This is a genomic window from Streptomyces sp. NBC_00078 (assembly GCF_026343335.1).
In the GTDB taxonomy this organism is placed as follows: Bacteria; Actinomycetota; Actinomycetes; order Streptomycetales; family Streptomycetaceae; genus Streptomyces.
Genome location: NZ_JAPELX010000001.1, coordinates 3,430,942 through 3,661,627 on the forward strand (window position 1 = coordinate 3,430,942; position 230,686 = coordinate 3,661,627).

The 230,686-nt window shown below is 70.0% G+C and carries 188 protein-coding genes, 2 tRNA genes, 3 rRNA genes, 1 other RNA gene and 6 pseudogenes (2 of these 200 running past the window's edge); 79 read left to right on the top strand and 121 right to left on the bottom strand.

What is annotated here, in order from left to right:
- Nucleotides 1–1,577 carry the 5' portion of an RNase A-like domain-containing protein gene (locus OOK07_RS16020; protein ID WP_266797094.1) on the bottom strand. The gene continues 538 nt to the left of window position 1, outside the view, so the window shows 1,577 of its 2,115 coding nt (coding positions 1–1,577); its start codon is at nt 1,575–1,577; its stop codon lies beyond the left edge, outside the window.
- A 189-nt stretch (nt 1,578–1,766) separates the two neighbouring features.
- Between OOK07_RS16020 and OOK07_RS16025 the strand changes: the two are divergent.
- Nucleotides 1,767–3,047, top strand: a pseudogene (locus OOK07_RS16025) (alginate lyase family protein); the annotation flags it as partial.
- Nucleotides 3,048–3,112: 65 nt separating this feature from the next.
- Here OOK07_RS16025 and OOK07_RS16030 read toward each other — a convergent pair.
- Both OOK07_RS16030 and OOK07_RS16035 read right to left on the bottom strand, forming a co-directional pair.
- Nucleotides 3,113–4,651 (bottom strand): MFS transporter, encoded by a 1,539-nt coding sequence (locus OOK07_RS16030; protein ID WP_266797096.1) that lies wholly within the window; start codon nt 4,649–4,651, stop codon nt 3,113–3,115.
- Nucleotides 4,652–4,902: 251 nt separating this feature from the next.
- The gene (locus OOK07_RS16035) at nt 4,903–6,270 is read right to left on the bottom strand and encodes a DUF445 domain-containing protein (protein ID WP_405671977.1); all 1,368 of its coding nucleotides are present in this window, start codon (nt 6,268–6,270) and stop codon (nt 4,903–4,905) included.
- Between the two features lie 219 nt (nt 6,271–6,489).
- Between OOK07_RS16035 and OOK07_RS16040 the strand changes: the two genes are divergently transcribed.
- Nucleotides 6,490–7,824, top strand: a complete 1,335-nt coding sequence (locus tag OOK07_RS16040; protein WP_266797098.1) for an SGNH/GDSL hydrolase family protein — start codon at nt 6,490–6,492, stop codon at nt 7,822–7,824.
- A 34-nt stretch (nt 7,825–7,858) separates the two neighbouring features.
- Here OOK07_RS16040 and OOK07_RS16045 read toward each other — a convergent pair whose 3' ends face one another.
- The 4 genes from OOK07_RS16045 to OOK07_RS16060 are packed head-to-tail and all read right to left on the bottom strand — an operon-like array spanning nt 7,859 to nt 11,376.
- Nucleotides 7,859–8,710, bottom strand: a complete 852-nt coding sequence (locus tag OOK07_RS16045) for a DUF1707 SHOCT-like domain-containing protein (protein WP_266797100.1) — start codon at nt 8,708–8,710, stop codon at nt 7,859–7,861.
- A 44-nt stretch (nt 8,711–8,754) separates the two neighbouring features.
- A complete protein-coding gene (locus tag OOK07_RS16050) occupies nt 8,755–9,756 on the bottom strand; it encodes an ABC transporter ATP-binding protein (RefSeq protein WP_266680805.1) in 1,002 nt (333 codons plus the stop codon).
- 5 nt (nt 9,757–9,761) lie between these two features.
- Nucleotides 9,762–10,526 carry an ABC transporter permease gene (locus OOK07_RS16055; RefSeq protein WP_266801957.1) on the bottom strand — a complete coding sequence of 255 codons (765 nt, stop codon included), beginning with the start codon at nt 10,524–10,526 and terminating at the stop codon, nt 9,762–9,764.
- A gap of 49 nt (nt 10,527–10,575) precedes the next feature.
- Nucleotides 10,576–11,376 carry an ABC transporter permease gene (locus tag OOK07_RS16060; protein ID WP_266680807.1) on the bottom strand — a complete coding sequence of 267 codons (801 nt, stop codon included), beginning with the start codon at nt 11,374–11,376 and terminating at the stop codon, nt 10,576–10,578.
- A 203-nt stretch (nt 11,377–11,579) separates the two neighbouring features.
- Between OOK07_RS16060 and OOK07_RS16065 the strand changes: the two genes are divergently transcribed.
- Entirely contained in the window at nt 11,580–14,054 is a 2,475-nt protein-coding gene (locus OOK07_RS16065; protein WP_266797101.1) for a transglycosylase domain-containing protein, read from the top strand.
- A gap of 179 nt (nt 14,055–14,233) precedes the next feature.
- Here OOK07_RS16065 and OOK07_RS16070 read toward each other — a convergent pair whose 3' ends face one another.
- Both OOK07_RS16070 and OOK07_RS16075 read right to left on the bottom strand, forming a co-directional pair.
- Nucleotides 14,234–14,590, bottom strand: coding sequence for a GroES family chaperonin (locus OOK07_RS16070; RefSeq protein ID WP_266680811.1), 357 nt, complete (start codon nt 14,588–14,590; stop codon nt 14,234–14,236).
- 23 nt (nt 14,591–14,613) lie between these two features.
- Nucleotides 14,614–14,943 carry a DUF3618 domain-containing protein gene (locus tag OOK07_RS16075; RefSeq protein WP_266797102.1) on the bottom strand — a complete coding sequence of 110 codons (330 nt, stop codon included), beginning with the start codon at nt 14,941–14,943 and terminating at the stop codon, nt 14,614–14,616.
- A gap of 93 nt (nt 14,944–15,036) precedes the next feature.
- Here OOK07_RS16075 and bcp point away from each other — a divergent pair, with 93 nt between their 5' ends.
- On the top strand, nt 15,037–15,504 hold the full coding sequence (gene bcp, locus OOK07_RS16080; RefSeq protein ID WP_266680815.1) for a thioredoxin-dependent thiol peroxidase: 468 nt from the start codon (nt 15,037–15,039) through the stop codon (nt 15,502–15,504).
- 1,211 nt (nt 15,505–16,715) lie between these two features.
- Nucleotides 16,716–16,799: transfer RNA gene (locus OOK07_RS16085), tRNA-Leu, on the top strand.
- 49 nt (nt 16,800–16,848) lie between these two features.
- Here OOK07_RS16085 and rdgB read toward each other — a convergent pair.
- From rdgB to OOK07_RS16105, 4 genes are all read right to left on the bottom strand, one after another.
- Complete coding sequence (rdgB, locus tag OOK07_RS16090) at nt 16,849–17,451, bottom strand: RdgB/HAM1 family non-canonical purine NTP pyrophosphatase (protein WP_266680819.1); 603 nt, start codon at nt 17,449–17,451, stop codon at nt 16,849–16,851.
- Nucleotides 17,452–17,485: 34 nt separating this feature from the next.
- Nucleotides 17,486–17,893: a hypothetical protein gene (locus OOK07_RS16095; RefSeq protein ID WP_266584204.1), complete on the bottom strand. Its 408-nt coding sequence runs from the start codon at nt 17,891–17,893 to the stop codon at nt 17,486–17,488.
- Between the two features lie 142 nt (nt 17,894–18,035).
- A complete protein-coding gene (gene rph, locus OOK07_RS16100) occupies nt 18,036–18,773 on the bottom strand; it encodes a ribonuclease PH (protein ID WP_266515167.1) in 738 nt (245 codons plus the stop codon).
- 120 nt (nt 18,774–18,893) lie between these two features.
- A complete protein-coding gene (locus tag OOK07_RS16105) occupies nt 18,894–19,127 on the bottom strand; it encodes a PTS sugar transporter subunit IIB (protein WP_030666975.1) in 234 nt (77 codons plus the stop codon).
- A 139-nt stretch (nt 19,128–19,266) separates the two neighbouring features.
- Here OOK07_RS16105 and OOK07_RS16110 point away from each other — a divergent pair, with 139 nt between their 5' ends.
- Nucleotides 19,267–20,559 (top strand): PTS transporter subunit EIIC, encoded by a 1,293-nt coding sequence (locus OOK07_RS16110; RefSeq protein ID WP_266801958.1) that lies wholly within the window; start codon nt 19,267–19,269, stop codon nt 20,557–20,559.
- Between the two features lie 213 nt (nt 20,560–20,772).
- Complete coding sequence (locus tag OOK07_RS16115; protein WP_266797106.1) at nt 20,773–22,077, top strand: PTS transporter subunit EIIC; 1,305 nt, start codon at nt 20,773–20,775, stop codon at nt 22,075–22,077.
- Between the two features lie 85 nt (nt 22,078–22,162).
- Here the strand turns inward: OOK07_RS16115 and OOK07_RS16120 are convergent, their stop codons facing one another.
- A complete protein-coding gene (locus tag OOK07_RS16120) occupies nt 22,163–22,915 on the bottom strand; it encodes an MBL fold metallo-hydrolase (protein WP_266680825.1) in 753 nt (250 codons plus the stop codon).
- 233 nt (nt 22,916–23,148) lie between these two features.
- Here OOK07_RS16120 and OOK07_RS16125 point away from each other — a divergent pair, with 233 nt between their 5' ends.
- Complete coding sequence (locus tag OOK07_RS16125) at nt 23,149–23,601, top strand: type II toxin-antitoxin system PemK/MazF family toxin (RefSeq protein ID WP_266680827.1); 453 nt, start codon at nt 23,149–23,151, stop codon at nt 23,599–23,601.
- Between the two features lie 108 nt (nt 23,602–23,709).
- Here the strand turns inward: OOK07_RS16125 and OOK07_RS16130 are convergent, their stop codons facing one another.
- From OOK07_RS16130 to clpS, 7 genes are all read right to left on the bottom strand, one after another.
- A complete protein-coding gene (locus OOK07_RS16130; RefSeq protein ID WP_266680829.1) occupies nt 23,710–24,660 on the bottom strand; it encodes a PLP-dependent cysteine synthase family protein in 951 nt (316 codons plus the stop codon).
- A gap of 5 nt (nt 24,661–24,665) precedes the next feature.
- Entirely contained in the window at nt 24,666–24,944 is a 279-nt protein-coding gene (locus tag OOK07_RS16135) for a MoaD/ThiS family protein (protein ID WP_266680831.1), read from the bottom strand.
- Nucleotides 24,945–25,032: 88 nt separating this feature from the next.
- Nucleotides 25,033–25,128, bottom strand: a complete 96-nt coding sequence (locus tag OOK07_RS43285; RefSeq protein ID WP_323178087.1) for a putative leader peptide — start codon at nt 25,126–25,128, stop codon at nt 25,033–25,035.
- A 79-nt stretch (nt 25,129–25,207) separates the two neighbouring features.
- Nucleotides 25,208–25,630 (bottom strand): M67 family metallopeptidase, encoded by a 423-nt coding sequence (locus OOK07_RS16140; protein WP_037710631.1) that lies wholly within the window; start codon nt 25,628–25,630, stop codon nt 25,208–25,210.
- A gap of 129 nt (nt 25,631–25,759) precedes the next feature.
- On the bottom strand, nt 25,760–27,187 hold the full coding sequence (locus OOK07_RS16145; RefSeq protein WP_266797109.1) for an amino acid permease: 1,428 nt from the start codon (nt 27,185–27,187) through the stop codon (nt 25,760–25,762).
- A 344-nt stretch (nt 27,188–27,531) separates the two neighbouring features.
- A complete protein-coding gene (locus OOK07_RS16150) occupies nt 27,532–28,134 on the bottom strand; it encodes a DUF2017 domain-containing protein (protein ID WP_266797111.1) in 603 nt (200 codons plus the stop codon).
- Between the two features lie 12 nt (nt 28,135–28,146).
- Nucleotides 28,147–28,455, bottom strand: a complete 309-nt coding sequence (clpS, locus tag OOK07_RS16155) for an ATP-dependent Clp protease adapter ClpS (protein WP_266515201.1) — start codon at nt 28,453–28,455, stop codon at nt 28,147–28,149.
- Nucleotides 28,456–28,521: 66 nt separating this feature from the next.
- Between clpS and OOK07_RS16160 the strand changes: the two genes are divergently transcribed.
- Both OOK07_RS16160 and OOK07_RS16165 read left to right on the top strand, forming a co-directional pair.
- On the top strand, nt 28,522–29,868 hold the full coding sequence (locus OOK07_RS16160) for a nicotinate phosphoribosyltransferase (protein ID WP_266680838.1): 1,347 nt from the start codon (nt 28,522–28,524) through the stop codon (nt 29,866–29,868).
- Nucleotides 29,869–29,966: 98 nt separating this feature from the next.
- On the top strand, nt 29,967–30,557 hold the full coding sequence (locus OOK07_RS16165; RefSeq protein WP_266797114.1) for a nicotinamidase: 591 nt from the start codon (nt 29,967–29,969) through the stop codon (nt 30,555–30,557).
- Here the strand turns inward: OOK07_RS16165 and OOK07_RS16170 are convergent.
- Both OOK07_RS16170 and OOK07_RS16175 read right to left on the bottom strand, forming a co-directional pair.
- Nucleotides 30,554–30,946 (bottom strand): hypothetical protein, encoded by a 393-nt coding sequence (locus OOK07_RS16170; RefSeq protein WP_266680842.1) that lies wholly within the window; start codon nt 30,944–30,946, stop codon nt 30,554–30,556. The genes OOK07_RS16165 and OOK07_RS16170 overlap by 4 nt on opposite strands.
- Nucleotides 30,947–31,067: 121 nt before the next feature.
- Entirely contained in the window at nt 31,068–33,425 is a 2,358-nt protein-coding gene (locus tag OOK07_RS16175; RefSeq protein ID WP_266680844.1) for an immune inhibitor A domain-containing protein, read from the bottom strand.
- Between the two features lie 335 nt (nt 33,426–33,760).
- On the opposite strand from OOK07_RS16175, the gene OOK07_RS16180 reads away from it, so the two are divergent.
- Complete coding sequence (locus OOK07_RS16180; protein ID WP_266680846.1) at nt 33,761–34,036, top strand: hypothetical protein; 276 nt, start codon at nt 33,761–33,763, stop codon at nt 34,034–34,036.
- A 35-nt stretch (nt 34,037–34,071) separates the two neighbouring features.
- Here OOK07_RS16180 and OOK07_RS16185 read toward each other — a convergent pair whose 3' ends face one another.
- The gene (locus OOK07_RS16185) at nt 34,072–34,719 is read right to left on the bottom strand and encodes an RDD family protein (protein ID WP_266797117.1); all 648 of its coding nucleotides are present in this window, start codon (nt 34,717–34,719) and stop codon (nt 34,072–34,074) included.
- An 89-nt stretch (nt 34,720–34,808) separates the two neighbouring features.
- Nucleotides 34,809–36,362 carry an RDD family protein gene (locus OOK07_RS16190; protein WP_266680850.1) on the bottom strand — a complete coding sequence of 518 codons (1,554 nt, stop codon included), beginning with the start codon at nt 36,360–36,362 and terminating at the stop codon, nt 34,809–34,811.
- Between the two features lie 243 nt (nt 36,363–36,605).
- Here OOK07_RS16190 and OOK07_RS16195 point away from each other — a divergent pair, with 243 nt between their 5' ends.
- Complete coding sequence (locus OOK07_RS16195) at nt 36,606–37,019, top strand: SsgA family sporulation/cell division regulator (protein WP_266680852.1); 414 nt, start codon at nt 36,606–36,608, stop codon at nt 37,017–37,019.
- A 16-nt stretch (nt 37,020–37,035) separates the two neighbouring features.
- Here the strand turns inward: OOK07_RS16195 and OOK07_RS16200 are convergent, their stop codons facing one another.
- Entirely contained in the window at nt 37,036–38,451 is a 1,416-nt protein-coding gene (locus tag OOK07_RS16200) for an FAD-binding oxidoreductase (protein WP_266797120.1), read from the bottom strand.
- Between the two features lie 92 nt (nt 38,452–38,543).
- On the opposite strand from OOK07_RS16200, the gene OOK07_RS16205 reads away from it, so the two are divergent.
- Nucleotides 38,544–40,061: a tetratricopeptide repeat protein gene (locus tag OOK07_RS16205; RefSeq protein WP_266797121.1), complete on the top strand. Its 1,518-nt coding sequence runs from the start codon at nt 38,544–38,546 to the stop codon at nt 40,059–40,061.
- Here OOK07_RS16205 and OOK07_RS16210 read toward each other — a convergent pair.
- Nucleotides 40,044–40,226, bottom strand: a complete 183-nt coding sequence (locus OOK07_RS16210) for a nitrile hydratase subunit alpha (RefSeq protein WP_266680858.1) — start codon at nt 40,224–40,226, stop codon at nt 40,044–40,046. The genes OOK07_RS16205 and OOK07_RS16210 overlap by 18 nt on opposite strands.
- A gap of 66 nt (nt 40,227–40,292) precedes the next feature.
- Nucleotides 40,293–41,438, bottom strand: coding sequence for a 4-hydroxyphenylpyruvate dioxygenase (gene hppD, locus OOK07_RS16215; protein ID WP_266797123.1), 1,146 nt, complete (start codon nt 41,436–41,438; stop codon nt 40,293–40,295).
- Between the two features lie 129 nt (nt 41,439–41,567).
- Here hppD and OOK07_RS16220 point away from each other — a divergent pair, with 129 nt between their 5' ends.
- The 5 genes from OOK07_RS16220 to OOK07_RS16240 all read left to right on the top strand — a co-directional run bounded on the left by OOK07_RS16220 (nt 41,568) and on the right by OOK07_RS16240 (nt 45,903).
- Nucleotides 41,568–42,062, top strand: coding sequence for an Lrp/AsnC family transcriptional regulator (locus OOK07_RS16220; RefSeq protein ID WP_266801959.1), 495 nt, complete (start codon nt 41,568–41,570; stop codon nt 42,060–42,062).
- Nucleotides 42,063–42,148: 86 nt separating this feature from the next.
- Entirely contained in the window at nt 42,149–42,796 is a 648-nt protein-coding gene (locus OOK07_RS16225; protein ID WP_266680864.1) for an ABC transporter permease, read from the top strand.
- Nucleotides 42,789–44,111, top strand: coding sequence for a betaine/proline/choline family ABC transporter ATP-binding protein (locus OOK07_RS16230; RefSeq protein WP_406311799.1), 1,323 nt, complete (start codon nt 42,789–42,791; stop codon nt 44,109–44,111). Before OOK07_RS16225 ends, OOK07_RS16230 begins: the two co-directional genes overlap by 8 nt.
- Nucleotides 44,108–44,947 carry an ABC transporter permease gene (locus OOK07_RS16235; RefSeq protein WP_406311801.1) on the top strand — a complete coding sequence of 280 codons (840 nt, stop codon included), beginning with the start codon at nt 44,108–44,110 and terminating at the stop codon, nt 44,945–44,947. Before OOK07_RS16230 ends, OOK07_RS16235 begins: the two co-directional genes overlap by 4 nt.
- Nucleotides 44,944–45,903 carry a glycine betaine ABC transporter substrate-binding protein gene (locus tag OOK07_RS16240; RefSeq protein ID WP_266797125.1) on the top strand — a complete coding sequence of 320 codons (960 nt, stop codon included), beginning with the start codon at nt 44,944–44,946 and terminating at the stop codon, nt 45,901–45,903. Before OOK07_RS16235 ends, OOK07_RS16240 begins: the two co-directional genes overlap by 4 nt.
- Nucleotides 45,904–46,076: 173 nt before the next feature.
- Here OOK07_RS16240 and OOK07_RS16245 read toward each other — a convergent pair whose 3' ends face one another.
- The 3 genes from OOK07_RS16245 to OOK07_RS16255 all read right to left on the bottom strand — a co-directional run bounded on the left by OOK07_RS16245 (nt 46,077) and on the right by OOK07_RS16255 (nt 50,081).
- Entirely contained in the window at nt 46,077–46,868 is a 792-nt protein-coding gene (locus OOK07_RS16245; RefSeq protein WP_266797126.1) for a YlbL family protein, read from the bottom strand.
- A 420-nt stretch (nt 46,869–47,288) separates the two neighbouring features.
- Entirely contained in the window at nt 47,289–47,930 is a 642-nt protein-coding gene (locus OOK07_RS16250; RefSeq protein ID WP_266515280.1) for an IclR family transcriptional regulator, read from the bottom strand.
- A 363-nt stretch (nt 47,931–48,293) separates the two neighbouring features.
- Nucleotides 48,294–50,081, bottom strand: a complete 1,788-nt coding sequence (locus tag OOK07_RS16255; RefSeq protein WP_266797127.1) for a DEAD/DEAH box helicase — start codon at nt 50,079–50,081, stop codon at nt 48,294–48,296.
- A gap of 314 nt (nt 50,082–50,395) precedes the next feature.
- Between OOK07_RS16255 and OOK07_RS16260 the strand changes: the two genes are divergently transcribed.
- Nucleotides 50,396–50,467 (top strand) — tRNA-Cys (locus OOK07_RS16260).
- A gap of 290 nt (nt 50,468–50,757) precedes the next feature.
- Nucleotides 50,758–50,976: a hypothetical protein gene (locus OOK07_RS16265; protein WP_266680872.1), complete on the top strand. Its 219-nt coding sequence runs from the start codon at nt 50,758–50,760 to the stop codon at nt 50,974–50,976.
- A gap of 122 nt (nt 50,977–51,098) precedes the next feature.
- Here OOK07_RS16265 and OOK07_RS16270 read toward each other — a convergent pair whose 3' ends face one another.
- The 10 genes and pseudogenes from OOK07_RS16270 to OOK07_RS16315 form a co-directional block, all read right to left on the bottom strand.
- A complete protein-coding gene (locus OOK07_RS16270; RefSeq protein ID WP_266797129.1) occupies nt 51,099–52,259 on the bottom strand; it encodes an SUKH-4 family immunity protein in 1,161 nt (386 codons plus the stop codon).
- Nucleotides 52,260–52,470: 211 nt separating this feature from the next.
- On the bottom strand, nt 52,471–52,998 hold the full coding sequence (locus OOK07_RS16275) for an AAA family ATPase (RefSeq protein WP_266683539.1): 528 nt from the start codon (nt 52,996–52,998) through the stop codon (nt 52,471–52,473).
- Between the two features lie 13 nt (nt 52,999–53,011).
- On the bottom strand, nt 53,012–53,152 hold the full coding sequence (locus tag OOK07_RS16280) for a hypothetical protein (RefSeq protein ID WP_266680876.1): 141 nt from the start codon (nt 53,150–53,152) through the stop codon (nt 53,012–53,014).
- Complete coding sequence (locus OOK07_RS16285) at nt 53,149–55,458, bottom strand: xanthine dehydrogenase family protein molybdopterin-binding subunit (protein ID WP_266680878.1); 2,310 nt, start codon at nt 55,456–55,458, stop codon at nt 53,149–53,151. Before OOK07_RS16285 ends, OOK07_RS16280 begins: the two co-directional genes overlap by 4 nt.
- Nucleotides 55,455–57,251 (bottom strand): 2Fe-2S iron-sulfur cluster-binding protein, encoded by a 1,797-nt coding sequence (locus OOK07_RS16290; RefSeq protein WP_266797131.1) that lies wholly within the window; start codon nt 57,249–57,251, stop codon nt 55,455–55,457. Before OOK07_RS16290 ends, OOK07_RS16285 begins: the two co-directional genes overlap by 4 nt.
- Nucleotides 57,248–58,141 (bottom strand): FAD binding domain-containing protein, encoded by an 894-nt coding sequence (locus OOK07_RS16295; protein ID WP_266797133.1) that lies wholly within the window; start codon nt 58,139–58,141, stop codon nt 57,248–57,250. Before OOK07_RS16295 ends, OOK07_RS16290 begins: the two co-directional genes overlap by 4 nt.
- Before the next feature lie 250 nt (nt 58,142–58,391).
- Entirely contained in the window at nt 58,392–60,032 is a 1,641-nt protein-coding gene (locus OOK07_RS16300) for a beta-N-acetylhexosaminidase (RefSeq protein ID WP_266797135.1), read from the bottom strand.
- A 37-nt stretch (nt 60,033–60,069) separates the two neighbouring features.
- Nucleotides 60,070–60,198 (bottom strand): annotated as a pseudogene (locus OOK07_RS43685) (carbohydrate ABC transporter permease); the annotation flags it as partial.
- Between the two features lie 487 nt (nt 60,199–60,685).
- Nucleotides 60,686–60,970 carry a DUF3039 domain-containing protein gene (locus OOK07_RS16310; RefSeq protein WP_266515309.1) on the bottom strand — a complete coding sequence of 95 codons (285 nt, stop codon included), beginning with the start codon at nt 60,968–60,970 and terminating at the stop codon, nt 60,686–60,688.
- Nucleotides 60,971–61,000: 30 nt separating this feature from the next.
- A complete protein-coding gene (locus OOK07_RS16315) occupies nt 61,001–61,573 on the bottom strand; it encodes a YqgE/AlgH family protein (protein WP_266680884.1) in 573 nt (190 codons plus the stop codon).
- Nucleotides 61,574–61,925: 352 nt separating this feature from the next.
- Between OOK07_RS16315 and murA the strand changes: the two genes are divergently transcribed.
- Nucleotides 61,926–63,272, top strand: coding sequence for a UDP-N-acetylglucosamine 1-carboxyvinyltransferase (gene murA / locus OOK07_RS16320; protein WP_266680886.1), 1,347 nt, complete (start codon nt 61,926–61,928; stop codon nt 63,270–63,272).
- 140 nt (nt 63,273–63,412) lie between these two features.
- Here the strand turns inward: murA and OOK07_RS16325 are convergent, their stop codons facing one another.
- The 6 genes from OOK07_RS16325 to OOK07_RS16350 all read right to left on the bottom strand — a co-directional run bounded on the left by OOK07_RS16325 (nt 63,413) and on the right by OOK07_RS16350 (nt 70,461).
- Nucleotides 63,413–63,694, bottom strand: a complete 282-nt coding sequence (locus OOK07_RS16325) for an HU family DNA-binding protein (protein WP_007382399.1) — start codon at nt 63,692–63,694, stop codon at nt 63,413–63,415.
- A 345-nt stretch (nt 63,695–64,039) separates the two neighbouring features.
- The gene (locus OOK07_RS16330) at nt 64,040–65,452 is read right to left on the bottom strand and encodes an NAD-dependent malic enzyme (RefSeq protein ID WP_266797137.1); all 1,413 of its coding nucleotides are present in this window, start codon (nt 65,450–65,452) and stop codon (nt 64,040–64,042) included.
- Nucleotides 65,453–65,753: 301 nt separating this feature from the next.
- Nucleotides 65,754–68,132 (bottom strand): HelD family protein, encoded by a 2,379-nt coding sequence (locus OOK07_RS16335; RefSeq protein WP_266797139.1) that lies wholly within the window; start codon nt 68,130–68,132, stop codon nt 65,754–65,756.
- Between the two features lie 69 nt (nt 68,133–68,201).
- Nucleotides 68,202–68,975, bottom strand: coding sequence for an anti-sigma factor family protein (locus OOK07_RS16340; RefSeq protein WP_323182960.1), 774 nt, complete (start codon nt 68,973–68,975; stop codon nt 68,202–68,204).
- Nucleotides 68,976–69,022: 47 nt separating this feature from the next.
- Nucleotides 69,023–69,544 (bottom strand): sigma-70 family RNA polymerase sigma factor, encoded by a 522-nt coding sequence (locus OOK07_RS16345; protein WP_010039908.1) that lies wholly within the window; start codon nt 69,542–69,544, stop codon nt 69,023–69,025.
- 317 nt (nt 69,545–69,861) lie between these two features.
- A complete protein-coding gene (locus OOK07_RS16350; RefSeq protein ID WP_266797141.1) occupies nt 69,862–70,461 on the bottom strand; it encodes a CGNR zinc finger domain-containing protein in 600 nt (199 codons plus the stop codon).
- Between the two features lie 117 nt (nt 70,462–70,578).
- On the opposite strand from OOK07_RS16350, the pseudogene OOK07_RS43690 reads away from it, so the two are divergent.
- A pseudogene (locus OOK07_RS43690) lies at nt 70,579–70,860 on the top strand (hypothetical protein); the annotation flags it as partial.
- 211 nt (nt 70,861–71,071) lie between these two features.
- Here the strand turns inward: OOK07_RS43690 and OOK07_RS16360 are convergent.
- The 4 genes from OOK07_RS16360 to OOK07_RS16375 all read right to left on the bottom strand — a co-directional run bounded on the left by OOK07_RS16360 (nt 71,072) and on the right by OOK07_RS16375 (nt 75,552).
- Nucleotides 71,072–72,232, bottom strand: a complete 1,161-nt coding sequence (locus OOK07_RS16360; protein ID WP_266680896.1) for a uroporphyrinogen-III synthase — start codon at nt 72,230–72,232, stop codon at nt 71,072–71,074.
- A gap of 116 nt (nt 72,233–72,348) precedes the next feature.
- Complete coding sequence (locus OOK07_RS16365) at nt 72,349–73,728, bottom strand: nitrate/nitrite transporter (protein ID WP_266680898.1); 1,380 nt, start codon at nt 73,726–73,728, stop codon at nt 72,349–72,351.
- A 264-nt stretch (nt 73,729–73,992) separates the two neighbouring features.
- Nucleotides 73,993–74,982, bottom strand: coding sequence for a hypothetical protein (locus tag OOK07_RS16370; protein ID WP_266797143.1), 990 nt, complete (start codon nt 74,980–74,982; stop codon nt 73,993–73,995).
- 120 nt (nt 74,983–75,102) lie between these two features.
- Nucleotides 75,103–75,552, bottom strand: coding sequence for a hypothetical protein (locus tag OOK07_RS16375; RefSeq protein WP_266797144.1), 450 nt, complete (start codon nt 75,550–75,552; stop codon nt 75,103–75,105).
- Here OOK07_RS16375 and OOK07_RS16380 point away from each other — a divergent pair.
- Nucleotides 75,533–75,979, top strand: a complete 447-nt coding sequence (locus tag OOK07_RS16380) for a peptidase inhibitor family I36 protein (RefSeq protein ID WP_266797146.1) — start codon at nt 75,533–75,535, stop codon at nt 75,977–75,979. The two genes, OOK07_RS16375 and OOK07_RS16380, sit on opposite strands and share 20 nt — an antisense overlap.
- Before the next feature lie 125 nt (nt 75,980–76,104).
- Entirely contained in the window at nt 76,105–76,983 is an 879-nt protein-coding gene (locus OOK07_RS16385) for a hypothetical protein (RefSeq protein ID WP_266797147.1), read from the top strand.
- Between the two features lie 62 nt (nt 76,984–77,045).
- Here the strand turns inward: OOK07_RS16385 and OOK07_RS16390 are convergent, their stop codons facing one another.
- From OOK07_RS16390 to OOK07_RS16405, 4 genes are all read right to left on the bottom strand, one after another.
- The gene (locus OOK07_RS16390) at nt 77,046–78,305 is read right to left on the bottom strand and encodes an acyltransferase family protein (RefSeq protein ID WP_266797149.1); all 1,260 of its coding nucleotides are present in this window, start codon (nt 78,303–78,305) and stop codon (nt 77,046–77,048) included.
- Nucleotides 78,302–80,503 carry a bifunctional polysaccharide deacetylase/glycosyltransferase family 2 protein gene (locus tag OOK07_RS16395; RefSeq protein ID WP_266680910.1) on the bottom strand — a complete coding sequence of 734 codons (2,202 nt, stop codon included), beginning with the start codon at nt 80,501–80,503 and terminating at the stop codon, nt 78,302–78,304. Before OOK07_RS16395 ends, OOK07_RS16390 begins: the two co-directional genes overlap by 4 nt.
- Complete coding sequence (locus OOK07_RS16400) at nt 80,503–81,525, bottom strand: hypothetical protein (RefSeq protein WP_406311812.1); 1,023 nt, start codon at nt 81,523–81,525, stop codon at nt 80,503–80,505. Before OOK07_RS16400 ends, OOK07_RS16395 begins: the two co-directional genes overlap by 1 nt.
- Nucleotides 81,526–81,668: 143 nt before the next feature.
- Nucleotides 81,669–82,640 (bottom strand): LysR family transcriptional regulator, encoded by a 972-nt coding sequence (locus OOK07_RS16405; protein WP_266797152.1) that lies wholly within the window; start codon nt 82,638–82,640, stop codon nt 81,669–81,671.
- A gap of 84 nt (nt 82,641–82,724) precedes the next feature.
- Between OOK07_RS16405 and OOK07_RS16410 the strand changes: the two genes are divergently transcribed.
- The 7 genes from OOK07_RS16410 (at nt 82,725) to OOK07_RS16440 (ending at nt 93,488) form a co-directional block, all read left to right on the top strand.
- Entirely contained in the window at nt 82,725–84,026 is a 1,302-nt protein-coding gene (locus tag OOK07_RS16410) for an MFS transporter (RefSeq protein ID WP_266797153.1), read from the top strand.
- Between the two features lie 130 nt (nt 84,027–84,156).
- Nucleotides 84,157–85,455 (top strand): ABC transporter substrate-binding protein, encoded by a 1,299-nt coding sequence (locus tag OOK07_RS16415; protein WP_266680914.1) that lies wholly within the window; start codon nt 84,157–84,159, stop codon nt 85,453–85,455.
- A complete protein-coding gene (locus tag OOK07_RS16420) occupies nt 85,452–86,420 on the top strand; it encodes a carbohydrate ABC transporter permease (protein WP_266680916.1) in 969 nt (322 codons plus the stop codon). Before OOK07_RS16415 ends, OOK07_RS16420 begins: the two co-directional genes overlap by 4 nt.
- Nucleotides 86,417–87,241: a carbohydrate ABC transporter permease gene (locus OOK07_RS16425; protein ID WP_266680918.1), complete on the top strand. Its 825-nt coding sequence runs from the start codon at nt 86,417–86,419 to the stop codon at nt 87,239–87,241. Before OOK07_RS16420 ends, OOK07_RS16425 begins: the two co-directional genes overlap by 4 nt.
- A gap of 9 nt (nt 87,242–87,250) precedes the next feature.
- The gene (gene yicI, locus OOK07_RS16430) at nt 87,251–89,500 is read left to right on the top strand and encodes an alpha-xylosidase (RefSeq protein WP_266797154.1); all 2,250 of its coding nucleotides are present in this window, start codon (nt 87,251–87,253) and stop codon (nt 89,498–89,500) included.
- Nucleotides 89,500–90,507 (top strand): LacI family DNA-binding transcriptional regulator, encoded by a 1,008-nt coding sequence (locus OOK07_RS16435; protein ID WP_266797155.1) that lies wholly within the window; start codon nt 89,500–89,502, stop codon nt 90,505–90,507. The genes yicI and OOK07_RS16435 overlap by 1 nt, the downstream gene beginning before the upstream one ends.
- A gap of 62 nt (nt 90,508–90,569) precedes the next feature.
- The gene (locus tag OOK07_RS16440) at nt 90,570–93,488 is read left to right on the top strand and encodes a glycoside hydrolase family 3 protein (RefSeq protein WP_266797157.1); all 2,919 of its coding nucleotides are present in this window, start codon (nt 90,570–90,572) and stop codon (nt 93,486–93,488) included.
- Here OOK07_RS16440 and OOK07_RS43440 read toward each other — a convergent pair.
- The 6 genes and pseudogenes from OOK07_RS43440 to ftsE form a co-directional block, all read right to left on the bottom strand.
- A pseudogene (locus OOK07_RS43440) lies at nt 93,475–94,459 on the bottom strand (extracellular catalytic domain type 1 short-chain-length polyhydroxyalkanoate depolymerase). The gene OOK07_RS16440 and the pseudogene OOK07_RS43440 overlap by 14 nt on opposite strands.
- Before the next feature lie 194 nt (nt 94,460–94,653).
- Nucleotides 94,654–95,040: a transfer-messenger RNA gene (ssrA, locus tag OOK07_RS16455) on the bottom strand.
- A gap of 141 nt (nt 95,041–95,181) precedes the next feature.
- Complete coding sequence (smpB, locus tag OOK07_RS16460) at nt 95,182–95,724, bottom strand: SsrA-binding protein SmpB (protein WP_266683543.1); 543 nt, start codon at nt 95,722–95,724, stop codon at nt 95,182–95,184.
- 126 nt (nt 95,725–95,850) lie between these two features.
- Nucleotides 95,851–97,032 (bottom strand): S41 family peptidase, encoded by a 1,182-nt coding sequence (locus tag OOK07_RS16465; RefSeq protein WP_266797160.1) that lies wholly within the window; start codon nt 97,030–97,032, stop codon nt 95,851–95,853.
- A gap of 67 nt (nt 97,033–97,099) precedes the next feature.
- Nucleotides 97,100–98,020: a permease-like cell division protein FtsX gene (gene ftsX, locus OOK07_RS16470; protein ID WP_266680930.1), complete on the bottom strand. Its 921-nt coding sequence runs from the start codon at nt 98,018–98,020 to the stop codon at nt 97,100–97,102.
- A 36-nt stretch (nt 98,021–98,056) separates the two neighbouring features.
- Nucleotides 98,057–98,746 carry a cell division ATP-binding protein FtsE gene (gene ftsE / locus OOK07_RS16475; protein WP_004000799.1) on the bottom strand — a complete coding sequence of 230 codons (690 nt, stop codon included), beginning with the start codon at nt 98,744–98,746 and terminating at the stop codon, nt 98,057–98,059.
- A 264-nt stretch (nt 98,747–99,010) separates the two neighbouring features.
- On the opposite strand from ftsE, the gene OOK07_RS16480 reads away from it, so the two are divergent.
- Nucleotides 99,011–99,202 (top strand): hypothetical protein, encoded by a 192-nt coding sequence (locus OOK07_RS16480; protein ID WP_266515389.1) that lies wholly within the window; start codon nt 99,011–99,013, stop codon nt 99,200–99,202.
- Between the two features lie 106 nt (nt 99,203–99,308).
- On the opposite strand, the gene OOK07_RS16485 is transcribed toward OOK07_RS16480, so the two are convergent.
- The 4 genes from OOK07_RS16485 to OOK07_RS16500 form a co-directional block, all read right to left on the bottom strand.
- Nucleotides 99,309–99,962, bottom strand: coding sequence for a hypothetical protein (locus tag OOK07_RS16485; protein ID WP_266797162.1), 654 nt, complete (start codon nt 99,960–99,962; stop codon nt 99,309–99,311).
- Between the two features lie 299 nt (nt 99,963–100,261).
- Nucleotides 100,262–101,368: a peptide chain release factor 2 gene (gene prfB, locus OOK07_RS16490; RefSeq protein WP_266797164.1), complete on the bottom strand. Its 1,107-nt coding sequence runs from the start codon at nt 101,366–101,368 to the stop codon at nt 100,262–100,264.
- A 267-nt stretch (nt 101,369–101,635) separates the two neighbouring features.
- Nucleotides 101,636–102,877 carry a serine/threonine-protein kinase gene (locus OOK07_RS16495; RefSeq protein ID WP_266680937.1) on the bottom strand — a complete coding sequence of 414 codons (1,242 nt, stop codon included), beginning with the start codon at nt 102,875–102,877 and terminating at the stop codon, nt 101,636–101,638.
- Nucleotides 102,878–102,995: 118 nt separating this feature from the next.
- Complete coding sequence (locus OOK07_RS16500) at nt 102,996–104,627, bottom strand: serine/threonine-protein kinase (protein ID WP_266797166.1); 1,632 nt, start codon at nt 104,625–104,627, stop codon at nt 102,996–102,998.
- Between the two features lie 355 nt (nt 104,628–104,982).
- Between OOK07_RS16500 and OOK07_RS16505 the strand changes: the two genes are divergently transcribed.
- The 7 genes from OOK07_RS16505 to OOK07_RS16535 all read left to right on the top strand — a co-directional run bounded on the left by OOK07_RS16505 (nt 104,983) and on the right by OOK07_RS16535 (nt 119,457).
- Nucleotides 104,983–108,651 (top strand): FHA domain-containing protein, encoded by a 3,669-nt coding sequence (locus OOK07_RS16505; protein WP_266801961.1) that lies wholly within the window; start codon nt 104,983–104,985, stop codon nt 108,649–108,651.
- A gap of 270 nt (nt 108,652–108,921) precedes the next feature.
- Nucleotides 108,922–110,289 (top strand): ABC transporter substrate-binding protein, encoded by a 1,368-nt coding sequence (locus tag OOK07_RS16510; RefSeq protein ID WP_266797167.1) that lies wholly within the window; start codon nt 108,922–108,924, stop codon nt 110,287–110,289.
- 8 nt (nt 110,290–110,297) lie between these two features.
- Entirely contained in the window at nt 110,298–111,647 is a 1,350-nt protein-coding gene (locus OOK07_RS16515) for a carbohydrate ABC transporter permease (protein WP_266680943.1), read from the top strand.
- Nucleotides 111,644–112,525 (top strand): carbohydrate ABC transporter permease, encoded by an 882-nt coding sequence (locus tag OOK07_RS16520; protein WP_266680950.1) that lies wholly within the window; start codon nt 111,644–111,646, stop codon nt 112,523–112,525. Before OOK07_RS16515 ends, OOK07_RS16520 begins: the two co-directional genes overlap by 4 nt.
- A 133-nt stretch (nt 112,526–112,658) precedes the next feature.
- Nucleotides 112,659–114,866 (top strand): bifunctional glycosyltransferase/CDP-glycerol:glycerophosphate glycerophosphotransferase, encoded by a 2,208-nt coding sequence (locus OOK07_RS16525; RefSeq protein WP_266797169.1) that lies wholly within the window; start codon nt 112,659–112,661, stop codon nt 114,864–114,866.
- Nucleotides 114,867–115,022: 156 nt separating this feature from the next.
- Nucleotides 115,023–117,221, top strand: coding sequence for a CDP-glycerol glycerophosphotransferase family protein (locus OOK07_RS16530; protein ID WP_266797171.1), 2,199 nt, complete (start codon nt 115,023–115,025; stop codon nt 117,219–117,221).
- Between the two features lie 4 nt (nt 117,222–117,225).
- On the top strand, nt 117,226–119,457 hold the full coding sequence (locus tag OOK07_RS16535; protein ID WP_266797173.1) for a bifunctional glycosyltransferase/CDP-glycerol:glycerophosphate glycerophosphotransferase: 2,232 nt from the start codon (nt 117,226–117,228) through the stop codon (nt 119,455–119,457).
- A gap of 150 nt (nt 119,458–119,607) precedes the next feature.
- On the opposite strand, the gene OOK07_RS16540 is transcribed toward OOK07_RS16535, so the two are convergent.
- The gene (locus OOK07_RS16540; RefSeq protein ID WP_266680958.1) at nt 119,608–120,021 is read right to left on the bottom strand and encodes an organic hydroperoxide resistance protein; all 414 of its coding nucleotides are present in this window, start codon (nt 120,019–120,021) and stop codon (nt 119,608–119,610) included.
- Between the two features lie 122 nt (nt 120,022–120,143).
- Between OOK07_RS16540 and OOK07_RS16545 the strand changes: the two genes are divergently transcribed.
- Nucleotides 120,144–120,635 (top strand): MarR family winged helix-turn-helix transcriptional regulator, encoded by a 492-nt coding sequence (locus OOK07_RS16545; RefSeq protein WP_266680960.1) that lies wholly within the window; start codon nt 120,144–120,146, stop codon nt 120,633–120,635.
- Between the two features lie 16 nt (nt 120,636–120,651).
- On the opposite strand, the gene OOK07_RS16550 is transcribed toward OOK07_RS16545, so the two are convergent.
- Complete coding sequence (locus OOK07_RS16550) at nt 120,652–122,265, bottom strand: glycosyltransferase family 39 protein (RefSeq protein WP_323182961.1); 1,614 nt, start codon at nt 122,263–122,265, stop codon at nt 120,652–120,654.
- A gap of 92 nt (nt 122,266–122,357) precedes the next feature.
- Here OOK07_RS16550 and OOK07_RS16555 point away from each other — a divergent pair, with 92 nt between their 5' ends.
- Both OOK07_RS16555 and galE read left to right on the top strand, forming a co-directional pair.
- Nucleotides 122,358–123,629 carry a glycosyltransferase 87 family protein gene (locus tag OOK07_RS16555; RefSeq protein ID WP_266797175.1) on the top strand — a complete coding sequence of 424 codons (1,272 nt, stop codon included), beginning with the start codon at nt 122,358–122,360 and terminating at the stop codon, nt 123,627–123,629.
- A 72-nt stretch (nt 123,630–123,701) separates the two neighbouring features.
- Nucleotides 123,702–124,682, top strand: coding sequence for a UDP-glucose 4-epimerase GalE (gene galE, locus OOK07_RS16560; protein ID WP_266680964.1), 981 nt, complete (start codon nt 123,702–123,704; stop codon nt 124,680–124,682).
- A 50-nt stretch (nt 124,683–124,732) separates the two neighbouring features.
- Here the strand turns inward: galE and OOK07_RS16565 are convergent, their stop codons facing one another.
- Complete coding sequence (locus OOK07_RS16565) at nt 124,733–124,867, bottom strand: hypothetical protein (RefSeq protein WP_266680966.1); 135 nt, start codon at nt 124,865–124,867, stop codon at nt 124,733–124,735.
- Between the two features lie 96 nt (nt 124,868–124,963).
- Nucleotides 124,964–125,602, bottom strand: a complete 639-nt coding sequence (locus OOK07_RS16570) for a TetR/AcrR family transcriptional regulator (RefSeq protein ID WP_266797176.1) — start codon at nt 125,600–125,602, stop codon at nt 124,964–124,966.
- A gap of 171 nt (nt 125,603–125,773) precedes the next feature.
- On the opposite strand from OOK07_RS16570, the gene OOK07_RS16575 reads away from it, so the two are divergent.
- Complete coding sequence (locus tag OOK07_RS16575) at nt 125,774–126,691, top strand: ABC transporter permease (RefSeq protein ID WP_266680970.1); 918 nt, start codon at nt 125,774–125,776, stop codon at nt 126,689–126,691.
- A 64-nt stretch (nt 126,692–126,755) separates the two neighbouring features.
- Nucleotides 126,756–127,562, top strand: a complete 807-nt coding sequence (locus OOK07_RS16580) for an ABC transporter ATP-binding protein (RefSeq protein WP_266683549.1) — start codon at nt 126,756–126,758, stop codon at nt 127,560–127,562.
- A gap of 106 nt (nt 127,563–127,668) precedes the next feature.
- Here OOK07_RS16580 and OOK07_RS16585 read toward each other — a convergent pair whose 3' ends face one another.
- Nucleotides 127,669–132,615: an NAD-glutamate dehydrogenase gene (locus OOK07_RS16585; protein ID WP_266797178.1), complete on the bottom strand. Its 4,947-nt coding sequence runs from the start codon at nt 132,613–132,615 to the stop codon at nt 127,669–127,671.
- 518 nt (nt 132,616–133,133) lie between these two features.
- Between OOK07_RS16585 and OOK07_RS16590 the strand changes: the two are divergent.
- Nucleotides 133,134–133,277, top strand: a pseudogene (locus OOK07_RS16590) (peptidase); the annotation flags it as partial.
- A gap of 31 nt (nt 133,278–133,308) precedes the next feature.
- Here OOK07_RS16590 and OOK07_RS16595 read toward each other — a convergent pair.
- Together OOK07_RS16595 and OOK07_RS16600 are read right to left on the bottom strand one after the other, a co-directional pair.
- Nucleotides 133,309–133,974, bottom strand: coding sequence for an HAD family hydrolase (locus OOK07_RS16595; protein ID WP_266680976.1), 666 nt, complete (start codon nt 133,972–133,974; stop codon nt 133,309–133,311).
- Between the two features lie 115 nt (nt 133,975–134,089).
- Nucleotides 134,090–134,605: a DUF6912 family protein gene (locus OOK07_RS16600; RefSeq protein WP_266797181.1), complete on the bottom strand. Its 516-nt coding sequence runs from the start codon at nt 134,603–134,605 to the stop codon at nt 134,090–134,092.
- 316 nt (nt 134,606–134,921) lie between these two features.
- Here OOK07_RS16600 and OOK07_RS16605 point away from each other — a divergent pair, with 316 nt between their 5' ends.
- Nucleotides 134,922–135,692, top strand: a complete 771-nt coding sequence (locus tag OOK07_RS16605) for an Rv3235 family protein (RefSeq protein ID WP_266797183.1) — start codon at nt 134,922–134,924, stop codon at nt 135,690–135,692.
- Between the two features lie 272 nt (nt 135,693–135,964).
- Here the strand turns inward: OOK07_RS16605 and secA are convergent, their stop codons facing one another.
- Nucleotides 135,965–138,778 (bottom strand): preprotein translocase subunit SecA, encoded by a 2,814-nt coding sequence (secA, locus tag OOK07_RS16610; RefSeq protein ID WP_266680982.1) that lies wholly within the window; start codon nt 138,776–138,778, stop codon nt 135,965–135,967.
- A 280-nt stretch (nt 138,779–139,058) separates the two neighbouring features.
- Here secA and OOK07_RS16615 point away from each other — a divergent pair, with 280 nt between their 5' ends.
- Together OOK07_RS16615 and OOK07_RS16620 are read left to right on the top strand one after the other, a co-directional pair.
- A complete protein-coding gene (locus tag OOK07_RS16615; protein ID WP_266797185.1) occupies nt 139,059–139,649 on the top strand; it encodes a GNAT family N-acetyltransferase in 591 nt (196 codons plus the stop codon).
- Nucleotides 139,650–139,701: 52 nt separating this feature from the next.
- Nucleotides 139,702–140,886, top strand: coding sequence for a winged helix-turn-helix domain-containing protein (locus OOK07_RS16620; RefSeq protein ID WP_266797186.1), 1,185 nt, complete (start codon nt 139,702–139,704; stop codon nt 140,884–140,886).
- Nucleotides 140,887–140,889: 3 nt separating this feature from the next.
- Here OOK07_RS16620 and OOK07_RS16625 read toward each other — a convergent pair whose 3' ends face one another.
- From OOK07_RS16625 to mtnA, 7 genes are all read right to left on the bottom strand, one after another.
- Complete coding sequence (locus OOK07_RS16625) at nt 140,890–141,636, bottom strand: response regulator (RefSeq protein ID WP_266680988.1); 747 nt, start codon at nt 141,634–141,636, stop codon at nt 140,890–140,892.
- Between the two features lie 205 nt (nt 141,637–141,841).
- A complete protein-coding gene (gene hpf, locus OOK07_RS16630; protein ID WP_405624478.1) occupies nt 141,842–142,534 on the bottom strand; it encodes a ribosome hibernation-promoting factor, HPF/YfiA family in 693 nt (230 codons plus the stop codon).
- Between the two features lie 311 nt (nt 142,535–142,845).
- Nucleotides 142,846–143,730, bottom strand: coding sequence for a ComF family protein (locus OOK07_RS16635; protein ID WP_266797188.1), 885 nt, complete (start codon nt 143,728–143,730; stop codon nt 142,846–142,848).
- Between the two features lie 129 nt (nt 143,731–143,859).
- A complete protein-coding gene (locus tag OOK07_RS16640; protein ID WP_266680992.1) occupies nt 143,860–145,692 on the bottom strand; it encodes an LpqB family beta-propeller domain-containing protein in 1,833 nt (610 codons plus the stop codon).
- On the bottom strand, nt 145,682–147,745 hold the full coding sequence (gene mtrB, locus OOK07_RS16645; protein WP_266797190.1) for an MtrAB system histidine kinase MtrB: 2,064 nt from the start codon (nt 147,743–147,745) through the stop codon (nt 145,682–145,684). The genes OOK07_RS16640 and mtrB overlap by 11 nt, the downstream gene beginning before the upstream one ends.
- 1 nt (nt 147,746) lies before the next feature.
- Nucleotides 147,747–148,436, bottom strand: a complete 690-nt coding sequence (gene mtrA / locus OOK07_RS16650; RefSeq protein WP_187279108.1) for a two-component system response regulator MtrA — start codon at nt 148,434–148,436, stop codon at nt 147,747–147,749.
- 426 nt (nt 148,437–148,862) lie between these two features.
- Entirely contained in the window at nt 148,863–150,011 is a 1,149-nt protein-coding gene (mtnA, locus tag OOK07_RS16655) for an S-methyl-5-thioribose-1-phosphate isomerase (RefSeq protein ID WP_266680999.1), read from the bottom strand.
- A gap of 140 nt (nt 150,012–150,151) precedes the next feature.
- Here mtnA and OOK07_RS16660 point away from each other — a divergent pair, with 140 nt between their 5' ends.
- From OOK07_RS16660 to OOK07_RS16680, 5 genes are read left to right on the top strand one after another with little or no spacing between them, the layout of a single operon-like run.
- Nucleotides 150,152–151,516, top strand: coding sequence for a DUF7847 domain-containing protein (locus tag OOK07_RS16660; protein ID WP_266797192.1), 1,365 nt, complete (start codon nt 150,152–150,154; stop codon nt 151,514–151,516).
- Nucleotides 151,517–151,520: 4 nt separating this feature from the next.
- Complete coding sequence (locus OOK07_RS16665) at nt 151,521–152,309, top strand: DUF4129 domain-containing protein (protein ID WP_406311828.1); 789 nt, start codon at nt 151,521–151,523, stop codon at nt 152,307–152,309.
- The gene (locus tag OOK07_RS16670) at nt 152,306–153,502 is read left to right on the top strand and encodes a DUF4350 domain-containing protein (RefSeq protein WP_266797196.1); all 1,197 of its coding nucleotides are present in this window, start codon (nt 152,306–152,308) and stop codon (nt 153,500–153,502) included. The genes OOK07_RS16665 and OOK07_RS16670 overlap by 4 nt, the downstream gene beginning before the upstream one ends.
- Nucleotides 153,502–154,491 (top strand): AAA family ATPase, encoded by a 990-nt coding sequence (locus OOK07_RS16675; RefSeq protein ID WP_266683551.1) that lies wholly within the window; start codon nt 153,502–153,504, stop codon nt 154,489–154,491. The genes OOK07_RS16670 and OOK07_RS16675 overlap by 1 nt, the downstream gene beginning before the upstream one ends.
- Nucleotides 154,491–155,801, top strand: coding sequence for a DUF58 domain-containing protein (locus OOK07_RS16680; RefSeq protein ID WP_266681007.1), 1,311 nt, complete (start codon nt 154,491–154,493; stop codon nt 155,799–155,801). The genes OOK07_RS16675 and OOK07_RS16680 overlap by 1 nt, the downstream gene beginning before the upstream one ends.
- Nucleotides 155,802–155,908: 107 nt before the next feature.
- Here OOK07_RS16680 and rrf read toward each other — a convergent pair.
- From rrf to OOK07_RS16700, 4 genes are all read right to left on the bottom strand, one after another.
- Nucleotides 155,909–156,025, bottom strand: a 5S ribosomal RNA gene (gene rrf, locus OOK07_RS16685).
- Between the two features lie 94 nt (nt 156,026–156,119).
- Nucleotides 156,120–159,237, bottom strand: a 23S ribosomal RNA gene (locus OOK07_RS16690).
- Nucleotides 159,238–159,554: 317 nt separating this feature from the next.
- Nucleotides 159,555–161,080, bottom strand: a 16S ribosomal RNA gene (locus tag OOK07_RS16695).
- The 16S, 23S and 5S rRNA genes sit together here, the layout of an rRNA operon.
- A 561-nt stretch (nt 161,081–161,641) precedes the next feature.
- Nucleotides 161,642–162,649: a stage II sporulation protein M gene (locus tag OOK07_RS16700; protein WP_266797198.1), complete on the bottom strand. Its 1,008-nt coding sequence runs from the start codon at nt 162,647–162,649 to the stop codon at nt 161,642–161,644.
- A 126-nt stretch (nt 162,650–162,775) separates the two neighbouring features.
- Here OOK07_RS16700 and OOK07_RS16705 point away from each other — a divergent pair, with 126 nt between their 5' ends.
- A complete protein-coding gene (locus OOK07_RS16705) occupies nt 162,776–163,780 on the top strand; it encodes an RDD family protein (protein ID WP_266797200.1) in 1,005 nt (334 codons plus the stop codon).
- A 68-nt stretch (nt 163,781–163,848) separates the two neighbouring features.
- Here the strand turns inward: OOK07_RS16705 and OOK07_RS16710 are convergent, their stop codons facing one another.
- Together OOK07_RS16710 and ahcY are read right to left on the bottom strand one after the other, a co-directional pair.
- Complete coding sequence (locus tag OOK07_RS16710) at nt 163,849–164,463, bottom strand: hypothetical protein (RefSeq protein WP_266681012.1); 615 nt, start codon at nt 164,461–164,463, stop codon at nt 163,849–163,851.
- A 174-nt stretch (nt 164,464–164,637) separates the two neighbouring features.
- Nucleotides 164,638–166,095, bottom strand: coding sequence for an adenosylhomocysteinase (gene ahcY, locus OOK07_RS16715; RefSeq protein WP_266681013.1), 1,458 nt, complete (start codon nt 166,093–166,095; stop codon nt 164,638–164,640).
- Between the two features lie 469 nt (nt 166,096–166,564).
- Here ahcY and OOK07_RS16720 point away from each other — a divergent pair, with 469 nt between their 5' ends.
- Nucleotides 166,565–168,706: a fructose-specific PTS transporter subunit EIIC gene (locus OOK07_RS16720; RefSeq protein WP_266797202.1), complete on the top strand. Its 2,142-nt coding sequence runs from the start codon at nt 166,565–166,567 to the stop codon at nt 168,704–168,706.
- A 166-nt stretch (nt 168,707–168,872) separates the two neighbouring features.
- Nucleotides 168,873–169,499: a signal peptidase I gene (lepB, locus tag OOK07_RS16725; protein WP_266797204.1), complete on the top strand. Its 627-nt coding sequence runs from the start codon at nt 168,873–168,875 to the stop codon at nt 169,497–169,499.
- A 4-nt stretch (nt 169,500–169,503) separates the two neighbouring features.
- On the opposite strand, the gene OOK07_RS16730 is transcribed toward lepB, so the two are convergent.
- The 7 genes and pseudogenes from OOK07_RS16730 to OOK07_RS16760 form a co-directional block, all read right to left on the bottom strand.
- A complete protein-coding gene (locus OOK07_RS16730) occupies nt 169,504–170,484 on the bottom strand; it encodes a cation diffusion facilitator family transporter (protein ID WP_266797206.1) in 981 nt (326 codons plus the stop codon).
- Nucleotides 170,485–170,620: 136 nt separating this feature from the next.
- Nucleotides 170,621–171,772 (bottom strand): mannose-6-phosphate isomerase, class I, encoded by a 1,152-nt coding sequence (gene manA, locus OOK07_RS16735; protein ID WP_266797207.1) that lies wholly within the window; start codon nt 171,770–171,772, stop codon nt 170,621–170,623.
- A gap of 109 nt (nt 171,773–171,881) precedes the next feature.
- Nucleotides 171,882–173,012: an SIS domain-containing protein gene (locus OOK07_RS16740; protein ID WP_266797209.1), complete on the bottom strand. Its 1,131-nt coding sequence runs from the start codon at nt 173,010–173,012 to the stop codon at nt 171,882–171,884.
- Between the two features lie 74 nt (nt 173,013–173,086).
- On the bottom strand, nt 173,087–173,257 hold the full coding sequence (locus OOK07_RS16745; RefSeq protein ID WP_266681024.1) for a Trm112 family protein: 171 nt from the start codon (nt 173,255–173,257) through the stop codon (nt 173,087–173,089).
- A 234-nt stretch (nt 173,258–173,491) separates the two neighbouring features.
- Nucleotides 173,492–174,856, bottom strand: coding sequence for a phosphomannomutase/phosphoglucomutase (locus OOK07_RS16750; RefSeq protein ID WP_266797211.1), 1,365 nt, complete (start codon nt 174,854–174,856; stop codon nt 173,492–173,494).
- Between the two features lie 128 nt (nt 174,857–174,984).
- Nucleotides 174,985–175,947, bottom strand: a pseudogene (locus OOK07_RS16755) (L-lactate permease); the annotation flags it as partial.
- Nucleotides 175,948–176,201: 254 nt separating this feature from the next.
- Nucleotides 176,202–176,576 (bottom strand): DUF3499 domain-containing protein, encoded by a 375-nt coding sequence (locus OOK07_RS16760; RefSeq protein ID WP_266515510.1) that lies wholly within the window; start codon nt 176,574–176,576, stop codon nt 176,202–176,204.
- Between the two features lie 343 nt (nt 176,577–176,919).
- Here OOK07_RS16760 and OOK07_RS16765 point away from each other — a divergent pair, with 343 nt between their 5' ends.
- Nucleotides 176,920–177,378, top strand: a complete 459-nt coding sequence (locus tag OOK07_RS16765) for a metallopeptidase family protein (RefSeq protein WP_266683552.1) — start codon at nt 176,920–176,922, stop codon at nt 177,376–177,378.
- A gap of 99 nt (nt 177,379–177,477) precedes the next feature.
- Here OOK07_RS16765 and OOK07_RS16770 read toward each other — a convergent pair whose 3' ends face one another.
- The 3 genes from OOK07_RS16770 to OOK07_RS16780 all read right to left on the bottom strand — a co-directional run bounded on the left by OOK07_RS16770 (nt 177,478) and on the right by OOK07_RS16780 (nt 183,118).
- Nucleotides 177,478–179,046 (bottom strand): DUF5719 family protein, encoded by a 1,569-nt coding sequence (locus OOK07_RS16770; RefSeq protein ID WP_266797212.1) that lies wholly within the window; start codon nt 179,044–179,046, stop codon nt 177,478–177,480.
- Nucleotides 179,043–182,678 carry a glycosyltransferase family 2 protein gene (locus tag OOK07_RS16775; RefSeq protein ID WP_266681030.1) on the bottom strand — a complete coding sequence of 1,212 codons (3,636 nt, stop codon included), beginning with the start codon at nt 182,676–182,678 and terminating at the stop codon, nt 179,043–179,045. The genes OOK07_RS16770 and OOK07_RS16775 overlap by 4 nt, the downstream gene beginning before the upstream one ends.
- A 176-nt stretch (nt 182,679–182,854) precedes the next feature.
- Nucleotides 182,855–183,118 carry a WhiB family transcriptional regulator gene (locus OOK07_RS16780; RefSeq protein ID WP_003975777.1) on the bottom strand — a complete coding sequence of 88 codons (264 nt, stop codon included), beginning with the start codon at nt 183,116–183,118 and terminating at the stop codon, nt 182,855–182,857.
- 650 nt (nt 183,119–183,768) lie between these two features.
- Between OOK07_RS16780 and OOK07_RS16785 the strand changes: the two genes are divergently transcribed.
- The 4 genes from OOK07_RS16785 to OOK07_RS16800 all read left to right on the top strand — a co-directional run bounded on the left by OOK07_RS16785 (nt 183,769) and on the right by OOK07_RS16800 (nt 187,855).
- Entirely contained in the window at nt 183,769–184,275 is a 507-nt protein-coding gene (locus tag OOK07_RS16785) for a cysteine dioxygenase (protein WP_266681032.1), read from the top strand.
- A gap of 33 nt (nt 184,276–184,308) precedes the next feature.
- A complete protein-coding gene (cofD, locus tag OOK07_RS16790) occupies nt 184,309–185,268 on the top strand; it encodes a 2-phospho-L-lactate transferase (RefSeq protein ID WP_266681034.1) in 960 nt (319 codons plus the stop codon).
- Entirely contained in the window at nt 185,265–186,617 is a 1,353-nt protein-coding gene (locus OOK07_RS16795; RefSeq protein WP_406311835.1) for a coenzyme F420-0:L-glutamate ligase, read from the top strand. Before cofD ends, OOK07_RS16795 begins: the two co-directional genes overlap by 4 nt.
- A gap of 215 nt (nt 186,618–186,832) precedes the next feature.
- The gene (locus OOK07_RS16800) at nt 186,833–187,855 is read left to right on the top strand and encodes a DNA-3-methyladenine glycosylase family protein (RefSeq protein ID WP_266797213.1); all 1,023 of its coding nucleotides are present in this window, start codon (nt 186,833–186,835) and stop codon (nt 187,853–187,855) included.
- Between the two features lie 51 nt (nt 187,856–187,906).
- On the opposite strand, the gene OOK07_RS16805 is transcribed toward OOK07_RS16800, so the two are convergent.
- Nucleotides 187,907–188,344: an Lrp/AsnC family transcriptional regulator gene (locus OOK07_RS16805; RefSeq protein ID WP_266683556.1), complete on the bottom strand. Its 438-nt coding sequence runs from the start codon at nt 188,342–188,344 to the stop codon at nt 187,907–187,909.
- Between the two features lie 85 nt (nt 188,345–188,429).
- Here OOK07_RS16805 and OOK07_RS16810 point away from each other — a divergent pair, with 85 nt between their 5' ends.
- Nucleotides 188,430–189,341, top strand: a complete 912-nt coding sequence (locus OOK07_RS16810) for an SMP-30/gluconolactonase/LRE family protein (protein WP_266797214.1) — start codon at nt 188,430–188,432, stop codon at nt 189,339–189,341.
- A 70-nt stretch (nt 189,342–189,411) separates the two neighbouring features.
- On the opposite strand, the gene manB is transcribed toward OOK07_RS16810, so the two are convergent.
- Both manB and OOK07_RS16820 read right to left on the bottom strand, forming a co-directional pair.
- Nucleotides 189,412–190,494, bottom strand: a complete 1,083-nt coding sequence (gene manB, locus OOK07_RS16815; protein ID WP_266681040.1) for a mannose-1-phosphate guanylyltransferase — start codon at nt 190,492–190,494, stop codon at nt 189,412–189,414.
- 162 nt (nt 190,495–190,656) lie between these two features.
- Nucleotides 190,657–192,096 carry a peptidoglycan recognition protein family protein gene (locus OOK07_RS16820; protein ID WP_266797215.1) on the bottom strand — a complete coding sequence of 480 codons (1,440 nt, stop codon included), beginning with the start codon at nt 192,094–192,096 and terminating at the stop codon, nt 190,657–190,659.
- A 128-nt stretch (nt 192,097–192,224) separates the two neighbouring features.
- On the opposite strand from OOK07_RS16820, the gene OOK07_RS16825 reads away from it, so the two are divergent.
- The 4 genes from OOK07_RS16825 (at nt 192,225) to OOK07_RS16840 (ending at nt 198,133) form a co-directional block, all read left to right on the top strand.
- Complete coding sequence (locus OOK07_RS16825) at nt 192,225–192,980, top strand: TIGR03089 family protein (protein ID WP_266797216.1); 756 nt, start codon at nt 192,225–192,227, stop codon at nt 192,978–192,980.
- Nucleotides 192,981–193,203: 223 nt separating this feature from the next.
- Nucleotides 193,204–194,412, top strand: coding sequence for an LCP family protein (locus OOK07_RS16830; RefSeq protein ID WP_406311839.1), 1,209 nt, complete (start codon nt 193,204–193,206; stop codon nt 194,410–194,412).
- A gap of 241 nt (nt 194,413–194,653) precedes the next feature.
- Nucleotides 194,654–196,381, top strand: a complete 1,728-nt coding sequence (locus OOK07_RS16835; RefSeq protein WP_266797218.1) for an LCP family protein — start codon at nt 194,654–194,656, stop codon at nt 196,379–196,381.
- A gap of 108 nt (nt 196,382–196,489) precedes the next feature.
- Nucleotides 196,490–198,133, top strand: coding sequence for an LCP family protein (locus OOK07_RS16840; RefSeq protein WP_266797219.1), 1,644 nt, complete (start codon nt 196,490–196,492; stop codon nt 198,131–198,133).
- Nucleotides 198,134–198,254: 121 nt separating this feature from the next.
- Here OOK07_RS16840 and OOK07_RS16845 read toward each other — a convergent pair whose 3' ends face one another.
- From OOK07_RS16845 to OOK07_RS16880, 8 genes are all read right to left on the bottom strand, one after another.
- Nucleotides 198,255–199,187, bottom strand: coding sequence for a hypothetical protein (locus OOK07_RS16845; protein ID WP_266797221.1), 933 nt, complete (start codon nt 199,185–199,187; stop codon nt 198,255–198,257).
- A 61-nt stretch (nt 199,188–199,248) separates the two neighbouring features.
- Entirely contained in the window at nt 199,249–199,686 is a 438-nt protein-coding gene (locus OOK07_RS16850) for a hypothetical protein (RefSeq protein WP_266797222.1), read from the bottom strand.
- A 47-nt stretch (nt 199,687–199,733) separates the two neighbouring features.
- Nucleotides 199,734–200,204 carry a DUF2690 domain-containing protein gene (locus OOK07_RS16855; RefSeq protein WP_266797224.1) on the bottom strand — a complete coding sequence of 157 codons (471 nt, stop codon included), beginning with the start codon at nt 200,202–200,204 and terminating at the stop codon, nt 199,734–199,736.
- A 98-nt stretch (nt 200,205–200,302) separates the two neighbouring features.
- A complete protein-coding gene (locus OOK07_RS16860) occupies nt 200,303–200,719 on the bottom strand; it encodes a hypothetical protein (protein ID WP_266681055.1) in 417 nt (138 codons plus the stop codon).
- Between the two features lie 53 nt (nt 200,720–200,772).
- Entirely contained in the window at nt 200,773–201,651 is an 879-nt protein-coding gene (locus OOK07_RS16865; RefSeq protein WP_266681057.1) for a hypothetical protein, read from the bottom strand.
- Nucleotides 201,652–201,713: 62 nt separating this feature from the next.
- Nucleotides 201,714–203,045, bottom strand: coding sequence for an ABC transporter permease (locus OOK07_RS16870; protein WP_266681059.1), 1,332 nt, complete (start codon nt 203,043–203,045; stop codon nt 201,714–201,716).
- Between the two features lie 56 nt (nt 203,046–203,101).
- Nucleotides 203,102–203,794, bottom strand: a complete 693-nt coding sequence (locus tag OOK07_RS16875; RefSeq protein ID WP_266681061.1) for an ABC transporter ATP-binding protein — start codon at nt 203,792–203,794, stop codon at nt 203,102–203,104.
- Complete coding sequence (locus OOK07_RS16880) at nt 203,791–205,128, bottom strand: RND family efflux transporter (protein ID WP_266681063.1); 1,338 nt, start codon at nt 205,126–205,128, stop codon at nt 203,791–203,793. The genes OOK07_RS16875 and OOK07_RS16880 overlap by 4 nt, the downstream gene beginning before the upstream one ends.
- Before the next feature lie 599 nt (nt 205,129–205,727).
- Here OOK07_RS16880 and OOK07_RS16885 point away from each other — a divergent pair.
- Nucleotides 205,728–207,311: an LCP family protein gene (locus OOK07_RS16885; protein ID WP_266801963.1), complete on the top strand. Its 1,584-nt coding sequence runs from the start codon at nt 205,728–205,730 to the stop codon at nt 207,309–207,311.
- Between the two features lie 27 nt (nt 207,312–207,338).
- Here OOK07_RS16885 and OOK07_RS16890 read toward each other — a convergent pair whose 3' ends face one another.
- Nucleotides 207,339–208,367, bottom strand: a complete 1,029-nt coding sequence (locus OOK07_RS16890) for a glycosyltransferase family 2 protein (protein ID WP_266797226.1) — start codon at nt 208,365–208,367, stop codon at nt 207,339–207,341.
- A 127-nt stretch (nt 208,368–208,494) separates the two neighbouring features.
- On the opposite strand from OOK07_RS16890, the gene OOK07_RS16895 reads away from it, so the two are divergent.
- A complete protein-coding gene (locus OOK07_RS16895) occupies nt 208,495–209,976 on the top strand; it encodes an LCP family protein (RefSeq protein WP_524540318.1) in 1,482 nt (493 codons plus the stop codon).
- A 40-nt stretch (nt 209,977–210,016) separates the two neighbouring features.
- Here the strand turns inward: OOK07_RS16895 and OOK07_RS16900 are convergent, their stop codons facing one another.
- A complete protein-coding gene (locus OOK07_RS16900) occupies nt 210,017–210,574 on the bottom strand; it encodes an acyl-CoA thioesterase (protein WP_266515573.1) in 558 nt (185 codons plus the stop codon).
- A 119-nt stretch (nt 210,575–210,693) separates the two neighbouring features.
- Here OOK07_RS16900 and OOK07_RS16905 point away from each other — a divergent pair, with 119 nt between their 5' ends.
- Together OOK07_RS16905 and OOK07_RS16910 are read left to right on the top strand one after the other, a co-directional pair.
- Nucleotides 210,694–211,986, top strand: coding sequence for an LCP family protein (locus OOK07_RS16905; RefSeq protein WP_266681067.1), 1,293 nt, complete (start codon nt 210,694–210,696; stop codon nt 211,984–211,986).
- Nucleotides 211,979–212,611, top strand: a complete 633-nt coding sequence (locus OOK07_RS16910; RefSeq protein WP_266681069.1) for an HAD family hydrolase — start codon at nt 211,979–211,981, stop codon at nt 212,609–212,611. Before OOK07_RS16905 ends, OOK07_RS16910 begins: the two co-directional genes overlap by 8 nt.
- A 33-nt stretch (nt 212,612–212,644) precedes the next feature.
- Here OOK07_RS16910 and OOK07_RS16915 read toward each other — a convergent pair whose 3' ends face one another.
- Together OOK07_RS16915 and OOK07_RS16920 are read right to left on the bottom strand one after the other, a co-directional pair.
- Nucleotides 212,645–213,004: a four-helix bundle copper-binding protein gene (locus OOK07_RS16915; protein ID WP_266681071.1), complete on the bottom strand. Its 360-nt coding sequence runs from the start codon at nt 213,002–213,004 to the stop codon at nt 212,645–212,647.
- Nucleotides 213,005–213,388: 384 nt separating this feature from the next.
- Complete coding sequence (locus tag OOK07_RS16920; protein ID WP_266681073.1) at nt 213,389–214,546, bottom strand: acyl-CoA dehydrogenase; 1,158 nt, start codon at nt 214,544–214,546, stop codon at nt 213,389–213,391.
- 200 nt (nt 214,547–214,746) lie between these two features.
- Here OOK07_RS16920 and OOK07_RS16925 point away from each other — a divergent pair, with 200 nt between their 5' ends.
- Complete coding sequence (locus tag OOK07_RS16925; RefSeq protein ID WP_266681075.1) at nt 214,747–216,090, top strand: UDP-glucose dehydrogenase family protein; 1,344 nt, start codon at nt 214,747–214,749, stop codon at nt 216,088–216,090.
- Between the two features lie 108 nt (nt 216,091–216,198).
- Here OOK07_RS16925 and OOK07_RS16930 read toward each other — a convergent pair whose 3' ends face one another.
- A complete protein-coding gene (locus OOK07_RS16930) occupies nt 216,199–216,699 on the bottom strand; it encodes a CGNR zinc finger domain-containing protein (protein ID WP_266681077.1) in 501 nt (166 codons plus the stop codon).
- Between the two features lie 90 nt (nt 216,700–216,789).
- Between OOK07_RS16930 and OOK07_RS16935 the strand changes: the two genes are divergently transcribed.
- Nucleotides 216,790–217,149: a VOC family protein gene (locus OOK07_RS16935; RefSeq protein WP_266681079.1), complete on the top strand. Its 360-nt coding sequence runs from the start codon at nt 216,790–216,792 to the stop codon at nt 217,147–217,149.
- Between the two features lie 110 nt (nt 217,150–217,259).
- A complete protein-coding gene (locus OOK07_RS16940; protein ID WP_266681081.1) occupies nt 217,260–217,649 on the top strand; it encodes a VOC family protein in 390 nt (129 codons plus the stop codon).
- A 14-nt stretch (nt 217,650–217,663) separates the two neighbouring features.
- Here OOK07_RS16940 and OOK07_RS16945 read toward each other — a convergent pair whose 3' ends face one another.
- From OOK07_RS16945 to OOK07_RS16960, 4 genes are all read right to left on the bottom strand, one after another.
- Nucleotides 217,664–218,770, bottom strand: a complete 1,107-nt coding sequence (locus OOK07_RS16945) for a dipeptidase (RefSeq protein ID WP_266797230.1) — start codon at nt 218,768–218,770, stop codon at nt 217,664–217,666.
- A 299-nt stretch (nt 218,771–219,069) separates the two neighbouring features.
- Nucleotides 219,070–220,254 carry a dipeptidase gene (locus OOK07_RS16950; RefSeq protein WP_266797232.1) on the bottom strand — a complete coding sequence of 395 codons (1,185 nt, stop codon included), beginning with the start codon at nt 220,252–220,254 and terminating at the stop codon, nt 219,070–219,072.
- A gap of 5 nt (nt 220,255–220,259) precedes the next feature.
- A complete protein-coding gene (gene purE / locus OOK07_RS16955) occupies nt 220,260–220,784 on the bottom strand; it encodes a 5-(carboxyamino)imidazole ribonucleotide mutase (protein WP_266681091.1) in 525 nt (174 codons plus the stop codon).
- 158 nt (nt 220,785–220,942) lie between these two features.
- A complete protein-coding gene (locus OOK07_RS16960; protein ID WP_266797234.1) occupies nt 220,943–222,082 on the bottom strand; it encodes a 5-(carboxyamino)imidazole ribonucleotide synthase in 1,140 nt (379 codons plus the stop codon).
- Between the two features lie 237 nt (nt 222,083–222,319).
- On the opposite strand from OOK07_RS16960, the gene OOK07_RS16965 reads away from it, so the two are divergent.
- Nucleotides 222,320–222,826: a GtrA family protein gene (locus tag OOK07_RS16965; protein WP_266801964.1), complete on the top strand. Its 507-nt coding sequence runs from the start codon at nt 222,320–222,322 to the stop codon at nt 222,824–222,826.
- A gap of 86 nt (nt 222,827–222,912) precedes the next feature.
- On the opposite strand, the gene OOK07_RS16970 is transcribed toward OOK07_RS16965, so the two are convergent.
- Together OOK07_RS16970 and OOK07_RS16975 are read right to left on the bottom strand one after the other, a co-directional pair.
- On the bottom strand, nt 222,913–224,190 hold the full coding sequence (locus OOK07_RS16970) for a sensor histidine kinase (RefSeq protein ID WP_266681095.1): 1,278 nt from the start codon (nt 224,188–224,190) through the stop codon (nt 222,913–222,915).
- Nucleotides 224,191–224,225: 35 nt separating this feature from the next.
- Complete coding sequence (locus OOK07_RS16975) at nt 224,226–224,903, bottom strand: response regulator transcription factor (RefSeq protein ID WP_266681097.1); 678 nt, start codon at nt 224,901–224,903, stop codon at nt 224,226–224,228.
- Between the two features lie 296 nt (nt 224,904–225,199).
- On the opposite strand from OOK07_RS16975, the gene OOK07_RS16980 reads away from it, so the two are divergent.
- The 3 genes from OOK07_RS16980 (at nt 225,200) to OOK07_RS16990 (ending at nt 227,428) form a co-directional block, all read left to right on the top strand.
- Nucleotides 225,200–226,696, top strand: a complete 1,497-nt coding sequence (locus OOK07_RS16980) for an oligopeptide:H+ symporter (RefSeq protein ID WP_266797236.1) — start codon at nt 225,200–225,202, stop codon at nt 226,694–226,696.
- Nucleotides 226,697–226,796: 100 nt separating this feature from the next.
- On the top strand, nt 226,797–227,060 hold the full coding sequence (locus OOK07_RS16985) for a hypothetical protein (RefSeq protein ID WP_266681101.1): 264 nt from the start codon (nt 226,797–226,799) through the stop codon (nt 227,058–227,060).
- On the top strand, nt 227,057–227,428 hold the full coding sequence (locus OOK07_RS16990; RefSeq protein ID WP_266797238.1) for a PIN domain-containing protein: 372 nt from the start codon (nt 227,057–227,059) through the stop codon (nt 227,426–227,428). The genes OOK07_RS16985 and OOK07_RS16990 overlap by 4 nt, the downstream gene beginning before the upstream one ends.
- 7 nt (nt 227,429–227,435) lie before the next feature.
- On the opposite strand, the gene OOK07_RS16995 is transcribed toward OOK07_RS16990, so the two are convergent.
- Both OOK07_RS16995 and OOK07_RS17000 read right to left on the bottom strand, forming a co-directional pair.
- On the bottom strand, nt 227,436–227,735 hold the full coding sequence (locus OOK07_RS16995) for a DUF397 domain-containing protein (protein WP_266797240.1): 300 nt from the start codon (nt 227,733–227,735) through the stop codon (nt 227,436–227,438).
- A complete protein-coding gene (locus OOK07_RS17000; RefSeq protein ID WP_266797241.1) occupies nt 227,717–228,559 on the bottom strand; it encodes a helix-turn-helix domain-containing protein in 843 nt (280 codons plus the stop codon). The genes OOK07_RS16995 and OOK07_RS17000 overlap by 19 nt, the downstream gene beginning before the upstream one ends.
- Before the next feature lie 188 nt (nt 228,560–228,747).
- On the opposite strand from OOK07_RS17000, the gene OOK07_RS17005 reads away from it, so the two are divergent.
- Together OOK07_RS17005 and OOK07_RS17010 are read left to right on the top strand one after the other, a co-directional pair.
- Entirely contained in the window at nt 228,748–228,903 is a 156-nt protein-coding gene (locus OOK07_RS17005) for a hypothetical protein (RefSeq protein ID WP_266797243.1), read from the top strand.
- Entirely contained in the window at nt 228,900–229,232 is a 333-nt protein-coding gene (locus OOK07_RS17010) for a hypothetical protein (protein WP_266797244.1), read from the top strand. The genes OOK07_RS17005 and OOK07_RS17010 overlap by 4 nt, the downstream gene beginning before the upstream one ends.
- A gap of 208 nt (nt 229,233–229,440) precedes the next feature.
- Here the strand turns inward: OOK07_RS17010 and OOK07_RS17015 are convergent, their stop codons facing one another.
- Nucleotides 229,441–230,686: the 3' portion of a hypothetical protein gene (locus OOK07_RS17015; protein WP_406311850.1), read on the bottom strand. The gene runs 71 nt beyond the window's last position; the window shows 1,246 of its 1,317 coding nt (coding positions 72–1,317); the start codon falls outside the window, past its right edge; it ends in the stop codon at nt 229,441–229,443.

Genomic DNA, 230,686 nt, shown 5'->3' on the forward strand with positions numbered 1-230,686 from the left:
AGGGCAGCTTCGGCGGTGAGGGCGCCCACTGCGCCTGCGCCGGCCAGTGCCAGACCGCCGGGCGGGAACAGGGCGAGCAGGGAGAGCAGGAGGAGCGCGAAGCCGAGGTAGGCCAGGAAGGTGTTCAGGGCGTCGAGCAGGTGGAACGTGCGGATCGTCCTGCCGGCGGGGCCTGCGTCCCCGAGCGCGCGCCACAGCAGGAGGGTGCCGGTGGTGGCCGCCCCCAGTGCGGTGCCGAGACGGAATCGATGGACCGCGAGCGGTTCCGCCAGGGGCTGGGCCGAAGCCGTCCGCCAGGTGCGAAGCAGCGTGGTGAGTTGGTAGGCGATCCAGGCCAGCGCGGCGATACCGAAGCCCATGAGGATCTTCGGCCCCGAACCGGTGCTGAAGAACTTCTGGAGGCCGGCCGTGGAGGTGAACGAGCCGACCCCCAGGAACAGTAACGAGGGCAGCATGAGGACACACGGGATCACCAGGAGCCACCGCCGCTGAGAACCGCGGGCCGCTCGGGCCGCCTTCAGCAGGGCGCGGATGTCCAACGCCCGCCAGGCGAGTGGATTGTCGGATGCCTCGATCCGAGCAGTGATCCCGGCGACCACGCGACGCAGTTCCTCGGTGTCGTCGGGCGGCGCCGACGCGACGGCGTACAGCAAGGAGCGCCGCAGTCTGACGTAGCGCAGTGCGATCAGCAGGCTCCATGGCGGACGCCAGGCTGCGTACCGTAGCAGGGCTCCCAGGCTGTCGCCGTCGACACGTTCGGAAGCAAGCAGTACGCCCGGCACGGAACGCTTGCCACGATGGATCCGGCGCAGGTCGACGGCCATGGCGACGGCCAGGCACACGAGGGGCGCCGCCCACGCCTTCCCGTTCAGCGATTCAAGCCAGTGCGCGGCCTGGCTGGTGGGTTTCTGGACCGCGTAGTTGTTCACCGTGTGGTACGTGACTGCGGCGGCGATCGGGAACGCCGAGAGCAGGCGTGACCAACGACGGGTGCGCCACAGCAGCCCGACTCCGAAGCCGGCCATGGCCGTGAACACCAGGTGCGAGAAGGTCTCGGTGCCCGGCGGCCCGCCCAGGTCCAGCTGACTGAACGGCGCCGGGAGCCAGGCCGTCAACACCTGCCCCAGGCCCGGAACATAGGGCGGGGACAGGCTGTCCGGAATGATCCAGCCTCCACCGCGGGCCATCGCCCGGTCCGCGTCCAGGCCGTAGCGCAGTACCGCCTCCAGCAGCCCGAACCCGGCGCCCAGTGCCGCACCCAGCACCACGAAGTCGGTCAGCCCCCACTGGCGGCGAACCTTCGGACTCAGCCCGGCCAGCAACAGCGGGGAGAACTTGATCAGTTCCTCCACCCAGGGCGCCACCGTGTAGCTGGTGGTGTTCACCACCGTGAGGAGTGACTGACCCGACTGGTCCGCGTAGATGCGGGTGTAGGCGAGTTGCACCAACGCCGTCGCCACGCCGCACCCGTACACCCCTACCGCGAGCGCGAGCAGCAGGGTTGGCAGGCGCACCGAACGTGTCGGCCAGGAGACCGCGAACAGTTGCAGCACACCCCAGACGGCCGCAGCCGCCATCACCAATGTCACACCAGGCCCCCGCCACACCGGATCAACATCTGATTCGCGTTAGTGAACGGGATGCTACGCAGGTAATTGCTTGTGCAGCAAGAGACTTATGAGACTCGAAGGCGTGGCACCGCGCAAGGGTGCAAATACCCCCTTCCCTCCACGAGCACCTCGTTCAGGCGTCGCAGCAGCCCGAGCAGGTCGGGTTACGCGAGGCTGACCGCCAACCGGCATGCGCAGAGCAGCTGGACGGCCAATCCGCAGGACATCGTGTACCGGGGCGGGACATCCCCGCAGAACTACCCGACCCTCTACAACGACGTGCACGCCGCCTACCAGAACGCCCTGCGCTACCACGTCGGCGGCGACAGCGCCCACGCCGACACCGCCGTCGCGATCCTCAACGCCTGGTCGGCCAAGCTGACAGCGGTCCAGGGGTCCGCCGACCGGTTCCTCCTGGTCGGACTCCAGGGCTACCAGGCCGCCAACGCCGCCGAACTCGTCCGCGACCACGGCGACTTCGACCTCGGCCGCTTCCAGGAAATGCAGAGCAAGGTCTTCGGCGCGGTCAGCGACGCCTTCCTCGCCCACCACAACGGCGCCTTCGTCACCAACTACTGGCCCAACTGGGACCTCGCCAACATGGCCTGCGTCCTGGCCACCGGCATCCTCTGCGACGACAGGGCCCAAGTCACCCGCGCCGTCGACTACTTCAAGCACGGGGCGGGGCTCGGCGCGGTGAAGAACGCCATCCCCGTCGTGCACGACGACGGGCTCGCGGAGTGGCTGGAGGCCGGCCGCGACCAGGGACACTCGCTGCTCGGGGTCGGGCTGATGGGCTCCTTGTGCGAGATGGCCTGGAACCAGGGGATCGACCTGTACGGCTACGACGACAGCCGCTTCCTCAAGGGCGCCCAGTACGTGGCCAAGTGGAGCCTGGGCGGCAAGGTGTCGTACACCTCCAACACTCGCCAGAAGGGCGCGCCCGGCGTCTGGTCCGGCAGCGAGACCGCCACCGCCGCGGGCGGTGTGGACCCGAACATGCAGCGGCCGATCTGGGCGATGATCGCCAGCCACTACACGAAGCGGCGCGGGGTGTCCGCCACCTACCTCACGCAGATCGCCGCCAGGTCCGCACCCGAGGGCGGCGGCGGGGACTATGGGCCCAGCAGCGGCGGGTTCGACCAACTCGGCTTCGGGACACTGGCGTTCACACGCGACAAGTCGGCGACTCCTACGGCCGCGCCGACGCCCGGCGCTCCCGGTGCGGCCTCGGCTTCCGGTGGCGGCTCCGACCCGCGGCCGCAGACGGCGGCGACCGCCTCGGCCTCCGCGTCGCCGGCCGCCGGCGGCGACCTTGCCGCGACCGGCTCCGAGGACGTCATCGGGTGGACCGCCGCCGCCGGGGTCACCGCCGTCGCCGGTGGGCTGCTCCTTCTGCGGCGCCGTGACCGGGTGCGGCGGGACGGCGCTCAGTAGGAGCCCGGTCGCAGTCTGCGGGCTGTACGACTGCACGGCTGCTTGCAGGCCGGGCCGGGCCACGTCTACGCCGTGGCCGGCCGCGACCGTTCCCGCCCCTCCTTCGCCGACCGCGCCTTCTCGCTCACCGCCGAGGCCGCTGCCGTGAGCGGCTTCGCGATGTCCTCCAGGGAGCGTCGTTCCGCCCGTACCGCCAGGAACGCCGCCACCAGGCCGGCCGCGCACATCAGGCCCGCGCCGATCTGGAAGGCGAGGACCGTGTCGCCGACCTTGCCGGTTCCGGTGAGGTCGGCGAACAGCAGCGGGCCGCTGATGCCGCCGGCCGCGGTGCCGAGGGCGTAGAAGAAGGCGATGGACATGGCGCGCGTCTCCATCGGGAAGACCTCGGAGACCGTCAGATAGGCACTGGACGCGCCCGCCGACGCGAAGAACAGGACCGCGCACCAGCAGGCCGTCATCGTCGTCGCGTTCAGCGAGCCGCGGTCGAACAGCCAGGCCGTACCGAACAGGAGCAGCCCCGACAGCAGGTACGTCGACGAGATCATCACCCGGCGGCCCACCGTGTCGAAGAGCTTGCCCAGCAGCAGCGGGCCGAAGAAGTTGCCCACCGCGACAACCGCGAAGTAGTAGCCCGTGTTGCCCGTCGGGACGTCGAAGAACTTGGTCAGGATCGCGCCGAAGCCGAAGGTGATCGCGTTGTAGAGGAAGGCCTGGCCGATGAAGAGGGAGAAGCCGAGGATCGACCGCTTGCGGTAGGTCGAGAAGACCGTACGGGCGATCTCCAGGAAGCCGATGCTCTTGCGCTGGTGGATGGTGATCTCGGACTCGGGTTCGCCGAGCCGTTGTCCCGTCTCCGACTCGACCTTCTGCTCGATCGAGGAGACGATCCGTTCCGCCTCCTCGTCCCTGCCGTGGATCAGCAGCCAGCGTGGGCTCTCCGGAACGTGCCGTCGTACGAGAAGAATCACCAGGGCGAGCACGGCGCCGAGGGCGAACGTCAGTCGCCAGCCCACGTTCTTGGGCAGGATCGCTTCGTTGAGCGCGACGATCGACAGCAGTGAGCCGAAGACCGCGCCCACCCAGAAGCTGCCGTTGATGGCGAGGTCGACGCGGCCGCGGTAGTTCGCCGGGATCAGTTCGTCGATCGCGGAGTTGATGGCCGCGTACTCGCCGCCGATGCCGAAGCCCGTCAGGAAGCGGAAGGCGAAGAACCACCAGGTGGAGAAGGAGACGGCGGTCAGCGCGGTGGCCGCCAGGTAGACGACCAGCGTGATCATGAAGAGTTTCTTCCGGCCGAAGCGGTCGGTCAGGCGGCCCCAGAAGAGGGCGCCGACACAGGCGCCGGCCACGTAGAGCGCGGCTGCGAGACCGGTGATCTGACCGGAGGTGATCGGCAGTCCGCTGCCGGGCTCGGACAGACGGCCCGCGATGTTGCCGACGACCGTGACCTCCAGACCGTCGAGGATCCAGACCGTGCCGAGTCCGATCACGACGGTCCAGTGCCAGCGCGACCACGGCAGGCGGTCTAGGCGGGCGGGTATGCGGGTGGTGATGGTGCGGCCGGTCGCTGCGGTGGCGCTGCCGCTGGGCTTGGCACTGGGCATGGGCTCCCTCCTCGTCGAGCGAACCTGTGCCGGGTGCCCTGGCGCTGCCGCTTTACGCCCGGGGTTCAGGGCGCGCGGAGTTGGTGCGGGCCTCGCTGGGGGCTGCCGCCCCCAGGCTCCCGCTTCGGCCCTTGAAGGGCCTTGTCCCCAAACGCCGGACGGGCTGGATGTGCCGGCCGGTGCCGAAGGGTGCGGCCCGGTGCCAAAGGGGGAGGCCGGAGCCGAAAGGTGCCCCCGACGCCCTCCCCCTGCTACGCCCCCAGCGCCCGGGACACCACGTAGATCAACAAGCCTGCCAGCGAGCCCACCACCGTGCCGTTGATCCGGATGAACTGCAGGTCGCGGCCGATGTGGGCCTCGATCTTGCGGGTGGTGTGCTCGGCGTCCCAGCCGGCCACCGTGTCCGTGATCAGGGAGGTGATCTCCTTGCGGTAGGTGGTGACCACGTACACCGCCGCGCCCTCCACCCAGCCGTCGACCTTCGCCTGCAGCTTCGGTTCGACCGCCATCCGCGCCCCGAGCGACAGCAGCGAGGCCCGGACACGCAGTCGCAGCTCGCTGCGTTCGTCCTCCGCCGCCGAGACGATCATGGAGCGTACGGCGGTCCAGGCCGAGGCGATCAGGTCCTGGACCTCGCCGCGGCCCAGCACCTCGCCCTTGAGCCGCTCCACCCGCGCGCGGGTGTCCGTGTCGGACTGCAGGTCGGAGGCGAAGTCGGTGAGGAAGCGGTCGAGGGCGCCGCGGGCCGGATGGGAGGGCATGTCGCGCATCTCGGTGACGAAGCGCAGCAGTTCCTTGTAGACGCGCTCGCCGACCTTCTTGTCGACGAACCGCGGGGTCCAGCCGGGCGCTCCGCCCTGCACCGCGCCCATGATCTCCGCGTCGTGCCACACGAGCCAGTCGTGCGCCCTGGTGACGATCAGGTCCACGACCCGCCGGTGGCCGCCGTCCGCGACGATCTTGTCCAGCATCTTGCCGATGCCGGGCGCGATCTCCTGGGCGTCGGCCCGGCGGGTGATGGCCTCGCCGACGACCGCCTGCACGTCGGAGTCGCGCAGGACGGTGAGGGCGCCCCGCAGCGCGGCCGACAGCTCGGCCGTCACCCGGTCCGCGTGCTCGGGATCCGCCAGCCACGCGCCCAGCCGGCTGCCGATGCCCACGGCGCGCAGCCGCTGTCGTACGACGTCCTGGGAGAGGAAGTTCTCGCCGACGAACTCGCCGAGTGACACCCCCAGCTGGTCCTTCTTGGTCGGGATGATCGCGGTGTGCGGGATCGGCAGGCCCATGGGACGACGGAAGAGGGCCGTGACCGCGAACCAGTCGGCGAGCGCGCCCACCATGCCGGCCTCGGCGGCGGCGGCGACATAGGACGCCCAAGCGCCGGCACCGGAGTTGTCCGCCCACTTGGCGAGGACGTACACCAGCGCCACGAACACCAGCAGCCCGGTCGCCGTGAGCTTCATGCGGCGCACCCCGCGCTGCTTCTCCTCGTCGGCGGCGCTGAACGTCGTCATGGTGCGTGCGGCCGCCGCGGGTGCGGCGCGGTCACCCGCTGCGCCCGGCCGGGAATGCTGAACCACGTCGCCGCCACCCGCTTCATCCGGATTCGTGCGTTCCATCCACTCCACCCGTTCGTGATCCCCTGCACACATTGTCCCTTCCTGACCGACTCCTGGAACGGAACAAGAGTTCCCGGCGTCTGTCGGAAGGGGGGAGCTCAACCTGAACTCCGGCGGCCCACAGGGGGTCCTGTTCAACTACCCCTCACCCCATGACGCATCATGGGGTGATCACATCGGAGCCTCGGGCTCCCATTCGTCCGAGGAGACCCGCACCGCATGACCAAGCGTCATGGTTATGCCCTGCTTTCCGCGATCATCGCCGTGGTCGTCGGCCTTTCCGCTGCCATATACGCCGGCGTCGCGGCCGGCGACGGCAACACCGGCACCGACGCCCTCGGCAGGGGCCGCGCCCAGCACAACTCCGCCGCCCCCGCCTCCACCGGCATCTGGGTCGGTTCCTGGTCCGCGTCCCCGGCGGGCGCCGAGCCGGGCACCGAGACCAGCGGCATGGCGGGGCGCTCGGTGCGCAACGTGGTGCACGCGAGCGTGGGCGGTACGAGTGCCCGTATCACGCTGTCCAATCTCTACGGCCAGGCGGCGCTGACCGTCACGCACGCCTCCATCGCCGTCGCCGTCACCTCCGACACCGCGGCGGCGAGCGCCGACACCATGCGGCGGCTGACCTTCGGCGGCAACACCGCGATCGTCATCCCGGCCGGGCAGCAGGTGCTGAGCGACGCCGTCCGCATCGTCATCCCGCAGGGCAGCGACGTACTGGTCACCACGTACTCGCCCAGCCAGTCCGGCCCGGTCACCTACCACCAGCACGCCCGCCAGATCTCCTACGTCGCCGAGGGCGACCTCACCGAGGACGTGACCGGCGCCGGGTACACCGAGCAGACGCCGTACTGGCGCTACCTGACCGCGCTGGACGTGCTGAGCAACGAGTCTGACGGCACCGTCGTCGCCTTCGGCGACTCCCTCACCGATGGCATAACGTCCACACAGAACGCCAACCACCGCTGGACGGACATCCTTTCGGAGCGACTGCGCACCGCGATCGAGTCCGGCCAGGACCTGCCGCGCTACAGCATCGTCAACCAGGGCATCAGCGGCAACCAGATCCTCGCGGGAGGCCTCGGCCGCCCCGCCGACAACCAGAGCGGGCTGCTGCGCTTCTCCCGTGACGCCCTCGCCCGTACGAACGTCAAGGTCGTCGTCATCGACCTCGGCGTCAACGACATCCTGCGCAACCCCCGGCTCGCCGACCCGGACAGGATCCTCGACGGCCTGCGGGCCATGGTCCGCCAGGCCCACTCCCGCGGCATCAAGGTCATCGGCGCGACCCTGATGCCCTTCCAGGGCCACCGCGGCTACACCCCGGCCCGCGAGGCGGTTCGGCAGGAGATCAACGCGGAGATCCGCTCCGGACGGGTCTACGACGCCGTGGTCGACTTCGACCGGGCGCTCAGGGACCCGTACGACCCGCGCAGGCTCCGCTCCGACTACGACTCCGGCGACCATCTCCACCCCAGCGACAAGGGGTACGCGACGATGGCGCAGATCTTCGACCTCAAGGGCCTGAAGGGCTCGGCGCCGGCCGAACTGTAGAGGCCGGACCGCGGGGGTGGCGGGGGCGGCTGGGTCAGTAGTCGTCGTGACGGCGCCTGTCCCGCTCGTCCCGGCGCTCCCGGTGCCGCTCGCGCCGCTCCTCGTGCCGCTGCCGGCGCTCGTCGTGCAGGTCGCGCCGCCACTCGCGGTGCTCGTCGAGCATCCGGTGAGGATCGGCGAACCCCTCCCCCAGCGAGTGCCTGGACCTGCCCTCCAGCCTCTCCTGGCGGCGCTCCTCCTTCAGACGGCGCCGCTCCTGCCGGGTGACCTTCCGCTCGACGCCGACGCCGCCCCAGAAGGCGAAGCCGGTGACGATCACGCGCGGGGCACCGGGCTCGGCCGGCACGCCCTCCTGGCGGTGGTCGAACCCGCCCATGATCCCGATGCCGCGCACGACGACCTCGACGCCGGGCGGCACGATCACGTTCATCCCGCCCATGATCGCCACGCAGTTGATCTCGACCTCGTGGTCCGCGAAGTTCGCCTCGCGCAGGTCGAGTTCCCCGCCGCCCATGAAGGCGAAGCAGTTGAACCGCTTGGGCACGGTCCAGCGCCCCTTGCGCTCGAACCCGGACATCACGGCGACCGCCCACGACGAGGACCCGTCGCCGCCGACGACCCGCCCCGCCCAACTCCCGCTCGGCACCGGCTCCTTGACCAGCGACACGGACGCGACGGACGGCGGGGTGATCCCGGCGACCGGCAGATCGCGGGTGATCGGCGTCAACTCGCCGTACGTCCGTGCCTTGTAGGTGGCCTCAAGGCGCTCCTCGAACTCCTCCATGTCGAGACGGCCCTCCGCGAGGGCGTCCCGCAGGACCTCGGCGACTCGTTCACGATCGGCGTCGGATGCGCGAAGCTCCGGGACTGCGGCGTCGTCCGTCATGGACAGCAGCCTACGAGTTCCCCCGGCGGGAGGCTACGAGACGTCTACGAGACCGCTTTCTCGGCCTCCCCGGCAGCCCCGCCGGCGGCCTCGCCCGCGTACATCTTGGCGATCACCGCCTCGATGTCCGGCTCCCGCACCGAGAGGTCCGCCAGCGGGTACTCCGCCGCGATGCGCGCCACCAGAGCCGCCGCCGACTGCCCCGCCGGGAACGCCAGCCACTGCCGCGGCCCCTCCACCTTCACCACCCGGGCCGGCGCCACCTCGATCGGTGCCGCCTCCCGCTCCAGGTCCACCACCAGGGTGCGTTCGCTCTCACCCACCTCGTGCAGACCGGCCAGCGCACCGTCGTACATGAGCCGCCCGTGGTCGATGACCATCACCCGCGAGCACAACTGCTCGATGTCCTGCAGGTCATGGGTGGTCAGCAGCACGGTCGTGCCGCGCTCGGCGTTCAACTCCCGCAGGAACTGCCGCACCTTGGCCTTCGAGATGACGTCCAGGCCGATCGTCGGCTCGTCGAGGTACAGCACCTCCGGATCGTGCAGCAGCGCCGCCGCGATGTCCCCGCGCATCCGCTGCCCGAGCGACAGCTGCCGCACCGGGACGTCCAACAGGTCGGCCAGTTCCAGGAGTTCGACGCAACGGTCGAGGTTCTCGCGGTAACGGGCGTCCGGGATCCGGTACATGCGGTGCATCAGCTTGTACGAGTCGATCAGCGGCAGGTCCCACCACAGCGTCGTACGCTGCCCGAACACCACCCCGATGCGATGCGCGAGCCGGGCCCGCTCACGCGCCGGGTCGATGCCCGCCACCCGCAGCTTCCCGCCGCTCGGGGTCAGGATGCCGGTGAGCATCTTGATCGTCGTCGACTTCCCGGCGCCGTTCGGACCGATGTAGCCGACCATCTCACCGCGCGCCACGGTGAAGGAGAGGGAGTCCACGGCCCGCACCTGCCGGCGCTCACGCCTGAGGAATCCGGTCTTCCTGCGCACGTCGAAGACCTTCTCGACACGGTCGAGTTCGATGAAGTAGTCGCTGTCCACTGCCGCTAGCTCCCTGTACTCCGATAAGTCCGCAGCCCTGCCCGCCAGGCCAGCCCCGCCAGCGCACAACACCCCACCGCCACCAGCGGCGAGGCGAAGGCCACCCACCGCGGCAGGTCCAGCGGGAGCGGACGGTCCAGCACATAGGCCGCGGGCAGCCAGTTGACGAAGGCGAGCGGCAGCAGGAACGTCACCCCGCGCACCAGCTCCTTGCCGAACACCGTCGGCGGGTACTGCAGCATCGTCGTCCCGCCGTACGTGAACGCGTTCTGCACCTCGGACGCGTCCTGCGCCACGAACTGGAACGCCGCACCGGCCACGAACACCGCACCGAAGATCCCCGCGCCGCTCACCACGATCACCGGCATCAGCAGCACCTTCAGCGGCGTCCACGCGATGTCGACGGTGGTCAGCGCATACCCGAGCACCAGCCCGCCCTGCGTGATCCTTCCGAGCCGGCGCAGCGCGAACCGGTCGGCCGCCACCTGCGCCAGCACCGGCGCCGGACGCACCAGCAGCGTGTCCAGCGTGCCGTCGCGCACCCGCTGCCCCAGCCGCTCCATCGAGCCGATCGCCAGATCCGCGAGGCCGAAGGCCATACACGACAGTCCGTACAGGAAGGCCACTTCGGGCAGCGGCCACCCGCCGAGCACGTCGATCCGCGAGAACATCAGCAGGATCGCGACGAAGTCCAGCGCGGTCACCGCGAAGTTCGCGAACGTCGTCATCGCGAAGGACGCGCGGTACGCCATCGTGGAGCGGATCCACATCCCCCCGATCAGACGGTACGCGCGCAGCCCGTCCGCCAGCCGGCTCACCTCAGCCACCCTGCACGACCACCCTCCGCGTCGCCACCGACTGCACCAGCCGCCCGGCCGCCAGCAGCGCCACCGCCCACGCCCCCTGGAAGGCGAACGTGCTCCACGGATCGGCCTCCCCCAGCAGCACGTCCGCCGGCTTCTGCAACAGCGCCGACCACGGCAGATCCCGTACGACATCGCCGAGCGTGCCCGGGAACACGTTCAACGGCAGCACCATCCCCGAGCAGAAGAACCCCGCCAGCATGGTCATGTGCGTCACACCCGTGCCGTCCATCAGCCAGAACGTGAGCAGCGCGACCAGATACCGGATGCCGAAACTGACCGCCATGCCCAGCAGCACCGCCACCACGAACGCCGCCCATCTCGCCGCGTCCCCCGGCAGCGCCACGTCGAAAACCAGCGCGCCGAACAGGAACGGGATCACGCCCCGCCCCAGCAGCTGGAACAGCGCCCGCCCCAAGTCGGCCGCCAGCCACCACAGTTGCAGATCCGCCGGCCGGTAGAGATCGATCGCGACGTCCCCGGTCCTGATCCGCTCCATCAGCTCCACCTCGACACCGCTGCCACCGATCGCCAGCGTCGACAGCAGCGCCTGCCCCAGCCACACATAGGTGACGGCCTGCGCCTGGTCGTACCCCCCGAGGTGGGGCTTCTCGTCCCACAGCGCCAGATACGTGTAGACGAGGATCAAGCCGAAAACGGTGTTGGTGAACACCCCGGCGGCAGTGGCAGCCCGATACGTCGCGTACCGTCTGAAACCACCCGCCGCGACGGCCGCGTACAACCGTCCCGAGCCCACGTCAGTCAACCTCCAAAACCGCCCGACACCGAAGCGCAGGAGCCTAGTCCGCTGGTAGTGACGTACGCCACGCATTTTCCAGGCGGGACGCGTGCCGTGATCCGGGAACGGAACGCATGGTGCGAGAGTCTTCAAGAGGGGGCGCAATTGGCGTACGAGGGCGTACGGGAACGTACGACGCGAAACAGGAGTCCGTGCACGAGATGAGCGACCAGCCGCAGCCGCAGCCGCCGAACCGGGGCTGGGCACCGAGAGAGCCGCAAGGTGCTGCCGGGCCGGCCGCTCCCCAGCCGGGGAGTCCGGGGCCGGGGGTTTCCGAGCCCGGCGTCCCCGAGCCCGGGGCGAAGAAGCCGAAGCGGCCCAGGCGCACGGGCTGGCGCCGGCTGATCCCGACCTGGCGCATGGTCCTGGGCACCTTCCTGATCGGCGGACTGCTGCTGATCGGCCTGTTCTACCTCGGCTACTCGATGGTCAACATCCCCCCGGCCAACGCCCTCGCCATGAAGCAGGCCAACGTCTACCTGTACTCCGACGGCTCCCAGATCGCCCGCGACGGCGAGATCAACCGGGAGAACGTCTCGCTCGCCCAGGTCTCCAAGGACGCCCAGCACGCCGTCCTGGCCGCCGAGGACCGCGACTTCTACACCGAGTCCGCCATCGACCCCAAGGCGATGGTGCGCGCAGGCTGGAACACCGCCACCGGCAAGGGCAGGCAGTCCGGCTCGACGATCACCCAGCAGTACGTCAAGAACTACTACCTCGCGCAGGAACAGACCGTCACCCGCAAGGTGAAGGAGTTCTTCATCGCGATCAAGCTGGACCGGGAGAAGTCCAAGGACGAAATCCTGTCGGGCTACCTCAACACCAGCTACTTCGGCCGCAACGCCTACGGCATCCAGGCCGCCGCCCAGGCCTACTACGGCCAGAACGCCACCGACCTCGACCCGGCCCACGCCGCCTACCTCGCCGCCCTCGTCAACGCCCCCAGCGAGTACGACGTGGTCGCGCACCCCGAGAACAAGGCCGCGGCGTTGGCCCGCTGGAACTACACCCTGGACGGCATGGTCAAGAAGGGCTGGCTGACCGAGGCCAAGCGGGCCGGCCTGAAGTTCCCCATGCCGAAGCAACAGACCGTCTCCACCGGCATGTCCGGGCAGCGCGGCTACATCGTCACCGCGATCAAGGACTACCTCACCAAGAACAGGATCGTCACCGCGGACGAGCTGGAGGCCGGCGGCTACCGCATCACCACCACCCTGCAGAAGAGCAAGCAGGACGCCTTCGTGAAGGCCGTGAACGACAAGGTGATGGCCAAGCTCGACAAGAAGAACAACAAGGTCGACAAGTACGTCCGCGCGGGCGGCGCCTCCGTCGACCCGAAGACCGGCAAGGTCGTCGCGATGTACGGCGGAATCGACTACGTGAAGCAGTACACGAACGGCGCGACCCGCGGCGACTTCCAGGTCGGCTCCACCTTCAAGCCCTTCGTGTTCGCCTCCGCCGTCCAGAACCACTCCGAGACACAGGGCCACGAGGTCATCACCCCGAACACCTACTACGACGGCACCAACAAGCGCCCCGTACAGGGCTGGCCGGGCGGCGCCTACGCACCGGAGAACGAGGACCAGACCTCGTACGGCAACGTCACCGTGCGCACCGCCACCGACAAGTCGGTCAACGCGGTGTACGCGCAGATGGCCGTGGACGTCGGCCCCGAGAAGGTCAAGCAGACCGCGATCAGCCTCGGCATCCCGTCCGCCACCCCCGACCTGACCGGGACCCCCTCGATCGCCCTCGGCGTGAACACCGCCAGCGTCCTCGACATGGCGGAGGCCTACGCGACGCTCGCCAACCACGGCAGGCACGGCGCGTACACGATGATCGACTCGATCACCAAGGACGGAAAGGAGGCCGTCGAGCTGCCGAAGGACACGAACTCCCAGGCCATCAGCCGCGAGGCCGCCGACACCACCACGTCGATCCTGCAGAGCGTCGTCGACAACGGCACCGCCACCGCCGCCCAGGGCGCCGACCGCCCCGCCGCCGGCAAGACCGGCACCGCGGAGGAGGACACGGCCGCCTGGTTCGCCGGCTACACACCCGACCTCGCGACCGTCGTCTCGGTCATGGGCCAGGACCCGGTGACGGCCCATCACAAGTCGCTGTACGGGGCGATGGGCCTGCAGCGCGTCAACGGCGGCGGCCCGCCCGCCGAGATCTGGGCGCAGTACACCAAGGCCGCCCTGAAGGGGAAGCCGGCGACGGACTTCGACCTCCAGCTGCAGCCCGGCGCCGAGGTCACCCAGCCGCCCCCCGCCACCGGGACCCCGCAGCAGCCGGGCACGGGCGGCCAGGACAACGGCGGCACGACGACCACCGGCGGCCAGAGCGACCAGGGCCGGACCCAGGGCCAGGACAACGGCGGCACCACCGACGGCGGCACGAACACGACCGGCGGCACGACGACCGGCGACACGACGGGCGACCCGACGACGGGCGGAACCACCTCCGACGGCGGGACGACCAGCACGGGCGGCACGACCGGGGACCCGACGGACGGCGGGACGACGGGCGGCACCGACGCCGGAGGCACGGACGGCGGCACGTCAGGCAACGACACCGGAGGAGCGACCACCGGCGGTCCGGCGGGCCCGCAGTCGACCAGCAGGAGACAGTGACCCACCGGAGCCGGTGACGGCCGCGGCGGCGAGAGCGCGTGCCGGGCGTCGCGACGGGCGAACGCTGCCTGCCTGGGCACTGGAGCCCAGGCAGGCGGCAATGCCACGCCAAAAGGGCCGGTGACGATGGTCACCAGCCCTTTTCGACCGCTGCTCCAGCCGCTGCTCCGGCCTCTGCCCTACAGGTACAGGCCCGTCGCGTCCTCCGACCCCTCGAACCGGTCGGCGGCCACGGCATGCAGATCCCGCTCACGCATCAGCACGTACGCCACACCCCGCACCTCGACCTCGGCACGGTCCTCGGGGTCGTACAGAACCCGGTCGCCCGGCTCCACCGTGCGCACGTTCTGGCCGACGGCCACGACCTCGGCCCAGGCCAGCCGCCTCCCGACCGCGGCGGTCGCGGGAATCAGGATGCCCCCGCCGGACCGACGCTCACCGTCCCCGGTCTCCTGCCGCACGAGAACCCGGTCGTGCAGCATCCGGATGGGCAGCTTGTCGTGCCGCGGGCCGTGCTCGTTTCTCTTGGCGCTCACGCCCTTGAACCTACCGCTCCCACTCAGCTCCTGCGCCGCCGGGTACCGAGGGCGAGCAGCCCCACGAGCCCCACGGCGACGAGCGCGACGGGCACCACCCGCTCCAGCCGGGGCGCCCCCTCCTCGTCGACGAACCGCGCCTTCACATCGCTCACGACCTTGTTGACCTCGACATAGGCCCGCCCCAGCGTGTGATCGATGTTCGACACGACCTTGGCCTTTGCATCCCCGACGATCGTCTTGGGATGCACCCGCACCCCGATCTCGTCGAGGGTCTCGGCCAGCACATTGCGGCGGCGCTTGATGTCCGCCTCGATCTGCGCCGGGGTTCTGGTGTCCGACGTGTCCGCCACCGTAACGCCTCCGAAGTCTGGTGAGGGTGTTCCGGACAGTCTGTCAGCTCTTGGGGTGCCCGCACTGTCAGCACCCCCGGTTAGGCTGACCAGATGAGCGAGCGACTCCAGCCCGGGGACGTGGCCCCCGACTTCACCCTCCCCGACGCCGACGGCAATGAGGTGTCCCTGTCGTCCCACAAGGGCCGCAAGGTCATCGTCTACTTCTACCCCGCGGCCCTGACGCCGGGTTGCACCAAGCAGGCCTGCGACTTCACGGACAACCTGGAACTCCTGACGGGCGCCGGCTACGACGTCCTCGGCATCTCCCCGGACAAGCCGGAGAAGCTGGCGAAGTTCCGCGAGAAGGAGTCCCTGAAGGTCACGCTCCTGGCCGACCCGGAGAAGACCGTCACGGAGTCCTACGGCGCCTACGGCGAGAAGAAGAACTACGGCAAGACCTACATGGGCATCATCCGCTCCACGATCGTCGTGGACGAGGAGGGCAAGGTCGAACGGGCCCTGTACAACGTCCGCGCGACGGGCCACGTGGCGAAGATCATCAAGGACCTGGGTATCTGAGGATCCATTGTCCGCTGGGCGAGCGGCTCGTACCGGGTCCCGGTGCGGGCCGTTTTGCGTTTCGGGCGTGACTGTCCGATAAACGGTTCGTTACTCCATGCGAAGTCACGAACTGACAGTCGAGCCGGGGGAACGCATGGGCGTGCGGAGCGCATCGGAACGATCGGGCACATACAGCAGGGAACGGCTTGCGCCAGAGGTGGCCAGGGCGCACAACTGGGCCGACCTGATGCGACGCCTCAGCCTCAGCCCGAGTGGTGGCCAACGGCGGGTGCTACAGCAGCAGGTGACGCGTCACGGACTTGACACCAGCCACTTCGTCAAGCGCAGCCCATGGCGTAAGTACCCCGACGAGGCCATCGCCGATGCCGCGGCCTCGTCGTCATCGCTGAGGGAAGTAGCCTTGAAGCTGGGTGCCACCCCGGCCATGGGAACCCTCTCGCACATCCGACGCCGCATCGACGCAGCGGGCATCGATATCGGCCACTTCCCCGGCATCGACCGCCCCGAACTGGACCTTCCCTTCACACCGGAAGAACTCCGGGCGGCTGCCGTCTCAGCTACGAGCGTGCGCGGTGTGGCCCGCGCTCTGGGTGTGCCGGATGACAGCCGGTCCAGGGCGACGCTGAGCCGCATGCTTGCAACTCAGCACATCGACACCGGCCACTTCTCCCATCGGCGAGTGGCAATCCCCGAGGACAGGCTGCGGAACCTGGTGCGGATCTCGACCAGTTACGCCGACGTCATGCGCGGTCTCGACATGGACGTCAATGACACCAATCACCGGCGCGTACAGCGCGCAGCCTCCCGCCTCGGTCTCGACACCAGCCACTTCAGACGACGGTCCTGGAGTCGGACCGAGCGCCCCGCGCCCCCATCGACTGCGCATCGGGTGCTGGTGATGCTGCCGGATCAAGCCGGGCGGACGAACAGGACCCGACTTCACCAGGCCCTGACCGAAATCGGGGTGCCGTACGCCTGTGAAGAGTGCGGCAATACCGGCGAGTGGCGGGGACACCCCATTACTTTGCAGATCGACCACGTCAACGGGAGCTGGCGGGACAATCGCCGGGAGAACCTGCGCTACCTGTGCCCCAACTGCCATGCACTGACAGAGACGTGGTGCCGCCAGAAGAGCAAAGTCCCCTCGTCGGGTGAGCCGACGGCCCCGTACACTGAGTGCCGCCGGTCGAGCATCATGACCGTTTTGAGCGGCCGTGGCGGAATTGGCCTACGCGCAACACTTAGGATGTTGTGGGAGAAATCCCTTGAGGGTTCGAGTCCCTCCGGCCGCACGCCTTTGCATCGAAGGTCCACCCGGGATCGGGTGGACCTTCGATGCCGTCAGCCCAACAGCTCCCGCACCACCGGCACCAGCGCCCGGAACGCCTGCCCCCGGTGGCTGATCGCGTTCTTCTCCTCAGGGCTCAGCTCGGCGCACGTCCGCGACTCCCCCTCCGGCTGCAGGATCGGGTCGTACCCGAAGCCGTTCGTGCCGGTCGGGGCGTGCCGGAGCAGGCCCCGTAGCCGGCCCTCGACCACCCGCTCCGTGCCGTCGGGCAAGGCAAGTGCCGCCGCGCACGCGAAGTGCGCGCCCCGGTGTTCGTCGGCGATGTCGCCGAGCTGGGCCAGGAGCAGGTCGAGGTTGGCGCGGTCGTCGCCGTGCCTGCCCGCCCAGCGGGCCGAGAAGATGCCCGGTGCGCCGTTCAGGACGTCGACGCAGAGGCCGGAGTCGTCGGCGACGGCGGGCAGGCCGGTGGCCTGGGCCAGGGCGTGGGCCTTGAGCAGGGCGTTCTCGGCGAACGTCACGCCCGTTTCCTTGACGTCGGGGATGTCGGGGTAGGCGTCCGCGCCGACCAGTTCGTGGGGCAGGCCCGCGTCGGCGAGGATGGCCCTGAGTTCGGTGATCTTTCCGGCGTTGCGGGTGGCGAGGATCAAGCGCGTCATGGGGTCCAGTATTCCGGTCCCGGCGGACGGGCTCCTACGAGGTGCAGACCTTCGTGAGTTCGCCTGCCGCGTCGGTGACCGGGCTGATGTCCGGGGTGTTGTCGCCGTTCTTGACGGCCGTGCGGACGTTGCCGACGGCCTTGTTCAGGTCGTCGACCGCCTTGTTGACGTCGGCGTTGTCGGTCTTGTCGCCTATCTTGTCGAGGTTCTTGTCGATGGAGGCGAGGGATTCGTCGAGCTGGCCGGGGTCGTTCGAGGCGTTCTCGACTGCCTGCTGGAGGTCGGTGACGCTGTCGGCGATGGTGTCGGCGGTCTGGACGCAGTCCAGGGCCTTGTCGACGGCGTCGCAGCCGGTGGTGAGGCCCACGGTCAGCCCGATGGCTGCCAGTGCGGCGACGGTGGTGGAGATGCGGCGACTGCGGCGGCCTCGGCTCGCGGCCATGACTGTGGTCCTCCCGTGTCCAGGCCCGTGGGCCCCCCGTGCTGGTCGGGCGCACGGTGGTGTGCCGTGCGCCCGCATCCGTACAGACGCGGGGACGGGCCTCGGGGGTTGCCCCGGCGGCCGCCCTTTCTTGGCGCGTCCTTTACTTTTCGAGGACCGTATCAAGCGCCTTGCGCTGAAGGACAGCGAGTTCTTCACAGCCCGAAACGGCCAGGTCCAGAAGGGAGTTGAGCTCCTCGCGGGCGAAGGGTTCGGCCTCGGCGGTGCCCTGGACCTCGACGAAGCGGCCGTCGCCGGTGCAGACGACGTTCATGTCGGTGTCGGCCTTCACGTCCTCCACGTAGCAGAGGTCCAGGAGGGGGACGCCGCCGACGATGCCGACCGAGACCGCCGAGACCGTGCCGGTGAGCGGCTGGCGGCCGGCCTTGATCAGTTTCCTGCCCTGGGCCCAGGCGACGGCGTCGGCCAGGGCCACGTAGGCGCCGGTGATGGCCGCGGTGCGGGTGCCGCCGTCGGCCTGGAGGACGTCGCAGTCGAGGACGATGGTGTTCTCGCCGAGCGCCTTGTAGTCGATGACGGCGCGCAGGGAGCGGCCGATGAGGCGGCTGATCTCGTGGGTGCGGCCGCCGATCTTGCCGCGTACGGACTCGCGGTCGCCGCGGGTGTTGGTGGCGCGGGGAAGCATGGAGTACTCGGCGGTGACCCAGCCCTCGCCGCTGCCCTTGCGCCAGCGGGGGACGCCTTCGGTGACGGAGGCGGTACAGAAGACCTTGGTGTCGCCGAAGGAGACGAGGACGGAGCCCTCGGCGTGCTTGCTCCAGCCGCGTTCGATGGTGATCGGGCGGAGTTGTTCGGGGGTGCGGCCGTCGATTCGAGACATGCGTCGAGCCTAGTCGCAGTAGCGGACAGGGCCCCTCCCGCGGTGGGAAGGGGCCCTGTCAAGGGAACCGGGGGTTCGCGAACCCGGGGTTCATGAACCGGGGGTTCGCGAAAGGGGGGTTCACATCATGTCTTCGATCTCCGCTGCGATGGGGTCGGCGTCGGTGCCGATGACGACCTGGATCGCGGTGCCCATCTTGACGACGCCGTGTGCACCGGCGGCCTTCAGGGCTGCTTCGTCGACCTTGCCTGCGTCGACGACCTCGGTGCGCAGGCGGGTGATGCAGCCTTCGACCTCTTCGATGTTGTCGATGCCCCCGAGCCCTGCAACGATCTTCTCAGCCTTGGTGGCCATGTCTGTCTCCTCACGCACGGTTGGCTCATCTTCGCGAGCGATTGCGTCGTGCGTACCGAAGGATGACGTCACAGCAGCCGTATCGCCCGTAACTGGTCTACACCACCTGGCAGGCGGTCGCCAACCCATGAGCGAATCCATGAGTGCCGAGGCTGGGATCACGCCTGCACGCCGGCGGTGGGACGCCTTGTTCCAGGGGCTGCAGAAGATGGGCCGCAGCCTCCAGCTCCCCATCGCGGTGCTGCCTGCCGCGGGCATCCTGAACCGGCTCGGCCAGCCGGACGTGTTCGGGGACGACGGGCTGGGGTGGACGAACGTATCGAAGGTGATGGGCGGTGCGGGCGGCGCGCTGCTCGACGGTCAGCTGGGTCTGCCGCTGTTGTTCTGTGTGGGCGTGTCCATCGGCATGGCGAAGAAGGCGGACGGGTCGACGGCGCTGGCGGCGCTGGCGGGGTTTCTCGTCTACTACAACGTGCTGTTGCAGTTCCCGAAGGACTGCCCTTCCGGTTCGAAGGCTCTTACCGGCATCGGCTGCCAGGCGACGGTCGACCAGACGGTGGTGGCGTTCAGCTACGAGAATCCGGGTGTCTTCGGCGGCATCGTGATGGGTCTGCTGACGGCCTTTTTCTGGCAGCGCTACCACCGTACGAAGCTCGTGGACTGGCTGGGGTTCTTCAACGGGCGGCGGCTGGTCCCGATCATCATGGCGTTCGTCGGGATCGTGTTCGCGTCGTTGTGTCTGTGGATCTGGCCGCCGATCGGTGACGGGCTGGAGAGTTTCTCCGACTGGCTGAGTGATCTGGGCGCTTGGGGTGCGGGGGTGTTCGGTGTCGCGAACCGGGCGCTGCTGGTGATCGGCCTGCACCAGTTCCTGAACGTGCCCATCTGGTTCCAGTTCGGCAGTTTCACGAAGCCGGACGGGTCGGTGGTCCACGGTGACATCAACATGTTCCTGGCGGGTGATCCGAACGCGGGGCAGTTCACCTCGGGCTTCTTCCCGATCATGATGTTCGCGTTGCCGGCGGCCGCGTTGGCGATGACGCACTGTGCGAAGCCGAGTCGGCGCAAGGAGGTCGGCGGGCTGATGCCGTCCGTCGCCCTGACGTCGTTCGTCACGGGGATCACCGAGCCGATCGAGTACTCGTTCCTGTTCATCGCGCCGGTGCTGTATGCGATCCACGCGGTGCTGACGGGTGTGTCGATGGCGGTGACGTGGGGGCTCGGGGTGCATGACGGCTTCAGCTTCTCGGCCGGCCTCATCGACTACATCATCAACTGGAACCTGGCGACGAAACCGTGGGCGATCATCCCGATCGGCCTGTGCTTCGCCGCCGCGTACTACGTGATCTTCCGTTTCGCGATCACGAGGTTCGATCTGAAGACTCCTGGGCGGGAGCCGGAGGAGGAGCGGGAGGACGTCACGAAGGCCTGACAGGGGCCGTACGCCAGAAGGAAGTTGGGCCCTCGGACCGCTGGTCCGGGGGCCTTCGCCATGCCGCGCGAGGGGGCGAGGGAAGATCGTTCGAGCTGCACGGTGCGTAGGGCTCCGGTTGCAGGATTCGCGGGTTCCTTTATGCGGACTTCATCTGCTACAACAGGTCTACACCACTGAGTGGTGTAGACCACCACCCGATGGAGGAAGTCTATGAGCACCGCCACCGCGCCAACGGCGGCCCCCACGAAGAAGTGGAGTTCAGGCCTGATCCAGGGCCTGCAGAAGGTAGGCCGCAGCCTGCAGCTTCCGATCGCCGTGCTGCCGGCGGCGGGCCTCCTGATGCGCCTGGGCCAGCCCGACGTCAAGGAAAAGCTGCACCTCCCGACTGACGTCGCGAAGGTCTTCGCCGGAGCGGGCGGCGTCCTGTTCGACAGCTCCTTCGGGCTTCCGCTGCTGTTCTGTATAGGCGTGGCCATCGGCTTCGCCAAGAAGGCCGACGGCTCGACGGCACTCGCGGCCGTGGTCAGCTTCCTCACCTACTACGCGGTGATCCACCAGTTCCCGATCACGGACGGGCACGACGGCGCCACCTACACGCCGGTCGCGCCCTTCGGCGGCTTCTGGCAGAAGGGCCACGAGGCCGCCGCGGCCGCGACCTTCCAGAACCCGGGCGTACTCGGGGGCATCATCATCGGTCTGCTGACCGCCGTCCTGTGGCAGCGTTACCACCGCAAGAAGCTGGTGGACTGGCTCGGCTTCTTCAACGGCCGCAGGCTGGTGCCGATCATCATGGCCGTCGTCGGAGCCGCCCTCGGTGTCCTGGTCGTTCTCGGCTGGCAGCCCATCGGTGACGTCCTCACCAGCTTCGGCGAATGGATGACCGGGCTCGGTTCCGTCGGCGCGGCGCTCTTCGGTCTCATCAACCGTGCGCTGATCCCGATCGGTATGCACCAGTTCGTGAACTCGGTGGCCTGGTTCCAGATCGGCGACTACACCAACTCCGCCGGCACCGTCTTCCACGGCGACCTGCCGCGCTTCTTCGCGGGTGACCCGCACGCGGGAATGTTCATGACCGGGTTCTTCCCGATCATGATGTTCGGCCTGCCGGCCGCAGCGCTGGCCATCGCGCACTCGGCTCGCCCCGAGCGCCGCAAGGCCGTGATGGGCATGATGGTGTCGCTGGCGCTGACGTCGTTCGTCACCGGCGTCACCGAGCCGATCGAGTTCTCGTTCATGTTCATCGCCCCGGTGCTGTACGCGATCCACGCGGTGCTCACCGCACTGTCGATGGCCGTGACGTGGGCGCTGGGCATGCACATGGGCTTCAGCTTCTCGGCCGGCCTGACCGACGTGCTGATCAACTGGGGCATCTCCACCAAGCCCTGGCTGCTGATCCCGGTCGGGCTCGCCTTCGGCGCGATCTACTACGTCGTGTTCCGCTTCGCGATCACCAGGTTCAACCTCCCGACCCCGGGCCGCGAGCCGGACGAGGCCGAGGACCTCACAGCGGCGTGAGACCCGCCGCAACGACATGACGAAGGCCCCGGAACCTGGAGGGTTCCGGGGCCTTCGCGCGCGTACTGCTCGAACCGCGCACGCGTCAGATCTCGTACGACCGCCTCGGCGCCGCCAGGTCCACCGGGCCGTCGAACACCGAGCGGGCGTCGGCCAGGTTGGCCTGGGGGTCGGTCCACGGGGGGATGTGGGTGAGGACCAGGCGTCGGGCGCCTGCCCTGGCTGCCGTTTCTCCCGCCTCGCGGCCGTTGAGGTGGAGGTCGGGGATGTCCTCCTTGCCGTGGGTGAAGGCGGCCTCGCACAGGAACAGGTCCGTGTCACGGGCGAGTTCGTCCAGGGCGGAGCTGATGCCCGTGTCGCCGGAGTACGTCAGGGACGTCCCGCCGTGCTCGACGCGGATGCCGTACGCCTCGACGGGATGGGCCACGCGTTCGGTGTGCACCGTGAACGGGCCGATCTCGAACGTGGACGGCTTGACCGTGTGGAAGTCGAAGACCTCGCTCATCGAGGAGGCGGTGGGGGCGTCGGCGTAGGCCGTGGTGAGACGGTGCTCGGTGCCTTCGGGGCCGTAGACCGGCAGGGGGTCGCAGCGGCCGCCGTCGTGGCGGTAGTAGCGCGCGACGAAGTACGCGCACATGTCGATGCAGTGGTCGGCGTGCAGATGGCTGAGGAAGATCGCGTCGAGGTCGTAGAGACCGCAGTGGCGCTGCAGCTCGCCAAGGGCGCCGTTGCCCATGTCGAGGAGCAGCCGGAAGCCGTCGGCCTCTACGAGGTAGCTCGAACAGGCCGATTCCGCGGACGGGAACGACCCCGAGCAGCCGACGACGGTGAGCTTCATAAAGCAGAAACCTCCGCTGGCGGGAACTTTTCTGGGAAGGAGACGGGGGTCGTGCGGTCCGTCGAGCGTAAGGCGCAAAACCCTCGGTCGCTCCTCCGGCAAGGGCTGTTGTGGGCGAACTCACCTGTGGTGTCACCGGTTCGGCTGGATGCGGGGAGGGTGAGGCGTGAGTTGGGGTGCACGGGTTTGAAAGAGGGCGCGCGTCGCTGATTGCGCGCCGGTACGGTCTCCGTATGCACACGTCATGGTGGCTCGCGCTCGCGGCGGTGGTCCTGCTCGCGCTGGTCGCCACGCTCGTCGACGGCTGGGGGCGGGGGCGGCGGCCCGCGGGGCGGCGGACGCGTCCGCCGGGGAGGCCGGAAGGCCGGAAGGCGACGCGGCCGCGGCCGGGGGAGATCTGGTGGGCGAACGTGCCCTACGAGGACGGGCCCGGCGTCAAGGACCGGCCCTGTCTGGTGCTGGTGGTGCACGGGGAGCGCGCGGTCGTCGCGAAGATCACCAGCAAGTACCACGACGAGCGGCGGGGAGTGATCCCGCTGCCTCCCGGTGCCGTGGGTGACGCGCAGGGGCGCGCGAGCTTCCTGGAGACGGAGGAGCTGCGCGAGGTGCCGGTGCGGGACTTCCGCCGGCGGGTGGGTGTGGTGGACCCGGTCCTGTGGGACCAGGTCCGTCACCTGGCGACGTAGCGCTCCGCCGGGAGGCCGGTTCTCCGTCCGCGGGTCAGTAGTGGCTGGTCGCGCCCACGCGGCGGAGCCGCACATCCAGTACAGCCGCGCGCCCCTTTGGGGCGCACATCATGCCCAGAGCTGCCCGTGCAGCGTCTCGATCGCTTCCTCCGTCGTGGCCGCCGTGTAGACGCCCGTCGACAGGTACTTCCAGCCGCCGTCGGCCACGACGAACACGATGTCCGCGCTCTCGCCGGCCTTGAGGGCCTTGTTGCCGACGCCGATCGCCGCGTGCAGGGCCGCGCCGGTGGAGACACCCGCGAAGATGCCCTCCTGCTGGAGCAGTTCGCGGGTGCGGGTGACCGCGTCCGCCGAGCCGACGGAGAAGCGGGTCGTGAGGACGGAGGCGTCGTACAGCTCGGGTACGAAGCCCTCGTCGAGGTTCCTGAGTCCGTACACCAGGTCGTCGTAGCGCGGTTCCGCGGCGACGATCCGGACGTCCGGCTTGTTCTCGCGCAGGTAGCGGCCGACGCCCATCAGCGTGCCCGTCGTCCCCAGGCCTGCGACGAAGTGGGTGACCGAGGGGAGGTCGGCGAGGATCTCCGGGCCCGTCGTCGCGTAGTGGGCGCCCGCGTTGTCCGGGTTGCCGTACTGGTAGAGCATCACCCAGTCCGGGTGCTCGGCCGAGAGCTCCTTGGCCACCCGGACCGCCGTGTTGGAGCCGCCCGCGGCCGGGGACGGGATGATCTGCGCGCCCCACATGCCCAGCAGGTCACGGCGTTCCTGCGAGGTGTTCTCGGGCATCACGCACACCATCCGGTAGCCCTTGAGCTTCGCCGCCATGGCCAGGGAGATGCCGGTGTTGCCCGAGGTGGGCTCAAGGATCGTGCAGCCCGGGGTCAGGCGGCCGTCCTTCTCCGCCTGTTCGATCATGTGCAGGGCCGGGCGGTCCTTGACCGAGCCCGTCGGGTTGCGGTCCTCGAGCTTGGCCCAGATCCGCACGTCGGCGGAGGGCGAGAGCCGCGGCAGGCGCACCAGAGGGGTGTTGCCCACCGCGGCCAGCGGGGAGTCGTAACGCATCCGGATCAGGCCATGCCGCCGGCCACGGCCGGCAGGATCGTCACGTTGTCGCCGTCGGCGAGCTTGGTGTTGATGCCTTCGAGGAAGCGGACGTCCTCGTCGTTCAGGTAGACGTTGACGAAGCGGCGCAGCTCGCCGGCGTCCACGATGCGGGCCTGGATGCCCGAGTGCCGGGTCTCGAGGTCGGCGAACAGCTCTGCGAGGGTGTCCCCGTTGCCCTCCACCGCCTTCTGGCCGTCGGTGTAGGTGCGGAGGATGGTGGGGATGCGGACCTCGATGGCCATGGTGGCGGGCTCCTGTCGGGAAGTGGTCTGGTCGGTGGGCGCACGACGACGCGCGCCGCGGCTCACGGCCGTACGGCGGCAGGGAACGTCAACAGATGGCGCTGTTCAGCCTGCACAGGTCGACGTGCAGCCGCGCCACGAGCAGCACGCTCGGCGCCTTGTCGCTCACGTCGTCCACAACCATGGGCTCATCGTATCGATTCCCGGCCCCGGTCCCCGAGTGTGATCTCGCATGCTGGATGAATTCTGACCGGATTGCGAGATCAGTACGCCTCTACGACCGTGACCTCCTCCTCCGTGACCTCGCCCTCCACGATGCGGTACGAGCGGAACTGGAAGTCGCCGAGGCCGTCGGTGTCCGCGGTCGACACCAGGACGTAGTGGGCGCCCGGCTCGTTGGCGTACGAGATGTCGGTGCGGGAGGGGTAGGCCTCGGTCGCCGTGTGCGAGTGGTAGATGACCACCGGCTCCTCGTCGCGGTCGTCCATCTCGCGGTAGAGCTTGAGCAGATCACCGGAGTCGAACTCGTAGAACGTGGGCGACATGGCCGCGTTCAGCATCGGGATGAAGCGCTCGGGGCGGTCCGAACCGGCCGGGCCCGCGACGACGCCGCACGCCTCGTCGGGGTGGTCCTTGCGCGCGTGCGCGACGATCTGGTCGACGAGGGCCTGGGTGATGGTCAGCATGCCGGTCAGGATAAGCAGGAATCAAAAGGGGCCGCGCGTGGCGGGTCAGGTGGGGCGGTGGTGGGCGACGGGCGGGCCGTCCCGTACCGAGGGGTGGTACGGGACGGCCCGGATGCCGGACGAGCCCGGTCAGCCGACCTTCTCCAGCGTCGGCTCGCGGCGCTGGGTGACCTCCGGGTTGCGGGCCTTGAGGACCGCCCAGCCGATGCCGAGGGCGACCGCCCAGCCCGCCATCACGTACAGGCAGATGCGGGAGTCGGCGTCGTAGGCGATCAGGCCGGTGACGAAGAGCAGGAACGCGATGGCGATGTAGGAGCACACCGCGCCGCCCGGCGCCGGGAAGGACGAGGCGGGCAGGCGGCCCGCGACGACCGCGCGGCGGTAGAGGACGTGGCTGATCAGGATCATCAGCCAGGTCCAGATGCCGGCCGCGGTGGCCACCGAGGTGACGTAGCCGAAGGCCTTCTCCGGGACGACGTAGTTCAGGATCACGCCGATGCCCATGAAGAGCACGGAGACGGTGATGCCGAGCGCCGGGGTCTTGGTGGAGGACAGCCTGCTGAAGGCCTTGGGGGCCTCGCCGTTGTCGGCCAGGTTGCGCAGCATGCGGCCCGTGGAGTACATGCCCGAGTTGCAGGAGGACAGGGCCGCGGTCAGCACGACGAAGTTGACGATGCCCGCGGCGGCCGGGATGCCGATCAGCGCGAACGCCTTCACGAAGGGGCTGACGCCCTCCGCGAACTGGGTCCACTTGACCACGCACAGGATGACGGTGAGCGCGCCGACGTAGAACAGCGCGATGCGCCAGGGCAGGGTGTTGATCGCCTTCGGGAGGGTCTTCTCGGGGTCCTCGGACTCGCCGGCCGTGACGCCGACCAGCTCGACGGCGAGGTAGGCGAACATGACGCCCTGGAGGGTCATCAGGGACGAGCCGACGCCGTGGGGGAAGAAGCCGTCGAACTGCCAGAGGTTGGCGACGGAGGCGGTGTCACCGGCGGCGCTGAAGCCGAAGGTGAGGACGCCCAGGCCGATCACGATCATGCCGATCAGGGCGGTGACCTTGACCATCGAGAACCAGAACTCCAGCTCTCCGAAGAGCTTCACGGAGATCAGGTTGACCCCGAAGAGGATCACCAGGAAGACCAGGGCGGTGACCCATTGCGGGACCGAAGGGAACCAGTAGTTGACGTAGATCGCGGCGGCCGTCAGTTCGGCCATGCCCGTGACGACCCACATCAGCCAGTACGTCCAGGCGGTGAAGTAGCCGAAGAACGGGCCGAGGAACTCGCGGGAGTACTCCGCGAAGGAGCCCGAGACCGGGCGGTACAGGAGCAGTTCGCCGAGCGCCCGCATGATGAAGAAGATGATCACGCCCGCGAGGGCGTACATGAAGATGAGGCTGGGGCCGGCCTTGGCGATGTTCGCCCCGGCGCCCAGGAAGAGGCCGACGCCGACGGCACCGCCGATCGCGATCATCTGGACCTGGCGGCTGCCGAGCCCGCGCTCGTACCCCTCTTCGGAACCCTGCTCCGACGTGTCGACCTGAGCGGAGGTCATATGTGGTGTGCGCCTTTCTCCATGGCCGAACCGGGCCTTTCGTCGGCCTCGGATCGGTTCTCGATCCCCCCGGATGGATGGAGCTGGGCGGGTTTTGCGGACTCGCCCGTGCCTGACCGGCGATCCGCCGGCTGGTGGCGCACCCGGCCGAACATGGGTGGTGTTCGCCGGGCGGTCGTGAAGATCTATCACGGCCGCGACATCGGCCAACGGCGCGACATGTGGCGCAGACCACAGGAAGAAGCGGACAAAAGGTCGCTCAGAGACGCATAGAAGGCCGCCGCGGTGACGGGATCGTTATCCGGATTTGAGCGTCTTCTGAGCGAACGGCGAACCGCTGCGGATCAGGGCATAAGGGTCGATACGAGCGTCTCCTGGAGACCGCCCAGCCACAGGTACGCCATCACCATCGGCTTGCGCGGGTCCTCGTCGGGGAGCCGGTAGAGGAGATCGGTGTCGTCCTCGTCGGTGATCTCCAGCCGGGAGCCGATCGCCAGGCGCAGGTCGTTGAGGGCGCCGAGCCACTGCCGGGACTCGTCGGACGACAGCTTGAGGACCGCCCCGCCGTCGACGGCCGGTGTCAGCGCGTCCAGGGAACGGACCACCGCGAGCGCGCTCTCGCGCTTGCCGGCGCGCAGGTCGTTCTCGGTGAAGCGGCGGAACTCGGCGGAGTGCGCCAGCTGTTCCTCGGCCTCCGCGGGGCCGGGAGTGCCCTCCGGGTCGCTGTAGGCGTCCGGGAAGAGCCGCCTGAGCACGGGGTCCTTGGGGGGCTCACTGGGGCCCTCGGCGAAGAGTTCGGCCAGCGGGTCGTCCGGGGCGTCCTCGCCGGGGCCTGGTCCCACGAGCTCCAGGAGCTGGACGGCCAGCGACCGGATGATGGAGATCTCGACGTCGTCGAGCGCGACGGCCGCGCCGCCGCCGGGGAGCGGTTCGAAGTGTCCGGGCATCAGGGGGTATCGCTACTTCCGGTCCTGCTGGAGGGTGGCCCACAGACCGTAGCCGTGCATCGCCTGCACGTCGCGCTCCATCTCCTCGCGAGTGCCGCTGGAGACGACCGCCCGGCCCTTGTGGTGGACATCGAGCATGAGCTTGGTGGCCTTGTCCTTGCTGTAGCCGAAGTACGCCTGGAAGACGTAGGTCACGTAGCTCATGAGGTTGACCGGGTCGTTGTGCACGATCGTGACCCAGGGGACGTCCGGCTCGGGTACGGCGAAGACCTCCTCCGCCGACTCGGTTCGTTCGATCTCAAGGGGAGCGGGTGACGTCACACAGCCATGCTGCCACGCCCCCCACAAATCGTCACACTGACGCGAAGGGGTGTAGCATCTCCTGCCATGAACACAGCGGACCTTGGGCTGCCGGTGGATGTTCCGTCGACGGCGCTCTTCACTGACCAGTACGAGTTCACGATGCTGCAGGCCGCCCTCAAGGCCGGTACCGCCGAGCGGCGGAGCGTCTTCGAGGTCTTCACCCGGCGGCTGCCCGACGGGCGGCGTTACGGCGTCGTGGCGGGCACCGGGCGGGTCCTGGACGCCGTCGAGAACTTCCGCTTCGACGCGGGCGTCCTGAGCTTCCTTCGGGAGCGCGGCATCGTGGACGAGGCGACCTTGACGTGGCTCGCCTCCTACCGCTTCAGCGGTGACGTGTGGGGCTACCCCGAGGGCGAGGTGTACTTCCCGGGCTCGCCGATCATGCGGGTCGAGGGGTCGTTCGCCGAGTGCGTGCTGCTGGAGACCGTGATCCTGTCCATCCTCAACCACGACTCCGCGATCGCGGCGGCCGCCTCCCGGATGTCCTCGGCCGCGGGCACCCGACCGCTGATCGAGATGGGCGCCCGGCGCACGCACGAACTCGCCGCCGTCGCCGCGTCCCGGGCCGCCTATCTCGGCGGTTTCGCCTCCACCTCCGACCTCGCGGCCGGCTTCCGCTACAACATCCCCACCGTCGGCACCTCCGCCCACGCGTTCACCCTGCTGCACGACCGGGAGCGGGACGCCTTCCAGGCGCAGGTGAACTCGCTCGGCCGCGACACCACCCTGCTCGTCGACACGTACGACGTCACCGAGGCCGTCCGCGTGGCCGTCGAGGTCGCCGGGCCCGAGCTGGGCGCCGTGCGCATCGACTCCGGCGACCTGCTGCTGGTCGCACACCGGGTACGGCAGCAGCTGGACGAGCTGGGCGCCACCGACACGAAGATCATCGTGACCTCGGACCTCGACGAGTACGCCATCGCCTCGCTGGCCGCGGCGCCCGTGGACGCGTACGGCGTCGGGACGCAGCTGGTGACCGGCTCGGGGCATCCGACCTGCTCGATGGTGTACAAGCTGGTCGCCCGCGCCGAGTCCGCCGACCCCAGGGCGCCGCTGGTGCCGGTGGCGAAGAAGTCCAGCGGAGGCAAGACGTCCGTCGGTGGCCGCAAGTGGGCCGCGCGGCGGCTGGACGCGGACGGGGTCGCGGAGGCCGAGGTCGTCGGCACGGGCGCCGTGGTGGGCGAGCTGGCGGACCGGCAGCTGCTGGTCGAGCTGGTCAAGGGCGGCACCGTGGTCGCGCGCGAACCGCTGGACGTCGTACGCGAGAGGCACGCGGCCGCACGCGCCAACCTGCCGCTGTCGGCGACCCAGCTCTCGCGGGGGGAACCGGTCATTCCGACGGAGTACGTCGTGGGGCGCACGGGCAGCTGAGGCCGGCGCCCGGCCGAGCACCCCCCCTACGCCCTCTCCCGCACGGCCCCCGAAGTCTCTAGGCTCGTAAGTTCACTCTTAGTCGAAGGACACCCACCATGCGCCGCGCCTTGATCGTCGTCGACGTACAGAACGACTTCTGCGAGGGGGGCAGTCTCGCGGTGTCCGGCGGGGCCGACGTGGCCGCCGCCATCACCGAGCTGATCGGGCAGGCGGGCGGCTCCGGCTACCAGCATGTGGTGGCCACCCGCGACCACCACATCGCGCCCGGCGGCCACTTCGCCGACAACCCCGACTTCGCCCGCTCCTGGCCCGCGCACTGTGTCGCGGGCACGGAGGGCGTCGGCTTCCACCCGAACTTCGCGCCCGTCGTCGCCTCCGGGGCGATCGACGCCGTCTTCGACAAGGGGGCGTACGCGGCGGCGTACAGCGGCTTCGAGGGCGCCGACGAGAACGGGGTGAAGCTGGCCGACTGGCTGCGGGCCAGGCAGGTCGGCGAGGTGGACGTCGTAGGGATCGCCACCGACCACTGCGTGCGCGCCACCGCCGTGGACGCCGCCCGGGAGGGCTTCCACACCCAGGTGCTGCTCGACCTGACCGCCGGGGTCGCCGAGGCGACCACCGAGCGGGCACTCGAGGAGATGCGGGAGGCGGGCGTGCGGCTCTCCGGGAAGCCCGTGGTCGCCTAGGCCGTCGCTCTCGTCGTCCCCGTGGCCCCGGCCGGAGCCACGGGGACGACGGGCGCCGCGGGGCGGCGCAGCAGGGCCCTGATGGGGTGCCACAGCTCCTGGGGAAGCTCCGGGCCGGGAACGACACCGATGTCAGGTGCCGTACGCCATATCAGGCCGTCGGGATGATGCAGGACCGCGGTGATCTCGTCCGGGGTCGGCGGGGCGCCGTTGCCGCGCAGATACACCGCCCGCATGCCGACGTTGCGCAGCCTGGTCAGGGCACGCGCCCGGTTGCGGGCGTGGACGAGTACGCGCACGCAGCCCGTGCCGTCGGCGGTCGGGCTCGGCAGGTTCAGCGCCACCACCACGCTGCCGGTCGGCAGCTTGCAGAAACCTCCTGCGGCCATGCGGTCACACCCCCGTGCGAGTCGGTGTCAATAAGAGAAGCACAGGACGCACCTAAACACGATCGGCGGCGACCCGCCAGGGGGTCACCGCCGATACGCTTCTGACCTGCAGAAATGCCGACTACTTCACTGCGCGGCCCACCTCGACCTTGATCGTCGAGCCGTCCTTGGCCTCCCGGACGATCTTGATCTTGGTGTTGGTGTCAGTGACGCGGACGCCTGCCAGCGGGTCCGACTCGTCGTAGTAGGTGCTCGTGTGGTCGTTGAAGACCGGCACACCCTTCGACGACCTGATCCTGGTCGCGACGTCCGCGTTGTGCAGCGTGATGCCGTCCGTGCTGTACATGCTGAACGGCGAGTCGTAGGCCTGGACGCGGCCGCGCATCAGCGTGCCGTCGGACCACTTCAGCGCGGCCGGGTGGGCGTCGATCGGCAGGACCAGGCCGGCACCGGGGTGCTGGCTGGTGTTGTTGTCCTGCTGCGAGGTGTCCCACTTCCAGATCAACAGGCCGTTCTGGTACGGGTAGTGCTCCACCCAGTCCGGACGGGTCGTCGAGAAGCCGAAGTTGTACGGGCCGACCTTGAGGGTCTTGTCGTACGACACGTACTGGCGGTTCTCGGCGATGTAGTACTGCTTGTAGTCCTTGGTGAAGGACGCGCCGATGCGGGAGAAGCCGGTGGCGGTCCACGCGGCGTCGGCGGCCTCGGCGTTGTCGGAGAAGAGCGCCGTGCCGTCCGCGGTCACCGTGATCTCGTCGGCCGCGAAGCCCTTCTGGGCCACACCGCTGTCGGTCTGGTAGCGGAAGCGCAGGCCGATCTTCTTGCCCGCGTAGGCGTCGAGCGAGTACGACAGCTTCTTGTAGCCGTCGGCCGTGCCCGTCAGCGCGGGCTTGTCGCTGCCGTCGCGCGGGATGGCCTGGCCGTCCACCGTGCCGTCGAGCGCGGTCCAGTTGGCGCCGCCGTCGGTCGAGGCCTCGGCGTAGAGGTAGTCGTAGTTCGCCTCGATGTCGTAGTAGCCGTCGAGGGTCAGCGTCGCCGCCGACTTGCCGGTGAGGTCGACCGAGCGGGTCAGGGTGTTCTTGAGGTCGTTGCCGCTGCCGCTCCACCACTGGGCCGTGCCCTGCGCCGGGCTGACGATGTCGGTGGTGACCGCCTTGTCGGGCAGCGAAACCACCAGGGCCTGCTTGTTCTTGGTGTTGTAGGCGGAGACGCCCAGCGTGTGCTTCGACTTCGTCGCGGCCTTCGCCGTGCCGTAGTTCAGCCAGCCCAGCTGGAGCTTGTCCCAGGCGCTGAAGCTGCCGGGCAGATCGCCGATGGCGTCCTTGCCCCGGCCGAGCCACGAGCCGGAGGACATCAGCGTCCAGAAACCGGTGGAGTTGTCGCCGGCGCCGGTGGTGTCGTAGTGGTCCGGCAGGCCCAGGTCGTGGCCGTACTCGTGGGCGAAGACGCCGAGTCCGCCGTTCTCCGGCTGGATGGTGTAGTCGCCGACCCAGATGCCGGAGTCGCCGATCTGCGCGCCGCCCAGCTTGTTGCCCGTCGGGCCGGTGGCACCCGCGTCGCTGCCGAACGCGTACCAGCGGTGCGCCCAGATAGCGTCGGTTCCCTGGACGCCGCCGCCAGCGGACTCGTCCTCACCGGCGTGCACGATCTGGAAGTGGTCGATGTAGCCGTCGGGCTCGTTGAAGTTGCCGTCGCCGTCGTAGTCGTAGCGGTCCCACTGGTCGAACTTCGCCAGGTCCTTCTTGATGTCGGCGTCGGACCTGCCGGCCGCCTTCTGCCCGGCGGCCCAGGCGGTGACGCCGTCGCTGACGACGTTCCACACGCTCGGGCAGTTGGTGGAGCCGCAGGCGTTGTTGCCGTAACGGGCCTCGTTGTAGGGGACCTTGACCCAGTCGGCGACCTCGCCGTCCACCGAGTAGCGGCCCGAGGACTGCTTCTCGTAGAACTTCTTCATCGACTCGGTGTTCTTGCCGGTGCCGAAGTAGAGGTCCTGGAAGTGCTTCTGGTTGTAGTCCGCCTGCCAGGCCGTCGAGTTGTCCTTCTTGCGGTCGGGCTTGGCTATCTGGTTGTGCGCGGGGCCCGCCGTGCCGCCGTAGGCGGGGTCCGTCTTGTCGCCGAACTCGACCAGGATCGTGAAGATCTTGTCGGTCTTCTCCCGGCCCAGCTCCACGTACTTGGTGTCGCCCTTTTTGCTCTTGAGCTGGACGACCTGCGAACCGTGACGGTCCTCGACCTGGGCCTTGCCGGATATGACCTGGTTCAGGGCCTCCTGGCGCTGGGCCTCCTGGGTCCTGGAGAGCGGACCGTCGAGGTCGTGCTTCTGCGTGCTCTCGATCGCCGCCGGGTCATGGCGGTCGATGGTGGCGGACTTGGCCGGGTCTGCGGCCTGAGCCACGGCGAACGTCGAGAACGTGGCGGTGGCCGCCGCGAGCGCGACACCGACCGCGGTTGCTCTGAACGTCCAGGGTCTAAAGGTCACTTGAGATCCTCTTGGTCAAGGTGACAAGTCAAGTGACGTAATTTGACTAGAGGACGGTAAGAAAAAACAGACCTTGACTTGTGCAGAACAAGTGCACTATGCGGATGCGAGATCCGGTTTGCGGACACCCCCCACGGGCGCGTTCACGCGTCCACGTGCTGGACGCCATGACTCCGTGCGCCCCCTGTGCACCGGCACTGTTGGTTAGGTCACGCTTACTGTTCGTTCCAGTCGGGCATGCACGCGATTAGAGTCGATTGGCGGACTGCCCCGGTATCGGCGGAAAGCCAGGCCGACGCCCCCAGTGGACCCCCACTTCCGAGGACACGATTGCCATGCCTCGTCCGACGCCCGCCCAGCTCGTCTACGGTTCCTGCACCGTGATCTTCTCGACGCTCGCCATGCTGCTGCTGTCACAGACGACTTCGGGCGTGGGGATCGCGGTCATCGCCTTCGCTGCACTCGCCCTCGGACTCCTGGTCGCCATGACGGCCCCGCAGCCCAGGCCCAGGATCGTCGCCGTGCGGCAGCCGGCGGAACAGGAAACGCCCGTACCGGCCGCGGTCGCCGCGGTGGCGTCCGAGCCGGTGCATGAGCGGGCGGCTTCCTGAGCCGCCTCGTTCGTGGGTGCTGACGCCCGCTCGCCTCAACGCGTGCTGACGACCACCGTCTTGGCGGCCTTGTCGTGCAGGCCCTGCTTGTAGGGCCGGTCGAAGTAGCTCCAGCCGCCCGAGATCGCGGTCCAGATGCACGCGCAGCAGAACGCGAACGGGATCCACAGCACCGCCGCGCGGGCCAGGTTGGTCTGCACGGAGGGGGTGGAGCCGTTGTCGAGGTTGGCCACCCGCATGTTCAGCCACTTCTTGCCGAGCGTCTGTCCCGACTTGCTGATCATGACGGTGTCGTAGCCGATGTAGAGCACGGCGGCGACGAGGGACTGCGCGAACGACTTCCCGTACTCGATGTGGTTGCCGTTCACGCTGTACTCGTGCACATCGAGCGGCCAGGTGATCAGCCAGACGACGATGCCCACGAGGATCATGTCGATGATCCGGGCCAGCGTGCGCCGGCCGCTCGCCGCGAGCGGAGGCATGCCGGCGAGCGGGTCGGTGGGGTACGAACCGCCGCCGTAGGGGTCACTGCCGCCGTGGGGAGCGCCGCCGTAGGGCGGCGGCTGCTGACCGCCTTCGGGCGCGTCGTACGGGGAGCCCGACCCCTGGCCAGGCGGGGGCTGCTTCCTGAACGGGTCGTCTTCCGGCGGTTGGCCGGAAGCGGGGGGCGGATCGGTGCTCATGGCATGAGTGGACCGCGTTCCCCCCGGCTCCGCATCCGGCGGACGGCCGTCCGGAGTACCGAATCAGCCGGTGCGTACGACGTATGCGGTCAGCCCGCTACGAACGTACCCGCGGCCTTGTCGTGCCAGCACTGGTGCCACGGGCGGTCGAACAGGCACCACGCGACCCCCACGACACCGACGACGAGCAGACCGGGCACGCTGTACACGAGCCAGCGGCGCAGCGCTCCGCCGAAGGACGGGGGCTCGTGTGCGTGAATGTCCCGCACCTCCAGACCCAGCAGTTTCTTGCCCAGGGTGCGGCCCCACCTGGCGGTGGGCAGCACCTCGTAGAGGACGCCGAAGACGAGCAGTACGGCCAGGATGACGCCCAGGTACACCGCCGTCGTGCCGTCCAGCAGCCAGACGGTCACGGTCTCGCCGGAGAGCTTGGCCGCGTCGATCTTCTCGTTGACGTGGTCGAGCGCCTTGGTGCCCAGCGGTACGGCGGCCACCGCGGTCACGCCCGCGAGGACGACCGTGTCCAGCAGCCGGGCGACCAGCCTTCTGCCGAGGCCCGCGGGGCGCGCCTCGGACTGGCGCCGGGCGGCCGCCTGGAAGACGTCCTCGACGGGCGGCTTCCAGGGGACGACGGGCTGGTCCTCGTCGGCGCCCGCGAGCCGGTGCACCTGCTGCGCCCACGAGGGCTGACCACCGCCGGCGCCGCTGGCCATGGGGGCGGAGACGGGCGGCTGCCCGCCGGGAGACTGGGCTACAGGGCCCTGGCCTACGGGGCTCTGGGCTACGGGGCTCTGGGCTACGGGGTTCTGGCCGGCCGCGGCGGGCCGGGCGCCGCCGGTCTGCGGAGGGACCGTCCCAGAGGCCTGCTGAGGGCCCGAGAGCGGGGTCGGCGCCGGAGCGGCGGCGGGGGGCGACGCCTGCGTCGCGGCGGCGCGGTCGGCGGCCGCCTTGCCCGCGCCGAAGCCGGGCCTGTCCGTGTCCCCCGTGTGCGCCCCGCCCTGCCCTCCCGTGCGCGGGGAGAGCGCGCGGAACGTCATCGTCCCCTCGTCGCCCACGGGACCACCGGGACCGGGGATGCCGGGAGTGCCCGTGCCTGCGGAGCCTCCTGCACCCGCCGCGCCCGCTCCCCCGGGGTTCGTCGGCCTGCGGAACACGAAGGTGCCGCCGGAGACCACGTCGTCCGCGCCCGTGTGGGCGGGCGGGATCGTCGCCGTGCCGTCCGCGCGGGACGCCTGGCCGGCCGGCTGGGACGGCGGGTCGGCGGGGAGGCGCGGGTCCGCGGCCGGCGGGGAGCCCCAGGACACGCGGCGGTCCTGGTCGCCGCCGAAGCCGGACTGCCGGGAGCGGTCGGCGCTCCAGGCGGACGCGGGTTCGGGGCGGCTGCCGTGCTGGGCGTCGGACGGAGACGGCCGGGGCTGGGGGTCCTCGTCGAAGAAGTGGGGACCCGTCTCCTCGACCGGAGCCGGGCCGGAACCGGAACCGGACGGCGGGGCGAGCGGCACACCGTCCGCCGGCGCCGGGCGGCTGGTGCCCGGGACCCAGGACGCGCCGTTCCAGTACCGGACATATCCAGGAATGGACGGGTCCGGGTAATACCCTTCGCGTGGCCTGTCGTCACCGGGGGCCGGGGTTGGGGCGCTCATGTCCGTCGTCCCGTATCTGCTCGGGGGTCAATAGAGGGGTCTCCACATCTATCAGACCGGCGCAACCCCCACCGCCAGTCCCTTACTACCCACCCCTTTCCGGGCAACCTCGCGCACCGGCTTCACACCTTCGGAAAAAAAGTTCTCCCAACCCGCGTAATGGTCGGGCACCCCCCGCTCTCTCCACTCGTACGGACCCGCCGCAGGGCCCCGTACACCTGCCCGAGAGAGGAACCGCACGCCATGCACTACACCGTGGTGGAACGAGAACTGGAACTCAGGCTGATCCTGTCGCCGGAACGCAGCGTCCCGGTCCCGGCCCGGCTGAGCTACCGCACCGACGACCCGTACGCCGTCCACGTCACCTTCCACACCAACTCCGAGAACCCCGTGTACTGGACGTTCTCCCGCGATCTGCTGGTGGAGGGGGTGTTCCGGCCGTGCGGGACCGGGGACGTACGGGTGTGGCCGAGCAAGTCGGAGGGGCGCAGCGTCGTCCTGATGGCGCTGAGTTCACCCGACGGTGACGCCCTGCTGGAAGCACCGGCCGCCCAGGTGTCCGCCTGGCTGGAGCGGACGCTGCGGGTGGTGCCCCCGGGGACTGAGGGCGAGCAGCTGGGGATCGACGACGCGCTCGACCAGCTTCTCGCCCAGTGACCTCAGCGGGGCCGGATCAGAACAGCTTGCCCGGATTCAGGATGCCCAGCGGGTCGAAGACCTGTTTGACGGCCCGCTGCATCTCCATCCCCACCGGGCCGATCTCGCGCGCCAGCCACTCCTTCTTGAGGACCCCGACTCCGTGTTCGCCGGTGATCGTGCCGCCGAGCTCCAGGCCGAGGGCCATGATCTCGTCGAAGGACTCGCGGGCGCGCCGGGACTCGTCGGGGTCGGCGGCGTCGAAGCAGACCGTGGGATGGGTGTTTCCGTCGCCGGCGTGTGCGACGACCCCGATGGTGAGCTGGTACTTCTCGGCGATCCGCTCGGTGCCTTCGAGCATCTCGCCGAGCCTGGAGCGGGGTACGCACACGTCGTCGATCATCGTGGTGCCGCTGACGGATTCGAGTGCGGTGAGGGACAACCGCCGCGCCTGGAGCAGGAGTTCGGACTCGGCGAAGTCGTCGGCGGGGACCACCTGGGTGGCGCCCGCCGCCTCGCACAGCGCGCCGACGGCGGCGAGGTCGGAGGCGGGGTCCGGGGTGTCGAAGGCCGCCAGGAGCAGGGCCTGAGTGGTCTCCGGGAGTCCCATGTGCGCCAGGTCGTTGACCGCCCTCACCGTCGTGCGGTCCATCAGCTCAAGGAGCGAGGGCACGTGGCCGCCCGCCATGATCCGGCACACCGCGTCGCAGGCGGCGGCGCCGGACGCGAACTCGGCCGCCAGCACGAGCTGTTGCGGCGGCTGCGGCCTCAGGGCCAGGATCGCCCGTACGACGATGCCGAGCGAGCCCTCGGAGCCGACGAACAGGCGCGTGAGGTCGTACCCGGCGACGCCCTTGGCCGTACGGCGGCCGGTGGACATGAGCCGGCCGTCGGCCAGCACCACCTCCAGTCCGAGCACGTACTCGGCGGTGACCCCGTACTTCACGCAGCACAGGCCGCCAGAGGCCGTCCCGATGTTGCCGCCGATCGTGCACATCTCCCAGCTGGAGGGGTCCGGCGGGTAGTACAGGCCGTGCTCGCCGACCGCGCGGGAGAGGGTCGCGTTGATGACGCCGGGTTCGACCACGGCGATGCGGTCGACGGGGTTGATCTCAAGGATCCGGTCCATCTTCGTCAGGGACAGCGCGACGCAGCCCTCGGACGTGTTGGCGCCGCCGGACAGGCCGGTGCGGGCGCCCTGCGGGACGACCGGGACGCGCAGCTCGGTGGCGATGCGCATGACGTGCTGGACTTCCTCGACCGTACGCGGCAGCACGACCACCGCCGGGGCACCGGCCGGGCAGAAGCTCGCCATGTCGTTGGTGTACGAGGCCGTGACATCCGGGTCGGTCAGGACGGCCTCGGCGGGCAGACCGCCCAGCAGACGGTCGACGAGGTTGCTGGTCACTGCGGTGTCCTCCTCGCGACGCGCTTCGATACGGCTCATGATCACAGCGTCGCACCCGGGGCCATCGGTGTGAACCCCGTCTACGGCGCTGGACGTATGCCGGGATGTGCTCGTCGTATTGACGCACAGTGATCGCCATGGAGAAGCAAGCGGAGGCCGGCGGGCGGGCGCGCGGGGGCACGGGGGCAGGCCTCGGCGGACGGCGGGTACTGGTCGCCGCCGTCGCGGGGTGTGCCGTGCTCGGCGGGGCGGTGGCGCTGTGGCCCTGGGAGCGGACCGCGCCGCGGCCGGCGGCGGTACCGGCGCCGGGAGCGCAGGCGCTGACGGCGGTCACCTCGGGGGTGCCGGCCTCGCTGCCCGACCTCGCGGTGCTGATCGACGAACGCGAGGCCCGGCTGCGGACCCATCCCAAGGACTCGCTGACGTGGGCGGTGCTCGGCGCGGCCTACGTCGAGCAGGGGCGGCGTACGGCCGACGCGACGAACTATCCGCGGGCCGACAAAGCGCTGCGTACGTCCATGACGGTGCGGCCGAAGGGGAACACCGCGGCGCTGGACGGCATGGCGGCGCTGGCGAACGCCCGCCGGGACTTCCGGGCCGCGCGGACCTGGGGCGAGGCGGCGCTGAAGCTCGAACCGAAGCGGTGGACGACGTATCCGCTGCTGATCGACGCCTACACCGGGCTCGGCGACTACAAGGCGACCAAGCGGACCCTGGACCGGCTGCTGACGTTGCGCTCCGGGGCGGCCGTGCGGGCGCGGGCCGCCGGTGTCTACCGCGACCGGGGCTGGCGCGAGGACGCGGCGGCCGCCCTGACCGACGCGGCGGCGGGCGCCGGCGGGCCCGCCGAGCAGGCGGCGTATCTGGAGCGGGCCGGGCAGCTGGCCTGGGAGCGCGGGGACCTGGAGGAGGCTCTGCGGCGCTTCCAGGAGGCGGTGCGGCTCGACCCCGACCAGCGGGCCGCGCAGGCCGGGCAGGGGCGGACGCTGGCGGCCGAGGGCCGCACGACGGAGGCCCTGAACGCCTACCGGGTGGCACTCGACAAGCAGCCGTGCCCCCAATATGCCCTGGAACTGGGCGAGTTGTACGAGTCACTGGGGCTGGGGCAGGCCGCCAGGGTGGAGTACGACCTGCTGCGGACCCGGGTGATGGACGAGACGGCGGCCGGCGTGGACGACGACCTGGTACTCGGTGCCTTCGAGGCGGACCACGGGGATCCGCAGGCGGCCGTACGCCGGCTGCGCGCCGAGTGGCAGCGGCAGCCGGGCATCCCGGTGGCCGACGCGCTGGGCTGGGCGCTGCACCGGGCCGGGGACGACAAGGAGGCGCTGAAGTTCGCGACCGCGGCGACGGACCAGGCGCACGGGGGCGGCGTCCGCAGTGCCCTGTACTCGTATCACCGGGGCATGATCGAGCAGGAGTCGGGGCTGGCCGGGCCCGCGCGCCGGCATCTCCAGGAGGCGATGCGCATCAATCCGTACTTCTCGCCGCTCGCGGTGCCGCTCGCGAAGCAGGCGCTCGCGGCGCTGGGTGAGCCGCCGGACGAGCCGGTGCCCACGGCAGCCCCGGTGCCCTCGGACGACGAGGACAACAAGGCTGCCCAGAAGGCGCGCGGGGTCACACCGCCGCGGTTCCGGTCAGCGCGTTACGGGTGACGAGTGCGGCCGGCTGTTCCTCCCCCGGGCCGTCCGTGCCCTCCGGAAGCGGCGCGGCAGCACCATGTACCGCGTCTCCGCGCTGGAGTCCCACACGGTGATCTCCGTCGTGTCGGGCGGTTCGAGGGCGAACTCGGCCGGCGCGGCCCGGGGTTCGCGGACCATGCGGGAACGGCAGGCCTCGGACTTGTACCAGCCCCGGGCACGGGCCGCACCCGGCTGCTGTCGGCCTCACAGGTTTCCGCGCTTCTCCTGTTCCCGCTCGATCGCCTCGAACAGGGCCTTGAAGTTGCCCTTGCCGAAGCCCATCGAGCCGTGCCGCTCGATGATCTCGAAGAAGACGGTCGGGCGGTCCTGGACCGGCTTGGTGAAGATCTGCAGGAGATAGCCGTCCTCGTCGCGGTCGGCGAGGATCTTCAGCTCGCGCAGGGTCTCCACCGGCACGCGGGTGTCGCCGACCCACTCGCCGAGAGTGTCGTAGTACGAGTCCGGGGTGTTCAGGAACTGCACGCCGGCCGCGCGCATCGTCCGTACCGTCTCGACGATGTCGCCCGTGTTGAGCGCGATGTGCTGGACGCCCGCTCCGCCGTAGAACTCCAGGTACTCGTCGATCTGGGACTTCTTCTTGGCGATGGCGGGCTCGTTGATCGGGAACTTGACCTTGAGCGTGCCGTCGGCCACGACCTTCGACATCAGGGCGCTGTACTCGGTCGCGATGTCGTCGCCCACGAACTCCTTCATGTTCGTGAAGCCCATGACCTTGTTGTAGAAGCCGACCCACTCGTTCATCCGGCCGAGCTCGACGTTGCCGACACAGTGGTCGACGGCCTGGAAGGTGCGGTGGGCGGGCGGCGCGACGATCGGCTCGGCGGCGGCGAAGCCGGGGAGGTAGGGGCCGTCGTAGCCGGAGCGGTCGACGAGGGTGTGGCGCGTCTCGCCGTAGGTGGCGATCGCGGCGAGGACGACCGTGCCGTGCTCGTCCTTCAGCTCGTACGGCTCGGCGACCGACCGGGCGCCGTGCTCGATCGCGTAGGCGTACGCGGCACGGGCGTCCGGGACCTCGATGGCGAGGTCGACGACGCCGTCGCCGTGCTCGGCCACGTGCTGCGCGAGGAAGGTGCCCCAGGTGGTGTGGGGCTTGATGACGGAGGTGAGGACGAAGCGCGCCGAACCGTTCTCGAGGACGTAGCTCGCGGTCTCGCGGCTGCCGTTCTCCGGTCCCGAGTAGGCGACCAGCTGCATGCCGAAGGCGGTGGAGTAGTAGTGCGCCGCCTGCTTGGCGTTGCCCACGGCGAAGACGACCGCGTCCATTCCCTTGACCGGGAAGGGGTCGGCCTGCCGGGCGGTGTCGGGAGTGTGGTGTGTGGTCTGCGTCATAGCCGCCAGCCTGGTCCTGCACCGCAAGGTGCGCAATAGTCTGGGTTTTTGCTGGGCAATCTGTTCAGTCGAAGGCGCGTACTACCGGCCTTTCTGTACAGGATGACCAACCCCACCGAGGAGGCTGACGTGGCGATCGACCAGTTGGACGGCAGGATCATCGTGCTGCTGGCACGGGAGCCGCGGATCGGGGTGCTGGAGATGTCGCGGCGGCTCGGGGTGGCCCGCGGGACGGTGCAGGCGCGGCTGGACCGGCTTCAGTCGAATGGCGTCATCCGCGGATTCGGCCCGCAGGTGGACCCGGCCGCCCTCGGATACCCCGTCACCGCCTTCGCCACCCTCCAGATCCGGCAGGGCCAAGGGCCCGACGTACGGGCGCACTTGGCGACCGTCCCCGAGGTGCTGGAGCTGCACACCACCACCGGCAGCGGGGACATGCTGTGCCGGCTGGTGGCCCGCTCCAACGCCGATCTCCAGCGGGTCATCGACCGGGTTGTCGGTTTTGATGGCATTGTCCGGGCCGCCACCGCGATCGTGATGGAGAACCCCGTTCCGCTGCGGATCATCCCGCTGGTGGAGCAGGCGGCCAGGGCCAGTCCGGAGGATCGGGCCTCAGGAGAGTGACGGTGCCTCATGAGTGTGGGCGAGCGAAGCCTGATGCGTGCGGCCGCACCGCGCAGTGGGGCGGCCGGCCCCGGGGGTGAGCGCGGGTGAACTTCTGGGAGTACCTGAGCAGCCGCCACCAGCAGCTGCTCACGGACGCCTACCAGCACGCGAGCGTCGTGTTCCAGTGCATGGTCGTGGCGACCGCGGTCGGCGTGGTGATCGGGATCGCCGCCTACGGCAGCGAGTGGGCCGGAAGTCTCGCGACCACGACCACCTCGACCATCCTGACCGTTCCCTCGCTCGCCATGATCGGTCTGCTCATCCCGATCGTGGGCCTGGGCGTACCGCCCACGGTGATCGCGCTGACGCTGTACGGGCTGCTCCCGATCGTGCGGAACTCGATCGTCGGGCTGCGCGGGGTCGATCCCTCGCTGGTCGACGCGGCGACGGGCATCGGCATGTCCCGGCTGATGCGGCTGGTACGGATCGAACTGCCGCTGGCCTGGCCGCCGATCCTGACCGGGATCCGCGTCTCGACCCAGATGCTGATGGGCATCGCCGCGATCGCCGCCTACGCCTCCGGGCCGGGCCTCGGCAACGAGATCTTCCGTGGCATCGGCTCGCTGGGCAGCAAGAACGCTCTCAACCAGGTCCTCGCGGGCACACTGGGGATCATCGTGCTGGCGCTGCTGTTCGACGCCGCGTACGTCCTGATCGGACGGCTGACCATTCCGAGGGGGATCCGTGCCTGAGGCTTCCACCACCGGGGCTCCCACCGGAGCGACCGCGGGCCCGGCCACCGGCGCGACCACGGGAGCGACCACCGGAGCCGCCACCGGCGCGACCACCGGCGCGACCATCGAGCTGGACAACCTCTCCAAGCGCTATCCCGGCAGCCCCTCCCCTGCCGTCGACAACGTCAGCATGGAGATCAAGGCCGGCGAGATCGTCATCCTCGTCGGCCCGTCCGGCTGCGGGAAGTCCACGACGCTCAAGATGATCAACCGGCTGATCGAACCGACCGGTGGCCGCATCCGCATCGGCGGTGAGGACGTCACCGACATGGACCCTGTGAAGCTGCGCCGGAAGGTCGGGTACGCGATCCAGTCCGCCGGTCTCTTCCCGCACATGACGGTCGGGCAGAACATCGCCCTCGTACCGAAGATGGTCGGCTGGCCGAAGGCCCGCATCAAGGCACGGGTCGAGGAGCTGCTCGACCTCGTCGGGCTCGACCCGGGTGAGTTCCGCGGCCGCTATCCGCGCCAGTTGTCCGGCGGTCAGCAGCAACGTGTGGGCGTGGCACGGGCGTTGGCCGCCGACCCGCCCGTCCTGCTGATGGACGAGCCGTTCGGCGCGGTCGACCCGATCACCCGCGACCACCTCCAGGACGAGCTGATCAGGCTGCAGCGCGAGCTGCACAAGACGATCGTGTTCGTCACGCACGACTTCGACGAGGCGATCAAGCTCGGCGACCGCATCGCCGTCCTGCGTGAACGCTCGCACATCGCGCAGTTCGACACCCCGGAGGCGATCCTCACCAATCCGGCCGACGACTTCGTGTCCGGGTTCGTGGGCGCGGGGGCCGCCCTGAAGCGGCTGAACCTGACCCGCGTACGGGACGTCGAGATCACCGACTATCCGACCGTCACCCTCGACGACCCGCTCCAGGAGATCTTCAACCGGCTCCGGGGCAGCGGCACGAACGAGATCCTGCTGCTCGACAAACGCGGACGGCCCTACAAGTGGCTCAGGCGCGGCGACCTCATGCGCGCCCGGGGCTCCCTCGCCCGGGCAGGCACGCTGGTGCACGACACGGTGACCAGGGACGCGACGCTGCGGGACGCGCTGGAGGCCGTGCTGACGGACAACGCGGGCCGGGTGGCGGTCACCGGGCGGCGCGGTGAGTACGAGGGCGTCGTCGACATGGAGATCCTCATCAACTCCGTGCACGAGCTGCTGGAGGCCGACCGGCTCGAAGCGATGGAGCACCGGCACGAACTGGAGGAGCTGCGGGCCGCCCAGACGCACGCCGAGCAGGAGGGCCCCGGAGGAGGGCCGAAGGCGTGACCGCCCCCGAGCTGGAGGAACAGGAGGAGCTGGAGGAGGGCCTGCCGGAGGGCACGGCGGAGGGCACCGCGCCGCCGCCCCCGCCGAGTCCGCCGAGGTCGCGCCTGACCTGGCAGAAGCTGACGGTCCTGCCCGCAGTGCTCGTCGCCGTCCTGCTCGCGACCTGGCTGTGGTTCCAGCAGGCCGACCTGGACCCGATCTCCGAGAACGCCCTGTCGAACGGCCAGGTCTCCAAGGCCCTGTGGCAGCAGATCGAACTGACCGCGATCTCCACCTTCTTCGTACTGATCATCGCGATCCCGCTGGGCATCCTGCTCACCCGCAAGGCGTTCAGGAAAGGCACCCCGGTGGCGATGGCCTTCGCCAACATGGGCCAGGCGACCCCGGCGATCGGCCTTCTCGCGCTGCTGGTGATCTGGCTCGGCACCGGCATGAAGGCCGCCCTGATCGGCATCACCATCTACGCCATCCTGCCGGTGCTGTCGAACACCATCGCGGGCCTGAAGGCCAACGACCCGACACTGCTGGAGGCTGCCCGCGGGATCGGGATGTCCCCGCTGGGAGTGCTGTCCAGGGTCGAACTCCCGCTGGCCGTCCCGCTGATCCTGGCGGGCGTCCGCACGGCGCTGGTCCTGAACGTCGGCACGGCGACCCTGGCGACCTTCGGCGGGGGCGGCGGGCTCGGTGTGCTGATCCAGACCGGCATCACCACCCAGCGGATGCCGGTGCTGATGCTGGGCTCGATCCTCACCGTCGCACTGGCCCTGCTCGTCGACTGGCTGGCCTCGCTCGCCGAACTCCTGCTCAGACCACGTGGGTTGGAGGTGGGGACATGAGACGGCGTACGGGTCTGCTGCTGGCCTCGGCCGTGGTGGCCGCGTCCGGTTGCGGTCTGCAGAGCGGCTCCCCCATGGTCGACGACGTTCAGCCCGGCTCGGCCGGGAAGGGCGAGCCCCTCAAGGGCGCCCATCTGACCGTCACCTCGAAGGAGTTCACCGAGCAGCTCGTCCTCGGCGCGATGATGGGCATCGCCTTCCAGGCAGCCGGCGCCGATGTCCTCGACCGCACCGGCATCCAGGGCTCGATCGGCGCCCGCGAGGCGGTCAAGAGCGGCGACGCGGACGGCATGTACGAGTACACGGGCACCGCCTGGATCACCTACCTGGGCAACAGCAAGCCGATCCCCGACCCGGAGAAACAGTGGCGGGCGGTGCGCGACGCCGACCTGAAGAACGGCCTGACCTGGCTGCCGCCCTCGGAGCTCAACAACACCTATGCCCTGGCCATGAACCAGGCCAACTTCAGGAAGTACGGGACGAAGACGCTGTCCGACGTGGTCGCGCTGTCGAAGAAGGACCCCGGCGCCGTGACCCTCTGCGTGGAGAGCGAGTTCGCCAACCGTGCGGACGGACTGCCGGGCATGGAGAAGGCGTACGGGATGAGCGTGCCCGCGAAGAACGTCACCCAGATGGACACCGGGATCATCTACACCCAGGTGAAGAAGGGCAGTTGCACCTACGGCGAGGTGTTCACCACCGACGGCCGCATCAAGTCCATGAACCTGGCCGTGATGAAGGACGACAAGAAGTTCTTCCCCAACTACAACGCGGCCCCCGAGATCAACACCAAGACCCTGAAGAAGTGGCCGGCGATCGCGGAGGTCCTCGCCCCGGTCACGAAGAAGCTGAACAACACGGTGGCCCAGACGCTGAACGCGAAGGTCGACGTGGACGGGGAGGATCCCCACCAGGTGGCGCTGGACTGGATGAAGCAGGAGGGGCTGGTCAAGTAGGTCGAGACCCACCTCGCCCTGCACCACACCCGCGCCGCCGGACTCCGCGCCGAAGCCGCCGAACACCGCCTCGCCACCCTCGCCAAGCGCCCCCGCGACCTGCGCGCCCGCCTCGGCTGGACCCTCGTGGAGGTCGGTCTGCGGCTTGCCGCCGCTCCCGGGCCGGCGATCGCCTAACAGCTCGGTACGGAACTCTTCCCCGACTCCAGCGCCACCAGCGAGTTCACCGCACCCTTCAGCGTGGTCACCGGAATCAGCCGCAGCCCCTTCGGCAGCTCGGACTTGGCGTCGGAGCACTCGGCCTTCGGCACCAGGAAGACGGTGGCGCCGTCCCGGCGCGCGGCCTGCGTCTTCAGCGCCACGCCGCCCACGGCACCCACCGTGCCGTCGTCGTCGATCGTCCCCGTACCGGCGATGGTGCGGCCGCCGGTGAGGTCGCCGCCGCTGCCGTTCCCTTCCAGCTTGTCGATGATGCCGAGGGTGAACAGCAGGCCGGCGCTGGGGCCGCCGACGTCGGCGAGCTTCAGCGTGACCTTGACCTTCTCGTCGCTGAGGTGCAGGTAGTCCAGCGCGGCCTGGGTCGCCGCGTCCTGCGACTCCTTCATCTGCGCGCTGTTGTGCTGCTCGATCTCCTTGGTGGACTCACCACTCGGGTAGACCGAGTCGCGCGGCATCACGGCCCGGTCCGTGGCGAACCAGGCACTGAGCACATCGCTCAGCGCCACACGCGTGTCCGGGTTGGTCGCCTCGATCGTCGTCATCCGCAGCTGCCCGCGGGTATCCCGGGTCTTCGCCCCCGAGATCGTGATCACGGCGGCACCCTGGTTGTCCCCGAGCACGTTCGCCGTCATCCCGGGCTGCGCCAGCGAGAACGGCAGCGGCGCGAAGGCCGCGGTGGCGACCAGCGCCACGACGGGCAGGGCGCATACGGCGAGGGCCTGGGGGCGTGTGAGACGAGAGAGCACGGGATCAATCTAACGTGGCGGTGACTTCCGGCCAGGTGCCGGTCAGCTCACAGTCAAGTCTCGCCGCTCCCTCGTGAACCGCCCGCAGTACGTCCGGGAGCGGTGCGATGCCGATTCCCGGGGCGGTGGTCGGGACAGGCAGGTGGCCGTCCCGCAGGACGAAGGGCTCGGCGCCGCCCTCGGCAAAGCAGCGGGCGGAGGCCGAGGTATCTCCCGGAAGGGCGAAGCCACCCCCTGAGCCACACCTCGCAGTCCCACGGAGACCTGCACCCCGCAGAACCGGCTGTCGGGACCCGCGTCCCATAGGGGCGCGGGGAACTGCGCGACCAGCCACAGAAGACCCGCAGCCGCCCAACCGCCCCATCGGCCCCGTCCGCCCCGTCCGCCCCGTCCACCTTGTCCGCCCAACCCAGCGGAGCGCTACCGAAGGGCCTCGGCCACCTCCCGCGCCGCGTCGACCACGCGCGGACCCACTCGCTCGGGCACCGCATCGGCCAGCATCACGACTCCGACGCTGCCCTCGACGCCCGTGACCCCGAGAAGCGGCGCCGCGGCTCCACTCGCCCCGGCCTCCAGCTCCCCATGGGTCAAGGTGTATCCGGGCTCCGCCACCGGCCTCGCCCGTGCGGCGAGGATCGCCCTGCCCGCGGCGCCCCGGTCCAGCGGATGCCGGAACCCGGCCCGGTACGCCACGTGATAATCCGTCCAGGTCGGCTCGACGACGGCCACGGCCAACGCGTCCGCCCCGTCCACGAGGGTGAGATGTGCGGTCGCGCCTATGTCCTCGGCCAGCGACCGGAGCGCCGGCAACGCGGCCTCCCGCACCAGCGGATGCACCTGGCGGCCCAGTCGTAGCACTCCGAGCCCGACCCGGGCACGGCCGCCCAGGTCCCGGCGCACGAGCGCATGTTGTTCCAGGGTGGCCAGCAACCGGTACACCACGGTCCGGTTCACACCCAGTCGGTTGGAAAGCTCGGTGACGGTCAGCCCGTGGTCCGTATCGGCCAGCAGCTTGAGGACACGCAGTCCCCGGTCGAGCGTCTGAGAGGTCTCCGCGGTCACGACGCCCACTCCTCCAAGTGGTGAGGTCGGCGGCCTCCGCGCGACGGTGCGACACCGAGTCCCGTCGGTGACGCGCAACAGAGGCCACCGATTGGCCGGCGGCCCGGCCTGTACCGAGCCGCGTCGCTTCACGGCTGCGCTCCGCGGCGGCTCTGCCACGGGGCGTATGCGTAGCGGGACAGTAGCGAAGCGGGTTCGCTCAGCGGAAGGCTCCGTCCAGAATCCGGGCACCTGAAGGGAGGGACTACCTCCGTTTGCCCTGATTCGTACGGCGCACAGCGCGGACCGTGCACCACATCCGCACCTGCACTCGCACCCGGCGGACACGCATGGCGGCCGCCTGACGGACAACGGTACCGGGCGTCACCGCATGCGCGTGGCCCACTCCTGCACCTTGGCGATCCGCTGCCGCAGCTGTCCCGCCGTGGCCTCGGCGCTGGGCGGGCCGCCGCACACGCGCCGCAGCTCGGTGTGGATGACCCCGTGCGGCTTGCCGCTCTGGTGGGTGTACGCCCCGACCATCGTGTTGAGCTGCTTGCGGAGCTCCATCATCTCCTTGTGCGAGACGACCGGCCGCCGCTCGGCGGGCAGCTCCAGCAGGTCGGCCTCCGCGTCCGGCTTCTTGCGGCTGTGCGCGATCTGCCGGGCCTGCCGCTTCTGAAGGAGGAGCTGCACCTGATCCGGCTCCAGGAGGCCCGGAATCCCGAGGTAGTCCTGCTCCTCCTCGCTTCCCGGGTGGGCCTGCATACCGAACTCGGCGCCGTCGTAGAGCACCCGGTCGAAGACGGCCTCGGACTCCAGGGCCTCGAAGGAGAACTGTTCCTGCTCGCCGGTGTCCTCGTCCTGCTCCTTGTTCGCCTCCTCCATCTCCTTCTCGGATTCGGCGTACGGGTCCTCCTCGCCCTCCTTCTTCGGCTTGTCGAGGGCGTGGTCGCGCTCGACCTCCATCTCGTTCGCGAAGGTGAGGAGGTCGGGGACGGTGGGGAGGAAGACGGAGGCGGTCTCGCCGCGCCGCCGGGACCGCACGAAGCGGCCGACGGCCTGGGCGAAGAAGAGGGGGGTGGAGATGGTCGTGGCGTACACACCCACGGCCAGCCGCGGGACGTCGACTCCCTCGGACACCATCCGCACCGCGACCATCCACCGGTCGTTGCTGCCGCTGAACTCGTCGATCCGGCTGGAGGCGCCGGCGTCGTCGGAGAGGACGAGGGTCGCCTTGCTGCCGGTGATCTCGCGGATGAGCTTGGCGTACGCGCGGGCGGAGTCCTGGTCGGAGGCGATGACGAGGGCGCCCGCGTCCGGGATGGCCTTCCTGACCTCGGTCAGCCGCTGGTCGGCGGCGCGCAGGACGCTGGGCATCCACTCGCCGCGCGGGTCGAGGGCGGTGCGCCAGGCCTGGCTGATCGCGTCCTTGGTCATCGGCTCGCCGAGCCGCGCGGCGATCTCGTCGCCCGCCTTGGTCCGCCAGCGCATGTTGCCGCTGTAGGAGAGGAAGATGACAGGCCGGACGACGCCGTCCGACAGCGCGCTGCCGTACCCGTAGGTGTAGTCGGCGGAGGACCGCCGGATCCCGTCGTTGCCCTCCTCGTACGTCACGAAGGGGATGGGGTTGGTGTCGGACCGGAAGGGCGTACCGGTGAGCGCGAGCCTGCGCGTGGCCGGCTCGAAGGCTTCGAGGCAGGCCTCGCCCCACGACTTGCTGTCACCGGCGTGATGGATCTCGTCGAGGATCACGAGGGTCTTGCGCTGCTCCACGCGGTTGCGGTGCAGCATGGGCCGCACGCCGACACCCGCGTACGTCACCGCGACGCCCTGGTAGTCACGGCCGAGCGGACCCGCGCTGTACTCGGGGTCCAGCTTGATCCCGATCCGGGCGGCCGCCTCGGCCCACTGCTTCTTCAGGTGCTCGGTCGGGGCGACGACGGTCACCTGCTGCACGACATGGTGGTGCAGCAGCCAGGAGGCGAGGGTGAGCGCGAAGGTCGTCTTGCCGGCGCCCGGGGTGGCCACGGCGAGGAAGTCGCGCGGCTGCTCCTGGACATATCTCTCCATCGCCCCCTGCTGCCAGGCACGCAGCTTGCCGGCGGTGCCCCAGGGGGCCCGGCCGGGGAAGGCGGGAGAGAGGTGGTGGGAGGCGGCGGTGGTAGTCACGATCTCCGTGGGGTGGTCGGGCGGCCTGGGTATGACAACCGGGCCACCCTACCGGCGGCCCGCGGCTGTCAACGCGCGGACAAGGCCGGGTCACCCCGGGGTGCGACTCACCTCACATCACCTCTCGTCACCGCACGTCACCTCGCGGTACCGGAGCAGGGACGCCGGGCGCCGACGCGAAGCCGGCCCTCCCCTTTCATGAACGGCGTATGGCAGTCCCGTTGCAGCCCCTCTGGTTTCCTTGAGCGCCCCTTCGCCCCGCCGTACGGTCGTCTCACCGAGTTCGGAACGGAGCCCAGCGCTCCGACCGACCCGGCCGTGTGCCCGAGTGGCTCAGGGACTCGCCTGCAAAGCGAGTTACGCGGGTTCGATTCCCGCCACGGCCTCAACCTGCCGTACCAGGCAAGGCGATTGAGAGGGCGGCACCCCCTCGGGGGTGCCGCCCTCTCAATCGCCTTGCCTGGTTCCTTTTTCTTCTGGTCCTTCTGGTCCTTCTGGTCCTTCTGGTCCTTCTGGTCCTTCTGGTCCTTCTGAAGTACGGCCATCGGGCCAGCCGTTGGATTCCGCGGATTTCGCGTGCGTCACCCGGTTGGCCGCGCACGAGATGAAACCAGCAGCGGGGGCGGGCAAATTGATCCACGTGAACGCAACTCACAAAACCCGAACGGAGATATCCATGTCACGAATATGTGCGATCAGCGCCGCCCTCGGCCTCGCTCTCGCAGCCGGACTGGCCACGGCCTCAAGCGCAGTGGCCGCGCCATCGGCACTTCACTCCGCCACGAAGACCACGACGGTCCAGTCCAGCCCCGTCACCTCCGACCACGGCGGCTGGGACGACTGGGACGACGACTGGGGCGGCGACTGCAACGGCACCGGCAACATCTGTGCGTGACAGTTGAGCCAGGGCAGGCAGAGGAGGAGGGCCATGTGCCTGCGCAGTTCCTCCTCCGTCTCCCCTTCAGCGCAACACCCGATCGTGTTCGGCGGTGACGTCCCGCGCCCCGGACGCAGCTGTTAAAGCACCCCGCCCGCCTCGTCCCGGAACGCCTGCGTCCAGTAATGCCAGTCCGCGTGCGTCGTGATGGCCGTGGGGTCGACGGAGGAGAGGACCTGGAGCATGGTCGCGGCCAGTTGGTCGTAGGCCCGAGTGGTGAGTTCGTGGGACAGCGCCTCGTCGATCGTCCGCTCCCGGTGGTGCAGCCAGAGGGTGAAGGCGAGCGTGGAGACGTCCGTGTTGAGGGGGTAGAGCTTCGCCTCGGGCTCGCTCCAGTTCAGTACCTCGCCCGTCGCACCGTCCACCACCAGGCTGTTGTCCTCGACCAGGTGGCCCAGGCGTATCAAGTGATCGGCTCTGGCCGGGAGTTCGAAGAAGGAAGCCGCACCTGAGCGGTCACCCCCGGCGTACTCCGCCTGCGTCTGCAGCGGAACCTCCGTGTCGAGCCGGAAGAGGACCGTGTCCTCCGGCAGGCCCGTCTCGCGCAGGAAGCGCCGGGTCGGCTCGTGGGTGAGCGTGGCCGGGAAGTCGACGTCCTCGAAGCGAACCACGCGCCCGAGTCCGAACTCCTCGTCCAGAAGGCGGGCCGGGACATCCAGGGTGAGGCCACCCGCCGTGCCGGGACCGGTGGCGAGGGACAGGGGGCGGATCAGGGCGGCGGCCTTCCAGTACGGCGGGACCTCGCCGCCCGTGCCCTCCTCGAACAGCGCCAGGAGCTGCCTTGACGCCTCGGCCGCCGCCTTGCTGCCGTGGCGGCCCGCGAAGGAGGCGAACTGCCCCCGCAGGTCGGCGAGTTCCTCGGTGACCGCGGCGAAGCGCACCAGCGCCTCCAGGGAGGGTGCCAGGGGACGGTCGCCCAGCAGCTCGAACAGGTACGCGGTGCTGATCTCACCGGTGCCGCCGTCCAGGAGGATCGACTCCACCGGCATGCCCGCGGGGGCCGACAGCTCCCCTATCACCAGCCGGTCCCGCAGCCCCTCCGCCAGGCCGGCGCCGCCGTCCGTGGCCTGCGCCTGCGTGTGCAGCCCGCCCGTGCGCGGTGCGGCGAACCTCAACAGGGCGCTGTCGCCCGGCAGTCCGGGTCCGGTCAGCCGGCGACGCGTCGGCATGTGCGTCACCAGAGGATCGAGTTGGTCCTCGGTGAAGGTGATCGCCAACGTGGCGACATCGGTCGTGCTCATTGCTTCCCCCGGATGTTCCCGCTCACAGTCCCCGCGCGGGGCCTGCCGGCCGCGTGGCGCGACCCCGTGGCACGACCGTCCGCCGCATGGTCCCGCGGGCAGTTCTCCACTGCCCAGAACACTACGCCCGACCACTGACAACGCCCTGGATCGCGCCGCACCACGGCGCCGCACCACGGCGCCGCACCACGGCGCCGCACCACAGGAACGCTCAGCGCACCCTGGCCCGTTCCCGCCCGGCGAGGATCGCCTCCACCGTCTCCCCCACCGTCAGCTCCGAGCTGTCCAGCCACAGCCCGAGCCGGGGAGTGTCCGCCCGCAGCGCCCCGTCCAGGTCCTCGACCGTCCACGCGCCGTAACCCGTCTTCGCCCGCCCGGTCTCCCGTGCCGTGACGGCCTCGGGGCTCGGAGCCAGTACGACGACGTACAGGGGACGCGTGCGCACCAGGCCTACGTACGCCGTCAGGGCGTTACCGAGGACCACGTCCTGGACCACCGCCGTGAACCCGGACTCCGCGTACGCGTCCGCCGTCGCCGCCGACAGCCGGTACCGCAGCCGGAGTTGGGCCTCGCCCTCGCCGTCGGCCCCGGGGACGTAGTCCTCGCGCCCGGAGACGATCATCCGCCGGAAGAGGTCACCGCGGACGTGCGCCGCACGGGGCAGCGTCTCCGCCAGCGCCTGCGCGACCGTCGACTTGCCGGCCGCCATCACGCCGGTGATCAGCACCACTCCGCGCAGCACGGGTCAGGTCCTAGGTGAGGTACACGCCACCGAGGACGACCGCCAGTGCCGCCACCATGAACAGCAGTACCCACATCAGCAACTTGCCGACGCTGGGCGGCGGTTCGTAGCGCGGCTCCTCGGGGCCGGCCCCGGGCTCGGGGGCGGTCATCGGTCCGTCACCACTGCGGCCTGCGGCCTTATCGGCAGCCGGTTCACCGGGCGGCCCGTGGCGGCCCGTACGGCCGAGGCGACGGCCGCCGGGGAGGTGACCACCGGCGCCGCGCTGACCGCCTTCGCGCCGAAGGGTGCGACCACGTCACGCTCCTCGACGAGCTTCACGATCCGGATGTCGGGCGCGTCCAGCGCCGTCGGCAGCGCGTAGCCCGTCAGATCCGGGTGGCGGATCAGCCCGCGCGCGGTGCGCAGGTTCTCCGTCAGCGCGATGCCCACGCCCTGCGTGACGCCCGCCTCGATACGGGCGGCCAGCTGGGCCGGGTTGAGCACCCGGCCGACGTCCTGGGCGAGCGCCAGCTCCACGACCCGTACCGAACCGAGTTCGATGTCGACGTCGACGACCGCGCGGATCGCGCAGAAGGCCATTCCCACGAAGGCGTCGCCCTGGCCGTGCTCGCCGAGCGGCTCGGTCGGGTGCGGGCGGCACTGGGCCGTCGCCCACAGTTCCTTGCCGTCCATCGCCTCGGTGACGGTGGTCGACAGGACCCCGTCGTACGAGGTGATCTTGCCGTCGGTGATCTGGAGCAGTTCGGTCGACATGCCGAACTTGTGGGCGAGGGGCTGCAGGAGCTGTGTGCGGACCATCTTGGCCGCACGCTCCACCGCGCCGCCGGACACCCAGGTGTGGCGCCCTCGGCAGCCCGCACCGGCCGGGGGCTGGTCGGTGTCGACGGGCGCCACGTGCACCTCGTCGATGCCGAGGGTCTCCTGGACGATCTGGCGGGCCAGCGTGGTGAATCCCTGGCCCGTCTCGACGGCCGCACACAGCACCGTCGCCACACCGTCCTGGACCTTCACGGTCGCCGTGGAGACCTCGTCGGCGCCCTCCGCGCCGAGCATGTGCACCATGCCCAGGCCGTAACCCACGCCCCGGCGCACCGCACCCGGTTCGCCCGCGCCCTCGGGGCCGCCGGGCAGCAGCCACTCGTCCTCGGGGGTGTCCTTGGGCAGCGCGGGCAGCGGGAAGTCCCGTACCGCCTGCAGCAGTTCGGCGACCGGCGCCGGGCAGGTCACCGTCTGTCCGGTCGGGAGTACGTCGCCGGTGGCCAAGGCGTTGCGCAGGCGCAGTTCCGCCGGGTCGAGGCCCAGCTTCTTCGCGAGCTTGTCCATCTGGGCCTCGTAGGCGGCGCAGACCTGCATCGCGCCCTCGCCGCGCACATGGCCGGAGGGCGGGTTGTTGGTGCGTACCGCCCAGCCCTCGATGAAGGCGTTCGGGACGACGTAGGGGCCGCAGGCGAACCCCACGGCGGCCGCCAGCGCCTCGGAGGAGGTCTCGGCGTACGCGCCCCCGTCGAGCAGGATCTGCGCCTCGACCTTCACCAGCCTGCCCTCGGCGTCGGCGTGGTGGCGGTAGCGCAGGAGGGTCGGGTGCCGGTGGGTGTGGCCCAGGAAGGACTCTTCGCGCGTCGCGGTGAGTTTGACCGGGCAGCCCGTCTTCAACGCCAGCAGGCCGAGCGGGAGTTGGAAGCCCTGGTCCTCGCGGTCGGCGGTGGCGCCGGGGACCCCCGTGACGACGATCTTGACGCGCTCGGGTTCGAGGCCGTAGCAGGCGGCGGCGGTGTCGCGGTCGTTGTGCGGGTCGGTGGAGGCGAGGTAGAGCTCGACGCCGCCGTCGGGACGGGGCACGGCGAGGCCCGCCTCGGCGCCGATCGGGGCCGGGTCCTGGCGGCCGATGCGGTACTGGCCCTCGACGACGATCTCACCGACCGCGTCCGGGTCGCCGTGTCTCAGCGGGATGTGCCGGATCAGGTTGCCGTCGGGGTGCAGCGGTTCGGCCTCGAAGGCCTGCTCGGGGTCGGTCACCGGGTCGAGTACCTCGTACTCGACGCTGATGGCCGCCGCCGCCATGCGCGCGGTGTCGGGGTGGTCGGCGGCGACGGCGGCGATGGGCTCGCCGTGGTGGCGCACGACCTCGGAGGCGAACACGGGCCGGTCGGCGATGCCGCGGCCGTATCGGGCGGTGCCCGGCACGTCCTCGTGCGTGACGACGGCCCGTACGCCGGGCATGTCGCGCGCGTGGGAGGCGTCGATGGACACGATGCGCGCGTGCGGGTGCGGGGAGCGCAGGACGGCGGCCCACAGCAGGCCCTCGGCCCACAGGTCGGCCGCGTACGGGAACGTGCCCTCGGTCTTGGCGCGGGTGTCGGCGGCCGGCAGGGAGGCGCCGATGCCGTGCGGCAGCTGCTCGGGGGCGGGTGCTGCCTCCGCGGGGGTGGTCGCGGTGGCGGCTTCGTTGCTCACGCCTGGCCTCCGTCCTGTCCGTACGCCTGGTCATGCGGTCCCGGCGTCGCGGGGAACCCGGGTGACGCGAACGCCGACGGGTTGACACCGCCGGCTCCCGGACCCGCCTGGTGAGGGATACGTGCCTCGTCGCCGTCCTGTTCGGAAGCGTCGCCTTCGGAGTGCGCCTCGCGTTCGGCGACGACCTCCTTGACGGCGTCCACGACGCCCCGGTAGCCGGAGCAGCGGCACAGATTGCCGCACAGGGCCTGGCGGGTCTCCAGCTCGCTCGGCGCCGGGTTGCCCTCCAGCAGGTCGTGCACGGTCATCGCCATGCCGGGCACGCAGAAACCGCACTGCACCGCGCCGCAGCGGGCGAGCGCGCGCTGCACGTCGGAGGGCTGCCCGTCGACGGCAAGCCCCTCGACCGTACGGACCTCGCTGCCCGCGGCGGTCACGGCCGGCACCAGGCAGGAGGCGACGAGCCGCCCGTCGACCTGTACGTTGCACGCCCCGCACTCGCCCTGCGAGCAGCCGTCCTTGGCGCCCGCGAGACCGAGCCGCTCGCGCAGCACGTACAGCAGCGACTCGCCGATCCAGGCGTCGGAGACGGGACGCTCCACGCCGTTGACGCGCAGAACGTAGGCGGCTAGGGGGTGTTCCTCGCCGGGGGGCGGCGGGGTCTCGTCGGCGGCGTCGCCGGTGACGTCGGCGTCGGCGTCCGGGCCGTCGGAGGTGTCCGGGGCGGCCGAAGTGTCCGGCGTGTCGGGCGCGTTGGCGGCGAGGGGCCCGGCGACGGTATCGACCGGGGACTCCGCAAGCGGCTCGGCGAGCGGCTCCACGGGCCCTTCAGGCGCCTCGGCGGCCCCCTGGGCACCCTCCGCCGCCCCGATGGCCTCACCGGGCCCGAGAGCGGGCTGCGAGGCGGGTTCGGCGGGCGCCTGCGCGTACGGGTCGGTGGCGGGCCGGCCGTCGTGCGGTGGGGCGGGCTGCTCGGCGGTGTGCGCCGCCGCGCTCTCGGGCTCGTGCCCGGCCGGGTCCTGCCGCACGGGCGCGTGGGCGGTGGACCCGAGGTGCTCCGGCAGCTCGTCGGGCCGGCCACCGGGATGCGCCGGGGACTGCTCGTAAGTGTGAGCGGCCGTATGACCGGCCGTGTGATCTGCGTCCGTCGGCGACCCGGCCGCGTGGTCGTGGTCGTGCTCCTGCCCGGGTTCGTCCCCGGGCGCCGTCGGGTCCTCGGTCTGCGGCTGCCCCCACGGCTGTCCCGCCGCCTCCGTCGCCCAGGGGGCGGGGGCGCCTCCGGGGAGCGTGGCCGGCGGCGTGCCGCCCCACTGCTGCACCAGGGACGACGTGGTGAACTCACCCGATTCGTCCGGAAGATCACCCCCGGCCACGGGGATCGACCACTGCCCGGTCACGTCGTGACCCGGCACGGGGCCTGACTCCCGGGTCGCCGTCTCCTCGAAGTTCCACTGCTGCGTGGCCGCGGGGTTGTACGTGAACCGGTCGTTCCCGGTGTCCTGGGGCACGGCGTTCGGGTCGGGCCACTGGGCGCCGTCGGCGGGCACCGCCCAGCTGCCGGTCGCCGCCGGGTCGGTCCCCGCGGTCGTGCCGGGCGTGACCGTTATCTGCGGTGGCACATAGCCGTGGCCGGGCGCGGCGAGCGGACTGTCCGCGCCGGCCAGGAGGGCGTCGATCCCCCCTTCCGGCAGTTTCACGAAGGCCGTGGCGCCGTCGTCGTAGTCGCCCTGAGGCAGCGGATCCCAGCGGCCGCCGCTGCGGGGCGTTCCCTCTCCCTGCTGGTCGTCGGTCACGACAGCGCCCTCCCCAGTGCTCGTCGGGCCAGCGCGGCGACGGTGCGCCGCAGGTGCAGTACGGCGGGCGGAAGCTGTGGGACGGTGCCGTCCCCCTCGGGCACGGGGTCGGGGATGCAGGCCGCGGCGACGTACTCGCCGAAGGCGGTCAGCGCCTCCGGGACGATCGCCCGGCCGTTGTCCCAGTCGATGAGCCGGGCGACCCACTGCTCGGCGTCCAGGGGCCTGAGGGGCATCGGCGCTATGGCACCGACGGCGCACCGGACTCCGCGCCTGGCGGGGTCGAGGACGAGCGCGACGGACGCGGCCGAGCGCCCGGGGCCGGTCCGGCCGGTCGCCTTCAGGAAGACCTGCGGCGCGTGCAGCAACGGCACGCGCACGAACGCGATGAGTTCGCCGCCGCGCAGCATGTCCACGCCGGCCAGCAGGTGCGACACCGGGATCTCCCGGCGGGCTCCGCCCGGGCCCGCGATGATCAGTGTCGCCTCCAGGGCGGCCAGCACAGGCAGCGCGTCCCCGGTGGGGGCGGCCGTGGCGATGTTGCCGCCCAGCGTGCCCGCGTTGCGGATCTGCGGCGGGCCCGCCGCGCGCGCCGCGGCGGCGAGCGCCGGGATCAGGGCGGCGAAGTCGGGGCGGCCCATGCGGGCGTGCGTGAGTCCGGCGCCGAGCAGGGCGTGCCCGTCCTGGTACTGCCAGCCGCGGATCTCGCTGATCCTGCCGAGACCCACCAGTGCGGCGGGCCTGAGCTGGCCGGAGTTGACGGCGGCCATGAGGTCGGTACCGCCGGCCACCGGCACGGCGGCGGGCGCGGCGGCGAGCGCCGCCACGGCCTCGTCCAGTGTCGTGGGCAGCGTGACGGCCTGCGCCGCCTGCGGTGCGTGCGTGGTCAAACCGGCTGCCCCTTCCCGCTGCCCCACCTGGTCCCAGCTGGTCCCGCCTGTTGCTGCCGTACGGTACGTGCTGACAGGGCGGACGTGGCAACTCTGGCACATCTTCGCAGGGGCCGAAGACGGGGGTCCGCTAGGAGGCATTCGCCCACCTCACCAGGGAGATGGTCCGTTTTCGCACGGCATCACCGGTGCGTACCGATTGCACCTCTTCGTCGATTCTTACGACTTTTTCGCCCGTTCGGGAGTTCAGCTATCTGTTCGGGGGTGCCCCCTCGGCCGGCCGCCCGAGCACCCCGGGGCGCTGCTGCCAGGGCATGGGGCCGGCCGGCGGCCGGTAGCCCACGCCCAGGGCGTCAAGTCGCCGGTAGTGGACGGCCATCCGCCGCTCGAAGCCGGCGAAGTCCCGCTCCGCGGGGGCCGGCAGGGAACTCCAGGCCACCTCCGAGAAGGCCGAGAGCCGCGGATACGTCTGGTAGTCCACGCGCGCCTGATCCTCCATCACCTCGGTCCACACGTTGGCCTGGGTGCCGAGGACATGGCGGGACTCGGCCTCGGTGAGCTGCGGCGGAACGGGCTCGAACCGGTAGACGTCCTCCAGGGTGCGCACGTATCCGATCGGCACCGGCTCGTCCTCGCCCGCCGCCTGACGGTGGTCCAGATACACGTACTGCTCGGGGCACATGACGACGTCGTGGCCGGCCCGGGCGGCCGCGATGCCGGCCGCGTAGCCGCGCCACGAGGAGACGGCCGCGCCCTCGGCGAGGCCACCCTCGACGATCTCGTCCCAGCCGATGAGCCTGCGCCCGCGCGCGGAGAGCCATTTGTCGAAATGGCCGATGAACCACGACTGCAGCGCGTCCTCGTCGGCGAGCCCGAGTTCCCTGATGCGCGCCTGCGCGGCCGGCGACTGCCGCCACTGGTCCTTGAGGCATTCGTCACCGCCGACGTGAACGAACTCGGAGGGGAACAGGCCCAGCAGTTCCTCGAACACCCCCTCGTAGAAGCGCAGGGTGTTGTCAGTGGGGGCGAGTACGTTGGCGGAGATCCCCCAGTTGTCCCAGACGGGGACCGACGTCGTGTCGATGACGTCGGTGTTGCCGAGTTCCGGGTATGCGGCGATGGCCGCCTGCGAGTGGCCGGGCACGTCGATTTCGGGGACGACGGTGATATGCCGCTCGGCGGCGTAGGCGACGATCTCCCGGATGTCGTCCTGCGTGTAGAAGCCTCCGTGCGGCTTCTCCTCCCACAGGGGTGAGGCCCGGTGGCCGAATTTCGTGCGCGCCCGCCAGGATCCGACCTCGGTCAGCCGGGGGTACCTCTTGATCTCGACGCGCCAGCCCTGGTCGTCCGTCAAGTGGAAGTGGAAGACGTTGAGTTTGTGCGCGGCCATCAGGTCGAGGTGGCGCAGGACACCGTCCTTGGGCATGAAATGCCGGGCGACGTCGAGCATGAGGCCGCGCCAGCGGAATCGGGGCGCGTCCTGGATGCTGACCGCGGGCACTTCCCAGCCCCGCTTCGGAGTGACCGGTGCGCGGCGGAAGGCGTCGGGGCCGAGGAGCTGGCGGAGCGTCTGGGCGGCGTAGAACAAGCCCGCTTCACCGGCTCCCCGCAGATACACGAGGTACCCGTCGGCGACGAGGGTGTACGCCTCCGGGTCCTCGCCGTCCCGCGGTTCGATGCGCAGCATGATGCGGTCGCCGCTGTCGGTGTGCGGGCGCAGCGGCAGCCCGGTCGCGGCGCCGACGGTGGCCCGCAGCCACTGCGCGACCCGCTCGGTGCCGGGGCCGGCGTCGATCTCCGTCCCGGCGCCGAGGACGTAGCCCACGCCCCCGCCCGGGAGCGCCGCCCGCACGCTGCCGGGGGCCGGAACCAGTCCTGTCTCGGAAGCCATGCCAGTCGTGTGCATCACGTCGGTCACGTCAGTCACGTCAGTCCTTTACCGCTCCGCCGAGGCCGGAGACCAGCCGTCGCTGTACGAGTACGAAGAACACCAGCACCGGAATCGTCATCACCGTGGAGGCGGCCATGATCCCGTCCCAGTCGGGATCGTCCGGCTTGCAGACAAGATGGTCCGAACCGGAAGCGGAATCGCGTCACAGCGGTCGCGGCGGTCGCGGCGGTCGCGGCGGTCGCGGCGGTCGCGGCGGTCGCGGCGGTCGCGGCGAAAGACGCGATTGGTGCCGAGACGAAGACGACACCGCCCGCCACCACAGAGCTGTTGACGAAATACCGACCGAAATCCTGCTGCCCGAAGACACGCCGAAGGAATCCAGGTGGATGAAAGTGTCCGCGGGGGCCGGGCCAGGCCGGATCGATCTTCCCGGCCGGTCTGACGGCGCGGAGCACCCTGCAGTACCGGGAAAGCAACGACGACCAGCCCGCGGAATACGCGGAGGGGGGTCCCACGGATCGCCCCGTGAGTTTCCTGCTTCGTCGCCGGCTGCCGAACTGCTCGTACAAACGCGCCGAGGCCCCGAGAGCGCGCCGAACACGCGCCCCGGAGGCCCCGCACAGATCAGGCCGGACCGGGCAGGAAGGCCGGTCCTACTTGTCGCCGCCCTTGCCCTTGTCGTCGCCGCCGGCGCCCATGGACTCGTAGATCTCCTTGCACATGGGACACACGGGGTACTTCTTCGGGTCGCGCCCCGGTACCCACACCTTGCCGCACAGCGCCACGACAGGGGTCCCGTCGAGGGCGCTCGCCATGATCTTGTCCTTCTGGACGTAATGGGCGAAGCGCTCGTGGTCGCCGTCGCCGTGGGACACCTGTGGCGTCGGCTCTACGAGGGTCCCCGTACCAGTCCCGCGCTCGGGCTCAAGAGTGCTCATAAAATCCAAGGGTACTGAAGCTCACACGCATCAGTTGAGCGAAGGGTCGTCCGGGTAGGTGGCCACCATCGCCAGTTCGCTGCGCTGACGTCGCAGGACCTCTCGCCAGAGTCTCTCCGGGGACGGCGAGGAGACGTCGCCCGGCTCCGACTCGACGACGTACCAGGCGCCCTCGACCAGCTCGTCCTCCAGCTGGCCCGGGCCCCAGCCGGCGTATCCGGCGAAGATCCTCAGGCTGCCGAGGGCCGAGGCGAGCAGCTCGGGCGGTGCCTCCAGATCGACCAGACCGATCGCGCCGTGCACTCTGCGCCAGCCCAGCGGCGCCCCGTCGACGGCTCCGCCGCCGGGAATGACGGCGACCCCCAGGGCCGAGTCCAGGGACACGGGGCCGCCCTGGAACACGACGCCCGGTTCACCCGCGAGGCCCGCCCAGTCCTCCAGGATGTCGCCGACGTCCACCGGGGTGGGGCGGTTGAGGACGACACCGAGGGAGCCCTCCTCGTCGTGGTCGAGAAGGAGCACCACCGCACGGTCGAAGTTCGGGTCCGCCAGGGCGGGCGTTGCCACGAGCAACCGCCCTGTGAGCGAGGACACCTCGGTCATGGCAGACATGATCCCGCATCCCACCCGCGCGTGGGTAGGCGATACGAAAACGGGCGCCGGTGCGTGATCAGCGCCGACGCCTCCGTGTGCCCGCAAGGGAACGGTTCGTGTTTTGAACCCTCCCCAGCTGGAGCGGGGGATTCCTGGCTCACGCTGCTCGACCGCTCGTCGAACGGCCAAGGCTCACACGATCAGCACCAGCCGGGTTGGAACCAGCCCGGTTGACATCAACGTCATCAAGCTGCGCGGTGCTTGGTTCTCGGACCGCACACCAGGAAGCTTAGTCGATTCTGTGTGCGGCGATTACCCTTTCCCTTCTGGCCCCTGCCCGACTCATCGGAACGCGAGATACATGACCGTCAACGGCAATGACGACGTACTGCTTGTCCACGGCGGAACCCCGCTGGAGGGCGAGATCCGTGTCCGCGGTGCGAAGAACCTCGTACCGAAGGCCATGGTCGCCGCCCTGCTGGGCAGTGGACCGAGTCGACTGCGCAACGTTCCGGACATCCGTGACGTGCGTGTCGTACGCGGACTCCTGCAACTGCACGGGGTGACGGTCCGTCCGGGTGAGGAGCCGGGCGAACTGGTGATGGACCCGTCCCATGTGGAGAGCGCGAACGTCGCGGACATCGACGCGCACGCGGGGTCGAGCCGGATCCCGATCCTCCTCTGCGGTCCGCTGCTGCACCGCCTAGGGCACGCGTTCATCCCGGGCCTCGGCGGCTGCGACATCGGCGGTCGGCCGATCGACTTCCACTTCGAGGTGCTGCGGCAGTTCGGCGCGACGATCGAGAAGCGGGCGGACGGCCAGTACCTGGAGGCACCGCAGCGGCTGCGCGGCACGAAGATCCGGCTGCCGTACCCGTCCGTGGGCGCGACCGAGCAGGTGCTGCTGACGGCCGTCCTCGCGGAGGGCGTCACCGAGCTCTCGAACGCGGCCGTGGAGCCGGAGATCGAGGACCTGATCTGCGTCCTGCAGAAGATGGGCGCCATCATCGCGATGGACACCGACCGCACCATCCTCATCACGGGCGTGGACAGCCTCGGCGGCTACAACCACCGCGCCCTGCCGGACCGTCTGGAGGCCGCCTCGTGGGCGTCCGCGGCGCTGGCGACCGAGGGCAACATCTACGTCCGCGGCGCCCTGCAGCGCTCGATGATGACGTTCCTGAACACCTACCGGAAGGTGGGTGGCGCCTTCGAGATCGACGACCAGGGCATCCGCTTCTGGCACCCCGGCGGCCAGTTGAAGTCCATCGCGCTCGAAACGGACGTGCACCCGGGCTTCCAGACGGACTGGCAGCAGCCTCTGGTGGTCGCCCTCACCCAGGCGACGGGCCTGTCGATCGTCCACGAGACGGTCTACGAGTCCCGCCTCGGCTTCACCTCCGCACTCAACCAGATGGGTGCTCACATCCAGCTGTACCGCGAGTGCCTGGGCGGCTCGGACTGCCGCTTCGGCCAGCGCAACTTCCTCCACTCGGCCGTAGTCTCGGGCCCCACGAAGCTCCAGGGCGCCGACCTGGTCATCCCCGACCTGCGCGGCGGCTTCTCGTACCTCATCGCCGCCCTTGCGGCCCAGGGCACGTCCCGCGTCCACGGCATCGACCTCATCAACCGCGGCTACGAGAACTTCATGGAGAAGCTCGTGGAGCTGGGGGCGAAGGTCGAGCTGCCCGGTAAGCCTCTCGGCTGAGTCCGGCGGAACCCGCCCGGCCGGTCTTCGAGCCGGTCGGCACGCGGCACAACGATGGGGCGGCACCCGGATTTCCGGGTGCCGCCCCATCGCATTCGCCTACGCGCCGTACACCGTCCCGTGAGGTGCAGGCGGCAAGGTCACTTGCCCTTGGCGGCTTCCTTGAGCTTGCTGCCCGCGGAGACCTTGACGCTGTAGCCGGCCGGGATCTGGATCGGGTCGCCGGTCTGCGGGTTGCGCGCGGTGCGAGCGGCACGGTGGGTGCGCTCGAAGGTCAGGAAGCCGGGAATGGTGACCTTCTCGTCGCCCTTCGCGACGATCTCGCCGACGGTCTCGGCGAAGGCAGCCAGAACGGCGTCGGCGTCCTTGCGGGTCACCTCGGCGCGGTCGGCCAGCGCGGCCACCAGCTCACTGCGGTTCATGTCGTTACTCCCGTGTTCTTCTTGCCATTGAGGCGTGCCACGCGGCGGAGCCGCATATCGGGCACGGTGAAGCCGATGCTGCCAGGGTCCTCGGTGAGGCCCCGGACCCGGGTCCGTGGCCAGAGCCCTCGCGCCCCGGGACGCATCCTGCCCCCACCTGCGGCGCGAAAGCCAATCCGGCACCCGCAGGAGTCGTGAGAACACCCTTGGGAGTCACACGAAAAGAGGGTCTGAACCTGGCCGACACGATAAACGCCGACCAGGAGGGCCGGGTTCCACGACGCGCCGGTGCAAGGCCTTGCCGTGGCGATCCTCACAACCTCGGCACGTCGCCCCGCCCCCGCCCTACGACGCTGCCGCCGCCCTGGCCGCTTCCCGCACCGCGCCGGCGACCGCGCCCGCGACCTTGTCGTTGAAGACGCTCGGGATGATGTAGTTCGGGTTCAGCTCGTCCTCGGTCACCACGTCCGCGAGGGCGTTGGCGGCGGCCAGCATCATCTCGGTGTTGACCGTGCGGGACTGGGCGTCCAGCAGGCCGCGGAACACACCCGGGAACACCAGCACGTTGTTGATCTGGTTCGGGAAGTCGGAGCGCCCGGTGGCCACAACCGCCGCCGTCTGCCGGGCGATTGCCGGGTCGACCTCGGGGTCGGGGTTCGCGAGCGCGAACACGATGGCGCCGTCGGCCATGGCGGCCACATCGTCGCCGTCCAGCACGTTCGGGGCGGAGACGCCGATGAAGACATCCGCTTGGCGAACGGCTTCCTTCAGCGTGCCGGTCAGGCCCTCGGGGTTGGTGTTGTCGGCGATCCAGCGCAGCGGCGAGTCCACGGCGGCCTCGCGCAGGTCCTCGCGGCCGGCGTGCACGACGCCGTGGATGTCGGCGACGACGGCGTTCTTGAGGCCCGCGGCGAGCAGCAGCTTGAGGATGGCCGTACCGGCCGCGCCGGCGCCGGACATGACGACCCGGATGTTCTCAATTGCCTTGCCCGTGACGCGCAGTGCGTTCGTCAGGGCGGCGAGGACGACGATCGCGGTGCCGTGCTGGTCGTCGTGGAAGACGGGGATGTCGAGGGCCTCGCGCAGCCGGGCCTCGATCTCGAAGCAGCGGGGCGCGGAGATGTCCTCGAGGTTGATGCCGGCGAAGCCCGGGGCGATCGCCTTGACGATCGCGACGATCTCGTCGGTGTCCTGGGTGTCCAGGCACAGCGGCCAGGCGTCGATGTCGGCGAAGCGCTTGAAGAGGGCTGCCTTGCCCTCCATGACCGGCATGGCGGCCATCGGGCCGATGTTGCCGAGGCCCAGCACGGCCGAGCCGTCCGTCACGACCGCGACGGTGTTGCGCTTGATGGTGAGGCGGCGGGCGTCCTCGGGGTTCTCGGCGATCGCCATGCAGACGCGGGCGACACCCGGCGTGTAGACCATGGAGAGGTCGTCACGGTTGCGGATGGGGTGCTTGGACTGCATCTCGATCTTGCCGCCGAGGTGCATCAGGAACGTACGGTCGGAGACCTTGCCGAGGGTGACGCCCTCGATGCCGCGCAACTGCTGGACGATCTCGTCCGCATGGGCGGTGGAGCTGGCCGCGATGGTGACGTCGATCCGGAGCTTCTCGTGGCCGGAGGCGGTCACGTCGAGGCCGGTCACCGAGCCTCCGTGGGACTCTACGGCCGTGGTGATCTGGGAGACCGCGGTTCCACTCGCGGGCACCTCCAACCGGACCGTAATCGAGTAGGAGACGCTGGGCGCCGTTGCCATGGCCGACTTCCTCCGCTTTCACCGTGACGCTGGGTATGCCGTCCGATGGTCGCACCTACCGTCGGGTAAGCGTTAGTCACCCTGGATTGCGAACGTTTTGTTCACGGCACGAAGAAGGCCCGCGTCACGATGTGACGCGGGCCTTGCAGGTCAAGTGGCACCGACCCGCCATGCTCGCCTCGCGGCAAGTGGTCGCTCGTAGCGACGAAGGTTGGGCCCGGGGGCTTGGATCGAGCCGGTGCCACACCCAGGCTAACAAACAGATCCCGTAAGGCCATTCCCGTGCCGAGAGTTCATCCGGTTACTCGTCCCGGAGCAGGTCTGGAACTCCGTTCAGGTCCGGTTCGTCCCGGTCCGCCGAGACGATCGTCAGCTGCTGGGTGGCCCGGGTGAGGGCCACGTAGAGCACGCGCAGGCCCGCCGGGGACTCGTCGGCGATCTCCGCGGGCGAGACGACGACCGTGGCGTCGTACTCCAGGCCCTTCGCCTCCAGGCTGCCGAGGGCCACCACCCGGTCGCCGAGTCCGGCGAGCCAGCGGGCCGCCTCGTCGCGGCGCTGCATGGCGACGACGACGCCGACGGTGCCGTCGACGCGGTCCAGGAGACGGGCGGCCTCCTCGCGGACGGTCTGTGCGAGGGAATCCCGTACGACGCTGAAGCGGGGTTCGACGCCGGTGGAGCGGACCGCCGACGGGGACTTCGAGCCGGGCATCGCGAGGGCCAGTACCTTGGCCGCCAGCTCGGCGATCTCGGCCGGGTTGCGGTAGTTGACGGTGAGCTGGAAGCGGCGGCGGGGGCGGGTGCCGAGGGCCTCGTCGCGGGCCTCGGCCGCCTCGTCGGGGTCGGACCAGGAGGACTGGGCCGGGTCGCCGACGACCGTCCAGGTGGCGTGCCGGCCCCGGCGGCCGACCATGCGCCACTGCATGGGCGTGAGGTCCTGGGCCTCGTCGACGATGACGTGGGCGTACTCGGTGCGCTCCTGAGCGAGCCGCTCGGCCCGCTCGCGCTGCGACTCCTCGCGCACCGGCATCAGCTCCTCCAGACCGGTCAGCTGGTCGAGCGGGTCCAGTTCGCGCTTCTTCTTCGGGCGGACCGGACTGCCGAGGATCGAGTGGAGCTCGTCGAGCATGGCGATGTCGTGCACGGAGTGGCCGTCGCGGCGCAGCGAGCGGGCGACCCGGCGGACCTCGCCGGGGTTGAGGATGCGGCGGGCCCAGCGGCCCAGGCGCCGCTCGTCGGACATGGCGGCCAGGACGGCCCCGGGGGTCAGCTCCGGCCACCAGGCGTCGAGGAACGTGATGAAGCTGTCCTCGTCGCAGATGTCCTCGTCGAAGGAGGAGCGCAGCTCGGCGGCCAGCTCGGGGTCGGTGTGCCGGCCGGCCGCGCCGGACTGGTCCCACAGGGCGTCGAGGAGGAGCTTGCGGGCGCGGGGGCGCAGCAGGTTGACGGGCGCGGTGCCGCCGAGGGCGGCTGTTCGCACGCGGTCCAGTTCCGGTGCCTCCAGCTCCAGACGCCGGCCGAAGGCGACGACCCGCAGGCGGGTGGGCTGGGCGGCCGGGGTGGCTGCACCGCTGTCGTCGCCGAGGGTGAGCTGACCGGAGGCGGGGGCGGGGGCGGCAGAGCCGAGTTCCAGCGCTCCCCGTGCCGCCTTCCGCAGGACCTTGAGCATGCGGTACGAGCCCTTGGCGCGGGCGATGGACGGGGAGTCGTACAGGGTGGCCTCGGCGCCGACCGCGTCCACGGCGAGTGAGCCGATCGCGCGGATGGCGACCTGGCCCTCCTCGCCGAGGGAGGGCAGGACGCCCTCGGTGTAGGCGACGAGCAGCGGGGTCGGGGAGACGATGAGGATGCCACCCGCGTACCGGCGCCGGTCCTGGTAGAGGAGGTAGGCGGCACGGTGGAGCGCCACGGCCGTCTTGCCCGTGCCCGGGCCGCCCTCGACGTAGGTCACCGAGGCGGCGGGGGCGCGGATGACCATGTCCTGCTCGGCCTGGATGGAGGCGACGATGTCCCGCATGGTGTGGCTGCGGGCCTGGCCGAGGGCGGCCATCAGGGCGCCGTCGCCGATGACGGGCAGCCGGCGGCCGTCGAGGAAGGCCTTGAGCTCGGGGCGCATCAGGTCGTCCTCGACACCGAGGACCCTGCGGCCCTTGGAGCGGATGACGCGCCGGCGCACGACCCGGCCCGGGTCGACGGGGGTGGAGCGGTAGAACGGCGCGGCCGCGGGGGCCCGCCAGTCGATGACGAGGGGGGCGTACTCGGAGTCCAGTACGCCGATGCGGCCGATGTGCAGGGTCTCGGCGATGTCCGCGGTGTTGTCGTCCCGGACGGCACCGTCGGCGGGCTCTATGGCGGTGTATGCACCGTCCGGCCCCTTCTTGCCGTCCTTGCCGGGCAGCAGATCGATCCGTCCGAAGAGGAAGTCCTCGAACTCGTTGTTGAGCCGGTTGAGGTGGACCCCCGCCCGGAAGACCTGTGCGTCCCGCTCGGCGAGCGCGCCGGGCGTGCCGACGTGGCCTCGCTTGGCTGCGTCGTGCATGAGGAACTCCGCCTCGTGGATCTTTTCCTCAAGGCGCCGGTACACCCGGTCCAGGTGTTCCTGTTCGACGCTGATCTCCTGGTCGCGACTTGAGTCGTGATCCGAGTCGAGCGCGGTTTCCTGTTGAGCCTGTGCGGCCACCGGGCCCCCTTCTGACGTGCTGGGCAGCCGTCAACCGTACGCGAAAGGGACCCGGCAAAGCTACGTACGCTACGCGTCGATCTCCACGAGCTTCTTGCCGTCGAACGTCATGACCTCGAAGTGGTCGATGTCATTGGGCTGCAGAGCCGCGCCGCCCTGGGCGTAGAGAGGCTCCTTCGCCTCCTCGGACTTGGCGTTCGCGATGCCGTAGCCCCACTTCGGGACCGACCAGGAGGACATCGTCTCGCGCTCGCCGTTCTTGCCGACGGCGATGAGCGAGCACTTCAGCGGGCCCTTGACGTTGCTGAGCTCGACGACACCCCAGGTGCCCCACTCCTTCTCCTGCATCGCCACGGTCGCCGTGACCTTGGTGGACGGGTCCGTCGCCGTCACCTTGTCGGAGAGGGTGCTGAAGGCCGCCTTGGCGCCGGCCGCGAGCGGGGTGGCGGTCTTTCCGGAGTCGCTGCCGCCGTTGACGGACATGACGGTCAGCGGGCCGCCGATGATCAGTGCGGCCGCGGCCGCGACCAGGTAGAAGCCCTTGCGCCGCTTCCGTGCCCGGCGTTCGGAGACCTCGTCGACCAGGCGCTCCGCGAGCCGCGGGCTGGGCCGTGCCGACAGGGACTCCCCGATCGCGGGTGAACCGGCCCCGGGCAGGTCCGCGAGCGCGGCCATCATCGGTTCCATCCCGGCCAGCTCGTCGAGCTGCTGGGCGCACCATTCGCAGGTGGCGAGATGTGCCTCGAAAGCGGTTGCCTCGGCGTCGTCGAGGATCCCGAGGGCGTAGGCGCCGACCGTTTCGTGCTCGCTCGGGCCCGGAGATCCCATCATGGAGCCAGACATACCCGAACCACCTGTACCGAATCCCTGGTTTCCCCCGTAAACACTCATCACGCCGTCACCCCCCGCTCCTCCAGTGCCAGCTTCATCGACCGCAGGGCGTAGAACACCCGGGACCGCACCGTGCCACTGGGAATGCCCAGCGTCTCGGCCGCCTCGTTGACGGTACGCCCCTTGAAGTACGTCTCGACGAGTACCTCCCGGTGGGCAGGGGTCAGGTCGTCGAGCGCATCGGACAGCGTCATCAGCCACAGCGCCTTGTCGATCTCGTCCTCCGCGGGGATGACCTCCAGCGGCGACGGATCGACCTCCTGCGGCCGGGCCTGCCGGCTGCGGTGGCCGTCGATGACGATGCGGCGCGCAACCGTCACCAGCCAGGGGCGTACCGATCCGGTAGCCCGGTTGAGCTGACCGGCGTTCTTCCAGGCACGGATTAGTGTCTCCTGGACCACGTCCTCGGCACGCTGCCGATCTCCGGCGACCAGCCGGAGTACGTACGCAAGGAGAGGTCCGGCGTGCTCTCGATAGAGGGCACGCATCAGCTCCTCATCAGGTTCCGAGGGCTGGGACATGCGATGTCGGGCCCTCGATCCACGTTCATTGGCCACGACGGAATCCTTGCGCACGCCCACCTCCGATGTCCGGGGGTTCCCCCGTTCGGTCGCTCGTGCACAGGTACGGATGTGGTGCGCGTCATGTTCAAAGTGGGATGACAGTTTTCTTCAGCGTGACGTGACGAGGGGGACATGGGTGCACATTCCCCCCGTGCGATCTTTACATTTCCGACACACTGACAAGATCGCCACGGATGCCCGTGTCACGCGTGGGGTAAACGGTGTGTAATCGAAATCACTTCGACGCTCCGTTCACATAAGGACCATAACGGGCGTCAGGCGCGCGCGAGAGCCGCCCGCCGACGGTGCCGGGCCACCCTTTCGCGGTTCCCACAGACCTCACTGGAGCACCAGCGCCTCCTGCGCCCCCGGGATGAATCGACGTAAACGATCGGGCAGTTATCCCCTTCGCACTGCCGCAGACCGGCCCGCGCGACAGGGTCCGTGAGCAGTTCCACGGCGTCCCGGGCTATCGCCCCGAGCAGCGCCGCGCACTGGGGCGCTCCCTCCAGCTCCCGGACGAGCGAGCCGTCCTCGCCCCGTACGGCCCGTGGGGCGGGCGGCGAGACGCGGGCCAGCTCGTTCACGCGGCCGAGCGCGAGGTCGTACGACGGCCGGGGCACCGTCGGCGTCAGTCCACCGCGCACCAACTGCCCTATCTGTCCGCGCAGTTCACGGAAAGCGACCAGCCAGGACGGGTCGGCGTGGGCCAGCGAGGTCGTCGCCGGGACCAGCCCCGCCCCGGTGACCCAGGCGCACAGCACCCCGACGGAGTCGAACCGCTCCACGGGATGGGTGGTGGCGAGGAGGTCGAGACAGATCCGACCGGCGTCGAACCGCAGCTCGTACGCGACCGTGACCGTACCCAGTGCCATGTGCCTGTCACCGCCTGGCTCGGGAAACCTGAGGGCTGAGGAACCGATCCTTCATACAGTGCCTGCCCGTTCGCGCGGCCGGAACCCCTCGTACCGGCGGCTGATGGACGAGCGCTTATGCGGGCGCGCGTCTCGGCGATGTCCCGCCCTCGGCGCCGCCCGTTGACCGGGGACATGACGCAGAACAAGCAGAACAGGCAGAACAAGCAGAGCAGGCAGAGCAGGCAGAGCAGGCATGACGCCGGGAGCACGGGATAGGTACTGGGTGCGGCCACGGTCGCGATGGGCCTGATCGCCGGGGTCTCCTACATCTTCGCCTGCTGTGTGATGCCGGCCCTGGCCCGCAGAGACGACCGGTTCTACGTCGAGGTCACGCGGAACAACAGCGACGTCATCCAGGCCGGGTGCTGGGCTGTACGGCGCACTTCAGCACAGGTCGCGCGAACTCAGCCCGTCCGGAGTGTGAGCCCGTCAGACATGTGAGCCCGTCCGGAGTGTGAGCCGGGTGAGCCCGTCCGGCGGGTGGGGGCGCGGCCGTTCAGGCCGAAGCAAGCGCCCGTCCCGGAGGAAGCAGCCCCGGCGACGGGGCCGCACAACCCCGAGAACGGCCTCACCCGTCCGCGTACTTCGCGTCCGCCGCCGGATCCAGTGCCAGCCGGTACCCCCGCTTCACCACCGTCTGGATCAGCTTCGGCGCCCCGAGTGCCGTCCGCAGCCGGGCCATCGCGGTCTCCACCGCATGCTCGTCGCGGCCGGCACCCGGCAGGGCCCGCAGCAGCTCCGCGCGGGCCACCACCCATCCCGGCCGCCGGGACAGCGCACGCAGCAGCGACATCCCGGCGGGCGGTACTGGCCTCAGGTCGTCGTCGACGAGGACGGCGTGGCCGCGGATCTCCACCCGGTGCCCGGCGACGGGCAGGGTGCGCGCCCGGCTCGGCAGTTCCTTGCAGAGCAGCTGTACGAGGGGGCCGAGCCGGAAACGTTCGGGCTGGACCGTGTCGACGCCGTGGGCCTGCAGTGGCAGCGCGGTGACCGGTCCGACGCAGGCCGGCAGCACGTCGTGGTGGAGGGCGGCGAGCAGTTCGGGCAGCAGCCCGCGCTTCTCGGCCCGGTCGAGCAGGGACACGGCGGCGGGCGCGCTGGTGAAGGTGACCGCGTCGAGGCCCCGGGAGACGGCCGCGTCCAGCAGCCGGTCGAGCGGCGCGATGTCCTCCGGCGGCATCCACCGGTACACCGGCACCCCGACGACCTCCCCGCCCGCCGCCCGCAGCGACTCCACGAAGCCGGGCAGCGGCTCGCCGTGCAGCTGAATGGCGATACGGCGCCCGTCGACCCCCTCCTCCAGCAGCCGGTCCAGCACCTCGGCCATGGACTCGCTCGACGGCGACCAGTCCTCCGTCAGCCCGGCGGCCCGCACCGCGCCCTTGACCTTGGGCCCGCGCGCGAGCAGCTCCACGGCCCGCAGCCGTTCGAGCAGCGGCTCCCCGAGCCCCCACCCCTCGGCGGCCTCGATCCACCCCCTGAAGCCGATGGCCGTGGTCGCGACCACGACGTCCGGCGCCACGTCGAGCAGGTCCTTCGTCGCCGCCAGCAGTTCGCTGTCGTCGGAGAGCGGCACGATGCGCAGGGCGGGTGCGTGCAGGACGGCGGCTCCCCGTCGCTGCAGCAGTGCGCCCAGTTCGTCGGCCCGGCGCGCGGCGGTGACGCCCACGGTGAATCCGGCGAGGGGCCCGTGCTGACCGGTGTCCGGTCGCTGCTGTTCGTCGTACATGGCTCTCGTCCCGAGCTCGAGTCGTCGTACATGAGGTACGGCGGTACCCACATGCCGATCGAGCCTGTCAACGGTCCGTGACAGGCTCGGTTCGGCTTGATGTCGCCGGTGTTACGTCACACCTCGGCGTAGCTGAGCTGCGGCTTCGTCTCTGCGGCGGTCGAGGCCTGGGAGACGGCGGCCGGGCGGCGAAGGTATACGGCCCAGGTCACCCCGAAGCAGAGGGCGTAGTAGACGAGGAAGGCGACGAACGCGCCGGTGCCGGAGCCGTAGGAGAGGAAGGACTGCCGGAAGGCCAGGTTGATGCCGACGCCGCCGAGCGCTCCGAACGCCCCGATGAGGCCCATGGAAGCGCCGGAGAGCCTGCGCCCGTGCTTGACCGCTTCCTCGCCTTCAAGGCCCTTGGCGAGGGCCTTGGTCTGGAAGATGCCAGGGATCATCTTGAAGGTGGATCCGTTGCCGATACCGGTGAGTGAGAAGAGGACGACGAACGCGACGACGAACAACGGCAGCGACTTCTGCATGCTGGCGACGACCAGGACGGCCGTGGCCGCGCCCATCGCGACGTAGTTCCAGAGGGTGATCTTCGCGCCGCCGTACTTGTCGGCGAGCCAGCCGCCCACGGGACGGATCAGCGAGCCGAGCAGCGGGCCGATGAAGGTGAGATACGTGGCCTGCAGCGGCGTGCGTCCGAACTGGTTGGTGAGCACCTGCCCGAAGGCGAAGCTGTAGCCGATGAACGAGCCGAACGTGCCGATGTAGAGGAAGGACATGATCCAGGTGTGCGCGTCCTTCGCGGCGTCCATGGCGGCACCGGTGTCGTTCTTGACGTTCTCGATGTTGTCCATGAACAGTGCGGCGAGGGTGGCCGCGACGACGATCAACGGGATGTAGATCCCGAGCAGCACGCGCGGACCGCCGCTCGCGCCGATGACGGCGAGGGCCACGAGCTGGATGGCGGCGACGCCGATGTTGCCGCCGCCGGCGTTGAGGCCGAGCGCCCACCCCTTCTTCCTCAGCGGGAAGAAGGCGTTGATGTTGGTCATGGAGGAGGCGAAGTTGCCGCCGCCGATGCCGGCGAGCAGCCCGATCCACAGGAAGGTGTCGAAGGACGTGCCCGGCTTCATCACCGCGAACGCGGCGATCGACGGGATGAGCAGCAGGCCGGCCGAGACGACCGTCCAGTTCCGCCCGCCGAAGACGGCGACGGCGAAGGTGTAGGGGACGCGGGCGACGGCGCCGACCAGCGTGACCATCGAGGTCAGCATGAACTTGTCGGCCGGGGTCAGCCCGTACTCCGGGCCCATGAAGAGCACCAGCACGGACCACAGGGTCCAGATCGAGAAGCCGATGTGCTCGGAGAGAACGGAGAAGAGGAGATTGCGCTTGGCGATCTTCTCCCCGGTCTCGTTCCAGAAGGTCTCGTCCTCTGGGTCCCACTGCTGGATCCAGCGACCTCCCCTGCTCGATGCGGGGGCTGTGCTAGGGGCTGTCATGACGCCTCCACGGTGCTCCGGGGCTCGGTCGTGCTCGGGGGCAGATGAGCGGTGATGAGTCCCGAAGGTAGGGAGGCGGCGTTTCCGGTCTGTGGCGCCGGGTGACCGCGAAGGAACTTTGCTCTCACCCGGCCCGGGGGCGGGATGAGAGGTACAGCGTCGGTACGTTACGAACAGCTCTCCGGCTGCGGGCGGCTCGTGTGAAGGCGCACCCCGGCGCCTGCCGGGCCCGCCGAGCCCGGTGTGCAGCGGACAGTGGGCAGCTCAGTGCTGAGGGGACTGCCAGTTGGGGTTCTGCTGGGGGTAGGGCTGCTGCGGGGGGTACGGCTGCGGCGGTTGCTGCTGGGGGTACGGCTGCTGGGGCGCGGCGTAGGGGCCGGGGGCCGGGGGCTGCTGGGGGGCGTAGGGGCCGGGGGCCTGCTGGGGGTGGCCGTAGGGCTGGGGCGGCGGCTGATGCTGATGCTGCTGCTGCTGCGGGAAGCCGTAGGGCTGGGGTTGGTACGACGGCTGGGCGGCGTACGGCCCCGGGACCGGCTGCCCCTGCTGACCCGGCTGTCCGTAAGGAGCGTGGGCCGGGGTGGCGGGAGTGCCCGGCGCACCCATCTGCGGCTGACCGGCCCCGTACGGACCGCCCGCGAACGGGTTCGCCTGACCCGGCATCTGCAGCCCCGGCGGCAGGTAACGCACCCGCCCCGTCTCATCCGTCATCGGCATGAATCCGGCGGCCTGCAGCCGGCGCGCGAACTTGGCGTTGCGCTTGCGGGTCACGAGCAGACCGATGCCGAAGATCGCCATGAAGATCAGCCAGACGATGCCCGCCACGACGAAGTCGAGGGCCTCACCGCCCGCCCGGTACCCGGCGATCCCGCAGGCGACGGTGACGCCGAGCGCCGCGTACCCCATGCGCTTCTCGGCGTTCTTGCCCGTGAGGTCGAACTGGATGCGGGCTTTGAGGAGTTCGAGGGCGTCGGGGACGAGGGGCGGCAGCGAGACCCCGTCGCTGGCGTTCGGATACTGCGCCCAGTTCTGCGCGGCCCGCGCCCGGGCCTGTGGGTTCGGGTCGGGCGCGATCAGCATCTTCAGCGCGTTGTTGCGCGAGCCGGTGTGCCGCGCGTCCACGTACTCGTACCCGAACTGCTGGGCGACGAAGGCCAGTCGTGACAGCTTCTTCACAGAAGCCATCGGACTGGTGAGCTCGACAGGCTCCCCACCGGCCATCAACCGCAGCATGTTCCGAACCTGCCGCTTACTCATCGCTCCTGCTCCCCCGGGCGCTCTGTTCACTTACGCAACCGGGGCAGTGTGTCACGGGGGTGTGGGGCAGGGGATCTCGGGTGTGGGAGCTTGACCGGCCTTTGACGGTGTCGGGCGCGGTCACCGACGGCGTCGGCCGACCGCCGTCGGACAGATCTCGATTCCGAAGGACACGGAGAGCTTGGGCCTGCCATGGAAGAGGACTGTGAGGCCGTAGGCATGTGGGGCCGGGACAAGTTCGCAGGCATGCACGACGGAGTGTCCCTTGCCGTCGTCCTGCTCGACGCGCCAGAAGTGCGGCACGCGTGCGGCCGCGTGTTTACGGGGCTTGACCTCTACGGTCGCGCTCGCGGGAATCAGCCGGGACGACCTCAACCCGGCCGCGGTCCCGGCGACTTCTCCGGCCAGGTCGGCAGCCGCGGTTCGATCAGTGCCCACAAGCCCGGCCACGATGCACGACCATACCTCCGAGCCATTGACTTCGATCACCGCGGTCGGTACTTTTTGATCTTGTAATTGGATATACGCGTACATGACAACGGAGAATTCAATGAAGGCAAAGAGAGCCATCGTCGCCGGCGCTGCACTTCTGGCAACTTCCCTGGGGGTGGCACAGGGCACCGCGTTCGCCGACGTTCATAACTCGTCGGACACGAAGGGGCATACCGGTCGGTGCGCCTCCAGTCACGTATGCCTCTACTATCACTCGGGCGAGTCCGGGGCCAAGTTCAGCGTCGCCTACGACGACAACAACGCTCAGGTGACGGCCGCGATACCGGATCTCGCCGGCCACTACTTCGACTCTTCCGGTGCCGGTGCGGGGCAGTCGGTGAAGAACAACGCCGCGTCGGCCGAAATCTACGGCTCGCACTGCTCCCTGTGGGTCTATTACAACAGTAACTATGGCGGAAACGTCGACTACTTTGGCGACAGTTCCTATGGGCAGCTCTGGTACACGTACAACGAGGACGCCTCCTTGAAGGCAGGCTGCCCGTAAGCTTCTGGGCCGGCCCTGACTGGCTGACTGCCGCAAGTCAGTCAGCCAGTCAGGGCTGGCCGACTTTTTTTAGTACAGCCTGCAGTTCGCTAAGGACTGTCGAGCGATCGAAGAATCGATGGATCATGCGATACGTCAAGAATGTCTTGGCCACGACATGCGCCGCAGTCTCCCTGCTGGCGCTTTCTTCTTGTGCCGGTTCCGGGGACGACCCTGCCCCTGCTCCCCAGGCATCGGGCCCTACAGGGCACGCACAGCCATCCCCCGGCATCGAGGCCAATCCGCTCCCACTGCCGGTGCAGAAGTATCTCCTGACGCCGAGTAAAATATCGGGAATCCGGTCCGCGACCAACATTCTAGTCAATGCGTGCTTGCGCCAGCGAAACGTTCCGCCGATAAAACAGACGACGAGTGAAGCAAGCCAGCAAAACAATCCCGACCCCTATGAGGTCGGGCGGCGCTATGGGCCGATCGTCAAATCCGATATCTTGACCTACGGCTATCACCTCCCGCCTGCATGGTTCGGCAGCGCAACTGCTTCTCCGAAAGTCTCGGCTCAGCAGGAGGCCGCCATGAACGGCCCGTCGGGTTGCCTTGCCGTTTCCCGGGGGGAGCTCATCGGCGACCGGTCTCTGGACTCCCCGGTCGCGCGGCAAATCAGCAGCAAAAGCTTCATGGAGTCCCTGAAGGATCCCAAGGTGAAGGCGGTCATCGCGGACTGGTCCAGCTGCATGGCCAAGAAGGGCTATTCATACACGGGTCCCCTGCAGGCGCTTTCGAAAGCAGATCTGAGGTCGTCGAAGCCAGGCGTGAAAGAGCTGCGCGACGCGGCTGCCGATTATTCCTGCAAAGTTTCCACCCATTTGATCTCCACATGGCAGGCAGTCGAGACCAGGATTCAGGACAAGGAAATCGCAAAGCATCTGTCGGCCCTGAAGAAGGCGAACGCGCAGAGGGCCCAGATCATGGCGAAAGCAGACAAGATCGTCCGCCAGGGCGGATGACAGCGCCGCGGCACTGAGCCTTCGCCGTCTTCGAGCCTGACCGCGTCCGCCCTCGGATCTGGTCAGCCCTTCCGCCGAGCCCTCCCACGCTTCGCCCCGTCCGGCCAAAGGCGTGGGCTCCGTTTCGCCGCGAGGTCCTCGATCCAGCCGAAGGCGAGGATCGCGAGGCCGATCAGGGGCCAGACGAGGAAGAACATCCAGAGCATGTACGTCGAGTCCAGTGCCGCCGACGCCCGGTCGCTCTCCATGAACGGGAGGCTGTAGGCCTGGTCGATGATCGGGACCGTCGCCATGATCAGCAGGTTGTGCCAGAGGTAGATGGTGACGGCCCTGTTGTTGGCCAGGGTCACCAGCTTGTCCCACCTGGCGAGGCGGCCCGGCAGTTCCCGCCACGACGGCGAGTACTGGAGCAGGATCACCACGAAGCCGAAGGACCAGGCCGCCTGTGCCAACGGGATGTCGTTCAGGTCCCAGCCGTCGGGGCCCAGATGGCCCGACGCCCACCACAGGCCGAACGCCATCATCAACGCCGCGCAGGAGACGGCGACATAGCGCGGGACCCGCTGGAGCATGCCCTCGTGGTGAGCGAGGCCCAGGACCCAGCAGCCGCCGTAGACCGTGAAGTCGGTGATCGCGTTGCCGGTCTCGCCCGGGATGGTCACCAGGCCCGTACCGACGATCGCCGTCAGGCCCAGCGGAGCCAGCAGCGTCGCCCACGGCATGCGCCGGAACGCCCACAGCAGCAGCGGGGACGCGATCACGAACCACAGATACGCCCGCAGGTACCACAGCGGCCCGGCCGCCTGGTCGGCCCAGGTGGAGTCCAGCAGGCCCCCGTCGTGGCCGAGGTGCCAGGGGTAGGGCGGGGCGCCGATCGGGATGACGTAGTTGACCAGTTCGACGATGCCCCAGGTGCCGCCGTTGTCCGGGTCCTTCGCCGGGTTCCAGCCGTCCGCGAACATCATGGCCAGCACCAGCGCGCTGAACGCCCACAGCGGTGGCAGGAGACGGCGGATCCGGCCGCGGATCACGCTCATCGCCGGGCGGCTCAACGAGCGCGCCATCAGTGAGCCCGCCAGCGCGAACATCACGCCCATGGACGGGAAGAGCACCGACAGCCAGGCCCAGCCGAACAGGTGGTAGACCACCACGCGGACCAGCGCGATCGAACGCAGCAGGTCCAGGTAGCGGTCGCGGCCCGGTTTCCCCGGCGCGGGCGCAGGTGCGGGCGCCTGCACCTCAGGTTCGGCCACCGGCGGTTGCTGCGGGATGCCGTACGACGGCGTCGACTCCGGGGTCCCGGTCGGGTATCCGTGGGTCATGCCACAGGCCTCCGATCACTGTCGGCGGCACGGGTCCGCCGGCTGGGTACCGGCCCGCCGGGTGCCTCCACGACACCCGTCCGCCGCAGCTTCTGCCAGCGCAGGCGGCCGCCGGTGAGCGCCGTGATCCAGGACTGGAGCAGCACGACGTACATGAGTTGGCGGTAGAGGATCTGCTGCAGCGGCAGCGAGATGAGGTGGGTCATGCGTTCGCGGTCCAGGCGGAAGGCGTAGGCCGCGCAGACCGCCTGTACCGCCAGGACACCGAGCCACGCCACGATCGTCTTCTGCGTCGGGCCGAAGACGACTCCGTAGAGGAGGAAGATGTCGATCAGGGGGGCCAGCAGCGGGGCCACCACCATGAACAGGGACACCAGGGGCAGGCCGACGCGGCCGAAGCGGCCCGAGGGGCCCTTCTCCACGAGGGCACGGCGGTGCTTCCAGATCGCCTGCATGGTGCCGTACGACCATCGGTAGCGCTGCGACCACAGTTGCTGGACCGTCTCGGGCGCCTCCGTCCAGGCCCGCGCCTTCTCGGCGTAGACGACCCGCCAGCCGTCGCGGTGCAGGGCCATGGTGATGTCGGTGTCCTCGGCGAGCGTGTCGTCGCTCATGCCGCCCACCCGCTCCAGCGCCGGGCGCCGGAAGGCCCCGACGGCCCCCGGGATCGTCGGCATGCAGCGCATGAGGTCGTACATACGGCGGTCGAGGTTGAAGCCCATCACGTACTCGATGTGCTGCCAGGCGCCGATCATCGAGTTCCGGTTGCCGACCTTCGCGTTGCCTGCGACGGCTCCCACGCGCCGGTCGCCGAAGGGCTGCACCAGCTCCCGTACCGTCGCCGGTTCGAAGACGGTGTCGCCGTCCATCATCACGATGATGTCGTAACGGGCGTTCGCCAGGCCGCGGTTGAGGGCGGCGGGTTTGCCCGCGTTCAGCTGGCGGACGACGCGGACGTTGGGCAGGCCCAGCTCCTCCACGATCCGCGCCGTGCCGTCGCTCGAACCGTCGTCGATGACGATCACCTCGATGGGGTGCTCGCTCGCCATCAGTGAACGGACCGTGTTCTCGATGCACTTGGCCTCGTTGTACGCGGGCACCAGCACCGACACCGGTTCGGTGACCGGCGGGCCCCAGGTGAAGCCCGGGCGCCGCACCCTGCGCGCATGGGCCCCAGACAGCAGGAGCATCAGCACGAAACGGCCGATGACCAGGCCACCGATGATCGCGAGGGCGACGACCATCACTGCGGTGATGTCGTCCGAGGCCTGGACCAGGAAGATCCACGCCCTGCCCTTCCACAGCCCGACGCCGGTGACCCCGGTGTGCGCGCTGGGTGCGTCAAGGGCCTCGGTGAGGTTGTCGAACACGTAGCCCTGCTTCTGCAGCATGGGCAGAAACCTGTCCAGCGCCAGCACCGTCTGGTGCCGGTCGCCGCCCGAGTCGTGCATCAGGACGATCGCGCCCTTGCCGCCGTGCGGGGTGGCGTTGCGGATGATCCGGCCGACGCCGGGCTTCTGCCAGTCCTCGCTGTCCGTGTTGTTGACGACGGTGATGTAGCCGCGGCTGCCGATGTACCGGGTGACCGGCCAGGACTCGTCGTCCATGGCGTCGGCGAAGGAGGAGTACGGCGGACGGAACAGGGAGGTGCGGATGCCCGCGGCCCCCGAGATCGCCAGCTGGGTCTGCGACAGCTCCCAGTCGATGCGCTTGTGGGACTGGAAGGAGAGGTCGGGGTGGTTGAAGGTGTGCACGCCGACCTCGTGGCCCTCGGCGACCATGCGCCTGACCAGGTCCGGGTAGCGCGAGGTCATCGTGCCGGTGACGAAGAAGACCGCGTGCGCGTGGTGCTTCTTGAGCACGTCCAGGACCTTGGGGGTCCAGGTCGGGTCCGGGCCGTCGTCGAAGGTGAGGACCAGCCGGTGGTCGGGCACCTTCAGGCTGGTGGTGCGGCCGCTGCGGGTGTCGATGACGGGGCCGCCGTCCAGGATCTTCTCCGGGACCTTGTCGGTGGCGGCCTCGGGCTGGATGCGATGGTCGGCGAGGATCTCGCTGTGCACGTACCCGCGCAGCATCAGCATCGCCACCATGGCGACGAGGACGAGCATGGGCAGCAGCAGGCGCATGGGCAGGCGGCGACGCGGAGAGCCGTCGCGGGCTGAGGTCGCGGGCCCGTGACGGCGGGTGCGGGATGCCATCAGAGGGTGGGCTCCGGGGACGGTGCGGACGAGGCGACGGGCGTGCCCGGCTCCTCGGTGACGGGCGAAGGGCTGCTGGGACCGTCGGCGACCGGTCCACTGCCGGAGCCGGTGCCGGTACCGCCCGTGCCTCCCGGGGACTGCGACGGCGCGACGGAACTCGCGCTGGGGCTCGGGGTCGGTGAGCTGGATGTCGGCGGGTTCACCGAGGCCGACGGGACCGGGTCGACCACACCGGGCCCGGGCTTCGTCGCGGACTTGGACGGTGTCGGGCCGGGGTCGGCGGACGCACCCGGACCGGCCGGGGCGGCGGACTTGCCGTGAGCCGTGCCGCTCGCGCCCGGCGACGGCGTCGTACCGTCACTGGCCGTCGGCGTCGAACCGGGCACGACGATTCCGATGCCCGTGCCGGTGCCTGCGGGCCGGGCCGAGTCCGCGGGCCGTGAGGTCGGCTCGACCTGACCGGCCGGCTTGTCGTCCTTCTGGCCCGGCACGGGCAGCCAGGGAGCGTCGGAACTCCCGGACAGCAGCGTGACGACGATGACGACGGCGTAGACCGCGCAGGCCGTGCCGACGGCTATGCCCAGACGGCGAAAGCGCCGGCTGCGGCGGCCCGACTCGTCGACGAAGACCGGTGCGTCACAGCCGTCGGAGCCACCGCCGGTCTCCCCCTCGGCATTGCGCAGGCGCCGGTCCTGCTGCATGCCGACGGCGTCGAGCTGGACGGTCACCTCGTGCGGGTCGTGGGACTGGGCGCTCTCGCCCGGCGCCTCCCACGGATCGCGCAGGCCGACGGCCCGGCCTTGTTCGGGATGGCGTCCGGAGCCCCCGCTCAGTACGTCGGTCGCGTCGATGTCCGCGAAGCCCCCACGAGGGACTCCGGTTCTCGCCGTGTCCGGAAACGACTGGGTGATGCCATTCCTTCTGGCTTCCCCTGTTATTGGAAGGGCCTGGGCCTCTGATGCCGCTTCGGGCCATTCCGGTTGGGCGTCTTCCCGCCACTTTTTCACGTGCACGCACATCCCCCCACGGGACAGTTCTGGGTGCGCGTACGACACGAGCACACGCCGGCCGAACCCGGCCCCCACCGGATTCGAGCGCCCCCTACCACAACGTGCTCGGGCCCTGAATGTAGCGCATGGGGAGGTTCTGTGTGCGCAACGTGTCAGCCGTGACCCTGAATGATCTCTGCATCGATGGCTGGAACCCATCCATTGGAGGGCACTCGAAGCCACTGCTCCTCGACCGACAGTTCGACCGCAGCCCGTCGAAGCGCACCGAATCCGGGGTGCACCAGACCCTTCCGCCACACAAGTGACACCGGCGACAAAGGGACAGGATCGATCAAGGGACGCAGCACCCTGCCAGGCATGGCGGGAAAATCCACGACGGCGAGAATGGGGCTCCGCATCCTGGCCATGATCCTTTGGAACTCCTCGTCCGCGACGGCCAGCGGCACGGGCTGTGCGATTTCGATGCCACGGCCGTCGAACAAACGGCGTGCGAGATCGGTCCATTCCGGCGTACGCGGATTTCCGGCGCCGGCGTACACCGTCTCCCCTTTCAGAGCGGCGAGCGGCACCGCCTCCAGGGACGCCAGCTGATGATCCTCGGGCAGCACGACCGCCATCGGCTCGTATCGCACGGGCTGGTGCTCCAGCCGGGCCCGCAGCACCGGGTCCAGCCCCGCGAACCGCCCGAACGAGGCGTCCAGCCGCCCCGCGAGCAACTCACCGGCAGCGCCCGTAAGGCCGCTCTCGTAGCGGGCCATCAGCTCCTGCTCGGGGGCGAGTTCACGGGCCCGGTGCAGGACGCGGCGCGCGGTGGCCTGGTCCGGGAAGTTGAGGTCGACCAGCAGCGGCCGGGCCTGCCCGAAGGCGGCGAGCAGCGCGTCCTGCGCCTCCAGCACCCGGCGCGCGTACGGCAGCAGCCGCTCGCCGTCGGCCGTCAGCGTCACCTGCCGGGTCGACCGCACGAACAGGTCGACGTCGAGTTCCCGCTCCAGCCGCCGCACATCCCGGCTGAGCGCCTGCTGGGCGACGTGGAGCCTGGCGGCGGCGCGGGTGAAGTGCAGTTCCTCGGCGACGGTGAGGAAGGCGCGCAACAGGCGCGGATCGAGGTGACCGGTCGCGGGCATCCGGCGAACTTACAACAGGAGTGCGTGAATCGGTACGGAGAAGGTGTTGGACCCCTTGACCGGGTACGGGCGACGGTGGTGCCCATGCCGCAGCCGTCCGACAGGAAAGCCCCGCTGTTCACGGTCACCGCCGACACCCTCGTCGCCGTCGACTTCAACCCCCGTACCGGGACCGGCCCTCCCGGCCCCTACCGCCGCCTCTTCGCCGTCCCCGGCGTCCGCGCCTTCACCGCCGGCAACCTCCTGGCCCGCCTCCCCATGGGCATGTTCAGTGTGAGCGCGGTCGTGATGATCGCCGGTGCGCGCGGCTCGTACGCCCTGGCGGGCGCCGTCACCGCGGCCGGCCTCGCGGCGACGGCCGCGGTGGCCCCGTGGACCGCGCGGCTCGTCGACCGGCACGGCCAGGCCCGGATCGCCGTACCCGCCACGGTGATCGCGGTCCTCGGCTCCCTCGCCCTTCTGCTGTGCGTGCACTTCGACGCGCCCGCCTGGACTCTGTTCGCCTCGTACGCCGCCACCGCGACGACCCCGAACACCGGCGGCATGTCCCGCGCCCGCTGGGCCCACCTGCTGGAGGGCGACGAGGGCGCGCTGCACACCGCGAACTCCTTCGAACAGGCCGCCGACGAGCTGTGCTTCATGCTGGGCCCGGTGCTCGCCGCCTTCCTGTGCGGGACGTTCTTCCCGGAGGCGGGCACGCTGGCCGGGGCGGTGCTGCTGCTGAGCGGCATGCTGCTGTTCGCCGCGCAGCGCTCGACCGAGCCGCCGGCGCGGCGGCAGGCCCGCGCCGGGTCCCCGTTCCGCGCACCCGGAATGCGCCCACTGCTCGCTGTCTGCCTGGCGATGGGCGCCGTGTTCGGGTCCATGGAGGTCGTCACGATCGCGTTCGCGGACGCGCAGGGACACCGTTCGGCGGCGGGCGTCGTGCTCGCGCTGCAGGCGGCGGGTTCGTGCGCGGCCGGGCTGCTGTACGGGGCACTGCCGCAGTCCGGTGCCGCCTCGGCCCGGCTGCCCTGGTGCGTCGCGGCGATGACCGCCCTGCTGACCCTCCCCCTCCTCGCCGCCGCCCTCAGCGGCTCGCTCCCGCTGCTGGCGCTCACGCTGCTGATCGCCGGCATGGCGACCGCCCCGACCATGGTCACGACCATGACGCTGGTGCAGCGGCGCAGCCCCGAGGGCCGGCTGAACGAGGGCATGACCCTCGCGGTGACCGGCCTGCTCGGCGGGATCGCCTGCGGCTCGGCGGCCGGCGGCTCGCTGGTGGACCACCTCTCGCCCACGGCCGGGTTCGGGGTGCCTGCGACGGCGGCTGCCGTGGCGCTGGTGATCTCCCTCGCCCACGGGATTCCGGCAGACCCGAACAGCGATTCCCGTCCGATGCATTGACTGGTCCACAGACCACACATACCTTCACCCGTCGAAGCGCTTCGACGCAGGGCATCGAATCGATTCGACGATGCGGAAAACGTTCGTTGCGTGAGGCTCCGATAACCGCCCAGCTCTCCTGGAGGCAGGGATGTTGACGGCACGAAGGCATGTGATGACGGCCGCGGCCGCGGTCCTGGGCGGCGCGCTGCTCATGACCGCCTGCGGCGGCTCGGACGGCGGATCGTCCTCCGACGCCAAGACGCTGCGGCTCTGGCACTACGAGGGGCCCGACAGCGCGATGGGCGTGGCCTGGAACGAGGCGATCAAGGAGTTCGAGGCGACCCATCCGGGTGTCAAGGTGAAGTTCGAGGAGAAGGGCTTCGAACAGATCCAGAAGACGGCGCCCATGATCCTCAACTCCTCGGACGCGCCCGACCTCATGGAGTACAACAAGGGCAACGCGACCGCGGGTGCCCTCTCCAAGCAGGGCCTGCTGACCGATCTGACCGCGGAGGCCACCAAGCGCGGCTGGGACAAGAGGCTCAGCCCCGGCGTGGCCACGACCAGCCGGTACGGCACCGACGGGGTCATGGGATCCGGCAAGTGGTACGGCGTGCCCAACTACGCCGAGTACACGATGATCTACTACAACAAGGCCCTGTTCGCGAAGTACAAGATCGCCGAACCCAGGACCTTCGACGAACTCACGGCCGCCATGGACGCGTTCGCCAGGAAGGGCGTCACCCCGCTCGCCGACGCGGGCGCCGAGTACATGGCCCAGCAGTACCTCTACCAGCTCGCCCTGTCCAAGGCAGACCGCTCCTGGGTCGACGACTTCCAGCTGTACAAGGGGAAGACCGACTTCCATGACGCGGCCTGGACGTACGGTGCGACCACCTTCGCCGACTGGGTGAAGAAGGGCTACATCAGCAAGAAGTCCACCAGCACCAAGGCCGAGGACGCGGGCGTCTCCTTCATCCAGGGCAAGGCGCCGATCATTTTCTCCGGCAGCTGGTGGTACGGCCGCTTCCAGGCGGAGGCCAAGTTCGACTGGGACTCCTCCCTGTGGCCCGGCTCCGACCTCACCCCGGGCTCCGGCGGCAACCTCTGGGTGGTCCCCAAGAACGCCCGGAACAAGGACCTCGCCTACGACTTCATCGACATCACCCTGTCGAAGAAGATCCAGAACCTGCTCGGCAACAAGGGTGGCGTCCCGGTCGCCGCGGACACGAGCGCCATCAGCGACCCGAAGTCCAAGCAGCTCATCTCCGGCTTCAACACCGTCAGCCGGCGGGACGGCCTGGCCTTCTACCCGGACTGGCCGGTCACCGGCTTCTACGACGTCCTCGTCTCCGAGACCCAGAAGCTGATGACGGGCAGCGAGAAACCGGACGGCTACCTCGACGCCCTCCAGCAGGCCTACGACAAGGGCGCGCCGAAGCGATGACGGTCACCGTCGAACGGGATGCGCGTGCCGTCGGCAAGCACCAGGCCGCCGGCCCGCGCCGCCCCCGTACCCGCGACTCGTACGCCCTGTTCCTGCTCCCCGGCGTCCTCGCCTTCGCGGCGGTCATCGTCGTCCCGTTCCTGATGAACACGGGCGTGAGCTTCACCGACTGGCAGGGCATCGGCAGCCCCAAGTGGTCCGGGCTCGCCAACTACCGCGAGCTGATGGACGATTCGGAGTTCTGGGCGTCCTTCCGGCACAGCCTGTTCATGGTCGTCGCCATGGCCGCCATACCGACGCTGACCGGACTCGTCCTGGCCGCCGCCCTGTTCGACTACGTCGGCAAGCTCTTCGGACCGAGGTGGGCCGCGGTGCTGCGCGCCTGCTTCTACCTCCCGCAGGTGCTGCCGATCGCGGTCGCCGGCATCGTCTGGAGCTGGATCCTCGCCCCCGACAACGGCTCCCTCAACGAGCTGTTGAAAGCGGTGGGGCTGGGCTCCTGGCAACAGGACTGGCTCGGTGACCCCGACCTCGCGCTGTACAGCGTGATGGGCGTGATGGTCTGGGTGCAGATCGGTTTCCCGCTGGTCGTCTTCATGGCCGGACTGCAGCGCGTCGACCCGCAGTTGTACGAGGCGGCCGAGCTGGACGGCGCGGGCTGGTGGCGCCGCTTCTGGCACATCACGCTTCCGCAGATCCGGCCGGAGGTCTATGTCGTCCTGACCTGGTGCACGATCGCCGCGCTCAAGGTGTTCGGCGCGGTCTACGTGCTGACCAAAGGCGGGCCGGGCGGCGCGACCGACGTCCCCTCCTACTTCTCCTTCTCCACCTTCTTCGAGAAGACCCAGGTCGGCTACGGCGCCGCGATCTCCACCGTCCTCACCGTGATCATCCTGCTCCTCTCCCTGGCCGGCCTGAAACTCCAGACCCGCGCGGAGGACGCCGAGGAAGGAGTACGGACATGACCACCGCCCTGCGCCGTTACCCGGTGCTGATCGCCCTGTGCATCGCGGCCCTGTTCATGGTGGTGCCGTTCGCGATCGTCGCGGTCAACGCCGTCAAGTCGCCGGCCGAGTACTCCGCGAACGGGCCGCTCAGCCTGCCCAGGGGCCTCTACCTGGACGGGCTGAAGGACTTCTGGGAGCGGGTGGACTACGGCCAGAAGCTGTTCAACTCGGTGCTGATCAGCGGCTCGGTGGCCGTACTCGCGGCGATCCTGTCGGTCCTGAACGCGTACGCGATCGGCATCGGCAGGATCAAGGGCCGCACCTGGGTCCTGGCCTTCTTCGTGCTGGCCAACATGCTGCCGCAGGAGGCGCTGGTCTACCCGGTCTACTACCTGAGCAAGCAGGCGGGCCTGTACGACACCAGGCTCAGCGTGATCATCGTGTTCACGGTGATCCAGGCGGCCTTCGGCACGTATCTGCTCTCCTCCGTGCTCGGCCGGTTCCCCCGCGAGATCATCGAGGCGGCCAGGATCGACGGCGCGACCAGGTGGCAGGTCCTGTGGCGGATCGTCGTCCCGGTGAGCCGCCCGACGATCGGTGTGCTCCTGGTCTTCTTCTTCATCTGGACCTGGAACGAGTTCCTCCTCCCCCTGGTCATGCTGATCTCCAACGACAACCAGACCGTGTCGGTGGCCCTCGGCGTCCTCCAGGGCCAGCGCCTGATGGACGCCACGATGACCAACGCGGCCGCTCTCCTCGGCGTCCTCCCCGCCATCGTCTTCTTCCTCGTCTTCCAACGGACCCTCACCCGCGGCATCGCCGTCGGCGCGGTGAAGTAAGGACCCCACGTGAAGTTCACCGACGGTTACTGGCTGCTGCGCGAGGGTGTCACCGCGGCCCATCCGGTCGAGGTGCTCGACGTGACCGCCGCCGACGGCGCGCTGGAGATCCACGCGCCGACGCAGCCCATCCGCCACCGCGGCGACCTGCTGAAGGGACCGGTCGTGACGATCCGTGCACATGCGCCGATGCCCGACGTCATCGGCGTGACCTTCACCCACTTCGACGGCGAGCAGCAGCCCCGCCCGGAGTTCGAGCTCACCGGGCAGGACGTCCCGGCGCAGGTGGAGTACGACGACGAACACGCGACCCTGACCTCCGGTGAGCTGTCGGTACGGGTCTCCCGCACCGGCCCCTGGCACGTCGACTTCCTCGCGGGCGGCCGCACCCTGACCTCCAGCGGCCCCAAGAACATGGGCATCATGCGGGATCTGGACGGCGCCCACTACCTGCGCGAACAGCTCAAGCTCGGGGTCGGCACCTCCGTCTACGGCCTCGGTGAGCGCTTCGGCCCGCTGGTCAAGAACGGCCAGGTCGTCGACATCTGGAACGCCGACGGCGGCACCGCGACCGAACAGGCCTACAAGAACGTCCCCTTCTATCTGACGGACGCCGGCTACGGCGTCTTCGTCGACCACCCGGGCAAGGTGTCCTTCGAGGTCGGCTCGGAGGCGGTGTCCAGGGTCCAGTTCAGCGCCGAGGCCCAGGAGTTGACGTACTACGTCATCCACGGCCCGAGCCCGAAGGAGATCCTGCGCAAGTACACCGCCCTCACCGGGCGCCCGGCCCTCCCGCCCGCCTGGTCGTTCGGCCTGTGGCTGTCGACGTCCTTCACCACTTCGTACGACGAGGAGACGGTGACGTCGTTCATCGAGGGCATGCGGGAGCGTGAACTCCCGCTCTCCGTCTTCCACTTCGACTGCTTCTGGATGCGCGAGTTCAACTGGTGCGACTTCCGCTGGGACCCACGCGTGTTCCCCGACCCGGAGGGCATGCTGGCCCGGCTCCACGACCGCGGGCTGCGGGTCTCGGCGTGGATCAACCCTTACATCGCCCAGCGCTCGCCCCTGTTCGCGGAGGGCAAGGCGCTCGGCCACCTGCTGCGCAGGCCCGACGGCCGCGTCTGGCAGTGGGACATGTGGCAGCCGGGCATGGCGCTGGTCGACTTCACCAGCCCGGCCGCCCGCGACTGGTACGCGGCCAAGCTGGAGACGCTGCTCGCACAGGGTGTCGACTGTTTCAAGACGGACTTCGGCGAGCGGGTGCCGGTCGACGTGGCGTGGTTCGACGGCTCCGACCCGGAGCGGATGCACAACTACTACACGTACCTCTACAACCGCACCGTCTTCGACGTACTGCGCAAGCACCGGGGCGAGGGCGAGGCCGTGCTCTTCGCCCGGTCGGCGACGAGCGGGAGCCAGAAGTTCCCCGTGCACTGGGGCGGCGACTGCGAGGCGACCTACGAGTCGATGGCCGAGTCGCTGCGCGGCGGGCTCTCGCTCGGCCTGTCCGGCTTCGGCTACTGGAGCCACGACATCGGCGGCTTCGAGGGGACCCCGACAGCAGCCCTGTTCAAACGATGGCTGGCCTTCGGACTGCTGTCCTCCCACAGCCGGCTGCACGGCAGCTCCTCCTACCGCGTGCCGTGGCTCTTCGACGAGGAGTCCGTGGACGTGCTGCGGCAGTTCACCCGCCTGAAGCTGAGCCTCATGCCCTACCTCTACGAGGCCGCACGCACCGCGCACACCGAGGGTGTGCCGATGATGCGGGCGATGGTGCTGGAGTTCCCGGACGATCCGGGGTGCGCGTATCTGGAGCGGCAGTACATGCTGGGGCCGGATCTGCTGGTGGCGCCGGTGTTCGGCGACGAAGGGGATGTGTCCTACTACGTGCCCGAGGGCACCTGGACGCACTTCCTGAGCGGGCAGACCGTGACCGGGCCGCGCTGGGTGCGCGAGCGGCACGGCTTCCTGAGCGTGCCGCTGCTGGTACGGCCGGGGACGGTGATCCCGGTGGGCGCCGTGGCCGACCGCCCCGACTACGACCATGCCGACGGGGTCACCCTGCGGGTGTACGGCCTGGAGCGGGGCGCGCAGGTGACGGTGCCGGTGGGCGACGTGACCTTCACCGTCGTACGCGAAGGGGACACGCTGCGGGCCTCGTGCAGTGAGCCGGCGGCGGAGTGGAACCTGGCGGCCGGACAGCGGACGGCGCGTGCGCGTGCGGGTACCGGATTCCTCTCCCTGGAGCTGGACTGATGGTGAAGATCACCGATGTGGCGCGGCACGCCGGGGTCTCCCCCAGCACCGTGTCCTACGCGCTCAGCGGCAAGCGCCCGATCTCCGAGGAGACCCGGCAGCGCGTCGAGGCGGCCGCCCGCGAGCTGGGCTACCGGCCGCACGCGGGCGCCCGGGCGCTGGCCAGCAGCAGATCGAACGTACTGGCGCTGGTGATCCCGTTACGGCCGGGCATCCACGTGCCGGTGGTGATGCAGTTCGCGGTGTCGGTGGTGACGACGGCGCGCAGACACGACCACGACGTGCTGCTGGTGACGCAGGAGGAGGGCGAGGACGGCCTGAGGCGGGTCGCGGACACGGCGCTGGTGGACGGGTTGATCGTGATGGACGTCCAACTCCGGGAACCCCGGCTGCCGTTGCTGCGCTCACTGGAACTGCCGTCGGTGATGATCGGGTTCCCGGCCGACTCCGAGGGCCTGACCTGTATCGACCTCGACTTCAGGGCGGCCGGTGAGGCGTGCGTGGAACATCTGGCGCGGCTCGGGCACCGGGTGGTGGCGCTGGTCGGGTCGCCGCCGGAGGTGTACGTGCGGCAGACCGCGTTCGCGCAGCGGGTGGCCCAGGGCTTCACGGCCGCGGCCGGCCGCGGCGGGCTGGCTTCCTCGGTACACCCCTGCGAAGCCTCACCGGCGGCCGCCGGGCTGGTGGCCGCGCAGCTGCTGCACGAACACCCGGCGTTGACGGGGGTCGTGGTCCACAACGAAGCGATCGTCGGACCACTGATCGACGCCTTCGAGCAGCTCGGTCTGCGGGTCCCGGGCGACCTCTCCGTCACCGCCATCTGCCCCGACGAGCTCGCCGAGTCCGTCCGCGTGCCCGTCACCTCGGTCGCCCTGCCGTCGGCCGAGGTGGGTGAGCGGGCGGTGGAGCTCCTGATGAAGAAGCTGGGCGGCAGCCCCGTACCCGAGGCCACGCTGCTGCCGCCGCGGCTGACGGAGCGGGCGAGCACGGCACCGCGGGACGCCTGACCCTTTCAACACCCGTATGCAAGGCCCGATTCGAGCAAGGCACTAGTCGAAGGAGCCGTGGCATGAAAGGCAGCAAGAGACCCCCGCTCACCAGACACAGAACCACCTACGGCCTGGCCCTGGCCCTGATCGCCGGTCTGGGCGCCACCGTCCCCGCCCACGCCGACGACTCCGCCTACCCCTTCCGCGATCCGGGTCTCTCGGTGGACACCCGCGTCGACGACCTCCTCTCCCGTCTCACCCTCGACGAGAAGATCTCCCTCCTCCACCAGTACGAGCCGGCGATCCCCCGCCTCGGCATCCAGTCGTTCCGCACCGGCACCGAGGCCCTGCACGGCGTGGCCTGGCTCGGCAAGGCGACCGTGTTTCCGCAGGCCGTCGGGCTGGCCTCGACCTGGGACCCGTCCCTGCTCCGCCAGGTCGGCTCGGCGGTCGGCGACGAGGCACGCGGCTTCCAGCAGCAGCGCCCGGCCGGCTGGGGCCTGAACCTGTGGGCCCCCGTGGTCAACCTGCTGCGCGACCCGCGCTGGGGCCGCAACGAGGAGGGCTACAGCGAGGACCCGTACCTGACCGGCGCAGTCTCGACGGCGTACGGCACGGGCCTGACGGGAGGCGACCCGGATCACCTCAAGACCGCCCCGACAGTGAAGCACTTCCTCGCCAACAACAACGAGGTGCACCGCGACACCACGACCTCCGAACTGCGCCCGCGCGTACTGAAGGAGTACGACGAGCAGGCCTTCAAGCCCGCGATCGCGGCCGACGCGGCGACCGGCGTGATGTCCTCGTACAACCTGGTCAACGGCCGCCCGAACACGGTGAATCCGGCCCTCGACGACACCGTCCGCGGATGGACATCACAGCGGCTGCTCAACATCACGGACGCGGCCGCGCCCGGCAACCTGGTCGGCAGCCAGGCCTACTACGGCACCCAGAGCGAGGCCGACGCGGCCGCGCTCAAGGCGGGCATCGACAGCTTCACCGACAACGACACGAACTCCGAACCGACGACGAGCGCGATCAAGTCGGCACTGGCGTCGGGTCTGTTGAAGGCGTCGGACGTCGACAAGGCCGCGGGAGACGTGCTGAGCATCCGCGTCCGTCTGGGCGAGTTCGACCCCGGCGGCGGCAAGTACGGCTCCATCGACTCGTCCGTCATCGACAGCCCCGCCCACCGCGCCCTGGCCCGCAAGGCGGCCACCGAGGCGGCGGTCCTGCTGAAGAACGACGGTGCGCTGCCGCTGAAGAAGACGGGCAGTGCCGCCGTCGTCGGCCCGCTCGCCGACACCCTCTACACCGACTGGTATTCGGGCACCCTCCCCTACGCCGTCACCCCGAAGGACGGCATCGAGTCGAAGCTCGGCGCCTCGGTCGCGAGCAGCGAGGGCGTGGACCGGATCGCACTGAAGGACACGGCGACCGGCAAGTACGTGACGGCGGGGACGGGCGAGACCGGCGCACCCCTGAAGGAGGCCGCGGATTCCGGGACGGCCGCCCAGTTCGACATGTTCGACTGGGGCTCCGGCATCGTGACCCTCCGCTCGGCCGCCAACAACAAATACGTCGGCTACAACTGGTCGAACTTCGTCAACGACCAGGCCCAGCCCAACGGCTGGTTCGTACAGCAGCAGTTCAAGCTGGAGCGCCAGGACGACGGCACCTACCTGTTCCGCTACGCCGGCTACGACACCGCCGAGTCCTGGTGGTCGAACCCGGTCTACCTGGGCCCGACCGGCACGGACGGCACCCTCGGCCTGGTCGCCAAGGACCAGGCGGCCCACTACACGAAGGACGTGGTCCGCAGCGGTGTCGACGAGGCGGTCGCCGCCGTCAAGGGCAAGGACCAGGCCGTCGTGGTGGTCGGCTCGGACCCGTCGATCAACGGCCGCGAGGCCCACGACCGCACGGACATGAGCCTGGCGCCCACCCAGGAAGCCCTGGTCAGAGCGGTGAAGGCGGCCAACCCGCACACGGTCGTGATCGTCGAGAACAGCTACCCGACCACCCTCGGCGCCCTCCAGAAGGAAGTCCCCGCCGCCCTCTGGACGACCCACGCCGGCCAGGAGACCGGCAACGCCCTCGCCGACATCCTCTACGGCGACGCCAACCCCTCCGGCCGCCTCACCCAGACCTGGTACCGCTCCGACGCCGACCTCCCGTCGATCCTCGACTACGACATCATCAAGTCCGGCCGCACCTACCAGTACTTCACCGGGCAGGCGCTCTATCCCTTCGGCTACGGCCTCTCCTACACGACCTTCCGCTACGGCCGCCTCAAGCGCGTCGACGACGGCTACGAGGTCGCCGTCACGAACACCGGCACCCGAGTCGGCGACGAGGTCGTACAGCTCTACACCCACCAGCGCACCTCCCGCGACAAGCAGCCCCTCAAGCAGCTGAAGGCGTTCGGGCGGGTGTCCCTGAAGCCCGGCGAGACGAGGACGGTACGGCTGAAGGTGCGGCCGTCGGACCTCGCGCACTGGGACGTCACGCGCTCCAAGTGGGCGGTGGAAAGCGGCACTTACGACGTCCTGGTGGGCTCCTCGTCCTCCGACATCCGCGCCCGGGCGGCCTGGCAGGTGAAGGGCGAGACCATCCCGCCGCGGAACCTGTCGAAGACCACCCGCGCGGAGAACTTCGACGACTACTCGGCCATCCACCTCGTCGACGAGTCCAAGGCGAGCGGTACGGCGGTGTCGGCGGCCTCCGACGGCGCGTGGCTGGAGTTCGCGGACACCCGGCTGGGGTCGGGTGCGGGCGAGTTCGGCGCACGCGTCGCCGGGACGTCGTCCGGCACGGTCGAGGTGCGGCTCGGCTCACCGACCGGCACCCTCGTCGGCACCGCGCACTTCGCGGGCGCGTCGTCGCCGTACGACTACACGACGGTGACCGCGAAGCTGTCGGGTGCGGCGAAGGGCCGTAAGGACGTCTACCTGGTCCTGAGCAAGGACGTACGCCTGTCGACGTTCACCCTGCGCTGAGCCCCCAGGCAAGCCCGAGCCGGTAGGCGGCGCACAGGTTCACATCGAGGAGGTAGGCCCCGGCGGCACCGCACTGTTCGGTCCCGCTGCCGGGGTCCACCGGCTGCCCATGCCCCATGCCGGTGATGCTGTAGGTCTCGACGACGGGGTTGCCGCTCGCGTCCTTGAAGACCTGGCGGGGGTAGCCGGAGACGGTGTCACTCACGTCCGCCGTCTGATCGGCGCCGTGCACATCGGTCCACTGCTTCATCAGGTCGGTCATGTTGACGGGCTTGACGGTGTAGTCGGCGCTGCCCTGGAAGACGGTGAGCGTGGGCCAGGGACCGCCGTACCCGGGCCGGGCGGCCCGCACCCGGTCGCCCCACTGCTTCGCCGTCTGCGTGGCGCCGACGTACATGCACACGTACGGCGACCCGGCGGCCTGCGCGCACCCGTACGGCAGCCCGGCGACGATCCCGCCCGCGGCGAACTTCTCCGGGTAGTCCGCCATCATCACGGCGGTCATGCCACCCCCGGCGGACAGCCCGGTGACATACACGCGAGGTGTCGCCGCCGACATCGGCGAGCTGCCGGTCCACCATCCGCGCGACGCTCGCCGCCTCGCCCTGCCCCCGCTCGATGTCCCCGCTCTGGAACCAGTCGAAGCACGACGAGGCGTTGTTGGCGCTGGTCTGCTGCGGCAGCACGACGGAGAACCCCCACCGGTCGGCGAGCTGGATCCACCCGCTCCCGGCCCCGTACCCGGCGGCATCCTGCGTGCACCCGTGCAGGGCGACGACGACGGGACGCCCGTCGGGCAGCCCGTCGGGGACGTAGCGGAACATGCGCAGGGCGCCGGGGTTCGATCCGAACCCGGTGACCTCCTGCAGCGAGGCGGCCTCCGCCCTGCCCGGGGTGAGTACGGCGGCGATCAGGGCGACCAGCAGGATCGCCAGGACGGTGAGGTGACGTGCGGCTCTGGTCTGTGTCATGGGGAGGGACCGTAGAAGCGTGAACCAGTCGCCGATATGGAGCCGGAGCCCATAAAAACGACGAGGGCCCGGTGGTCTGTGACCACCGGGCCCTCGTCCAAAACATGGGGTGCGCGGATCTGAGGGTCATACCCCCAGAAACACGACGAGATACACCGCACTCGCGCTGTTTGCTCGCGCGGTCCACCTCGAACTCGTGGAGATGGCGGGAATCGAACCCGCGTCCAACGGTGCAGAATCAGGGCTTCTCCGTGTGCAGTTCGCTGTGATTTTCTCGGCCCCGGCGATCACGCGAACAAGTCGCCGACGGGCCCAGTCACTGTTTGATTTCCCATCGAACCCCGTGACCGGGCTCGATGGTTTAGTCCCCTAGATTATGCCAGGGTCCGGGTCGGGAACACCCCCGGGCTGACACCCGTTAGGGCCTTCACTCACTGCTTATTAGGCAGCGAGGGCGAAGGCGCGGGAATCGCTCTTGGAATTGGCGATTATTGGTTGCGACATATGGTTAACGAGATCATTGCCGCTTCCTCGACACGCTTCCCCTGCTTCAACAGCCGCTGTCGAAACCGATCATCCCCATGTTGTTTTTTCAAGTCCCTCCGAAGAGGGGGGTGCACCCGCTGTGAGGTGCAGTGCCATCGTACGTGAACAACGAGCGACGATGCCACCGTATTCCGGGCCGACCGACCGACGGGCCGATGGGCCGACCGACCGGCGGGCTACTCGCCCCGCTGCTTCCGCTTCGCCGCCGCGATCGCCCGGTCCGACTCCCGCCGGTCCTGCTGCTCGCGCAGGGTCTGGCGCTTGTCGTACTCCTTCTTGCCTCGCGCGAGGGCGATCTCGGCCTTCGCACGGCCGTTGCTGAAGTACAGGGCGAGGGGCACGATCGTGTGACCCGTCTCCTGGGACTTGGACTCCAGCTTGTCGATCTCCTCGCGGTGCAGGAGCAGCTTGCGCTTGCGGCGCACGGAGTGGTTGGTCCAGGTGCCCTGGTGGTACTCCGGGATGTGGGCGTTGTGCAGCCACGCCTCACCCTGGTCGATCTGGACGAAGCCGTCGGTCAGCGAGGTCCGTCCCTCGCGCAGCGACTTGACCTCGGTACCGGTGAGGACGATGCCGGCCTCGTAGGTGTCGACGATCGCGTAGTCGTGGCGGGCCTTCTTGTTCTGGGCGACGATCTTGCGCTTGCCGCCCTTCTCGCCGTCCCTGGCCTTGCTGGTCCCACCGCCCTGCTTGGGCTGGGACTCCTTCGGTACGTACATTCCCTTGCTCATAGTGCCGTCCATTTTCGCACTAAGGAGGGGGGTCGGGGCCAGCCCTTAACCGGCGGTCGGACGACCCGCCCCGCAGCGGGTCGACGACTCGTCCCGGCGGCCCTGGCGGAACGCTCAGTCGGCGTCGCCCAGGCCGCTGAGCACGGTCTCGGCCCGCTGGAGGGCGGGCTGCCCGTCCGCCTGCTCCACGTCCAGATCCGGAGTGATGCCCCGGCCGTCGACGCTGCGTCCCGACGGGGTGCGGTAGTGCCCGACGGTCAGTTCGGCCACGGAGCCGCCCGGCAGCCTGCTCGGCATCTGCACCGAGCCCTTGCCGAAGGTGCGGGAGCCCACGACGACCGCACGGCCCCGGTCCTGCAGGGCGCCGGTGAGGAGCTCGGCCGCGCTCATCGTGCCGCCGTCGACGAGCGCGACCAGGGGCCTGGTGGTGTCGGCGCCGGGATCGGCGTGCAGGGCCTGCTGTTCGCCGTTGACGTCGTAGGTGGCGACGAGGCCGCCGTCGAGGAAGGCGGAGGCCGTGGTCACAGCCTCGGTGACCAGGCCGCCGGAGTTGCCGCGCAGGTCGAGGATGATGCCGGCGCCGACCGGGGCCCGCCGCACGGCGGTGCTCACCACGTCGCCGGAGCCCTTGGTGAACGCGCCGATCTTGATGACGGTGACTCCGTCGGCGAGCTTTCGGACGGTGACCGAGTCCGTGGACAGCAGAGCCCGGCGCAGCGTCTCGGTCCACGCGCGCGTGCCGCGCTGCAGGCCGAGCCGCACCGCCGTGCCGGCGGGAGCGTCGGTGGCGTCGCCGCGCAGCAAGGAGACGACCTCGGTGACGGGCCGGCCGTCGACCCGCTCACCGTCGACGCTGTGCAGCCGGTCGCCCGGGTGGAGCCCGGCGGCCGCCGCGGGCGAGCCGGCGGCCACCTTGGTCACCTCGATACGGCCGTCCCGCTCGCGTCGCGCCCACAGGCCGACGCCGGTGTACTGGCCGTCGAGGGCCTCCTCGAACTCCTCGTAGTCACCCCGGGAGTAGACGGCTCCCCAGCGGTCGCCGCTGCGGCTGACCGCGCGTTCGGCGGCCTCCATGGGGGACTTGCCGTCGGCCATGGCCTCCTCGGCCGCCCTGGCCACGTCCTCGTGATGCCCCGCGGGGACGGCCGAACGGGCCGCGCCGGACGTGGATTTCCGGTCGGCCTCGGGAAAGGAGCCGGTCGCCGCGCCGGCCACGAGCACGCTCGCGAAGACCAATGTCAGGGCCGCCCCGCGGCGGATGCGGCGGGGCTGGCACAACAGGTCTCGGCCGGACATGCCGGTGAGTCTAGGACAACGCGAAGGGCCGTACGGCTGGTTGACCGTACGGCCCTCTTGGCATGTGTCACACCTTCAGGTACTTGCGCAACGCGAAGAACGCGGCGAGCGCGGGCATCAGCAGGCTGGTGGCGAGGATGAGCGGCAGCTTGGTCAGAACGGCGTCCCAGCCGATGAAGTTGATCAGATTCAGCTTGTGGGACAGGTCCAGGCCGTGGTCGATGATGAAGTACCGCGCGACCACCAGGAATCCGCAGGCGACCGTCCCGCCGATCAGTCCGGCGACCGCCGCCTCCATGATGAACGGCGCCTGGATGTAGAACCCGGAGGCACCGACCAGCCGCATGATCCCGGTCTCCCGGCGGCGGCTGAACGCGGACACGCGCACGGTGTTGACGATCAGCATCAGCGCGACGACGAGCATCAGCGCCATCACGGCCCTGGCGGCCCAGTTCATCCCGTTCAGCAGCCCGAAGAGGTTGTCGAGGATCCCCTTCTGGTCCTGCACGGACTGCACGCCGTCGCGCCCGTCGAAGGCGGTCGCGACCACCTGGTACTTCTCCGGGTCCTTCAGCTTGATCCGGTACGACTCCTGCATCTGGTCCGGCGTGAGGGAACTGGCCAGCGGGGAGTCGCCGAACTGCTGCTTGTAGTGCTTGTAGGCCGCGTCCTGCGACTCGTAGGTCACCTTCTGGACGACCGACGTCATCTTGTCCAGGTCGCCGAGGATGTCCTTCTTCTGATCCTCGGTGACCGCGCCCTTGGCGCAGTTGGGGTCGGACGTGGCGTCGCTCTTGTTGCAGAGGAAGATCGAGACGTTGACCTTGTCGTACCAGTAGCCCTTCATCGTGGTGACCTGGTCGCTCATCAGGAGCGAACCGCCGAACAGGGCGAGTGACAGGGCGACGGAGACGATGACCGCGAAGGTCATGGTCAGGTTGCGGCGGAGACCGACACCGATCTCGGAGAGTACGAACTGGGCGCGCATGGCGTCTTCTTCAGGCCTTTCCGTGGACGGTCGCGGTCAGTGCTGGTAGCCGTAGACGCCGCGCGCCTGGTCGCGGACGAGGCGGCCCTTCTCCAGCTCGATGACGCGCTTGCGCATCTGGTCCACGATGTTCTGGTCGTGCGTCGCCATCACCACGGTGGTGCCGGTCCGGTTGATCCGGTCGAGCAGCTTCATGATGCCGACGGAGGTCTGCGGGTCGAGGTTGCCGGTGGGTTCGTCGGCGATGAGCAGCTTGGGCCGGTTGACGAACGCGCGCGCGATGGCCACACGCTGCTGTTCACCACCGGACAGCTCACCGGGCATCCGGTCCTCCTTGCCGCCCAGCCCGACGAGGTCGAGCACCTGCGGCACGGACTTGCGGATCTCGCCGCGCGACTTGCCGATGACCTCCTGCGCGAAGGCGACGTTCTCCGCCACCGTCTTGTTCGGCAGCAGCCGGAAGTCCTGGAACACCGTCCCCAACTGGCGCCGCATCTGCGGCACCTTCCAGTTGGAGAGGCGCGCGAGGTCCTTGCCCAGCACGTGCACCTGACCGTGGCTGCACCGCTCCTCGCGGAGGATCAGCCGCAGGAAGGTGGACTTTCCGGAGCCCGAGGACCCCACGAGGAACACGAACTCGCCCTTCTCCACTTCCAGGGACACATCCCTGAGTGCGGGGCGGGTCTGCTTGGGGTAGACCTTGGAGACGTTGTCGAATCGGATCACGGATGCACCACGGGTCGCCGGGGGTAGATGAGCGTGACCATACGCGAGTCGGGTGGGCGGGCGCAGGCGGCGGTTGGGGTTGCGTACCGGATGTGCGTTTTGTGTGTGCCCGGCCCGCGTGTCCGTGGCCACGTGACCACCCCCACGTACCCCTTGAGAGCGACCCCCGCGCACCCTCCGGGGGAACCTGGCACAGTAGAGAGGGGAACGTTCTCGCCCGCGAGGGCGTTCACTACGTGGAACCGGTGCAAGGAGGGCGAGCGCATGACGTACGACCGGCTGGTGTGCGCGAACTGCGCGGCGCCCGTGAGCGAGGGCCGGTGCCCCGTGTGCCGCGCGAACCGCGAGCGGCTGCAGCAGGAGAACTTCTTCGCGGGAGTCAACCCCATGACGCTGATCGCACTGCTGGCGGTGCTGATCGCGGCGGTGGCGCTGCTGGCGCACCAGACCGCATAGCGCGCGGCGGGGCAGGAGCAAGGACGCCCGAGGGGCCCGGAGCAATGCACGCTCCGGGCCCCTCGTCGTACGTCGTCACACACGTTCCGTGTGCGAGCGGCCACCGTCAGGCAGCCGCACCGCCCCGGCCGCCCACGAGGCGCGGCAGAGCACGGAAGCCGATGCCACCGGCGATCATGGTGGCGGCGCCGATGATCAGGAAGGCCGTCTGGCCGGCACCGGTCTCGGCGAGCTGGTCACCCTTGCCCTGGGCCGAGGTGTCGGAGCCGGTGTCGGTGACGACCGAGGAGCCCTCCTCCTGGGCGGAGGTGCCGGAACCGCCGTCGGGGTCGGTGTTGTTGTTGCCGCCGGTGCTCCCGGTGCCGCTGCCGTCGGTCGGGGCCGGGGTGGTGGGCTCCCCGGTCGGCTCCGTCGGGTCCCCGGTGGGCTCGGTGGGCTCACCCGTGGGCTCGGTCGGACCGGTGGGGTCGTCGGTGGTGGGCGGGTCCGTCGGGAGGGTGGGCGGGTCCGTCGGCAGGCCGGTGGGCGGGTCCGTCGGCAGGCCGGTGGGCGGGTCCGTCGGGTCCGTCGGGAGACCGGTGGGCGGGTCCGTCGGGTCGTCACCGAGGCCGGTGTCCACCTTCACACCGACACCGCTGCCGTCGACGCTCACGCCGATGTCCAGCGCGGAAGCGGCACCGGCAGCGGTCAGCGAAGCACCCGCGGCGATCACGGCGCCGGCGGCGATCCGCGCGACACGGATGCGCGTCTTCTTGGTCATGTGGTTGCTACCCCCAGTAGCTCATCGTCAGTTGGGCGGCGCTCGGGGGCAGTGATCGACGGAGTCAGCTATGCGAAAGCCCCCGGTTCACATGCGCCCCAGAGATACGCATGCCACGCTTTACCCTTCCCATTTTTCAAAGCAACGTCAAGGCCGTTGCGCGCGCAATGTCCAACTACGGGCTCTATGCCAGGCATTGAAGCGTGTGAGTGTGATGTAAAACCCAGACATCGCGCACGGAAGGGGCCACGAAAAAAGCAACTGCCGCCCGACGGGCGACAGTTGCCTTGTCGACAAACTTACTTCTCCTGCTGCTTGCGCCAGCGAATTCCGGCCTCAAGGAACCCGTCGATCTCGCCGTTGAACACGGCCTCGGGGTTGCCGACCTCGAGCTCGGTTCGCAGGTCCTTGACCATCTGGTACGGGTGCAGGACGTACGAACGCATCTGGTTGCCCCAGGAGTTGCCGCCGTCGCCCTTGAGGGCGTCCATCTTGGCCTGCTCCTCCTGCCGGCGCCGGTCGAGCAGCTTGGCTTGGAGCACGTTCATCGCGGACGCCTTGTTCTGGATCTGCGACCGCTCGTTCTGACAGGAGACGACGATGCCGGTGGGGAGGTGGGTGAGCCGCACCGCCGAGTCGGTGGTGTTCACGCCCTGGCCGCCGGGGCCCGAGGAGCGGTACACGTCCACGCGCAGCTCGGACTCGTCGATCTCGATGTGGTCGGTCTGCTCGACCACGGGAAGGATCTCGACGCCCGCGAAGGAGGTCTGGCGGCGCCCCTGGTTGTCGAAGGGCGAGATGCGCACGAGCCGGTGGGTGCCCTGCTCGACCGAGAGAGTGCCGTAGGCGTACGGCACCTGCACGGCGAAGGTGGTCGACTTGATGCCGGCCTCTTCGGCGTACGACGTCTCGTAGATCTCGGTCTTGTAGCCCTTCTGCTCCGCCCAGCGCAGGTACATCCGCTGCAGCTTCTCGGCGAAGTCGGCGGCGTCGACGCCACCGGCCTCGGCGCGGATGTTGACGAGGGCCTCCCGGGAGTCGTACTCCCCGCTCAGCAGCGTCCGGACCTCCATCTCGTCCAGCGCCTTCTTGACGGAGGTGAGCTCGGACTCGGCCTCGGCACGGGTGTCCGGGTCGTCCTCCTCCTCGGCCATCTCGAAGAGCACGGCGAGATCGTCGATCCGCCCCCGCAGCGCCTCGGCCTTCCTGACCTCGGCCTGCAGATGGCTCAGCTTGCTGGTGATCTTCTGCGCCTCGTCCGGGTTGTCCCACAGGGACGGCGCGGCTGCCTGCTCCTCGAGCACGGCGATGTCTGCCCTCAGCTTGCCGAGGTCCAGAACGGCCTCGATCGACTCCATGGTCGAGGAGAGGGACTTGAGCTCTTCGGATACGTCGACGACTGCCACGCCTCCAGCGTAACGGCTCCGCCAAGCGGGGAGAGCCGGGCCGCTGCCCGGCCGCTGCGCTGGGCTGCAGCCGGGGTGGTGGGCGCCGTCGACTGGGGGCTGCCGAACCCAGTCCCCATTTCGGCCCTTAAAGGGCCTTGTCCTCAAACGCCGGACGGGCTGAGTGGCACGGACCGGCTGGGATGCACGGACGAGCCGAGATGTCTGGACCGGCTGGGATGTACGGACGAGCTGAGATGTACGGGCCGGTGCTGAGAAGTGAGGTTGCTAGGGGGAAGCCGGTGCTGAGTTCTTTGTGTCCTGGGGTGACGCGCCCGCGCCGTCCCCGGACGTGGCCAGCCACGTCCCCACCCCGGCCACCGTCGCCAGCAGCACCGCCGCCCCGCCCAGCACGAGCCTGCGCCGCCGCGTCACCGCCCGGTGCCGCGCCGAGCCGGGCCGTGGCGCACCCGCCGCCCGCGGTGCCCGCGCCGTTCCGCGCGCGCCGCCGGCCAGCTCGTCGGGTGCCGGCACCCTCATCGACGTGTGGGTGTCCCGGTTGGAGTCGGCCGGCTTCGCGCCCGGCACCAGCGGCACCGCGCCCCGCCGTATCCGCTCACGCGTGGTCGCCGCGGTGTCCGCGGGCTCGGCCTGCGACTCCTCGGCGGGTTCCGTGTCCGGCTCGTCCACGTCCAGCGGCGGCATGCCCGCGACCAGCGGCAGCAGCTCCCGAAGCCGCGCACCCAGCTCCGACGCCCGCAGCCGGGAGGCGGGCGCCTTGGCCAGGCACTGCACGAGCAGCTGCCACAGCTCGTCCGGGATGCCCGGCAGCGGGACCACGGTCTCCGTGACGTGCCGGCGCAGCACGGCGCCGGGGTGTCCGCCGCCGAACGGCGTGAAGCCCGCCAGCAGTTCATACAGGACCGTCGCGAGCGCGTAGATGTCCACCGCCGCGCGTGGGGGCAGGCCCTCCACGATCTCCGGGGCCAGGTAGTCCGGCGTACCGATGATCTTCGTCGCGCGGGTGCGGCGCGGGGAGTCGATGAGCTTGGCCACACCGAAGTCGGTCAGCAGCGCCGGGTGCGAGCCGCCCGGGCCGAGCGGACCCTGCATGTCCAGCAGCACGTTCTCCGGTTTCACGTCCCGGTGCACGACCCCTGCCGCGTGCGCGGCCGCGAGCCCGTCGGCGATGTCGGCCACGATCGCCGCCGCCGCCGCGGGCGCGAGCCGCCGGTCGCGGTCCAGACGGGTGCGCAGGTCGGTGCCGCGGACCAGGTCCATGACCAGCGCGAGGTCGTTGCCGTCCACCACCAGGTCGCGTACGGAGACGACGTTCGGGTGGTCCAGGCCGAGCAGCGCCGTGCGCTCCTGCACGAAGCGCCCGACCAGCTCCTGGTCGGAAGCGAGATCCTCGCGCAGCAGCTTGATGGCGACGGGCCCCTCGGGGCCCTCGCCCAGCCACACCGTGCCGGCGCTGCCCCGTCCCAGGATCTGGTGCGCGGTGTACCGGCTGCCGATCTTCCGTGCCAAGACTGCTCCTACCGACCCGACGCGTGTTAGTCGCTAAAACTACGCGCCCGAAGAGCCAACCTTCACTGCGGAGACGGAAATCACCCGCCAGGTGTCGACAAATCACCAAGCTCACCGCTCAGTTGCCACCGCCCAGCTTCCCGATCCACCCGCTCACGGTGTTGTACATGTGGCTCAGCTGCTGCCAGTAGCCCCTGGTCGTGTGGAGCCAGTCCTGCAGCGGGCTCAGTTCCCAGACCAGCCAGCCCGCGACGAACAGGATGACGATCGTGAACAGGCACCCCTTCAGACAGCCCAGACCGGGGATCTTCATCGGGTTGGCGCTGCGCTGCCTCGGCTGCCGCGGCTCACGCGCGGGTTGCTGCGGCTGCTGCGGAGGCGCGTACCGCTGGGGCTGCTGGTGCTGCGGCGGGGCGTACTGCTGCGGCTGTTGCTGCTGCGGGTAGCCGTACCCCTGCGGCGGTCGCTGCTGGGGCCGCCGCTGCTGAGGCTGCTGCGGGCGGGCGGCCTGTCGCTGGGGGCGGCGGCGCAGCGGGTCCTCGTTCGGGTCGAGGTACTGCTGGACCTGCGTCTGTTCGTTGCGGTCGCGGGCGGCGCGCAGCTGGTTCTGCCAGGGGTGCGGCTGCTCGGGCCCCGGCTGTCCCTGGGGCACCGGCGGCATGACGGCGGTCGGGTCCGCGGCCCCGGTGCTGGGCAGTACGGCGGTGGGGTCGGCGGCGCCCGCCGGGCCCGGTCCGCCCGTGTGGGGCAGGTAGCTGGTCGCCGCGTTCGGGTCGTAGGCACCCGCGCCGTGCTGCATCACCTGCGTGGGGTCGGCCGAGCCGGGGACGGCGGCGGGCGTCGGATCGGGGACCAGCAGGGCCCCCACCGCCTCCGCGGCGGCGATCTGCGCGGAGTTCGAGTGCACGCCGATGCCCTCGGCGACGACCCGCAGGCCGCGCGCGAGGTTCTCGGCGCTGGGCCGCTCGTCCGGGTTCTTGCGCAGGCAGCGCTCGATGACGGTCCACAGCGGGTCGGGGACCGTGGAGGGGCGGCGCGGTTCGGCACTCAGATGCTGGTGCAGGACTTCCAGGGCCGAGCCGCCGCCGAAGGGCGGACGGCCGGTGACCAGCTCGTACATCAGGATGCCGGCGCCGTAGATGTCGACGGCGGAGGTCTGCGGGCGGCCCTCGGCGCTCTCCGGCGCGACGTACGCGGGCGTGCCGACGAACTCGTGCGTCCGTGTCAGGCCCGGGGAGTCGGCGAGGCGCGCGATACCGAAGTCGGTCAGCATCGGGTGCATCTGCCCGCCGTTCTGCCTGAGCAGGACGTTGGCCGGCTTCAGGTCGCGGTGCACGACCCCGTCGGCATGGCTGGCGGCGAGCGCGTCGGCGATCTGGGCGGTGAGCAGGGCGGCGCCGACGGGTGAGAAGGGTCCGTTCTCGCGCAGGTAGCGGTGCAGGTCGGGGCCCTCGACGAGGTCCATGACGAGCGCCAGCAGATCACCCTCGACCACCAGGTCGCGGACGCGGACGATGTTCGGGTGGGTCAGCCGCAGCAGGACGGAGCGCTCGCGCAGGAACCGCATCACGATGTCGGGATCGCTCGCGAGCTCCTCCTTGAGGACCTTGATCGCGACGGTCTCGCCGGGCTGACCGGCCACGGCGGCCTCGGCCCCCGCGGTCTCTCGCTGGCGGGCCCGCCAGACGGTGCCCGTGGCGCCGCGACCGAGCGGCTCCTCGAGCAGGTACTTGCTGCCTACCGGCCGCACGTCATGTGCTCCCTGCTGCTTGCTTACCGTTCCGACCCACTGTAGTGCCGCGGTGCGCGGCACCCACCTGTCGCCGTCCCAGCGTCTTACGTACACGTCCCGGGACATGTTCGAAGGAAAGACGCTCGACTCGGTTCCCCGGTTGCCCGAAAGCGGACGTGACCGATCTCAAGCGGACGCGGGTACGTCACCTGTCAGGCACTTTTGCGGGCAGAGCCGACCAATCAAGATCACTTGTTCCGGAGCGGCGGGCGCGTTGTCAGTGGCAGATGCGAGGATGCCTGCAGTACTGGCCGATGTGCTCGCGTGGGGGTGGGGGTTGTCCGCGTCCGCGCAGAAGGGACCGCTGACGGCGATGCAGATCCGGCTGACCGTCGTAGACCCGCTGGGCCCGCCCGACCGGGCGCGGGGCCGCACCGCGAGCTGCGACGTGCTGGTCACGGCGCCGGCCGGCACGGCCCTGGCCGCGGTGGCGTCGGCTCTGGCCTCGGCGGTCGCGGGTGATGGGGGCGCCGCTCAGACCGAGCGCGGCCGCGAGTCCGGCGGCCCGGTGGTGCTGTACGCGGGCGCGGAGCGCCTGGACGACCGCCGCTGCACCCTTGGCGAGCCCCCGCTGACCGACGGCGCCGTGCTCTCCCTGGGCGCCCCGGCCGAGCCCGAGCCCCACCCGGAGCTGGACGACGCCCCGACCCAGCTGCACGTGGTCGCGGGCCCCGACGCGGGCGGCGTCCACTTGCTGCACGGCGGCGAGATCCGCATCGGCCGCTCCGCCGACGCCGACGTCCCGCTCGACGACCCGGACGTCTCCCGCCTGCACTGTGCGGTCACGGTCGCCGCCGACGGCCAGGTCTCGGTCGCCGACCTCGCCTCGACGAACGGCACGACGCTGGACGGCACCCGCGTCGGCACCCGCCCGGTGCGCTTCGCTCCGGGTGCGCTGCTGCGCATCGGTGAGTCGGCGCTGCGGGTCGCTCCGGCCGGGGGCCCGGGGGCGCGGGTGCCGACGGCTCCGGACGGGGAAGGTCATGTGCGGGTGCCGTCCGCGGGCGAGCAGGCGGCCGAGGGCGCCGGTGGCCCACGGGGCGCGGTCCCGGCGGCCTCCACAGGTGGTGACACAGCGGCGACGCCGCACGCACGCGTGGCCGACGGCGGCCCGGACGCACCCTCGCGCGGAGCCGCCCTCCAGAGCCACGGCTCCGTCGAACCGGCCGTGGTGCCGGTCCAGGGCAGTGCGCCCCGGATCGAGAACAGGCCGGCGGACCGGTTCACAGGGAGCGAAGACACTCCCCCGCCCTCGCCCGAGCGGGGGGACACCCACGCCGGACGCTTCGGCGCGGTCGCGTGGGACACATCTGCTGCCGCGGGGCCGTCCGCCCCTACATCTCCTGCGGGGCCGTCCGACCACGACGCGGCGGGCGGCGGCGAACCCTCCGGCACGCGAGCGCGGGGCGACGACGGCGCGGAGGCCCCCGGAGCGGGCCGGCGCAAAGGAACACCCCTGCGCGGCACGGACATACCGCCGGGCCTGCGCAGGCGCGGCGGGCTCACGGCGTGGGCACGGCGACTGGCCGGCGGACGCGGCGAGCAGCTGCCGCCCGAGGACGAGGCGTACGACGAGGAAGACCGTGCCGACACGACGGCGGGGCCCGCACCGCTCGCCGGCCCCCAGCTCCCGGAGGCCTGGCCCGACCCGGCGTCGCTGCTGCTGACGGCGCTCGGCCCGGGCCCACGGTTGTGGGAGCGCGGCCCGGGACACCCGGAGGCGCTCACGGTGCGGCTCGGCACGGCGGACCGGGCGGCGCCCGACGGCTCGGGGCTGCTGCCCGCGGTGCCGGTGACGGCGGATCTGCGGGAGGCCGGGGCGTTGGGCCTGGCCGGTCCCCGCACCCGGCTGTCCGGGCTGGCCCGCGCGGTGGTGGCCCAGCTCGCCTCGCTGCACTCCCCCGAGTCCCTGGAGATCGTCCTGATCACCGCGGACCGCTCCCGCCCGCTTCAGGAGCGCACCGCCGAATGGTCCTGGCTCGGCTGGCTCCCCCATCTGCGCCCGGGACACGGCCAGGACTGCCGCCTGCTGCTCGCCTACGACCGCGAACAGGCCACGGCCCGCACGGACGAGCTACTCAGACGCCTGGAGGACCAGCAGGCGGAGACACGGCACGGATCACGGCAGCCGGCGCCCACGTCCGGTGCCCGGCCCGCATCAAGCGGCGCCGTCCGCAGGCCCTCCTGGGCCCGTGCGGACGAGGGCGCGGAGGCGACGGACGGCTTCGCGGGCCCGTACACCGTGGTCGTCGTGGACGGTGACCCCGGCGGCGCCGATGTGCGCGAGGCGGTGGCGCGGCTCGCGCTGGAGGGGCCGCGGGCCGGCATACACGTCGTCTGCCTCGCCGAGACGGCCTCCGCCTCGCCCACGTCGCCGGTGACGGAGACCTACGAGGCGGCGTGCGCGGTGGCACCGGCGTTCCGCGAGTGCGGGGCGGTCGCGCTGCTGAGCGGAGACGTGGCCACGGCACTGCGGCTGATGCGGGTGGCGCGGACCGGTTCCGGGACACCCGTCGCCCCCGGGAGCGGGCCCGCGGGCCGGGCGCCGCAAGCGGAGGAGCGCGGCGGCCCCGCGGACCCACCCGCTCCGACCGAGACCCACACGATGCCCAGGCCCACCCCGACAGCCCGGGCGACCACCACTCCCGCACCGCCCACACCCGCCGACACTCCCGCGCCGTCCTCGCTCACCGGCCCCATAGGCCCCGGCACCATGGCCGCCGTGGACGCCGTCTCCCTCCCCTGGGCGGAGCGGTTCGCGCGGGCGCTCGCCCCGCTGCGGACCGACGGTTCCGGGACCGAGCGGCAGGCGCGCGTCTCGGTGCCGTTGCCCCAAGCGGCGCGGCTGCTGGACGAGTTGGGGCTGGCGAGGGCCACCCCGGCGTCGCTGATGGCACGTTGGGCGGACGCGGCGGACGATACCCAGGTGCTCGGCGGCCGGGCCTGGGCCGTGCTCGGTGCCGGTCCCCGCGGCCCGGTCTGCGCGGATCTCGCGGCCGACGGCCCGCATCTGCTGGTCGAGGGCCCTGCGGGCAGCGGACGTACGGAGCTGCTGCGGGCCGTGGTCGCCTCGCTGGCCGCGGCCGAGCGCCCCGACCGGCTGGGCATCGTCCTGATGGACGGCCGGGACAGCGTGAGCGCCGGGGGTGGTGCCCCCTCCGGGGGAGGCGGCCACGGCGACGGACTGCGCGTGTGCACGGACGTCCCGCACGTGACGACCCATCTCACCGCCAACGACCCCGTCCGCATGCGGGAGTTCGCCCAGTCCCTCAGCGCCGAGCTGAAGCGGCGGGCCGAGTTGCTCGGCCGCAGCGAGTTCACCGAGTGGCACACCGGCCGGGAGCTGTCGGGCCGCATCGTGTCCCAGCGGGCGACCGGAGCGGGTGCGGCCGGCGACCTGGACACCGCGTCCAGCTCGACGATGCGGCTGCGCCCGGGGGCGGCCCGCCGGCAGACGGATGCGGCACCGCCGCTGCCCCGACTGGTCGTTGTCGTGGACGATCTGGACGCGCTGGTCTCCCCCGCGCTCGGCTCACCGGGCCGCCCGGCCGCGGGTTCCGTCGTGCGGGCGCTGGAGGCGGTGGCCCGCGAGGGCGAGCGCCTCGGCGTCCACCTGGTGGCCGCGACCGCCCCGGGCGGCCGCACCGCGGACACGGAGCCCGCACGGGGGGCCACCCTCCGGGTGGTCCTGGACGCCCCCGCCACCGGCCCTGACGAACCGGCGCCGGGCCGCGGCCACCTGACCTGGTCCGACGGCCGCTCGACCGCCTTCCAGGGCGGGCGCGTCACAGGCCGCATCCCGCGCACGGCGACCCTGCGCCCGACGGTCGTCCCCCTGGACTGGCAGCGCATGGGTGACCCCCCGACACGCAGACCCGTCCGCGAACTGGGCAACGGCCCGACGGACTTGGCGTTGCTGGCCAGCGCTCTGGAGAGAGCCGCACGAGAGGTCTCGGCGACTGAGGTCCCGTCGCTCCTGTAGGTCCCGCGCATCCTGTTCCTTCGGCACTTTGCAGCCCGGTCCGGGCGCTCTCGGCCCGTCCGGCGTCTGAGGACCAGGCCGTTCAGGCCGAAGGGGCTGTGGGGCGCAGCCCGGGGGTCGGTCACACCAACGCCGCACACCTGGTCACGAGGCGGTCACGAATCCCCGGTTGACACAGGACGCGCACTTGCCGACCCATTCGGACGGGCGTAGACCAGATCGCACGGGACAGCGCTCGACGTTCGACGAAGATCGAAGAACGGGGCAGTAATGCGCAGCAGGAACGGGACACACAGGGCCGCCAAACCCGCAGCCGCCCTCCTCGCGGCAGCGCTCGCGCTGGCACTCACGGGATGCGGCGACGACAAGAAGAGCGACAACGGCGGAGGGGGTTCGAGCGCCAGTGGCAGCACTGTCACGCTCCCCAAGCTCAACGGCCAGACTCTGGAGGTCGCCGCCGTCTGGACCGGGCCCGAGCAGGAGAACTTCCTGAAGGTCCTGGACGAGTTCAAGAAGCGCACCGGCGCCAAGGTCAACTTCGTGCCGACGGGCAACAACACCTCCACCTTCCTCGGTACCAAGATCCAGGGCGGCAAGCCGCCGGACGTCGCCTTCCTGCCCCAGGTGGGTGTGTTGCACCAGTTCGCGGACAAGGGCTGGCTCAAGCCCCTCGGCGCGGACGCCCAGGCCCAGCTGGAGAAGAACTTCGGCAAGGGCTGGGTCGACCTAGGTGCCTGGAAGGGCAAGCAGTACGGCATCTACGCCAAGGCCGCCAACAAGTCCCTGATCTGGTACAACACCAAGGCCTTCGACGCGGCGGGCATCTCACAGACGCCCAAGACGTGGAAGGACTTCCTCACCACCGCGCAGACGCTGTCGGACGCCGGCTCGCCGGCCGTCTCGATCGGCGGCGCGGACGGCTGGACGCTCACCGACTGGTTCGAGAACGTCTACCTGTCCCAGGCCGGGCCCGAGAAGTACGACCAGCTGGCCGCGCACAAGATCAAGTGGACGGACCCCTCCGTCAAGGAGGCCCTCACCACGCTCGGGCAGCTGTGGGGCAAGAACGACCTGATCGCGGGCGGCACCAAGGGCGCGCTGAACACGGAGTTCCCGAAGTCGGTCACCCAGACCTTCTCCGGCTCCACCCCGGCCGCGATGGTCTTCGAGGGCGACTTCGTGGCCGCGAACATCAATGCCGACACCAAGGCGAAGATGGGCACGGACGCGAAGGTCTTCCCCTTCCCGGCGGTCGGCAGCGCCTCACCCGTGGTCAGCGGTGGTGACGTGGCCGTGGCGCTGAAGGACGGCAAGGGCGCGCAGGCGCTGCTGACCTTCCTGGCCTCGACGGACGCCGCCGAGATCTGGGCGGCGCAGGGCGGCGTCCTCTCCCCCAACAAGGAGATGGACCAGTCCACGTACAAGGACGCCATCACCCGCCAGATCGCCAAGGCACTGATCGGGGCCGGTGACAACTTCCGGTTCGACATGTCCGACCAGGCACCTGCGGCCTTCGGCGGCACGGCGGGCATCGGCGAGTGGAAGGACCTGCAGGACTTCCTGCGCAACCCGAAGGACGTCGCCGGCGCCCAGCAGAAGCTGGAGGCCGACGCGGCCAAGGCCTACGCGGCCGGCTGACGGCGGCCATGACGTCCGTAGCGAACTCGACGGGGGGCGCCGGCGCACTGCCGACGCCCCCCGTCTCGCCGCGCAAGAGCGTCACGGGGACTCGGCTGTGGGTGGCGGTGCTGTTCCTGCTGCCCGCGTTCGTGCTTCTCGGGGCGCTCGTGGTCTACCCGATCGGGTACTCGGTCTGGCGCAGTCTCTACGATGCCGACGGCTCCGGTTTCGTGGGGCTGAAGAACTACGGCGACATCTTCAGCAACGAAGCCACCCTGACCGCCGTACGCAACACCGCGATCTGGGTGGCGGTGGCGCCGGCGGTGGTCACCGTGCTCGGTCTGATCTTCGCGGTGCTGACCGAACGGGTGCGCTGGGGAACGGCGTTCAAGCTGCTCGTCTTCATGCCGATGGCGATCTCGATGCTCGCCGCGGGCATCATCTTCCGCCTGGTGTACGAGCAGGATCCGGCGCTGGGCGCCGCCAACGCGGTCGCCAAGTCGGTCCATGACACGTTCGTGTCGTCGTCGGTGTATCCGGGCGCCCGTCCCGGCGGGACGGCCAGCGGCCTCAAGCCGTCCGGCGGCGGCTCGTTCACCACGACCGGCACCGTGCACGCCGGCACCCCGGCCCTGCTCCCGCTGGTCGGCATCGCGCCCAACAAGCTCCCGGGCACCCCCGAGAACGCGAGGGCGGCGAGCGGTTCCGGCATCACCGGCACCGTCTGGCTGGACTTCAAGCTGGGCGGCGGCGGCACGAAGGGCAAGGTCGACCCGGGTGAGAAGGCGCTGAAGGGCGTGAAGGTGGAGGCCGTGAAGGACGGCAGGGTGGTCGCCTCCGCCAAGAGCGGCGCGGACGGCACCTTCAGCCTCCCGGCGCAGGCCGACGGGGCCCAACTGCGGCTCCCCGCCTCGAACTTCTCCGCTCCCTACAACGGCATCGACTGGCTCGGCCCGACGCTCGTCACCCCGGCCATCATCGGCGCGTACGTGTGGATGTGGGCGGGCTTCGCGATGGTGCTGATCGCGGCGGGCCTGGCGGGCGTGGACCGCAACCTCCTGGAGGCCGCCCGCGTGGACGGCGCCAACGAGTGGCAGGTGTTCAGAAGGGTCACCGTGCCCCTTCTCGCGCCCGTCCTGATAGTCGTCCTCATCACGCTGATGATCAACGTGATGAAGGTCTTCGACCTGGTCTACATCATCGCCCCGCAACCAAGTCAGGACGACGCCAACGTCCTTGCCCTGCAGCTGTTCCTGTCGTCCTTCGGCGGCGGCGGCAACGAGGGCGTCGGCAGCGCGATCGGCGTCATCCTGCTGCTGCTCGTACTGCCGGTGATGTTCGTGAACATCCGCCGGCTGAGGAAGGAGCGACGGTGACCACCCTCGACACGACCGTGCGCGCCAAGCGCTCCTTCGCCGCCCGGGTGGCGAGCGGCGCGGGAGGCGGGGTGATGCGGGTCTTCCTGATCCTGGTCGCCCTCTTCTGGCTGGTGCCCACCTTCGGGCTGCTGGTCTCGTCGTTCCGCGACCCGACCGACATCGCCACCTCCGGCTGGTGGAAGGTGTTCACCGCGCCGAGCCAGCTGACCGCCAAGAGCTACAAGTCGCTCCTGGAACAGGACGCGATCACCCACGCGCTGTTCAACACGGTCTGGATCACGGTCCCGGCCACCCTGCTCGTGGTGCTGCTGGGCGCGATGGCCGGATACGCCTTCGCGTGGATGGACTTCAAGGGCCGCGACTGGTGGTTCCTGGCGGTGGTCGCGCTGCTCGTCGTACCGGTCCAGGTGGCGCTGATCCCGCTCGCCGATCTCTTCGGCAAGATCGGGATCTTCGGCGACATCATCGGCGTGGTTCTCTTCCACGTCGGCTTCGGACTGCCGTTCGCCATCTTCCTGCTCAGGAACTTCTTCGCCGAGATCCCGCGCGAACTGCTGGAGGCGGCACGGCTGGACGGCGCCGGCGAGACCCGCCTGTTCCTCACCGTCGTGCTGCCTCTCGGCGCACCGGCGATCGCGTCCCTCGGCATCTTCCAGTTCCTGTGGGTGTGGAACGACATGCTCGTGGCGCTGGTGTTCTCGAACGCCGAGTCGCAGCCGCTGACGGTCGCACTGCAGCAGCAGGTACGGCAGTTCGGCAACAACATCGACGTGCTCGCGCCCGGCGCCTTCATCTCGATGGTGATCCCGCTGGTCGTGTTCTTCGCGTTCCAGCGGCAGTTCGTGTCCGGCGTGATGGCGGGCGCGGTCAAGTAACCGCACAGCAAGGGAAAAGGGGGGCGCCGTTCACCCGGTGTCCCCCTTATGCCGTACGAAACCGTAACCAAGTCACTCCATCGGCCGTTCCCGGGCAAGGCCCAGTCGTCCGCGCCGACCCCATGGATGTGCCTTGCCCAGGTTCAGTGTCATCGTCCCCGCGTACAAGGTTCAGGCGTACTTGCACGAGTGCCTGGAATCGGTGCTCTCGCAGTCGTACCCCGACCTCGAACTGATCGCGGTCGACGACTGCTCGCCGGACGGATGCGGCGCGATCATCGACGAGTTCGCCGGCCGCGACCCGCGTGTGCGCCCCGTGCGTCTGGCGGAGAACCAGGGGCTGGGCCGCGCCCGCAACGCCGGCATCGAGCAGGCGAGCGGTGACTATCTGGTCTTCCTGGACGGCGACGACACCCTCACCCCGCACGCCCTGCGCTCGATCGCGGACCGGCTGAAGGAGACGGGCGAACCCGACGTCGTCGTCTACGACTACGCGCGCACGTACTGGACGGGCGAGACCGTCCGCAACGTGGTCTCGGCCCAGCTCACCGAAGAGGGCCCGGAGCCCTTCCGGCTGGAGGACCGCCCCGGCCTGCTGGCCCTGCTGATGGTGGCCTGGAACAAGGCGTACCGGCGGGAGTTCGTGGAGCGCGAGGGCTTCACCTTCCCGCCCGGCTACTACGAGGACACCCCGTGGACCTTCCCGGTCCTGATGTCCGCCGAGTCGATCACGACCCTGGACCGGGTGTGCGTCCACTACCGCCAGCGCCGCCAGGGCAACATCCTCGGCACCACCAGCCGTAAGCACTTCGACCTCTTCGAACAGTACGACCGTGTCTTCGCGTTCCTCGACGAGCGCCCCGAACTCGCCTGCTGGCGGCCGGCGTTGTTCCGCCGCATGGTCGACCATCTGACGAAGGTCTTCGCCCGCCGTGACCGTCTGCCCCGCGGCTCCCGCGCCGAGTTCCTGCGCAAGGCCCGTGCCCACTACCGCCGTTACCGCGTGCCCGGCGCCCACCTCCCGCCGCCCTCACGCCTGCGGCACGCCCTGATCCGCTGGGGCCTGCACCGCACGTACCGGGCGCTGCAGGGGGCTGCGGCCCTGCGCCGCCGGGCGGGCAAGCTCGCCGTCAAACTCCTGCGCACGGCCAGGGCGACGATCCTGCGCCTGCACTACCGCATCCAGCTCCGGCTCCCGCTGCGCGCCGACCGCGCCGTCTTCGCCGCGCACGACGACCGTGGGCACAGCGGCAACCCGGGCGCCCTGGAGGAGGCCTTCCGCGCGCTCGCGCCGCACATCCGCACGTCGTGGCTCGCCCGCCCCGACACGGCCGCCCACTGGACGGCCCTGGCCCGCTCCAAGTACCTCGTGAACGACAGCGACTTCGAGCCCGGGACGGTCAAGCGACGCGGCCAGATCCTGATCCAGACCCAGCGCGGCACCCCGCTGGGACATATGGGCCTCGACCTCCAGGAACGCCCGGCCGCAGCACGTGACCTGGACTTCGAAAGGCTCCTCGACCGCGTCGACACATGGGACTACGTCCTGTCGGCCAACCGCCACTCCACCCTCGTCTGGGAGCGCGTCTTCCCGGGCGGCTACACCACGCTCGAATACGGCCACCCCCGCAACGACGTGTTCCAGAAGGCGACTTCGACGGACGTGGCCCGGCTGCGCGCCTTGCTGGGGATCCCCGACGACACCGTCGCGGTCCTCTACGCCCCCGCCCACCGCGACCACCGCCGCACCCAGCGCTCCGCCCTCGACCTGGAACGCCTTCTGCGCCGCCTCGGCCCCCGCTTCGTCGTCCTCGCCCGCACCCATGGACCCGTCCAGCAGGGCGCGCGGATCATCGACGTCACCGGCCATCCGAGCGTGGAGGACCTCTGTCTCGCCTCGGACGTGCTGCTCACCGACTACTCGTCGATCATGTTCGACTACGCCAATCTGGACCGCCCGATCGTGGTCCACGCCGCCGACGACGACTGGGCGGCCTACCAGGCGGCCCGCGGCACCTACTTCGACCCGCGTGCCTTCGCGCCCGGCGCGGTCGGGCGCAGCGAGGACGAGCTGATCGACATCTTCGCCACCGGCCACTGGCGCGGCTCCCGCTCCACCCAGCTGCGCAGCGCCTTCCGCGAGCGCTTCTGCCCGTACGACGACGGGCGCGCCGCCGAGCGGGTCGTACGCCGTGTCGTCCTGGGCGAGCGGGACGTCCCTGCGTTCGTCCCGCTCGGCGAGCGCCACCCCGTCCCGTCGGTGTCCGCGACCCTCGCGCGCTCCCCGCAAGCCACCGTGCCGCAACCCACCGGGCCCCTGACCGTCACCGACAGCCTCTGAACGCCGTTCTCACTCCGGGGAGCCCGCATGCCCTCCAGCCCGTCGCGGCCCACACCGAGCCGGCCGTCCACCTGGCGTCCCACCGGGCGGCCGCGTCGTCGCCGCACGCGCTGAGACGCACCCCGGGCCCGCAGCAACATCGACAGAAAGAGCAGAATGCCCCGCTTCAGCATCATCGTCCCGTCCCATGGGGTGACAGGCCGGCTGTCCCAGGCGCTGGACTCCGTGCTCGCCCAGTCCTTCGGCGACTTCGAGCTGATCCCGGTCTGCGACGCCCCCGACGCGCCCGCGGCGGACGTCGTCGCCGGGTACGCCGAGCGGGACTCCCGGGTGGCCACGGTGCACTCACCCCCGTCCGGCGGGCTGGCCGGGGCCCGCAACAGCGGGATGCGGGCGGCGACCGGCGCGTATCTGCTGTTCCTCGACTGCGACGACGTCCTCGTCCCCGGCGCCCTGGCGGCACTGGACGCACGCCTGGCCGAGACCGGTGACGTCGACGTCCTGTACGTCGAGCACGAGCGCGTCCCCTGGTGGGAGGGCGAGCCGAGCAACCCGGCCGCACCACTCCTTTCCAGGACACCGGAGGGCGCCTTCTCCCCCGGCCAGGTCCCCCAGCTGACGGGCGTACAGCTGCCCGCCTGGAGCGCGGCCTACCGCAGGACCTTCCTCGTCGAGCAGCAACTCACCTTCCCCGAGGGCCACTTCACCGATGTCGGCTTCGGAGGCTCGGTCACGCTGAAGGCCGAAAAGGTCGCGGTACTGCGCCAGGCCGTCGTACGGCATCTGGTGCGCAGGCAGGGCAGCCGGCTCGCGCTGCCCGGTGAGCACCATCTCGAACTCCTCGCCCAGACCGAGCTGGTCCTCACCCGTGCCGCCGAACAGGGCCTGCCCGCCGACCGGTTGGTTCCGCTGTTCGAGCAGCTCTTCGCGGCCGTGCTGAAGACCGCCGTCCATCCGAAGCGGCTGCCCGCCAAGCGCCGCATCTTCTTCCGGCTGGCGAGCAGGCTGTACCGCCGCCACCGCCCGGCCGGCCACCGCATGCCGGGCGGCAGTCTGGGCGTCCAGCACCGGCTGCTGGCGACCGGCGCGTACACGGCCTTCCGGGCCCTGCGGGGCGTCAACCAGTCGGCGTCGAAGGCGGCCGAGCACCTCCCGCGCCCCCGCATGGTGCGCACGCGTCTGCGGTACGCGGCCAATCTGCGCCGCCCGCTGGATCCGAACCTGGCGGTGTACTGCGCCTACTGGGGCCGCGGCTACGCCTGCAACCCGGCCGCGATCCACGCGAAGGCCCGCGAACTCGCCCCGCATCTGCGCTCGGTGTTCCTGGTCGAGCCGGACCAGGCGCACACCGTGCCGCAGGACATCGAGTACGCGGTGATCGGCAGCGCGAAGTACTGGGACGTGCTGGCCCGCGCCACGTACCTGGTCAACAACGCCAACTTCGCGGACGCCGTGGTCAAGCGCCCCGGCAGCGTGCATCTGTCGACCCAGCACGGCACCCCGCTGAAGAAGATGGGCGTGGACCAGGCGACGTATCCCGTGGTGGCGGCCGCGACCGGCAGCTTCACCAAGCTGCTGGCCCGCATCGACCGCTGGGACTACAACCTCACCTCCAACCGTCACTCCACGCAGATGTGGGAGCGGGCCTTCCCGGCCGCGCACGAAACGCTCGAGTATGGCTATCCGCGCAACGACGTCTACTACACGGCGACGGCGGCGGACGTGGCCCGTATCCGGCGGGAGCTGGGGATCCCGGAGGGCAAGACGGCCGTCCTGTACGCGCCGACCCACCGCGACCACCACACCGGCTTCGACACCGGCCTGGACCTGGAGGCCTTCTGCGAGGAGGCCGGCGAGGACGTCGTCGTCCTTCTGCGGGCCCACTACTTCTACGACCAGGGCACGGCACGGAACACCGGCCGGATCATCGACGTGACCGCGCACCGCTCCTCCGAGGACGTGTGCCTGGCCGCCGACGCGCTGATCACCGACTACTCGTCGATCATGTTCGACTACGCCAACCTGGACCGGCCCGTCGTCGTGTACGCGGACGACTGGGACGTGTACCGGGAGACCCGGGGCGTCTACTTCGACCTGATGGAGAGCCCGCCGGGCCCGGTGGCACGGACACCCGGCGAACTCGCCCGCGTCTTTCGCGACGGCTCCTGGGCGTCAGCCGAGTCCACGGCCGTGCGCGCCGCCTTCCGGGAGCGTTTCTGCCAGTTCGACGACGGCCGCGCCGCGGAGCGCGTCGTACGCCGGGTGCTGCTGGGAGAGCCGCCCGAGTCGATCCCGCCCGTGATCCCGCTCGCCGAGCGCACCCCGGCCCCGGTCCCCGCCCTTGTGAGGAACTGAACCCGTGCCCCGCTTCAGCATCATCGTCCCCGTCTTCAAGGTGCAGGGCTACCTGCGCGAGTGCATCGACTCGGTGCTCGGACAGTCGTACCCCGACTTCGAAGTGATCGCCGTCGACGACCGCTCGCCCGACTGCTGCGGCGCGATCCTCGACGAGTACGCGGAGCGCGACGAGCGGGTTCGGGTGATGCACCTGCCCGAGAACGTCGGCCTCGGCCGGGCCCGCAACGCCGGTCTGGAGGAGGCGCGCGGCGACTACGTCCTCTTCCTCGACAGCGACGACTTCTACACGCCCGGTCTGCTGGCCGCCGTCGCCGACCGGCTGATGAGCGCCGAGGACCCGGACATCCTGGTCTTCGACCACGTACGCACCCACTGGTGGGGGCGGGGCGGCCCCAGTGACGCCTCCACCCTGCTGGCGGCCGCGGGCCAGGACGTCTTCGACCTCCGTCGGAGCCCGCAGTACGTCCACCTGTTCCTGGTCGCCTGGAACAAGGCGTACCGGCGCGACTTCTTCCAGGAGCACGGTCTGCAGTACGCGCCCGGCCTGTACGAGGACGCGCCGGTCACCTACCGGTCGATGGTGCTGGCCGAGCGCATCGCCTGTCTGAACCGGATCGGCGTCGAGTACCGGCAGCGGCGGCAGGGCGCCATCACCAAGACCCCGGGGCGCCGGCACTTCGACATCTTCACGCAGTACGAGGGCCTGTTCGCGTTCCTGGAGGAGCACGACGACCTCGCCTGGGCGCGCCCGCTGCTGTTCGAACGGGCCCTGGACCACATGCTGTTCGTGATCGCCCGCGAGGACCGGGTGACCGCGATGGACCGCGGCAACTTCTACCGCGAGATGCGTGCCTTCCACGACCGGCACTGTCCCGAGGGCTTCGTCCCGCCGGACGGCGACCGCGGCACGGAGATGCGGCTGCTGGCCTCGGCGCCGTACGCCTCGTACGCGGCACTGCGCGGGGCGCGCGGTCTGCGCAGGCTCGCCGGGGCGGGCAAGAGGCGCACGCTGGGCAGGGCGTCGACGGCGGCCCAGCACGCCTGGTACAGGGCCCAGTCGAAGCTGCCGCTCGATCCGCACCTCGCCGTCTACTCGGCGACGCATCATGCGGGCGTGCACGGCGACCCGGCCGCGATCCATGCCAAGACCCGCGAACTGGCGCCGCACATCCACGGGGTGTGGGTGGTCCGGGAGGACGCCGTGGACTCGCTGCCGCCCGGCATCGACCATGTGACGCCGGGCTCGCAGCGCTACCGCTCGGTCATGGCGCGGGCCACGTACTGGGTGAACAACGTCAACTGGCCCGGCGCGCTGGTCAAACGCCCCGGCCAGATCCACCTGCACACCCATCAGGGCACCCCGCTCAAGTACATGGGCGCCGACCTCCTGACCAAGCCCGGTGCCCGGCACGGGTTCAGCGTGCCGAAGATGCTGCACCGCGCCGACCGCTGGGACCTGAGCCTGGTCGCCAACCGCCACTCCGAGCTGGTGTGGGACCGGGCGTATCCCTGTCACTTCACCTCGCTGCGGACGGGCAGCCCGCGCAACGACGTACTGGTCGACCCGGCGCCGGACCACGGCGCGGCCGTTCGCGCGCGGCTCGGCGTGCCCGCCGGGAACACGGTCGTGCTGTACGCCCCGACCCGCCGCGAGTACCGGCGCGGCGGGCATGTCGACCGCATCGACCTGGCCCGGTTCGCCGCGGACCTCGGCGCCGGCCACACCCTCGTCGTACGCCTGCACCCCTGCCTGGCCACCGGCACGGCGCGCGGGCTCGGACTCGCCGATCTGCACGCGCGCGGCGCGCTGATCGACGCCACGGACGAGCCGTACGTCGAGGACCTGATGCTCGCCTCCGACGTACTGGTCACCGACTACTCGGCCCTGATGTTCGACTACGCCAACCTGGACCGGCCGATCGTGATCCACGCCGACGACTGGGGCGCGTACGCGGCGAGCCGGGGCGCCTACTTCGACATCACCGCCGAGGCGCCGGGCCATGTGTCGCGCTCCTACCGGGAGTTGGCGTGGCTGTTCGCCTCGGAGACATGGCGGGACGAGGAGTCGGCGGGTCTCAGGGCCGGCTTCCGGGAGCGGTTTTGCGAGTTCGACGACGGGCGGGCCGCCGAGCGGGTCGTACGGACGGTGCTGCTCTGCGAACAGATGCCGGAACCGGCGGCAACCCCCGTGCTGCCCGCCCCGGCCGCTGAACGGGCCCACTCGATGAGGTGACGTCCGCCGTTCCCGCGCGGACGAGCGGAAGCGCTCGGGCGAACGGAAGCGCGGACGCCGGGTCTCCGACGTCCGCGCCTGCTTCTCCCTGGGCTGGACCCTGACCGGGCGCGAGGCCTGTGCCTGCGCGGGTCAGGTGATCCGTGGGGCCTACTCGATGACGAGGTCGACCTCGATGTTGCCGCGGGTGGCGTTGGAGTAGGGGCACACCTGGTGGGCGGTCTCGACGAGCTTGCGGCCGGTCGCCTCGTCCACGGTGTCCGGCAGCTCGATGCGGAGGGTGACCTTGAGGCCGAAGCCCTCACCCTGCTTGCCTATGCCGACCTCGGCGGTCACCGCGGCGTCGCTGACGTCGACCTTCGCCTGGCGGCCGACGAGGCCGAGAGCGCTGCCGAAACAGGCGGCGTAACCGGCGGCGAAGAGCTGCTCCGGGTTCGTGCCCTGGCCGTTGCCGCCCAGCTCCACCGGCGGGGCGAGCTGGAGGTCGATCTTGCCGTCGGAGGAGACGGCACGACCGTCGCGGCCGTGGGTGGCGGTGGCGACAGCGGTGTAGAGCGCGTCCATGGATGACCATCCCTCTCGAGTTCACGTTGTGGCGGCTCTTCCGTGGCCGCCTCACGGCCATAAGTAGAGCACACAATTCAATTGTGCACAACTAAATGGCCCGCAAGAGCTATCCTGGAGACATGACCACCGAGCCCGAGACCCCCGCGACCGACTGGCTCCGCCTCGACCAGCAGATCTGCTTCTCCCTGCACGCCGCCTCGCGCGCCTTCGGCGGTGTCTACCGGGTGATCCTCAAGGACCTGGGGCTCACCTATCCCCAGTACCTGGTGATGCTGCTGCTGTGGGAGCACGGTGATCTGCCGGTCAAGAAGCTGGGCGAACACCTGCGGCTCGACTCAGGCACCCTGTCCCCGCTGCTCAAGCGGCTGGAGACGGCCGGACTGGTACGGCGCGAGCGCAGCGTCCGCGACGAGCGCTCGGTCGAGGTCGGGCTGACCGGGCAGGGCACGGCGTTGCGCGAGCGCGCGGTGCAGGTACCGCGCCGTATCGCCGCGGCGACGGGCTTCGACGTCGACGAGATCCGCACCCTGCGAGCCCGCCTCGACGAGCTGACCGACGCCCTGGACGCGGCCGTGACGTCGGAGTCGGCGGGGCATCCGGAACAGGAATAGGCCGTGACCCGCCGGACTACGGACGAGGCGGCGACCCGCCGCAGCCACGCGGCGGACAGGGTGAGCTGCTGGTGCGCCGGGCCGTCGCCCCAAGGGCCGCCGCGGGCGGAGAAGCCGTCATACGCGCCGGGCGGCGGACGTAGAGGCGGAGGGTCACGCGACCGCTGACGTATTTCTCGCGGCCGGTGAACTGCTCCTCCACGAGCGCGAGCTTGACGCGGTCGGCCGGCTTGCCCTGACGCAGCCGAGAGCGCAGGAGCCTCGAATCGGCGACGACCCAGACGCGGGCCGCACCGAGGAGCTTGACCCGGAGCTCGCCGGGGGCGGATTCGCGTCCGCTGAGGGTGCCCGACCGGGGCCCCGGCTCCCGGAGCGCGACGTCCCGGGCCTGACTGAACCCCTTCGGATACGTCAGTGCCGCGAGCCGCCAGGTCGATGGCAGGTACAGCACCGGATCGCCGGGACGGATGTCACGGGCGGCGACGGCGGCGACGGCGGCGAGGTTCTCGGGGCGGTGCGCCGCGGAGCGGTCCTGCCGGTAGAGGGGGAGGCACTGGACGAAGGCGAGGCCGACGGCCAGGACACCGGTGAGGGTGACGAAACGGCCGTAGCGCCACCGGCTTCCGAGCGGTCGCAGGCGCCCCAGGGCCACGGCCACCCGATCGAGGCCTGCGGCCGTCAGCAACGGCGCTCCGGCCAGCGCGTACAGCACATACCGCTCGTGATACAGCGGCCGGTACTGCGACACGGTCATCAGGATCGCCGGCGGCAGCACGAGCAACGGGAACGCGACCATCGCCGGCCGCCCCGCCCCGAGCCCCACCACCATCAGCAGGACGCACACCCAGAACACCGCCCCCGTCGGACCGGTGGCGAAGTCCCCCACCAGCGCCTCCGCCTTGTCCCACCCGGGCGCGACCAACCACGCCACCTGCCCCGACTGCCGCTGCGACACCCACACCAGGGGCAGCACCACGACCCCCACCAGCCCCGCCGCCCGCACCCAGTCGAGCCACACCCTCCTCGGCACGCGCGCGAGCAGCAGGGTCACCGCATGCGCGCACAGCGCCAGTACCACCAGCTCGTGCAGCAGACAGGTCACGGCGAGGAGCCCCCCGTACCGCCACCACCACCCCTGCCGCGGCCGCCCCTCCACCGCCGGCACCAGCAGCAGCGTCGCCCCCGCCACGCCCGCCGCGACGATCGCGTACGACCGTCCCTCCTGCGCGTAGTGGCCGGTCACCGGCGTGATCGCGTAGAGCAGCCCGGCCCACAGTCCGACCCTCGGCCGGGCCAGCCGGACGCCGAGAGCCGCGACCAGGCCGGCCGTCGCGGCCGCCCCGCACACGGACGGCAGGCGCAGGACGACCTCGCCGGGGTGGACGGCGAGCACGAGGTGCATGAACAGGTAGTACAGGCCGTGCACCGCGTCCATCCCGTGGAGCAGCTGCCAGATCTGCGGCACCGTCCGCCGCCCGACCAGGAAGGTGACACTCTCGTCGCCCCACATGCCGCCTCGGTCGAGACCCCACAGCCCGATCGCGAGTATGACCGCGACGGGCACCGCCACGGCCACGATCTCCGCACGCACCCACCGACGGTTCGCCCGCCCCGCGTCCTCGATCTCCACAAGGCTGATTTTGTGCGGTTGGCGAGCGGTTAATGGGGATTGACTGTGTTTTAGCTCTTACACACCATTCGCCCGGCTTACGATCCGCCGTGATGAATGCAGCGATCACCCTTGTCCGCACGCACCGTCTCCTCACTCTCGGCACCGCCTGGCTCGCCACCCGTGCCCTGATGCTGTGGCTGCTCGCGCACAACGCGACGCCGCTGCTCGGCCGGGGCGGCGTCGCGCGGGAGGTGTGGCGCCTGTACCACCACTGGTACGGCGTCCTCGCGCACGGCGCCTTCCCCGCGCACGACCATCTGTGGCAGTACCCCCCGGGCGCAGGCGCGGTACTGCTGTCGCCCGCCCTGCTGCCGGGCCTGACCTACTTTCAGGCCTTCGTGGCTCTCACCCTCACCGCCGACGCGGCGATCACGCTGGCGCTGGCCCACGCGGGCACCCGTACCGGCCGCACCCTCCTCGGGGCCGTGATGTGGGTGGCCGGTCTCCCGCTCCTCCTGCACGTCCCGCTCGCCCGCTACGACGTGCAGGTCACGGCGTTCGCCGTCATCTCCCTGTTGACGTTGCCGCGCTCCACGCGCGCGCACGGGGCACTGGCGGCGCTCGGCGCACTGGTGAAGGTGTGGCCGGCGCTGGTGCTGCTGGGGACCCCGAGGGGGCGCACGACGCGTTCCGCGTGGGCCTGGGCCGCCGCCACCGGGGCCGTGTCGCTCGCGCTCTTCTCCGCGCTGTTCGCCAACCCGCTGGCGTTCCTGCGGCAACAGGGCGGCCGGGGCGTGCAGATCGAGTCGCTCGGCGGCACGGCGCTCGCCCTGGCCACGCATGCCGGATGGCCGGGGAAGGTCCGCTATCAGTACGGCGCGCTGGAGTTCACGGGACCGCATGTGCGGACCGTCGCGCACGTGTCCCTCGCGCTCACCGCGGTCGCCTTCGGGCTGCTGCTCCTGTGGCGACTGCGGGCCCGGCACTGGACGCCCGCGACTCCGTACGACGCCGCGTTGAGCGCGGTGCTGCTGTTCACCGTCACCAGCCGGGTGATCAGCCCGCAGTACATGATCTGGCTGCTGGGCACGGCCGCCGTGTGCCTGACCTCGCGGCACACCGTGCAACGCCCCGCAGCCGCCCTGATCCTGGTGGCCACCGCGCTCAGCGTCGTCGCCTATCCGACCCTGTACGCCCAGGTCAGGGCCTGCACCTGGACGGGCTGCGGCCTGATGCTCGCCCGCAACGGTCTGCTCGCCGCGGCCGCCGTACTGTCCTTCACCCGCCTGTGGCGCTCCACCGCCACCCCGCCCGCCAAGCGGACCCAGGCACCACGCATGTCCCCCGATTCACGGGGCGCTGCACCGGTCGTGCATGTATGACTCCCCGGGCCTGCTTCACTGATACCGACCTCATCGCACACCTCAGGCCAACTGACGAGGGGACGGCCGTACATGACCTGGCTGATCACCGGCGGTGCCGGCTACATCGGGGCGCACGTCGTCCGGGCGATGTCCGAGGCGGGCGAGAGGACCGTGGTGTACGACGACCTGTCGACGGGCATCGCCGAGCGCGTGCCGGACGGGGTGCCGCTGGTGGTGGGTTCGACTCTGGACGGCGAGCGGGTCGGGCGGTTGCTCGCGGACCACGACGTCACGGGGGTCGTGCACCTGGCGGCGAAGAAGCAGGTGGGCGAGTCGGTGGACCTGCCCCTGCACTACTACCGGGAGAACGTCGAGGGCCTGCGCGTCCTCCTGGAGGCCGTGACGGCGGCCGAGGTGCCGTCCTTCGTGTTCTCGTCGTCCGCGGCCGTCTACGGCATGCCGGACGTGGAGCTGGTGACGGAGGAGACGCCCTGCGTGCCGATGTCGCCGTACGGCGAGACGAAGCTGGCCGGCGAATGGCTGGTCCGGGCGACGGGCCGGGCGACCGGCCTGTCCACCGCCTCCTTGCGCTACTTCAACGTGGCGGGCGCGGCGGCCCCCCGGCTCGCGGACACCGGAGTCTTCAACCTGATCCCGATGGTCTTCGAGAAGCTCACCGAGAACGCACCCCCGCGCATCTTCGGCGCCGACTATCCGACCCCCGACGGGACGTGCGTACGCGACTACATCCACGTGGTGGATCTGGCCGAGGCGCATGTCGCGGCAGCCCGCGCGCTCCGGTCGTCCCGCGGCCGCGACCTCACCCTGAACATCGGCCGCGGTGAGGGAGTCTCCGTCCGCGAGATGATCGACCACATCAACGCGATCACGGGCTATGACCGTCCCCCGAAGGTCACCCCGCGCCGCCCGGGCGACCCGGCCCGCGTCGTCGCCTCAGCCGACCGCGCCTCCGCCGAGCTGGACTGGAAGGCCAAGCACGACATCCAGGACATGATCACGTCGGCCTGGGAGGGCTGGGTACGCCTGCATCCGGAGGCGGCGCGGGGCTAGCTAGTGCCTCGACAGGCAAGGACCTCGGCGGCGACACAGACCGGGTCAGGTCACCGGTCGTTCAGATACGTCAGTACGGCCGGAACCCGGCGGTGGCCGCTGTCGTTCGGCGGCAGTCCCAGCCTGAGGACGAGCCCTTCGCCCAGCAGGGCGTCGGCCTCGTCCTCCGCGATCACGACTCCCACGGCCGTCCCGCCTCGACTCCGGCGACCGCACGCGGCGACTCGTTCCCGGCCGCCGGCGGCCAGGGAGCGCAGCTCACTCACAGCGCCTTGGGATACTCACAATGCCTTGAGGGCCTCCGCGGTGGCCCGCGCGAGCGCCCCGAGATACCCCTTCGGCAGCTTCGGGCTGCGGATCACGACCGAGCGCCAGTACAGGGGGCCCGAGATCAGGTCGAGGGCCAGCTCGTCGTCGAACCCCTCGCGGATCTCGCCACGCCGCTCGGCCGCCACCAGGATCTTGCTGCTCACGCCCTCCTGCCCCTCCCGCAGCGTCTTCTGCATCGCCTCGGCGATCTCGGGGTTGCGGGCCGCCTCTGCCTGCAGGTCCGGGATGATCTGCGAGGCCACCGGGTGGCGCAGGGCGCGCGAGGTGACCTCGTAGAGCAGGCGCAGATCGCCCTCCAGTGAGCCCGTGTCCGGCGCCGGCAGGCCCATCACCGCGATCGCCGAGACGACGTCGAGCACCAGGTGCAGCTTGGATCGCCAGCGGCGGTAGACCGCGGTCTTGCCGACGCCCGCGCGGCGCGCGATCCCCTCGATGGACATCCGCGCGTAGCCGACGGCCGCGAGCTCCTCGAAGACGGCCGCCCGGATTGCTTCCGTCACATCCTCACGGAGTACGGCCGCCCCGGCGGGCGCACGGCGGCGCGGACGCGTCTGGGGCTCGTCGGCGTTCGTCGTCATACAGACCAGCATAGGGCGTTACGACGAAACGGTTGCGTTCCGACGTCAACTCGGCCTACGCTCACGTTGCGACGATACGGTCCCGTCCCGACGTAAGAGAACATGAAGAGAAGCGTAAGGAAACGTGGGACAACGGGCCGGCCGGACGCCGACATCCCCTCCCCCCGAGCGAAAGCAGCGGATGTGAGCCAGGTCATCCACACACCGCCCCCGGCGCCGGCACCGGCCGACGACGACCTCGCGGCGCTCGCCGCACGGCACGGCCTGTCGGTCAGCGGTGCCCGCCCCTCCCTGCCCGCGTACGTCCGGCAGTTGTGGGAGCGGCGCCACTTCATCACGGCGTTCGCCACGGCCAAGCTCACCGCGCAGTACAGCCAGGCGAAGCTCGGCCAGGTCTGGCAGGTCATGACCCCGCTGCTGAACGCGGCGGTGTACTACTTCATCTTCGGCGTCCTGCTGCACACCAAGAAGGGTGTGCCGGACTACATCCCGTTCCTGGTCACGGGCGTGTTCATCTGGACGTTCACGCAGAGCTCGATCATGGCGGGCACCCGCGCGATCTCCGGCAACCTCGGCCTGGTCCGGGCGCTGCACTTCCCGCGGGCCGCGCTGCCGATCTCCTTCTGCCTGCAGCAGCTCCAGCAGCTGCTGTTCTCGATGGCCGCGCTGGTCGTCATCCTGCTCTGCTTCGGCGTGCCGGTCGCCTTCTCCTGGGTGCTGGCGATCCCGGCCCTGGTACTGCAGTTCACCTTCAACGCGGGCATCGCGATGATCATGGCCCGGATGGGCGCCAAGACGCCGGACATCGCCCAGCTGATGCCCTTCGTGCTGCGCACCTGGATGTACATCTCGGGCGTCATGTGGAACATCGACAAGCTGACCGGCAAGGGCAGCGGGCTGCCGCACTGGTTGGCCCCGGTGCTCAAGGCCAACCCGGCCGCCGTCTACATCGACCTGATGCGCTACGCCCTGATCGACAGCTTCCACGCGCACCAGCTGCCGCCCCACGTGTGGGCGTTCTCGGTGGGCTGGGCCCTGCTCGCCGGCGTCGGCGGCTTCATCTACTTCTGGAAGGCTGAGGAGACGTACGGCCGTGGCTGAGTACACCAACGAGTTCACCGACGAGTACGCGGGCACGTTCACCGACGCGCTCCCCGGCGACCAGATCCCCACGGTCGTCGTCGACGGCGTCGACATCGTCTACCGGGTCAACGGCACCGGCGCCGGACGCGGCTCCGCGACCGCCGCCCTCAACCGCATGCTGCGCCGGGGGCAGGCCGAGAAGGCGGCGGGCGTGCGCAAGGTGCACGCCGTCAAGAACGTGTCCTTCATCGCCTACAAGGGCGAGGCGATCGGACTGATCGGCACCAACGGCTCGGGCAAGTCGACGCTGCTGAAGGCGGTCGCGGGCCTGCTGCCGGTGGAGAACGGCCACATCTACACCCACGGCCAGCCCTCTCTCCTCGGCGTCAACGCGGCCCTGATGGGCGACCTGACCGGTGAGCGCAACGTCCACCTCGGCGGTCTCGCCATGGGCATGTCCCGCGAGGAGATCAAGGAGCGCTACCAGGACATCGTCGACTTCTCCGGCATCAACGAGAAGGGCGACTTCATCACCCTGCCGATGCGCACGTACTCCTCCGGCATGGGCGCCCGTCTGCGCTTCTCCATCGCCGCCGCCAAGGACCACGACGTGCTCCTCATCGACGAGGCGCTCGCCACCGGCGACCGGTCCTTCCAGAAGCGGTCCGAACAACGCATCCGCGAGTTGCGCAAGCACGCGGGCACGGTGTTCCTGGTCAGCCACAACAACAAGTCGATCCGCGACACCTGCGAACGCGTGCTGTGGCTGGAGCGCGGCGAACTGCGCATGGACGGACCGACCGAGGACGTCATGAAGGAGTACGAGGCCTTCACCGGCGACAAGAGCGACAAGGCCAAGCCGAAGCCCAAGGTCGCCGTCGCCTCCTGACGTCCCGGCGTCCTGACGCTTCAACGACGAGGGCGCCCCGAGCCGTTCGGCTCGGGGCGCCCTCGTCGTCGTACGCCTCCGCAGGCCTACGACGTGGCCACAGGGCTTACGAATGCGTCCGCAGCAGGGTCCTCATCGTCCGCATCGCCACCGACAGGTTGGCGAGGTCGAACGTCTCCGAGCCCTGGATCTCGTCCAGGGTCGAGCGTGCCCGGCCCAGGATCGCCGCGTTCTTCTCCTCCCACGCCTTGAAGCGCTGCTCGGGAGTCGAGCTGCCGTTGCCCACGGCCAGGACGTCCGAGGTCACGGCCGCGTGGGCCGCGTACAGGTCCTCGCGGATGGAGGCGCGGGCCATGGACTGCCAGCGGTCGCTGCGGGGCAGCTCGATGATGCGGTCCATGAGCTGGGTGATGTGCAGCCGGTCGGCGAGGTCGTAGTAGACCTCGGCGACGTCCATCGGCTCCTTGCCCATACGGTCGGCCACCGAGACGATGTCCAGCGCCGGGAAGGCGGAGGAGAACCCCGCCACTCGTGTGGCCAGCTCGTCCGGGACGCCGGCGCCGGTCAGCTCGTCGTGGATCTGCTGCCACCACTCGAGGTCCGCGCCGCGCAGCAGCTTCGTCAGCTGCTGCCAGACCAGCTCGACGCGCTCGGCGAAGAACTCGACGGTCTCGGCGAGCTGCAGCGGTTGCGGCCGGTTGTTGAGCAGCCAGCGTGTGCCGCGCTCCACCAGCCGGCGCGAGTGCAGGCGGATACGGGTCTGGACGGCGGCCTCGACCTGGTTGTCCAGTCCCTCCACCGCGTCCCACACCGGTGCGGAGCGGAAGATCGCGCGGGCCGCGGTCTGCGCCCTGACGATCTCCTCCAGCGAGGCGCCGGTCTCCTCGCGCAGCCGGTGCAGATAGGTCGTACCACCCGTGTTGACCGTGTCGTTGACCAGGACGGTCGTGGTGATCTCACGGTTCAGCGGGTGGCCGTCGATCTGGTCGGTGAACTTCTCGCGCAGCGCGGCCGGGAAGTAGGTGTGCAGCAGACCGCGCAGATACGGGTCGTCCGGCAGCGAGGTGTGCAGCAGCTCGTCGGCGACCGTGATCTTCGTGTACGCCAGCAGGACGGCCGTCTCCGGGCTGGTCAGGCCCTGGCCCGCGCTGAGGCGCTCGCGGATCTGGCGGTCGGACGGGAGGAACTCCAGCGCCCGGTCCAGGTGGCCCGAGCGCACCAGGTGGCGCATGTAGCGCTGCTGGGCGTGGAGCATGTCCTTGGACTGGGCGAGCGCGTTGGCGATCGCCGTGTTCTGCGCGTAGTTGTTGCGCAGGACCAGGTGGCCGACCTCGTCGGTCATCTCGGCGAGCAGCTTGTTGCGCTGCTTGACGGTCATGTCACCGTCCGCCACCAGGCCGTTGAGCAGGATCTTGATGTTCACCTCGTGGTCGGAGGTGTCCACGCCCGCGCTGTTGTCGATCGCGTCCGTGTTGATCTTGCCGCCGTTCCGTGCGAACTCGATCCGGCCGAGCTGGGTCAGACCCAGGTTGCCGCCCTCACCGACGACCTTGACGCGCAGGTCGGCGCCGTCGACACGGATGGGGTCGTTGGCCTTGTCGCCGACGTCTGCCTGGGTCTCCGTGCTCGCCTTCACATACGTACCGATGCCGCCGTTCCACAGCAGGTCCACCGGGGCCTGGAGGATGGCCTTCATCAGGTCGGCCGGGGTCATCTTGGAGACCTTGCCCTCGATACCGAGGGCCTGGCGGATGTGCGAGTTGAGCGGGATGGCCTTGGCGGTACGCGGGAACACGCCGCCACCGGCCGAGATGAGTTCGGTGTTGTAGTCGGCCCAGCTGGAGCGCGGCAGCTCGAAGACGCGGCGGCGCTCGGCGTACGAGGTCTCCGCGACCGGGTTCGGGTCGATGAAGATGTGCCGGTGGTCGAAGGCGGCGACCAGGCGGATGTGCTCGCTCAGCAGCATGCCGTTGCCGAACACGTCGCCGGACATGTCGCCGATGCCGACGACCGTGAAGTCCTCGCTCTGCGTGTCGACGCCCAGCTCCCGGAAGTGCCGCTTGACGGACTCCCAGGCACCGCGGGCGGTGATGCCCATGCCCTTGTGGTCGTAGCCCGCGGAGCCGCCGGAGGCGAAGGCGTCGCCCAGCCAGAAGTTGTACGTCTCCGCGACCCCGTTGGCGATGTCCGAGAACGTCGCGGTGCCCTTGTCGGCGGCGACGACGAGATAGGTGTCGTCCTCGTCGTGGCGCACGACGTCGGCCGGGGGCACGACCTCGCCGGCCACCATGTTGTCGGTGATGTCGAGCAGGGCCGAGATGAACGTCTTGTAGCTGGCGATGCCCTCGGCCAGCCACGCGTCCCGGTCCACGCTCGGGTCCGGCAGCTGCTTGGCGACGAAGCCGCCCTTCGCGCCGACCGGCACGATGACGGTGTTCTTCACCATCTGCGCCTTGACCAGGCCGAGGATCTCGGTCCGGAAGTCCTCACGCCGGTCGGACCAGCGCAGACCTCCGCGCGCGACCTTGCCGAAGCGCAGGTGCACGCCCTCCACCCGCGGCGAGTACACCCAGATCTCGAACGCCGGACGTGGCGCCGGCAGGTCGGGCATCGCCTGCGGGTCGAACTTCATGGACACGTACGCGTGCGGCTTGCCGCCCGCGGCCTCCTGGAAGAAGTTCGTACGGAGGGTCGCCTTGATGACCGTCAGGAAGGACCGCAGGATCCGGTCCTCGTCGAGGGACGCCACCTGGTCGAGGGCCGCGTCGACCTCTTCGAGGAGGGCGTCGACGATCTCGCGGCCCGCGCGCTGGCGGTCCGGCGACATCCGCGCCTCGAACAGGGAGACCAGCAGCCGGGTGGTGTGGACGTTGTTGCGGAGGGTGTCCTCCATGTAGTCCTGCGAGAAGGTGGAGCCCGCCTGCCGCAGGTACTTCGCGTACGCCCGCAGCACCATCGCCTGGCGCCAGTCCAGCCCGGCGCTGAGCACGAGGGCGTTGAAGCCGTCGTTCTCCGCCTTGCCGGTCCACGTGGCGGCGAAGGCCTCCTGGAAGCGCTCGCGGCCGTCGTCGCCGAGGTAGTCGCCGCCGCCGTTGGGCGACTTGGGCATACGCAGGCCGAAGTCGTAGATCCACGCGGTGCTGCGGTCCGAGCAGCGCAGCTCGTACGGCCGCTCGTCCGTCACCTCGACGCCGAGCCGGCTGAGGGCCGGCAGCACCGCCGACAGGGATACGGCCTCGCCCCTGCGGTAGATCTTGAACCGGCGCTCCTCGGGGGAGGCGCCCACGGGCTCGTACAGGCTGAGCGAGAAGTCCTTGCCGCTCGCGGCCTGCGCCTCGCTGAGCTGTTCGAGGTGGACGAGGTCGGCGACCGCGGCACGCGGCGTGTGGTCCGCCTTGTAGCCCTCGGCGAAGGCGCTGCCGTACTTGCGCAGCAGCTCTGCGGCCTTCTCCTCGCCGCACTCGGCGTTCAGTGCCTCGGCGAAGCCGTCGGCCCAGGAACGCGCGGCCTCCACCAGCCGCGCCTCGATGCGCTCCTTGTCGGCGTCCGACAGCTCCGGCAGCTCGGTGCCCTGCGGAACGCGCACCACGAAGTGCAGCCGGGAGAGGATCGACTCGGTGTTCCAGGCGGTGAAGTCGACGCTGGTGCCGTCGAGTTCCTCCTTCAGGATGTCGATGATCCTGAGGCGGACGCCGGTGGTGTAGCGGTCGCGCGGGAGGTAGACGAGGGCGGAGTAGTAGCGCCCGTACTCGTCCTGGCGCAGGTAGAGGCGTAGCCGCCTGCGCTCCTGGAGGTAGAGGACGGAGGTGGCGATGGCCTCGAGCTCGTCGGCCGGGGTCTGGAAGAGCTCGTCGCGCGGGTAGGTCTCCAGGATCTGCAGCAGGTCGCGCCCGTCGTGGCTGTTGGGCGAGAACCCGGCGCGCTCCAGGACCTCCTCGACCTTGCGGCGGATGACCGGAACCCGGCGCACCGACTCGGTGTACGCGGCGGAGGAGAACAGACCGAGGAAGCGGCGCTCGCCGACGACGTTGCCGTCCGCGTCGAACTTCTTGACGCCGATGTAGTCCAGATACGAAGGCCGGTGCACGGTCGAGCGGCTGTTCGCCTTGGTCAGGACGAGGAGCTTGTGCTCGCGGGCCTTGGCGCGGGCGTCGGCGGGCAGCCGCTCGAAGGACGGGCTGACCGGGTGGCTCTCGTCCGCGGCGTGCTGCGGGTCGGAGCGCAGGATGCCGAGGCCGGTGCCCGGCACGGCGGCCAGCGAGTCGTCCTCGCGCAGCTCGTACTCGCGGTAGCCGAGGAAGGTGAAGTGGTCGGCGCCCAGCCAGCGCAGCAGCTCGCGGGCCTCCTCGACGTCCTGCTCGCGCAGCTCGGAGGCGACGGGCTCGGCGGGCAGCTCGTCGGCCATGCGCAGCGCCGCGTCCCGCATCTTGTCCCAGTCCTCGACGGTCTCGCGGACGTCGGACAGGACACGCAGCAGGTCGGCGGTGATCTGCTTGAGGTCGCCGCGGTCGGTCTCGCGGTCGATCTCGACGTGGATCCAGGACTCGGTGTGCGCGTCGTGCGGAAGGTCGCCGCCCGACTGCGCGCTGAGCACCTCGATGAGCTTGCCCGTGACGTCCCGGCGGACGACGATCTGCGGGTGGATGACGACGTGGATGCCGCGTCCCTGCCGCGTCAGCTCATTGGTGACGGAGTCGACCAGGAAGGGCATGTCGTCGGTGACGACCTCGACGACGGAGTGGCTGCACGTCCACCCGTTCTCCTCCACCGTGGGCGTGTGCACCCGTACGTTGGCCGTGCCCTGCGGGCGGTTCTCGGCCAGCCGGTAGTGCGAGAGTGCGGCTCCGAAGATGTCGACCGGGTCGCGGTCGCTGAGGTCCTCCGGGGCGGTGTGCAGGTAGTAGCGCTGGAGGAACGCGAGCACGGTGTCCCGGTCGGGCGTGCCCTCATCCGTCGTCCCGGTCGGTAGGTGCCCCCCGACCGGGCTGTTCTCAGCTACCCGGGCGGCCCTCTCGAGCAGCTCGGCCTTGGCTTCGTCCAGCTTGGTCTGCATTGTCCTCTGGCTCCTGTCGCGCGCCGTTGCGTGACGTAGAAGGAAGTACGGGCTCTTCCCCTGGGACGTGACGCCGAGACGCGGGGTGTCCGGTCTGCTCCGACGCTATGCCGCAGGGAGAGATGAGCGGGGGGTTATCAGCCATTCTCGACGCGCCCACAGGGTGTGACGCTGCTCTCTGCGGCGTCTGCTTCCGGGGTGTGTGCGGCGTCCTGGGGGTCCGTGCGACCCCGTCCCGCCCGCGAGGACCAGCGACCGCCGCCCGGTCACGGAGGTGTTCCGTGCTCACCGGGCGTAGGGCAGGGACATGGATGCCCCCGCGAGCTATCGCGCTGATCACGCCATAAGGCTATCGCTCACCATAGGGGGCCCGTCATGAGCCGTATGTGTACAAAACCAGGGGTGGAACTTTGACACTCTGCACAGGGGCGTGCGCCCTGTTGTCGTGCGGGTCGGCGACTGCAGCCCTTCATCTGATCCCCCTTGCTCGAAAACGACCGGACCTCTTGGCAAGGCCCGACATACAGGCCGCGGGCGCCAGCTTCCAGGACGCCGAGGCGGTGGTCGACGGCACCCTGGTCTCGTCCCGCGCCTGGCCGGACCACCCGAGCTGGATGCGCGAGTTCCTGACCGTGCTGCGTGCGAAGGCACCGGCGACCTGACCGCCCCACCGCCGCGCGAACGCCCGCAGGCTCAGGCCGCCAGCCGCTCCGCCTCCGCGACGGCCTCCGCCAACGAGTCCACCACCGGCACGCCCACCTCTTCCAGACTGGCCCGCCCGTGCGAACCGCCGGTGTAGAGCACGGCCCGCGCTCCCACGTGCCGTGCGGCCACCGCATCGTCGGCGGCGTCGCCTATCACCACCGTGCGAGCCGGGTCCACACCGGTCAGCGAGGCGAGGTGTCGCACCATGTGCTCCGCCTTGCTGCCGCCCGAGGGCCCGGTCCGCCCGTCGACGCGTATGAAGTGCGCCTCTATCCCGAACCCCCGGACCAAGGGGACGAGTTCGTCGTGCCCGTACATGCTGAGGATCGACTGGCTGCGGCCCGCCGACCGCCATCCGGCGAGCAGCTCCACCGCGCCCGCGGTGAGCCCGCAGCCGACCCGGTGCTCGGTGTAGTACCGGTGGAAGGTCACATCCATGACGTCCCACTCGGCGTCCGTCGGCAGCCGCCCCAGCAGGCGCTCGTAGAACTTGGGCACCGGTACGCAGTACAGCGCGCGGTACTGCTCCATCGTGATCGGCTCAAGGCCCAGCTCGGCGAATGCCGCGTTCGTCGCGCCGATGATCGCGTCATTGTCGTGGAACAGCGTCCCGTTCCAGTCCCAGACGATGTGCGTCCCTGTCTGCTTCCCCATGCCAAAAACGTACCCGCCACCACTGACAATCAAGAGAGCAGCAGGTCAGAGAGGTATTGAGAGGTCAGAGAGCGTTGAGAGGCCAGAGAGGCATTGAGCGGGGCGCGGGGAGGGCTCAGGCGCCGAGTTCCACCAGGCTGGGGATCTCCTGCGTCGCGTACCACAGCAGCTCGTGGTCCTCGGCGCCGTCCACCACGAACTGCGCGTCGTCGTCCCCGCGGTCCGCCGCCTCCAGCGCCTCGGCCGCGGCGGCCACGTCGGTCTCTGCGTCGTCGAGGTCGACGTGCACGGCCGCCGCCTTGGCGAGCCGTACGGTCCCGGTCACCCGCACCTCGCCGAGCGCGGCCGGGTCGAGACCCCGGTCGGGGTCCACGGCCGCCGCGCCGTCGGCCACGTCGACGGCGACCACGACCCGGCGCCGTACCGCCCCCGGATCCGAGGCCAGCAGCCGCAGCGAGGCCAGCGCGGCGCGGTTCAGGGCCGCGTACTCCAGTTCCTCGATGTCTTCGGAGAGGTACCACTCGCGCAGGGCGGGCGTGACGGCGTAGGCGGCGAGCGGCCCCGCCCCCAGCTCTCCCGTCCTGTACGCCTCGGCGAGACCGGAGAGGGTCAGGGGGACGTAGACGCGCATGTCTGGCCGCTTTCGTGGTCGGGTACCGGGCGCGGCAGCCGCGCCGTCCGGAGGGGCTTCAGGATACGTGCGGGGAGTCCCCTTTCGAGTCCCTGCCCCCAGGCCCGGAGGCGTCCACTTCCCGCCCCGGAAGTCACCCGGCACACCCCCGTGATCATGGGCTCCGGCACCCCCTCCGTCACCCTGATAGGTGAAGAATCCAGCCGTTCCGACCTGGACCCCCAGGTCCTTGCGGCAGCGGTCCCGCGCCCCGTACAAGATCCCCAACGCGAAGTTACCGCCCGGTATCAACCGGGCCCTCCGAACGGGGAAGCGCATGCACAAGGTCATGACCAGGGCGCAGCACCAGCCGGGCACCCGCCCTCCGGGCCGCCGCGACTCCCGCCGCCCCGGCGGCGCCCCGCCCCACGTCCCGGGCGGAACCCCGACCCGCACCGCACCGGGCGGCGGCCGCCCACCGGGCTCCCGGGCCGGCGGCCACTCTCCGAACGCCAGGCCCGACGACAACCGTCCGCCGACCGCTCCCGCCGGGCCGGCCAGGCGGGCGACCGCAGCCAGCACCGGGCCGGTCACCCCGCCGAAGGGCACCGCGCCGTCAGCCACGGACTCCGGCGCGAGCACCTCCATTGCCCCCGCCTGCCGCACCACCACCCACGCCCCGCCGGACGTCGTTCCCGTCCCTGGTGAAGCCGCATCGGCCGCCCCGGCCGCCGGGATCACGGCCGGCCGCCCCGGACCCGCCCCCCGGCCCCGTCCCACCGACGTCTTCGCCGATCTCCTGCTCGCGGTGCTGAGCGGCCAGCGTCCGGTCCACTCCATGCTGCGGCACACCGCGGGCCGGGCCTACGACGAACTGGCCTGGCTCGCGGAACGCGGCCCCCTGCGCACCCGCGGCACCCGCCCGGTCGTCCGCGACATCGGCTACTACGAAGCCCGTCCCGGCGCCGTCGAGGCCTTCGCGCGTGTCGGTGCCGGCGACCAGCTGCGGGCCATGGCCTTCCGCCTGGAACGCGGCCAGGACCTGCGCTGGCGCTGCACGGCCGTCGAGCTCGGCGGCCCACGCCCACCGCGCCCGACCGACGACTAGGGCAGGCCTGTCGTTCGGATCAGGCCGGCCGTGACGCCCAGTTCATTCCGGCCGACCCGAGCGGGCCCGGTGCGTGCTGCCGCAGGCCGCAGGAGGGCGTCGACGCGGAGCGTCGGCAACCAATGACGACGCCGCAGATGCGCGTGCCAGACCCGCTCGGGTCGGCCTGATCCAAACGACAGTCCCTGGGGCGGGCAGTACGCCGAAGGGCCGGGTCACCCAGAGGTGACCCGGCCCTTCAAGCCGCTGCTACGGCGCCCAGGCGCCGCTTTCTACTTCCTGCGGCGCCGCCCGCCGCGGGACTGCTTGCGCCGCTCCGCGCGCGTGAGACCGTCGGCCTCGGAGCGCACGGGCTCGTCGTCGTCGCCGAATTCGCCCTCGACGGTGCCGCCCTCGCCGTCCACGGTCGGCGCGGAGAAGTGCAGGTTCCGGCGCTGCGGAGCGTCCAGCCCCTTCGCACGGATCTCGGGGCGCGAGCCCGCCTGTGCCGGCACCGCGTCCTTCTTGTCCATGTCGACCGGCTGGGCGTCCTCGACCGGGACCTCCTCGACCTGCTGCTCGACCTGGACCTCCAGGTTGAACAGGTAGCCGACGGACTCCTCCTTGATGCCCTCCATCATGGCGGTGAACATGTCGAAGCCCTCGCGCTGGTACTCGACCAGCGGGTCCTTCTGCGCCATCGCGCGCAGGCCGATGCCCTCCTGGAGGTAGTCCATCTCGTAGAGGTGCTCGCGCCACTTGCGGTCCAGGACCGACAGCACGACCCGGCGCTCCAGCTCACGCATGATCTCGGAGCCGAGCTGCGACTCCCTCGACGCGTACTGCTCGTGGATGTCGTCCTTGATGGACTCGGAGACGTACTCGGCGGTCAGACCCGCCCGGTCACCGGCCGCGTCCTCCAGCTCCTCGACGGTCACCTTGACCGGGTAGAGCTGCTTGAAGGCGCCCCACAGCCGGTCGAGGTCCCAGTCCTCCGCGAAGCCCTCGGCGGTCTCCGCGGCGATGTACGCGTCGATCGTGTCGTCCATGAAGTGCACGACCTGCTCCTGCAGGTCCTCACCCTCCAGAACGCGGCGCCGCTCGCCGTAGATGACCTCACGCTGGCGGTTGAGGACCTCGTCGTACTTCAGGACGTTCTTACGGGTCTCGAAGTTCTGCTGCTCGACCTGCGACTGGGCGGAGGCGATCGCGCGCGTGACCATCTTGTTCTCGATCGGCACGTCGTCCGGGACGTTCGCCATCGACATCACGCGCTCGACCATCTGGGCCTTGAAGAGCCTCATCAGGTCGTCGCCGAGGGAGAGGTAGAAGCGGGACTCGCCGGGGTCGCCCTGACGGCCGGAACGACCGCGCAGCTGGTTGTCGATACGACGCGACTCGTGCCGTTCGGTGCCCAGGACGTAGAGCCCGCCGAGGTCCTTGACCTCCTCGAATTCGGCCTTCACGGCCTGCTCGGCCCTCTTCAGGGCGGAGGGCAGAGCCTGGGCCCACTCCTCGATGTGCTCCTCCGGGTCGAGGCCGCGCTGGCGCAGCTCCGCCTCGGCGAGGTCGTCCGGGTTGCCGCCGAGCTTGATGTCGGTACCGCGGCCGGCCATGTTCGTGGCCACGGTCACGGCGCCCTTGCGGCCGGCCTGGGCGATGATCGGCGCCTCACGGTCGTGCTGCTTCGCGTTCAACACCTCGTGCTGGATGCCGCGCTTGGAGAGCTGCTGCGAGAGGTATTCGGACTTCTCGACCGACGTCGTACCGACGAGGATCGGCTGGCCCTTCTCGTGCTTCTCTGCGATGTCGTCGACGACCGCCTCGAACTTGGCCACCTCGGTGCGGTAGATCAGGTCCGACTGGTCCTTGCGGACCATCGGCCGGTTGGTCGGGATCGGGACGACGCCGAGCTTGTAGATCTGGTGGAACTCGGCGGCCTCGGTCATCGCCGTACCGGTCATGCCGGAGAGCTTGCTGTAGAGGCGGAAGAAGTTCTGCAGGGTGATCGTGGCGAGGGTCTGGTTCTCGTCCTTGATGTCCACCCCTTCCTTCGCCTCGATCGCCTGGTGCATACCCTCGTTGTAGCGGCGGCCGGCGAGGATACGGCCGGTGTGCTCGTCGACGATCATGACCTCGCCGTCGATGACGACGTAGTCCTTGTCCTTCTTGAAGAGCTCCTTGGCCTTGATGGCGTTGTTCAGGTAGCCCACCAGCGGGGTGTTCACCGACTCGTAGAGGTTGTCGATGCCCAGCCAGTCCTCGACCTTGCTGACGCCGGGCTCGTGGATGGCGACCGTGCGCTTCTTCTCGTCCACGTCGTAGTCGCCGGTCTCCTCCTCGCCCTTCAGCGGGTTGCCCGCCTCGCCCTTCTTCAGGCGCGTGACGAGCTTGGCGAAGTCGCCGTACCACTTGGTGGCCTGGTCGGCCGGGCCGGAGATGATCAGCGGCGTACGGGCCTCGTCGACCAGGATGGAGTCGACCTCGTCGACGATGGCGAAGTTGTGGCCGCGCTGCACCAGTTCGTCCTTCGACCACGCCATGTTGTCGCGCAGGTAGTCGAAGCCGAACTCGTTGTTCGTGCCGTACGTGATGTCGCACTCGTACTGCTCGCGGCGCTCGGCCGGCGTCATGTTGGCGAGGATGCAACCGACGGTCAGGCCCAGGAACTTGTGGACGCGGCCCATCATTTCGGAGTCGCGCTCGGCCAGGTAGTCGTTGACCGTGATGAGGTGGACGCCCTTGCCGGAGAGCGCGTTGAGATACGCGGGCAAGGTGCCGACCAGGGTCTTGCCCTCACCGGTCTTCATCTCGGCGACGTAACCGAGATGGAGCGCGGCACCACCCATCATCTGAACGTCGTAGTGACGCTGTCCGAGGACGCGCTTGGCGGCCTCGCGTACGGTGGCGAACGCCTCGGGGAGCAGGTCGTCCAGGCTCTCTCCGTCGGCGTACCGCTGCTTGTACTCATCGGTGAGGGCCCGCAGCTCGGCGTCGGAGAGGTCGACAAAGTCCTCTTCGATGGACTTGACCTGGTCCGCGATGCGGTGCAGCTTGCGCAGGATCTTGCCTTCGCCTGCACGCATGATCTTCGAGAGGACGGACACGGGGGTTGGTCTCCTTGCCGGTCGGGCCTGGCACGGTCGGTTTCATTTGACTTACTGAGCAACGGCCATCGTATGCGAGGAGACCGCCAAGCCGGGAGGCCTGCCGGGACGACGGCGGCAGGCGGCTTCTCGCACCGCTTCAAATCTTCTTCAAAAGGGTCAACGGCCGGGCCCCGCGGATGGTGCCGCACCCCGCCGACGAATTGCGCGAATTGTGATCACCCGCTCACACACGGCTAAAACATGGCGTGCTCGTCGGCCGTCCCAGCAGAATCGGCCGATGGAACCCGTGACGCTCACGACCGCCCGTCTCCTTCTGCGCACCGTCGGCGCCGAACACACCGACGCCGTGTACGCCGCCGCCCAGGACCCCGACATCCAGCGGTGGACCACGATCCCCTCGCCCTATCTCCCCGAGCACGCGCGCAGCTTCACCCACGAGTTGGTCCCCGAGAGCTGGGCGAGCGGCTCGATGCTCACCTTCGGTCTCTTCCTCCCCGAAGGGGAGGAACTGGTGGGCATGCTCGGCCTCACCATGCACTCCCTGAGCGTGACCGAGATCGGCTTCTGGAGCACAAAGGAGCACCGGGGCAACGGCTATGTCACCGAGGCCGCCGTCGCCGCCTCCCGCTGGGCCTTCACCCATCTGTCGGTGGACCGGGTGGAATGGCGTGCGGAGGTCGGCAACAGAGCCTCCCGCGCGGTGGCGGAACGCGCCGGCTTCGTCGTCGAGGGCGTCCTGCGCTCCGCGATCATCCACCAGGGCGTACGCCGGGACTGCTGGGTGGGTTCGCTGCTGCCCTCGGACCTGGGCCTTGCGTCTACGGCGCCCTATCTGCCGGCGCCTGCCCCTGCACCGGGCGCCCCGTGACGAATGTGCAGGCCACCGGCGATTGTCAGTCCCGGCGCCTATCGTGCGGACCATGACGACCCCGCGCCCCATCACCGACCTCTCGGCAGACGACGCCCGCCGCATCGCCCTGCGCGCCCAGGGCTTCGTCGGCACGCCCGACCGCAGAGCCGGCGTCCGCGGCGTCCTCCGCCACCTCGGCGCGGTCCAGCTGGACACGATCTCGGTCCTGGCGCGCTCCCACGAGCTCATCGCGTACGCCCGCCTCGGCGCCGTCGGCCGCCAGACGGTGGAGAGTGTCTACTGGAAGGCCGCGTCCGACCTCCCGCACTCCTTCGAGTACTGGTCGCACGCCGCGTGCATCCTCCCCGTCGAGGAGTGGCCCCACTTCGCCTTCCGCCGCCGTGCCTACCGAAATCGCCCGCACTGGAACCACGCCCTCCCGGACGGCACCTACGACCAGGTCATCAAGCAACTCCGCGCCGAAGGCCCCCTCACGGCCACGGAGTTGGGCGGCGCCAAGCGCACCAGCGAGTGGTGGGACTGGTCCGGCACCAAGGTCGCCGTCGAGCGCGCCCTGATGTACGGCGAGGTGGTGTGCGTGGAGCGCCGCGGCTGGAAGCGGGTCTACGACCTCGCCGAGCGCGCGATCCCGGACGCACTGCTGCACGACGAGCTGGATGACACGGAGTGCCTGCGCCGGCTGGTCGGTCTGGCGGGCCGGTCCCTGGGCGTCGGCACGCGCGCGGACATCGCCGACTACCACCGCCTCAAGGGCGAGCAGGTCGACTCGGTCATCGCAGGTTCCGGCCTGGTCCCCGTCACGGTCGAGGGCTGGGGCAAGCCGGCCTGGGCCGACCCGTCGGCCTTGGATGCACTGCCACGGGGTCGCCACCGCACCACACTCCTGTCCCCGTTCGACTCACTGATCTGGGAACGGGCACGCACGGAGCGGATCTTCGGCTTCACCCACCGCCTGGAGGCCTACGTCCCCAAGCCGAAGCGGGTGTACGGCTACTTCGCCATGCCGGTGCTCGCGGGCGGCCGCCTGGTCGGCCGCGTCGACCCGGCTCGTGAGGGCCGCACGCTGGTGGCCAGGCAGGTCCACCTGGACGGCCCCAAGGCGGTCCCCGCGGTGGCTCAGGCCCTGGCGGAGGCCGCGAGCTGGGTGGACTGCACGGACGTACGGGTGGAACGGATGGAGGCGCCCGAACTGCGCGAGCCCCTGGCCAGGGAGCTCACCCGCGCACTCGGCTGAGCGTCACCGGATCTCCAGGATCTTCTCCCGCATCGCGTACACCACCGCCTCCATCCTGGAGTGCAGCTGCAGCTTCTCCAGGATGTTGCGCACATGGTTCTTCACGGTGTTCTCGGAGATGAACAACTCCTTGGCGATGTCCCGGTTGTTCATTCCCGTGGCCACGAGCTTGAGGACCTCCAGCTCGCGGTCCGTCAGCCGCGGCGCGGGGACGAGCCGGCGCTCGTCGGTCCGCTGGATCATCGACTTGAACTCGGTGAGCAGCTTCGACGCCATCGAAGGGCTGATCTGCGACTGCCCGTCGGCCACCGCGCGAATGGCGGTGGCCACCTCGTCCGTGGAGATCTCCTTGAGGAGATATCCGGTCGCACCCGCCTTGATCGCGTCGTAGAGGTCGGCCTCCTCGTCGCTGATCGTCAGCATGATGATCTTGGCGCTGGGGGCCACCTCCTTGATGGAGGTGCAGGCCTCGATCCCGCCCCGCTTGGGCATCCGCACGTCCATCAGGACGATGTCGGGCAGCAGGTCGGCGGCCTTGTCGACGGCCTCCGCGCCGTCCCCGGCCTCCCCGACGACCTGGATGTCCTCCTCGGCCGCGAGCACGATCTCCAGGCCCCGGCGGAAGAGGGCGTGGTCGTCCACGACAAGCACCCGGATCGGCTCCTTGCGTGGAACTCCCGCGTCCGGGCCCATGCCGACGACGCCGCCGTCGGCATCCTCGTCACGCATCGGTCCGAAGCTGTCCGCCATCGTTCCTCCCCCTGAAGGCTGCGGCCTGTGGTGCTGCGCCATCGCCAACCCAAGGCAACGGCCCATCGGTTGGACCGCTGCCCGCCATGATTCCATGCCCGGACGACAACGCGGTGACTGAGCGGGCTCGAAGGGGTCGCACACCGGTGCCCCTGGGGGCGCACAGGCGCTCCAGGGGCACCGGCTCAGCCGTCAGCCGCGCGGGTCAGCCGCCCAGCGTGCCGCCGGGCGCGGGAGAATGCGCCTGGGCGACCATCGGGTCGGTGCTGAGGTGAATGACGCCGTAGTCATAGGCGTGCCGCCGGTAGACGACACTCGGTTCCTTCGTCTCGGAGTCGACGAAGAGGTAGAAGTCGTGTCCGACCAGTTCCATCTCGTAGAGGGCCTGGTCGAGGGTCATCGGGGAGGCGACGTGGGTCTTCTCGCGGACGATCAGCGGGCCTTCGCCCTTGACCTCCAGCGAGCCGATCTTCTTCGTGGGCACTCCGTCCGACTCTTCCTCGTGGACGGGGTGGCCGTTCCCGTTGAGCGTCGCCGCGCCCGGGACGTGGTCGGGGACCTCGGCGGCCGAGATCCTGCGCGAGCCACGGCGAGAGAACCGCTTGTCGTGCTGTTTGCGCAGCCGGGCGTCCAGCTTCTCCGCCGCCAGGTCGAGTGCCGCGTACGGATCGCTGGCCGCAGCTTCCGCCCGGATCACCGGACCGCGGGAGCGGAGCGTGATCTCCACTCGGTCGCAACGGTCGGCCTGTCGGGGGTTGGGCTCCTTGGACACCTCGACGTCGAGGCTGATCACCTTGCCGTCGAGCTTCTGGATCTTCTCCAGCTTCAGCTTCTCGGCCACGTGCTTGCGGAACCGCTCGGGCACCTCGGTCTTGCGTCCCTTGACGACGATGTCCACGCAGAACTCCGTTCCCGGATCACTCCGCTCCAACGGCGGAGCATCTCCCTTTTGCACCAGGCTCCGGCAGCTCCGGAACCTCGGACTCGGTGACTTCCACCTCCTCCCCCGCGGGCAAGATCTCCACTCCACCACTTCGGATGATTGTGGAAAACCCGCAGCCCGGCATTCGCGTATGAGAGAGATGGCCTGCGCCTTTCCCTCACAACCGAACATATCTCGCCCGGACGGATGTCGTCACCCTCTACTGCGGCGTACCTCCGTTCAGGCGAATTGACCCTCTCATTACCTGCAACGATGCAAGTTGACAGTCAGTTCCGGTTTACTTCGAAAGAATCTGGCGATGCCGCGACCACAGCTGCGCGGATCACGTCATCCGGGCCGCCTGCACCCGCCTTTCCCGGCACGGAGTGCCTCCCGCCGATCCCTTCGTCCATTGATCCAGCCGTCTGTTCCCTTGTGCCTTCCCGGGCAGCTGCCGCGTACACGGCCGTATTTGCTTCGCCGTAGGAAATCAGCCCCGTTTCTGCTGCCCTTGCCGTGTGCACAGCGCGCGCTGCTTCCCTGAGGGACGCACCTGTCGTCATCAGGTCGTCGACGAGCACGACCGAACCACCGTGCAGCAGCCGCTCGCCACCGGGTGCCACTGCGAGCGCACCCGCCAGATTGTCCAGCCGCTGCCGGGAGTTGAGCCCCGCCTGGTCGGCCACGGCACGCCGCTGTCGCAGCACGGCGAGCACTCTGGCCGCGGTCCCTGTCCGCCGCAGCTCACTCGCCGCCGCAAGCGCGATCCGCCGCGCCGGATCGTGTCCCCGCGCGCGCACCGTCCCACGCGCCGACGGAACGGGAACGAGCAGCACGGGCCTGTCACCGCCGACGGCCACGGTGCCGGACCTGTCCGTGAGCCCCGCCCGCACAGCTCCTGCCAAAGCCGTGCCCAACGGTGCCGCGAGGGCCAGCGCGCCGCGCTCCTTGTGGGCCAGGAGCACGGCCCGGACCTCGTCGGCGTACCGAGCGGCCGCCTGCACCACGGGCAGCCCGGGCGGCTCCGGCACCGGTCGCACCCGGCTCGGTGCGGCCCCGCTCAGGGCGGCACGGCACTCAGGGCAGAGCACCGTGCGAGGCCTCCCGCAGCCTCCGCACTCGGCCGGCAGCACCAGGTCTGTGAGGTCCTGCCACTGCCACCACCCCCGCATGCCCACCACTGTGCCAATGCCCGAGCCGCTCTGCCACCCCTGTGGACAACTCCCTGTGGACAACTCGTGCCCGACGCAAACCGCCTTCGACTCAACCGCCGCGGAGGCAAACCGCCCCGGGGCAAGGGTTCACCCCGGATAGACCGGCGCCACCCCGTCCGTGACCTTCTGCCACTGCGTCCCGGCCGGCAGCCGTACGATTCCGTCCTCCGAGTACGCCACAAGCGGCAGCCCGTCGGACTCCGCCGCGGTGATCTCCTTGATCCCGCTGAGGGCCGCGGGCGCAGGCCCCTCGGGCGTGGAGCCGTCGACCTGGACGTACCGCATGGTCTGCAGTCCGCCCTGCTCGCGCCCGACCACCACGAGCCGGCTGTCCCCCGCCCACGACATGGCCGTGACGTCCTCCAACTCCGGTGACGCGGACCGCAGTCCGAGCACGGAAACCGTCGGGCGGTCCTCCGCGACCTCCTGCCGCCGCTCGATCCGTCCGATCAACAGCGACTTCTTGCCGTTCTTCGTCACCACAAGCGCTATCCGCACCCCGTCGGCAGCCACCCGGACGTTTTCGATGCGGCCGTCCAGCTCCGGGGTCTTCACCACGAGCGGCGCACCCTTGCCCTGCTCCAGCAGGAGCAGCCGAGGTTTGTCGGAGTCGCGGTCGGCCACCCAGAGGTCGCCGTTCCCGTCCCAGCTGGGCGGTGTCAGCCGGTCCTGCTCCGACTTGCCCCGGCTGGCCAGCACAGGGTCCCCGAGCGAACTACCGGACACCAGCGACGTGACGTACAGGTTCTTGCTGTCGCCACTGACAGCGGCCGCGGTGTCCTCGTCGCGTGACACGGCCACCGACCGCAGCGCCTTGCTGCCGTCGCCCAGTGCTCCGGGCACCGGAACGTCCTTGGTGGCGTTGTTGCCGACGGCTATCCGTACCAGCCGGCTCTTGTCGTCGATGAAGTACACGTAGCCGGGACGCTCCATCGAACCGCGCACGGCCACGTCGTCGATGCGGTTCTCGGCAAGCGAGCACAGCCGCGTATCACCGGACAGCAACTCGACCTGGTCCACCGCCGGGGTGAGGTTCTGCAACGTGAACAGGAGCTGGGCCGCCATCTCACTGCACTGCTTCACACCGACGCGGGCGGCCTTCTCGTTCAGTGGCACGGTCAGCTTGTTCTGGTCGTCGGGCGTCAGCGTGCCGACGCCCTTCTTCAACGCCGTACCGGTGGGGAAACTCGTCCGCACCACATGGTCGAGCCAGGTCGTGGGCCCGTTGAGCAGCGACTGCACCATCTGGGTCATGGGGTCGACGCGCCGGCGCACATACACGGGATCCCCGACGGCCGCCGTCTGCGTCGTCGTCCCGGCCGCGGCATTCGAGGCGAAGTAGTACTTGTTGACGGACATGTAGTTGCGCTGGAAGTCCGACTTGCCCATGACGACGCCCTGCGGCAGCCGGTCGATGCGCCACTGCTTGGTCTTCTTGTCGCGGGTGAGATGCACCGGCGCGTTGTAGGTCCCGCCTGCGGGCGAGTACGCCTGCTGCTCGTCCACCCTGGCGACCCTCGTGCCGGTCAGCGTGAAAGTGAGATCGTCGCTGCCCTCCCGGCCGCCCAGACGGTTGGGGTCGATACCCGGCCCGTCCGCGAGGACCGTGCTGGACAGTCCCGGCTTCCAGGTCTGCGAGGCAGTCCTGGTGAGGTACTGGCGCGCCGTCGAATAGCTCGGATCGTCACTGGTCAACGCCTCGAGGAAACCCGAGACGATGTCCGAGGGCTGGGCGTCGTCCTGGGGCGGCATGGCGAAGACCCGCACCTGGGTGTCCTGCCGCGGTGTGGAGTCGACGCCGCGCAGATCCCCGCTGTCGGGCATCGAGGCGCACCCCGCCAGCAGTACGACGCCGCAGACGCCGTACACCACCATGCGCAGCGGTCCGCGCCCGGCGCCCCCCTCGCGGTCAGCGCCCACGAAATGCCTCCCCTTGCTTCTTCGAGTCCTGCGGCGCGGTGCCAGGGGGCTTCGAGGTCTCGCTCAGTGCCCTGTCCTCGCTGGGCGTCTCGTCCTGCCGTCGCGCTCCGGAGACGGGCCGGGGCACCACGCGCGCACCGTTCCCGGGCAGTGCCGTCGGGTCGGCGGTGGGGGCCGCACCGGCCAGTCTGGAGGCTATCGGCGGTATCTGGTCGCCGGTCGGCTGCACGGGCACGGTGGCGGACTTGTCCCCGCCGCCGCGCGGCAGCCCGGCCTCGTTGAGTCCCCTGTTGCGCCGCGAGTCCCTGGGCTCCAGCGGTATCGGCGAGCCCCGCAGCGGCTCGTCCGCGGTCCGCGGCAGCGTCAGCCGGAACTGCGAGCCGCCGCCCGGCTCGCCCCATGCCTGCAGCCAGCCGCCGTGCAGCCGCGCGTCCTCCAGGGCGATGGACAGCCCGAGGCCCGTGCCGCCGGTGGTACGCGCGCGTGCCGGGTCGGCCCGCCAGAACCGGCTGAACACGCGCGTGGCCTCACCGGGCTTGAGCCCGACGCCGTAGTCGCGCACCGCGACCGCCACCGCTCCGCCCGCCGCGGCGAGCTTGACGACCACGTCCTTGCCCTCGCCGTGCTCCACGGCATTGACGACGAGGTTGCGCAGCACCCGCTCCACGCGCCGGGCATCCGCCTCCGCGACGACGGGCTGGAGGTCGCCCACCACACGTATGTGTGTGCCCTTGCGCTCGGCGAGCGGCTCGGCCCCGCTGACGACCCGCCGCACGACCTCCCTGAGGTCTATCGGCTCCGCCTCCAGCGCCGCGGCACCCGCGTCGAAGCGGCTGATCTCCAGCAGGTCCGCGAGCAGCGACTCGAAGCGGTCCAGCTGATCGGCGAGCAGCTCGGCCGACCGCGCGGTGATCGGATCGAAGTCCTCCCGCGCCTCGTGGATGACGTCCGCGGCCATCCGTACGGTCGTCAGCGGCGTCCGCAGCTCGTGCGAGACGTCCGACACGAACCGCCGCTGCATCCGCGACAGGTCTTCCAGCTGCTGGATCTTCAGCTGCAGGTTCTGCGCCATCTTGTTGAAGGCCTCACCGAGCCGTGCGATGTCGTCCTCGCCGGTGACCTTCATACGTTCCTGCAGCCGCCCGGCGGACAGCCGCTCGGCGATACCGGCCGCCATCCGCACGGGCGTCACGACCTGCCGCACCACCAGCCAGGCGATCGCCCCGAGAAGGACGACGACGAAGAGCCCCGCGGTCGCCAGCGTGCCCTTGACCAGGCTCAGCGACTTCTCCTCCTGCGTGAGCGGGAAGAGGTAGTACAGCTCGTACGGGTCGCCGTTGGGGTCGTTGATCTGCTTGCCGATGACCAGCGCCGGCTGGGAATCGTTGCTGTTGCTGTAGACGATGCGGGTGTAGCTCTGGGAGGCCGCCGTATCGTCGTTGATCCGTGAGCGCAGGTCGTCGGGAACGCTCGCAGAGGGGTCGACGTCCCCGGAGGCACGCGGCCCGCGCCCGCCGCCGCTGTTGTCGCCGGCAGGCAGGGTCACCACGTCGAAGGCGCCCTGACCACCGCTGGACAGCGAGGACACCAGTTCACTCATCCACTGGATGACGTTCTGTGAGGGACGGCCGTCCGTCGTCGTGCCGCCGTCACCGGTTCCGGCCGCCGCCTCTTCGTCGGCCTTCTGCTTGGCCACCGCGAACCCGCCGGTGGCCTGGCTCTGGGAGGCTTTCACCTTGGCGTCAAGCAGGCCGTTGCGCACCTGCCCGATCACGACGAAGCCCAGCAGCAGTACGACGCCGAGCGACATCAGCAGCGTCGTGGCGACGACCTTGAGCTGGATGTTGCGTCGCCACAGCCGCATGACGGGCAGCAGCGGGCGACGCACCCAGCGCATGAAGAGTCGCAGGACCGGGCTGCCCTGGACTCCGCCCTGCAGCAACCCGCCCTCGATCAGGCGCCTCCAGCGGGAGCCCGCCGTCTTCCGGCCGACAGGCCGCCCCGCGCGGGCCTCGCCCCGCCCGGGCGCCGAAGCGGCACTGTCGCCGGACATGTCAGCTCGGTCCTGCCTTGTAACCGACACCCCTGACGGTCACCACGATCTCCGGCCGCTCGGGGTCCTTCTCGACCTTCGAACGCAGCCGCTGAACATGCACGTTCACCAGACGGGTGTCGGCGGCGTGGCGGTAACCCCATACCTGCTCGAGCAGCACCTCACGCGTGAACACCTGCCACGGCTTCCGGGCCAGCGCCACCAGCAGATCGAACTCCAGCGGCGTCAGCGCGATCGACTGGCCGTCCCGCTTCACGGAGTGACCCGCCACGTCGATGACGAGGTCGCCTATGGTCAGCTGCTCCGGGGCCGGCTCCTCCGACCTCCGCAGCCGCGCCCGGATCCGGGCGACCAGCTCCTTCGGCTTGAACGGCTTCACGATGTAGTCGTCGGCGCCCGACTCCAGCCCGACCACCACATCGACGGTGTCGCTCTTGGCGGTGAGCATCACGATCGGCACACCGGACTCCGCCCTGATCAAACGGCACACCTCGATGCCGTCCCGCCCCGGCAGCATCAGGTCGAGCAGCACCAGATCCGGTTTGCTCTCACGGAATGCGGCCAGCGCCTTGTCGCCGTCAGCTACGAAAGACGGCTCAAAACCTTCACCACGCAGCACGATGCCGAGCATCTCGGCCAGTGCCGTGTCGTCGTCGACGACAAGGACTCGTCCCTTCATAAACGACATCATCCCATTCTCATAACGGTGGCGAAGGTGCAGGTGAGCAGGCTCACTGGCCCGTGACGATAGTCGTACTCGGCCGTCACTGTCTGCCCCTGTCCCGCGACGTCGGTGTCGTAACGGATGTCAGCTACCCAGCGTAGGCGCACCCTGACCACATGGTCGGCCCAGCGGCTCGGGCCGGGCGCCCTGCGCGGACTCCACAACGGCGACACCGGCCCACCTTCGGCCCTCGGCACTCACGCGCCGGGTCGGACGGTGCCCATCCGATTTCCTTCCGCGCCGGGCGCAGAAGGCCGTGCACGGGCCGTTGCTCTGTTCGGGCGGCGGGAACCGCAGTGCGCAGAACGGTCCTGGAAGCCGTCACCATCGTCTGACGCACCGACCTCGATACGCAGTTCCAAGCTCCCCAGCTCCGCGCACCGGGTGTGCTGATCAGCGGGTCCCGACCTGGCGCGACCTGGCACACAGCTCAGCGAGAGCCTCAGCCGTCACGGGCGAAACGACACCCTCTTCCGTGACGATCGCAGTCACCAACTCGGGCGGCGTGACGTCGAACGCCGGGTTGTACGCCTGAGTCCCCAGCGGCGCCACCGGAACCCCACCCCCCGCTTCCGCGCCCGCCACCGGCACCTGAGGAGCTGTGACCTCGGTCACCTCATGGCCGGGGCGCTGCTCGACCTCGATGGCAGCCCCGTCCGGGGTGTCCGGATCCACCGTCGTCACCGGCGCCACCACGATGAACGGCACATGGTGGTACTTCGCGAGCACCGCGAGCGGATAGCTCCCCACCTTGTTCGCCACCGAACCGTCGGCCGCGATGCGGTCCGCCCCGATCAGCACCGCGTCCACCTCACCGGCCGCGAAGAGCGAGCCCGCCGCGTTGTCCGTGAGCAGGGTGTACGCCATGCCACGGCGCGCAGCCTCGTAAGCCGTCAGACGAGCTCCTTGCAGCAGCGGGCGGGTCTCGTCCACCCACAGCCGCCGCAGCCTCCCCACCCGGTGCGCCGCGAGCGCCACCGCGAACGCCGTCCCCTCCCCGCCCGACACCAGCGCCCCGGTGTTGCAGTGGGTGAGGATCCGGTGACCACCGCCGGGGAGCAGCTCGTCCAGCAGGGCCAGCCCACGCTCTGCCATACGCGCGCTGGCCTCGGCGTCCTCCTCGTGCAGCCCCCGCGCCGCGGCAAGCGCAGCCGCCGCGGCCTGCCCGGCGTCACCGCCCTTGGCGAACTCGGCCCGGTGGGCGGACTGAGCCCTGCGCACACCGACAGCGAGATTCACCGCGGTGGGCCGGGCACCCGCCAGGGCGGCCGCGGCATCGTCCACGTCGAAGCCACGCGCGGCGGCGAGCGCGACACCGTACGCTCCCGCGATGCCGAGCAGAGGTGCCCCGCGCACGGACAACGAACGGATCGCCTCCACCAACGCGGGTGCGTCCGTGCAGACCAGCTCGACCTCCTCGACCGGCAGCCTCGTCTGGTCGAGAAGGACCAGTACCGGGCCTTCGGGTGGCTCCTCCCAACGGATCACCGGTGTCTCGGTCGGCCTGCTGTCTTCGCCGGATTGCGCGTATTGATCAGCCATGCCGTCAGTCTGCCCCTTATCCGGCGGACAATTGAAGGTGCGCAGCCCATACCGCGGCCGGCACCTGGATGACCACCCCATGGCACGATGGCTGCCAACCTGCCGCCGCGACCGCGGACGGGCACCGTGAAGGAGCGACGATGAACGACACTCCGGGCTGGGCCTCGCCCGGATCTGCCCCCTCCGACGGGCAGGAGCCCGGCGCGTCCGGCCCTGCCGAGCCCACCGACCGTCCCGGCGCCACGGAGCGCGCGGACCAGCCCGGTCCCGACCCGCAGGACCGCCCCGACGCGCAGAGCACCGGCTCGCAGTGGTCGAAGGAACAGCCGCCACCCGCCCAGTGGTCCGCGCCCGCAGGCCCCGCCGGCCCCGGTCGGCCTGCCCCGCCGCCACCCGGCCCCGGCTGGGGCACCCAGCCTCCCTCCGGCCCCGGCGCCCACGGCGCTCCCGGTCCTGGTGGTTTCCCGCCTTACGGCACTCCCGGATACCCCGCGTGGGGAGGCGGTTGGGGCGGTCCCCCGCCCGCCGCCAAGCCGGGCGTCATCCCGCTCCGCCCTCTCGGCGTCGGCGAGATCCTCGACGGCGCGGTCTCCACCATGCGCACCTACTGGCGGACCGTCCTGGGCATCTCCCTGACCGTCGCCGTGGTTACGGAAATCCTCGTCATCCTCCTTCAGGGCCTCGTGCTGAACGACACCAGCACCGCGGCCCTCGACGACCCGAGCGCCACCGCCGGCGAACTGACCCGCGCCCTGGGCGAGGTCATGCTCAGCTCCAGCGCCGTCTTCCTGATCTCCCTGATCGCGACAGTCGCCGCGACCGCCCTGCTCACCACCGTCACCAGCCGCGCCGTCCTCGGCCGGTCCGTGAGCACCGGCGAGGCCTGGCGCGACGCCCGCCCTCAGGTCGTCAAACTGCTCGGTCTGATCGTGCTGCTGCCCGTCATGGCCGCGGGAATCGTCCTCGCAGGCACGCTGCCCGGCATCCTCGTAGCCGTCTACGGGAACGCCGACGGGGGTGTCGCGCTCGCCGTCCTGGGCGGCATCGGCGCCGGAATCGTCGCACTCTGGTTGATGATCCGCTTCTCCCTGGCCTCGCCGGCTCTGATGCTGGAGAAGCAGGGCGTCGTGAAGTCGATGAGCCGATCCTCGAAGCTCGTCCGCGGCTCCTGGTGGCGTGTCTTCGGCATCCAGCTGCTCGCCGGGATCATCGCGAGCATCATCTCGGCGATCGTCGTCATCCCCTTCACCTTCCTCGCCGCGCTGTTCAGCGGCGACGGCATCGCCAGTCTCCTCAACAACAGCGGCGGCGACCTCAGCTGGACGTTCCTCGTCATCAGCGGGCTGGGCTCGGTGATCGGCTCCATGATCACCTACCCGATCAGTGCCGGCGTCACCGTGCTCCTCTACATCGACCTGCGCATCCGACGTGAGGCCCTCGACCTCGAACTGGCCCGCGCCGCGGGCGTCCAGGGATACGGCACCGAAGTCGGCGCGGGAGGCTGATGCAGTGAGCTTGACGGGGGGAGTTCTCACAGCAGTGCCCACAACGTTGCCACGCGCCGCCGCCGAAGTGGCCATACGGGCGCTGCTGCGTGCCGGCGACAATGCCGTCCTGTCGTCGGCACGCTCCGGAGACGAACCGCCGGTGACGATTCCGCGGGATCCAGCGCGCGAGGCGGCCCGTCGTGAGTTGTCCAAGCGCATGTACCACGAGAACGACCCCAGCTTGTTCCAGCGCGCCCTGAACGCCTTCTGGGATTGGGTCGACAAGCTGTTCGGCTCAGCCGCGGCCACGACACCAGGAGGCACGCTGGGCCTCGTCGTCATCATCGTCGCCGTCCTCTCGGTGCTGGGCGCACTGTGGTGGCGCCTGGGCACGCCGCACCGCGAACCGACCTCGTCGGCAGCCCTGTTCGACGACCGCCCCCGCAGCGCCGCCGAACACCGCGCGGCAGCCGAGGCACATGCCGCCCAAGGCCACTGGAACCAGGCCGTCCAGGAACGCATGCGCGCCATCGTCCGCTCCCTCGAAGAGCGAGCGCTCCTGGACGTACGCCCCGGCCGCACCGCGGACGAAGCAGCCGCAGCAGCGGGCCGCACACTGCCCGCCCACACGGACCGGCTGCGCGCCGCCGCCCGGGACTTCGACGACGTGACGTACGGCGGCCGAAGGGCGAGCGAGCAGTCGTACCACCGCATGGCCGAACTCGACCGCGACCTCGGCCGCACCAAGCCCCAGCTCGCGGACAGCAGCCCCAGCACGGCCCACAACGCCCGCCAGGGAGCCTCCGGATGACCACCGAGGCCATGCTCCCGAACACTTCGGCCTCGCCCACCGCACGCCAGGTGTGGACCCGCGCGCGAGGCATCGCCCTCTCCGTGCTCCTCCTCCTGGCGGCAGCCGTGGTGATCGCCGTGATCCGCTCCGACGCCCGGCACGGTGAACTCGACCCGCGCTCCGCCGACTCCTACGGCAGCCGCGCCGTCGCAGAGCTCCTCGCAGACCACGGCGTGACCACGCGCACGGTCACCACCCTGGACGAAGCTCGCGCCGCAGCAGCTCCGGACACCACGCTCCTGGTCGCAGTCCCCGACCTGTTGACGCACCGTCAACAGTCGCGGCTGCGCTCCGCGATCGCAGGCTCCGGCGGACGCACCGTCCTGGTCGCCCCCGGCAGCTGGTCCGTGGAAAAGCTCGCCCCCGGTGTCACCGCGGACCCCGCCACCAGCTTCACCTCGACGCTCTCTCCCGACTGCCAACTGCCCGCCGCCCGTCGCGCGGGCACTGCGGACACGGGCGGCATCCGCTACACGACCACACACCTCGGCGCCGACGAGTGCTACCCCAGCAGGCGCCTCGCCACGCTCCTGCGCATCCCGGAGACGTCCGGGGACGGCGACACGGTCGTCCTCGGCGCACCCGACATCCTCTTCAACGACCACCTCGACAAGCAGGGCAACGCCTCGCTCGCCCTTCAACTCCTCGGCTCCCGCCCTCATCTGGTCTGGTACCTCCCCTCGCTCTCCGACAACTCGGCCACCGGCACAGGCGACAAAAAGGGCTTCTTCGACCTGCTCCCCTCCGGCTGGCTCTGGGGCACGTTGCAACTCTTCGTCGCGGCAGCCCTCGCCGCCCTCTGGCGGGCACGCCGACTGGGCCCCCTCGTGCCCGAAAGACTCCCCGTGGCGATCCGCGCCTCCGAAACCGTCGAAGGCCGCGCCCGTCTCTACCGAAAAGCGAACGCCCGCGATCGCGCAGCCACCGCTCTTCGTTCCTCCACCCGCATCCGCCTCGCCCCCCTCGTCGGCGTCTCCGTCGTTCAGGCGCACTCGCCCGAGGCCCTGCTCCCCGCTCTGTCCGCCCATCTCCGCAGCTCCGGACAGGCCCTGGACTCTCTCCTCTTCGGCCCGCCGCCCAGCGACGACGCGGCGCTCATCTCCCTCGCCGACCAACTCGACGCCCTCGAAAGAGAGGTACGCCGTCCATGATGGACCCGACCACTGACAACGCCGGGTACTCCGGGGAACCGGGCAAGGCCCGAGCCTCCCTGGAAGCCCTGCGCGCCGAGATCGCCAAAGCCGTGGTCGGCCAGGACCCCGCCGTGACCGGCCTCGTCGTCGCCCTCCTCTGCCGTGGACACGTTCTACTAGAAGGAGTCCCCGGGGTCGCCAAAACGTTGCTCGTCCGCACCCTCGCATCCGCACTCGAACTCGACACGAAGCGCGTGCAGTTCACTCCCGACCTGATGCCGAGCGACATCACGGGCTCCCTGATCTACGACACCCGCACCGCCGAGTTCTCGTTCCAGCCCGGTCCGGTCTTCACCAACCTCCTCCTCGCCGACGAGATCAACCGCACGCCCCCGAAGACCCAGTCGTCCCTCCTGGAGGCCATGGAGGAACGCCAGGTCACGGTTGACGGCACGGCACGCCCGCTGCCCGACCCGTTCTTGGTGGCCGCGACCCAGAACCCGGTCGAATACGAGGGCACATACCCCCTCCCCGAAGCCCAACTGGACCGTTTCCTCCTCAAACTGACGATCCCTCTGCCCTCCCGCCAGGACGAGATCGACGTCCTCACCCGCCACGCCGAGGGCTTCAACCCGCGCGACCTGCGCGCCGCCGGCGTACGCCCGGTGGCCGGTCCCGCCGACCTGGAGGCCGCCCGCGCAGCCGTCGCCAAAACGACGATCTCCCCGGAGATCACCGCCTACGTGGTGGACATCTGCCGAGCCACCCGCGACTCCCCGTCACTCACTCTGGGCGTCTCCCCACGCGGCGCCACGGCCCTCCTGGCCACCTCGCGCGCGTGGGCATGGCTCACAGGTCGCGACTACGTCATCCCCGACGACGTCAAAGCCCTGGCCCTCCCCACCCTCCGCCACCGCGTACAACTCCGCCCAGAGGCGGAGATGGAAGGGGTCACGGCCGACTCCGTCATCAACGCGATCCTCGCCCACGTCCCCGTCCCCCGCTGATGGCCCTCACCGGACGCGCCGCGCTCCTCGCGGCCCTCGGCTCCCTCCCCGTCGGAATCTGGGACCCCGGTTGGACGGGCATCCTCGCGGTGAACGCCCCCCTGGCCGTGGCCTGCGCCTGCGACTTCGCCCTCGCAGCGCCTGTACGCCGCCTCGGCCTGACCCGCTCAGGCGACACGTCCGTACGCCTGGGCGAGGCGGCAGACGTGACCCTCACCGTCACCAATCGGTCCAGCCGCCCGCTTCGGGCGCGCCTGCGCGATGCCTGGCCCCCCAGCAGCTGGCAGCCCGGAACAGAGGTGGCAGCCTCCCGCCACCGCCTGACGGTTCCGGCCGGCGAACGCCGACGCGTCACCACCCGCCTACGCCCCACCCGCCGCGGTGACCGCCAGGCCGACCGGATCACCATCCGCTCGTACGGCCCCCTCGGCCTGCTCTCCCGCCAGGGCACCCACAAAGTTCCCTGGACGGTGCGCGTTCTGCCACCCTTCACCAGCCGAAAACACCTGCCCTCGAAGCTCGCCCGTCTGCGCGAGCTCGACGGCCGCACCAGCGTTCTCACCCGCGGCGAAGGAGCAGAATTCGACAGCCTGCGCGAGTACGTCCCCGGCGACGACACCCGATCCATCGACTGGCGCGCAACGGCCCGCCAGTCCACGGTCGCCGTACGCACATGGCGCCCCGAGCGCGATCGCCACATCCTGCTCGTCCTGGACACCGGCCGCACCTCTGCGGGCCGCGTGGGTGACGCCCCACGCCTCGACGCCTCCATGGACGCGGCCCTCCTCCTGGCAGCACTCGCGTCCCGCGCAGGCGACCGGGTGGACCTGATGGCATACGACCGCCGGGTACGCGCCCTCGTCCAGGGGCGTACGGCACGCGACGTCCTCCCGTCCCTGGTCAACGCGATGGCGACGCTCGAACCCGAACTGGTCGAACTGGACGCCCGAGGCCTGACGGCAAGCGCCCTCCGCACGGCTCCCCGCCGCTCCCTCATCGTCCTGCTGACGAGCCTCGACACCGCTCCCGTAGAAGAAGGCCTGCTCCCCGTCCTCTCCCAACTCACCCAGCGCCACACAGTGCTGGTGGCATCGGTGGCAGACCCCTATATCGCCCGCATGACGACGGCCCGTGGAAACACCGAGGGCGTTTACGAAGCTGCCGCTGCCGCCCAGGCCCAGAGCGAACGTCACCGCACTGCGGAACAACTACGCCGTCACGGCGTCACGGTGGTCGACAAGACCCCGGAGGAACTGGCGCCGGCGCTGGCAGATGCATATCTGGCACTGAAGTCAGCGGGACGTCTGTAATACGAAGGGCCGCAGGGGCTCTCTCCTGAAGGGCCCCGAAGGCATAAGCCGTAAAACGTAGAAAACCCCCGTACCGGTATCCCCGGCCGGGGGTTTTCTCAATGATTGTTCGGCGGCGTCCTACTCTCCCACAGGGTCCCCCCTGCAGTACCATCGGCGCTGTAAGGCTTAGCTTCCGGGTTCGAAATGTAACCGGGCGTTTCCCTCACGCTATAACCACCGAAACACTATGAAACTGTCGAACCTGCCACACCATCACCATCACCGGTAACGGGGCTGTTCGTGGTTTCAGAACCAACACAGTGGACGCGAGCAACTGAGGACAAGCCCTCGGCCTATTAGTACCGGTCACCTCCACCCATTACTGGGCTTCCAGATCCGGCCTATCAACCCAGTCGTCTACTGGGAGCCTTACCCCATCAAGTGGGTGGGAATACTCATCTCGAAGCAGGCTTCCCGCTTAGATGCTTTCAGCGGTTATCCCTCCCGAACGTAGCCAACCAGCCATGCCCTTGGCAGAACAACTGGCACACCAGAGGTTCGTCCGTCCCGGTCCTCTCGTACTAGGGACAGCCCTTCTCAATATTCCTGCGCGCGCAGCGGATAGGGACCGAACTGTCTCACGACGTTCTAAACCCAGCTCGCGTACCGCTTTAATGGGCGAACAGCCCAACCCTTGGGACCGACTCCAGCCCCAGGATGCGACGAGCCGACATCGAGGTGCCAAACCATCCCGTCGATATGGACTCTTGGGGAAGATCAGCCTGTTATCCCCGGGGTACCTTTTATCCGTTGAGCGACGGCGCTTCCACAAGCCACCGCCGGATCACTAGTCCCGACTTTCGTCCCTGCTCGACCCGTCGGTCTCACAGTCAAGCTCCCTTGTGCACTTACACTCAACACCTGATTGCCAACCAGGCTGAGGGAACCTTTGGGCGCCTCCGTTACTCTTTAGGAGGCAACCGCCCCAGTTAAACTACCCATCAGACACTGTCCCTGATCCGGATCACGGACCCAGGTTAGACATCCAGCACGACCAGACTGGTATTTCAACGACGACTCCCCCTGAACTGGCGTCCAGAGTTCACAGTCTCCCAGCTATCCTACACAAGCCGAACCGAACACCAATATCAAACTGTAGTAAAGGTCCCGGGGTCTTTCCGTCCTGCTGCGCGAAACGAGCATCTTTACTCGTAGTGCAATTTCACCGGGCCTATGGTTGAGACAGTCGAGAAGTCGTTACGCCATTCGTGCAGGTCGGAACTTACCCGACAAGGAATTTCGCTACCTTAGGATGGTTATAGTTACCACCGCCGTTTACTGGCGCTTAAGTTCTCAGCTTCGCACGCCCGAAAGCGCACTAACCGGTCCCCTTAACGTTCCAGCACCGGGCAGGCGTCAGTCCGTATACATCGCCTTACGGCTTCGCACGGACCTGTGTTTTTAGTAAACAGTCGCTTCTCGCTGGTCTCTGCGGCCACCCCCAGCTCATGGAGTAAATCCAATCACCAGTGATGGCCCCCCTTCTCCCGAAGTTACGGGGGCATTTTGCCGAGTTCCTTAACCATAGTTCACCCGAACGCCTCGGTATTCTCTACCTGACCACCTGAGTCGGTTTAGGGTACGGGCCGCCATGAAACTCGCTAGAGGCTTTTCTCGACAGCATAGGATCATCCACTTCACCACAATCGGCTCGGCATCAGGTCTCAGCCCCATGTGCGACGGATTTACCTACCGCACGGCCTACACCCTTACCCCGGGACAACCACCGCCCGGGCTGGACTACCTTCCTGCGTCACCCCATCACTCACCTACTACAAGTCTGGTCTATCGGCTCCACCACTTTCCATTCCCCGAAGGGTCCGGAACGGCTTCACGGACTTAGCATCGCCTGATTCAATGTTTGACGCTTCACAGCGGGTACCGGAATATCAACCGGTTATCCATCGACTACGCCTGTCGGCCTCGCCTTAGGTCCCGACTTACCCTGGGCAGATCAGCTTGACCCAGGAACCCTTAGTCAATCGGCGCACACGTTTCTCACGTGTGAATCGCTACTCATGCCTGCATTCTCACTCGTGAACCGTCCACCACTGCCTTCCGGCGCGGCTTCACCCGGCACACGACGCTCCCCTACCCATCACAGCCTCCGTTGGGAGTATTGCTGCAATGACACGACTTCGGCGGTACGCTTGAGCCCCGCTACATTGTCGGCGCGGAATCACTAGACCAGTGAGCTATTACGCACTCTTTCAAGGGTGGCTGCTTCTAAGCCAACCTCCTGGTTGTCTGTGCGACTCCACATCCTTTCCCACTTAGCGTACGCTTAGGGGCCTTAGTCGATGCTCTGGGCTGTTTCCCTCTCGACCATGGAGCTTATCCCCCACAGTCTCACTGCCGCGCTCTCACTTACCGGCATTCGGAGTTTGGCTAAGGTCAGTAACCCGGTAGGGCCCATCGCCTATCCAGTGCTCTACCTCCGGCAAGAAACACACGACGCTGCACCTAAATGCATTTCGGGGAGAACCAGCTATCACGGAGTTTGATTGGCCTTTCACCCCTAACCACAGGTCATCCCCCAGGTTTTCAACCCTGGTGGGTTCGGTCCTCCACGAAGTCTTACCTCCGCTTCAACCTGCCCATGGCTAGATCACTCCGCTTCGGGTCTTGAGCGCGCTACTATACCGCCCTATTCGGACTCGCTTTCGCTACGGCTTCCCCACCCGGGTTAACCTCGCAACACACCGCAAACTCGCAGGCTCATTCTTCAAAAGGCACGCAGTCACGAGAATGTGCAAGCACATTCCGACGCTCCCACGGCTTGTAGGCACACGGTTTCAGGTACTATTTCACTCCGCTCCCGCGGTACTTTTCACCATTCCCTCACGGTACTATCCGCTATCGGTCACCAGGGAATATTTAGGCTTAACGGGTGGTCCCGCCAGATTCACACGGGATTTCTCGGGCCCCGTGCTACTTGGGTGTCTCTCAAACGAGCCGTTGACGTTTCGACTACGGGGGTCTTACCCTCTACGCCGGACCTTTCGCATGTCCTTCGCCTACATCAACGGTTTCTGACTCGTCTCACGGCCGGCAGACCGCAAAAGAGAGATCCCACAACCCCGTATACGCAACCCCTGCCGGGTCTCACACGCATACGGTTTGGCCTCATCCGGTTTCGCTCGCCACTACTCCCGGAATCACGGTTGTTTTCTCTTCCTGCGGGTACTGAGATGTTTCACTTCCCCGCGTTCCCTCCACTTGCCCTATGTGTTCAGGCAAGGGTGACAGCCCATGACGACTGCCGGGTTTCCCCATTCGGACACCCCCGGATCAAAGCCTGGTTGACGACTCCCCGGGGCCTATCGTGGCCTCCCACGTCCTTCATCGGTTCCTGGTGCCAAGGCATCCACCGTGCGCCCTTAAAAACTTGGCCACAGATGCTCGCGTCCACTGTGCAGTTCTCAAACAACGACCAGCCACCCACCACCCCGAACCTAAGTCCGAGTGCACTGGGGCCGGCATCAGAAGGGCAAGCAACGCTCGCACCCTCAGACACCCAACAGCGTGCCCGACCCGACTCCCGCCCGGAGATCATGCTTTCCACACTCCGAAGAGCAGTACTCACAGCCTCCGACCCGAGAACCGGACCGAATAATCAACGTTCCACCCATGAGCAACCAGCACCGGACGTTCGCCGATGAACTGGCCTCTGACCTCACCCCGTGGGGATCGGTAAGAAGTGCTCCTTAGAAAGGAGGTGATCCAGCCGCACCTTCCGGTACGGCTACCTTGTTACGACTTCGTCCCAATCGCCAGTCCCACCTTCGACAGCTCCCTCCCACAAGGGGTTGGGCCACCGGCTTCGGGTGTTACCGACTTTCGTGACGTGACGGGCGGTGTGTACAAGGCCCGGGAACGTATTCACCGCAGCAATGCTGATCTGCGATTACTAGCAACTCCGACTTCATGGGGTCGAGTTGCAGACCCCAATCCGAACTGAGACCGGCTTTTTGAGATTCGCTCCACCTCACGGTATCGCAGCTCATTGTACCGGCCATTGTAGCACGTGTGCAGCCCAAGACATAAGGGGCATGATGACTTGACGTCGTCCCCACCTTCCTCCGAGTTGACCCCGGCGGTCTCCTGTGAGTCCCCATCACCCCGAAGGGCATGCTGGCAACACAGGACAAGGGTTGCGCTCGTTGCGGGACTTAACCCAACATCTCACGACACGAGCTGACGACAGCCATGCACCACCTGTACACCGACCACAAGGGGGGCACCATCTCTGATGCTTTCCGGCGTATGTCAAGCCTTGGTAAGGTTCTTCGCGTTGCGTCGAATTAAGCCACATGCTCCGCTGCTTGTGCGGGCCCCCGTCAATTCCTTTGAGTTTTAGCCTTGCGGCCGTACTCCCCAGGCGGGGAACTTAATGCGTTAGCTGCGGCACCGACGACGTGGAATGTCGCCAACACCTAGTTCCCACCGTTTACGGCGTGGACTACCAGGGTATCTAATCCTGTTCGCTCCCCACGCTTTCGCTCCTCAGCGTCAGTAATGGCCCAGAGATCCGCCTTCGCCACCGGTGTTCCTCCTGATATCTGCGCATTTCACCGCTACACCAGGAATTCCGATCTCCCCTACCACACTCTAGCTAGCCCGTATCGAATGCAGACCCGGGGTTAAGCCCCGGGCTTTCACACCCGACGTGACAAGCCGCCTACGAGCTCTTTACGCCCAATAATTCCGGACAACGCTTGCGCCCTACGTATTACCGCGGCTGCTGGCACGTAGTTAGCCGGCGCTTCTTCTGCAGGTACCGTCACTTTCGCTTCTTCCCTGCTGAAAGAGGTTTACAACCCGAAGGCCGTCATCCCTCACGCGGCGTCGCTGCATCAGGCTTTCGCCCATTGTGCAATATTCCCCACTGCTGCCTCCCGTAGGAGTCTGGGCCGTGTCTCAGTCCCAGTGTGGCCGGTCGCCCTCTCAGGCCGGCTACCCGTCGTCGCCTTGGTGAGCCATTACCTCACCAACAAGCTGATAGGCCGCGGGCTCATCCTTCACCGCCGGAGCTTTCAACCACCACCCATGCGAGTGACAGTGATATCCGGTATTAGACCCCGTTTCCAGGGCTTGTCCCAGAGTGAAGGGCAGATTGCCCACGTGTTACTCACCCGTTCGCCACTAATCCACCCCGAAGGGCTTCATCGTTCGACTTGCATGTGTTAAGCACGCCGCCAGCGTTCGTCCTGAGCCAGGATCAAACTCTCCGTGAATGTTCTCCCGTCATCGGGATGACACCACGAGAGCGGAACAGCCGGGCGGAATAAGCCCAGCCGTTCACAGCGTCCTCGCTGTGTTTTACTTCAAAGGAACCTCGACCACCGGAACAAGTCCGGCGGACGGGGTATCAACATATCTGGCGTTGATTTTTGGCACGCTGTTGAGTTCTCAAGGAACGGACGCTTCCTTTGTACTCACCCTCTCGGGCTTTCCTCCGGGCGCTTCCCTTCGGCCTTGCGTTTCCGACTCTATCAGACCGTTTCCCGATCCGATTTCCTCGGCGCTTTCCAGGATCCCGCTTTCGCGTTTCCCTTTCCGGCGATCCCGACTTTATCAGAAGCTTCGCGCCGGTCTGACCGGCCGCCTATTTCCGATTAATCGGGAGTGGCTTCTTCGAAATCGATGTTCCGAGAAGCAGACAGACTCTCACTGCTGCCGACCGGACTAGATCCAGTTCCAGGCAACTGTTCGAATCTACCTCCCCGACCGGTCCGTGTCAACGGCTCCTGTGAGGGCGAGGGAGAGACTAACAGCTCAGCAGGTGTGTCCGCACATCAGGCGGCCATCGGCACCGTGGCGCTGCGTTCCGCTGCTTCCACATCGCCCGTCTCCCCTGCACGGGCCGCTCGGCCGCCCAGGACGAAGACGTACGCGAGGAAGGCGAGTTCCACGGCGACGCCAATGCCTATGCGGGCCCAGGTGGGCAGGCCCGAAGGGGTGACGAAGCCTTCGATGGCGCCGGAGACGAAGAGGACGAGCGCGAGACCGATCGCCATGCCCACGGCGGCTCGCCCCTCCTCGGCGAGAGCCGTGCGCCGGGAACGGGGGCCTGGGTCGATGAGGGTCCAGCCGAGGCGGAGTCCCGTGCCGGCGGCTACGAAGACGGCGGTCAGTTCGAGCAGGCCGTGCGGGAGGACCAGCCCCAGGAAGGTGTCGAGACGACCGGCCGAGGACATGAGGCCGAAGCCGACTCCCAGGTTGAGCATGTTCTGGAAGAGGATCCAGAGGACGGGCAGACCGAGGAAGACGCCCAGGATCAGGCACTGGGCGGCGGCCCAGGCGTTGTTCGTCCAGACCTGGGCCGCGAAGGACGCCGCGGGGTGGCTCGAGTAGTACGTCTCGTACTGGCCGCCGGGACGAGTGAGCTCGCGCAGCTCGCTGGGGGCCGCGATGGTGGACTGCACCTCGTGGTGAGTACCTATCCACCATCCCAGGAGGATGGCGACGGCGGTGGACAGAAGCGCGGTGGGGACCCACCAGCGGCGCGATCTGTAGACGGCGGCAGGAAACCCGTGAGCCAGGAAGCGTGTGACGTCTCGCCAGGAGGCACGTCGGGTGCCGGTCACCGCGCTACGCGCGCGTGCCACGAGTTGGCTGAGGCGTCCGGTCAGCTGGGGATCGGGAGCGCTGGACTGGATCAGAGAGAGCTGCGTGGCCGTGCGCTGGTAGAGCGCGACGAGTTCGTCGGCCTCGGCGCCGGTGAGGCGGCGTTGGCGTTTGAGGAGGGCGTCGAGGCGGTCCCATTCGGCTCGGTGAGCGGTCACGAAGACGTCGAGGTCCATCGGTTTGCCTGCTCCTCGGCTGTTCGTCGGCGGCCCATCGTGGTTCAGCTTGTCGTACTGGAGCACGAAGCGCCCTCAGCTTGGCAGACTGGCCGTTCAACGGGCAGGCCAGGGGAAGGACGACGCGTGAGCGAGCTGGTGACGGGCGAGGCGGTGGCGTTGGAGCTGCGCCCCGCGAGGCTGCCCAGCAGGGGGCTTGCGGTGTTGCTCGACCTGGCTGTGGCGGTGGCCGTCTACATCGTGCTGACCATTGCGCTCGTCGCTTCCACGGCTTCACTGGACGACGCGGCGCAGACCGCGGTGTCGATCACGAGCTTCGTGCTGGTGATGGTGGGCGGACCGATCGTGGTCGAGACGCTCAGCCATGGGCGCTCTCTTGGAAAGATGGCGTGTGGGTTGCGGGTGGTGAGGGACGACGGGGGGCCGATCCGGTTCCGGCATGCGCTGGTTCGGGGCGGGATCGGATTCGTGGAGATCCTGATGACGTTCGGGGTCATCGCCTGCATTGCGTCCCTTGTGTCGGCTCGTGGCCGGCGGCTCGGCGACGTGTTCGCCGGAACTCTCGTCGTACGGGAAAGGGTGCCCGTCGTTCCGACGGGCTTCGTGCCTCCGCCGCCGATATGGCTGGCCGGGAGGTTCTCGGGGGCTGATCTGTCAGCCGTTCCCGACGGGTTGTGGCTCGCGATCCGTCAGTACCTGACGCGGATGCAGCAGCTGGATCCGCAGGTCGGCTCGGCCATGGCGGAGCGGCTCGCTTCGGATCTCGCGGCTCGTACGGGGACGCCGGTTCCGCAGGGTGTTCCTTCGGCGGCGTATCTGGCGGCCGTGGTGCAGGAGCGGCAGGCCCGGGAGGTACGACGGGCCGTCGCGAACGGCACATCAGTCGGGGGCCAGGCTGTTGTGCCGGGCTCCTACGGCCGTCCTGCGGGGTTCTCTCCGGTGACGGCACCGCCGCCTGCTGCTCATGTCGCGCTGGCGGCTGCGGCCGGGCGTGAGGTTGAAGCTCCGCCACACAAGGTTTCGGCGCACGGAGCCGCGCCGGCCGGTTCGCAGGTGGGGCCGCCTGCCGATCGTCCGTCCAGCGGGGCGGGTGGGAGCGCCGAGTCCAGCGGGTTCGTACCGCCGGCGTAGCCCCGTCGAAGGTCCGGCCGCCTCGCGTCGGTTCTGCCCGCGTCTTTCTCAGGCGGCGCCCGTCTCGCTCAGGTGAAGGTGGACGGCGGTGATTCGAGGTCTTCCAGTTCGATGCCGGGCGCCCCGAGCACTACGTCGCCGGCGATGTGTACGGCGTGCTGTTCGCCCGTGTCCAAGGCTGTGACCTGGTATTCGTCCACGGTCAGGGGGGCGTTGTCAGTGGCGTGTGTTTCTCTGTTCACCAAGGTCCAGGACTGGTCCACGGTGCGCGGGGCGAGGACGGGATCCGTGAAGGCGACGAGGCGTACGCGGGTTGCTGAGGCGGAGGGGGTGAGGCGCAGGAGACGGGTGGTGGCGACGAGGAACGCGGGGGATGTGCCGGTGAATGCGTGGGCCAGGACGTTGCCCTCGTTCGCGTCAGCGCCCGTGGGGTCCGTGCGGACCCAGGTGACGCCGTCGAGAGCCGCGCCCCGGACCTGCCAGTCGGCGGCGTGGAGTTCGAGGCGGATGGGGCGGCCGAGTTCGTCGAGTGTGAGGTCGACGGAGCCATGGTGATCGCCCGAGGGAGTGGTCAGTTGGGACACGTAGCGCCAGCCGGAGGGGCCGGGGGCGCAGTGGAAGTGCTCTTCTGCGAGGGGGGTGTGATCGTGCGGATCGTGGAGCGAATAACGGCCGCGGGGCATGGGGGTCCTGGGTCTTGACGGGCTGGTCCGGTTGAGGGGCTGGTCCGGCCGACCGGCCGCAGAGCCAAAGGGGCAGGCCCCCGGCACGGGGGTGCGGGGGCCTGCCTCGGAGGGACTGCTGCTGGTGGGCGCGTCAGCGCACCGACGCGCCCACCATGTGCTGCGCCGGGCCGCTCAGTAGCGGTAGTGGTCCGACTTGTACGGGCCCTCGACCGCGACACCGATGTACGAGGCCTGCTCGGGGCGGAGCGTGGTCAGCTTCACGCCGAGCGAGTCCAGGTGGAGACGGGCGACCTTCTCGTCGAGGTGCTTGGGCAGCACGTAGACGTCGGTCGGGTACTCGTCGGGCTTGGTGAACAGCTCGATCTGGGCCAGGGTCTGGTCCGCGAACGAGTTGGACATCACGAACGACGGGTGGCCGGTGGCGTTGCCCAGGTTGAGCAGACGACCCTCGGACAGGACGATCAGCACCCTGCCGTCGGGGAACGTCCAGGTGTGGACCTGCGGCTTGACCTCGTCCTTGACGATGCCCGGAATCTGCGCCAGGCCGGCCATGTCGATCTCGTTGTCGAAGTGGCCGATGTTGCCGACGATGGCCTGGTGCTTCATCTTGGCCATGTCCGAGGCCATGATGATGTCCTTGTTGCCCGTCGTGGTGACGAAGATGTCGGCCTTGTCGATGACCTCGTCGAGGGTCGTGACCTGGTAACCGTCCATCGCCGCCTGCAGGGCGCAGATGGGGTCGATCTCGGTGATGATCACGCGGGCGCCCTGGCCGCGCAGGGACTCCGCGCAGCCCTTGCCCACGTCGCCGTAGCCGCAGACGACCGCGGTCTTGCCGCCGATGAGGACGTCGGTGGCGCGGTTGATGCCGTCGATCAGGGAGTGACGGCAGCCGTACTTGTTGTCGAACTTCGACTTGGTGACGGCGTCGTTGACGTTGATCGCCGGGAACAGGAGGGTGCCGTCACGGTGCATCTCGTACAGGCGGTGGACGCCGGTGGTGGTCTCCTCGGTCACGCCGCGGATCTCCGAGGCGAGCTCGGTCCACTTCTGCGAGCCGTCGGAGATGGTGCGGTGCAGGAGCTCGAGGACGACGCGGTGCTCGTCGGACTCGGCGGTGTCGACGGACGGGACCTTGCCGTCCTTCTCGTACTCGACGCCCTTGTGGACGAGGAGGGTGGCGTCACCACCGTCGTCCAGGATCATGTTCGGGCCGCCGGTGGGGGTGTTCGGCCAGGTCAGCGCCTGCTCCGTGCACCACCAGTACTCCTCCAGGGTCTCGCCCTTCCAGGCGAAGACCGGGATGCCCTGCGGGTTGTCGGGCGTGCCGTTCGGGCCGACGGCGATGGCGGCGGCCGCGTGGTCCTGGGTGGAGAAGATGTTGCAGGACGCCCAGCGGACCTGCGCGCCCAGGGCGACCAGGGTCTCGATGAGGACGGCGGTCTGCACGGTCATGTGCAGGGAGCCGGTGACGCGGGCGCCGGCCAGCGGCTGCGCCTCGGCGTATTCCTTGCGGATCGACATCAGGCCGGGCATCTCGTGCTCGGCGAGGGTGATCTCCTTGCGGCCGAAGACGGCCAGGGAGAGATCGGCGACCTTGAAGTCCTGCCGGTTGTCGACAGTCGTCATTGCGAGCTGCTCCTCGGGGTTGGGGCGAGGTGGGTACGGCTGGTCTGCGCGGCGGCGGACACAAAGGTGCCCGAAGAGGACACAGGCATGCCCGGTACGCGCAGCGCAGTCCGTCGGAGGCCCTCTCTCCCTCGGTCGGTCCCTGCTGGGACCGCCCGACCGCCATCAGCAGCGACGTCTGGCTCCGTCCCAAGCTACACCGGTCCGCCCGGCCGTCCCCAGTCCACATCCGAACACACCACGTCGATCACGGCGAGCAGCGGGTGGGGAGGGCGAGGGGCGGGCAGCGCGATAACAGGACACGTACGAACGGGAGAACAGGAGTCAACAGAACGGCGCAGACAAGGACTTTTGTCTCTTTGAGGCGGGCGTCAGGTAGTGCAGGATGCCTGGAGATCGGAACTCTCTGATCGATCTCGCGGGGCGTCCGGGACGGCGCTTCGCGCGACGAAGACGTTAGGAGATCGACGTGACCATTCCGGCCGGCCCTCCCCCCACGGGCGGCGGCGAAGGCGAGAGCAGGAGCGTGAAGCTGCTCGCCGTTACCGCATGCCCGACCGGCATTGCACACACGTACATGGCCGCGGAGAAGCTCGCGCAGGCCGCCGCGAGCCGTGGCATCGACATGAAGGTGGAGACCCAGGGATCAATCGGGGCTGAAAACGTCCTCGATGACAACGATGTCAGCACCGCGGACGGCGTCATCGTCGCCACGGACAAGGATGTGGACCTGAGCCGTTTCGTGGGCAAGCGGGTGCTCAAGGTCGGGGTGGCGGAGGGTATTCACCATCCCGAACGGCTGATCGAGCAGGTGCGGTCGGCGCCCGTGCACCGGCCGGGGAGCGCGGCGGCAGCGCCGTCGGCCGGTGGTGGCAAGGAGCGGAGCGTCGGGTACAAGGCGCTGATGAACGGGGTCAGCTACATGATCCCGTTCGTGGTGGTCGGCGGGCTGCTGATCGCGATCTCGCTGTCGCTCGGCGGGCACGCGGACCCCTCGGGCGGTCTGGTCATCCCGAAGGACTCCTTCTGGATGGACGTGAACAACATCGGCGTGATCGGCTTCACGCTGATGGTGCCGATTCTGTCCGGGTACATCGCGTATGCCATCGGCGACCGGCCCGCGCTCGTGCCGGGCATGATCGGTGGCTGGATCGCGAACACGGGGTCGTTGTACGACTCCAAGGCGGGCGCCGGCTTCATCGGGGCGATCGTGACCGGGTTCCTCGCCGGGTATCTGGTGTTGTGGATCAAGAAGGTCAGGGTCCCGAAGTTCGTACGGCCGATCATGCCCATCATCGTGATCCCGATCCTGGCGACGACGGCGCTCGGGATGTTCTTCATCTACGTCATAGGGCAGCCGATCTCATGGGTGTTCGAGCATCTGACCAGCTGGCTCAGTGGGATGACGGGCACGAGTGCGATCCTGCTCGGCGCGATTCTGGGGCTCATGATCGCGTTCGACATGGGCGGGCCGGTCAACAAGACGGCGTTCCTGTTCGGCGCGGGGCTCATCGCGACCGGCAACCAGACGGTCATGGGCATGTGTGCCGCCGCGATCCCGGTCATGCCGCTGGGACAGGGGCTGGCGACGTTGCTGCGCAAGCGGCTCTACACCGAGCAGGAGCGTGAGACCGGTCTCGCGTCCCTGTTCATGGGGTGTTTCGGGATCTCCGAAGGCGCGATTCCGTTCGCGGCGGCGCGGCCCGCGCAGGTCATTCCGGCCAACATGCTCGGCGGCGCGGTGGCCGGTGCGGTCGCCGGGATCGCGGGTGTGAAGGACGCTGTGCCGCACGGCGGACCGATCGTGGCTGTGCTGGGTGCGGTCAGCGGCGTGCCGATGTTCTTCGTGGCGGTGGTGGTCGGCACGGTGGCCACGGCGCTGACGACGGTGGCCCTGGTCGACATCAGCGAGCGCAAGCGGCGCGCGGAGCCGGTGCTCGGTGCGGGGGTGGCCGGTGGCGAGCCGGTGTCCCCGTTGGTCCCGGCCGGCGTGGGTACGTCGTCGGGTTCGGGCGCGCGTGCTGTCGTAGCGCCGCAAGCCGTGCGTGGATCCGCGTCGGCCGGTGCGGGCTCCGGTGGAGGGAACTCCGCTCCTGAGGCCGAGCCGACTCGTTCCGCCGACGCAGGTACCGGTGCCGAAGGTACCGAAGGTGCCGATGTCCTCTCCGGCTATCTCACCGAACGGACCGTCAAGATCCGGCTCGACGCGCAGGAGAAGGAGGCTGCCATCCGGGAGATGGCGGGGCTGTTGGCGCGCAGCGGCAAGGTGGCGGACGGGGACGAACTCGTGCGGACCGCGCTGCGGCGCGAGGAGCAGGGCACCACCGGGCTCGGCGAGGAGATCGCGATTCCGCATGCCAAGACGGACGCGGTGACCGCGCCGGTCGTCGGGTTCGCCCGGTCCGACGAGGGCGTCGAGTGGGGCTCGATGGACGGTACGAGGGCGCGGCTGGTGTTCATGATCGCCGTACCGGAGGCGGCCGCGGGCGATGAGCACCTGCGGATTCTGGCGGTGCTGTCGCGGAAGTTGATGGACGACGGGTTCCGGGAGCGGCTGACCGCCGCGGCCAACGAGCGGGCCGTGCTCGACGTGCTGGGTGAGATCGGGTGAGCTGAAAGATGCTGGTAGGGGTCCGTGCGCCGAACGCCGTGCGGGCCCGCACCGGGTGTTCACCGAGACCGTCCATTCTCCGCGCCGCGGATGGGCCGCATGGGGAGGTTGTGACACGGCGCGCAGAGGGCGGGGACTGGGGATCGCGGCGCTCGTGGTGGGGTTGGTGCCGGCGATCGGCATCTTCGTCTACGGGCGCGGCGCGTACGGCGTGGGCACGCAGCCCGGTGGGAGCATGGCGCGGACGTACAAGGCGGGCGAGCGCATCGTGTGGGAGCAGGTGGACGGCAGCGAGGTGCGGCGCGGTGACGTCGTGCTGTTCTCCGCACCGGACCGCTACGGCGCCGAAGGGGTCCACATGCAACGGGTGATCGGAGTGGGCGGCGACCGCGTGGCCTGCTGCACGTTCGTGGGCTCCCAGGAGCGGGTCACCGTGAACGGGAAGCCGGTCAAGGAGCCTTACGTCAATGGGGGCGACGCCGACGGTGGGCACGAGCAGTACGACGTAACCGTGCCGCAGGGGCGGATGTTCCTGCTGGGCGACCACCGTGCCGACGCGATGGACTCCCGTTTCTTCGCCAAGGACCACGGGGGAACCGTGCCCGTGGACGCCGTGCGGGGCCGAGTGACGGACGACCGTACGATCCTGGTTCTGCTGGGCTCGGCCCTGCTGCTCGGCGCGGTGCTGTTCCTCACCGGCATCGGGCTGGGGATCGGCTTCCTGGTGGTGCGGCGGCGCCAGGCGCCGCCGGTACCGCCGGCGCCCTGGCCCAACCAGCCGGTTCAGGTCTGAGCGCTCAGTGCTCCGCCGGGTGCGGCGCCGGTCCTCCCGGCGTCGCCTCGCGGTCCGGGCCCTTGGCGGCGTCGGACTCGCTGTAGATGTCCGGCTCGAGGTAGATGACGCGGGCGATGGGGACGGCGGCGCGGATACGGGTCTCGGCTGCGTTGATGGCGGAGGCGACCTGGGCGGCCGTGTCGTCGTGCTGGACGGCGATCTTGGCGGCGACCAGCAGTTCCTCCGGGCCGAGGTGGAGCGTGCGCATGTGGATGATGCCGGTGACCGTGTCACCGTCGACCACCGCGGCCTCGATCTTCTTGACGTCTTCGGTGCCGGCGGCCTCGCCGAGCAGCAGGGACTTGGTCTCGGCAGCGAGGACGAGCGCGATCAGGACGAGCAGGACGCCGATGCAGACGGTGCCGATGCCGTCCCAGACGCCGTCGCCGGTGAGCAGGGCGAGCCCGACGCCACCGAGCGCGAGGACCAGACCGATCAGTGCGCCGAAGTCCTCCAGGAGGACGACCGGCAACTCGGGCGCCTTGGCGCGCCGGATGAACTGTGGCCAGGACAGCGCGCCCCGCAGTTCGTTGGACTCCTTGATGGCCGTGCGGAAGGAGAAGCCCTCGGCGATGACCGCGAAGAGGAGGACGCCCACCGGCCAGTACCAGTGCTCCACCTCATGCGGGTGGCGGATCTTCTCGTAGCCCTCGTAGATGGCGAACATGCCGCCGACCGAGAAGAGGACGATCGAGACGAGGAAGGCGTAGATGTACCGCTCGCGGCCGTAGCCGAAGGGGTGTTGCGGGGTCGCCTCGCGCTGGGCCTTCTTGCCGCCGATCAGGAGCAGGGCCTGATTGCCGGAGTCGGCGAGCGAGTGGACGCCCTCGGCGAGCATCGACGACGAACCGCTGAACGCGAACGCCACGAACTTCGATGCCGCGATCGCGAGGTTGGCGCCGAGTGCCGCCACGATCGCCCTGGTGCCGCCTGACGCGCTCATGTGTTCGCGTTGTCCCTTCGCCTTCGTACGTACGCCGTCCGGGGCCCTGCCTCGTCGCGGCTTTGCCCGTCCTTTGCCGGTGGGCCATTCTTGCAGCCCTGTCCGGCGACGGCGCGTCAGGTGTCCACAACCCCGGTCATACGATCACAGTGGCCCGGAAGATCGTGCCCGCTCCGGACACTTCGGCTTTCTCGCCCGCCGGGACGAAGACCGACTGTCCGGGGCCGAGTTCGTGCCCGTCCGCCCGCACGACACCGGCCGTGCAGAGCAGGATCTGCGGGGTGGCCCGGGTGAGGTCGCGAGCGGCGCCGCCTTCGGGGAGGACGTACCTCGACAGCCGGAACTCGTCGATGGGGGTCTCGTAGACCTCCTCGTCGTCCGTTGACGCCTCGGGACGCAGTACGCCCGGGTCGCCGGCCTCGAAGCGCACGATGCGCAGGAGTTCGGGGACGTCGACGTGCTTGGGGGTCAGGCCGCAGCGCAGGACGTTGTCGGAGTTGGCCATGATCTCGACGCCCAGGCCGTTCAGGTACGCGTGCGGGATGCCGGCGCCGAGGAACAGGGCCTCGCCCGGCTGCAGGCGGACGTGGTTGAGGAGCATCGCGGCGATGACGCCGGGGTCGCCCGGGTAGTGGTGGGCGATGTCCGCGTACGGCGCGTACCGGCCGCCGAGGCGGGTGCAGGCGGCCGCGGCCGCGGCGACCGTGTGGTGCATCTCCTCGGGGTCGGCGGTGAGGATCGCCGTGAGGACCTCGCGCAGGGCGGCGTCCTCGGGGTGGGCGTGCAGCACGTCGACATAGGGCTTGAGGGAGTCGACTCCCAGGCCGGCGAGCAGGTCCGCGGCCTGCAGCGGGTCCCGGAAGCCGCACAGGCCGTCGAACTCGGTGAGCGCGCAGATCAGTTCGGGCTTGTGGTTGGCGTCCTTGTAGTTGCGGTGCGGGGCGTCGACCGGGATGCCGCGCCGCTCCTCGTCCTCGTAACCCTCCTTCGCCTGGGCGAGGTTGGGGTGCACCTGGAGGGAGAGGGGGCCGCCTGCGGCGAGGATCTTGAGAAGGAAGGGCAGGCGGGGGCCGAACTTGGCGACGGCTGCCGGGCCGAGTTCCTTCTCCGGGTCCGCGTCGACGATCTCGACGAGCGTGCCGCGTTCCGTGCGCGAGGGTGCGCCCGGGTGTGCGCCCATCCACATCTCCGCCTGCGGTTCACCGCTCGGCTCGACGCCGAGGAGGGTGGGGATGGCGGTGGTGGAACCCCAGGCGTAGGGGCGGATGGTGTTGTCCAGGCGGTCCATGCGGTTGCGGTTCTTTCTGCCGGTTCGTTGTGCGTACGACTGCTCGTCCTCGCGGGGCGTACGTACGTGTCTTCGCGTGCCTACGACGGTCAGAGCGTCGACGTCAAGATCAGGCTCCCGAAGCGAGCGCCAGGTAAACGGCGGCGAAATCCGTGATGGCGATCAGTTCGGCGAGGGTCTCCAGTTCGCCGCCGGGCTCCGGCTCCAGCTCGCTGATCGGAGTGTCGTGGCTGAGGGCCAGTTCACGGGCGGCGAGGGCGGCGGTGAGGCCGCCGAGCGGGCGGTCGCGGAACAGCACCACGCGTGCGTGCAGTGCGGGCGCCTCCTCGACGCGGTCGCGGAAGAAGTTGTCCGGGTCGGCGCTGGCGGCGAGCGGCCCGGCCAGCAGCGCACCGTGCGCGGCGAGCGCCTCGGGGAGTTCGGCCACCACGGCCGGGCGGCCGGAGAGTTCGGCGAGGGCAGCGGCGAACCGGCGGCCGGCGGGACCCGCCGAGACACCTTCGGTCCATACGACGGGCAGCGCGTCGGCGAGTTCGGCGGCGAGCGTCTTGGCGGGGTTGCTGTAGGTCACGACGGCGGGCCCGCAGCGCTCGGCGATGTGGTCGAGACGGTCGGCGATCTTGTCGACGGCGTCCGGCGGGGCGGTGACCAGGCCGGTGCGGTCGAGGAGCGCCAGCAGGGGTGTGAGCAGCGCCCACAGGACTCCGGGGGCGGATGCGGCGAACTGCTGTTCGCCCTGCTCGTAAGGGGCGGTCGCCATCGGTACGAACAGGCCGTGGGCGCTTTCCACAGCCTCGGTGAGCGGGGTGTGGGCGGGGGCGACCGCGACGACCGTGCAGCCTCGGCGGTAGGCCGAGTCCGCCAGCAGCGACAGGCCCGGTTCGGAGCCGTCGGGGGTGGTGATCAGCAGCAGGTCGACCGAGCCGGCCCAGCCGGGGAGCTCCCAGCGCAGGGCGCCCGCCGCGGGGGCGACGCCGGTGGGGGCGAGGCGGATGACGGGGCTGCCGGGGCCGGCGAGCGTGCCGAGGAGGTCGGCGACGCAGGTGGCGGCGGCGCCGGGGCCCGCGATGAGGACGGCGCGCGGGCGGCCGTCGGGCTTGAGGTCGGCGACGCCTGCCTCGGCTGCGTGCCGTGCGGCCGTGCGGACGCGGGCACCTGCCTCGGCGGCTCCGCGGAGCAGGCTGCGGCGGTCGGCCTTCGAGAGGGCCTCGGGGTTGTCGAGCAGCGATTCGTCGAGCATGGGCGGCAGCCTCCGATCGCCGGGGCTCTTCGGGTGCGCCCCGGGGGGTCGTGCGCGAGTGGCGGGGCTCGGCGTTACGCGGGGCGGCGGGCCTCGTCGACGAGCAGCACCGGGATGCCGTCGCGAACGGGATAGGCCAGGCCGCAGTCCTCGCCCGTGCAGATCAGCTCGGCTTCCTGCTCCTTGAGCGGTGCGTGGCAGGCCGGGCAGGCGAGGATCTCCAGGAGGCCGGCTTCGAGCGGCATGGGTGTGTCCCTTCGAGGGGCTGGGGCGCGTGCGCTTGCTTGAACAGGTGCTTGTGCGGATGTGCCTGGTCAGGGTACCGCCGTGAGGGGTGGCGTGTCGGGGTCGGGGCGAGGTGGGGCCGGGGGCTGCCGGAGGCGCTGCGAGAGTGGGCCGTCTTCCTCCGGGAGGCTCCGTCCCCTGACCTCCAATAGGCCCGAACACCTGGCCCTCGAACGCCCGACGGGCCGGAACCGTCAGGCTCGGATGACTGCCAGGACCTCGTCCCGCACCCTCGTCATCGTCGCCTCGTCCCTCGCCTCCGCGTTCAGTCGAAGGAGCGGTTCCGTGTTGGAGGGGCGGACGTTGAACCACCAGTCGGTGGAGGTGACCGTCAGGCCGTCGAGTTCGTCGAGGGTGACGTCCTCGCGGGCACCGTAAGCCGACCTGATGGCGGCCAGGCGGTCGGCCTGGTCGGCGACCGTGGAGTTGATCTCGCCGGAGCCCACGTAGCGGTCGTACTCGGCGGTGAGGGCGGAGAGGGGGCCGGCCTGGCCGCCGAGGGCCGCGAGGACGTGGAGGGCGGCCAGCATGCCCGTATCCGCGTTCCAGAAGTCCTTGAAGTAGTAGTGGGCGGAGTGCTCGCCGCCGAAGATCGCGCCCTCCTCGGCCATTTCGGCCTTGATGAAGGAGTGGCCGACGCGGGTGCGGACCGGGGTGCCGCCGTGCTCCTTCACCACCTCCGGGACCGACCAGGACGTGATCAGGTTGTGGATGATCACGCCCTTGCCGCCGTTCCTCGCGAGCTCGCGCGCGGCCACCAGTGCCGTGACCGCGGACGGGGACACCGGGTCGCCGTGCTCGTCGACCACGAAGCAGCGGTCCGCGTCGCCGTCGAAGGCGATACCGAGGTCGGCGCCCTCCTCGCGGACGCGCTGCTGCAGGTCGACGATGTTCGCCGGGTCCAGCGGGTTGGCCTCGTGGTTCGGGAAGGTGCCGTCGAGTTCGAAGTACATGGGGACGACGGTCAGGGGCAGGCCCGCGAAGACCGTGGGGACGGTGTGGCCGCCCATGCCGTTGCCCGCGTCGACCACGACCTTCAGGGGGCGGATGGAGGCCAGGTCGACGAGGGAGCGGAGGTGAGCCGCGTAGTCCGTCAACGTGTCACGCTGCGTGATCGTTCCCGACTCGGCGGCCGGCTGCGGAGCGCCCGACTCCGTCCACTGCTCGGCCAGTTCGCGGATCTGGGCCAGGCCTGTGTCCTGGCCGACCGGCGCCGCGCCCGCGCGGCACATCTTGATGCCGTTGTACTGGGCCGGGTTGTGCGAGGCCGTGAACATCGCGCCCGGGAGGCCGAAGGCGCCCGAGGCGTAGTACAGCTGGTCCGTCGAGCACAGGCCGATCTCCGTCACGTCGGCGCCCTGTGCGCCCGCCCCGCGCGCGAAGGCACGCGACAGGCCGGGCGACGACGGTCGCATGTCGTGACCGGTCACGATCGCGTCCGCCCCGGTCACCCGGACGAAGGCCGCCCCGAAGAGTTCGGCCAGCGGCTCGTCCCACTGGTCCGGGACCACCCCGCGTACGTCGTACGCCTTCACGATCTGCGACAGATCAGCAGCCACGGCCAACCCTCCTGAAGTCCTATCGGTCGCCCCAAACTACCCGTACCGGATGGCCGCACGCCGCGCGGACGCCGAGTGGACTTCCAGCCGTAACCTCAGGTCAGAGCCGGGTGAGAGATCGGGAAGAGTCAGGGCGGCATCCAGTGGAGGACCGGCGAGCTCCGTGCCGGCACGATCAGGCACCTCACCAGCGGCAGGCCGAGGCTCCAGGACAGCACCTTGCGCAGCAGATCCCCCTCGCGGCCCGCGAGACCCACGGCCGGGGCACGCGATGGTGAGGTTCTGCGGCGCAGTCATCTTGCCGAGGCCGCCGCCCGAACTGTTGGCGGCGGCCAGGAGTCCGGGCGACGGGCCCGACTCCCGTGCGGCGGCCACCTGAAGCGACCCGAACAGTGTGTTGGCCGACGTGCCCGAACCGGAGACCGCGACTCCGAACCAGCCCAGCGCCGGGGACAGGAAGGCGGGTCCGGCTCCCGCCGCCGCCACGAAGTGGCCGATCGTGTCGGCCTGCACGGAGAGGTTCATGACGTACGCCGGCGTCAGTACGGACGGGAGGGTCAGGATCGCGAACCCCAACTCGTAGACGGTCGCAGCCCCTTCCCTGACCGCCACGCGCGCGTGCACGCCGAGTACGACCGCCGTGCACACCCCGGCGAGCAGCACGAGCGTGCGGCCCATCGACACGACGGGACACGTGCAGACATTGCCGCCGACCGGCTCCCCGTCCGGCCCGGCGACGTCCGGGGACGGCCAGTCGTACGTCTGCGTCGTCTCGGCCGACCAGTCCTTGGCCCCACGGATCTGCGCGACGGAGAAGCCCACGACGATCAGCGCGTACGGGGCGTACGCGCGCAGGACCTCGCGCCCGGGGTGTCCTCCTCGTCCAACTCCTCGCTGCGCGCGCAGGTCAGCACGGACGCGCGCACGGAGTCGGCGGCGGGCACGCGTGCGTGCGGTACGGCGACCAGGGTGTCCGCGCCCGCCAACGCGGCGCCGGTGTCGGCGAGTTGCGCGAAGGCGTAGTCGGAGACGTAGTCGGGGGCGGCGAACTGGACGACTGCGGAGGCGACTCCGCACACCAGGGCGGCCACCCCCGCCGAGCAGGATCAGGACGATCAGCAGGGGCAGGGCCCCGACGAGGGCGGACAGGCCGAGCGAGTCGGTGACGGGTTCCCGTTGGTTCCTGGACGTACGCGGGGCGCCTCCCCGGATTCCGACGTACGGAAAGCGATTTCCCGCCGACTACGGAATGGCCGTGTTCGCGACAAGGGCGCGTCAACGCGTCAGTGGGTGTGCGCCACCGGGTGGAACGGCAGGGAGGGGCGCAGAGGGATGCCGGGTGCCCTCAGTTGTCCGGAGACCGCAGTACCCGCAGGTGCCCGCGCCGTGCGACCTCCATGGGGTCCGCCCTGCGCGCCCCGCCTCCGGCACCTGCCGCCCGCTCCTGGGGGCGGGCCGCCTCGCGCACCGCGTTGGCAAGCGCTTCCAGATCGTCGCCGCTGGGGCGGGCCGGAGCGGAGCCGTCGAGGAGCCGCACGACCTCCCAGCCTCGGGGGGCGGTGAGGCGCTCGGAGTGCTCGGCGCACAGGTCGTAGCAGTGGGGTTCGGCGTAGGTGGCGAGCGGGCCGAGGACCGCGGTCGAGTCGGCGTAGACGTACGTCAGCGTCGCGACGGCGGGACGGCCGCAAGCGGTGCGCGAACAGCGACGTACAGGGCTCACGACGTTGGACGGTACCGCACTCTTGAGCGGGCCGCGACGACTCCCCCTCAGGTCACTCCACCGTGTCGTGCTGTGAAACAGCACACACCCTTTCTGCCGCACACCTCGGTGACCTGCAAGGACGCGCGTTCACAGGGCGAAGGGCGACCGCACACCCGATCAACACTCCGTACAAACAGAGTCAATTGCCGCGAGATCACCGGTCTCGGAGGGATACGGAAACGAGCCCAACCTTGGCCGGAATGGTCATCCTGCGACATGCCGTCCAGGGGGCTCCGAGGCCGGCCGGCAAGCCGCGTGGGGCACGGCGAGCGGTCCCGGCGGGGACTACGCTTCACCAGTGATGGACAACCCCGTACCGCCCCGTGCCGCCGCCCCCGGGCCCCGCCGTCGTGATCGCCACGGTCGCGGCATGCGCGGCCCGATCGCACCGCCCCAGGTGCCGCTCTCCGCGAGTCGTGCCGAGGCGTTCGCGGATCTGGTGCAGGACTCCGTGGAGCGGCTGGAGCGGCGCTGGCCACAGCTCGCCGACATCGATTTCCTCGTCATCGAGGTGCCGCGTCTGGACGGCCCCGGTCAGGCCTGGAACGACGAGTCGGTTCCGCTGGGCGGCACGATTCCCTCCAGGGAGGGACGGCCGGCCCGCGTGGTCGTGTACCGGCGGCCGGTCGAGATCCGCACGAAGGGGCGCGACGAGCGGGCGGCTCTGGTGCACGAGGTCGTCGTCGAGCAGGTGGCCGAGCTGCTGGGGCTGACTCCGGAGACGGTGGATCCGCGCTACGGCGAGGACTCGGAAGGCTGAGCGGACTGGGCGGACTGACCGGGCTGGGCGGACTGGGCGGGCTGGGCGGGCTGGGCGGGCGAGGACGGTACGGCCGTCACCGTCTTCGCCCGGCAGCAGCTATTTCTGCAGTACCGACAGATCCTGGTCCGCTTCCGGCACCGCCACCGTCCCGCGGTCGTCCGGCAGCGTCTGCACCGTGAAGCCCGGGACGCCGTCCTCCGTCGCCGTCAGCGTCCGGGCCGCGTAGACCGGGCCGCCGGACAGTCGCTCGACCGTCAGCGCGTACGTGCCCTTCAGGCCGCTCGGGACCGGGGCTTCGACGTCTTGGGCGGTGCCCGCCTTGATCGTGTACGTCTTGGAGACCGCCGTTCCGCCCTCGCTGCCCGCGGAGGCGGTGACCTTCACCTGCGCGGTGCGGGTGGGCGCCGTGAGGGACAGCGTGGTGCCCTTGCCGCTGTTGTCGGCCGACGTCGCGCGCGTGCCCACCGGGCGCGTGGCCGGGATGAACGCCGTCTCCTGCTTGTCGCCCTTGCCCCGCACGACCCGCAGCGCCGCGACGACCGGCACGGACTCGTCACTGGGCGTGAGGACCAGGGAACCCGCCTCGCCGCGTGTGACGTCGCCGAGGTCGACGGCAGTGGTCATGCCCGCCTTCACATGCAGCGTCTCGTTCCCCGCGGGCGTGATCAGCCCGGACGGGGAGGCGAGCCGCAGCTTCAGATCGGCGTCCGCCTCGCCGGGCGCGAAGGCGATCAGGCGCACGGAGGTGGCGTCCTTCGGAATGCCGGGCAGGACGAGACTGCCCGCCGGGTCCGTGGACGCGGCCAGCCAGTCTCCGCCGAGCTTGTCGTCGAGAGCCTGTACGGCGGCACCCACGCGTCCGCTGCGGACGTTCACGTGGACGGTGAGGTTGGGCTGCTTCTCGTCGGTCAGCGTGGAGAGCAGGACCGGGTCGCTGGAGTGCGGCCCGACCGTGATGCCCTCCCCCACCGTGGACTTGAGGGCGCCGTCCTTGCCGTAGAGCTCGACGTCGACGACAGCCGCTGAGTCGTCGGGGTTGGTCAGGTGGACGTAGTCGGTGCGGGAGGCGTCCGTGCTGGCGCCCGGGAACCAGAACTCCGTGTCCGGCGCGGTGCAGTTGACGCCCTGGAGGCCTCGGCCGCTGCCCGCGGCGACCTCGGTTGTCTCCTGCACCGTCCAGCCGGGCGCGAACCTGCCCTCGGCGGTACCGATGAGCGCAGGACTGCCGGAACCGGAGGCGTCGCCGGTGACGGGCTTGCCGGGCTCCTCCGGGGTGAGGACCGGCTTCGCGGCCGTGCCGGTCTTCTTCTTGCCGCTCGTCTTGCCCTTGCTGTCCGTCTTGCCTTTGCTGTCCGTCTTGCCTTTGCTGTCCGTCTTGCCGCTGTCGCCCGTGCCGTCGGCCGACTGCTCCGTCGCGGGCCGGAGTTCGCCCGTGCCCTCGCTTCCCGTGCCCTTGGTGAGAGGCGTGAACGAGGTGTACGACGTGTCGGCGAGGTCGGAGTCGCTGGGCGCCGGGCACAGCAGGCTCGTGCGCTCCACTGGCAGTTCGGCGGCCGCCTTGGCGGTGTCCGCACCGGAGGCGCCCGGCGCGGTGAGCGACGCGAATCCGGTGATGGCTGCGAGCGCGGCCGTGCCCGCGATCAGGGAGATGGTCGTGCGGTTCACTGCTGACTCCCGTCGGGGCGCTCAGGGGCGTGCGGCGGCTGCTGCGCCGGGTCGTACGTGGGGTCGTAACCCTGCTGGTACGACGGGTCGTAGGCGGTCTGGTCGTACGTCCCCTGGTGCGCACCGCCGTACGCGTACGGGTCGTACTGGCCGCCCTGGTACGGGTCCGCCTGGTACGTCTGGTCGTACGTGCCCGCCGGGTACTGCTGGGCGCCCTGGTACTGGTCGTTGCCGTAACTGCCGTACTCGGCGCCCTGGTAGGCGGCCGCGTCGTAGTCGCCGTAGGGCTGCTGGTGCGGGACGGCGACGGGTGTCTCCTCCGGAGGAGGCGGGAACTCCTCGCTCCGGCCTGGCTCTTCGGCCTCCGCCTGGGCGCGCAGGCGGCGGGCGCGGCGGCCCTCGCCGGCCACGGCCTGGGCGGGGACGGCCGGCTCCTCGGGGAGGTCGTCGTCGACGTCGCGGCGCCGGCCGGGCAGGGCCAGGACGACGAGGACGACGGCGAGGAAGCCCTGCGCCCACAGCCACGCGGTGTGGGTGAACGGGTCGTCGTAGGTGACGTCCAGGCTGCCGCCGGAGGCGGGGAGCCGGAAGCCCTGGGCCCAGCCGTCGACCGTGGTGCGGGTGAGCGGCTCGCCGTCCAGGGTGGCCGTCCAGCCCTCGGCGGCGGTGTCGGCGAGGCGCAGGACGCGGCCGTCCGAACCGGCCGGGACCGTGGTGTGGATCTCGACGGGGCCCGCGGCGACGGGCTGCGCCGTGCCGGAGGCGGCGGTGATGGTGGCGCGCGCGACCTCCTGGTCGACCCGCCACAGGGCGCTGCCGTCCTGCTGGCTCAGGCGCGAGAGGCCGGGCGTGGCGTCCAGGACGCGGGTGACCTCGCGGGGCGCGCCCTTGTGGACGAGGACATAGCGGACGGCGAACTTGCCGAGCTGGTCGGCCTGGTCGGCGCCGGAGCCGGCGACGAGGTTGGCGACGACCTTGTCGAGCCGGCCGTTCTCGCCGTCGGCCGCGGCCATCTCGGCGTCGCCGAGGCGGGCGCCGGAGCCACGGACCAGGGTGTAGCCGACGCGGGCCGTGGAGTCGCTGTCGAGCACCAGCGTGCGTGCCTGGTCGCGGGTGCCGCTCTCCTCGGCGACGAACGCGGGCACCTGCACGGGGTCTCGCCGCTCGACCGGTCCGTCGGCGCCGCCGATCATCCAGCCGACGGCGATGACCAGCGGACCGGCGAACGAGGCGAACGCGATCAGCGCGGCCACCGGCTGGCGCCAGCCGAAGCTCTGCTCGGCCACACGCGCACGAGCGCCGTCGGCGCCGAGGACGGCGGCGGTCAGGAGGGCGAGGCCGTAGACGAGGGTCGCCGGGCCGGCCCAGGCCGACCCGTTGGACAGGACCGCGAAGACCAGGCCCACCAGGGCGACCGCCCAGGCCGTCCAGATGCCGAACTGGCGCTCCGAGCGCAGCAGGGCGGCCAGCGCGGCCAGGACGACGCCGATGAGCATCAGCCCGCTGACCGTGCCCGGGCCGCCGGGGCTCGCGCCGAGCAGGTCGAGGGCGGAGGCGGCCGAGGAGCCGTACTCCAGCCCGGCCTCGTGGAAGAAGCCGAACGGGAGCAGCGACAGCGACCACGGAGCGAGGACCAGCAAGGGGGTGCCGAACTGGGCCAGGAAGCGCAGGCCGTGGGCGGTGGCGTCCCCGCGGCGCACGGCGAGCAGGGCGATGCCGAGGATCAGGGCGATCGGCCACACGATCGGCGTGAACGCCGTGGTGATCGTCAGCAGCAGGGCGTACGCCCAGGTGGCGCGCCAACTGCCGCGGCCGCCCGAGGCGTTCGTGAGGCCGCCGGCCGCGGCGCCCGCGCGGGCGATGAGCGGCAGCAGGACCGCCAGTACGGCGGTGCCGATGCGGCCGCCCGCGAGCGCGCCCGTGGCGGCGGGCAGGAAGGCGTAGACGACGGCCGCCCACGCGCGCAGGAGGCGCGACTCGACGAGGGGACGGGAGGCGAAGTAGGCGGTGACGCCGGCCAGCGGCACCGATCCGACCAGCAGGACCGTGACCGCGAGGCCCGTCGAGCCGAACAGCGTGGAGGCGAGCATCGCCACGATCGCGAGGTACGGCGGCGCGGCCGGGGAGCCGCCGGCACCCACGGCGTGCCAGGAGTCGAGGTAGCGCGACCACAGCTCACCGGAGTCGGCCGGGGCGGGCAGCAGGGCGCCGCCCGCGAGCGCACCGCCGCCGAGCAGTGCGCGGCAGGCGACCAGGGAGACGAGCAGAAGCACCAGGAACACCATCGGTCCTGGTTTGCGGCCGATGCGTTTGAGGCGGGCGAACTGCTCGATCTCCAGGAAGTCGGCGTCGTCGCCGCCGGGCCCGGACTCGACCGCGCCGCCGTGCCGTCCGGCTCCGGAGGTCACCTCGGGGTCGGAGTTGTCGACGAAGTTGCCCGCGACCTGCTCGACGGTGGCCCGCACGGTCGCGCCGGGTGGTGGGAACAGTGCGCGCAGCTCGCCCTTGTCGATCTGCGGATTGCCCCGCCTGCGTCGTCCGGCGATGATCCGCTCGGGGCGCAGCAGCGTGCCCAGCAGACCGCGGATCTCGTCGAGCGCCTGTCCGGGGACCTTGCCGACGAGGTAGGCGAGGGTGCGCAGGAGGGTGCCGAGCACGAGGCGCACCAGCACCCAGGGCAGCAGGGCCGTGCGCGTGTTGACCAGGAGGGTGTAGACGGCGCCGGCCTTGTCGACCTTGTGCGGGGACGCGACGGTGCGGCCCCCGCAGTCGACGGTGCGGCGCTCGCGGGAGGCGGCCTCGGCGTGTCGTACGACCGCTTCCGGGGCGACGAGGACGCGGTGGCCTGCGGCATGGGCGCGCCAGCACAGGTCGACGTCGTCACGCATCAGCGGCAGCCGGCGGTCGAATCCGCCGAGCTGTTCGAAGACGTCGCGCCGGATGAGCATGCCGGCGGTGGAGACGGACAGGACGGTCCGGACGTGGTCGTGTTGTCCCTGGTCCTGTTCACGCCGGTCCAGGCCGGTCCAGCGGCGGCCGGAGTGGGCGATGCTGACGCCGACTTCCAGGAGCTGGCGGCGGTCGTACCAGCCGCGGAGCTTGGGGCCCACGACGGCCACGTCGTCGCGGCCGAGTTCGAGTTCGTTGTCCACGACGCGCAGCAGCTGGGCCAGGGCGTCGGGTTCGGGGGCGCTGTCGTCGTGCAGCAGCCACAGCCACTGGACCGGCTCCCCGTACGGGAGTTCCGGCATGTCGTACGCGTCGTCGCGCCAGGTGCGCGTGACCGGGTCCCAGCCGCTCGGCCGCTTCAGATAGGGCAGCTCTTCGGGGGTGAGGACGGGGGCGGTCCGTGCCGCCTCCTCGACGGCCTGGCCGAAGCCGGTGCGCCGGGCGAGGTGCAGCACCCGGTCGGCGCCGACGGCGTCGGCGAGCAGCTGGGCGGAGGCGTCCGCGCTGCCGGTGTCGGCGGCCATGGCGTACTGGACGGGACGCTCCTGGCCGAGCAGCCCCGCGAGCGCGTCGGGCAGCCAGCGGGCGCCGTCATGGGAGACGACGACCGCCGTCACCACGTGACGCGGGAACTCTGGAGCGGCAGCGTCGTGTTGGGCTGACGTGTGGCTGTGCACGGACATCGAGGTACGGGCCCCGGTTCGATGGACTGCGGTGGACGTCTGTGCCCCCTGTGGGCGGCGAGGCGTCTCGGACGAGCGACCACACTATCGGCTGGGCATGGCGGCGGCCCGCCGCCTGTGGATAACTCACCTGCGACGGGCCGTTCGGTTGTGGGGTGCGGGTGTGGGCCGCCAGGTCAGACGGCGGCCTTCTTCAGTCGACGCCGCTCCCGCTCGGACAGGCCGCCCCAGATGCCGAAGCGCTCGTCGTTGGCAAGGGCGTACTCGAGGCACTCGGAGCGGACTTCACAGGCGAGGCAGACCTTCTTGGCCTCACGGGTGGAGCCGCCCTTCTCGGGGAAGAAGGACTCGGGGTCGGTCTGGGCGCACAGCGCGCGCTCCTGCCAGCCGAGTTCCTCGTCCGCGTCGTCGACCAGCAGTTGCTGCACCAGCTCGGTCATGTGCGCCCCTCGTCTGTCTTTCGCGTCCCCGTGATGTAGCCGTTACCGGTCCCGGCTGAACGACACGAGTGAAATTACAAGTGTGCTGCTCCGGGCGAGTCAAGCCGAGATCTGCTATTGGGTCCCTTATTCACTCTGCGGAACCAAGGCCATGCAGAAAGTGTTCAAATCGGCATAAACCTTGACATGCAGACGAGGCCCGGAAGGGCCTCCGCCCCCATGCAGAGCCTGTATGGGGAAGGACGCCCGGAGATCCGATCTCGTTCCATGCGCACCTCGGAGCGAACCGGATCACGTTCGGATCACGGGATCGCAACGAGGTTTACGCGCCCGGTTGTGCGCCATGTGTCCCGGGTGGCGGGTGCACAAACCTTTCGCCTGGGACATGAACCGGATGAGGTGAACCATGTCCCACATACCGGGCGTCGGGTTGACAGTGAAGGTGTGAGCCGCTGTCCTTGTGGGCATGCTCGCGAACTCGGCACTCGCCTCGACCCGCACCGCCGGGTCCCTCGGTGCTGCCCGTGCTCGCTGTAGCTGTTGTTGCTGTTCCAGCTGTTGAGCCCACCCTGCTCCAGCTGTAGGTCCGGTCCTCCGTGACCGGGCTCCCGTTCCCTCTGACCTTCTTTCACTGAGGAACCACCGCCCCCATGAACAGCGACAACGACCTCCAGATCGCCGGCGACCTCCTTGAGGTCGAGCACCTGCTGCAGCCGCCGCGCGAGCACCCGGCCACCGTGGCCGAGTTCGTCGGGCTGGCGCGCTCCGTCGCCGCCGACCGCGCGCAGTGGGAGCACCTCGTCGAGTACGACGCCACGACGCGCTGGTACCACCGGCTGCGCACGGGGCCGGGCTACGAGGTGTGGCTGCTGTCCTGGGTGCCCGGTCAGGGCAGCGGGCTGCACGACCACGGCCGCTCCTCCGGGGTGCTGACCGTCCTGGAGGGCACGCTGACCGAACGGACCGAGCGGGGCACACGCGCGCTCGGCGCGGGTGCGCAGCGGGTGTTCGCGCCGGGATACGTGCACGAGGTGGGCAATGACGCGCTGGAGCCGGCGGTCAGCCTGCACATCTACTACCCGGGCCTGACCGAGATGCCGATGCACACGTCCCCGCACTGCGAGGCGCGCACCGAGCCGCGTCCGGTGACTGCCTGACGCGTTGTCGTACCCGCCTGCAAGACTTGGCCCATGCGCATTGTGGTTCTGGCAGGCGGCATCGGTGGTGCCCGGTTCCTGCGCGGTCTGAAGCAGGCCGTGCCGGACGCGGACATCACCGTCATCGGCAACACCGGGGACGACATTCACCTCTTCGGGCTGAAGGTCTGCCCGGACCTCGACACGGTGATGTACACGCTCGGTGACGGCATCAACGAGGAGCAGGGCTGGGGACGGGCGGACGAGACCTTCCACCTCAAGGAGGAGCTCGCGGCGTACGGCGTGGGGCCGGAGTGGTTCGGGCTCGGCGACCGGGACTTCGCCACGCACATCGTGCGGACGCAGATGATCGGCGCGGGATATCCGCTGAGCGCGGTGACCCAGGCGCTGTGCGACCGGTGGAAGCCGGGCGTGCGGCTCATCCCCATGACCGACGACCGGGTCGAGACGCATGTGGCCGTCGAGGTCGACGGTGAGCGCAGGGCGGTGCACTTCCAGGAGTACTGGGTGCGGCTGCGGGCCTCGGTGCCGGCCGAGGCGGTCGTGCCCGTCGGGGCCGAGCAGTCCAAGCCGGCGCCCGGTGTCCTGGAGTCGATCGCGGAGGCGGACGTGGTGCTGTTCCCGCCCTCGAACCCGGTCGTGTCCATCGGCACGATCCTCGCGGTGCCCGGTGTCCGTGAGGCGATCGCCGAGGCCGGGGTGCCGGTCGTCGGCCTCTCCCCCATCGTCGGGGACGCGCCCGTGCGCGGGATGGCCGACAAGGTGCTGGCGGCGGTCGGCGTGGAGTCGACGGCCGCGGCGGTCGCCGAGCACTACGGCTCGGGGCTGCTCGACGGCTGGCTCGTCGACACCGTGGACGCGCACGTGGTGGAGCGGGTCGAGTCCGCCGGGATCCGGTGCCGGGCCGTGCCGCTGATGATGAGCGACATCGAGGCGACCGCCCGGATGGCACGCGAGGCGCTGGCACTGGCGGAGGAGGTGCGGGCGCCGTGAGCGGCGGGAATTCCGGGGATGCCGGGGGTGCCGGGGCCCTGGCGGGCGGCGAGGTGTCCGGTTACCGGGTCTGGGCCGTGCCCGGGCTGCCCGAGGTCGCGCCGGGTGACGATGTCGCCAAGCTGATCGCCGCCGCCGAGCCCGGGCTGGTCGACGGGGACGTCCTGCTCGTCACCTCGAAGATCGTGTCCAAGGCGGAGGGGCGGATCGTCGAGGCGGACGACCGGGAGGCCGCCATCGACGCCGAGACCGTGCGGGTGGTGGCGCGGCGCGGTGCGTTGCGGATCGTCGAGAACCGCCAGGGGCACGTGATGGCCGCGGCCGGGGTCGATGCCTCCAACACCCCTTCGGGCACGGTGCTGTTGCTGCCCGAGGACCCGGACGCGTCCGCCCGTGCGATCCGGGACGGCGTGCGGGACGCTCTCGGCGTCGACGTCGGCGTCGTCGTCACCGACACCTTCGGGCGACCGTGGCGCGCGGGTCTCACGGATGTCGCCATCGGCGCCGCCGGTGTGCGCGTACTGGACGATCTGCGCGGGGGCACGGACGCGTACGGCAATCCGCTCAGCGCGACGGTCGTGGCGACGGCGGACGAGTTGGCCGCGGCCGGAGATCTGGTCAAGGGCAAGGCCGCCGGGCTGCCCGTCGCCGTGGTGCGCGGGCTGGGGCACGTGGTGGCCGAGGACGACGGGGAGGGGGCGCGGGCCATGGTGCGTGGCGGACGTGACGACATGTTCCGGCTGGGGACGTCCGAGGCGATCCGTACGGCGGTGACCCAGCGCCGTACGGTGCGGGCCTTCACCGAGGAACCGGTCGACCCCGGTGCCGTACGGCGGGCGGTCGCCGCGGCCGTGACCGCTCCGGCGCCGCATCACACGACGCCGTGGCGGTTCGTGCTGCTGGAGTCGGAGGCTGCGCGGACCGGGTTGCTGGATGCCATGCGCGACGCCTGGATCGCCGATCTGCGGCGGGACGGGAAGAGCGAGGAGTCCATCGCCAAGCGGGTCCGGCGCGGCGACGTGCTGCGGAACGCGCCGTATCTGGTGGTGCCGTGTCTCGTCATGGACGGGTCGCACACGTACGGGGACGCGCGGCGGGACGGGGCCGAGCGGGAGATGTTCGTGGTCGCCGCGGGCGCCGGCGTGCAGAACTTCCTGGTCGCGCTGGCCGGGGAACGGCTGGGGTCCGCGTGGGTGTCCTCGACCATGTTCTGCCGGGATGTGGTGCGGGAGTCGCTGGGGCTGCCGGAGGACTGGGATCCGATGGGAGCGGTGGCGGTCGGGCATCCGGCCCAGGAGCCCCGGCCCAGGCCGGAGCGGGATGCGGAGGCGTTCTTCGAGGTTCGGTGATGGTTGGTCGGGGCCGGCCGGGCGCCTGCGGTTCGGCCCTGCGGCTTTTGGGGGCCTCGTGCGCGAGTGCGGGCTGGTGGAGGGTGTCGCGTCCATGCGGCGGGGCCGCGTGCCGATACGGCCCCGCGTCCCTGAAGGGGCACTGTCGGCCCCCGGCGATCGTATGTACCGCCTAGTCTCTTAGGGCATCCCCGATACCTCCCAGGAACTCAGCCGTGGCAGGACGCTTCGCACCCGGGTCTCCCCGGTCTCCCCGGCCCACTCGTACGACCGTGCGCGGTGGGCATGTTGGTGTGCCCGCCGGTGTGCCGCGGCAGGCGACTGCCCCGGGGCGGGTGCGGACCGTGGTGCCGGACGGGCCGCTCGACCTCGGGCTCGTGCTGGGGCCGCTGCGGCGCGGGCCGGGGGATCCGACGTTTCGCGCGATGCCCGACGGCTCCGTGTGGCGGGCCAGCCTCACGCCTGCCGGGCCCGGCACGCTCCGGGTTTCGGTGCGCGGCAGTGAGGTGTGCGGGGAGGCGTGGGGGCCGGGAGCCGAGTGGCTGCTGGAGAAGCTGCCGGAGCTGCTCGGCGCCGCGGACGATCCGGACGCGTTCGCGCCGCGGCACCGGCTGGTGGCGCTCGCCCGGCATCGGCGGCCGGGACTACGGCTGACGCGGACCGGTCTGGTGCTGGAGTCGCTGATCCCGTCGGTCCTGGAGCAGAAGGTCACCACCGACGAGGCGTACCGGGCCTGGCGGCTGCTGGTGCGCAAGTTCGGGGAGCCGGCGCCGGGGCCGGCGGCGGGCGGGCGGCTGTGGGTGATGCCGGGGCCGCGGACCTGGGCGCTGATTCCGTCCTGGGAGTGGCACCGGGCCGGGGTCGACAACAAGCGGGCGTCGACCATCCTGCGGGCCGTGCGGGTCGCCGCGCGGCTGGAGGAGGCGGTCGGGATGGAACCGGCGGCCGCGCGGACACGGCTGGAGGTCGTGCCCGGGATCGGTCCGTGGACGTCGGCGGAGACCGTGCAGCGCAGCCATGGGGCGCCGGATGCCGTGACCGTCGGGGATCTGCATCTGCCGCGCATCGTGGGCTGGGCGCTCGCCGGGGACCGGGACGCGGACGACGCCGTGATGCTGGAGCTGCTGGAGCCCTATGCGGGGCAGCGCCACAGGGCGGCCCGGTTGATCCTGCTCAGCGGCAGGACGCCGCCGAGGCGGGCGCCGAAGATGCCGAAGACCGACATCGGGCTGCTCTGACCGCTCCCTCCCGGACGACGGGGGCGACGGCGGCGCCGGGCTGACGCAGGGCTAACCCGCGTCCAACGGCCGTTCGAAGAAGGTCTCCAGGACCACCGTCGCCTGCGTTCCGCTGACCCCCTCGATCGCGTACAGGCGCCGCAGCACGTCCTGGAGTTGTCCGGTGGTCGCGGTGCGCACCTTGACCAGGACGGCCGCGCTGCCCGCGATGACGTGCGCCTCCTGGATCTCCGGTACGGCGGCGAAGGCCTCGCCCCGCTCGCCCATCCACGCGTTCGAGTCGACCAGTACGAACGCGAGGACGCCGCGGTCGAGAGCGGCCGGGTCGACATCGACCGTCGTGGCCCGGATGACCCCCTGTTCGCGCAGCTTGCGCACGCGCTCGTGCGCCGCGCCCGCCGACAGGCCGACCTCCTTGCCCAGCAGGGCGTAGGACCGGGTGGCGTCCCGCTGGAGCAGCGCGATCAGCCGGCGGTCGATGTCATCCACTCGCTTCATGTGAAAACCATATCTGATTCAGCAGAGCGCGTGTTACGTTGAATTCTGTCCTGATCAACATCTCCGAGGGGTAACCATGTCCGGCCACATCGTCGACGACCTGTACGAGATCCTGGACGACCGCTTCCGCACCGGTACGAACGGCGACAGCCGGCTGGAGGTGCTGTACGACGGCTGCCGGTGGGCGGAGGGTCCGCTGTACCTGCCGGCCTGGCGGCAGCTGGTGTGGAGCGACATTCCGAACGACCGGCTGCTGCGCTGGGACGAGGCCGGCGGCGGGGTCTCGGTGTTCCGCAGCCCGGCGGGTCACGTCAACGGCAACACCCTCGACCGGCAGGGCAGGCTGGTCAGCTGCGAGCAGGGCAACCGCCGGGTCACCCGCACCGAACCCGACGGCACGGTCACGGTCCTCGCCGACCGCTACGCCGGCAAGCGCCTCAACAGCCCGAACGACTCCGTCGTACGCTCCGACGGCACGATCTGGTTCTCCGACCCGGACTTCGGCATCACCAGCGACTACGAGGGCCACCGCGCGGAGTCCGAGATCGGCGCGTGCCACGTGTACCGGATCGATCCGGCGAGCGGGGAGGTACACCTCGCCGCCGACGGGTTCGAGGGCCCCAACGGCGTCATCCTCTCCCCCGACGAGCAGCGGCTGTACGTCTCCGACTCGCGGGCCGCCCGGATCCGCGTCTTCGACGTCGGCGACGACGGCACGCTCTCGGACGGAAGGGTCTTCGCCGAGGCCGGGAAGGGCGTCCACTACGACAACATCCGCTTCGACGACGGGGGGCGCCTGTGGGCCGCCGCCCTGGAGGACGGAGTGCACTGCTACGACCCCGACGGCACGCTCATCGGCCGGCTCCGGGTGCCGGAGACCGTCTCCAACATCACCTTCGGCGGTCCGAAGAACAACCGCCTGTTCATCACCGCCACCACCTCGCTGTACTCGCTGATGATGTCGGTGACGGGGGCACCGCGCGTCTGAGACCCGCGCCCGGCACCCCCGTGTGCGTCGCTCCTGGTGGCCGCTGGTGGGTACTGGTGGCTGCTGGTGGCTACTGGTCGGAGGAGAACCGCACCGAGCCCGCCGGGATCCGTGCGTCGCACCACACCCGCACGCCGTCCCGCAGTTCGTTGTCGGCGCCGATGACGGCGCCGTCGCCGATGACCGTGCCGGTCAGGACGGAGCGTTCGCCCACGCGCGCGCGGGTACCGATGAGGGAGTCGGTGATGACGGCGCCGGGTTCGATGACGGCGCCCGGCAGGATCGTGGAGCCGAAGACCCTGGCGCCCTCCGCCACGAACGCGCCCTCGCCCACCACCGTGCCGCCCGTGAGCTTGGCGTCGGGGGCGACCCTCGCCGTCGGCAGGATCAGGCGGTCGCCGCAGCGGCCGGGGACCGCGGGGGACGGAGCACGCCCCAGGACGAGGTCGGCGGAGCCGCGGACGAAGGCCGCCGGCGTACCCAGGTCCAGCCAGTACGTCGAGTCGACCATGCCCTGCAGATGGGCTCCGGCGGCGAGCAGCCCCGGGAACGTCTCCCGCTCGACCGAGACGGGGCGGCCCGCCGGGATCGTGTCGATGACCGAGCGGCGGAAGACGTACGCCCCCGCGTTGATCTGGTCGGTGACGATCTCCTCGGGGGCCTGCGGCTTCTCCAGGAAGGCGAGGACGCGGCCCGTCTCGTCCGTGGGGACCAGTCCGTATGCGCGCGGGTCGGTGACCTTGGTGAGGTGGAGGGAGACGTCGGCGCCCGTCTCCTCGTGGGTGTCGACCAGTGCCCTGATGTTCAGGCCCGTCAGGATGTCGCCGTTGAAGATCAGAACCGGGTCGTCCGGGCCGGAGTGCAGCCGGGACGCGACGTTGCGGATGGCGCCGCCCGTGCCGAGGGGCTCCTCCTCCGTCACGTACTCGAGGTGGAGGCCGAGCGACGAGCCGTCCCCGAAGTGGGGCTCGAAGACCTCGGCCAGGTAGGACGTGGCCAGGACGATGTGGTCCACGCCCGCCGCTCTCGCTCTCGCCAGTTGGTGCGTGAGGAACGGGACGCCTGCCGCCCGGACCATGGGCTTCGGTGTGTGGACCGTGAGCGGGCGCAGCCGGGTTCCCTTGCCGCCGACCAGGAGGATCGCTTCTGTCACCTGTCGTCTCTGCTTCCTGCCGGGACCGGCCGAACTGTCTTTCGGCCGGCCAGTGTATGCAGAACGTTGTGTGGCGCCTTCGACGGCCGTGCGGTGTTCCGTGGTTCCACCCGTGCAGGCCCCTTGGCGTGAATGCGTCCCCGACCCGGCTCCCCCCGGGGCCTAACGGCCCTGGTAGCGCGCCGCGGTGGAGCGGGCCGTGCCGAGCTTGCGGTAGAGCTGCGTGCCCGGGCAGTCCGTGGCGAAGCCGTCGCGGTGACCGGAGATCACATTCAGTCGTACGTTCTTTCCCTTTCGGTAGAGATTGCCACCACCCGACTTCAGATATGTCTTTCCGCGCGGATTGGCCCCGTAGAGACCGAGTTTCCAGGCTGTGAGCCGGGCGATGGCCTTCAGCGCGGCCGCGGGCGGCTTGCTCGCGCCGAAGCTGCCGAGGACGGCGATCCCCATGCTGTTGGTGTTGAAACCGAGGGTGTGAGCGCCCATGACCGCCTTGGCCACTCCCCCGGCGCGCCCCTCGTAGACGGTCCCGCACTTGTCGACGAGGAAGTTGTAGCCGATGTCGCGCCAGCCCATGCTCTTGACGTGGTAGCGGTAGATACCGCGGATGACGGAGGCCGCCTGCGAGCAGCGGTATTTGTTGCCGGACGCCGTGTGGTGCACGAACGCCGCCTTGACCTTCTTCGTGTAGACGAACCCCTTCTCGCGCAGCTTCTCGTTCGCGCCCCAGCCACGGCGGGTGACGATGCGGGGACGGGCACCGATGTAGGGCTTCGCGCGCTGACTTTCCGTCAGTTCGCTGCCGCGCAGGGCCCGCAGCTCCCGCACGGTCGAGGCCTGGCTCAGCTCGGGGATCTCGGTGGCGCCGAGCGGGGCGACATCGGCGTTGGCGGCGGAGACCGCGAGGGCCTCGGTGGACTCGGCGGCGAGGGCGCCCGCGCGCGGGGCTTCGGCCGGCATGCCGTGCGATGCGAGGGCCGGCGCGTCGTCCGCCCCGGTCTCCTCGCCGGGGTCCACGAGTTCCAGACGCAGGCCCGAGGGAAGGGCGGAGGCAGCCGTGACGGCTCGGGCGCCCCGGGCGGTCTCCTCGTCACGAGGGGCACCCTCGGCGCGGACCCGGACCTCCACGCCGTCCGAGTCGCCCACCCACAGCGGCGCGGTGGAGCCTCGGACGCGGCCCGAGGTGCGCTCGGCGGTGCCGGGGTCGGCCGCGTCGTCGTTGTGCGTCTCCAGGCTCTGCCAGGCGGACCAGGTGCCGTCGCCGGCCGCGCGGGTGCGGACCTGGACGTCACCGCGCAGTTCGGTGTCCGGGTTGTCCCAGATGACGCCGACCATCGAGAAGTGCCGTACGCCTTGGCGGGTCAGGCCCTGCTCCGCGGCCGCGCCGGGGATCGAGCGGGTGCTGGAGCCGAGGGGGGCGAGGGGCAGCGACCGGGTGCTGCCGGCGAGGTCGGGCTGGACGGCCGCCGGCGCGGATCGTGCCGCGCCGGCCACGGGTCTCGCCGTCGCCGCGGTCGCGGGCGGCGTCAACTGCAGGGCGAGGGCGGCCGCGCAGGCGACGCCGATCGAGGAGGCGATCGAAGAAGCAAGGAATCCACGCATGACATCGATTTGGACATAGTCATACATATATGTCCATCCGGTATCTGACGGACCGTCGGCTTCCGTTCCTCCGAACCGGTGGCCCCACCACGCCGTGCGCGACCGGCCGCCCGCGTACCCTTGCGCGGGTGAACGCCACCGACCGTACCCCCGCCGACCTGCTGCGTTCCGCGCTCGCCGCGGACCCCGGACGCCCCCTGGTGACCTTCTACGACGATGCCACGGGCGAGCGCATAGAACTGTCCGTGGCCACCTTCGCCAATTGGGTGGCCAAGACCGCCAACCTCCTTCAGGGCGACCTCGCCGCGGGGCCCGGCGACCGGGTCGCGCTGCTGCTGCCCGCGCACTGGCAGACCGCCGTGTGGCTGCTGGCGTGCTCCTCGGTGGGCGCGCTCGCGGACGTCGCCGGGGATCCGGCCGCGGCCGACGTGGTGGTGAGCGGGCCGGACGCGCTGGACGCGGCGCGGGCGTGCCGGGGTGAGCGGGTGGCCCTTGCGCTGCGGCCGCTGGGCGGCCGGTTTCCGCAGACGCCGGAGGGCTTCGCCGACTACGCCGTCGAAGTGCCGGGGCAGGGGGACCGGTTCGCGCCGTTCGCGCCCGTGGACCCCGAGGAGCCGGCACTGATCGTGGCGGGACGGGAGTCCACCGGCGCCGAGGTGGTCGAGCGGGCCCTGGACGAGGCCGCGTCGCTCGGACTGACGGGACCGGGGTCCCGGATTCTTTCCGGGCTGTCGTACGACACCTGGGAAGGGCTGAATGCCGGGTTGTACGGCCCGCTCGCGGTGGGGGGGTCCGTGGTGCTGTGCCGGAACGCGGACCGGCTGGACGAGGCGGCACTCGCCAAGCGCATCGAGAGTGAACGGGTGAGTGTGGTGCGCCGCTGAGAGGGGCGCGTCCGCGTCCGGCGGCCGCGGGCTGTTGGCTGTGGCTCGTCGCGCCCGCGCGGCCGAGCCGCACACCGGATGCACACCGGACACAGCCCGGCGCCTGACAGGGCGTTGCGGTTGCCCTCACCCGTTCGGATCAGCAATGGCCGCCCTCACCGGCACCTCCGGGTCATGGTCGTAGGAACAGCACGTTCGTACGCCATGAGGGGTGGAGCGGCACGTGAGAGGGCTGAGTCGGCGGCGGCGGTGGGTGCGGTACGGGGGGCTTGCCGTCGCCGTGCTGGTCGTCGGGGCGGCCGGGGGCGGGCTGGTGCTGTACATGAAGCTGGACGGCAACATCAGGCCCGACGAGGCAGCCGCCAGGGAACTCGCCCGCTACGAGAAGGAACGGCCCACGTCACTGGCCAAGGGCGCCCAGAACATCCTGCTGATCGGGTCGGACTCGCGCTCCGGAAACGGCAACGCCCAGTACGGGCGGGACTCTGGTACCGAGCGCTCCGACACGACGATCCTGCTGCACCTCGGCGCGGGGCGGCGCACCGCCACCGCTATGTCGCTGCCGCGTGACCTGATGGTGGACGTGCCCTCCTGCCTGCGCACCGACGGGACCCGCTCACAGCCGACCTTCGCGATGTTCAACTACGCGTTCCAGGTGGGTGGTTCGGCCTGCACCATCCGGACCGTCGAGAAGCTCACGGACATCCGCGTCGACCACCACGTCGTCATCGACTTCCACGGTTTCAAGGAGATGGTCGACGCGGTCGACGGCGTCCAGGTCTGCCTGAAGGAGCCGATCGACGACAAGGCCGCCAAGCTGAAGCTGCCCGCGGGGCGGGTCACGCTCGACGGCGAGCAGGCCCTCGGCTATGTCCGAGCCCGCAAGTCCCTGGGCAACGGCAGCGACACCGACCGGATGGACCGCCAGCAGAGGTTTCTCGGGGCGCTCGTCAACAAGGTGCGGAGCAACGACGTACTGCTGAATCCCGTGAAGCTCTATCCCGTGCTGGACGCCGCCACGTCGTCCCTCACCACCGATCCGGATCTGGCGAGTCTGCGCGGCCTGTACGACCTTGTGCGCGGGCTGCGCCACATCCCCACGAAACAGGTGCAGTTCCTCACGGTTCCGCGGGAGTCGTACGTCTACAACGCCAATCGCGACCAGCTCGTGGAACCCGAGGCGGAGAAACTGTTCGAACGCCTGCGCAGGGATGCGCCCTTGAAGGTCACGAAGGACGTTCCACGGGATTCCGACTCGAAGAGTCGCAATCCGGGTTCGCGCGGGGTTTCGTACGGGCAGTCGTACGACTACGGCGAGTACGGCTACGGCAACGGAAAGTCCGGAGAGAAACGACCCGATGAGCCCGTGTCGTCCGTTTCACCCGCACCGACGTTTCGCGGGAACACGGCCGCCGAGGACGGCTGCGGGTAAAGCGAACATCAAGGCGACGAACAGACGCGTCAAGAAAGTCCAAGGAAATGGGCGTATTGCCCAGTTGTAGGGCGTGGACTTTGTCACTGACGTCGCTTGACGCTGAACTGGGCGGATAGTGTGAGCGATCCGGTGCATCAGGCCGCGAGGTCCTTCCTGCGGGTCGTGCACCTGTGACCGTGACCCGAGCGCCTTTGAGGGGAAAGGCGCCGCGTGGCCCAAACGGAGGATTGAGACAACCGTGGACGCGCAAAGCCGTGGGCGGGCGGACAACGTCGACCCCGCAGACCAGTGGGTGCTCAATCCGGACACCGGCGAATACGAACTGCGACTGACTCCTTCCGCTCCGCAATCGACGGTTCCAGGGCCTCGCAGATCCGCCCCTCGTGGCGCGGGCGGCGCGGCGCGCAACCGTGGAGCGAAACCGCAGGCTCCGGGCCGCGAGGTACCGCCGCAACGCCGGCGCCGCGCGACGCCCGAGGAGCCACTGCCGGGGCGGCGCGGGCGCCGGCCGGTGCAGAAGAAGTCGAAGGCCAAGAAGGCCCTGATGTGGACCGGCGGTTCGATGGCCTTGGTGCTGGTCGCCGTCGGCACGGCCGGGTACCTCTACCTCAGGCACCTTGAGGGCAACGTCTCCACCACGGACATCGGCACTGCGGGCAAGAGCGGCTTCAGCAAGGACGAGGCCTTCAACATCCTGATCATCGGCACCGACAAGCGCACCGGTAAGGGCAACGAGGGCTACGGCGACTCGGGCAGCGTCGGTCACGCCGACACGAACATCCTGCTGCACGTCTCGAAGGACCGTACGAACGCGACCGCGCTGAGCATTCCGCGGGACCTGATCGTGGATGTCCCGGACTGTGAGACGAAGCAGTCCGACGGCAGCGAGAAGGTGATCGCGGGCACGGAGGACGTCCGCTTCAACACCAGTCTGGGCCAGGACGGCCGGGACCCCGGTTGCACCATGCGCACGGTGAAGGCGGTCACCGGCATCGAGCCCGACCACTTCATGATGGTCGACTTCAACGCGGTGAAGACGCTGACGACCGCGGTCGACGGCGTGCCGGTGTGTCTGGCCCACGCGGTGAGCGACAAGGAGTCGCACCTGAAACTGCCCGCCGGCCCGTCCAAGGTGGAGGGCGAGCAGGCACTGGCGTTCGTCCGCACCCGTCACAGCTGGGGCAACGCCGGTGACCTGGACCGCATCAAGGTGCAGCAGCAGTTCATGGCCTCGCTGATGCGGAAGATGTCCTCCAGCGACACGCTGACCAGCCCGACCAAGCTGTACAAGCTGGCCGAGGCCGCCACCAAGGCGCTGACGGTGGACACCGGCATCGGCAAGGTCAGCACGCTGAAGGACATCGCCCTGGAGATGAAGAAGGTCCCGACGAAGAACATCAGCTTCATGACGGTGCCGGTGCGGGACAACCCGGCGGACGGCGTCGTCCACAAGACCGTGATCGTCGACCCGGGCGCGGCGCCCAAGGTCTTCGACGCGATCAAGAACGACGTCTCCTTCACCGAGGTGAAGAAGGAGGAGAAGGCGGCCAAGGACGCCCAGGCCGCGCGTCTCAAGGGCAGCAGGTCCGCCGCCTCCGACGTGCGGGTGCGCATCTTCAACGCCGGCGCCACGGACGGCGGTGCGCAGGACACCCTGGTGTGGCTGCAGAACAGCGTGGGCGTGCTGAAGTCGAGGAACGCGGGCAACGCTCAGGTGGAGCTGGCCAAGACCACCCTGGAGTACGCGCCCGCCCAGGCGTCCCAGGCCCGGGAACTGGCCGCCCTCATGGGTCTTCCCGGATCCGCCCTCAAGCCGGGCAAGAGCGTGACCAACTCCCAGGGACTGCCCGAGATGACCCTGACCCTGGGCAAGGACTTCCATCAGGCCGGCGAGCCGCTCAACGCCTCGACGAAGGCGCCGCCCGTCGACAAGTCCACGGCGGACAAGGTCAAGTGCGCGAGCTGAACGAAAATGTGCACCAATTGAACGACTGAGGTGACCACACAGGCCTGCCGTGCGTCTAACAGGACGCACGGCAGGCCTGTTCATGGCACATGGGTGGGGAGGACGGGGATGACGGAGAGCAGTGTGCGGGGGGAGGGGACGGTTCCCGGTGTTCGGCGCGGCGAGGGAAAGAGCCGGAACGGCGACCTGTTCGACGCGGGTGAGCCGTCCGTCGAGGGGAGCGGCAGCCGGCACGGCAGACGTCGGCCGCAACGCAAGCACCGCGTGCTCAGATGGTCGGCGACGACGCTGGCGGTGCTGATACTCGGCACGGCCGGCGCCGGATATCTGTACTACCAGCACCTGAACGGCAACATCCAGAAGGGGCAGCGCAGCAACGGCGACTCCAAGGCGAAGAGGACCGGTCCGAACGCGGCCGGCCAGACGCCGGTGAACATCCTGCTGATCGGCTCCGACAGCCGTAACTCCGCGGAGAACCTGAAGCTCGGCGGACACCGGGAGAGTGTCGGCGCACCTCCGCTGGCCGATGTGCAGATGCTCATCCACCTGTCCGCGGACCGTAAGAGCGCCGCCATGGTGACCATCCCCCGGGACACCCGTGTCCACATCCGGAAGTGCAAGGACCCGGACACCGGCAAGGTCTACCCGGCGACCGATGACATCATCAACACCACCCTGGCCCGGGGCGGGGCCGGCTGCACGTTGAACACCTGGGAGGACCTCACCGGCGTCTACATCGACCACTGGATGATGGTCGACTTCGCGGGTGTGGTGCGGATGGCGCACGCCGTCGGCGGCGTGGACGTCTGTGTGAAGCAGAACGTCTGGGACCGCTCGACAGCGGCCCAACGCGGCGGATCCGGGCTGAAGTTGACGGCCGGGACGCACAAGGTCGATGACGTGCAGGCCCTGCAGTGGCTCCGCACACGGCACGCCTGGGGCAGTGACCTGATGCGGGCTCGCGCCCAGCACATGTATCTGAACTCGATGATCCGCACGCTGAAAGGGCAGAACGTCTTCACCGACTCCGGCCGGCTGATGGACCTGGCGGAGGCGGCCACCAAGTCCCTGAAGGTCTCCGAGGAGATCGGCTCGGTCAAGAAGCTGTACGACCTGGCCATGGAGATGAAGTCGGTGCCCACGAACCGCCTCACGTCGATGACGATGCCCAACGTCGAGGACCCGCTCAACGACGAGCACGTGGTGCCCGACAAGGCGGGCGCCGACCGGATCTGGCAGATGCTCCGGGACGACGTGCCGTTCGACAAGAACGGCAAGCGGTCCGACGCCCAGCAGGTCGGGAGCAAGGCCGAGGCGACCAAGTCGCCCTCCACGGACCCGAGTCGGCTGGGCGTGCTGGTGCGCAACGCCACCCGGACCTCCACCGAGACCGCGGTCGACGGGCGGGCCGGGACGATCAGCCAGGCGCTCGTGCAGGAAGGGTTCAGCAGGGCCGCGTACGACACCTCGGGAGCGGCGTCCGAGGAGAGCACGGTCGTGCAGTACCCGAGCGCGGACCTCCAGGGAGACGCGCAGGCGGTGGCGAAGGCGCTCGGCATTCCGATGAGCGCGGTGAAGAGGTCGACCGACGTCTCCGGGGTGACCGTCGTCGTCGGCTCCGACTGGCGCACGGGCACGCACTACCCGAAGACGGCCAAGCCGAAGGCCGGCGACCTGCCCAGCGGTTCCGACGCCATCAACGGGTCGGACGCCACGCCGTGCATGGACGTGTACAAGCCCTACCAGTGGTGACCGGCCGACGGCCGGCGCCTGGGCGCAAGTCCTGGGGCCCGTGCCGGAGGGTCGCTGCCGGCTGACGGGGATCCTGCCGCGTCGCCTCGTCGATCTGCTGGTCGGCGGGGCGAGGTGCAGTTCATCGGGAGGTGCCCCCGCCGAGGACGGCCTTCGCCTCGGCGACCTGAGCGCGGTGGATCCGCTGCAGTTCCGACAGCGCCGCTGCCTGCTTGTCGATCATCGCTCCCTGGATCCGCGATTCGACGCCGAACCAGACGGGCAGAAGCCTCGTCTTCCGCTTGCACTCCACGTCAGCCACCGCCGTGGGCACCTCGCGGGCTCCTGGGTGGCCCTTGGTGAACTCCGGAACATCGAGCGGGTCCATGGGGGACGCATAGCGGCGGCCGCCGCTCGCCGCCATACAGCTCGACCAGCGGCGGAAGACGGCCAGGACGGCGGGCTGCCGCATCGACTGCGCGTAGCTGCCGCTCGCGATCGCGCCGGCTGCGGCCGAGGTGTTCGGCCGGGCGTATTCTCCCTCGACGCGCTCGACCGCCTCGGCCCGGCACCCGCCCTTCGGGACGGCCCTGCCGTGGTAGGTCACCTCACTGCCGGCGTTCTTGCCGCTCTCTCCCATGAGAACCGTCAGCATCCCCGGCGGTATCGGTGACGCCGAGACGGCGGGGCTCGGCGGGAGGTGATAGCCGTACGCCGAGGCCTCCTTGGGACTCGACAGGCCGTAGCGCCGGTCCGCGCTGCGCGTCTGCGGCTGCCGGGTGAAAGGGTAGGAGATCCCGTAGCGCGCCAGACACTTCTTCTCAAGCTTCTGCTCCGCGGACTGGATGAGTTCGCTCTGATCGGGGGTCAGGCTGTAGGCGGCGATGGGCAGTTTCCCGCTGTAGTCGCCGGACAGCACGGGCACATCGCCGGCCGAAGGGCGCGGCGAGGTGGCGCGCGCCGGGGCGGGGTGCCCGGCGGGCGAGGACGACGGGCCGCCGCAGGCCGACAGCGCCGCCGCGGCGAGGACCGCGACGGCAGCGCCGCGCAACGGCACCGGAAGAGAGTTGATCACCGGGAGCCTCCACGGTGACGTGCGGTCCGGTGGTGGCCACCGCACCGCACGTCCGGTGTCGTCAGAACTGGTAGCAGCGGGTGTCGCGGGTGAACTTGAAGGAGGCGTCGTTGTTGTACGTGTTGTGCAGACGGAAGACCAGCTTCGACGGCGGAACCGAGTCACAGGACCCGCCGTAGCCGCTGTTGAAGTAGATGGTGACGTACGAGTTGGGCGACACGTTGTCCAGCGAGGCGGCGTTGTTCTTCACCGGCTGGCCGTAACCGGCGTCCCCGGAGTACTCGTCGAAGGTGTAGCCGGCCAGGTTCGAGACGTTGTCCCGCTCGAAGTGAGCCGAGGCCCCCTCAAGGTCACTGTTGTAGTCGAAGACGACGCACAGCGAGCTGTCCAGGCAGTTGTCCGAGGGGTACGCCGAAGCCGGCGCGGTCGTGGCGATGAGGGAGCCCAGCACGACCGGAAGGGTCACGGCTGCGGCGACGATGTTCCTGCGGAGGTTCATGACGTTGTCCTTGTCCGGAAGGGAATGAGGTCTGGGGCCGGGCCGGCTCAGTAGGCCGCGGTGCGGGTGTCGGCCGAGCCGGCGGCCGTGTCGACGGTGCCCTCCGCGAAGGAGGTCAGACCCTTGTCGTAGACCATGGGCGTGTAGCACTGCGTCTGGCCCTGGCCGATGGTGCAGCTGTAGGTACGGCCGTCGTTGTTGCGCACGACGTAGGCGTGGGCGCAGTCGTAGCCGGCGGACGCGTTGCCGCACGCCGACTGGGTGTAGTTGAGGGTGAATCTCGCCCAGGCGGTATGACACGCGAGGCTGTAGCGCAGCTCGATGGTGCCGAAGGTGCTGTGCGAGTTCTTCACGACGGCGGACTGCACCGTGGTGGCACCACTGGCGCAACCCGTGGCGGACGGGTCGGACCCGTCATAGGTGTACGCCTGGGCGCCACCGGTGGCAGCGATCAGCGACAGGCCGAGAGCGCCGGTGACCACACCCGCACGCGCGAAGTTCCTCAGGTTGAAACGCATGGTGCAATTTCCTTTCATGGGCATGACAGATGAACCCGGGGCCCCGTCCCGTCATGGACGGGGCGCCGGGTGGGTGGTGCGTGATGCGTGGGTGAGCGTCAGCGCCAGCGGAAGGACGCGTTGTTGTTGTACGTCTTGACGAGGTTGCCCAGGTCACGCGGCGGGGCCACGTCCGAGGCACCGCCGTAGTTGGAGTTGAAGTACGACACACCGGTCTTGTCGGTGCGGCTGTTGGCGTAGGACGCGGCGTTGTTCTTCACCGGCGTGTTCACGCCGGCCGTGCCCTGGCCGCCGTCGGAGAAGTTCCAGTTGGCCCAGTTGGGGATGTTCTCGTAGGTGGCCGTCCAGCCGCCCTTCTGGCCCGAGTTGTACCAGAGGCAGTAGTCGACATCGATGACGCCGCCGCACAGGCTGTCCGGGATGCTGTCGGCCTGGGCGGGCGCGGCGGTGACCAGCATGCCGAAGGTGCCGGCAGCGGCCATCGCGACCGCGACGGCGGAGCTACGAAGACGCATGAGGTGGGATTCCCTTCTGATGGGTGAACGGGGGTTGTGACGGAGCGCTACGGTCACCGGGACTCACCGACCTCGGCGGCGGCACGCTTGAGCTGGTCCTCCTTGTGCCGCTTGATCCGGGCGAGCGTCTCGGCGTTCTTGTCGATCTCCGTCTGCTGCATCGCGGACTCGACGTCGAACCAGCTGCGGACGAGTCCGGTCTTCTTCTTGCATTCGACGTCCGCGCGGGCCGTCGAAATCTCTGCGGGTTCGGTCGTGGCCTTGCCGAACCTCGGGTCGTCGATCGCGTCCATGGGCGAGCCGTAGCGGTAGCCCTTGGACGCCATGCACGAGGACCAGGCGCGGAAGACGGCCAGCACCCGTGGGTCCTTCTCGCTGCGGACGTAGCTGTCCATGTTGATCCGGCGCGCGATCTCGTCCGGGCCGAACGTGGCCTTGTCCCCGGCGAGCCGTCGCTTGGCCTCGCCGACGCATCCGCCGTCGGGGTCCAGCCGGCCGTCGGCACGAGGCTTGCCGCTCAGCGCGATACGGCCGGCCTCACCCAGTGCCTGAACGTTGGCCCGGCCCGTCCTGGGCGTCGGGAAGTGGTAGCCGTAGGTGGCCGCCGTATGGGAGTTGGCGATGCCGTATCTGCGGTCCATGACGCCGATGTCAGGGGTGTCGGTCTCGTCAGGGCGGTAGTCGAAGCCCTTGGCCTTCATGCAGTCGCGGGCCAGGTCGTTCATCGCGTGGGTGAGCAGGCCCATGTCGGCCTCCGAGAACACGTAGCTCTCGACCGGCAGCGCCAGGTCCGCCGTCAGGCTGGAGGACCTGGGGGCGATGGAACTGTCCGGGGCGGCGGACGCCCGCGCCCCGTCGTGGTCACCCCCACCGGAGCACCCGGTCAGCAGCACCGCGGCGGCGAACAGAACAGCGGTCGTCTTCTTTCGCATTGCTCTTCCTCTTGAGCCCACAACGTCTTCGGAATGGCGCGGGCGGCACCCGGCCCGGCCGGTCACCGGCGGAGCGCTTCCGCCGGCTGGACGCGGCTCGCGCGCCAAGCGGGGTACAGGCCCGCGACAAGTCCGGTGGCCAGGCCGATGACAGGCGCGGCGACCACCGTCAGCGGGGCCATCACGGGGGTCCAGTCGCGTACGACGGCCATGACCACCACCGTCACCGTGCCGAGGCTGGTGCCCACCAGGCCGCCCAGCGCGCCCAGGGCGCCCGACTCGGCCAGGAACTGCGCCATGATGTGCCGGCCGCGGGCGCCCAGGGCACGGCGCAGCCCGATCTCACCGGTGCGTTCCAGCACCGCGACAAGCGTGGTGTTGGCGATACCGACGGCGCCGATCACCAGACAGATGCCGGCCAGCAGCATGAAGAGGTGGTCGAGGTCGGAGGTGACATCGCCGCGCAGTGCCCTCGGGTCGGGAGGCGGCACGGCCCGGAACAGGCCAGGGTGCGCGGGATCGAGCGCGAGGGGTGCCTCGTCGGCGATCTGCCGTGCGGCGCCCAGGTCGGTCGAGATGAGCATCCCGGCCCGCCGGCCGCTGTCCGGGCCGCCCCAGATCCGCTCGGCCGTGGTGCGGGGGACGACGACGGACAGCAGCAGGTCCGCCTTGCGCTGCACGTCGTCGACGATGCCGATGACGGTGAAGGGACGGCCGCCGACGAACACGGCCGGCTGGGTCTCAAGGGTGGTGATCCCGAGGCGCGCGGCAAGTCCGGAGCCGATCACGGCGACGCTCTCGCCCCGCCGTTCGTGGAAGGCGTCGAAGATCCGCCCCTGTGCCAGGTGCGGGTCCGCCGCCGCGAGGACGCCGGGGGAGGCCGCGATCACCTGGGTCCGCTCACCTGCCGCCGGTTCCGCGGCCGAACCGGGGGGAACGGCCGCGACGAGTTCGTCCGCCCGCAGCCGTACAGGCCAGTACACCCCCGCGTGCCGGACACCGTGCAGGGCCTCGATGCGTCGGTCGGCGTCGGCGGGGAAGGCGTTGGACAGCAGGTCGGGCTGGTCGCCGCCGGTGTCATCGACGGTGACCTCCGTCGCGGACAGGGCGTTGAAGCGCGAGTCGATCTGCGACGAGGCGGTGGCCGTGAGACCCAGGACGGCGACGAAGGTGCCGACTCCGAGCACGGTCCCCAGCGCGGTCAGCACGGAACGCGCCGGCCGCTGCAGGATTCCCGCCGTGGCCTCGCCGAGCACGTCCCGGGCACTGAGCCGGGACCTCTCGACGGGCGGCACGACCGCGGGCCGGCGCCACCGCACCAGGCGCCGGGCCACACCGCGCCAGGACCGCGCCGGATCCGTGCCGGGTACAGCCGTGTCCGCGACGGCGCTCACCGGCTCCGCGGCGGACCGCCCCGGGTCCTTCGGACGAGGGCGAACGGTCGGGGTTCTCATGCCACCGCCCGTTCGGTGAGCACGCCGTCCCTGATCGTCACGGTGCGCTGACCGCGCGCGGCGACACCGGGATCGTGCGTGATCACGACGAGGGTCATGCCGTCGTGGTGCAGATCGTCCAGCAGCCCCAGGACCGACTCGGCGGTGGCCGTGTCGAGGTTGCCGGTCGGCTCGTCGCACAGCAGCAGCGAGGGGCGGGTGACCAGGGCGCGGGCGATGGCGACGCGCTGCCTCTCGCCGCCGGAGAGCCTGGTCGGCAGCGCGTCGGAGCGATGTGCGAGGCCCACCCGGGCGAGCGCCTCGCGTGCCCTCGTACGGCGATCCGTGCGCGGACCGGTGTTGTAGACCATGGCCAGCATCACGTTCTCGGTGGCCGACCGGTGGGGCAGCAGATGGAAGCTCTGGAACACGAAGCCGATACGCCGGCCGCGCAGCGCGGTGCGGTCCGCGTCGCTGAGCGCTCCGGTGTTCACGCCGTCGAGGAAGTACCGTCCGCTGGTCGGCGCGTCCAGCAGCCCGGCGATGTTGAGGAAGGTCGACTTGCCGGAGCCGGAAGGGCCGACGACGGTGACGTACTCGCCCTGGCGAATCGTCACGTCACTGGGCCGCAGCGCCGGTACGGGCGGCGGTCCGGGATAGGTGAGACCGACTCCGCGAAAGTCCACGACTGGGTCTGCGGGCGTGGTCACCGGGCGGCCCCGGAGCCCTGCGCAACGCCGATCACGACCTTGTCACCGGACGACAGACGGGCGCCGCCGGCCGGGGTGACGGCCGTGTAGCCGTCGCCGGAGGTGCCGGTGCGCACCTCGACACGGCGGCGGGCGCCCGAGCGGTCGAGGACGGTGACGGTGGTCCGGGAGTCGGCGCCGGCCGAGATCGCCGAGACGGGGACGACGAGGACCTGGTGCCCGGAGGAGGCGGCCTCGACGGTCAGCCGCACGTCCTGGCCGGCCAGCCGGGCCGGCAGCGGCGAGTTCGGCGTGACGGTGACCGTGTAGCCCGAGGCGTTCTGGCCACCGTCCTGCCCGTCGGCGTCGGAGGTGGTGGGCGCGTCCGCGACCCTGGCCACGGTGCCGGTGAGTTCGTCGCCGGTGACCTCGGAGTAGACGCGGACCTTCTGACCGGGGTGGACCAGGCCCTTGTCCTGCAGGCTGAGCGAGCCCGTGACCACCAGTTCGCCGGCGGAGACGGTGGCGAGCTTCTCGCCGGCCTCGGCGCCGACCTTGGCCCCCAGGCTCTCGACGCGGGCCGGGAAGCCCGAGAGGAAGACGACTTCGGAGGCGGGCACCATCGGACCGGAGACCGATTCGGCCTTCGCCAGTTCGGACCTGGCGTCGGCCAGGTCGGAGCGGGCGAAGCCGATGTCCTCGGCGCCCCCGCCCTTGCCGGTCAGACGGTCGAGTGCGCGCCGGGCCCGCTTGACGTCGGCCCTGGCGGCGTCGGCCGCCGTGCCGTCCGTGGTGACGGGTTCGTAGCCGATCGCCTCGTAGAGCGCTGTGACCGCGCGCTTGGTGCCGGGTCCGAACGTGCCGGACCGGTCGGATCCCGTGGGGTGACCCAACTCTCGCAGCGCGCCCTGGAGTTGCCGGATGTCGTCACCGTGTGCGCCGGGCTTGAGGTCACGGTAGACGGGCAGACTGCCGCGCAGTGCGAAGAGGGGACGGCCGGAGACCTCGACGAGGACGCGTCCGGCCGGGAAGGTCTGCCCGGAGTGCACCATCACCTTGGTGACCACGGGCTTGAGGCCGCCCTCGGCGGCGGTGCCGGAAGCGGCGATGTCCACGGTCTGCGACGCGGAAACGGTGCCACGGGTGACGACCGTGTCGGAGAGCACGCGCCGCTCGACCGGGGCGGTGAGCACATCGGCCGCGGGCGGCCGTGCGTCGGCCGCGGCCTGCGCGGGCGACTTCACATACGCCGAGGTCCACAGCGCGGTGGCGGCGAGCAGTACGGATCCAGCGGCCAGGCCGCCCAGCAACCGCCTGCGCCGCAACAGCGCAGAGCTCTCCCCCGTACCGGACAACGGTCCCCCAAATCCCCCATTCCTGCGGGCACTTGACCAACAAGCCCACAGGTACTTCACAGTAGGGAGATAGCTGATCACTACTGATCCAAAAGTGTCAAGTTCTTTCACCGGTTGTGCGGTGACACCGGTAACACCGAGCAGCCCGTGCTGAGTTGCGCACCCGCCATCTCCACGTAATGATCACGCTCGGTTCTGCAACCGACCTGACGAGCTACATCCAGATCGACTACAACGTCCACTGCGGCTGATCCCCGACGCCGCGGGTCCCTCCTCGCCCAAGGGGCCGGGGACACCCACAGCCAACTCCCGTCCGGCTGCACAATGATGAGGCGCGCTCACGTCCGACGGGCTGGGGACCCGAGGACCGCGCGCCCTCTCGCTCACCCCGTCCGGGGGGACGGGTGACCGAGAGGTTCGGCAGCCGGCGGCGGACAAGGGTCCGTGGCCGACGAAGGCGGTGCACCGGCAGGTAACCCTGAGGGGGTGTCGTGCGTCTGACCGGACGCGCGACGAATCCGTCGCCGGGCGCAGGGGCGGGAGGCAGGGAGTTGGCGCGAAGCAGTGTGCGCAAAGAGGTTCCCGCGGTCGAGGACACGATGTCCCCCACACCGCAGGACCACGACGCCACGACCGAGCACGGCGGGCACGGCGACGGGCGGCGCGGGAAGGGCCCGGACGGTGACCGCAAGCGACGCAGACGGCGCGTTCTGCGCTGGTCGGCGATGGTTCTGGCAGTGGTGATACTCGGCACGGCGGGGGCCGGATATCTCTACTACCAGCACCTCAACGACAACATCAGGAAGGACGACCTCAACCTCGGCGACGCGAAGGACAGGGCGGCCGAACCGAAGGCCAACGCGGCCGGGCAGAAGCCCCTGAACATCCTGCTGATCGGCTCCGACGCACGGGACTCCGAGCAGAACCAGAAGCTCGGCGGCGCCAGGAGCACCTTCAACACCGCCCCGCGCGCCGACGTACAGATGCTGCTGCACCTCTCGGCGGACCGCACCAACATGTCGGTCGTGAGCATGCCCAGGGACACCCTGGTCGACATCCCCAGGTGCACGGACCCCGACACGGGCAAGGCCTTCGGGGCACTGACCTCGACGATCACCAACGACTCCCTGGGCCGCGGTGGCCCCGGCTGCACGGTGGCAACGTGGGAGAAGCTGACCGACATTCACATCGATCACTTCATGATGATCGACTTCTCGGGCGTGGTGTCCATGTCCGGCGCCATCGGCGGCGTACCGGTCTGCGTCGACGCCAACATCCACTCCAAGTCCTCCGACGGCCACGGCTCGGGCCTGAAGCTGGAGAAGGGCACCACGTACGTCAAGGGCGTCAAGGCCCTGCAGTGGCTGCGCACCCGCTACGGCTTCGAGGACAACACCGACATAGCCCGCGCCAAGGCACAGCACCAGTACATGAACGCCATGGTGCGCCAGCTGCGCGAGAACGCCACGCTCGGCAACCCGGGCAAGCTCCGCAAGCTCGCCGAGACGGCCACCGACGCGCTGACCGTCGACGACGGCCTCGGCACCGTGTCCAAGCTGTACGACCTGAGCAAGGAACTCAGGAAGGTCCCCACCCGGCGCATCACCATGACGACGATGCCCTGGCAGTACTCCTCCACGAGCAGCGGCCGGGTCGTGCCCAGGCCGGGCGACGCGGACAAGCTGTTCCGGCTCGTCCGCGAGGACATCGCCCTGGACGGCAAGGACAAGAAGAAGTCCACTGCGGCGACGACATCCCCGGACCCGGCCGCCGCGGACGACAGGATCGCCGTACGCGTGCTGAACGGCACCAGGTCCGGCACCCGGCTCGCGGTCTCGGGGCGCCCGCGAGCGATCGCCCGGCTGCTCGCCGGCAAGGGCTTCACCGAGGCGGTGGCGGACTCCTCGGCGGACCTCAGCGAGGAGAAGACGGTGATCCGCTATCCGAGCACCGACCTGGAGGGCGACGCCCAGCGGGTGGCCGAGGCGCTGGGCATCCCGACGTCCTCGGTCAGGAAGTCGACGGACGTCTCCGGGGTGACGCTGGTCGTCGGCGCCGACTGGCGCTCGGGCACGAAGTACACGGCGACCGGGGACGACGACAGGACACCGTCGTCCGCACAGGTCATCAACGGCTCGGACGAGAAGCAGTGCATGCACGTCAACCCGAACTACACCTGGTAGTCCGGGTCGACGGGCGGACCCCGGTGCTCAGTCGGAGGCGAGCACCGCGGGCCGGCGGGACGCGATGACCTTCTTCGCCAGGGCCCTGGGGCTGGTCAGAAAGCCCCAGCCCCACGTCATGTGCATGGTGGCGAGGGCCACGGGGATCTGCAGCCGTGCCTTCAGCCGCAGCCCCCTGCCCGCGGGGACGGATCCGAGGGCTATCGCGGCGAGGTAGCCGCCGGGGATCACGAAACTCCAGGGCGTCAGGGCCACGCCGACCACGAGGCCCGCCGCGATCGCCAGAACCGCCGTCGGCGGCGCGAGGTAGCGCAGGTTGATGGAGCCCTCGTGGTAGCGGGCGACGACGTGCCGCCAGCGGCCGTAGTCCTTGTACTGCTTGGCGAGCGCCTTCACGCTCGGCCGCGGGCGGTACGACACCTTCAGCTCCGGCGAGAACCAGATCAGCCCGCCGGCCTCCCGGATCCGGAAGTTCAGCTCCCAGTCCTGGGCCCGGATGAACTCCTCGTTGTACCCGCCCTGTTGCTCCAGCGCCTCGCGCCGGAAGACCCCGAGGTAGACGGTCTCGGCCTCGCACGCGCCGCCGCCGGTGTGGAAGACGGCGTTGCCGACTCCGATCTTCGAGGTCATGGCGGCGGCGACCGCCTGCTCCCAGTCGTTCTCGCCCTCGGCGTGCATGATGCCGCCGACGTTCTGCGCGCCGGTCTCCTCCAGGAGCCGTACGGCGGTGGTGATGTAGTTCGGCGAGAGCATGCCGTGCCCGTCGACGCGGACGACGATCGGGTGGCGCGAGGCCTTGATCGCGGCGTTCAGGGCGGCCGGTGTGCGACCGGTGGGGTTCGGGACGGTGTGGACGCGCGCATCGTCGCGGACGAGCTCGGCGGCGATCTCGTCCGTGCGGTCCGTGGAGGGACCGAGGGCGATCACGACCTCCATCTCGCCGGCGTACTCCTGCGCGAGGATCGCTTGGACGGCTCCGCGCAGATGCCGCTCCTCGTTGAGGACGGGCATGATCACAGAGACGGCGGGGAGCTGCACGTCGGGGTTGGCGTTCATCGCCCGTTACGTTACCGCGAACGGGGGACACCTCTGCGCCCCGCCGAGGCGGTGGCCCGGGCTACAGATCGTATGGGCCTACGGTGCTCACGATCCCACGTACGGCCGTCGCCCGGAGGTGTCCCCCTTGCCCACGCAGCCTCGGTCCGCCGCACCCGCCCGTCCGCAGCGCCGCCCCCAGCCCGCCCACACCCCGGAGCCGCCCGGGCCCCGGCCCCCCGCGCGACGGAAGAAGCCGCGCTGGGTCATGCGCGCGGCGACGACCCTGTCCGTCGTCGTCCTCGCCTCCGCCGGGATCGGACACGCGGTGGTCACCAGCCTCGACGCGGGCATCGCCCGCGTCGACCCCTTCAAGGACATGAAGAACCGCCCGGCGGCCGGTCACGGGATGAACGTCCTGCTGGTCGGCACGGACGGCCGCGACCGGATCAGCGCGCAGGAACGGCACCGCTACCACCTGGGCGGCGCCCCCTGCCACTGCACCGACACGATGATGATCGTGCACATCTCGGCGGACCGGGAGCGGGCGAGCGTGGTGAGCCTGCCGCGCGACTCGTACGCCATGACGCCCGAACACGTCGACGACAGGACCGGGAAGCGGGTCGCGGGCCACCCCGTCAGGCTCAACGCGGCCTACGCGGAGGGCGGCCCGAACCTCACCGTCCGGACCGTCGAGGACATGACCCATGTGAAGATCGACCACTATCTGGAGGTCGACTTCACCAGCTTCATGCGGACGGTGGACGTGCTCGGCGGCGTGCAGATCTGCACAGCCACCCCTCTGAAGGACACGTACACCGGACTCGACCTCCCCGCCGGGACGCACACCCTCACCGGCGGACAGGCCCTGCAGTACGTCCGTGCCCGGCATGTCGACGGGGCCTCCGACCTCAACCGGATGAAGCGCCAGCAGCGCTTCCTGGCGGCGCTCGTCGAGCGGGCCACGTCCTCCGGGATCCTGCTCAACCCGATGAAGTTCAGGGACGTGACACGGGCCGTGCTGGGGTCGGTGCGCGCGGACAAGGGCTTCGGCACGGACGAGCTGCTCGACCTCGGCCGGGCGATGCGCAACTTCTCCCCCTCGTCCTCCGAGTTCACGACCGTGCCCATCGCACAGATGGGATACGCCGTGAAGGGCATCGGCGAGACGCTGAAATGGGACACGGCCAAGTCCGGCAGCCTCTTCCGTTCCCTGCGCGACGACAAGCCGCTGGCCGTGCACGCCTCGCGGCCCGCGGCGGTGCTGGTCGACGTGGCCCCGCAGCAGATCCAGGTCCAGGTCGAGAACGGCACGCCCTCCGACGGACTCGGGGGGCGCGTGGACGCGGCGCTGGCGGGGGCCGGCTTCCGGACGACCAAAGCCCCGGCGATGGCCGCCGACCGCACGCTGAAGCGGACGGTCGTCGCCTACGACCCCGGGTGGGACCGGTCCGCGAAGTCACTGGCCGCCGCGCTGCCCGGCAGCGAGCTGCGGCCGGTGAAGGGGCTCGGGCCGACGTTGAAGGTGATCGTGGGCGCCGACTTCAGGCAGGTGCGCAAGGTGCGGGCGGAGGACGCGTATCTGGGCGAGGCCGGAGTGGTGACCGGCGACCAGGTGGTGTGTTCGTAACAGCCCGGTCGGTCACCGTCCCGGTCTGTCACGGTCCCGGTCAGTCGTCGAGGCCCTCAGCGGCGCGTTTCTCCCGCAGTTCCATGATCGCCCGCCGCCGGGCCAGCCGGTGGGTGCGGCGGATCTGGGCCTCCTGACAGCGGCGCCTGTCCTTCTCCGTCTCCGGCAGCACCGGCGGCACCCTGCGTGGCTTGCCGTCGGCGTCCACGGCCGCGAAGACCAGGTACGCGGAGCCGACCTGGGTGGGCGGCGCGGACTCGTTCCAGCGCTCGGCCAGGACCCGGACGCCGACCTCCATGGAGGTGCGCCCGGTCCAGTTGACCTGGGCCTTCACATGGACGAGGTCGCCGACGCGGACCGGCTCCAAGAACGCCATCTCGTCCATGGAGGCCGTCACGGCGGGGCCGCCGCTGTGCCGGCCGGCGACCGCGCCGGCCGCGTCGTCCACCAGCTTCATGATCACGCCGCCGTGCACCGTGCCCAGAAGATTCGTGTCGTTGTGGGTCATGATGTGGCTGAGCGTGGTCCGGGAGGCCGAGGTGGGCTTGCCCGGGATATCCGCAGTATCCGGTTCCGCGGCGGGGGCCTGGTCTGTCATGGCCTCCACCTTATGCGGACGCGACATCTGCGGACTTTGTGTTGGGTTCGCAACAGCAGTGACCTGATTTTCCGACGACCCTTGTAAACGACCTGGCCGCTCCCTGCACACTGGGGCCCATGAACGATTGGCCCGAGGCATGGTCCGACGACAACCGCAACCGGTACGGACGCGGCAGCGCGAACGCACGCCCTGAGGGCGCCCGCGCGATGCGGCAGGTCCGCCGGCCCTCCTCGGGCGGGTACGGGGACCCCGGCCCCTCCGCGCCCCCGTACGGCGGGGTGCCCCAGCAGCCGTCGTACGTCAACGGCCAGGGACACGGCGGCTACGGCGACGACCCCGCTGTCGACGGCTACAACACCGGTCAGGTCTACGGCTCACCGGGCGGCGGGGGTCCGGGCGGTCCCGGTGGGCCGGGCGCTCCACGGCCGCGGCCGAACTGGCGGCGCCGTATCAAGTGGACGGCGATCACGCTGGTGACGGCGCTGGTCGTGACGTCGGTCGCCACCTACTTCTGGGCCGACGGCAAGCTGCACCGCGACGTCGACCTGTCCACGGTCCTCGACCGGCCCGAGGCGGGCGACGGCACGAACTACCTGATCGTCGGCTCCGACAGCCGTGCCGGGCTGTCCGCCGCGCAGAAGAAGAACCTGCACACCGGCTCCGCGGAGGGCAAGCGGACCGACTCGATGATGATCCTGCACGTCGGCGACAGCGGCGACACGCTGATCTCCCTGCCCCGCGACTCGAACGTGACGATCCCCACGTACAAGGGATCCACGTCCGGCAAGACCTATCAGGGCACGGGCCGGCAGACGAAGCTGAACGCCGCCTACGCGGAGGACGGGCCGACGCTGCTGGTGCGGTCGGTCGAGTACAACATGGGCCTGCACATCGACCACTACGTGGAGATCGGGTTCGCCGGCTTCGCGAACATCGTGGACGCGGTCGGCGGTGTCGACATCGACATCGACAAGGGCTTCAAGGACAAGTACTCGGGCGCCGACTTCAAGTCGGGCACGCAGACGCTGAACGGCGAGCAGGCCCTCGCCTTCGTCCGTACCCGGCACGCCTTCGCGGCGAGCGACCTGCAGCGCACCAAGAACCAGCAGAAGTTCCTCTCCGCGCTGGCCCACCAGGTCGCGACCCCGTCGACGGTGCTGAACCCCTTCAAGCTGTACCCGACGATGAGCGCGGGCCTGGACTCCCTGACCGTCGACAAGGACATGAGCCTGTGGGACCTGGCGTCCATGTTCTGGGCGATGAAGGGCGTCAGCGGCGGCGACGGCACCTCCATGAACATGCCGATCTCCGGGTCCACCGGCGGCAACCTCGTCTGGGACAAGGCGAAGGTCAAGACGCTGGTGAACGAGCTGAACAACGACCAGAAGGTCACGGTCTCGGGTGACTGACAGCAGCAACGGCAGACCGCCCTTCGGGGCGGTTCTGTGTGACGTCGACAATGTGATCCGGTCCTTCGACTCCTCCCGCCTGGAGGCGCTGGAGCGCGCCGCGGGGGTCGCCGAGGGCACCACCAGGAAGGTGGCGTTCGCGCCGGACGCGGTCTCGCCGCTGATGCTGGGCGAGATCACCTCGCAGGAGTGGGCGGAGGCGATCGCCCAGGGCCTCGCCGGGCTCGTGACCGAGCCGCAGACGGCGTACGAGCTGGCCCTGGCGCTGCTCGAATCGCCCTTCCACGCGGACGACGAGGTCGTGGGGCTGCTGCGCCGCGCCCGTGTCCGGGTGCCGCTGGTCCTCGTCTCGAACGCGACGACGGCGCTGGAGTCCGACCTGGACTCCATGGGCCTGAGCGACCTCGCCGACCACGTCGTCAACAGCGCTCGCGTGGGCCTCGCCAAGCCGGACCCGCGCATCTACCACCTGGCGGCGGAACTCGCGGGCATCCGGCCCGAGCGCTGTCTGTTCGTCGACGACAGCGAGGAGAACCTCCGGGCGGCGGCGGAGCTGGGCATGCACGGCGTGCTCTTCCGTGAACCGGCGGACCTGGAACGGGCCCTGGAGCCGCTGTTCGCGTGACCGCCGGTTCGCGGCCGTGCGGTCAGGCGGTGGTCACATCGTCGCGCCCGCCATCGTGCGGCACATCTCGGCGCAGCGGCGACACGCCTGAGCGCAGCGCATCATCTGGGGGTCGTCCGGCATGGACATACACGCCTCGGCGCACATGTCGCACGCTTTGGCGCACATCGCGCACATCTCGGCCGACATGGGCGAGCGGCGCATCATCATGTCCGCGCACATGCGGGTCGTCTCGGAGCAGTCCATGAGCGCGCGCATGATCTGCATCTGGGCCTGACCGCCCATCTGCATGCAGGAACTCATGGTCTCCTCGCACACGCTGTGGCAGGCCATGCACGCCTCGACGCAGTCCTGCATCTCCTTGCTCATGGCAGTCATTCCGGGCTGGGTCATGGCTCCTCCTGGGAGACGGCGGAGCCCTGGACGGGCCCCGTGCCCCTCCGTCCTACGCCTGCCCGACTCCGGGCGCCATCGGGCGGACACGAACAATCCGCAACGTATCCGGCGGATTCGGCCGAGGGCGGCCCCGGACGGCTCGGCCGCCGTCACCGTGCGCAGGCCTGCCGGGCGTTGATCGGCGCCGGCACGATCCCGGCCGGCCGGACGTCAACCGCCCCGCAGGAGAACCCGGTCCTCGCCCGTGCCCGGACAACCCGTCGGCGCCACAGCCGTGTTGCGCCCGGCGCGGCCGGCCCGGACCTGGGAGCCGGCCGGGTGAACGCGCGTGGCCCGCACCCCCGGCCGGGAGTGCGGGCCACGCCCACGTACGCGTGGGCCCTACGGAAGGTTCCGCGCCATCACGATCCGCTGAACCTGGTTCGTGCCCTCATAAATCTGCGTGATCTTCGCGTCGCGCATCATGCGCTCCACCGGGTAGTCACGGGTGTAGCCGTAGCCGCCGAGCAGCTGGACCGCGTCCGTGGTGACCTCCATCGCCACGTCCGAGGCGAAGCACTTGGCCGCCGCGCCCTGGAAGGTGAGGTCCTTGTCGCCGCGCTGGGACTTCGCCGCCGCGGCGTACGTCAGCTGGCGGGCGGCCTCGATCTTCATGGCCATGTCGGCGAGCATGAACTGGATGCCCTGGAAGTCGGCGATCGGCTTGCCGAACTGCTTGCGCTCCTGGACGTAGCCCTTGGCGTAGTCGAGCGCGCCCTGGGCGATACCGAGGGCCTGGGCCGCGATGGTGATGCGGGTGTGGTCCAGGGTCTTCATCGCCGTGGCGAAGCCCGTGCCCTCCTCTCCGATCATGCGGTCGGCCGGGATACGGACGTTGTCGAGGTAGACCTCACGGGTCGGGGAGCCCTTGATGCCGAGCTTCTTCTCCGGGGCGCCGAAGGAGACGCCGTCGTCCGACTTCTCGACGACGAAGGCCGAGATGCCCTTCGAGCGCTTGCTGGGGTCGGTCACTGCCATCACCGTGTAGAACTCGGACTCGCCGGCGTTGGTGATCCAGCGCTTCACGCCGTTCAGGACGTAGGTGTCGCCTTCGCGGACCGCCTTCGTCTTCATGCCGGCCGCGTCCGAGCCGGCGTCCGGCTCGGAGAGGCAGTACGAGAACATGCCCTCGCCCCTGGCGAGCGGGGCCATGTACTTCTTCTTCAGCTCCTCGGAGCCGGACAGGATCACCGGCAGCGAGCCCAGCTTGTTCACGGCCGGGATGAGGGAGGAGCTGGCACACACGCGGGCCACCTCCTCGATCACGATCACGGTCGCCAGCGCGTCCGCGCCCGAGCCGCCGTACTCCTCGGGCACGTGCACCGCGTGCAGGTCGTTCGCGACCAGGGCCTCCAGGGCCTCCTGCGGGAAGCGGGCCTCCTCGTCCACCGCGGCCGCGTACGGCGCGATCTTCGCCTCGGCCAGCGAACGGATCGCGTCGCGGAGCATGTCGTGCTCCTCGGACGGGCGGTACAGGTCGAAGTCAGCCGATCCGGCCAAGGTCTCTCACGCTCCAAGGACGCTTCTGACGCACCGTGGTGACGCCGCTAATTACCGTTAAGTAACTCAAATTTTAGGGGGCGGCCCACGGGAGTGATACGTGAGCTTGGCGACAGCGGGAAAACTGCCCGGCGCAGGCCCGTTTCAGGCCACGACTATGCTCGTCCCGCGCACCCCCACGATGTACCCCAGGAGCATTCATGAGCCTCAAGATCACCGTGATCGGCACCGGCTACCTCGGCGCCACACACGCCGCGGCCATGGCCGAGCTCGGGTTCGAGGTACTGGGGCTCGACGTCGTGCCGGAGAAGATCGAGACGCTCCAGCGGGGCGAGGTCCCGATGTACGAGCCCGGCCTTGAGGAGCTGCTCAGGAAGCACGTCGCCGGGATCGAGGGGTCGAGCGGGCGGCTGCGGTTCACCATGGACTTCGCCGAGGTCGCGGCCTTCGGTGACGTGCACTTCGTGTGCGTGAACACGCCGCAGCGGCACGGGGAGTACGCGGCCGACATGTCGTACGTCGACGCCGCCATAGCCTCCCTCGCCCCGCACCTCACCGGTCCCGCCCTGGTCGTCGGCAAGTCGACCGTGCCGGTCGGTTCCGCCGACCGGCTCGCCGCCTACCTCGCCGAGCACGCGCCGGCCGGGGCGGACGCGGAGCTGGCCTGGAACCCGGAGTTCCTGCGGGAGGGCTTCGCGGTGCAGGACACGCTGCACCCGGACCGGCTGGTGGCGGGTGTGCGCAGCGAGCGGGCGGAGAAGCTGCTGCGCGAGGTGTACGCGACGCCGGTCTCCGAGGGGACGCCGTTCGTCGTCACCGACTTCCCCACCGCCGAGCTGGTGAAGACGTCCGCGAACTCGTTCCTGGCCACCAAGATCTCCTTCATCAACGCGATGGCCGAGGTGTGCGAGGCCGCGGACGGCGATGTCGCCAAGCTGGCCGAGGCGATCGGGTACGACGACCGGATCGGGAAGAAGTTCCTGCGGGCCGGTATCGGCTTCGGGGGTGGCTGTCTGCCGAAGGACATCCGGGCCTTCATGGCGCGCGCCGGTGAGCTGGGGGCCGACCAGGCGCTGACCTTCCTGCGCGAGATCGACTCGATCAACATGCGGCAGCGCGGGCAGATGGTGGAGCTGGCGCGGCAGGTGCTCGGCGGCGGGCCCTTCCTGGGCAAGCGGGTCGCGGTGCTCGGCGCGACCTTCAAGCCCGACTCGGACGACGTACGGGACTCCCCCGCACTGAACGTGGCCGGGCAGATCCACCTCCAGGGCGGCCAGGTGACCGTCTACGACCCCAAGGGCATGGACAACGCACGCCGCCTCTTCCCTACGCTCGGCTACGCCGACACCGCGACAGCAGCCGTGCGGGGCGCCGATGTCGTACTGCACCTGACGGAGTGGCGAGAGTTCCGCGAGCTGGACCCGGCGGAGCTCGGCGCGGTCGCGGCGGACCGGGTGATCCTGGACGGGCGCAACGCCCTCGACCCTGAGCTGTGGCGCAAGGCCGGGTGGACGTACCGGGCGATGGGCCGCCCGACCGCCTAGAGTCAGTCGGCGCTTTCGGCGTGGGCGACGCCGGTTCGGCCGAGGCTCAGTCGGCCGAACCGGCGTCTGGTTGCATTCTGCACCACCGGCCCCGGCGCTGCGGGTGAACTACTTCGCCCGGTACCGGCGCATTTTCGCGCGCGCCCCGCACACCTGCATCGAGCACCAGCGCCCGCGGCCGGCCGGACTGCGGTCGTAGTACGCCCAGTGGCAGGTGACGGCCTCGCAGGCCTTCAGACGCAGCCAGGTTCCGGCGACGAGGGCCTCGGCGACGGCAGCGGCGACACGGGAACCAAGGGGGCGTACGTCGGCGGCGGTCAGTGCCGCCGAACCGTCGGCGGCGTCGACCGTCAGGCGCAGGGGCGCCGACGCCAGCAGGTCGTCCAGGGGCGTGACCCGGGCGTGGGGCGGGTGGCCCGCGTGGGCGAGCAGCACCGCGCGCAGGGACTCGCGCAGCTCGCGTGCGGCGGGGACCTCGTCCTCGGTGAGCCCGAACGGCAGGCGGCCGTCCGCCGTGTCCAGAGCGTCGGCCCCCGACTCGATGTCCAGCGTGTTCACCAGGGACTCGACCAGGACCAGGCCGCCCGGCGCGGCCGATCTCTCACTCATGCTTGCGACGTTACTCCCTATGGGGGAGTATGCAGTAACAGTTACTGGTTACAGGCCCCTATGGGTAACGTCGACCTGGAGGAGAAAGCCATGGCTCTCGCCAAGCTGGGTGCCGTCGTCCTGGACTGTCCCGACCCGAGCGCGCTGGCCGGTTTCTACGCCGGCGTGCTGGGCGGCACCGTCGAGGGCGAGGGCGACTGGGTGGATCTGAGGGTGCCCGGCGGACAGTCGCTGGCCTTCCAGTCCGCCTCCGGGTTCGTGGCGCCCGAGTGGCCCGCGCCCGACCGCTCGCAGCAGTTCCACCTTGACCTGACCGTCGACGACCTGGACGCGGCGGAGGCAGGCGTGCTGGCGCTGGGTGCCAAGCCGCTGGACACCGACGACCGCTCGCGCACCTGGCGGGTTTACGCGGATCCGGCAGGGCACCCGTTCTGCCTCTGTGCCTGCTGACCCGTCCCACCCCGTCCGTGCGCCTGAAGCTGTCCAGGCACCTGTCTCCGCCCCTGTCTCCCCGCTCGTCTTCGCATCTGTCCGCCCGTCCGCTGAACCAGGAGGACTCAATGTCCGTGGCCCGCTTCCGCTCCGTCGTCCTCGACTGCCCCGACCCGCGCGCACTCGCCCGCTTCTACGCGGGCGTCGTGGGCGGTACGCCCGAGGAGGAGGACGCCGACTGGGTCGTGCTCCACGTCCCGGGCGGGCCCCGGCTCGCCTTCCAGCGGGCGGAGGGCTTCACCCCGCCCGAGTGGCCGCGCGCGGACCGCAACTCGCAGCAGTTCCACCTCGACTTCGACGGCGGGTCGACCTGGGAGGAGATGGACGCGGCGCACGAGAGGGTGCTGGCCCTGGGCGCGCGGCCGCTGGATCTGGAGGACCGGGAGAAGAAGGACTTCCAGGTGTACGCCGATCCGGCCGGGCATCCCTTCTGCCTCTGCCGGATCGACAACCCGTAAGCAGCCTCCCCCGGTCACCCGTCCAGTTCCACGATCTTCGCCGTCGACGGCTCCCGGCGCTGCTGGGCCGCGCGGGCGGTGAAATCGCCGCTGCGCAGGACCCGCTGGACGTTTCCCCAGGTCAGCAGGGCGATGTCAGGCTCCGACCAGCCGCGGTGCAGCAGCTCGGCGATGAGGTACGGATAGCAGGAGGCGTCGCCGAGTTCCTGCGGGTGTGCGGTGCCGGCGTCGTAGGTGCCGGACAGGCCGACGCACGCCGGGCCCGCCACCTCGCGCACATGGTCGAGGTGGTCGGCGACGTCCCGGACGGACGGACCCGTCTGCTCCGGTGTGAGCGGCACCATGCACAGGCCCTTGGCGGCACCCAGCCCGGCGAGCAGGTCGTCGGGGAGGTTGGCCGGGTGGGGGCGCAGGGAGCGGGCGGCGGAGCGGGTGAACAGGACCGGCGCCCTGGAGACCGCAAGGACCCGGCGGACGGTGTCCGCGGAGGCGCCCGAGAGGTCGGGGAGCACGCCGACCCGGTTCATCTCGCGTACGACCTCCTCGCCGAACCGGGTGAGCCCGGCCTCGCTCGCCCAGGACACCCCGGACAGGGTGAGGACGCGCAGGCCGAGGGCGTGCAGGGCGCGCAGGATGCCGAGGGAGTCGCCGAGGGCGGCGGCCCCGGCGGGGCCGAGCAGGACGGCGATACGGCCGCAGTTGCGGGCGTCGGTGGCCTGCCCGGCGGTGCACACCAGGCGCAGGCCCTCGGGGTGGGTCCGTACGACGGTGTTCACCAGGTCAAGCTGCTCCAGGGTCGCGCCGACGGCCCGGTCCCCGACGATGCCCTCCGGCAGGTGCAGCGACCAGAACAGCGCACCGACGTGGCCCTCGCGCAGCCGTGGCACGTCCGTGTCGACGGAGGCCTCGCCCAGCTCCAGGTCGTACCAGGGCATATGCCTGAGCGCCCACGGCAGTCCGCTGTAGCCGTCGGCGACGGGATGGGCGGCGAGGATGGCGCGGGCGCGCTCCAGTGGGGCGCCGGCCGGGTCGGAGACCTGCGCGTAGGACTCGGCCTCGAAGGGATCCGGCAGGCCGTCGAGTTCGCTGGAGCTGTGCAGTTCGTCCTGGAGGTCTGCCATGGCGGGCTCCGTACGTCGTGAATCGTCCCCAAGGGGTACGGTCACCGTCGCACGGGGGCGCGGGGGGCTTCCTGGTGAGTGGGGCGTTCGGGGGACCGGACCGGACCGGCGCTCCTGGGCCGCCTCGATGACCTCGTCCAGGGTGTCCCGGGAGCGGACGAGGTCCGCGACCAGCCGCGGTGTGGCGATCGCCGGTGGCCCGCCGTCCCGGTCGCGCATGGTCGCGCATACCGGGCAGCAGCTGCCGTGGGCGGGGCCGACGGCTACGCCGGCCACCCCGCCCTCGCCGCTCGGCGGACTCAGCTCTCGGAGCCGTCCAGCGACTCGATCGTGGCGTTGGACGGCGAGCGGGTCCCCTGAAGGTCCCGCGCCACGTCCTGCGCCGCACCCAGCACCCGTACCGAGTTCTGCCAGGTCAGCTTGGCCAGGTCGGGCTTCGACCAGCCGCGGTCCAGCAGTTCGGCGATCAGGTTCGGATAGCCGGAGACATCGCTCAGACCGTCGGGTGTGAAGGCCGTGCCGTCGTAGTCGCCGCCGATGCCGAGGTGGTCGACGCCGGCGACCTCGCGCATGTGGTCGAGGTGGTCGGCGACCGTGGACACCGTGGCGACGGGGCGCGGGGTGCGCTCCTCGAAGGCGCGGTGCAGCTTCATCGCCTCCTCGCCGGTGTCCAGGTGGTGGAAGCCGTGGGCGCGCAGGTTCTCGTCGGCCGCGGCCGTCCAGTCCACGGCCGCCTGCAGCACGAACTTCGGCACGAACGTGACCATGGCCACGCCGCCGTTGCCCGGCAGGCGTTCCAGGACGTCGTCCGGGATGTTGCGCGGGTGGTCGCACACGGCCAGCGAGGAGGAGTGGGAGAAGATCACCGGCGCGGACGTGGCGTCCAGCGCGTCGCGCATCGTCGTCGCCGCGACGTGCGAGAGGTCGACGAGCATGCCGAGGCGGTTCATCTCCCGGACGACCTCACGGCCGAACGCGGACAGTCCGCCCACGCTCGGCTCGTCGGTCGCCGAGTCCGCCCACGGGTTGTTGTCGTTGTGGGTGAGCGTCATGTAGCGCACGCCCAGCTCGTACAGACCGCGCAGCGTGCCCAGCGAGCAGCCGATGGAGTGGCCGCCCTCCGCCCCCATGAGGGAGGCGATACGGCCCTCCCGGCGCGCCGACTCCATGTCCGCGGCCGTCAGCGCGGGCGCCAGGTCCGCCGGGTAGCGGGCCAGCAACTGCCGTACGCAGTCGATCTGTTCGAGCGTCGCGGGCACCGCGTCCGGCAGGTCCGAGCGGACGTACACCGACCAGTACTGCGCACCGACGCCGCCCTCGCGCAGGCGCGGGATGTCGGTGTGCAGATGGGCGTTCTGGTGCTGCGCGATGTCGCGGACGCCGAGGTCGTAGCCGACCTTGCGCAGCGCCCAGGGCAGATCGTTGTGGCCGTCGACGACCGGGAACTCGACGAGCAGGGCGCGGGCTTCCCTCAGAGAGGTCATCTGCGTCACTTCCCGAAGCCGAAACCGCCGCCGCTGTTGTCGACCTTGGCGCGCAGGCGCTTGCCCTTCTCCGTGGCCTGGTCGTTCAGTTCCTGCTGGAAGTCCCGCATGCGGACGAGGAGTTCCTCGTCGTGTGCGGCGAGGATGCGGGCCGCGAGGAGGCCGGCGTTGCGGGCGCCGGCGACGGAGACGGTGGCGACGGGCACGCCGGCCGGCATCTGCACGATCGACAGCAGGGAGTCCATGCCGTCCAGGTACTTCAGCGGCACGGGCACGCCGATCACCGGCAGCGGGGTCACGGAGGCGAGCATGCCCGGCAGATGGGCGGCGCCACCGGCCCCCGCGATGATCACCTTCAGACCCCGCTCGGCGGCCTGCTCGCCGTACGTGATCATCTCGCGCGGCATCCGGTGCGCGGAGACGACGTCGACCTCGTAGCCGATCTCGAACTCGTCGAGGGCCTGGGCGGCGGCCTCCATGACGGGCCAGTCGGAGTCCGACCCCATGACGATGCCTACAACGGGGCTCATCTCATTCTCCTTGCGTACCTCCTCGGCCTTGGCCGAGTGGTTTGGGTGGGTGCCCCGCCCATGCGCGGGAGCAGTTCATCAACGTTGCCGCAGGCGATGAAGCAGGAAGCGTCATGGCGCGAGCCGTGACAGGCCCTCCCGAAAGGGAGGAGCCGAGGTCATTCGGTGATCGTGCCTCTCAGGTAGCCGGCTGCGTGCCGTGCGCGCTCAAGGACGTCGTCCAGGTCCTCGCCGTAGGTGTTGACGTGGCCCACCTTGCGGCCCGGCTTCACGTCCTTGCCGTACATGTGGATCTTCAGCCTGGGGTCGCGGGCCATGCAGTGCAGATACGCGGAGTACATGTCCGGGTAGTCGCCGCCGAGGACGTTCACCATGACCGTCCACTTCGCGCGCGGGCGCGGGTCGCCGAGGGGGAGGTCGAGGACCGCGCGGACGTGGTTGGCGAACTGGGAGGTGATCGCCCCGTCCATCGACCAGTGGCCGGAGTTGTGCGGGCGCATCGCCAGCTCGTTGACGAGGATGCGGCCGTCGCGGGTCTGGAACAGCTCGACGGCGAGGTGGCCGACGACGTCCAGTTCCTTGGCGATGTTCAGGGCCATCCCCTCGGCCCGCAGGGCGAGGGACTCGTCCAGGTCCGGGGCGGGCGCGATGACCGTGTCGCAGACGCCGTTCACCTGCCGGGACTCGACCACCGGGTAGGCGACGGCCTGGCCGTGCGGGGAACGTACGACGTTCGCCGCCAGCTCCCGTACGTAGTCGACCTTCTCCTCGGCGAGGACCGGGACGCCGGCGCGGAACGGGTCGGCGGCCTCCTCTGCGGAGTCGACGACCCACACGCCCTTGCCGTCGTAGCCGCCGCGCACGGTCTTGAGCACGACGGGGAAGCCGTCGCCGTCGGCCGCGAACGCGGCGACGTCGTCCGGATCGCTCACGATCCGGTGCCGTGGGCAGGGAATGCCCAGGGCGTCGAGCTTCGCGCGCATCACGCCCTTGTCCTGGGCGTGCACGAGCGCGTCGGGGCCGGGGCGCACGGGGATACCGTCCGCCTCCAGGGCCCGTAGATGCTCGGTGGGTACGTGTTCGTGATCGAAGGTGATCACATCGCAGCCCCTCGCGAACGCGCGCAGCGTGTCGAGGTCGCGGTAGTCGCCGATGACGACATCGCCGACGACCTGCGCCGCGGAATCCTGAGGGGTGTCACTGAGGAGCTTGAACCTGATGCCGAACGGGATGCCTGACTCGTGTGTCATACGAGCGAGCTGGCCTCCGCCGACCATGCCGACTACCGGGAACGTCACGCCTCCAGGGTATCGGCCGCACCGGCAGGAGAGGTTTCCGGCCGTTGCCCGGGGCTCTTACCTGCCTCTTCCCGGACGTTTCCCCCTCTTCCCCTGCTCTTTCCAACCTGTTTCCGACCTGTGAGCTCATCCACAGGAGTTTATGAAGGGGGGTGGTTAGCATGGCTTGAGTTGACGAATACGACGACTACGACGACGCAGCCGATGCAGCCGACCCGGATGGGGGCCTTCAGGACCATGGACCAGGGTTCCTCCGGGCTGCGAAGGCTCGCACACGAGATCGCCAAGTTCGGTGCGGTGGGTGCTCTCGGCACCGTCGTGAACTTCGGCGTCTCCAACCTGCTGTGGCATCTGACCAGCCTGCAGGCGGTGCGCGCCAACGTGATCGCCACCGTCGTCGCCATCGGCGTCAACTACCTGGGCTTCCGCTACTTCACCTACCGGGACCGTGACAAGAGCGCGCGGACCAGGGAACTGTCGCTGTTCCTGGCCTTCAGCCTGGTCGGCCTGGTGATCGAGAACGGCGTCCTGTACGCCGCGATCTACGGCTTCGGCTGGGACAGCTCACTGCAGCGCAACATCTTCAAGGTCGTCGGCATCGGCCTGGGCACGCTGTTCCGGTTCTGGTCCTACCGCAGCTGGGTGTTCAAGGCCCTGCCGGCCCGGGATGCGCTCGCCGACGCGGAATCGTTCCTGGAGAAGGCCGGGGCCGAGCGGCCCAAGGCCGAGCAGCGCATCAGCTGAGCCGACCACACCCCGCCCGACTGTCCGAGCCCGGCTGTCGGAGCCCGGCTGTCGGACCGCCGGTTCCTCGTCCTGTCGGAACCCGGCTATCGGACCGTCGGTTCCTCGTCGTCGACCGGCGGGCGCTTCATCGGCGGCGTGCGGGACAGGAACAGTCCGAACACCGGCGGCTGCGTCTGCAGCATCTCCAGGCGTCCGCCGTCCGCCTCCGCCAGATCCCGGGCCACCGCCAGCCCGATGCCCGTCGAGTTCCGCCCGCTGATGGTGCGCTCGAAGATCCGCGCGCCGAGGTCCGCGGGCACGCCGGGTCCCTCGTCGGTCACCTCGACGACGGCCTGGTTGCCGGTCACGCGCGTACGCAGCGCCACCGTGCCGCCGCCGTGCATCAGCGAGTTCTCGATCAGCGCCGCCAGCACCTGCGCGACCGCGCCCGGCGTGCCGACCGCCTGCAGATGCCGCTTGCCCGAGCTGACGATCGCCCGCCCCGAGCTGCGGTAGGCGGGCCGCCACTCCGCGAGCTGCTGCTGGATGACCTCGTCGAGGTCGAAGGAGACGGCGTTGCCGGTGCGGGGGTCGCGGGAGTTGGTGAGGAGCCGTTCCACCACGTCCGTGAGCCGCTCGACCTGCGTGAGGGCGACGTTGGCCTCGTCCTTCACCGTGTCCGGGTCGTCGGTGAGGGTGATCTCCTCCAGCCGCATCGACAGCGCGGTCAGCGGCGTGCGCAGCTGATGGGAGGCGTCGGCGGCCAGGCGCCGTTCGGCGGTGAGCATGCGGCCGATGCGCTCGGCGGAGGAGTCCAGCACGTCGGCGACCCGGTCCAGCTCCGGGACGCCGTAGCGCTTGTGGCGGGGGCGCGGGTCGCCGGAGCCCAGCCGCTCGGCCGTCTCGGCGAGGTCGGTGAGCGGTGAGGCGAGCCGGTTGGCCTGGCGGATCGCCAGCAGGACGGCGGCCACCACGGCGAGCATCGCGACCAGCCCGATGATCAGCAGCGTCCGGCCGACCTCGCGGCTCACGGTGGAGCGCGGCTCCTCTACGAGGACCTGCTCGCCCTCCTCGCCGGTGGCCTGTCCGCGGATGGTGTCGCCCTCGGGCTCGGTGCCGAGCTCGATGGCGGCCTGCCCCGGGATCCGGATGACGGCGTACCGCTCCCCCGTGACCTGCTTCTTGAGGACGTCGGCGGTGACGGCTCCCGCCCCGATGAGCCGGCTGTCCACGATGCTGGCCAGTCGCTGCGCCTCGGAACTGACCCGTTCCTGGGCGCTGTTGCTGATGGTCCGCGTCTCGACGATGACGAGGGACACGCCGAAGACGGCGATCACGACGAGCACCACGGCGAGCGTGGACTGGATCAGTCGACGGCGCATGTCCTCTGTACCTGGGTCGGGCTACGGGTGGGGGTTCAGCTCTTCTCGAAGCGGAAACCCACGCCTCGTACCGTGGCGATGTACCGGGGGTTCGCCGCGTCGTCGCCCAGCTTCTTGCGCAGCCATGAGATGTGCATGTCGAGGGTCTTGGTCGACGACCACCAGGTGGTGTCCCAGACCTCGCGCATCAACTGGTCGCGGGTGACGACGCGTCCGGCGTCCCGCACGAGGACCCGCAGCAGGTCGAACTCCTTGGCGGTCAGCTGGAGTTCCTCGTCGCCCATCCACGCGCGGTGCGACTCCACGTCGATTCGCACTCCGTGCGTCGCGGGCGGCTGCGCCGGCTCCGCGGCGCCGCGCCGCAGCAGGGCGCGGACACGGGCGAGCAGTTCGGCGAGCCGGAAGGGCTTGGTGACGTAGTCGTCGGCGCCCGCGTCGAGACCGACGACGGTGTCCACCTCGTCGGCACGAGCGGTGAGGATGAGGACCGGCACGGTGTGCCCTTCGGCACGCAGTCGGCGGGCCACCTCCAGGCCGTCCATGCCGGGCAGACCGAGGTCCAGCACGACCAGGTCGATGCCGCCCTGTATTCCGGCGTCGAGTGCGGTGGGGCCGTCCTCGCGCACCTCGACCTCGTAGCCTTCCCGGCGCAGGGCGCGGGCCAGCGGCTCCGAGATGGACGCGTCGTCCTCGGCGAGCAGTACACGGGTCATGAGGTGATGGTAGTCCGCTCTTGACACGTGCTGGGGTGTGATCGGCACGGGTGATTCTTACCTTTGAGTGGATCGGGGCGAACCTGTGTCTGTGCGGTGCGATCGCGGTGGGGGCCTTGGAAAAGGTGTGTATGGTTCCACGATCACCTGTGATCCGCGTCTCAAGTCCTTCCATATCCGGCAGTGTCCTGCCGTATGGTGAAACAACGCCTGTAGCACTTCGAGGACCTTTGGCGACCATCTGACGCTGAAGGTCTCATTTGTGTGCGGTAAACCCCCACCAGCAAGGAACGACCATGGCGTCCAGCTTGACGAAGGACTCGGTTCGCCCGGGCACCCCCCCTTCCGGGAAGACCTTCTTCGGCCACCCTCGCGGCCTGGCCACCCTCTTCATGACCGAGATGTGGGAGCGTTTCTCCTACTACGGCATGAAGGCCCTGCTCCCGCTGTACCTGGTGGCCCCCGGCGGGCTGCACCTGAGCGCGGGCGCCGCGACGGCGATCTACTCGGTGTACCTGTCGCTCGTGTACCTGCTCACCCTGCCGGGCGGCTGGTTCGCGGACCGTGTGCTCGGCCCCCGCAAGACCGTCGCCATCGCCGGCGTGGTCATCATGCTGGGCCACCTCACCCTGGCCCTCCCGAGCGCCGGCACCTTCTACGCGGGTCTCGGTCTGGTCGCCATCGGTTCCGGTCTGCTGAAGGCCAACATCTCCACGATGGTCGGGCACCTCTACGACGGCCCACAGGACCCGCGCCGCGACGGTGGCTTCACGCTGTTCTACATCGGCATCAACCTGGGCGCCTTCGCCGCACCGCTGGTCATCGGCACCGTCGGTGAGAACGTCAACTGGCACCTGGGCTTCGCGCTGGCCGCTCTGGGCATGGCGCTGGGTCTGGCGCAGTTCCTGCTCGGCACCCGCCACCTGGACGCGCGCTCGGACCTCGTCCCGACGCCGCTGTCGGACGCCGAGAAGAAGGCCACGCTGACCAAGGCCGCCCTGTGGGCGGGCGTCGCGGCCGTCTTCTACGTGATCGTCGGCGTCTCCGGCGCCTACACGCTGAACTGGGTGCTGGTCCCGATCACGATCGCGGGTCTGCTCATCCCGGTCGTCGTGATCGCCCGCATCAAGCGGGACAAGGAACTGGACCGCGCCGAGCAGTCCAAGATGAGCGCGTACATCTGGTTCTTCGTCGCCGCCGCCGTGTTCTGGATGATCTACGACCAGGGCGGCTCGACCGTGTCGCTGTTCGCCGAGGCCTCGGCGAAGAACACGGTCTTCGGCTGGGAGTTCCCGGTCTCCTGGTACCAGTCGGTCAACCCGGTCATGATCATGGCGTTCGCGCCGGTCTTCGCCTGGGCGTGGCTGGCGCTGGCGCGGCGCGGCAAGGAGCCGAGCACCGCGGTGAAGTTCACCGGCGGTCTGGTCCTGATCGGTGCGTCCTTCTTCCTCTTCCTCGCCCCGCTCTCGATCGCCGACGGCGGTCACAAGGCCGCGGCGATGTGGCTGGTCGGCATCTACTTCGTGCAGACCGTCGGTGAGCTGATGCTCTCCCCGGTCGGCCTGTCGGTCACCACCAAGATGGCGCCCGCCAAGTACGCCTCCCAGATGATGGGTGTCTGGTTCCTGGCCGTCACCGCCGGTGACGCCACGACCGGTCTGCTGTCCATCGCGGGCGTCGACCTGAACAAGACGGGCATCGTGACCCTCCAGGCGGCGCTCGCGGTGATCGCCGGTGCCGCGGTGTGGATGTACCGCAAGAAGGTCAAGGAACTCATGGGCGACGTGCACTGACGTACACCCACGGCTTGACGGGAGGGCCGCCGCATCCACTGGGTGCGGCGGCCCTCCGGGTTTCTCCGCAGAGCCAGGTATTCACCTGTATTCTGACGCCATGGCTGACACCACCATCAAGATCAGTGACTCAATAAGGGATCGCCTGCGTACGCTCGCCGAGGAACGCGGTATGAGCACGCGCGCCTACGTCGAGCGGGTGGTCGCCGCTACCCCGACGGAGGAGGAGCGCGCGGAGCGCACGGCTCGCGCGATCGCCTACGTGCAGGCCAACCTGTGCGAGGACTTCACCGAGGCCGACGTTCGGGAAGCACAGGAATGGCGTGCGGCGATCGCGGCGGGGCAAGTAGGGGAACGCCGGTGATCATCCTGGACCACACGGCCGTACTGGCACTTTGCCGCGGCCACCGGCTGCTGTCCGGCCTTGCCGTCGTCGAGGTTGACGATCCCGACCAGCGCGCACACATTCCGGCGCTGTGCCTGGTGGCCGCGAGCCTTCAACTCCCGGGTGCCGCAGCACACGTCGGCGCGTTACCCGGCCTGGAGTTCCTGCCGCTCGACTTCGCCGGAGCCGCCTCGGTCGAGCAGGCGGTGGCTGCCGGCCTGGAGTGGACGTACGGACACGCCGTTCACGCGGCGGCCATGGGAGGCGTCGAGGGCCAGGTACTGACCTCCACGCCCGCTGTCTACGACGGTACGGGCGTGTGGGCCGTCGACATCGGCAAGCCCTGAGTTCCTCTCAGGCGCCGGGCAGTTCGTCCATTCGTACGGCGGCGACGAAGGCCCCCCAGGCGGTCGCCGGGAGGATGAGGGCGGGGCCGTGGGGGTTCTTGGAGTCCCGGACGGGGACGAGGGCGCAGGGGGCGGGGAAGTTGTCGGCGACTTCGAGGCAGTTGCCGCCGTCGGGGTTGCTATAGCTGCTCTTGCGCCAGGCTGCGGCGGTGAGGAAGTCGTCGGAGACCTCGATGCAGTCGCCGCCGTCAGTGTTGCTGTAGCTGCTCTTTCGCCACGTCGCGTTGCTCAGGTCGATGGCTCGCACGGCACTTCCTCCAACATCCGCAGGATGAACTTCCGCGACTCGGCCGGGGACAGTGCCAGGTCGCGTACCGCATCATATGTGTGCTGCAAGCGTTCAACCCTGCTTGTTTCCTCCAACAGTTCGCCCCGTACGTCGTTCTCGGCGTAAGCCACGGTACGGCCGTCCGACAGCCGTAGGAACTTCACGGCCGTGCTCATCAGACCGTGGGGACCGGCGCTGAACGGCAGCACGTGGAGAGCGATGTTGGGGCGCTCCGACATGTCCGCCAGGTGCTCCAACTGCTCCCGCCACTCCCCCGCATCGCGCAACGACGTACGCAACACCGCTTCGGAGAGGATGACGCGGAACAGGGGTGCGTCCTCCCCCTCCAGCAGCTTGCGCCGACCGAGGCGTGCCTCGACTTGCTGGTCCAGCTTGTCCCCCTTGTAGCCACCCGCCGCGAGCGCCTCACGCACGTACCCGGGCGTCTGAAGCAGCCCCGGCGGCGCGCTCACGGAGTAGTGCCACAAACTCACCGCCTCGGCCTCCAACAGCATGTACCTCCGGTACTGCTCCTTGAACTGCGTGGGATCCGCAACCGCCAGTTCCCACAGTGTCAGCAGAAACCCCTGGGTCCCGTAGTGCTGGTCCAACGCCTGGGCAACCTCGGGGCTCCCCAGCGTCTGCCCCCGCTCCAGCTTCCCCAACGTCGACCAGTCCCAGCCCAGTTGATCCGCCAGCTGCCGCAGGCTCACCCCGCTCTTCTCCCGTAAGGACTTCACCTCCTCGGCGAACCGCTGGCGCGGCTCCTGGCTGCGGCTCGTGACCGTACGTCGCTGCGGCACCTCGCCTCCCCCTTTCCCGGCTGTGGAATTTGTGGAATTTGGAACGCCCGGCGTGGAACTTGCCCACGTCAGCGGCGTTTTCGCGGTCCGGGCGCGGCATGCTCGTACCACCTGAACACGCACCGTAATCCCTCCGGTGCCCTCTGCACAGGCAAACCGGTCATGCCCAGCGAACAAGGAGTACGCCCATGACGGCCACGGCCCTCACCACCCGACCCCGACTCCCCCGCCGCACCCGCCCGCACGGCACCCCCGCCAACTGGGCGCCGCCCGGCGGCTGGACGCGGCCGAGCGAGGCGGTCCTGCGGGCGATGGAGACGGCGCTCGCGCGGTGGTCGGCGTGACGGCGCCCGCGCCCACGGACGTCTGTGACGTGTGCGGGGCGCTGCTGGCCCAGCGGGAGGCCGCGAAGGACGCGGGCCGCAGCGGCGAAGTCGGCGACTGCGAACGGGAGTTGCGAGTCGCGCTGGATGAACGGACCGGCGTGCACACCGCCTCCGTGCCCCCGCGCCCGTACGACGTGAGCCGTTCGCCCGTCCCCGTGCCCGGCTGCGAGCCCTGCGCGGAACTCGCCGCCCGCCGGGCCGCGGCGCGGTCGGCGTTCGACTACAGCGCGGTGGGCGACGCGAACGTACTGATGCGAACGCACCAGCGGCTGGAGCACGGCACGTGAGGAGAACGTGAGAAGAAGGCGACGGACCCCGCCCGACGAGGCGCTGTGGAGCGGGGTCCTCACCCTGTTCTGCGTGGCCGTACTGCTCGTCGTGGTCTTCGTCCGGACGACCGCCTGACCGCGGGGACACCGCGCGTCGGGCGGTGGGTGGCGGATTCCGGGACGCCGGGTGGCCCGGAATCCGCCCCTCGCCTCCGCCGTGAATCTCCTACCGCAGCCGTCGGCGCCCCGGCAGGAACGTGAACACCGCCGCGCCAAGGAGCACCGCCGTGCCTGCCACCAGGCCCAGGGCCTTCAGGGCGCCGTGGTCGCTCGCGCCCGTCTGCGCCAGGCCGCCGCTCGACGACGACGAGGACGACGTACCGCCGGAAGCCGAGGACGAGCCGCCCGACGCCCCGCTCGCCTGCTGTGTCGTGTCCAGGGTCAGGGAGACCTCGGACTTGTCGGGCTTGCAGGTGGTCGTCGTGCCCAGGGCGTTGATCGTGAGGACGCCCGGGGAGAGGGTCGACCTGCCGTCGGCGCCCGGCTTGTAGGTGCCGGTGAGGTCGGGGATCTCGATCGGGTCGCCGGACTTGATGGCCTCGGAGTTGGTCGGCCCCTCCACATGCACCGTGCCCTTGTCGGCGCCGCCCAGGGCCACCTCCATCGACGGTTTGACCGAACCCTTCGGGATGTCGGCCGGGCTGTCCATCACCGACTTCTTGAACTGGACCGTGAGGTCGAAACTCCCGCCGTTCTTCTTGGCGTTGATCTGGATGGGCGAGGTCGCCTTCTTCTCGCCGATGGGCGACTGGCAGGTGTAGGGAGTGTCGACTTCCTTGCCGGTGAAGTCCGACTGGTCGCTGCCCGTGCCGTCACTGGCGGAAGCCGACGCGCTCGCCGTGTCGGAGGCCGACGCGGACGGCGAGGCCGACTGCGAGGCCGAGCCCGTCGGGTCCGGCGTCGTGCTCGGCGAGCTTGTGCCCCCGACGGCCACCTCGATGGTCGCCGCCTTCTGCACCGTCTGCGTGGGCGTGCACTTGGTGTCCGTCGACATGGCGTTGACGGTGTAGGCGTCCGGTGTCAGCGTCACCTCGCCCGGCGCCGTCAGCTTCAGGGTGCCCTTCATGTCGGACAGCACCATGGCGCCGCCCTTGGGGATGGCCGGGTTCTCCCGCGTCCCCTGCATCGCGACGGCGGTGGTCTGGGCGCCCGCCGCCTTGAGGGTGCCGGACGGCTGGACCGAGTTCGCGGGCAGGTCGATGATGTCCGGGTTCTTTGAGGCGGCCTGGACGAACTTCCATACGACGTTCACCGTGTCGCCCACCTTCGCCGTGGCCGGCGCGGTGACCTCGACCTTCGTGGTGCCGTCGACGGGAGGGATGCCCGCGGGCGGCACGCAGTGCGTCGCGAACGACACCTCCGCGGCCTGCGCGGGCCCGGCGGCCAGTCCCAGCACGGCCCCTGCCCCGCCG

Bases quoted from the DNA above. Each gene is read 5' to 3' on its own strand.
- OOK07_RS16030 (WP_266797096.1), bottom strand. From the start codon at position 4,651: ATGCCCAGTGCCAAGCCCAGCGGCAGCGCCACCGCAGCGACCGGCCGC.
- OOK07_RS16035 (WP_405671977.1), bottom strand. From the start codon at position 6,270: ATGGAACGCACGAATCCGGATGAAGCGGGTGGCGGCGACGTGGTTCAG.
- OOK07_RS16040 (WP_266797098.1), top strand. From the start codon at position 6,490: ATGACCAAGCGTCATGGTTATGCCCTGCTTTCCGCGATCATCGCCGTG.
- OOK07_RS16045 (WP_266797100.1), bottom strand. From the start codon at position 8,710: ATGACGGACGACGCCGCAGTCCCGGAGCTTCGCGCATCCGACGCCGAT.
- OOK07_RS16055 (WP_266801957.1), bottom strand. From the start codon at position 10,526: ATGTGGATCCGCTCCACGATGGCGTACCGCGCGTCCTTCGCGATGACG.
- OOK07_RS16065 (WP_266797101.1), top strand. From the start codon at position 11,580: ATGAGCGACCAGCCGCAGCCGCAGCCGCCGAACCGGGGCTGGGCACCG.
- bcp (WP_266680815.1), top strand. From the start codon at position 15,037: ATGAGCGAGCGACTCCAGCCCGGGGACGTGGCCCCCGACTTCACCCTC.
- rdgB (WP_266680819.1), bottom strand. From the start codon at position 17,451: ATGACGCGCTTGATCCTCGCCACCCGCAACGCCGGAAAGATCACCGAA.
- OOK07_RS16095 (WP_266584204.1), bottom strand. From the start codon at position 17,893: ATGGCCGCGAGCCGAGGCCGCCGCAGTCGCCGCATCTCCACCACCGTC.
- rph (WP_266515167.1), bottom strand. From the start codon at position 18,773: ATGTCTCGAATCGACGGCCGCACCCCCGAACAACTCCGCCCGATCACC.
- OOK07_RS16105 (WP_030666975.1), bottom strand. From the start codon at position 19,127: ATGGCCACCAAGGCTGAGAAGATCGTTGCAGGGCTCGGGGGCATCGAC.
- OOK07_RS16110 (WP_266801958.1), top strand. From the start codon at position 19,267: ATGAGTGCCGAGGCTGGGATCACGCCTGCACGCCGGCGGTGGGACGCC.
- OOK07_RS16115 (WP_266797106.1), top strand. From the start codon at position 20,773: ATGAGCACCGCCACCGCGCCAACGGCGGCCCCCACGAAGAAGTGGAGT.
- OOK07_RS16120 (WP_266680825.1), bottom strand. From the start codon at position 22,915: ATGAAGCTCACCGTCGTCGGCTGCTCGGGGTCGTTCCCGTCCGCGGAA.
- OOK07_RS16125 (WP_266680827.1), top strand. From the start codon at position 23,149: ATGCACACGTCATGGTGGCTCGCGCTCGCGGCGGTGGTCCTGCTCGCG.
- OOK07_RS16130 (WP_266680829.1), bottom strand. From the start codon at position 24,660: ATGCGTTACGACTCCCCGCTGGCCGCGGTGGGCAACACCCCTCTGGTG.
- OOK07_RS16135 (WP_266680831.1), bottom strand. From the start codon at position 24,944: ATGGCCATCGAGGTCCGCATCCCCACCATCCTCCGCACCTACACCGAC.
- OOK07_RS43285 (WP_323178087.1), bottom strand. From the start codon at position 25,128: ATGGTTGTGGACGACGTGAGCGACAAGGCGCCGAGCGTGCTGCTCGTG.
- OOK07_RS16140 (WP_037710631.1), bottom strand. From the start codon at position 25,630: ATGCTGACCATCACCCAGGCCCTCGTCGACCAGATCGTCGCGCACGCG.
- OOK07_RS16145 (WP_266797109.1), bottom strand. From the start codon at position 27,187: ATGACCTCCGCTCAGGTCGACACGTCGGAGCAGGGTTCCGAAGAGGGG.
- OOK07_RS16150 (WP_266797111.1), bottom strand. From the start codon at position 28,134: ATGCCCGGACACTTCGAACCGCTCCCCGGCGGCGGCGCGGCCGTCGCG.
- OOK07_RS16160 (WP_266680838.1), top strand. From the start codon at position 28,522: ATGAACACAGCGGACCTTGGGCTGCCGGTGGATGTTCCGTCGACGGCG.
- OOK07_RS16165 (WP_266797114.1), top strand. From the start codon at position 29,967: ATGCGCCGCGCCTTGATCGTCGTCGACGTACAGAACGACTTCTGCGAG.
- OOK07_RS16170 (WP_266680842.1), bottom strand. From the start codon at position 30,946: ATGGCCGCAGGAGGTTTCTGCAAGCTGCCGACCGGCAGCGTGGTGGTG.
- OOK07_RS16180 (WP_266680846.1), top strand. From the start codon at position 33,761: ATGCCTCGTCCGACGCCCGCCCAGCTCGTCTACGGTTCCTGCACCGTG.
- OOK07_RS16185 (WP_266797117.1), bottom strand. From the start codon at position 34,719: ATGAGCACCGATCCGCCCCCCGCTTCCGGCCAACCGCCGGAAGACGAC.
- OOK07_RS16190 (WP_266680850.1), bottom strand. From the start codon at position 36,362: ATGAGCGCCCCAACCCCGGCCCCCGGTGACGACAGGCCACGCGAAGGG.
- OOK07_RS16195 (WP_266680852.1), top strand. From the start codon at position 36,606: ATGCACTACACCGTGGTGGAACGAGAACTGGAACTCAGGCTGATCCTG.
- OOK07_RS16205 (WP_266797121.1), top strand. From the start codon at position 38,544: ATGGAGAAGCAAGCGGAGGCCGGCGGGCGGGCGCGCGGGGGCACGGGG.
- OOK07_RS16210 (WP_266680858.1), bottom strand. From the start codon at position 40,226: ATGGTCCGCGAACCCCGGGCCGCGCCGGCCGAGTTCGCCCTCGAACCG.
- hppD (WP_266797123.1), bottom strand. From the start codon at position 41,438: ATGACGCAGACCACACACCACACTCCCGACACCGCCCGGCAGGCCGAC.
- OOK07_RS16240 (WP_266797125.1), top strand. From the start codon at position 44,944: ATGAGACGGCGTACGGGTCTGCTGCTGGCCTCGGCCGTGGTGGCCGCG.
- OOK07_RS16265 (WP_266680872.1), top strand. From the start codon at position 50,758: ATGTCACGAATATGTGCGATCAGCGCCGCCCTCGGCCTCGCTCTCGCA.
- OOK07_RS16270 (WP_266797129.1), bottom strand. From the start codon at position 52,259: ATGAGCACGACCGATGTCGCCACGTTGGCGATCACCTTCACCGAGGAC.
- OOK07_RS16280 (WP_266680876.1), bottom strand. From the start codon at position 53,152: ATGACCGCCCCCGAGCCCGGGGCCGGCCCCGAGGAGCCGCGCTACGAA.
- OOK07_RS16300 (WP_266797135.1), bottom strand. From the start codon at position 60,032: ATGGCTTCCGAGACAGGACTGGTTCCGGCCCCCGGCAGCGTGCGGGCG.
- OOK07_RS16310 (WP_266515309.1), bottom strand. From the start codon at position 60,970: ATGAGCACTCTTGAGCCCGAGCGCGGGACTGGTACGGGGACCCTCGTA.
- OOK07_RS16315 (WP_266680884.1), bottom strand. From the start codon at position 61,573: ATGACCGAGGTGTCCTCGCTCACAGGGCGGTTGCTCGTGGCAACGCCC.
- murA (WP_266680886.1), top strand. From the start codon at position 61,926: ATGACCGTCAACGGCAATGACGACGTACTGCTTGTCCACGGCGGAACC.
- OOK07_RS16325 (WP_007382399.1), bottom strand. From the start codon at position 63,694: ATGAACCGCAGTGAGCTGGTGGCCGCGCTGGCCGACCGCGCCGAGGTG.
- OOK07_RS16330 (WP_266797137.1), bottom strand. From the start codon at position 65,452: ATGGCAACGGCGCCCAGCGTCTCCTACTCGATTACGGTCCGGTTGGAG.
- OOK07_RS16340 (WP_323182960.1), bottom strand. From the start codon at position 68,975: ATGTCTGGCTCCATGATGGGATCTCCGGGCCCGAGCGAGCACGAAACG.
- OOK07_RS16345 (WP_010039908.1), bottom strand. From the start codon at position 69,544: ATGTCCCAGCCCTCGGAACCTGATGAGGAGCTGATGCGTGCCCTCTAT.
- OOK07_RS16350 (WP_266797141.1), bottom strand. From the start codon at position 70,461: ATGGCACTGGGTACGGTCACGGTCGCGTACGAGCTGCGGTTCGACGCC.
- OOK07_RS16360 (WP_266680896.1), bottom strand. From the start codon at position 72,232: ATGTACGACGAACAGCAGCGACCGGACACCGGTCAGCACGGGCCCCTC.
- OOK07_RS16365 (WP_266680898.1), bottom strand. From the start codon at position 73,728: ATGACAGCCCCTAGCACAGCCCCCGCATCGAGCAGGGGAGGTCGCTGG.
- OOK07_RS16370 (WP_266797143.1), bottom strand. From the start codon at position 74,982: ATGAGTAAGCGGCAGGTTCGGAACATGCTGCGGTTGATGGCCGGTGGG.
- OOK07_RS16380 (WP_266797146.1), top strand. From the start codon at position 75,533: ATGAAGGCAAAGAGAGCCATCGTCGCCGGCGCTGCACTTCTGGCAACT.
- OOK07_RS16375 (WP_266797144.1), bottom strand. From the start codon at position 75,552: ATGGCTCTCTTTGCCTTCATTGAATTCTCCGTTGTCATGTACGCGTAT.
- OOK07_RS16385 (WP_266797147.1), top strand. From the start codon at position 76,105: ATGCGATACGTCAAGAATGTCTTGGCCACGACATGCGCCGCAGTCTCC.
- OOK07_RS16390 (WP_266797149.1), bottom strand. From the start codon at position 78,305: ATGACCCACGGATACCCGACCGGGACCCCGGAGTCGACGCCGTCGTAC.
- OOK07_RS16395 (WP_266680910.1), bottom strand. From the start codon at position 80,503: ATGGCATCCCGCACCCGCCGTCACGGGCCCGCGACCTCAGCCCGCGAC.
- OOK07_RS16400 (WP_406311812.1), bottom strand. From the start codon at position 81,525: ATGTGCGTGCACGTGAAAAAGTGGCGGGAAGACGCCCAACCGGAATGG.
- OOK07_RS16405 (WP_266797152.1), bottom strand. From the start codon at position 82,640: ATGCCCGCGACCGGTCACCTCGATCCGCGCCTGTTGCGCGCCTTCCTC.
- OOK07_RS16410 (WP_266797153.1), top strand. From the start codon at position 82,725: ATGCCGCAGCCGTCCGACAGGAAAGCCCCGCTGTTCACGGTCACCGCC.
- OOK07_RS16415 (WP_266680914.1), top strand. From the start codon at position 84,157: ATGTTGACGGCACGAAGGCATGTGATGACGGCCGCGGCCGCGGTCCTG.
- OOK07_RS16420 (WP_266680916.1), top strand. From the start codon at position 85,452: ATGACGGTCACCGTCGAACGGGATGCGCGTGCCGTCGGCAAGCACCAG.
- OOK07_RS16425 (WP_266680918.1), top strand. From the start codon at position 86,417: ATGACCACCGCCCTGCGCCGTTACCCGGTGCTGATCGCCCTGTGCATC.
- OOK07_RS16435 (WP_266797155.1), top strand. From the start codon at position 89,500: ATGGTGAAGATCACCGATGTGGCGCGGCACGCCGGGGTCTCCCCCAGC.
- OOK07_RS16440 (WP_266797157.1), top strand. From the start codon at position 90,570: ATGAAAGGCAGCAAGAGACCCCCGCTCACCAGACACAGAACCACCTAC.
- smpB (WP_266683543.1), bottom strand. From the start codon at position 95,724: ATGTACGTACCGAAGGAGTCCCAGCCCAAGCAGGGCGGTGGGACCAGC.
- OOK07_RS16465 (WP_266797160.1), bottom strand. From the start codon at position 97,032: ATGTCCGGCCGAGACCTGTTGTGCCAGCCCCGCCGCATCCGCCGCGGG.
- ftsX (WP_266680930.1), bottom strand. From the start codon at position 98,020: ATGCGCGCCCAGTTCGTACTCTCCGAGATCGGTGTCGGTCTCCGCCGC.
- OOK07_RS16480 (WP_266515389.1), top strand. From the start codon at position 99,011: ATGACGTACGACCGGCTGGTGTGCGCGAACTGCGCGGCGCCCGTGAGC.
- OOK07_RS16485 (WP_266797162.1), bottom strand. From the start codon at position 99,962: ATGACCAAGAAGACGCGCATCCGTGTCGCGCGGATCGCCGCCGGCGCC.
- OOK07_RS16505 (WP_266801961.1), top strand. From the start codon at position 104,983: ATGCAGATCCGGCTGACCGTCGTAGACCCGCTGGGCCCGCCCGACCGG.
- OOK07_RS16510 (WP_266797167.1), top strand. From the start codon at position 108,922: ATGCGCAGCAGGAACGGGACACACAGGGCCGCCAAACCCGCAGCCGCC.
- OOK07_RS16515 (WP_266680943.1), top strand. From the start codon at position 110,298: ATGACGTCCGTAGCGAACTCGACGGGGGGCGCCGGCGCACTGCCGACG.
- OOK07_RS16530 (WP_266797171.1), top strand. From the start codon at position 115,023: ATGCCCCGCTTCAGCATCATCGTCCCGTCCCATGGGGTGACAGGCCGG.
- OOK07_RS16540 (WP_266680958.1), bottom strand. From the start codon at position 120,021: ATGGACGCGCTCTACACCGCTGTCGCCACCGCCACCCACGGCCGCGAC.
- OOK07_RS16545 (WP_266680960.1), top strand. From the start codon at position 120,144: ATGACCACCGAGCCCGAGACCCCCGCGACCGACTGGCTCCGCCTCGAC.
- OOK07_RS16555 (WP_266797175.1), top strand. From the start codon at position 122,358: ATGAATGCAGCGATCACCCTTGTCCGCACGCACCGTCTCCTCACTCTC.
- galE (WP_266680964.1), top strand. From the start codon at position 123,702: ATGACCTGGCTGATCACCGGCGGTGCCGGCTACATCGGGGCGCACGTC.
- OOK07_RS16570 (WP_266797176.1), bottom strand. From the start codon at position 125,602: ATGCTGGTCTGTATGACGACGAACGCCGACGAGCCCCAGACGCGTCCG.
- OOK07_RS16585 (WP_266797178.1), bottom strand. From the start codon at position 132,615: ATGCAGACCAAGCTGGACGAAGCCAAGGCCGAGCTGCTCGAGAGGGCC.
- OOK07_RS16595 (WP_266680976.1), bottom strand. From the start codon at position 133,974: ATGGGGAAGCAGACAGGGACGCACATCGTCTGGGACTGGAACGGGACG.
- OOK07_RS16600 (WP_266797181.1), bottom strand. From the start codon at position 134,605: ATGCGCGTCTACGTCCCCCTGACCCTCTCCGGTCTCGCCGAGGCGTAC.
- OOK07_RS16605 (WP_266797183.1), top strand. From the start codon at position 134,922: ATGCACAAGGTCATGACCAGGGCGCAGCACCAGCCGGGCACCCGCCCT.
- OOK07_RS16615 (WP_266797185.1), top strand. From the start codon at position 139,059: ATGGAACCCGTGACGCTCACGACCGCCCGTCTCCTTCTGCGCACCGTC.
- OOK07_RS16620 (WP_266797186.1), top strand. From the start codon at position 139,702: ATGACGACCCCGCGCCCCATCACCGACCTCTCGGCAGACGACGCCCGC.
- OOK07_RS16625 (WP_266680988.1), bottom strand. From the start codon at position 141,636: ATGGCGGACAGCTTCGGACCGATGCGTGACGAGGATGCCGACGGCGGC.
- OOK07_RS16635 (WP_266797188.1), bottom strand. From the start codon at position 143,730: ATGCGGGGGTGGTGGCAGTGGCAGGACCTCACAGACCTGGTGCTGCCG.
- mtrB (WP_266797190.1), bottom strand. From the start codon at position 147,745: ATGTCCGGCGACAGTGCCGCTTCGGCGCCCGGGCGGGGCGAGGCCCGC.
- mtrA (WP_187279108.1), bottom strand. From the start codon at position 148,436: ATGATGTCGTTTATGAAGGGACGAGTCCTTGTCGTCGACGACGACACG.
- mtnA (WP_266680999.1), bottom strand. From the start codon at position 150,011: ATGGCTGATCAATACGCGCAATCCGGCGAAGACAGCAGGCCGACCGAG.
- OOK07_RS16660 (WP_266797192.1), top strand. From the start codon at position 150,152: ATGAACGACACTCCGGGCTGGGCCTCGCCCGGATCTGCCCCCTCCGAC.
- OOK07_RS16670 (WP_266797196.1), top strand. From the start codon at position 152,306: ATGACCACCGAGGCCATGCTCCCGAACACTTCGGCCTCGCCCACCGCA.
- OOK07_RS16675 (WP_266683551.1), top strand. From the start codon at position 153,502: ATGGACCCGACCACTGACAACGCCGGGTACTCCGGGGAACCGGGCAAG.
- OOK07_RS16680 (WP_266681007.1), top strand. From the start codon at position 154,491: ATGGCCCTCACCGGACGCGCCGCGCTCCTCGCGGCCCTCGGCTCCCTC.
- OOK07_RS16700 (WP_266797198.1), bottom strand. From the start codon at position 162,649: ATGGACCTCGACGTCTTCGTGACCGCTCACCGAGCCGAATGGGACCGC.
- OOK07_RS16710 (WP_266681012.1), bottom strand. From the start codon at position 164,463: ATGCCCCGCGGCCGTTATTCGCTCCACGATCCGCACGATCACACCCCC.
- ahcY (WP_266681013.1), bottom strand. From the start codon at position 166,095: ATGACGACTGTCGACAACCGGCAGGACTTCAAGGTCGCCGATCTCTCC.
- OOK07_RS16730 (WP_266797206.1), bottom strand. From the start codon at position 170,484: ATGAGCGCGTCAGGCGGCACCAGGGCGATCGTGGCGGCACTCGGCGCC.
- manA (WP_266797207.1), bottom strand. From the start codon at position 171,772: ATGGACCGCCTGGACAACACCATCCGCCCCTACGCCTGGGGTTCCACC.
- OOK07_RS16740 (WP_266797209.1), bottom strand. From the start codon at position 173,012: ATGCTCGACGAATCGCTGCTCGACAACCCCGAGGCCCTCTCGAAGGCC.
- OOK07_RS16745 (WP_266681024.1), bottom strand. From the start codon at position 173,257: ATGCCGCTCGAAGCCGGCCTCCTGGAGATCCTCGCCTGCCCGGCCTGC.
- OOK07_RS16765 (WP_266683552.1), top strand. From the start codon at position 176,920: ATGGACAACCCCGTACCGCCCCGTGCCGCCGCCCCCGGGCCCCGCCGT.
- OOK07_RS16775 (WP_266681030.1), bottom strand. From the start codon at position 182,678: ATGTCCGTGCACAGCCACACGTCAGCCCAACACGACGCTGCCGCTCCA.
- OOK07_RS16780 (WP_003975777.1), bottom strand. From the start codon at position 183,118: ATGACCGAGCTGGTGCAGCAACTGCTGGTCGACGACGCGGACGAGGAA.
- OOK07_RS16785 (WP_266681032.1), top strand. From the start codon at position 183,769: ATGAACAGCGACAACGACCTCCAGATCGCCGGCGACCTCCTTGAGGTC.
- cofD (WP_266681034.1), top strand. From the start codon at position 184,309: ATGCGCATTGTGGTTCTGGCAGGCGGCATCGGTGGTGCCCGGTTCCTG.
- OOK07_RS16810 (WP_266797214.1), top strand. From the start codon at position 188,430: ATGTCCGGCCACATCGTCGACGACCTGTACGAGATCCTGGACGACCGC.
- OOK07_RS16820 (WP_266797215.1), bottom strand. From the start codon at position 192,096: ATGCGTGGATTCCTTGCTTCTTCGATCGCCTCCTCGATCGGCGTCGCC.
- OOK07_RS16840 (WP_266797219.1), top strand. From the start codon at position 196,490: ATGACGGAGAGCAGTGTGCGGGGGGAGGGGACGGTTCCCGGTGTTCGG.
- OOK07_RS16850 (WP_266797222.1), bottom strand. From the start codon at position 199,686: ATGAACCTCCGCAGGAACATCGTCGCCGCAGCCGTGACCCTTCCGGTC.
- OOK07_RS16855 (WP_266797224.1), bottom strand. From the start codon at position 200,204: ATGCGTTTCAACCTGAGGAACTTCGCGCGTGCGGGTGTGGTCACCGGC.
- OOK07_RS16860 (WP_266681055.1), bottom strand. From the start codon at position 200,719: ATGCGTCTTCGTAGCTCCGCCGTCGCGGTCGCGATGGCCGCTGCCGGC.
- OOK07_RS16865 (WP_266681057.1), bottom strand. From the start codon at position 201,651: ATGCGAAAGAAGACGACCGCTGTTCTGTTCGCCGCCGCGGTGCTGCTG.
- OOK07_RS16885 (WP_266801963.1), top strand. From the start codon at position 205,728: ATGTCCCCCACACCGCAGGACCACGACGCCACGACCGAGCACGGCGGG.
- OOK07_RS16890 (WP_266797226.1), bottom strand. From the start codon at position 208,367: ATGAACGCCAACCCCGACGTGCAGCTCCCCGCCGTCTCTGTGATCATG.
- OOK07_RS16900 (WP_266515573.1), bottom strand. From the start codon at position 210,574: ATGACAGACCAGGCCCCCGCCGCGGAACCGGATACTGCGGATATCCCG.
- OOK07_RS16905 (WP_266681067.1), top strand. From the start codon at position 210,694: ATGAACGATTGGCCCGAGGCATGGTCCGACGACAACCGCAACCGGTAC.
- OOK07_RS16915 (WP_266681071.1), bottom strand. From the start codon at position 213,004: ATGACCCAGCCCGGAATGACTGCCATGAGCAAGGAGATGCAGGACTGC.
- OOK07_RS16925 (WP_266681075.1), top strand. From the start codon at position 214,747: ATGAGCCTCAAGATCACCGTGATCGGCACCGGCTACCTCGGCGCCACA.
- OOK07_RS16930 (WP_266681077.1), bottom strand. From the start codon at position 216,699: ATGAGTGAGAGATCGGCCGCGCCGGGCGGCCTGGTCCTGGTCGAGTCC.
- OOK07_RS16935 (WP_266681079.1), top strand. From the start codon at position 216,790: ATGGCTCTCGCCAAGCTGGGTGCCGTCGTCCTGGACTGTCCCGACCCG.
- OOK07_RS16940 (WP_266681081.1), top strand. From the start codon at position 217,260: ATGTCCGTGGCCCGCTTCCGCTCCGTCGTCCTCGACTGCCCCGACCCG.
- OOK07_RS16945 (WP_266797230.1), bottom strand. From the start codon at position 218,770: ATGGCAGACCTCCAGGACGAACTGCACAGCTCCAGCGAACTCGACGGC.
- OOK07_RS16950 (WP_266797232.1), bottom strand. From the start codon at position 220,254: ATGACCTCTCTGAGGGAAGCCCGCGCCCTGCTCGTCGAGTTCCCGGTC.
- purE (WP_266681091.1), bottom strand. From the start codon at position 220,784: ATGAGCCCCGTTGTAGGCATCGTCATGGGGTCGGACTCCGACTGGCCC.
- OOK07_RS16965 (WP_266801964.1), top strand. From the start codon at position 222,320: ATGGACCAGGGTTCCTCCGGGCTGCGAAGGCTCGCACACGAGATCGCC.
- OOK07_RS16970 (WP_266681095.1), bottom strand. From the start codon at position 224,190: ATGCGCCGTCGACTGATCCAGTCCACGCTCGCCGTGGTGCTCGTCGTG.
- OOK07_RS16975 (WP_266681097.1), bottom strand. From the start codon at position 224,903: ATGACCCGTGTACTGCTCGCCGAGGACGACGCGTCCATCTCGGAGCCG.
- OOK07_RS16980 (WP_266797236.1), top strand. From the start codon at position 225,200: ATGGCGTCCAGCTTGACGAAGGACTCGGTTCGCCCGGGCACCCCCCCT.
- OOK07_RS16985 (WP_266681101.1), top strand. From the start codon at position 226,797: ATGGCTGACACCACCATCAAGATCAGTGACTCAATAAGGGATCGCCTG.
- OOK07_RS17005 (WP_266797243.1), top strand. From the start codon at position 228,748: ATGACGGCCACGGCCCTCACCACCCGACCCCGACTCCCCCGCCGCACC.